A 198,339-nucleotide genomic window follows, 5' to 3' on the forward strand; every position below is an offset into this window, starting at 1 on the left:
CATGATCGCGATGGCCTGGGTCTCCCTGGTCGCCGCCCGCTTCCGCACGTCCGCCTGAATCACGCACCACTTCATCCCTGAGGAGAACATCATGAGGAAGATCGTCGCCGGGCTGTTCGTCTCGCTGGACGGCGTCGTGGAGTCGCCAGAGACCTGGCACTTCCCCTACATGAACGAGGAGATGGGCGCAGCGGTCATGGCGATCCAGGCCGAGGCGGACACGCTCCTGCTGGGCCGGGCCACCTACGAGTCCTTCGCCGCGGTCTGGCCCCACCAGACCGGGGAGATGGCCGACCAGCTGAACGGCATCCCCAAGCTGGTCGCCTCCACCACCCTGCAGAAGGCGGAGTGGAACAACTCCACCCTGATCAGCGGAGACGCGATCGACGAGCTGAAGAGGATCAAGCAGCTGCCCGGCAGGAACATCAGCATCACCGGCAGTATCACGCTGACCAGGGCGCTGCTGCGGGCGAGCCTCGTCGACGAGCTCCACCTGATGGTCCACCCGATCGTGCTCGGTACCGGTACCCGGCTGTTCGACGAGAGCACCGGTCGCCTGCCGTTCAAGCTGGTCGATTCGACCACCTTCAAGTCCGGTGTTCTGAACCTCCACTACCGGCCCGCCTGAGAAGGGCGTGGAAAGCCGACGGACACCCCCGAGCCTTGCCGGTTCTCCCGTGCCAGGCGGATGACCGAGACACGCGTCTCCCGCAGCAGACTCCGGTCGGCGTCGCTCGCTGAGGACCATGCGGTGTCGTGTCAGCAGCCGCGTCAGGACGGCGACGGCCCGGTATCAGAGCGGTCGGCGATGGTGGAGACCATCCAGACACCGCGGACAGCAGCAGGACCGCCGTCCACCAGCCGTCCGTTGGCTTGAATGTCAGATTCGAAGGAGCGCACCACCATGTCCGTCACCCTCACCGACCAGGACAAGCTCACCCTGCGGACCGCCGCGTGGGGCGCCGTCTCGCTGATGTCAGCCGCCGGCGCCGCCGGCTCTGCCCACAAGGTCGCCACCCACGGCTCCATCGCCCTGACCTCCGCGACCGGCCTGGTCGGGCACGTGATCACCAAGGCGCCCAAGGGCGTCAAGTACGGCAAGACCGTGGCCGAACTCGCCGACCAGGTGCTGCCGGCCCTGACGGCGGCCATGAGCCTGCTGAAGAAGCAGGATCCGGCAGAGGCCGACAACTTCCGCAGCACCCTCATCGTCGCCATCGAAGCAGGCGCCCAGACCCACCAGGGCGTGCCCAGCCCCACCATGGCCGAGATGGCCCGCAAGATCACCGCAGCCCTCGACGCCGCTTGACGGCATGTCCCGGGGTCCTCTCCGGACCCCGGGACGCGGCGGCCCGCCGGGCCAGGAGGGGCCGAGCCCCGCCCAAGCGGCCACGCCGGCTCGCTCACCGTCCGTGACCCGACCACCGCCCTCGCCCGCGGCGGCGATCTGGTCTCAGGTCAGCGGACGGAGTGCTCGTAGCACAGGCAGCCGACGCCCTTCTCGATCCACTCCCTGCCCTCCCATTCCGGATGCCGTGCGACCATCACGGCCGCGACCTCCTCGACGATCGTCTCCTCGCTCATGGCCGAGCCGCGGCGCAGCCAGGTTTCCTCCCGCAGGACGTGCAGGTAGTCGCGCACATCCTCCAGCAGCCGCGCATCGCCCACATCTCCATGGCCGGGGACCACCACGCGCGGGCGCTCGGCGACCAGCCGCTCCATCACCGCCAGCCAGCGCGTGCCGGAGACATCGATGTCGTGTGGCGGGAACCACGGGAAGATGGCGAACTGCCCCGACTCCACCAGGTCGCCGGTGAACATCACCCCCGCGTCGGGGACCGTGACGATCTGGTCGCCCTTGCTGTGCGCCCGGCCGGTGGCGCGCAACTGGACCGTCCGGCCGCCCAGATCCAGGTCGTAGTCGGTGTCATAGACCAGATCGGGCCGCGCGAGCCGGACACCGTCGAGCCGGCGCGCGACCGCCTCGCCCAGACCCTTGAACATCTCGAGGTAGCCCGGGCCCTTCACCGCAAGGTCCTCGGCCTGCGCCTTGTTGATCAGGAACGTCGCCTCCCCGGCGAACACCTGGGCGCCGAAGGCGTGCTCGGGGTGGAAGTGGGTCGTGGTCAGGTACAGCCTTCGCCCTCTGGCGACCTCGGTGGCGAACTTCAGCACCGCCTCGGCGTTCTCCGGTCCCATCCCGGTCTCCACCACCAGCACGGAGTGGCTGCCGCCGACGATGCCGATGTTGGGCACCAGCTGGACCCCGCGGTTCGGGATCACCACCAGGTCGCGGGCCGCCTCTCGGGCGTCCTCGATCCGGACGACAGGGTCGGGCATCTCATACTCGGTCATCTCCCCAGTGCACCGGTCGTCTGCCCCGGGCGTCCAAGTCCGATCTCGCAACCCCGATACCGGGCAGGTATCGTCCCTGCAAATGGATCTGCGCCTGCTGCGTTACTTTGTGGCGGTTGCCGAGGAGCTGCATTTCGGCCGGGCCGCCCAGCGGTTGCACATGACACAGCCGCCCCTCAGCCGCGCCGTCAGACAGCTGGAGGGAGACCTCGGCGCCGTGCTGCTGGAGAGATCAGCCACAGGTGTCGCGCTCACCCCTGTGGGAGCCGTGCTCCTCAGCGAAGCCCGCGCCTTGCTCGGTCAGGCCGACCAGACCCGCCTCCGAGTCGCCGCCGCGGCCGGCAGCACCGTCCTCACCATCGGCACCCTGGCTGACAGCGCAGAGCAGACCGGGACACAACTGGCCGCCGCCTACCGCGAACGCCATCCCGGCATCCTCATCCAGGTCCGCGAAGCGGACTTCACCGATCCGACCTGCGGGCTGCGCGCCGGGCTCGTCGACGTCGCCCTCACCCGCGAACCGTTCGACGCCGCCGACATCACCACGCACCTCCTGCGCGAGGACCCCGTCGGCGCCGTCCTGCGCACCGACGACCCGCTCGCCCGGCATGGTCACCTGCACCTGCGCGACCTCGAGGACCGTCCCTGGTTCCGCTTCCCGGAAGAGACCGATCCCATCTGGAGCGCCTACTGGCAGGCCACGGACTCCGGGCGCGAGGGTCCCGTGGTGCGGACCGCGCAAGAATGCCTCCAGGCCGTCTTGTGGAACGGCACCGTGGGCCTTACGCCTTTGACCCACACCCTTCCGCAGGACCTCATCGCGGTTCCCGTTCTCGACATGCCGGCCAGCCGCCTCATTCTCGCCTGGAAGAGCACCGACCCGAGCCCACTCGTTCGCTCCTTCGTCCAGATCGCCCGCGCCCAGAGATAAGGGCTGGTACCAACCACGCAGGTCAAAGTCCTGACAGGCGATCCCGGTCTCGCCGGGTCTCCTGAGCGCCGCGCCCATGAACGCCACGCTGGTCATCACGGTGAGGAAGTCGGCCTCCTCCCTGTCCCCCAGCTCGATCACCGGGTTCCCGGCCCGCCGCGCAACCCCCGGCCCGTTTCGGCGAACTGACGTTTCCGGGCGCCGGCACGCGCAATCCATGGAGTGACTCCTGTGGGATGTGGTGTTGGCCAGGACGCTACACCCGCGCTTGCAAGAGTTCAATGAAAGTTTTCGCTCAATCGAGCCCTTCCGTGCCGAAGAGCACGCCGCCTCGCCCGCGTACGCGCATGGGCGCGCGAGGGTAGCCACCCTCGCCCAACTAAACAACTGTTGACATTGATCTTCGCGAAGCACTCAATAGGCCACACAGTTCAACATCTTCCAACGCAGCGCTTCGGCTTCCTCGTCGAAAGGAATCGATTTCAGATGCGCCGTCTCACCCATGCGCTCCTGGCCTTATTGGCTTCGACGCTTGCCGTATCGGCCCTCCCCGGATTACCCGCCGAAGCGGCGGAGCCGTACGTTGTCGAGGCCGAGAGCATGGCGCTGTCCAACTTCACCACGGCCAGCGTGGAGCACACCTTCAACGGCGCGCCGGTCGAGACCGTGAATTACGTCCAGGGCGTTTCCGGCCAGTCGAGCACCGCCACCAAGACATTCAGCGGCGCCACCGGCACCTACGATCTCATCACGCGCTACAACGGCAAAACAGCGGGCGGAGTCACCTACACGCTCGCGGTCAATTCCACCACCGTTGATTCGTGGGCCACGTCACAGCGAAATGGTCGCGACTACACCGATCCCGCGAACATCGACACCCATACCTCGAGCAAAGTCACGCTCAGCAACGGCGACACCGTCAAACTGACGGCCGCGTCCGCCAACGAGACACCGCGCGTCGACAGGATCACGATCCAGGAGTACGTGGGTCCGCCGACCAGCACGCTGAGCATCGATTCGCCGAACGCGGCACTGAACGAGGGCTTCACCTGGGGCAAGAACCGGGCTCTCGGTATGACGTTCTACCCCGGCAACCCGATCATGGGGCACGAACCGGAGTGGTGGCGGCTGAAGGATTCCACGCACACCACGGTGATGCCCGGCTACTGGGGCGCCTATCTGAACCGGGAGTCCTTCTACAACAGGGACATCGCCCATCAGTCGGATGGCGCGCACGCGCTTGGCCTGGACAATGAGACCTACGCCATGCTGAAGACGTTCGCCGGCGACGCCGACGATCCGGGTCAGAACGGCTGGCCGCTATGGGCGCACAGCTCCTACGGCAGGATGTATTACATCGACGGCACGGGATTTCGGGAACTGCCGTCACCGTTCAACGTGATGGTTAAGGCCTACAAGCAGTACCAGTGGACGGGAAACCAGAACTGGATCAACGATCCGACCCTCTCGGCGTACTACGACTCGACCATGGGTTCGTTTCTGACCGACCACAAGGTGACGTGGAACGACGCCAACCCCTCCAGCGAGCAGCCCGTCGCGAAGATGCAGCCTGGCGAATACTCGGCGACATTCTTCGAGTTCCCGAGCGAACATCTCGTCTCCGCCGCCGATGCGCTGGGCTACCAGTACCAGTCGATGCTCGCGTATTCGGCGATCCTGAAGGAAAAGGGCGACAACGCCAACAGCACGAAGTGGGCCGACCGCGCCCAGCGGGTACGCGACCACTTCGAGACGAACTGGTGGGACTCGGCGACCAACCGCTACATCCGCGGCAAGGACGCCGATGGCAAGGGTTACAGCAGTTGGGGGCATGAGGCCAGCTTCCTGATGATGTTGACCGGGCTGGGCGACCACGGCGCCAGGACCAGCGACTACCTGGACTTCATCGCCGCCAACGACGACGACCTGAATGTCGAGGCGACCTCCTATCTGCCGGAGATGTACTACCAGTACAACCGGCCTTCACAGGGTTGGGCGTGGCTCAAGAAGCTCATGGCCGACAAGAACGGATATCCGGAAATCTCGTTCGTGGTGGTCAGCAGCACCATCGACGGCATGATGGGCGTGCAGCCGGACGCCCCGCACAACAAGGTGGCCACCGTCCCACGGTTGACCCCTGAGGTGCCGTGGGTGGAAATCAACCACCTCAAGGTCGGCGGCAACGACCTCAAGCTCAAGCACACCGGCACGACGGCCTCCACGCTGACCAACAACTCCGGCTCCACCATCACCTGGGAGGCCCAGTTCTACGGGACCCTCTCCACGATCAGCGTGAACGGCACACCGCGAACGCCGCAGACCAAGTCGCTGTACGGCCGGACGGTTTCGTACGTGACGGTGCCCGTGACCGCCGGCGCGTCGGTGACCGCGACCGCCGGAAGCACAGGGGGTGACACCACGGCCCCCACCGCGCCGACCCACCTCGCGGCGAGCAAGGTGACCTCGAACAGCGTGGATCTGAACTGGACGGCGTCGACTGACGACGTCGGCGTGACCGGCTACAGCATCTACCGCGGCACCACGCTGATCGGTTCGTCGACGGGCACGAGCTTCACGGCGACCGGGCTTTCCGCCTCGACGCCGTACACGTTCACGGTGAAGGCGAAGGACGCGGCCGACAACGACTCCGCGGCCGGCGACGCGGTCAACGTCACCACCGCCGTCAGCGGAAACGGGCAGACAGCCGATCTGAGCGATCTCACCTGGGTCAATGCCGTGAGCGACTTCGGCACCGTTCAGAAGAACAGAAGCGTCGGATCCAACCCCATCAAACTGGCCGGGACCGCCTACGCCAAGGGCATCGGCACGCACGCCAACAGCGCCATCACCTACACCTTGAACGGAGGGTACGCGAGGTTCCAGGCGGAGGTCGGCGTGGACGACGAGATCTCCGCAAACGCGACGGTCAGGTTCCAGGTCTGGGGCGACGGCGCCAAGCTGTACGAGAGCCCGTCGGTCCTGACGGCGTCGAGCCCGTCCCAGTCCATCGACGTGAGTATCGCCGGGGTGACCTCGCTGGTGCTGAAGGTGACGGATGCGGGAGACGGGATCAACAGCGACCACGCCGACTGGGCGAACGCTCGACTCGTCGCTGCGGACACCCAGGCGCCGACGGCGCCGACCAACCTGGCGTCGAGCAACGTCACGTCGAGCAGTGCCCAGCTGAGCTGGACGGCGCCGACCGACAACGTCGGGGTGACGGGCTACGACATCTACCGCGGGACGGCGCTGGCCGGCTCGTCCACGAGCACGAGCTTCACAGCGACCGGGCTGTCGGCTGCGACGTCGTACACCTTCACGGTGAAGGCGAAGGACGCCGCCGGGAACGTGTCGGGTGCCAGCAACGCGGTCACGGTCACCACCTCCGGCGGCGCTGCGGTGTTCCTCAGCGATCTGAACTGGACCGGTGCTCCCACCATCGGGTGGGGCACCCTGCACAAGGACCGGAGCGTCGACGGGCGCACCATCACCCTGAACGGGACCACGTACGCCAAGGGGATAGGTACGCATGCCACGAGCAGCATCACCTACTCCCTGAACGGTGCCTATTCCCGGTTCCGATCAGATGTCGGGGTCGATGACGAGGTCGGCGCGAATGCGACGGTCACGTTCGAGGTCTGGGGCGACGGCGTCAAGCTGTACGAGAGTCCGTCGGCTATGACTCCGTCCAGCGCGGCAGCCTCCATCGACGTCAGCGTGGCCGGGGTGTCCTCGCTGGTGCTGAAGGTGACGGATGCGGGAGACGGGATCAACAGCGACCACGCCGACTGGGCGGGAGCGAAGCTGATGTCGTAGTGCGCCAGACCAGCAGGGAACTGGGGCTGCGGGAACGACGAAGGGTGTCGATGATCCGTTGGTGAAGACAGACATCAACACCCTTCTCGCCGCACTGCCCGTGAAGATCGACGACTGGCTCGGCGAAGAGCCCCGCACCGGCCGGCCACCGACGAAACGGTCCGGTTGCGGGTCCGACCCCGCCTCAGGAAGCCGCTACCCGGACGCCACGACCTGGCCGGCCGTGACCTGAGGAGGGTTCGGAAGCAGGGAGGCGAGATGCTCCCGCACGAAGTCCCCAGCCCTTCTGGTGGATTCCTCGGCTCCGGCTTGATCGTCAAAGACGCTGGTGGAAAGCATCACCCCATCCCCAGCGTCGACCCAGTAGTAAGCCACGAACCCGGGGACCTGGCTGATGAGCGGCACGAACCCCTCGCTCACCCGGCGTCCCGCCTCGGCGGGATCGGTTACCCCCTCGTAGCGCCGAACCGTTGCGTACATAGCTGACCTCCTCCCTGGGCCCAAGATCGCCCATGCGGGAGGACATACCCTCACCGTGCGTCCTTCGAGGCCAAGGGTCTGTAAATTGAACAACCCGGCGGGGCCGCGCGGGGCGGCCGCGACCGCGGCCGGAACTCATCTATCGCACGACACATGCCTTGTGGATGTCGGCGGGGAGCACCGGCTTGCCGTCCACCGGCGGTGTCGGGCCGTCGGGCTCGGGCTGGATCCCGCCGGCGGCGATCTCGTCCAGCGCGGCCAGGCCGGGGCCGTCCACCGTACCGAAGATCGTGTAGTTGGGGCGCAGGCCTGAATCCCCGTAGACCAGGAAGAACTGGCTGCCGTTGGTGTCCGGCCCGGCGTTGGCCATGGCCAGCACCCCGCGCGCGTAGGTCTTGCGCTCGCCCGTCGGGTCGCCCGGCCACGGCGGCAGGTCGGTGGGTAGCTCGTCCTTGTAGCGGTACCCCGGCCCGCCCTCGCCGGTGAAGCTCGGGTCACCGCACTGGAGCACCTTGAGCCGATCGTAGGCGGTCAGCCGGTGGCAGGACGTCTGGTCGTAGAACCCGTGCCGGATGAGGTGCACGAAGCTCTGTACGGTGCACGGCGCCTTCCCCGGATCCAGCGTGAGCCCGATGTCGCCGTGGTTGGTCTTGAGCACCGCCGACACCGGGCGAGTCGGCGTCCTCCGGGGATCGGGCGGCAGCGGCACCTTCCGGACAGCCGGGTCGTCGGGCGTCTCGGTGTACCCGCACGGGCCGTGCGTCGTCCTGGGCGGCCGGCGGCTGCCGTCCGCGTACGCCGGCATCGTGGCGAACGCGACGAGCGAACCGGCCGTGACCACGGACGCGGTGAGTCGTAAGAGGCTGCTGCTGGACATGACGCCCTCCGGGGGTGATCGACAGGCTTCCTGACATCTAGTCGATCAATCGGATACCGTCAAGAGTCAACCAACCTCCGCGAAGCGAACGCTTCATGAGGGGCGGCGCCGTGCTGACCGCGTTGGCCCTGCTCAGCGACGGCGGGGGCGCCGAGGGCACGAAGACGCCGGCGAGCACCTCGCCGTGAACGCCGAGCCCGCTGTCCTTCGTACCGAGCGGGTCGAGCAGGCGCTCGCGGACGTGCTCGCCGGCCTGATCCTCAGTACACCTCGATCCTGTTGGCGTTGATGTCGTCCAGCAGGCGGATGCTCCTGCTGTACCGCTCGGCGGTGCCGGAGTCGACCGGCAGCTCGGCCGTGCCCTGGGCGTAGAGCACCGCGGCGCGCACGGTGCCGGGGCTGGAGCTGATCGCGGTGTCGGCGTTGACGCGCCTGGTGGCCAGGTTGAAGTACGTGCCCAGGAGGTGCTCGGTGAGCACGCTCTTCGGCGCGTTGTCGCCCTTGAACGCCATCGTGATCTCGGCGGCGTTCAGCGCCCCGCTCCGGTCGGTGTCGTAGCGCTGGTCGGTGGCCTGGATACGGGCCAGGAACTCGGCCGTCCACTGGTTGGCGTGGTTCTTCCAGAAGCCCTTGGAGCGCGGGTCGCGGGTGGGCGCCACGACCGTGACCGTGGTGGTCGCCGAGGCGGTGACCGGGGTGAAGGTGCACCCGCCGCCGGCGTTCTTGTAGCTGACGGACACGTCGCTGGTGTAGGTCGTGCCCGCCGGGGCCAGCAGCGTCGGCCGCGCGGTGAAGACGATCGCGCGGTCGCCGGACCTGGCAGGGACGGCGCCCACGTTCCAGACCAGGGTCCTGGTGCCGTCGTCGTCGAGCGTCACCGAGTCGGGTCGGGGGCCCGTGCCCAGGTCGAGCGCCTGGCTGTAGTAGACACCGGCGGGGAGCGTGGCGGTGACGACGGTGCCGGACGCGGCGCCGCCGCCCGTGTTCGCGTAGGTGACGGTGTAGGTGACGGCCTCGCCGGCGTTGACCGTAGGGGTCGCGGTCTGGTTCACGGTCAGGACCGGGGCGCGGACCGTGGTGGTGGCGCGGTCGGTGTTGTCGTCGGTGTGCGGGTCGGGGATGCCGTCGGTGTCCTTGCCGGTGACCGTGGCGGTGTTGGTGAGCACGGTGCCATCGGTCGTGGCACAGGGGATGCGGTAGGTGAACGCGGGTGTGACGGTGTGGACGCCGCCGTCGGCCAGGTCGGGGAGCGAGCGGTGGTGCACGGTGCCGTCGGGCAGGGTGTCGGTCACCGAGACGGCGGTGGCGGGGCCGGGGCCGAGGTCGGTGACGGACACCGTGTAGGTCAGGGTGTCGCCGCCGGCGGCCTCGGTCTGGTCGGCGGTCTTGGTGAGCTTGAGGTCGGCCTTCTGGAACCTGGCGCGGAGCGTCTCCGCGGTCAGTTCCTGCGGCAGGTCGCGACGCGCGCCGTCGGCGAAGTACTTGGCGTTGAGGCGGGGGTTGTACTGGATGTTGGCCCAGTCGTCGAAGCCGTGCAGGTCCTCCAGGGCTTCATCGGGGCACTCGGGCAGGATGCGGGTGATGTTGGCGGGGGTGTCGCCCTGTCTTGTGCCGTTTCCGTTCCAGTCGATGAATCCGTTGGTGGCGGTCACTGTTCCGGGCTTGCCGCCGACGCCGTACACGATCTGGCGATCGGGGCTCGCGTACACCCCGAAGTTCTCGTTGAGATGGTCCTCCTGCAGGGGTACGCCGAGGGCCGTGCCCCTGGCGGCGCTGCTGTAGTCCAGCGGCCGGATGAGGTCGTAGTCCTGGAACTGGTAGGAGTAGTTCATCACGCTGAGGTAGTTGGGTTTGCAGTTGACCTTTTCGTCGCCGCCATGGCCCAGGCCCAGCGTGTGTCCCAGCTCGTGCATGAAGGTGGACTTCTCGGCGTTCGCCCGCCCGCCCAGTCGCCCGAAGTCCTCGGAGGTGAACACGCCCATCGTGACGACGAAGTCGTTGCCGCCCCTGGGGCTGGTGGATTCCCACTCGGCTATGCCCGACCCGCCGGTCTTCCCCTCCTCGTCCTCGACGAGGTCACCGAAGATCATGTAGCGGTACACCATGCTCTTGGCCTTCAGGATGTTCGCGCAGTTAGGGCTGGAGCGGTCGGCGGCGGTGCCGAAGGCGCCCGCACAGGTGCTGTTCCGCGTGCCGTTCTTGATGAAGCTGAAGTTGTCCGGATTCCCGTCGTTGTCCGGGATGAACTTGAGCACGGGCACATGCGGCAGTTCCTCGTCGATGTCCAGCACGTGGAGCCCGACGCCCAGGTACTTGCCGCCCTGGTACCGATCGACCGGTGCACGGTCGAACGCCTCGACGACGTCCAGGAGGCCCAGGTAGTCGGGCCGGAACCCCCTCATGTAGTCGACCTCGACGAACAGGTCCTTCCGGTACGGCAGGGCGTTGTACGGCGGGTCCCCCAGCGGCAGGTCCACCGTGCCGTCGTTGTCGACGTCGTACCCCAGGCCGGGTGTCTCCCAGGCGTTCTGGATGCCGTCGCCGTCGCTGTCGCCGCCCGCGTTCCTGGCCAGGTCGAGGCAGTGCGGGGTGGTGATGGTGAAGTAGCCGCGGGCCGAGTCGACGCCGACGGCCTCGCTCTGCCCCGTCAGGGACAGGATGCCCGCCCCCTGCTGGGCGGTCAGGCCGCCGCCGGTGAATACGCACGTGTTCAGGTCGAACGTGATGTCCAGGTCGTCCCCGGGCGCGCCCCAGTCGATGGGGTCGTCAGGGGTCGCGTCGTCCTGGTCCCACAGTTCCAGGTGGATGTCGATGGGGTTGTGGGTGCTGTCGACCTTCTCGCTGTGGATCCAGTTGGTCCTGAAGTCGGATCCGTGGGCGCAGCAGAAGTCGTCCTTGCCGTCGAAGTTCTTGCCGTCGATCCGGAACTTCGGGTAGTAATCGTTCGGGCACGACTCGCCTGCCCCCTCGCCGCACTCCACCTCGACCACCCGGTACAGGTGAACGGTGACCGTCACATCCTCGGCCTGGGCCGCAGTGGGCGCGAGATACGCCAGCACCACGACCAACGCGACCAGCGATCGAGCCAACCATCTCATTTCGCGGTCCCCTCCGAACGATCCGGATCCCGATGATCGCCCGAACGGATCCATGTGGCATGAGTAGCCCCATACTCAATCGCCGAAGCCTCAGAATCGGGTGTGTGGACCTCCTCGGCAAGCGCGAGAAACCATCTCCGGGTCACTACGACGGGTTCATCTCCTACAGCCGAGCCGCCGACGGCCGCCTCGGCCCCGCCCTGCGCGACGCCCTCCATCAGTTCGCCCGCCCCTGGTACCGGCTGCGCGCCCTGCGCGTCTTCTGCGACGCCCGCAGTCTGTCCGCCTCGCCGGGCCTGTGGACGACGATCGAGGCCGCGCTGGACGCGTCACGCTGCTTCATCCTGCTGGCCTCGCCCGACTCGGCGCGCTCCGTCTGGGTCCGGCGGGAGGTCGAGCTCTGGCGGTCGCGCGCGGCGGAACGGCCCATGCTCATCGTGCTCACCGACGGCGAGATCGTCTGGGACCACAAGGCGGGGCGATTCGACGAGACCCTGACCACGGCCCTGCCCGAGCCGCTGCTCGGGGGCTTCACCGAGGTCCCGCTCTGGGTGGACCTGCGTTCGATCCGCACCCAGACCGACCTGTCCCTCGGCAACCCCGCCTTCCTCGACACCGTCGCGACGCTCGCCTCCGCCCTGCACCATCGCCCCAAGGACGAACTCGTCGGCGAGGACGTCCGCCAGCACCGGCGGGCCCGGCGGTTCCGGCGGTTCTCCTGGACGGGACTGTCCCTCCTCACCGCGGCGGCGGTCGTCAGCGCGGTGGTCGCGGTCGACTCGGCCAACCTCGCGCGGGCGCAGCGGGACAGGGCGGAGACGCAACACAGGAAGGCCGTGTCCAGCCTGCTGGTCACGCGGCGGGACCAGGTCGGTGACGACGATCCGGTGGTGGCCGGGCTCCTGGCCGCCGCGGCCTGGCGTTTCGAGCCGACCTACGAGGCCCGCCACGGCATGCTCGCCTCCCTGGCGACGCCCTCCCTGGGTGTCCTGGACGGCCTCGGCGACACCAGGGCGCTCGGCCCGGACGGCAGGCTCCTGGCCGGCGACGACCGGACCATGCGCCTGTGGGACCCGGTGACCCGCGGGTGGATCGGAAGCCCGTTCACCGCGGATTTCAGGTTGGCGAAGTTCAGCCAGGACGGCCGGACCCTGGTCACCCTCGGGGACGACGGAATCGTCCGGCTACGGGACACGGCGACCTGGCGGCCGATCGGGACCCCTTTCACCGGCCTGCGCGACGTCGTGGCCTTGGAGCTGAGCCCGGATGGCGAGACCCTGGTCACCGTCGCGTTCGACGAGAAGATCCGGCGGTGGGACACGGCGACCCGTCGGCAGATCGGAGCGCCGCTCACCGGCCACACCGATGACGTCGAGTCCCTGCGGATCAGCCCGGACGGTACGACCCTCGCCAGCGCGGGTCGCGACGGGGCCCGGCTGTGGAACCTCGCCACCGGGAAGGGGAAGCCGCTCAGCGGCCTCACCGGCACGATCCGGTCGGTCGCGTTCAACCCGGATGGCAAGACTCTCGCCACGGGAGGCGATGACGGGGACGTCCGGCTGTGGGACTCCACCACGGGAAACCCGGTCAAAGGCCCGCTGAGCGGTCATGACGGCCCCGTCAGCGCCATCGCGTTCAGCCCGGACGGCGAGACCCTGGCCACTGGGGGCTGGGACCAGACCGTCCGGCTGTGGGACCCGGCGACCGGTCGGCCCGTCGGGGACACGCTCACCGGCCACACCTCCATCGTCTCGGCGGTGGCCTTCAGCCCGGACGGCAGGACCCTGGTCACCACCAGCAGGGACAGAACGGTCAGACTGTGGGATCCGGCGGCGCGGCGGCCGGTAGGAGACCCGCTCAAGGGCCACACCAAGGAGGTCACGCCGCTGCTGTTCAGCCCGGACGGCAAGACGCTGATCAGCAGCGGTCAGGAGGAGACCGTCCGGCTGTGGGATCCCGGGACCGGCCGGCACCTCGGCAAGCCGATCGGGACCCCCAACGTCCACGGCAACTCCGCCTGGCCCATGGCGCTCAGCGCGGACGGCGAGACCTTGGTCATCGCCGATCCCGACGGCGAGGTCCAGCCGTGGAGCGTGGCGGACAGGCAGCCGATGGGAGATCCGATCAAGGTCGAGCACAGGGTCTATTCGGTGGCGTTCAGCCCGGATGACGAGACCCTGGCCGTCGGCGGCGGCAAGGGGATCGTCTCGCTGTGGAATCCGGCCACCCGGCGACCGATCGGGGAGCCGCTCCGGGCCGGGACCGGCCCCGTAGGGGCGGTCGTCTACAGCCGGGACGGCAGGACCCTGGCCACCATCAGCGACGGAACCATCCGGCTGTGGGACACGGCGACCCGGCGGCAGATCGGGAACCCCATGGAGGGCATCACCTCGATGGTGTTCAGCCCGGACGGAAAGCTCCTGGCCGCCCTCGGTGAGGACGAGACCACCCGCCTGTGGGACACCCAGACCCAGCAGCCGTCGGGAGATCCGATCAAGGGCCATGGCGCGGTGGCGTTCAGCCCCGACGGCCGGACCCTGGCCACCGACGGCGAGGACTGGGGCGTCCAACTGTGGGACGTGCGGACCAGGAGGCCGATCGGCGGCCCGCTCAAGGGCCACACCGACGACGTCGTGGCGCTGGCGTTCAGCCCCGACGGCCAGACCCTGGCCAGCTCCGACGGCGCCGGAACCATCCTGCTGTGGAAGCCGGGCATCCCATCGGACCCGCGCACAGCGGTCTGCGCGATGGCGGGCCGTTCTCTCTCCCAGGAGGAGTGGACCCGCTACCTCCCATCCGGAGAGCCCTTCCAGAAGATCTGCTGAAGCCCTCCAGGCCGAACCGTCGCGGCCGCACACCAGGAGAGGCCTGCAAGTCGGACGACCTGGGTGGATGGGATCGTCGGCAGGCGCGGTCCCCCCCGCGAGGCGAGGGGAGACCCCGGGCAACTCCTAGGCTGTCTTGTGCGCCGGCTCCAGGCCTGCGAGGAGGTTGAAGGCGCCGGTCAGCAGGTTGAGGGTGACGAGGCCGACGATCTCCGCGATGACGCGGTCGCTCCAGCCATGCGCCCGCAACTCCGCGACATCCTCGTCCGCCAGGGTGGACGGCTCCGCCAGCACCCGTACCGCCACCGCGATGAGAGCCGCCTCACGGGCGTCGGCGGAGGTCCCCTGGCGGGCGAGAACGATGTCGGTCTCGCTCAGGCCCGCCGCGCGCCCGGCCTCGGTGTGCGCGTCGAGGCAGTACGCGCAACCGATCCATTCCTGTACGGCGAGCGAGATCTTCTCGCTGAGAGCCTGCGGCAGCTTCGTCCGCCTCATGGCCCGGGAGAACTCCAGGTATCCCTGCAGCAGCGCCGGCGAGTGCGCCATGGTGGACACCATCTCGCCCACGCTGCCTCTCCTGCCGATGATGTCGTTCAGCAGTTCGCCGGACTTCTGTGGTGCCTTCTCCGGGTCCAGTGCCGCCAGACGTCGCATATGCCCTCCTTGGCGTACATGCCGCGCTTTACTATACCCCCGTACCGTATATGATGCCGGAGTGACTTCACCAGATCGACGGCTCACCGAGCACCTCTCCCGCTGGCTGGGAGGCTGGCCGGCCACGACCGAACTCGACATCGTCCCCGAGCCTGGGCGGGCACGCCCCGGCTGGGACGGCGAGATCCATCCCGTCCTGGGCGTGACCGGCCCGCGGAGCGGCGTCCTCTCGGTGCCGCCGGAGCACGCCGAGTCGATCGCGGAGCAGTACGCCAAGAACCGGGACATGGCGCGCTTCGGTCCCCTGGTCCCTGCGCTGGCCGGCTTTCCCGAGCGTGGGTGGTTCACCGCCGTCTACCGCTGGACCACGCGGCCCGCCCCTCTGGCCGACGCCGGTGTGTGGATTTCCGCGCAGCACCCCGATGTCCCTGCCTGGCTGCGACCTTTCAACGGAGAGGTCCTGGTCGCCCACGACCCGGAGAACGGCGATCACCTGGCCGGCGTGGGGATCAAACGGCACGACGACTACGGGCACGAACTCGCCGTCGTGACCGCGCCCCGCGCTCGCGGCCGCGGCCTGGCCCGCAGGCTCGTCGCACAGGCGGCCCGACGCGTTCTGGACGAGGGCGGCATCCCCACCTATATGCACACCCCGGACAACCTCGCCTCCGCCGCCGTGGCCGACGCGACCGGTTTCCGTGATTTCGGCTGGACCGCCTTCGGCGTCACCGAGAAGGCGGCGGCGCGGAAAGGCGTGGACCCGGCACAGTGACCTGGCGCGGCCTGCCAATGGTTCTTCGCGTCCCTCAATCCTTGGTTCCGAAAAGGGTGGAGCCGGAGATCTCAGGAGGTTGAGGAATTCCTGGCCGCGCTGGACAGGCATGATGGCGAGGGTGACCAGCGCGGGAAGGTACCAATCGGGGAGCATGCTTTCGAGAGCGCCATCGTCGTTGAGCGATCGGGAAGGAGCTACTCGCGCGAGGGTTCGAGGAGCTCGACCTCCACCGGATCTATGCCACCTGTGACCCGCGCAACGTCGGATCGGCTCGGGTGCTCGGTAAGCTCGGCATGACGTGGGAGGGACGGCATCGTCACACCACGTTGATCCGGGATGGCTGGCGAGACTCCGAGCTGTTCAGCATCCTCGAAGACGAGTGGCGCGCGATCCAGAGGGTCACGTGAAGGTCCCGCGACGCCGCACAGGGGGTCGACCGGCCACATGCGCCACCGAGCGGCGCGAACCGTCACGGCGCTGTGCGGGCGGAAGCGTCGAACGACGTCACGGCAGCGGCGGTCCGGCCGACGGCAGGCACTCGCGCAGGCCCGCGATCAGCTCGCGCAACGCGTGGTCGAAGGCGTGCTCCGGCGGTGTCGCGTAGCCGATGAGCACGCCGAGCGGCGCTTCCTCCGGCCGGCCGTAGAACATGGACAGCGCGTCGACGGCGACGCCCCGGCCGGCCAGGTGGGCCAGCAGCTCCGCCTCCGCCATACCGGTGCCCGGCAGGTGAAGGACGGCGTGCAGACCTGCGGCGATCCCTGACAGTCGCGCGTGCGGCAGCCGCCGTTCGACGGCCGTGCCGAGCCGGTCCCTACGCCGCCGGTACCGGACGCGGCAGCGGCGCAGATGCCGGTCGAGCTCGCCGGTCCTGATGAGGTGCGCCAGCGCGAGCTGGTCGATGACGCCGACGTAGCCCTCGTCCCAGTGCATCGAGCGCCGCACCAGAGGAAGCAGGTCGTCCGGCACGGCGATCCAGGCGATGCGCAGGCCGGGGGCGACCATCTTGCTGGCCGTACCCGCGTACACGACCCGATCGGGAGCGAGCCCTTGCAGGGCGCCGACCGGCTGCCGGTCGTAGCGGAACTCCCCGTCGTAGTCGTCCTCGATCACGAAGCCGCCGGTGCGCCTGGCCCAGGCCAGCAGCCGCGCGCGCCGGGAGGGGCTGAGCGTGACGCCGAGGGGGTACTGGTGCGCGGGCGTGACGGCGACGGCCGCCTCCCCGCCCAGCCCGGCCACCGCCAGGCCCTCCCCGTCGACAGGGATGCGACGGACCTCCAGCCCGTGCTGGGCGGCGAGGCGGGGGTAGTCGGGCTCGGAGGGGTTCTCGACGGCGATCGATGTCGCGCCGCTGTCGGCGAGCGTCCGGAAGACGAGCCGCAGCGCGTGTGCGTACCCCGCACACACGATGATGTGGTCGGGTGTGGTCAGCACGCCTCTGGCCCGGCCGAGATACTCCGCGAGCACGCGTCGGAGCTCGGCGCTGCCGGTCGGGTCACCGTAGCCGAAGGCGGTGTTGGGTGCGCCCCGCAGGACGTGGCGGGTCGCGGCCAGCCACTCACGCCTGGGGAAGGTCGACAGGTCCGGCAGGCCCGAGCGCAGGTCGACCCCGGGTACCGGCGGCAGGGTGGTGCGCGGGGGCGGCATGCTCGTACGGCGCGGCGCGGCGGGGTGGTCGGCCACCCACACCCCCGATCGGGGACGCGCGAGGTCAGGTAACCCTCGGCGACCAGCTGGTCGTAGGCCTGGGTGACGGTGCCGCGGGCCACGTTCAGGTCTCTGGCCAGGGCGCGCGAGGACGGCAGCGGCGTGCCGGGCGCGAGCCGGCCCTCGCGTACCGCGTCGCGCAGCGCGTGCTCGAGGCCCGCCCGCAGGCCGTGCGAGGGAGCGAGCCGCAGATGGAGGTCCAGCCCCAATCTGGACCACTGACTCTCCATGGAACTGGACTATATCTCTGGGCCAGGCTCTTCCTAGGTTGGTGGTCATGAGACACATCGCCCTGGCCATCGGCCTCACGATCGGTACCCTCGGCCCCGCTCCGGTCGAACCCGAGCGGCCTGCGCGGACGAGCCCACGGTGGCGGCGGTCGCGCGGTCCCGTCACCGACCCGCGGTCGGGAGTCGAGCCCGCCCAGCCCGCCGGCGGGCCGTGAGCGCGCCGGTGGACTGATGCGCGCCGAGCGGCCGGAGACCGCGCCTTCAGCGACGAAGCCGGGGCATGAGGTGACAGCCCTCTCCGGACGCCGGTTACTCCGTTTTAACACCTGATCCAGCAGCCTCTCTTCGCGGATGGCCGGGGCGCGCCCGGCCCCGACCACGAAGGAGAACATCCGGATGAACGGGTTCCAACCGTCCCGCCGTTCCGCGCTCGGGCTGCTGGGCGTCGCCCCTCTTGCCACCAGTGGCGTGCTGATGACATCCGGTACGGCTCACGCCGACCGCATACCGAAGGACGCTCGTCCCGGTGGGGCCTACGATCGGTTCCTCGCGAAGCTGGCCGACGACGACGAGTTCTCCGGCACCGTCCTGCTGGCCCACCGCGGCCGTACCGTCCTGGCCCGGGCCTACGGGATGGCCGACAAGGAGAAGAAGATCCCCAACAGGATCGACACCGTCTACAACCTCGCCTCCGCCTCCAAGCCGTTCACCGCGCTGGCGGTCGTCCAGCTCGCCCAAGAACGCAAGATCAGATTCCATGAGAAGCTGGGCACCTACCTGGACGGGCTCCCCGACGAGATCGCCGGCACCGTCACCGTGCACCATCTGCTCACCCACACCGGGGGCATGGGCGATCCCACCCGGCCAGGGGACACCCCGCCACCGCAGAAGGTCGTCAAGAGCATCGAGGAGCAGCAGGCCGACCTCAGGAAGCGGATGCGCGAGCAGCGGCTCGAGTTCACCCCCGGCTCCAGGCACGCCTACAGCAGCATGGGCATGGAGGTTCTCGGCGAGATCGTGGCCAAGGTGTCAGGCAAGACCTTCTGGGACTACGTCCACGACCACATCCTCGTCCCGGCAGGGATGACCCGCTCCGGCTACTTCACCAGGCCGCAGTGGCTGAGCGACGAGCGCATCGCCCACCCGTACATGTACCAGTCGGACGGCAGCCGGGTCGACGCCGTGCGCAACCTGGACAAGGGCGCCGTGCTGGGCGGCGCGCCAGGATCCAACGCGGCGCGCGCGTTCATCGGGAACGGAGGCGGCGGCGGGTTCGCCACGGCGCCTGACCTGGTCCGCTTCGCGCTGGCTCTGCAGGGCGGCAAGCTGCTCAGCCGCCCCTACACCGAGCTGTTCCAGAGCGGAAAGGTTCCCATGACCCCGCGGCCGCAGGCCGGCGACCCCCAGCCCGCGCTGCAGGAGGCGTTCCAGGGGTACGGCGTGACCGCGCCCATCTTCAACGGCCAGCGGATGATCGGGCACGGCGGCGGCATCGGGGGCGGCAACACCAACTGGTCGGTCTACCTCGACAGCGACTGGATCGGGATCATCCTGTGCAACTACGACCTGGACATCCAGCCGATCATCACGAGAGAACGGCACGCCGTCACCGGACTCTGAGTGCCCGTGCCCCGTTCGCGCTCGTGAACCCCACCCTGGCGGCCACCGCGCTGACCCCACGATCCAGCGGCTCCAGGGACTGGTTGAGGCGCCGCGTCCACTGGTAAGGCTGCGGGTCCGCGGTGCCGCTGCCCCGACGGCGCCATCGGGGCAGCGGCCCTGCCTGGACGGCTCAGCCGTCGGGTCAGGCGCCGTCGATCAGGCGGATGGCGATGGCGGGGCTGAACTGGCCGGCGGGCGTGTTGGGGGCGATGCCGCAGTTGCCGTCGGAGTCGCCGGGGATCTTCACCCACAGCAGCATCTCGGTGCCACCGCCACCACCGAGCTGGGTGAGGGCGCCGAGCTTGCGGCCGGCCGGGTTGCACCACTGGCCGTTGGAGCCGTTGCCGTTGCGGCTGGTGTCGATCACCCACGTGGCGCCGCCGCCCAGAGACGAACTGACAGAGGAGGCGTAGGTGGCCGACTGGGCGGTCGGGTAGTAGTTGGAGACGTTCACCGCGAAGCCGCGAACGTCTCCCACGCCCGCGTTCTTGAGCCGCGTCGCCATCGTCCCTGCCGCTACCCAGCCGGCGTTGCCGGCATCGAGGTAAGCCCAGGAGTTGGGGGCCTTGTCGCGGAACTGCTGGGTGGCGTACGTCAGCATGCGGTTGCGCGCCTGGATGGCCGCGTCGTTCATGCAGCCGAAGTCGCCGAGAGAATCGGGCTCGATGATGACGACCGCGGGGCGGTCGCCGATGCCGGAGGCGAACGCGGTGATCCACGTCTTGTACGCCGACTCGCTGCCTGCCCCGCCACCGGAGTGCCCGCCACAGGCGTCGCGGCCGGGGATGTTGTACGCCACCAGGACGGGGAGCTTGTCGGCGGAGTCCGCGGCGCTGACATACGTGGAGACGGCGGCGCGGACGTCGCCGCTCCAGCCTCCGAACCAGCGGGCCATCGGCTTGGACGAGATGGATGACCTGATGCGCGCCGCCCGGGGGTCACCGGGGTTGTCCCGCACCCAGGTCGCCGGGTTGGAGTTCGGGTCGACGTAGAAGCCGTTGGTCATGCCGACCGGCCCGGACCCCGGCTGCTCGGGCTTCGGCGAGGTGGTGGGCGTGGGCGAAGGCTTCGGTGACGTGGTGGCCGTCGGCGAAGGCTTCGGCGAGGTGGTAACCGTCGGCGAAGGCTTCGGCGACGTGGGAGCCGTCGGTGACGGGGACGGCGATGACGTCCTCTCGGTCAGCGAGACGTCGTCCAGGGAGAAGCGGAAGCCGGCGTTCTTGCCGAGCTGGAATGACACCTGCCCGGCCGACGTGCTGAGGCTGGAGGTGAACGGGAAGCTGAAGCGCTTCCTCGTCGTGGTGAGAGAGATCGTCCTGGTCAGGGTGTTGGTGTACGGGGAATCCGCGAGCTGGACGGTGGTGACCGCGGTGACCGGGGCGGATGCCGAGGCGTCGAACGACAGCGTGTACGAGGTGCCCTTGATCAGGGGGATGTCGTTCTGGGCCACCATGGCGTCCCACGGGTTGGCGGTGCCGCCCTTCACGGTCACCCACAGCCGCTCCGCGTCCACGGCCATCGAGGTGTTCGCCGACTTCCACCAGGGCGCGGTGCCGCTGGTGAACGTGCCGTTGACCACCAGTTGGGGCGCTGCTGCGGCGGAGGGTGCGGCGACCATCGACAACGCTGTCACCACCGAGGCCGTGACTGCCATCACGCGGGATAACGATCGCACGTCATGCGTCCCTTCTAGGCATCCGAAACCATGGGGTGATCCAATCTCACAGAGATTCGCCACTTTCGTGACCATTTGCGGAAAACCGGAGCGCCGGATGAAGGAGGCGTGCCGGGCCCCGTCGCCGTCGCCGGCCAGCCCCGTGACCACCTGAACAAGGAGGTCGTGCGATCGCCTACTCGAAGAGGGACGTGTCCCCGGTTCCCCGGCGAAGGATCTCAGGCTCGCCCTGCGAGAAGTCGACGACCGTCGTCGGGGTGGCGCCGCACTCACCGGAGTCGATGACGGCGTCCACCGCGTGGTCGAGCCTCTCCTTGATCTCCCAGCCCTGCGTCAATGGCTCGGTCTCATCGGGCAGCAGCAGGGTGCTCGACACCAGCGGTTCGCCGAACTCGGCCAACAGTGCCTGCGTGACGACGTGATCGGGGATGCGGACGCCGACCGTCTTCTTCCGGGGATGCAGCAACCGCCGCGGCACCTCCTTGGTCGCGGGCAGGATGAACGTGTAACCGCCGGGGGTCGCCGCCTTGACCGAGCGGAACTGCGCATTGCTGACATGCACGAACTGGCCGAACTGGGCGAAGTCCCTGCATACCAGGGTGAAGTGATGGTCACTGCCGAGGCTGCGGATCTCCCTGATCCGGTCGATGCCCTCCTTGTTGCCCAGCCGGCATCCCAGCGCGTAGCACGAGTCCGTCGGGTACGCGATCAGCCCGTCCGCATGCAGAAGCTCGACCACCTGGCTGATCAGCCGAGGCTGAGGACTGTCCGGATGCACATCGAAGTACTTCGCCACACCCAGAGCTTAGAAGCGAACACTCCACCGCATGACACACGACCTCGCGACGGCGGCCCGGAGGTACCGGACGCGGTGAAGCCTTCGTCGAGGCGGCGGGAACCCGGCGGCAACGGCCCCTGAGGAGCTCAAGGCGAGTCGAGGATCTTTGGTAGGGTCCGAGTCATGCCCGGATGGAGGATGCTCGGCACCTTTGCCGTGAGTCTCCTCCTCTTCTCCGCGAACACGCGACTCGACGCCGCGCTGCCGGATTTCCCGCTCGACGCCCCGGTGGATTCCGCCCTGACCAACTGGCCGATCTACGCCTATGTGCTGGCCTTCGCGGGTGTGCTGATCCCCCTGAAAGCTCGCGTGAAGGTCCTGCTGTCCGGGCTGGCCGGTTTCGGCCTCGCCTCTCTGCTGTGCGCCTTCGCCTCCGACATGCTGACCGGTGACCTGGACGTTCCCGGCGGCGTGCTGATCGGCGGCCGGGCCGTGCAGGGACTGTCGGCCGCGATCGCGGTCCGGGCGGGCTACGGGCTCGTCCTCGCCGCCTTCCCCGCGCAGGCGTGGAAGGCGGTCGTGATGCCGACAGCGGCGATCCTCGTGGGCGTGGGTCTGGGTCCGGTGCCGGTGGCCGCCGTCGACGACCACCTCTCCTATGGCTGGATCTTCCTGATCGACGCACTGCTGTCCGTCATGCTCGTGGCGGCGGTCATGGTCTTCACGCCCCGCTCCGAGCGAGGACCCGCCCTCCGGGAACCCGATCGGCTGGATCCGGCCTAGCCGGTACGGCCGCCGCCGAGCCGACCGGTTGCCCCAGCGGGAGCATCCTCGTGTCGGGGAGTGGAGCGAGCATCGGGCCAGGTCCAGACTGTCCGCCTGAGACCGGGTACCGCGTGCAGGCGGCCGATGGCTGTACGAGATGCCGTCCCCGCTGGCCGATCTTGGGAGGCGGACGTTCATGGGTGAGCGTGGTCACCTGGCTCTTCGAGTGCTGCGCGGCGTGGCACTGACCGTCGCGGGTTTCGCGCTCCCCACGGCAGGGGTGTGGCTCGGCCATCACACCGGCATGTGGGGGCTCGGGGTGAGCATGTGCACGCTGGGCGGCGGTCCGTTACGACCCGGAGGGGCGCACTTCCGCGGTGATGACCGACTGGGAGTACTACCACCGCACCCAGAGGCTGCCGGTGCTGCCGTGGTTCCTCGCGGGGCTGGTGGCGGTGACGGTGCTCTCGTGGGCGCTGGCCGTCGCGTCCTCGCGCTCGGCAGGGAAAGGCGGCCCTGGCCGGAGCGCTCGACCAGGACCGCCCCAGAGCACGACCTAAGTCGTTCGGGGCGATGTGACCTGCGAGCCGGGCTCTCGAAGCTCCCCTTCACGCCACGTGCTGTATGCGGTGCTGAAGCTGGCGGTCAGCTGGGTCACCTCGTCGAGCTTGAAGTGCCAGGCGAGCTCGAATCTCGCCGGTCTGTTCTGCCCGTCCAGCGTCAGCTGCCAGGACAGGCTGGTCCTGTCGAGCTCCTGTTCGGTCCGCTCGGGGCCGCCCAGCGCGCTGATCTGCCGCCGGAGCGACGCCGGCGCCTTCGAGGTGACCAGCGCGCCCGAATAGCGTCGGCCCGCCGCCTTCACGTTCTCGGTCAGCCTGGCCAGATCGATGATGACGCCCACCGCGCCCATGGCACGCGGGCACCGGGCCTCCGGCATGATCGGCTCTTTCGACGGGTCGGTCACCTCCTTGCCGTCGACGTACTCGGCGTCCGCGAGGACCACGCGCCTGGTCAGCTCGATGTGCTCGGCGGTGACGGTCATGTCCATGCGGGTGTCCAGCGATGACACCGCGTCGTGATCGTAGGACAGCTGTCCTTTCGCCTTCGTGGCCCAGGTGCCCTGGGGCATGAAGGCCTCGAAGGAGAAGTCGGCCATGGGCGTCGCACCGACGGCGCTCGCCAGCGCGATAGGGAGGTCGTCGGGCGTCGGTGGTGCCGCCGGCCCTGTCGTGGTGGGTGTCGGCGAACCGGTGAATCCTCCCACCGGCACGTTCGAGCGGCCGGTCGCGCCTCGCCACAACACCACGCCCGTGGCGGCCGCCGCCGCCGCGACCGCTCCCCCTGCCGCCAGCAGCGCCCGCCGCGAGATCCCGCCGGACCCGCGCTCCGCCGTCGGGCGTTCGCGCACAGAACCACCGGCCTGTACGGCACCGCCGTGGGCCGCCTCGGCCCCCTGACGCAGGGCGGCGTCCTCCTGATCGGGCGCCCGCTCGCCGAGCAGCACCAGCAGCAGGTCACGGGCCGACGGCCGGTGCGCGGGATCCTTGGCGAGGCAGCGGGCGACGATCCCGCGCAGTGGTTCCGTCAGCACGCCCAGGTCCGGCTCGCTGTGCAGGATGCGGTAGGCGGTCGCGGCGAAGGTGTCGCTGCCGAACGGTGGCCGCCCATTGGCGGCGTAGACCATGGTCGAACCCCACGCGAACACATCGGACGCCGGGCCCACCGGCCGGCCGCTGAACTGCTCGGGCGCCATGTACGGCGGCGTGCCCGACGTACTGTCCTTGGTGGCGGTGAGGTCGACCAGCCGGGCGATGCCGAAGTCGATCACGCGTGGCCCGTCGGGGCCGATGAGCACGTTGGCCGGTTTGAAGTCGCGGTGGACGACGCCCGCCCGGTGGATGGCGGCCAGCGCGGTGGCGGTGCCGATGGCCAGCCGGGTCAGCGCCGCCCCGCGCATCGGGGCGATCGCCGCCAGCGCAGGGCCGTCGATGTACTCGCTGGCCACGTAGGGCGGCCGGTGGTCGAGGTCGGCTCGCAGGACGCGGGCCGTGCAGAACTCGTCCACCTGACGGGCGGCGGCGATCTCGCGGGCGAAGGCGCGGTCGATCCCGTCGTTCATGACCTTGACGGCGGCGAGCCCACCATGCTCGTCCTGCCCCAGGTAGACCGTGCCCTGCCCACCCTGCCCTAGCTGGCGGATGATGCGGTAGGGGCCGATGTCCACGCACGCCTCACATGATCGAAATACCGTCGAATCACCCACCGGGCGCCCTCGCGCGGCGGTACCGCTCCCCCCTGGGCGATCATCGGCTCGCCGGGATCCTCAGCAAGGGCCCACCCACCACCAGCCACCTCCCAGGCGAGTGGAGGGGCAGACGCGCATGCCGTAGGCGGTCAGGTTCCCGGTGGCCTCGCCCGTGAAATGCGCATAGCCGACGGCGTCGTCGGGGATGCCGAGCCAATCGGGCAGGAACAGGATCGGTTGGCCGCCGCTGGCGCCGAGGGCGGAGACACGGCAGTTGGCCGAGACGAAGCACAGGTGCGCCGGCAGTTCGGCGCCGAGGTAGCTGTGGATCTGCCCGGCGGGGAGCTTACCTTCGTGGGCCAGGTCCGCTACCTGGGTGAAGGCGAAGCGTTCCAGGTGAAAGCGGAGGGGGACGCGCAGGTCGGGGGTGAACTGCAGAGTGACAGGCGCGGTGAGGCCGATGATCGTGAGTACGAGGCCGGCAGCGCCTGCGGCGATCCGGCGCCGCCGCAACAGGACCGTCGTCATGGGCAGGTAGACGGCGAACGCGACGAGGTAGGCGAGTGCCTCGGCCAGCGGGGCCAGCAGCCAGAGCGAGGTCACCAAGTGGCCGATGTGCAGCCCCATGGCCACCATCGCGAACGTCACCACGCCCATGGCGGTCAGGAGAATCGGCGTGGTGAACCGCTGCAGGGAGGCCGTCACGGGCACATCGTAGGAGCGCGACGTGCAGACCCTGCCCGCCTTGTGTGGAGATCCCGTGAAGATCGGCTCGGCGGCGGCACAGACGGCGTTCCTCTCTGGGAGATGGCCTCTGGTCATCGTGCGGGGGGTGCACCACCTCGGCTCGGACAGGACAACCGACCCGTGGTCATGTGAAGCCCGATTCCGAAGAGGGGGTGGATCTGGATTTCCAGTCAGCTTTCGCCGTGCGTTCTTGGCCGCATTTCGTCAGAGCAGCGGAATTGGGGCGAGGCGAACCGCGCCCACACCCCATCCGATGAACCGAGCCTGAACCTCAGCCGCGGCAGGAGAGTACCGAACCGTCCGTGAACTCCGCCGTCGACGTCACGCACACGATGACATCGGAGAAGTCCGCGCCTCCGCCGCAGGCATATGCACTGCCCGCACCCATGAACGTCGCGCCACACAGCGCGACTACCGCCAAAGCCCGGCTGATCATCTTCTTCATTTCCGCTTCCCCCTTAGAAGGATTTATTCGTGCCGAATGTTTCGTTCAAGGATGGCGTGGGCGATGGGCAATTTGAAGATCGACGGGTGGCAAGATACTGCGGAATCGAAGGCAGCATCATGCAAGCCGAACCGGACTTGTCGCAGGGGGCGATGCGGCCGTCCCTGTCATCGGCGACGTCTCGTGAGTCACGAATCCTCGGTGGACAGCAGACGGCCCAGCGTGTCCAGACCGTGGTGGAGCCGCCGGAAATAGGTGGCCCGGCTGATGTGGAGTTGCAGGGCGAGTTGCTGGTGCGTCCGCGGTCGCCCCAGGTAGTAGTGCCGCAGGATCCATCCCGCCTCGGCGTCCTCCGGCGAGTCGCCGTCCTCCAGGGCGCGCACGGCATCCCGCAGCCATTCCTGGAGGTCCATCACCGTCGCCGTACGTGCGCAAGCCAGGAGCGGACTGTCGGCGAGTCCGGCCTCGTCACGGATGCGCGCCAGGGCCCAGCCCACATCCCGGCCCGTCGGGCCCTGGGGGGCGGCGACCCCGTCCGAGACCGGGACGAGCCGCTCCACCCAGTCGGGCAGCGCGTCCCGGCCGAAATCCTGGCTGTAGATCTCGGGCCTGCGTCCGCACCGGTAGATGTCATCGGTGGTCGTACCGTGCCGCCGGAACCGCAGACCACGCAGCAGCCGCTGGTAGTCGGGGTTCGGAGTGGACACCGTCAGCAGCAGGCCGCGCGAGCGGACCTGGTGAAGTAGGTGCCGCAGGAGGAACGCGTGCAGGCCCCGGTCGGGGCAGTAGGCGGCGCCAAGGACCAGGCTGCCTGCGCCCCGAGGCCGGCCGAACAGCCCGTCGGCATGCTCTTGGAGCAGCGACTCCACGCTGGGCACGGTGCGCTCGGCGACGTGGAGCAGGCCGATGAGGCCGGCGGCTCGGCCATCGCCGTCCCTGAGCAGTTGGAAGCCCGACGGATCGTCGCGCAGCCATTGCTCCACCATGCGGTCCGTCCGCCGGGTGTCCAGCCCTCCGCTCCGGGCCCACCAGTGCATCAGCTCGCCTATGTCGTCCGCGTCTCCCGGGTCGGCGGTGTGAACCAGGCCCGTGGAGGAACTCGCGGGGAACAGCGTCTCGCGCACGGCGTCGTCATCGGACAGGGCCATGACGCTCTCGGCGAGTCGACTGCGGTGCTCAGCGCTGGGCTCTGTGGCCAGCAGGCGCTTGCGGTAGGCCAGCGCCCGGGTCCGCGTGCCGCGGTGAGCGGTGGGCTGCCGCCACCGGTGAGCCAGCTCGATCACGCTGCGGAACGGCTCGACCACGGCGAGCCCGAGTTCCGAGCGGGCTACGACGCTGAGCCCGCGCAGGGCGTCGAAGACTTCCGGGTCGGCCTGCAGCAGCGCCTCGTCGCCCGACCACATGGTGGCCAGCCGGTCGAGTGTGCCTCGCCATCGCTGTGCGGGCAGTTCACGGGAGAGCCGCTCGATGATCTCCTGAGTGATCTGGTCGGCCACCGTCCCCGGAACGTGCGGCGACGCACCCGCGTGCAGCGCCCTGCACGCCGCGCCGGCGATCAGTGGATTGCCTGCGGCGAGGCGGACGACCAGGTCCTGGCTCTGCGGGGCGTGCAGCTGCGCGTCCGCTGCCAGCTTCCTGATCCGCTCGTCCTCCCATGCGGAAACCCTGAGCACCGTGGCCCCCGACAGGGTCCACTTCGGGTGGGCCAGCAGCGAGCGTCTGCTCACGACCAGCACCGGCCTGCCGTCCTGCTGTCGCCGCGCCCGCACGGCTTCCAGCGCGGACAGCGCGTCCGGGCTGTCCGCGCTGTCGAGGGCCAGCGGTGCCCTGGTGTCCTCGGCGAGCGCGGCCGGTACGGCCTCCAGTGCGTCCGGCTGCGACAGATCCAGAACCGACACCGAGGCCAGGCTCGACACGAGTCGGGACTTGCCGATGCCGAGGGGGCCGGTGAGGTTGACGAGCGGATGCCGGTCCAGTGCCTCCCGCAGAACGTCGGGACTCACCCGCGGCGCCGGCCCGGCGGCTCGTGTTTCTCCCATCAGATCTCCTTGCATTCTCCGGCGAACGGCCATCGCTGCACACGGCGAACACGTCCTCGTCTGTGTGACGCGGCGGGGAAGCGGTCTGCCGCCCTCCGCTGAGACTGTGAGACTCCCGTGAGACTTGGTTTGTTTGCTTCCCGGCTAGTTTGTGCTCCGTGGTCACCAGGCACCGGGACCGAACTCGCGGGGGGAGACATGCAGGGCCGCACCATGTCCGTACTCGGTCTGAGCGGCGCCGAGGAGGATGTCTACCGCTACTTCCTGCGCAATCCACGCACACCCGCGCACGATATCCACGGGATGTTCCCCTTCGGCGAGGGGGGAGCGACGCAGGCGATCTCGCGTCTGCGTGACCTGCGGCTCCTGCACGGGGACGACGAGAGCACGTGGGCGACAGAGCCCGGTGTGGCCGTGCCCCGTCTGATGGAGAAGCAGTTGGCGGCGATGCACCGGACGATACGCCAGCTCACCAACCCTTGGCCCATACTGCGCTCGCTGCAGCGCGACCGGCAGGACCCGCTGCCGGAGCTCTCCGAGACGGCCGACGGCGCGGGCGTGACGTTCCGCCGGCTGGAAGACCCGCGGGAGGTACGCGCCCACATCGACGAACTCGCCTTCAGCGCCCAGGAAGAGGTACTGGCGGCCGAGCCCTACGACACGCTGCCGCAGGAGAACATCACCCACAGGCGGCCCGTCGACGTCCGCTGTCTGCGGCGCGGCGTACGCATCAGGAATCTCGTGCGCACGACCGCCCTTGAGGACGCGGCCACTCTGGCCCATCTGCGGGAACTGCACGCCAACGGTGCGCAGATCAGAGTCGCGAACGAACTGTCGCACCAGATGCTGGTCTACGACAGCCACACGGCGCTGCTCCCGATCGACGTCCACGACACCGCCAGGGGTGCCCTTCTCATCGAGGAGAGCACCCTGGTGGGCGGCGTCGTCAGCCTCTTCGAGAGGCTGTGGGCGGCGGCGACGGACTTCGCCACGCTGACGGCCCCCGGTGCCGGGCGGATCACCCGGCTCTCCGAGACGCAGCAGCGTGTGCTGACCTGCATGTGCACCGTGAGCAAGGACGAGGTGGGCGCCCAGCGGGCCGGCATGTCGCTGCGCACCTACCGCCGGCACATAGCGGACCTGCTGTGTGCGCTCGATGCCGGCAACCGCGCACAAGCAGCGTTGACGGCGCGCGAGCGGGGCTGGGTGTGACCGCATGCGGGGCCTCGCCCATCGTACGTGGTGATCTTGTGCTCGACCGCCATGAGGGAGAGGGTCAGCTCACGGATCCGACGGCGGATGGTGTCGCGATGTTCGAGCAGCACGTCGAGCCGCCATGGCAGCCGGCCTAGATCGGCCGGACCGACGCAGGGACGCCCTCGAAGTCGGCGCTGCGGGCGGTCTCGGCCCACTGCTCGACCTGCTCCAGGCCACGCCGGTAGACACCCGAGATACGCTCGACCGCCTCGCGCCCGAGCGGCAGCCGCAGCGGCACCTCGTCACTGTGCGCGAGGGACACGATGATCTCGGCCGCCCGCGCCGGGTCGCCTTCCTGCAGGCCGTCGGTCCCCGCCATGTCCGCGCGGACGGCGGCGAGCAGGTCGCGGTAGGTCTCGGACGCCTCGGCGAACTCGAGCACGTCGGCCGCGTTGAAGTCGGTCCTGAACCGGCTGGGCTCGACGATCATCACGCGGATCCCGAACGGCGCCACCTCCCCTGCCAGGGCCTCGGACCAGCCTTCGAGGGCGAACTTCGACGCGGAGTACGCCGACACGCCGGGGAACGACATGCGCCCGCCCTGGCTGCTCATCTGCACGATCGTCCCCGTGCCCCTGCCCCGCATCGCCGGCAGCGCCGCTCGGACGAGGGCTGCGGGGCCGAACAGGTGCAGCTCCATCAGCTCGCGCAACCGCGAGTCACTGACCTCCTCAACCGCTCCCACCACGGCCCGGCCCGCGTTGTTGACCAGCACGTCCACCTGCCCGAAGCGGTCGAGCGTGCCCTGCACGAGGTCCGCGGCCGCGGCGACGTCGCGGGCGTCGAACTTCGCGATCAGGAAGGTGTCCGGGTACGCGGCCTCCAGGTCGGCCACGCTCTCGGGCCGGCGCACCGCCGCCACCACGTTGTCGCCCGCCGCGAGCGCCGACTCCGCCAGTGCGCGCCCGAAACCGCGGGACGCGCCGGTGATGATCCAGGTCTGTGTCGTCATGGCGAGAACGCTATGGTTTCGAGCGCGCTCGAACGCAAACCCGCGCGACCACGAACACTGAGACGTCGTCGTGGTGAGCGGGTGGCGAGACGCCGGAAATGATGTCGCCGGGCATTCGGCTGACGCGTAAGGTGCGGGCGTGCATCCTGCTGATTTCTATACAGGCATCGTCGCCGAGTTATACGGGCCGCTGAAGTCCGTGGCCCAAGATCCAGAGCCCTACGCGGCGTTCGTCCAAGAGGCTGGTTCCCCGGCTCTGGAGCTGGGGTGCGGGGACGGCGATCCATTGCTCGACCTGCGTCGGCGCGGCCTCGACGTCGAGGGTGTCGACTCCTCGGCGGACATGCTGCAGCGGTGCCGTCACCGGGCGCGGAAGCAAGGCGTCGATGTCGTCGTCTACCACCAGCGCATGGAGGCGCTCGATCTGCCACGCCGCTACCGTGCGATCTTTCTTGCCGGGCCGACTTTCAACCTGCTCCCCGACGACTCCATCGCTCTGGCCGCCCTTCACCGCATCCGCGACCATCTCGCCGTGGGCGGCACCGCCCTGGTGCCGCTGTTCGTCCCATCGCCCACACCTGCCGAACGGATCGGCCGGGTGCGCACCGCTACAGCGGACGACGGTGCAGAGTTGCGGGTCTCGGTGGTGTCCGAGGAGCGTAGCGATTCCGCGCGGACGCAGACGACGGTGTTGCGCTACGAGCGGTGCCGCGACGGCGAGAGCACCGTCGTGGACCGCCCCTGGGTACTGCACTGGTACACCCGCTCAGGATTCGAGAGCCTTGCCGCAGCCGCCGGCCTGATCGCGGTCTCGGTCCTGGAGTCGCCAGGCGCCTCCGACCTGCAATTCCAGCTGCAGGCCGCCGGTTAAGCTGCTGTCGAGTTGTCAGGGTTGCCTGCTGGTCGCCGCCCAGTCGAGGAGCGCCTGAGCGGTCTCGAAGCGGCGGCTGGAGCTGCTCTCTCCCAGAAGCACGCCGACCAGCTGACGGCCGTCCCGGTCGGCGGCGAAGGCGAGGGTGTAGCCCGCGGCGCGCGTGAATCCGGTCTTCAGGCCGATGGTGCCCGGCGTGCGGAGGAGGCGATTCGTGTTCCGCCAGGAGTAGGCGCGGTGCTCCGCCGTCTCAGGGATCGAGCGGTGCCGGGTGGAGCCGACCTTCTTGATCAACTGGTTGTTCAGCGCCGCCTGGGCGAGCCGCACCTGGTCGCGTGCGGTGGAGTAGCCGCCGCCCTTGGCGGGCATCCCGTCGACGTTGACGTACAGTGTGTCCTTCATGGCGAGCTCGCGGGCGTTGGCGTTCATCTTCGCCGTGAACGCGTCGACACCAGGCCCGTACGTGCGGGCGAGCGCGTGGGCGGCGTCCGCGCCGGAGGGCAGCATCAGGGCGTACAGCAGGTCCTCCACGGTGAGCCGGTCACCGGCGCGCAGGTACGCCACCGAGGCGCCGCCCCTCGACGCGTAACGCACGTCCTTGGCGGTGACCTCGACCACGTCGGTCGGCTTGGCCTGCTTCAACACGGTGTAGGCGGTCATCACCTTGGTAATGCTGGCCACCGGGACCCGAAGATCGGCCTTCTTGCTGAAGTAGACCTTGCCGGTCTTGGCGTCGATCACATGGGCGGCACGGCCGAGCACCGCGGGGGCGTCAGCGGAGGGGGCGGGAACGTGGGCACGGGGAGCCGGTGAAACGACCGAACCGGCCGGTGGGGCGGCCTGTGCGACAGGGGCGACGGCGGTCACGGCGCCTGCGGTGATGGCGACGCCGAGCAGCGCGCGGCCCAGCCGGTTCTTGAGGTACGTGGGCATGAAGGGGTTGTGCTCCTAGCTTCCATGCCGCCTACCGGGTTAGCTGACGGGTTCGGGCTGGGAAGTGCCCTACGGACGCGGCTGAGCCGGCGTTCGATTCACCCCAAGGGAAGTGGGTCCCCGGTTCCGTGGATACGGATTCGGCGGCCGAGTGTCGTCCTGCGGATGAGCCTCAGGAGACGCGCGGTCCGGGCAATGCAATGGCAACGGACGAGTCGACGGCTCGCTGCACAATGCACTAAAAATAGCCAAACTGCACAAAAGGGGCAAATACTCCACACTCGCTCCCGCCCGATCCGCTACGCGTCGGCGATCGACCCCCAGCCGTCGTTCCAGATGTTGTCCCAGTCGGCCTTCACGATGAGCTTGTACGCGCGGTGATCGCAGCACCGAGCCGGCAAGGTGCGACACCGACCGCCAGCAGGCGGAACCGGCTCGATCCGCGCCCCAGCCGCGTCCGTTGACTCAGCGTCCCCGGTCATGTCGGAGCGGGGACGGTTCGAGGTCGAGCGCGAGGTGGAGTTGGCGCGTCCACCAGCGCAGCTGCGCGGTCGGGTCGCTCGCCGCGACGCCGGTGAGGCCGGCGCTGCGGCGGAAGGCACTCCCGTAGAGAGGCTCCATCGCCATCGCTTGGTGGAGGGCCGCGACCGCGAGCCGCGTGTCCTCGGTCGAAGCCGCGGACGGCCGAAGCCTGTGGAGTGCGTCGACAACCGGGTTCAGCATCCCGTCGCCATGCTCTCGCCAGCCCGCAGCATGCAGCGCGACCGCCAGCTCGCCGTAGCCCTGCCGGTACAGACCTGCGAGTGACTCGACGAGCTCCAGGAGGTCGGCGCCCTGCTCCAGCCACGACGAGAGAACGTCCTGCACAGCGGCTCTCAGTTGGCGTCCACCGTGTCGAAGCAGTTCGCGCAGCAGGTTGTCGCGGCTCTGGAAGTGGTGTGTCACGCCGGCGTCGGTCATGCCGACCCGGGCGGCGACGGCACGCACCTGGACCGCCGCGACGCCTCCGTCGGCGAGCAGCGCTGCCGCGGCGTCGAGGATCAGCCGGCGAGCCTCTTCAGGCGGTCTTCGTGTACGGCGTGTCCCCACGACTCCAACCTTACCTTGACCGGCCAAGGCAGCGGGTCGTATCGTACCTTGACAGCTCAAGGTAAGGGGTGCGGACATGCCTGTGGTCGACCTCACGACGTCGCGAGGGAACGAGGTTCCGGCCTCCCGTGAGGGCCTCGCTCGACGATTCGGTGCCGTCCCTGGCGGCAGGCGCCGGGACGAGCCGGGCTCCGACCAGCGATGACCGAAGTCACCCTCGCCCGAGGAGACGTGACGCTGCGAGGCACGGCCACCGGCATCGGTCCGACCGTCATCCTGCTCCACGCCGGAGCCGAACGTCGCGGTGTGTGGACGCCGGTCGCGGCGGCGCTCGCCCTGTCCGGGCTCCGGACCGTGGCCTTCGACCTGCGCGGTCACGGCGACAGCTCGGGACGGGCAACGACGCTGCGGGCCATCGAGCAGGACGTGACCGCGATGATCTGCCGAGAGCCGGCACCGGTCGTCGTGGTCGGCGCCTCCCTCGGCGGGCTGGCCGCCATCGCGGCCCTCGCCGACCCACGCGCGGCACGACATGTCGCCGGGTTGGTGCTCGTCGACGTCGTACCCGATCCCGATCCCGATCGGGTTCGCGCCTGGCTCGATGCCCGTGGCCTCCGCCACATCCACGCCGAGCTCGTCGAGGACATCCTCGAACGCGGTCCCGAGCTTCTGGCGACAGCCGCGAAGATCGAGCTGCCGATCCTGCTCGTTCGTGGCGGGCCGCGCTCACCGCTCATCGACGCTGAGGTGGAGCGCTTCCGCGCCGCCAACCCTGCGGTCACGGTCTCTCAGGTGCCTGCCGCAGGTCACCTGGTAGCTCGTGATGCTCCCGATGAGCTCGCCCGCATCGTCGCGGACCGCGCGTCGACGTGGCTCGCCACCGGGACGACCGCCCGTCGTGCCTTCGCGCTGCAACGCTCGCTGGGCGCCGACCGGCTCGACCACCCAGGTGGAACGCTGCTCGCCCACCTGCACAGGGTGCACGCCCTCACCGTGGCGTGGTCCGCCGCGCCACGTACCCAGCTGGCCGCCATCTGCCACGCGACCTACGGCACCGACGGGTTCCCGCACGCGCTCATGGCGACGACGGAGCGGCGACGGCTCGAACGCGTCATCGGGTCCGATGCCGAGTCGCTCGTCTATCTCTATGGCGCCTGTAACCGATCCCACACCTACCGCGACCTCGGGCGCCAACCGCTTCCCGTCCGTGATCGCTTCACCGGCGACATCACGCCGATCCATGAGGCCGACCTCGTCGACTTCGCCGTGCTCACCATCGCCAACGAGCTCGACGTCGCCCGCTTCGCTCGTCTTCCACGCACGGCCCTGAACGAGATCCGCCGCCTCGTGGCCGCGCTCGCCGCCTACGCGCCCGTCGAAGCCGCGCGGGCGCTCGACGACGGCGCCCTCGCATGACCATCGAACAGCCATGGACGCTCGCCGACCCGCCGGGGCTGTCCGGCGTTCGTGCCGGCGACGACCTTGTGGCTCCTCGGCGGCGGCGATCCCCTGCCTAGCCCGTGGTGAGATCGCGGCGGCGCATGCCGTACAGACCGAGGGCCGTCAGCGCCGCGGCGAGTGCGACCAGGACCACCGTGGCCACCGGGGCGAACGCCCCCAACGGGTGCCAGGGAAGGTGGGACAGCACCGACGTGTTCACCAGCCATCCCTGCACCCCCCAGTAGGGCCCCAGGATCTGGACGAACGCGCTGTACACGAGCACGACCCAGGCCGCGCTGATGGCCCGCGGGGCGAGCCCGAGCAGCGCGGCGGGTACGGCGAGCAGCACCAGCACCTCCGGGATGCGGAGCAGGCATGCCCGGACGACCTCGCCCGCGAGGGCGGGGTCGCCGCTCGACGCGGCGGCGCCGGCGCCGAGCGCGAGACCGTACACCGCCAGCAGGACGACCAGGGCGAGCGCGGAGACCAGCAGGGACGACCCGAGCCACGTCGATCTGCCGGTCGGCCCGGCCAGCACTGGACCGAGACGGCCGCGCACCTCCTCCGCCCGGAGCCGGAGAACCGACAGGACCGCGAAGACGCCGGTGTAGAGGGACCCGGTGAACACCATGAGGCTGAGCCAGGCCCGCCCGAAGTCCGCCCCGGCGAAGATGGGGAGAGCGGTGGTCGACATTCCACCGGTCATGCCGCCCAGGACGAGTCCCACGGTGACGAACGCGGCTCCCCACCAGCCGATGGCCCCCTGCTGGAGCCTCAGCGCGAGCGTGAACGGCGAGCGCAGCCACGAAGGCGCCGTGGCCCGGCCGGGACGTGGGGCCACGAAGGCGGCAGCGAGATCTCTGCGGCTCGCCAGGGCGTAGGCGCCCGCGACCAGGAGCCCGGCGAGAAGAGCGGAAAGACCGAGCGGCCACCAACGATCGCCGGCCAGCACCCGGGCCTGCTGTGACCAGCCGATCGGCGACAGCCAGAACAGCGGACCGCCCTCCTGGCTCTGCATCGCTCCCGCACCGCGGAGAATCCACGCTCCGAAGAGCACCGCGCCCGCGAGCCCGCCGGCGCCCCTGGCGTACTCGGTGAGCTGGGCGGTGACCGCGGCGACCGCGGCGAACACCAGCCCGGCCGCGGCGAGGGAAGCGCCGAACAGCAGCGCGCCGCCGGTGGGAAACCCGATGCTGATCGCCGCGACGGCGGTGAAGACCGCGAGCGCGGCATCGCCCAGCAAGGCGACGATCAGCGCCGCGGTGAGCTGGGCGTGCCGGCCGACGACGGCCGCGCGGATGAGTTCGGCCCGGCCCGTCTGCTCTTCTGCCCGGGTGTGCCGGGTGACGAGCAGGATGTTCATCAGCGCGGCGGCCAGCAGGAACTCGACCCAGTAGGCGGCGAGGAAGTACTTCTGCGTGGTGACGGCCTCGGCGTCGAAGAAGGGCCCCGCGAGCACCCTCATGAAGGAAACCTGGATCAGCTCCGTGGCTTCGGCCAGGGCCTCCGGCGTCGGGACGACCGCGGTGGTGGCCGCGTAGTAGAAGCGCGGGACCAGGACCGTGATGGCGAGCACCCAGATCGGCAGCTTGATCCGGTCGCGGCGCAGCGCCAGCCGTACCATGGCGCCGGTGCCGGTCAGGTGGCCGCTCGCCGCTCTCGATCCGGTACGGCTGTGCGCAGGGGAGACCGTGGCGGTCATGCCGCCTCCTTGATCCCGTAGTGCCGGAGCATGAGCTCCTCCAGCGTCGGCGGGTGGCTGACCAGCGAGTGGATGCCGAACCTCGTGAGGTGCAGGACAGCCGCGTCGAGGTGTTCGGTGTCCACGCTGAACCGCACGCCGCCGCCCTCGATCTTCGCGTTGTGGATGCCGGGCAGCCGGTCGAGGCCGCTGACCGGTGCGGCGGTCTCGGCCACGATCGTCGTCCTGGTCAGGTGCCGCATCTGCGCCAGCGTCCCCGACTCCACGACCTTCCCCTCCCTGATGATGGTGACCCGGTCGGCGAGGGTTTCGACCTGGGCGAGGATGTGACTGGACAGCAGGATGGTGTGCCCGGCGGCCTTCGCCTCGGCGACGACCTGCTGGAACACCGCCTCCATCAGCGGGTCGAGCCCGCTCGTGGGCTCGTCGAGGATCAGCAGCTCCACGTCGGCGGCGAGGGCGGCGACGAGGGCGACCTTCTGGCGGTTGCCCTTGGAATAGGTTCGCGCCTTCTTCTTCGGGTCGAGCTCGAACCGCTCGATCAGCTCGTCCCTGCGCCTGTTGTCGAGCCCGCCGCGCAAGCGGCCGAGCACGTCGATGGCCTCGCCTCCGGTGAGGTTGGGCCACAGCTCCACATCGCCCGGCACATACGCCAGCCGCCGGTGCAACGCGACGGCGTCCGCCCAGGGGTCGCCGCCCAGCACCCTGGCGCTGCCGGAGGTGGCTCGCATCAGGCCCAGCAGGATGCGGATGGTGGTCGACTTTCCCGCCCCGTTCGGGCCGAGGAAGCCGTGCACCTCGCCGGTGCGTACGGTGAGGTCGAGCCCGTCGAGGGCGCGTGCCGGTCCGAAAACTTTGACGAGTCCGGCAGTGGCGATGGCAGAGGTCATGGGTTCTCTCCGATGGCGGGTCTTTTGCGCATGGCGAGGAGGCGACGGTTCGCTCAGGAAGCGGGGAGGGTCACCCGTGCGTCGAATTCGCGGTCCGGGAGGGACTTCTTGAGGCTGAGGAGATTGTCGGCCTGCCAGCCCACGACGTAGCGGGTGTCAGGCCGGGGCGACTCGACGGCCTCCCTGATCGCCGTCGCGACGACGCCGGGGTCCGATGCCTGGTCGCTCGCGCTCACCGACACCTCGGCGGCGCGTGCCATGGCCTCGGCCATCTGCCGGTAGGCCCCGTTTCCGGAGATCTCCCGCAGTTGCCGGGCGGTCGCGGCCTCGAAATCGGTCCTGATGATGCCGGGCTGAATGACGACGACGTCGATGCCGAACTGTCCGGTCTCCATGCGGAGCGTGTCGGAAAAGGCTTCCAGGGCGTGCTTGGAGGCGTAGTACCAGGCGCCGAGCGGGAGCGCGAGCTCGCCGCCGATCGAGGACACATTGACGATCGTGCCCGATCGTCGTCGCCGCATCTGCGGCAGGACGAGCTGGATCAGCCGGGCCGGTGCGTACACGTTGACCTCGAACAGGTCTCGTGCCATCGCCAGGGGCGTGTCCTCGACGGCGCCGTGGACGACGCCTCCCGCGTTGTTCACCAGGACGTCGATCCGCTGGTGTTCGTCCAGGATGGTACGGACCACCCGCTGGAGGTCTTCTTCCTTGGTCACGTCCATCGGCAGGGGGTGACCTCCCGCTTCGCTGATCGCCGCCATCTTGTGCACCCGCCGCGCCGCGCCGTACACGATGTGGCCGGCGCGCAGGAGTTCGAGTGCGGTGGCCTGGCCGATGCCGGACGAGGCGCCGGTGACGAGGCAGATCTTGGCAGCCATGCCAGGGTCTCCTGAGATTCGATGGAAGGTGTACGGCCGCCGCGATCGCCACGGCCATCGTTCACGCATCGGGAAAGCTACGATCGCGTTCGAGGATTCAGCAAGGGGCGGACGGTGTCACCGCAGTTCAGGCCGCCTCGATTGGCGCAACGACCTTGCAGGCAAATGCAACAGCCGCCTGCCGTGTCGCAATCAGCCGCGCCCGGCGACATACTTGTGCATCCGCGACGACCGGGAGGAGTCCATGCCGGGAGGCCACCTGACGTACGAGGATCGCCGCAAGATCGCCGAAGGGCTGGCGGAAGGGCTCGCCTATGCGGAGATCGCCCGTCGCCTGGGGCGGCCGAGGTCGACCATCGGCCGCGAGATCGCCCGCAACGGCGGCCCGCACGGCTACCACGCCGCCCGGGCGCAGCAGGCGACCGAGTGGCGGGCCCGCCGCCGGCCGAACCCGCCACTGAGCACGCCCGCCCTCGTGGACGCCGGCGGGCGTGACCCCCAGGCGGTGCGGGAGTACGAGCAGAAGCTCACCGGCCTGATGTCAGGAGGGTGGCCGCCGATGGCGGCCAAGGTGCTTGTCTGCCTGCTCACCAGCGACAGCGGCAACATGACCGTCGCCGAGCTGATCGAACGGCTGCGGGTCAGCCCGGCGTCCATCTCCAAGGCCGTCGGCTCGCTCGAGCAACTGGGGCTCGTCAAACGCGAACGTGACAACCGGCGTGAGCGGTACTTCATCGACGATGAGGTCTGGTACAGGGCGTGGTTGGTCGGCACCCGGTCGATGGCGATGTGGGCCGACACCATCAGGGAAGGCGTCGAGGTCCTCGGCGCCCGGACCCCGGCAAGCACCCGGCTTCACACCGCAAGCCGGTTCTTCCAGCTCCTCAGCTCCGACATGGCGCGGGCGGCCGAACACTACCGGCAAACCTTTTCCGGCACCGGTGACGACACGCACTGACCACACCTCGCGTGGCCTGGCGGCTAGGAGTCGTCGAGGTTCCGCCTGTCGCCGGCGAGCGAGCCACGCCGGCCCAGCCGCCATCCGGCCGCTGTCCAGCACGTTCCCCAGAGCAGGAAGAACGGCGACCACAGCAGCAGGTCCCAGCGCGCCAAGGTGCGGGCCAGCGCGGCGTGCTCGACCGGCGCAGGGCGAACCCCGGTCAGCAGCAGCGCGTCGCCGACGAATCCGAACCCCAGCGCCCCGATCGAGCGTGCGATCATGAAAATGCCCAGGATCCAGGTGATCGCGAGCAGCAGCCGGCGTGGGACGGCCGCACCCCAGGGCCGCACGGTGGCCAGCGCGACGATGACACCGACCACCGCGGCACCGGCCAGCAACCAGTGGCTGGCCACGAACAAGGGATCACGGGCGAGAAGCTGTTCGCGCAGCTGCGGAGGCAGCGGGTCCTTGTCAGCCAGCGCATTGGCCCCCAGCGCCTGGGCGAGCTTCATCGACCCGTAGGCCGCGGCGCACGCCGCCGCCCCGTACGCGCCCACCCGCGCCCGATCAGCCCGCGACATGTCTCGTCGCCGCGGCGTAGGACCGGATCATCTCCAGGAGCAGCCCGATCACCAGGATGCCAAGGACTCCGTGGTACCACTGCCAGCCCACGCCCATGCCGACGAACGCGTCCACGATCATGATCCCCGCGCCGCCGCCGACCGCCAGCGACATCCCGACGAGCACGAGCAGCATCAACGTTCTCGGCACCCTCCGCCCCAGCGCCGTGACCGTGGCGACGGCGACGCAGGCGCCCAACACGCCGGACGCGGTCGCGAGCCACTGTGCGGCGGCCGCGTCCATGAAGTAGCTTCGGGTCTCGGCGGCCGACACGGGTGGGCCGCCGGGGAACCCGAGCCGGTCCTGTAGCGCGAAGGCGGCCTTCCCCGCGGCGTAGCCGAGGAACAGCACCGCCACCGCGTAAGCCGGCCAGCTTCGTGGGCGATCAGCAGCAGTCATGACTGCGACGGTAGAGGCCGCGCACCGGGCATCACTCCCCCCGGGAGGGGAGGCGCCTCCCCTCCCGGGGGGAGTTCCAGAACCTCCCCCTGGATCGAGTCGGCGCTCGCCACGGCCCGCGGGCTCAGGCCGATCCGGCGCAAAGCGGCCGGGTGAGCCGCGCGGCGCGCTCCAAGTCGGGGAAGCCGATCCCGACTCCGCCGGCAGCGGATCCAGATGACCATCCACCGCGCGCCGGCGTCGGGTTCACCGAGCCTTGATCAAGGCTCTCAGGTCTCCTGCGGGATCTCGACACGGACCGGATCGGTGATGGCGGGAGGCGTTCCTGGGAAGGCGCCGGTGAGCAGGGCGGCGACCGTGTAAAGGTTCCAGGCCAGTGCAGGCTGCTTCACGACAGGTTCGGAGAAGAAGGCCTTCAACGCGTCGCCGCGTACGAGGGCGGTCAGGGCGTCGGCTCGCTCGAGCACGAACTCTCCGAGAAGAGCCGACAGACGGGGCCCCGGGCTGGTACGCCAGTTCCAGGGGTTGCCACGCTTCGGAGCAGGTGGCGCGGAAGTCCTCACGGGCGGTTTGCGCTGCCACCATCGGCGCTGTGCTTTCGCCTGCCCGGTTCGGAAGCGCCATGGCTTGCCCTCGAGTTCGACCTCCTGCAGGCCGGGAGCCAGTCGGCTGGTCAACTCGTGGACGACCTCTTCCGAATGCCGCCATCGCTGATCGAGCGACAGCGCCTCGATCACCACGCGATTGTCGAGGAACGGCTGAACCGGATCCCCGCGCCGCAGGGATCCCACTCTCGCCGCGGCATGCCAGCGTCCCACGCGGTACGTGACATACAGGTGGTCGAGCACTTCCCACGGGTTCTCGCCGACTCGCCGCAGCCATGGCTCCGCGAGCATGCGGGCATGCTCGTTCGCCTCGTCGGTGAACAGCGGTTCGTTCTTGAGGAAGAAGTCACCGACCCTGCGACGCATCGCCCTGTCGGTGGTCTGCCCCTGACCGTAGAGGAAGCCACCCCTGAGGATCTCACCGCTCTGCCCGGACATGGTCGGCATGGTGGAGTATGGCCGGTAGTCGACGATGCTCTCGTACGCCGAGGTCATGCCTTCGCAGGCCCGGATCACCTCATAGGTGCGCACGCTCGGGTGCGGGACGAGCACGGCGTCCTTCGCCTCGGTCCGCACGGGTGGGATGACCGCGTGGTGGATACGCAACCGAGCGGCGAGCTCCCTGGCGATGATCACGTCGGGGTGGGTGTCGAGACCGTTGGTCGTCGCGCGGAAGGGGACATGGCCCGCGTGCAGAAGCGCCGCCATCAACCGGCTGTCGCGCCCGCCCGTCAGCGCCAGGTTCACCGGCTCGGGGACGGCCTGCAACGGCTCGACGGCGGCGACGAGGGCGTCACCCAACCGCCTGATCGACTGGCGTTTGGCTCTCGCCGACGTGGGCGCCGGTAGCGCCGGCGGCAGGGGACGCGTGGCGATCCTCCTGCGACCGTCCTTGATCGTGATCACGGAGGAGGGTCCAAGCGCCGTCACGCCTCGGTATGGGGTCTCGTCGGAGAGGAAGTACCCCTGACGGATCATGGTTTGCAGGGCGACCTCGTTCCAGGCGACCTGTCCTGCGTTCGCCACGAGGTGCACGTGCAGAGCGCGGGTTCCCACCAGGTGGAGGTCGTCGTTCTCGGCGTGGAAGACGGACAGAGCCCTGGTGCTCGCGGTGGCGGCCTGGAGCTCGCCCTCCGTCACGCGGACGACCGAAAGGCAACCGGAAAGATCCGCCATCATCGCGCCCAGATCGGAAGCTTGGATGAGACGCCGTACGTCCCGCTGGGAGGCGAGCGTGCCGCTGATGCCCAAGCCGCGGTGCGACCCCCGCGCGATCAGTGGCGGGCGTCCCTCGGCCCCTTCCTCGTTGGACCAGGCGAGCAACGCGGCGCCCCCGCCGACCCACTCGGCGGCGTCGACGGTTTCCTGCGGCACAGGAAAGACGTCACCGAGAAGCGAACGGGCCAAGGAGAGAGACCGCCTGACATCCACCCCCGGACGCTTCGCGGCCATCCCGAGGAATACGCGCATGGAGACTCCATCTCTACGGGACGAAGGACGTCGGCGCGGACCGTCCCCGCCCGGACGGGTGCCGGACAGGACACCATGGGCGGCGCTCCTGCCGTCCGGGCGGACGAGCGCACGCGCGGCCGTGAAGCCGACCGGCCGGGACCGCGGCCACCAGGCCACCGCCTGAGGTCATGCGCGCCTCTCCATCGTCTGGATCTTCATGACTGATTGCCGCGAAGCGGCGTTCGAGTTCGCGCGGTGGCGGCGAACCGGGGCGCGGCGGGACGAGACCGCCGACGAGAGTGGCGTCACTGACAAACAATCTTGTATATCTGGGACCATGGTTGCGCCACTCCTGCCCGGAGACCCTCGTCAACTCGGCTCCTACTGGCCGGCCAGACGGCTCGGCGCGGGCGGCCAGGGCGTGGTCTACGAGGCCTACGACAGCTTGGGCGAGCGGGTGGCGGTCAAGGCGCTGCGCGAGGACTTCATCACCGACGCCTACCGTGACCAGCTGCGCAAGGAGGTGGCGGCGCTCAACCGGGTGGCCCCCTTCTGCACCGCGCGATTGATCGAGGCCGACCTCGACCACGTCCCGCCGTACCTGGTCAGCGAGTACGTCCCCGGGCCCGATCTGCAGAACCGCGTGGACGAGGAGGGGCCGTACCGCCAGGACGACCTGCATCGCCTCGCGGTAGGGATCGCCACCGCGCTGTCGAGCATCCACCAGGCCGGCGTGACGCACCGGGATCTGAAGCCGGCCAACGTCCTGCTCGGCCCGGACGGTCCCCGGGTCATCGACTTCGGCATCGCGCGCACCGAGGAGATGTCGCGGAGCGCGACCGGGCAGCTGAAGGGCACGCCGCGATGGATGGCCCCCGAGCTGTTCCGCGGCCTTCCCGCCTCCCCCGCCGTCGACATCTGGGCGTGGGGCGCCGTCGTCCTGTTCGCGGCCACGGGCAAGCCTCCCTTCGACGGCGACAGCATGCCCGGGCTGATCAACCAGATCCTCCGTCACCGGCCCGGCTTCGACGTGCTGCAGGAGCCGCTGCGGTCCCTGGTGGCACGGGCGCTGTCTCACGACCCTGCCGGGCGCCCCACGCCGGGGCAGCTGCTGGAAGGCCTGATCGGCGGCCGGGGCACGCTCGAGGAGGCCACCGCAGTCGCTGGGACCCTGTCCAGGGCGACGGCACCTCCGTCGCTGGCGCAGCTGGCCGAGCAGGTCTATGCCGGGCTCGCACCCGCCGAGCAGGCGTTCATGCCGCGCGTCCTACTCCGGATGATCTCGGCCGCCCCGGATGCCAGGCACACGCTGCGCAAGGTCGCCGCCGTCGAGTTCCTGGACATGGAGACGAGCGAGCAGAGCGTCTGGCGCACCCTCGACAGGCTGGCCCAGGCGGGACTGATGGTCCGCGACGGCGACTTCTTCACCCTCGCCACCCCCGCTCTGGTACGGGCCTGGCCTCGGCTGCGCGATTGGGTCGCCGACGAACGAGAGATCCTCGACGCCCACCACGGGATCGCCGACGCGGCGCGGCGCTGGCAGAGCCGCGGGCACAAGAGCGGCGACCTGCTGCAGGGCAGCTCCCTCGACGAGGCGCTCACCCGTGTCGCGACCGGCCGCCGGCACCTCACCCTCAACCTGGTCGAACGCTCGTTCCTCGACCAGTCCGTGCGCGCCGCGCAGCGCAGGCGGCGCTACCGTACGCTGCTGAGCGCGGTTCTGGCGGTCCTTCTCGTCGCGACCACCGCGACGGCGGCCATCGCGATCGCCCAGGGCATCGAGCTGGCGGCCACGAACCAGGCCGTCTCCCGGCAGCGGGACATCGCCATCGGCGACCGGGTCGCCAACCTCGCCCTCACGATGCGGCGCGTCGATCCCGCCACCGCCAAGCAACTGGCCGTCGCCGCCGCGACTCTGGCGCCCGACGGTCACGCGGCCAGGAACGCGCTGGCCACCCTCTACAACCAGTCGGAGCAGTACACCTACCGGCCACCCGGCGTCGACGGCCGCTGGCGGATGAGCGCGGACGGCACCCGCAGGCTGACGGCCTACGCGCGCGGCCACGAGGTGAAGCTCGCCGACATCGACTCGCGCCGGGTGATACGGACGATCACGTTGACCGGAGAGCCGATCGACGACGGCGCGCTCGGTCACGTCCTGTCCCTCACGGCGGACGGCACGGCCATGTCGCTGGTCAGGAAGGACGGCAGCGTCGGCGTCTGGGACACGGCGACCGGACGGCCACGGCCGGTGACGATCCGCGTCCCCGAACCGTACGCCATGCTCGATCCCATGGGCACCCGCCTGCTGAGCTTCTCGGCGACGCAGGCGATCGTGTGGGACGTGGCGTCGGGCCGGCCCGTGCTCACCATCCCGCACCAGCTCCTGGCCGCGACCTTCACGCCGGACGGACGATCGCTGGTCACCCTCCGCGGCGGCGAACTCGAGCACTGGGACATCGTCAAGGGCACGAAGCGGTCCCTGCCCAGGCTCGGCGAGGACGCCGAGCGGATCAGCGGTATGGAGGTCAGCCCGGACGGCCGCCGCCTCGGTGTGATCAAGGGCGATCGGGTGTGGATCGTCCGCCTGGACAAGGAGGACATCAGCCGGCGGCAGCTGCAGAAGAACGACGGCCGCATCGGGATCGCCTTCAGTCACGACGGCAGGTTCGTCGCCGTCGGCGGCACCGTGTGGGGCACCGAGGGCGTCCACGACCAGTCCTCCGACCTCGTGGGCGAACGCAACGAGCCCGTCTTCAGGTACACCGGCGGCTGCGCCAACCCGGTCTTCGGCCCGGCAGACCGCACTCTGCGCTGCGCCGACCACTCCACCGACACCGTCTCCGTCCTCTCCCTCAGCCCCGTCACGGACTCCGTCAAACTCACCGACGCCCTCGTCCTTCCTGCGGCCGTTCTCAGCGAGGACGGCTCGACTCTCGCCATCGAGTCCGGCCATGACCTGGAGATCTGGGATCCGGTACGGCGCGTCAAGCGGGGAGCGCTGCCGCTCAACGGCGTCGAGGGCACCAGCGAATCGCTGTTCACGCTGTCAAGAGACGGAAGACTCCTGGCGAGCAGCTTCCGCAGAAGCGGGAAGGTCGAGATCTGGGAGATCGCCTCGGCGACCAAGAAGGTCACCTTGCAGACCGGTCACGCGATCAGCGACCGGCTGCCTCTCAGGTTCTCGCCCGACGGCCGGACGCTCGCGGTGCTCACCAGCCCCACCCTCGGCTCGACCTCCCTCGAACTGTGGGACGTGGGCTCGGGAACGCTGCGGGTGAAGTCCGCCGGAGCCCAGGTGGATCCCGATCAGGTCATCGTGGGCGAACCGCGTGTCCTGTTCAGCCCCGACGGGCGCACCGTTCTGTCCGGCCCGGACCAGGGCATCGTCGATGTCGCGACCGGCGCGAGAGTCCTGGCGCCCAACCTGGACCTGAGCCCGGCCAAAGCCCGCAGCCGCGACGGGCTCGTCGCCGTGGTCGACAAGGACAAGGTCGGGTTCTGGGACGCGCGGACGCTCCGGCACAGGTACGACGTGCTTCCCGGTGCGGACCTGGGCAACGCCGCCGTCTTCTCCCCCGACGGGAAACTGCTCGCGCTGGCCGACAGGACCGGCCGGATACGGCTGTGGGACGTCGCGAACAGGCGTGCTCTGGGCCTGCCGCTCGCCGGTTTCCTGACGCCCAAGACCAGGACCGGCCCGGACACGGTCACGGCCATGGCGTTCTCCGCCGACGGCGCGGTGCTGGCCGCTGTCGACGACGCCGGCCGCCACCGCACCCACCTCGTCGCCCCCGGCAAGGTCAAGAGCGCCCTCTGCGGCCTGTTCGGTCCGCTGTCCGAGGCTGACTGGAAGACCTACATCGCGGAGATCCCCTACCGGCGTACCTGCTGACCACCATGGCAACCGTCAAGGACCCAGAGGGGTGCAGTCGAGGATGACGTGTCCGAGCGCGGTCCTGTGAACGCCGGCAAGGTCGAGCCCGGCTCCGGCGGTGAGGGCGATGTAGTCCTCGACGGTGCGCTCGCGACCGCCGCTGAGCACGAGCATGCGCAGGTCCATCTCGGCGAACATGGCCGGGTCGTCGCCGGAACCGCCGTGTGACTCGATCACGACGACCCGTCCGTGCTGCCCGGCCGCGTCGGCGCACCGACGCAGGATCAGCAGGGCGTCGTCGTCGCCCCAGTCGTGCACCACCCGCCTGAGCACGTACACGTCACCCCCGGCGGGCAGCGGATCGAAGAAGCTCTGGCCGACGAACTCGCACCGCGAATCCACCCCGTGCGAGGCCAGGTACCGCCGGCCTCGATCCACGGTGTCCGGCAGATCCACCAGCGTGGCCCGGACATCCGGGTTGTCGCGCAGCACTTCGGCGAGCAGGGCGCCGGTGCCGCCGCCGACGTCGACCACGTGCCGCGCACCGGACCAGTCGTACCCCTTGGCCGCATCGGCGAGGTAGTCCGCTCCTGAGGCCATCATCGCGTCGAACGAGGCGCTCATCTGCGGGTTCGCGGCGAGGTAGCGCCAGAACGGGGCGCCGAAGACCGCCTCCCACGCCGGTCGCCCTGTGTGGACCGTGTGCAGCAGACCGGTGAACGCCAGGTCCATCTGCCCGCCGAAGCCACCCAGGTCGAGCCGCGCCCGCATCCCGGAAGGATGGTCGGACGCCAGCAGCGCGGCGGGCTCGTTGACGGCGAACCTGCCCGGCTCCCGTTCGATGAAGACGCCCCGGCAGGCCAAGTGGCGTAGCAACCGGCCCAGCGCGTCCGCGTCGGTGTCGGACCTGCGTGCCAGTTCCTCGACGGGCACCGCGTCGTCGGCCATCAGATCGGTGAGCCCCAGCGAGGCCGCGACCCGCACCGCCATCGGCGTGACCAGGTCCGTGACGGGTGCCAGTACTTCCCATGCCGCTTCCCACGCCGACGTCCGGCCCCGCTCGTCGTGATCGTCTTCGGTCACGACCCCTCCTCTCGCGGGATCAAGGCTGGCCTGCCCGCCCCGACCGAACACTGCCGATCTTGACCGCTGGTGATTCGTCGGGCGGTCGAGCTGTTCACGCTCTCCCGGCCGACGGTATACCGCGCCCCCTGCGCGGTCTCCCCCCGTCCGGGCGATCGTCACAGCAGTCCGGCGGCCTTGAGATCCCGGACATGGGCGGTCAGGCGCGATCCGAGGGAGCGCAAGGCTTCGTGATCGCCGTCGATCAGCGGGCCGCTGACCATGGTGGCGGTCGCCGCCACGATCATCTGGCTGGTGAACCGGCCACCCTCGGTCGTGGCCCCGAGGATGTCGGCGACGTGATCCCCCAGACGCCGCTGGAACCTCGCGCGGTGCTCCATCGCCTCCGGGCCGGCGGCGTAGACCTCGGTCACGCACAGGCGAGCGTTGGCGGGGTCATCGGTGAGCGTCTCCAGAAAGGCCGTCATGGCCCGGTCGAAGCGCTCGAGCGGGCCTCCGTCTCCTGCCGCGGCCATGAGGATCCGCTGTTCCAGCAGCGCCGTAGAGCGCTCGAACGCCGCCATGAAACAGTCAAGCTTGGAGGTGAAGTGCTGGTAGAAGCTCTGCCGGGAGATGACGGCGCGCTTGATCACGTCCTCGACGGAGGTCTTCACGAACCCCTTCTCGCTCGTCACCTCGGCCATGGCCGTCATCAGCCGGTCGCGTTGCGCTCTGGCCACCTCGTCGGGAGGTAGTGCGTACCTGCCGCGAGGAAGACGACGGATGGAGGAGCTGTCCATACAGGTCACCCTAACGATCGACAAGCCGGCGCGATCGCCGCGGGCGCCCCTTCGACGGCGCGTGCCGCCTCGCGTCAGCGATGACCGAGCTCGACGCGCGTACCCGAGTGGGGGCCGTCCGCCGCATCGCCGCCGAGGCCGGCCGGCTCCGGGCACGGGACCTCGGCGGTCAGTGTGAACCGGCCTTCGTCCCGTTCCACGGCGAGGCGCCCGCCCGCCTCCTCCAGGCGGCGGGAGAGGTTGGTCAGGCCGGTGCCCTCCCGCAGGGGAGAAGCGGTCGCGCCGTCGTTGGAGACCGTCAGGCGTACGGCGTCGCATACGGTGATCGCGCACCGGGTGGCCCGCGCATGCCGTACCACGTTGGTCACCGCCTCGCGGAGGACGACGGCCATGAGGGAGTCGACCTCGGGCAGCAGCCGTACCGGTGGAAGGTCGACCGTGACCTCGACGCCCGCGGCCGCGAGCATCGAGCGGGCCGTGGCCGCCTCCTCCCGCAGGGAGAGGAGCGCCGGGTGGCCGGTGATGGAGCGAACGTCGACCAGCGCCTGCTCGGCGAGTAGAGGCCTCACCGTCCACGACCACCGATCGGCGGTGGCGCCGCCTGGGAGGGTCCCGCGCCGGCCCCGGGAAGCGCCGGCTCTCCGTCACGCGCTAGGGTTTGCTCATGCAAGCAAAATCTGGCTCGCCCGAGCAGATGACGTTCACCGAGCAGGCTCGACGCGCCCAGATCATCGAGGCGGCCGTCGAGGTGATCGCCGAGGTCGGCTCCGCCGGAGCCTCGTTCGCGAGGATCGCCGAGCGGGCCGGGCTGAGCAGCACAGGGCTGATCACCTACCACTTCGCCAACCGGCAGGATCTGATCGACTCCATCGTCCGGGAGGTCATGACCGCGTTCGCCGGCCACGTCGGCCCGCTCGTCGCCGCCGCACCGACCCCCGCCGCCGCGCTGGACGCCTTCATCGGCGCGAACGTGGATTTCATCCGGTCGCACCGCCGGCATCTGCTGGCCGTACTGGACATCGCCGCCGGTTCCCGCGACACCGGGGACGGGGCCTCCGCCTCCGCGGCGGTCGCGCGCGCGGATCTCGACGCGCTCCAGGAGCTCCTGGAGAGGGGGCAGGCGCAGGGAGAGTTCCGCGCGTTCGACCCCCGGTCCGTCGCGATCGCGATCCGCTCCCTTCGCGACGGGATCCTCGGTGCGCTCACCGTGGATCCCGATCTCGACCTGGACGCCTACGGAAGCGAGCTGCGCACCGTGGTCCGTCTCATGACCGCCGTCCCACCGTACGCACAGGGAGAGACGTCATGACCCGTTCGCCGGACAAGGCCGCACTGGACGCACGCCCGATCCCCGGCTGGTACCAGGACGCGAAGCTGGGCGTCTTCATCCACTGGGGCCTCTACTCGGTCCCCGCCTTCGCCGATCCAGCGGCCGGCGACTTCAACGACTTCATGCGCGACCTGACCGCCATGAAGGACACCGGGGGCGACATGCCCTACGCCGAGTGGTATCTCAACGCGCTGCGCGTGCCCGGCTCACCGACCGCCCGGCACCACCAGGCGACGTACGGCGACGACTTCCCCTACACCCGCTTCCGCGACCAGTTCGACGCCGCCGCCGCAGAGGTCGACTTCGGCGACTGGGCCCGGTTCTTCGCCGGCGCGGGCGCGCAGTACGTGGTCATGGTCACCAGGCACCTGGACGGATACCCCCTGTGGCCCACCAAGGTGGCCAACCCCCACGCGCCCACCGGATACCGGGCGCGGCGGGACCTCGTCGGCGACCTCACCGCGGCCGTCAGAGCGGAGGGGCTCAGGATGGGCCTCTACTATGCGGGCGGCATCGACTGGACGTTCACCGACAGGCCGATCCGGACCATGACCGACCTCATGGAGCAGCAGGCGCTCGGCGAGGAGTACGCGCGGTACGCCACGGCGCAGTGGCGGGAGCTGATCGACTCCTACCGGCCGTCCATCCTGTGGAACGACATGGGCTGGCCGGCGGAGCAGGACCCGCACGAGCTCTTCGCGCACTACTACGACTCCGTGCCTGAAGGGGTGGTCAACGACCGCTGGATCCAGTCGAAGATGCCCCGCAACCGCCTCGCTCGCGGCCTCTACCTGCGTTTCATGGGGACGATGCTGAAGCTCATGACCCGTGGCGGCAAGGAGCTGCCGACCCCGGTCCCGACGTTCCACTATGACGTCCAGACCCACGAGTACCGCTCGCCCGAGACCATGCTCCCCCATGCCTGGGAGCTGACCCGGGGCCTGGGCACCTCCTTCGGCCACAACGCGCAGGAGAGCGCCGCCGACCTGCTCACCGGCACCGAACTCGTCCACCTGCTCGTCGACGTGGTCAGCAAGGGCGGCAACCTGCTCATCAACGTCGGCCCTGACGGACACGGCGGCATCCCCGAGATGCAGCGGCGGCCGCTCCGCGAGCTCGGCGCGTGGCTGGAGACCAACGGCCGGGCGATCTTCGCGACGCGCCCGTGGACCCGGACGCGGACGACCACCTCGGAGGGCCATCCCATCCACTTCACCAGCAAGGACACCACCGTCTACGCCACCGTCCTCGCCGACCGCCTCCCCGGGCCCCTCGTCATCCGTGACCTGACGCTCTCTCCTGGCACGCATGTCCAGCTCCTCGGCGCGGACGGCGATGTGGACGTGGCATGGACGCGGCGCGGAGCCGACGTGGAGATCGCGACGCCGCAGCGGCGATCTCCCGCTCACGTGCTGGCGATGACCACGGCAGGCTGAGAGAGCGAGGACGTCACCGCGCCGTGCCGTAGCGGCTGAGCAACGGCTTGCTCCTGTCCCAGGGCTCCAGTCGCCCACGTTGCTCGGCCTGCCTCCGCGCGATACCGGACAGGGCCTCCAGAACCACCCTGCTCCCGAGCATCGCCGTCACATCGGCGTGATCGTGACTCGGGGCGACCTCGACCACCTCCACGCCGACGATCGGCAGCTCGTAGGACAGCCTCCGCACCGCGTCCAGCAGCTCGCGCGAGGTGAGCCCGCCGGGTTCGGGTGTCCCCGTGCCCGGAGCCATCCCGGGGTCGACGACGTCGATGTCCACCGACAGGTAGACGCCCGCGCACTCGTCGAGGGCGATCCGCGACGCCTCGGTCAGGCAGACGTCCAGGCCGCGTTCCACGATCTCGGTCATCTCGTACGAGCGCATCCCCTGGTCGGCCATCCACTGGAGGGTCTCGGGGCCGGGCCAGTAGCCACGCAGGCCGATCTGCAGGAACCGGTCACCGCGGACCGCGCCCGACTCGATGAGGCGCCGCATGGGCTGGCCGTGCCCGATGAGCGAGCCGTACGAGCTGTCGCCGGTGTCGGCGTGGGCGTCGAAGTGCAGGACGGAGGCCTGACCCCAGCCGACGCCCCGGGCGACGCCGGTGATGTCGGGCAGCGCGACGGAGTGGTCCCCACCCAGGACGAGCGGGATCTTGCCGGCCGCTGAGACCGTGTGTACCGCCTGCTCCAGCGCCGCGAGGGACCTCTCCGCGTCACCGCTGAACATCATGACATCGCCGGCGTCCATGACCCGCAGGTCGAGCAGGCCGTCGACGCCCAGGGCCAGGGACGGGCGGGTGCCGTCGTGCCCGAGGTAGCAGGCCTGCCGGATCGCCCCGGGCCCGAAGCGGGCGCCGGACCGGTAGGAGGTGCCCCCGTCGTACGGGGCGCCCAGGATGACGACCTGGGCGTCGCTCCAGGAAGAGGGCTGCTCGAGGTCGCAGGAGGGCACACCGAGGAAGGTGATGTCCGGACCGTACATCGCACCGTAACGGGTCATGGCGGATCCTTCATGTTGAGTCGGCGGTGGCATCCTCACAGCCATCGGCGCCGCCCGGAATCCCTCGGCTTTCGACATCGCCTCCATACTGTCTATGGAGCTCTGCGGACAGCCGCTCGACAGCGGGAGGACGGCGGCCGGCGAGAGTGACGAACTGGATGCGGCGCGCCCCGATGCCCTGGACCGTGGCTCGGGCCACGACCTCGTGGCCCTTCTCCAGGGCGAGTTCGGGCACGAGCGCGACGGCGCCGCCGGCGCCCACGAAGCCGTGGATCACGCTGTAGTTGTCGGCTCTGAGCACGATGCGGGGGCGGAAGCCCAGGGAGTGGCAGGTGGCGAAGAGGGTGTGGTCGCTGGGGTCGTAGGAACCGCTCGAGATGATCCAGCCCTCGTCCGCCAGCAGCGCGAGGTCGACGGGCTCCGCTCCCTCCGCATGGCTGTGGCCCGCGGGCAGGAGCAGCCGGTAAGGATCGTCGAAGAGGGTCTCCACGTGCAGGTCGGCACCGTACTGACTCTTCCCTTCGCCGATGCCGTAGGTCAACGCGCAGTGCAGGGATCTGGCGCGCACCTGCGTGAGCAGTTCCAGCGGTTCGGCCTCGGTCAGCTCGATCCGCACGTCCGTGCCTTCGGTGGAGCGCCGCAGGGCGCCGGGCAGCAACCGTGACGCCGCGGTGGTGAACGCGCCGATCCTGAGGGTGGACACCCCGTGCTCGCGCCGGGCCTCGACGTCCGACTCCACGGCCTCGATGCGGTCGAGCACGACGCTCGCGTGCTCCAGTACCAGCGCTCCGATGGGCGTCAGGACGGCGCCGGTCGGGCTGCGCTCCACTAGCGAGGCTCCCAGATGGGCTTCCAGCGCGCCCAGGTGGTAACTGATCGTCGGCTGCCCGTAGTGAAGCTGGCGGGCGGCCCCCGCCAGCGACCCGTTGACGGCGATGGCGCGCAGGACCTGGAACTGACGGAGGTCGATCATCCATACATGCTATGGAGTCTTCGTGAGGAGGGTCTGCGACGCCCCGCGCGTGCCGGAACCCGCGCCGCGGCACCGGAGTCAGGAAGCGGACGACGACCGCGGCTCGCCGATCCCGGCGAGAGCGGCCGCGAAGCGGGAGCGCGGCGCCTCGGCCGCGACGCGGACCGCGTCCTGGAGACGATCCACGTCCGTCAACTCCGGCATGATGGCCACGCTCAGCCCTGAGCGCCGCAGGCGCCGTAGCTGGGCGCTGCCCGTCGTGGGCAGGGACATCGGCACGCCCAGCAACAGTTCCGGGTCGGGACGGCACAGCCCGAGCAGCCAGAAGCCACCGTCCGAGGCTGGGCCGTACACCGCGTCCCTGGTCCTGAGCGCGGCGACCGCGTCGGCCAGCAGATCCCCGGTCACCTGGGGCGTGTCACCACCGATCAGCACGATGGGCAGCGGGCATCGCCGGTGGGCGTCCTCGAAGGCGGCCGAGAGCCGTTCGTCCAGCCCTCCACCGCGCTGAGGGATGACGGTGAAGCCGTCGCGGAGCCACGAGCCGGGCGGGCCGTCGAAGGCCAGGACCCGTCGGCGCACCCGGACCGCGGCCACGGCGGCCAGCGTGTCCTCCAGCGCCGCCGCCGCCAGGAGGGCGGCCTCCCCTGAGGTGAACGGAGGGGTGAGCCGGGTCTTGACCTTGCCCGGCACCGGCTCCTTCGCGAGGACGACGATCTGCGCGGCGGCCGGCAGGGGCGCGATCACGCTCGGCCCGTCCCGCCCTGCTCGGCCAGAACCCGCCGCATGTCGGCGAGCGCCCGCAGCGTCCCGCGTACGGTGCCGGTGACCTTGGACCGGCCGGCACGGGGAAGGTAGTCCACCTCGGTCTCGGCGATGCGCCAGCCGGCCCCCGCCGCGCGCAGCACCATCTCCAGGGGATAGCCGAACCGCCGGTCGGTCAGCCCCAGTGCCAGCAGGCCTGCCCGCCCGCAGGCCCGCATCGGACCGAGATCGTGCAGCGGGACCCCGGTACGGCGCCGCACCCTCGCGGCCAGCACGACGTTTCCGAGGCGGGCGTGCAGCGGCCAGCGGGCGCCTGCGCGGGCCATCCGGCGGCCGAGCACGAGATCGCACCGGCCCGCCAGAACGGGGCCGGCCGTCCTGGGCAGCTGACGCGGGTCGATGGAGGCGTCGGCGTCCATGAAGCACACCACGTCAGCGGTCGCGGCCAGCAGCCCTGCGTGGCAGGCCGCGCCGAACCCGCGCCGCGGCTCGCTCACCACCAGCGCGCCGAACGCGGCCGCGACGCGCGCCGAGCCGTCGGTCGAGCCGTTGTCGACCACGATCGGGCGGTAGCCGTCCGGCATCCGCCCGAGCACCCACGGCAGGGCCGCCTCCTCGTCCAGGCACGGCAGCACCACGTCGACGCTCACACCCTTCACGGTAGGACAGGACCGGGCGGTGAACCGTTATGCGGTGGTGACGCGTGTTCAAAGAGTTCCCAGCTCAGAGCAGCCGTGGGCCTACCGTGGGAAGGTGGTCGGGCGTTCCGGGGACCGGCAGGGCACGGCGGGCGAGGCACCTGCCGGGCGGCACGCGGCCGTCCACAGCAGGCGGGTGCGGGTCGCCCTCGCCGTCTGGGCGGCTCTGATCGCGTCGTCCTTCGCCGGGGGTGCGATCCTGCGCGCACGAGGTGCGCTCCCCATCGACCGCCTGGCGCCGCTGCACGCCGACCTCCGTCTCCTGACGGTCACGCTGCTGCCCGCCGCCGCCTTCGGGGCCGTCGCCGTTCTCGCGCTGCCGCCCCTCGTGGCGCGGACGCGCTTCGGCTGGGCCCTGCTCGTGTCGTACGGTTTCGCGCTGGCATGGGCGGTGCTGCTGGCGGTCTCGGCCGACGGCCTGGCGGCCCCGCTCACGCATCCGGCCGACTATCTCGCCGTGCTGCCCTCCGTGGGCGACGACCCGCTGGGCTGGCTGGCGAGCTTCACCGAACGCCTGCCCGGCTACCCGACCCACGTGCGCGGGCACCCGCCGCTGGCCGTGCTCCTGTTGTGGGCCCTGGCGGCCGCCGGGCTGCGCGGGCCGACATGGGCGGCGCTGCTGGTCGTCACGGCCGGCTGCTCGGCCACCGTGGCGATCGCCGTGACGGTGCGGCGGCTGGCAGGGGAGACGGTCGCCCGCCGGAGCCTTCCCTACCTGGCGTTGACCCCTGCCGCGGTCTGGATCGCCACCAGCATGGACGCCCTCTTCGCCGGCGTCGGCGCGTGGGGCGTCGCCCTGCTGGTGCTGGGCCGGGCCTGGATCGGCTTCGGGGCGGGGGTGCTGCTCGGCGCGCTGCCGTACCTCAGCTACGGGCTGATGCCCTATCTGCTGATCCCCGTGGTGGCCGGCGTGGTCGTCAGGGTGCCGCGCGCGACCGTGCTCGCAGCCCTGGCCGGGGCGGCGTCGGTGACGGCGGCCTTCGCCGCGGGGGGCTTCCTCTGGCCCGCAGGGGCGCTCGCGACGTACGCCGAGTGGGCGCCCGATCCTGGCGCCGCCCGGCCGTACCTGTACTTCCTGGTGGCCGACCTGGGCGTGCTGGCCATGGTCACCGGTCCTGCGACGGCGGCCGGCCTGGTACGGCTCGCGCCAGACGGCGTGCGCGCCGTCGTGGCGGCGGCAGGGGTGGCGGTGCTCGCGCTGGACGTCAGCGGAGTGACGCGTGGCGAGGTCGAGCGCATCTGGCTCCCCTACACGGTGTGGATCGGCCTGGCGGCCGGCATGTCGTCAGGCCGCCGGTGGCTCGCGGCCCAGGTGGTCACCGGGCTGCTGCTGCAGGCCCTGGTCTTGTCGCCCTGGTGAGCCTGGCACCGGGGGGTGTGACGACGCTCCGATCATGGCCGGGGGCGTTGAGCTACAGTTTTTCGAAGGAGGCGACGGTGACCTGCAGACTCTTCGCCGTGTCGGCGCCCGTCGACGCCGTCGGACCGCAGGGCGGCACGCACGACGGGGTGTCCCGTTGAGCACGCGGCCGATCAGCGACTACGCCCTGCTGTCCGACTGCCGGTCGGCGGCGCTGGTCACCTCCGACGGCTCGGTGGACTGGCTGTGCTTCCCCCGCTTCGACAGCCCGGCGATCTTCGCCCGCCTGCTCGACGAGAACGCCGGCCATTGGTCCGTCCGCCCCATCTGCCCCGCCGAGGTCACCCGCAGGTATCTGGAGAACACCCTCGTTCTCGAGACGACCTTCCGCACCCGGGACGGAACCGCGGTGCTCGTCGACACCCTCGCCCTCGGCAGGCGGGAACGCGGGCACGCGCTGGGCGCCTCCTCGCCCGGCGTTCTCCTGCGCGAGGTGACCTGCGTCGAAGGACGGGTGTCACTGGAGGTGACGTACGCGCCACGCCCCGAGTTCGGGCTCATCCACCCGCTGATGGAAGCGGTCCGCGGCGGCCTGATCGCGCGCGGCGGCGCCAACGTGCTCGTCCTGTCGACCCCAGTGGAGCTGCGGGTGAGCGGCTCCACCGCGCACGCCACCGTCACGCTGCGGGCGGGGGAACGTCTCCCCCTGGCCCTGCAGGCCAGTTGGGGCTGGGCGCCTGAACCGGCCCGCTGTCACCCGAATCGCGTCCACCGCCGTGTCAAGGACACCATCGCGGGCTGGCGGTCGTGGTCCGAGCTCCACGCGGGCTATCGGGGATCCTGGCACGAGCAGGTCAGCCACAGCGGGCGGGTGCTGCGAGCGCTGACGTTCGCCCCCACCGGGGCGATCGTCGCCGCGGCCACCACCTCTCTGCCGGAGAGCGTCGGCGGAGAGCGGAACTGGGACTACCGCTACACCTGGATCCGTGACGCCAGCTTCACGCTGCAGGCACTCACCACCGCCGCGTGCGTGAAGGAGGAGACCGCGTTCTTCGACTTTCTCGCCCGTGCCTCGGCCACCCAGCTCGACCGGGGCGTTGATTTGCAGATCATGTACGGCGTGGGCGGCGAGCGCGACCTGAGCGAACGGCTGCTGCCGCACCTGACCGGCTGGCGGGGCAGCTCCCCCGTGCGCGTCGGCAACGAGGCGTGGCGTCAACGCCAGCTCGACGTCTACGGGGAGTTGCTCGACGCGGCCCATGAGCTCCATCACGACACCGGCCGACTCGACCCCCTCACCCGCTCCTTCCTGGTCGGCGTGGCCGAGACGGCCGCCCGCCGCTGGCACGAGCCCGACCAGAGCCTGTGGGAGATCCGCGGGCCGAGCCGGCACTTCCTGCACTCCAAGTTGATGTGCTGGGTGGCGCTGGATCGCGCCATCTCGCTGGCCTCCGTCCTTGGGGCCGCCGACCGCGTCGCCGGGTGGGAGCGCACCCGGGCGCAGATCCGCGCCGCGATCCTGACGCAGGGCTGGAACGAGCGGGCGGGCGCCTTCACCCAGACGTTCGACACCGAGGATCTGGACGCGTCCGTGTTGATGCTGCCCCTGGTCGGGTTCCTGCCCGGTGACGACCCCCGCGTGCAGGCCACCGTGGACGCCGTGGCCGCGCGCCTGACCGACGCGCGCGGCCTGGTGCACCGCTACCACGCCGCGGACGGCCTGCCTGGCGGGGAAGGCACGTTCCTGCTCTGCACCTTCTGGCTGGCGCAGGCCCTGGCCATGGCGGGCCGCTCCGCCCGTGCCAGGAGCGCCTTCGAGACCGCCGCGTCATACGCCAACGACGTCGGCCTCCTGGCCGAAGAGGTCGACACCGTCAGCGGGGAACCCATCGGCAACTTCCCTCAGGCGTTCAGCCACATCGGACTGATCAACGCCGCCAGGACCATCCACGACACGACATCGGCCGACGTCGCCGCCTCATAGGACAGCGCGGCCCGGCCTGCCGGGCGCCCGGGCCGACGTTCGTGTTTCGTCAAGCCCGAGGTCGTTGGCCACGGATATGCCTGGGTATCGGATAGGTGACATTCCGTTATCGAGGAGGTGCTGATGGCCGACGCTTCGGTCGACGCCGTGACGCTGCCACGGGGCGGTCGCGGCATGCTGGCCTTCATCCGCGTGGCGGTCGCCCTCCTGTGGATCCAGAACGCGGGGTGGAAGACGCCCGGTGACGACTTCGGGAGGATGGCGCGGCGGGGCCTGTATCTGTTCACCGGCTATGCTGTGGAGCATCCCGTCTTCCCGCCGTTCACGTGGCTCGTCGAGCATGTCGTGCTGCCGAACTTCGTCGTCTTCGGCTGGCTGACGCTGCTGGTCGAGACCTCACTTGGAGCGTTCCTGCTCGCGGGGCTGGCGACCCGGTTGTGGGCCCTGGTCGGGATCGCGCAGACGCTCGCGATCACGTTCTCCGTGCTCTACGCCCCGCACGAGTGGCACTGGTCCTACTTCCTGATGCTGCTCGCCCACCTGGCCCTGTTCGCCACCGCCGCGGGCCGGTTCCATGGTGCCGACGGGTTGCTGCGTCCCTCCTGGAAGAGATCGGCGAACCCCATCGCCCGGTGGTTGGTGAGGTTCTCATGAGGGCCGCGGACAGATTCGCGCTCGCCCTGGGCATCGCGTCGGTGCTGAGCGCCGTCTTCGTCTTCGTCCACGGCGACCCGTGGCAGCTGGTCAAGATGACCGCCCAGGCGGTCCCTGTGGCGATCGTGCTCGGCATCCTGGCCTGCTTGGCCGGGATCCTGCGGCGCCCGCCGATGCAGACGGCCGTGGGCGCTCTGTTCGTGCTCGCCGCCCTGGTGGTTCTCGCGGAGCTCGCCTTCGGATGGTCGCTGACCGGGGGCAGCGCGTCCACGTCGAGCCTGTGGCTGGGATTCGGCATCGGGCTGTTGTCCGCCGGCCGTACGCCACGGGAGCGGTGAGAGGGCGCCACCTGCTCCGCCGTACCATGAAAAGGAGTGACATGGATCTCTCTGACCGTCTCGAACCCGTCCTGGACAGCGCGCGACAATCCGCCAGGGAGGTGGACGCCGACGGCAGCTTCCCGGTCCAGGCGCTTGACGCCTTGCGCCGTTCCGGCCTGCTGGGGCTGACCCTCCCGCCCAGGGAAGGCGGTCTCGGCGGTGGTCCCGAGGACCTTGTGGAAGTGCTGAGCGCCCTCGCGGCCGTCTGCGGCTCCACCGCGATGGTCTATCTGATGCACGTGAGCGCGGCGATGGCGGTCGCCGCGGCGCCGCCGGCCGGCCACCCATCGCTGCTCCCGCGACTCGCCTCGGACTCGCTGGCGACGCTGGCCTTCAGCGAGGTCGGCTCGCGCTCGCACTTCTGGGCTCCGGTCTCGCGGGCCGGCCGAGAGGGAGACAAGATCGCCCTGCGTGCCGCCAAGAGCTGGGTCACCTCGGCGGGCCATGCGGAGGTGTACGTGATGTCCACCCTCGCCCCGCAAGCCGACGAGGGGGCCGTCGATCTCTACGTCGTCCTCGCGGACAGCCCCGGGGTCGAAGTCGCGGGATCGTGGCGGGGGCTCGGCCTGCGCGGCAACGCCTCCTCCCCCATGCGCTTCGAGCTGCTCGCCCACGACGGCGACCGGATCGGCGAGCCGGGCGGCGGCTTCGATCTGATGCTCCAGTCGGTGATGCCGTGGTTCAACGTGGGCAACGCCGCCGTCTCGCTCGGCCTGGCGCAGGCCGCTCTGGACGCGACCGTCGCGCACGCGAGCGGCGCCAGGTTCCAGCACACCGGCGAGGGCCTGGCCGACCTGCCGACCATCCGCGCGCAGCTGTCGCGCATCGCCTTGGACCTCGCGATGGCCCGCGCCTATGTGGAGAAGGCGGCCCGCAGCCTCGCCGCACCCGATGACTCGACCATGCTGCACGTTCTCGGCGTCAAGGCGGCCGCCAACGACATGGCCCTGCGCGTCACCGACACGGCGATGCGGGTCTGCGGTGGCGCCGCCTTCTCCGAACACCTGCAGCTCGAACGGTTCTTCCGCGACGCCAGAGCCGGTCACGTCATGGCCCCGACCGCGGACGTCCTCTACGACTTCTACGGCAAAGCGATCACCGGACGGGAGCTGTTCTGATGCTGACGATCGGAGCGGTGGCCTACACGCCCAATGTCGTCCCCATCTGGGAGGGCATCCGCGACTACTTCGAGGGCAGCGGCGCCGAGATGGACTTCGTGCTGTTCTCCAACTACGGCAGACAGGTCGACGCCCTCCTCGCCGGCACCGTCGACATCGCCTGGAACACCAACATGGCCTGGGTCCGGACCGTCCTCCAGACCGACGGCGGCTGCCGCGCACTGGCCATGCGCGACACCGACCTGACCTTCGCCAGTGTCCTGGTGGCCCGTGCGGGCAGCGGCCTCGACGGGCTCGACGACCTGCACCATCGCCGCATCGCGCTCGGATCCCGTGATTCGGCCCAGGCGTCGGTCCTGCCTGTGCACTTCCTCACCCGGGCCGGTGTCGCCGATGTCGAGTTCCTCCGCATCGACAGTGACCTGGGCAAGCACGGCGACACCGGCCGCAGCGAGCTGGACGCCATCCGCGCCGTGCTCGACGACCAGGCCGACGTCGCCGCGATCGGCATCACCACATGGGAGGCCATCGGCAAGGACGAGCTCATGCCGGGCGCGCTCGAGGAGGTGTGGCGGTCCGAGCCGTACTGCCACTGCAACTTCACCACCCTCCTGCCTTCCGCGCGCACGGAGCCATGGGTGGAGCACCTTCTCAAGATGGACTGGCACGATCCCGCCCACCGGCGCATCCTCGAGCTTGAGGGGCTGCGCCGCTGGGTCCGGCCCGAGCTGGACGGCTACGCCTCGCTGTTCGAGGCGGTGGAGCGGCAGGGACTCGCGCCGACATGGTGATCCTCGACCTGGTCGAGCGGATGGGCGCGCTCCCCGTCGGGGCGACGGCCGAGGTCCCTCTCGCGGCCGGCGAGGCCGAGCTCGTCGAACGCTGGTGCGCGCGGACAGGGAACGAGCTCGTCGAGATCGGACACGGCGTGGCCGTGGTCAGGCGGGGCCGTCCACCCGACCCCGTGGAGGATCTCCCTGCCGACCGGCGGCCGGGCGCCCGGCTCTGGCTGTACACGAACTTCGACTGCAACCTCGCCTGCGACTACTGCTGCTCGCGTTCCTCGCCGCAGACCGCGCGCCGCGCGCTCGGGCTGGATCGGGTGCACCGGATCATGGCGGAAGCCGAAGGGGTCACCGAGGTCTTCCTCACCGGCGGAGAGCCGTTCCTCCTGCCGGACCTGGACGAGATCGTGCGGGCCTGTACCGACCGCTTCCACACCACCCTGCTGACCAACGGCATGCTCTTCCGCGGCCACCGGCTCGACGTGCTGCGTGCCATGCCGCGCGACCGGCTGGCGCTGCAGATCAGCCTCGACTCGCCTACCCCCGACCGGCACGACAGGCACCGCGGGCGAGGGAGCTGGAACCGCGCGGTGCTGGGCATCAGGACCGCGCTCGACGAGGGGTTCCGCGTCCGCGTGGCGGCCACCATCGCGCCAGGGGAGGACACGGACGCGGACGCGTTCCACGCCTATCTCGACGGGCTCGGCATTCCCGTCCAGGATCGGGTCATCCGCCCGGTGGCCAGGCGGGGATCCGCCGGTGAGGGAGTCACCCTCACCGTGGACACCCTCGTCCCCGAGGTGACGGTGACGGCCGAAGGCGTCTACTGGCATCCTGTGGGCGCCGATCACCTCGACCAGCTGGTCACTCGCGAGATCTTCCCCCTCTCCGCCGCGATCGAGGAGGTACGGCGCCGCTTCGCCGAGTACCGGCGCGGCTCCATGGAAGCGGCCGCGAGCTTCCCCTGCGCGTGAAGCGACGCCCTCGTCTTCACCGATCGGCCTCGCGGCACGGGACGCGGCACGACCGGCCGGAGCCGGTCACATCAGATAGCGGAGCCACAGGTAGGGCGCGACCAGCGCCACCGTCACAAGGGTGACCACCAGTCCGTAGCGGGTGAACTGCCAGAAGCTGATCGGAGTGCCGTTGCGGGCGGCGATTCCCACCACCACGACGTTGGCGGCGGCTCCCACCGCGGTGGCGTTACCGCCCAGGTCTGCGCCGAAGGCGAGCGACCACCACAGCACCTGCGCGGTCTGGTTGCCGCCGCCGGCCTGGACGAGTTCGGACACGATCGGGCTCATCGTGGCGACGTACGGGATGTTGTCGACGATCGCCGACAAGCCGGTCGACACCCACAGCAGCCCCATCGTGGCCAGACCCAGGCGGCCTTCGGTCGCGCCGACGGCCGCCTCGGCGATCTGTCCGATGACGCCGGTGTTGACCAGCGCCCCGACCATGACGAACAGACCGGCGAAGAACACCAGGGTGGGCCACTCGACCTCCTCGATGGCCTCGCCCGTGGTGACCTTCGTGGCCGCCACCAGCACGCCCGCGCCCAGGATCGCCACCACGGACGGCTCGTAGTGCAGCACGGGATGGAGCACGAACGCCACCATCACCAGGGTGAGCACGGCGAGCGACTGCCACAGCAGGCGGCGGTCGCGGATCGCCTCCCGCTCGTTCAGCGACATGATCTCCGCGGCGCGCTCGGGGTCGTAGACGAAGTACCTGCGGAACAGGAACCTGCACAGCCCGACGAACACCCCCATCAGCACGATGATCATCGGTGCCAGGTGGATGAGGAAGTCGTTGAAGGTCAAGCCTCCCCTGCTGGCGATGATGATGTTGGGCGGGTCGCCGATCAGCGTCGCCGTACCTCCGATGTTGGAGGCCATCGCCTCGGCGATCAGATAGGGCGCGGCGGACAACGCCAACCGTTCACATACCAGGAACGTCACCGGCGCGATGAGCAGCACGGTGGTGACGTTGTCGAGCACGGCCGACGCCGACGCGGTGATGAGCACGAGCAGGACCATCAGCCTGAACGGCTCGCCCCTGGCGCGCTTGGCCGCCCAGATCGCCAGATACTCGAACACACCTGTCTGCTTGAGCACACCGACGATCACCATCATGCCGAGCAGCAGGAAGATGACGTTCCAGTCGATCCCGGTGTCCTTGGAGAAGAACGCGGCACCGGCGTCGGTGGCATGGACGACCAGCATCAGACCGGCGCCGCCGAGTGCCGCGGCCACCCGGTGGATCTTCTCCGTGGCGATGAGCGCGTAGGAACACAGGAAGATCGCCACCGCCAGCCATGCGGTGACGGTCACGTGGAGACCAGCCTGTCCATCAAGGCCTGTAGGGTGACCGCTCCCAGCAGCCTGCCCTCGGCCACGACCGCCACGACCGGGCTGTGGGTGCGCGCCATCAGCGCCGCCAGCTCCAGTACGGTCGCGTCGGGGTCGGCGACCGGCAGCTCCCGCCGCTCCCTGGGCAGAGCCTCGCGCACGGTCCGGTCGTCGAGCACGCGCATGAACCGGTCGGCGTGCGCCTCGTCGACGACCCGGGCGAGCGCGGGGTCGTCCTGGCAGTATCGCGGAACGGCCAGGCGGAGCACCTGCGTGCCGGGCAGGATCGTGTACGGCGCGCCGTCGGCGTCGACGACGATCAGGCCGGGCAGGTCCTGTTCGGCCAGCAGCCCGGCCGCTTCGAGCACCGGCGTGTCGAGTCCCACTGTGGGGAAGTCCTCAAGGAGATCACGCGCACGCATGGGTCCGGCCTCTCTGTCGGAGATGGACACGACATTGCCGACCAGACTTCCCGGCGCACCTGAGAAGAACCTATCAACAGACGCTGAGCATCCGTCCAGGAGGAGACGAGCTTCCCTGAACCGATCCCCGTTTGAGCAGGTGGATCCCATGGCATTACCGAGACTGAAGACCCGGCACGCACTCGCACCAGTGCCCACGACGAGGTAAGGGACCGGCAGCATGGCCTACGACGATCTCAGAGCGCTGTACGTCAACTGCACGCTCAAGAAGAGCCCGGAGCGCAGCCATACCCAGGGACTGATCGACCTCAGCGCGCGCATCATGGAGCGGCAGGGCGTCCAGGTCGACCACCTGCGGGCCATCGACCACGACATCGCCACCGGCGTGTGGCCGGACATGACCGACCACGGGTGGGACAGCGATGAATGGCCCTCCATCTACCGGAGAGTGCTGGCCGCGGACATCCTCGTCCTCGCCGGGCCCATCTGGCTCGGGGACAACAGCTCGGTCACCAAAAGAGTCGTCGAGCGGCTGTACGCCTGCTCCAGCCTGCTCAACGACGCCGGGCAGTACGCCTACTACGGACGCGTCGCGGGCTGCCTGATCACCGGCAACGAGGACGGCGTCAAGCACTGCGCGATGAACCTGCTCTACAGCCTTCAGCACCTGGGCTACGTGATCCCGCCCCAGGCCGACGCCGGGTGGATCGGCGCGGTGGGCCCCGGCCCCTCCTATCTGGACCCGGGCTCGGGCGGACCGGAGAACGACTTCACCAACCGCAACACCACGTTCATGACCTGGAACCTGCTCCACCTGGCCCGGATGCTGAAGGACGCGGGCGGCATCCCCGCGCACGGCAACCAGCGTTCGGAATGGGACGCCGGATGCCGCTTCGACTTCGACAACCCCGAACACCGTTGACTTGTCGATCGCGGCGTTCACGTCCCGATCATGGATGGCGCCCCACGGGCAGGACCATTCCCGCACCTTCAGCGGCATCGTCTCGGCCAGCGTCCCGCAGGCCGAACACAGCCTCGACGACGGGAAGAACCGGCCGACCTTTTGCGAACCCCCTGCCATACAGCTTCGCCTTGTACTCCCTTGGGGCGTGGGCGAGGTCAGCGGCGGGCTCGCCGGCTGGGGGCAGGCCCGGCCTGCGGTGCCGGTGGTGCGGGCTCCGGTACGGCCGCGGCCGGTTCGGGCAGCGTCCGGAACAGCAGCCAGCTCAGGGCGGGCATCACGATCAGCGGCGCGAGGGCCGCCTGCAGGGAGGCGGCGTCGGCGATGCCGCCGAGGAGGGGACCGGCCAGGCCGCCGACGCTGACGGTCAGGCCGAGGGTGATGCCGCTGGCGGTGCCGACCCGCGTGGGGAGGTAGTCCTGGCCGAGCGTGACCTGGAGCGAGAACGGGATGTAGAGGCCGACGGAGGTCAGGGCCACGAACAGGTAGAACGCCGGGCCGGGGACGAACACGACGCCCGCCACCGCGAGGACGGTGATCAGGTACGCCCTGCGCACGGCGGTGACCCGGCCCCAGCGGTTGGCCAGGCCGCCGCCCAGCACCGTGCCCACCGCCCCGCCGAGGTAGAGCACGAACAGCGCGGCGGTGCCCGCCGAGGTGCCGCCCCCGGTGCGCTGCTGGGCGTAGAGCGAGACGAACGTGCTCAGGCCGACGAAGACGATGGACCGGCAGACCACGGCCAGTGACAGCTTGACGAACGAGATCGTGTCGTCGGCCTCCGCCGCGGCCTCGGTGCCGGAGCCGGTGCGTGGTGTCTTGTCCAGCGTGCGCAGGACGGGCAGGCACAGCACGCTGCCGGCGAGGGCCGGCACCATGAGCAGCGGCGAGAGCCGCAGGCCTCCGGTGGCGACAACGGCGGCGACCATGAGGGGCGCGACCGCGAAGCCGAGGTTTCCGCCGAGGGAGAACCAGCCCATCGCGCTGTGGCTTCCCCTGCTGGCGATCCGGGCGACACGGGCCGATTCGGGATGGTAGGCGGCGACCCCGATCCCGGACACCGCCACGAACGCCAACGTCAGGGGGTAGGAGCCGGCGAGGCCGCTCAGTGCGATCCCCAGCCCGCCGAGGAGCGTGCTCACCGGTAGCAGCCAGGGCAGCGCCCTGCGGTCGGTCAGCGCGCCGAACAGCGGCTGCGCGACCGAGGACAGCAGTGACGCGGCGAGCACGACGCCCGAGGCTGCGGCGTAGCCGTAGGCGCGCTCGGCGATGAAGAACGGGACGAGCGAAGCCACGGCGCCCTGGTAGACGTCCACGCACGCGTGCCCGGCCGACAGCAGGATGATCGAGGTGTTCCTTGGCACCTCACCATGCTCACCGCCCGGCGGCCTGTCGCGCTTTCGATAATCTGCCAATCGGTAACGGAAATCCGCCACGCGCCGCGCCGGCCGGACGGCGGCTCGTTTGACACCCGGGCCCGTGCCACCGCCCCGGCCGGCTGATCCGGGCGGTGACGGCATCACCTCCCCATCGACGTTCGGATCGCCGACCCACGCTGCGCTACGGCAGCCGCCTGCCGGAGACGGGGAGCGGCGTGAACGTCAGGAGGCCGCGCACAGCGTGTCGCCCAGCTGGGAGCGTTCGTAGAACACCTCGCGTCCGCTGCGCCGCTTGGTGATCAGGCCGCTTTCCCGCAGTACCTTCAGGTGCTGGCTGACCGCGCCCGGCGCCATCGACAGCCGCCGCGCCAGGATGCTGGTCGTGGCCGCGTCGCTGAGAGTGACGAGGATCCGCGCCCTGGTCCGTCCGATGAGCGCGTCGAGCGCGCCGGTGGTCGGGACCGCCCCGTGCGACCAGACCGTGCCGACGCCGGGCACGGGGTAGACGAGATTCGGCTGGTACGGCTCGGCCATGACGATCGTGTCAGGCCAGTGGAACACGCTCGGGATGAGGATCATGCCGTCGCCGCCGAGCGGTCCGCTACGTCGCCAGGCCCGGGTCCGCACACGCAGCCGGCCGTCGTCCCAGGTGATGTTCGGGTGCAGGTCGTTGAACATCGCCCCGGCGCCGTCGCGGGCCAACTGGCGTGAACGGCGCAGCACCTCGGCCTCGAACAGCCCCCTGATCTGCGGCCAGTACCGGTCCATGGCCACGTCCCAGTACAGGCGGAGCTCGGCGGCCGCCCGGGCGAGACCGGCGGCGGGGTCGGCCAGGAACTCCCGCACGATCGGGGTGCCGGCGGCGGGCACCCTGGCCGCCTCGGCGACCGCCTTGTCCCGGTCGGCGGCCGCGATGAGGCCGAGTTCGGCGGCGATGTCGGGCAGCGGCCGGGTCGGCGGCGGCGTCAGGAAGTCGACGAAGTAGGGGCCCAGGGGCGCCAGCGCGAACAGCAGCCCCAGGTCCAGCCCGGCGAGGAGGGGTCGCACGGCGCGGATCCACGGCCAGTGCAGCGTGTGCCGTCCCGGATCCTGCAGCAGGCGCAGGCTCGCGACCGCCTCGGACGCCGGGGAGAAGGCGAACCTCAGCCGGGCGAGATCAGCCGAGGTGAAGTCGAACTCGGCGTATGAGGATTCAGGCACGGATTAAACATTCCAGAGACCGACGACCCGTGGCCAACCATGAACGCCATGGCAGTCACGACCGCAGGTCCCCCGTCCTTGCCGCGCCCGTTCTGGATGCTCTGGCTCGGCACCGTCGTCAACCGCACCGGCGCGATCGTGCAGCCGTTCCTGTCGGTGTACCTGGTCCAGGTCAGGGGTTTCACCCTGGCGCAGGCTGGCGCCGTCATGACGGCCTTCGGCATCGGGTCGCTGCTGTCGCACCTGGTCTCCGGATGGCTGGCCGACCGGTTCGGCCGCCGCCTGACACTGACCGGCGGCATGCTGGCCACCTCCGCGACGATGGTGATCCTCGGCGCCTCCAGCGGGTTCCCCGCCGTGACGGCGACCGCGTTCCTGCTGGGGCTGACGATCGAGTCCTACCGCCCTGCCTCGCAGGCCATGGTCGCCGACCTCGTCCCGCCGGCGCTGCGCGCGAGGGCCTTCGGGTCGCTCTTCTGGGGTGTGAACCTCGGCTATTCGGTGGCGATGGTCGCCGGCGGCTGGTTCGCCGATCACGGCCCGCGGGCGATGTTCGCGGTGAACGCCGCCGTCGCGCTGGTCTTCGCCGCCGTCGTGTGGCGGGCGGTGCCCGAGTCGCGCCCGGCCGAAGGGCCGCCCGCCGGGCGGCGGCTGCGCGTGGTGCTGCGCGACCGGCTGATGCTCGCGGTCAGCGCGGTCACGGCAGGCTACGGCCTCGTGTACGGCCAGGCGTACACCACCCTTCCGCTGGCCATGGCCGAGCAGGGCGTCGACCGTACGGACTTCGGCCTGGCCATGGCGCTGAACGGTGTCCTGATCATCGTCGTCCAGCCGCTGACCGGAAGGTGGGTGGCGCGGTGGGATCCGAGCCGTGTCCTCGCGGCCGGAACCGCCGTCGTCGCCATGGGTTTCGCGCTCACCGCGTTCGTGCACGACGCGGGCGGGCTCGCGCTGACGGTCGCCGTCTGGACCGCCGGGGAGATCGTCGTCGCGGGCGCCGTCCCCACGATCGTGGCGGCGCTGGCGCCCCGGGAACTGCAGGGCACCTACGCCGGTGTCTCCGGGATGAGCTGGGCGGCAGGCGCGGTCCTGTCGCCGCTGATCGGCACGGCGCTGCTGCCGCTGGGACCGGGCGCGCTGTGGGCCGGTGTCGGCGTCGCCGGCGCCGTCTCGGCCGCCGGCGCGCTTCTCCTCGCCGGCCCCGTCGGCCGGCGCCGCCAGCGCTTCCGGCGGATTCGCCAGAGGTGACACGCAGGAGACGGTCACGTTCCCCGGAGGGGTTCACCTCCGCTTCGTTCGTGGCGCGTACGACCACAGGACGGCCGGGCATGAGCGCCGTCCCGCCTGACCGGGGCTCACGAGTACGGTTCGCACACCGTGAACGAGACTCTCCTGGTGGCCTTCGCCGGGGTCAGGAGGTGGAAGACGACCGTGTGCCTGCCCGGCGAGAACGCGCCCATCGGGTTGCGCTGGTTCTTGTCCGTGCCGTTGGTCACCCAGCTCGTCTTCCACCCTTCGTCCTCGCCGTCCACGACCCACCGGTAGCCGTATTCGGTCTGCTTCCCCGCCGGGCCCTTGAGCAGGGCGACGGGGAAGAGGCTGGGCGACCAGCAGCCCTTTTCGGTCTCCAGCCCGTCGAGCGTCAACGACACCAGCCGGATGCTCGCGGTCGAGGTCGTGGGCTTGACCGGGGAGGTCGTGGGCCTCGCGGTCGAGGGCGTGGGCCTCGCAGGGGAGGTCGTGGGCTTCTTCGGGGAGGTCGTGGGTCTGGACGTCGGCCGCCGCCCCGAGGGCGTGGACGTGGGACGGGCGGTCGCGGGCGGCTTCTCGGAAGCCGGATCGGATGTCCCTGCCGCGACGCCGGAAGAGGCGGTCGCGCCGCCGGACGAGGCCGTCGCGGGGGTGGCGGTCGTCTCCCGAGCGGGCATCCACGCGATCGCCCCGGCCACCAGCGCGGCCGACACCCCCAAGGCTCCGACGCCCGCCAGCACCGCCCTCCCACGCCGCCGGCCCGCCATGCCGCCCGCGGGTCCGGCCGGACGGCCTGCGCGGCCGCCTGCCGTACCTCCTCGGGGGAGCGTGGCTCCCGTCGCGACGCTGGGCTGGGCGCCGAGGAGCCGGAGCAGGACATCCTGCATGGTGGGCCGCGCCGCGGGGTCCTTGGCCAGGCAGGCCAGCACGACCGGACGCAGCGGCCCCGGCAGGTCGCCCAGATTCGGCTCGTCGTGAAGGATGCGGCGGATCACCGCGGGCAGCGAGTCGTTGCCGAAGGGCGGCGTCCCTGTCGCGGCGAACACGATCACCGACGCCCAGGCGAAGACGTCCACCGCCGGACCGATCGGCTCGCCCGCGAGCTGTTCGGGCGCCATGTAGGAGGGCGTGCCGACGATGCTGCTCGTCACGGTCAGCGATTGGCCGGCGGCGCGGGCGATGCCGAAGTCGATGACGCGTGGCCCGTCGCGGCCGAGCAGCACGTTGGCGGGCTTGAAGTCGCGGTGCACCACCCCTGCGCGGTGGATCGCGGCCAGCGCGGTCGCCGTCGCGACCGCCAGCCGCTGCAGGTCGGCGCCACCGTGCCGGCCCGCCTGGTGAAGCGAGGGTCCTTCGACGTACTCGGTCACGATGTACGGCCGGCCGCCCAGCGAAGCGTCGAGCACCTGGGCGATGCAGAACGGCTCGACCCGGCGCGCCGCGTCGATCTCCTTGGCGAAGCGGTGGTCACCCGCCAGCCCGTCCTGCAGGACCTTGACGGCGACCGGCCGCCCGTCGGGCGCCTGTCCCAGGTAGACCACGCCCTGGCCGCCCTCGCCCAGCCTGCGGTGCAGCCGGTAGGGGCCGACGGCCGGGGGATCCTCGGGCAGGAGCGGGGCCGTCACTCGGTGCCGACCGGGCAGATGGTGAACGAGAGCGTCTTCGACGCCGTCGAGGGCGAGGTGAGGCGGAGCGTGACGCGGTGCGGGCCGTTCGGTTCGACGAGCGGGCCGACGAGCTGCTGGGTGTGGGAGTCGGCGATGTAGGCCTCCGAACGCTCCACCACCCGGCCGTCCAGTATCCATTGGTAGCTGAATCTGGTGTGCAGCTTGGTCCCCTCGACCAGGCCGAAGGTGTTGGACTGGCCGATCTGGCAGTCCTGGGTGTTGGCCGTCCTGGCGCCCTGGGCGCGGATCGACACGATGCGGAGCGAACCGCTGCCGGAGGAGGCGGACCTGGTCGGTGCCGCCGATCGGGTCGTCGGGTCGGTGGCGGGTTCCCTCGTCTGGCCGGTGGTCGGCTTCTCGCTCGGCTCGGGTGTGGACGGCGTCCTGGTCCGCCTGGAGCGCTGGCGCGTCGGCGTCGGGCTTGGCTCGCCGGTGGTGGTGATCGCCAGCGGCTCCATGGTCGGGCGCGGCGTCTCGGTGCCGGTGCCGCTCGTGACGCCCCAGATGACGGCCCCCGCGGCGGTCAGCGCCGCCAGGCCGGAGGCTCCCGCGACGACCCGGCCGAGTACCCCGTGACGCGGCCTCGCGGTCCCGTTCCCGCCCCGCGGCCTTCCTGGGACCGTGTCGGGGCCGGTGCGTCCCACGTCGCCCGGACGGCCGGCGCCCTGGCCGCCCAGCAGTCGCAGCAGCACGTCCTGCATCGACGGCCGGTGCGCCGGGTCCTTGGCCAGGCACTCGAGCACGATCGTGCGCAACGGTTGCGGGAGGTCGCCGAGCTGCGGCTCGTTGTGCAGGATCCGGTTGATCACGGCGGGGAGGGAGTCCTCGCCGAACGGGGGGCTTCCCGTCGCGGCGAACACGATCACCGAGGCCCATGCGAACACGTCGGTGGCGGGCCCGGCCGCCGCCCCCGCGAGCTGCTCGGGCGACATGTACGCGGGCGTCCCCATGATGCCGCTGGTCGCCGTCAGCCCCGATTCGACGGATCTGGCGATCCCGAAGTCGATCACCCGGGGCCCGCCGTGCCCGAGCAGCACGTTGGCGGGCTTGAAGTCGCGGTGCACGACACCCGCCTGGTGGATGGCCGCCAGCGCGGTCGCGGTCGCGACCGCGAGCCGCTGCAGGTCGGCGCCGCCGTGGCGGCCCGCCTGCTGGAGTGAGGGTCCTTCGACGTACTCGGTCACGATGTACGGCCTGCCGCTCCGCGAGGCGTCGAGCACCTGCGCGATGCAGAACGGCTCCACCCGGCGCGCCGCGTCGATCTCCTTGGCGAAGCGCTCGTCGGCCAACCCGTCCCGCAGCACTTTGACGGCGACCGGCCGGCCGTCGCGCCCTTGGGCCAGGTAGACGACGCCCTGCCCGCCCGCGCCCAGTCGTCCGAGGAGCCGGTAGGGCCCCACGGCCGCGGGGTCGCCCTCCCGGAGTGGTTCGGCGTGGGGCATGGGACTCCTGTGACGGCTGCTAGGTGATCTTCAGCACGATAGCGGGAAATGTCAGGATTGGTGGGCAAGTCGTGTCAACCAGGTCCGTCTCCCTCTCCTGGCCACGACGTTCGTGCTCCAGGACGTTCCCTGGAGCCTGCCGTTCGTGTCTTGCCGGACCCCGACCCTGATGCCCGGAGGCGGCCGTCGACGCGGCGACCCGCATGGCCATGACGTGCCCCTCGTCGCCGGTGAGAGTGGCGGCGACCGCCGGTCGCCGCGAGTAATGACTTCTTTTCTTTTTACGAGTTTCACCGGGAAACTTCCCGGAGCTTTGCTGGAAGCGTCCGAATCTTGTGAGTCCTTCTTGACTGAAAAGTTCTCCAAGGACGCACCTCACCGCTGCCGGCGCTTGTCCGTCATCACGTGCTCACGACCGAGCGCGAAAACCGCCTGAGGCGATTGTCGGCATGTCGTGAAGGCATGTGCAGGAGGTCGTCATGGCTCGCTCGCGTATCGTTTTCTCGCTGTCGCTCGTCGCGGCCATCGCGCTGGTGGCGCTCGTCATCGGAGTGGTGGGCGGCCGGGCGACGAGTTCGGCAGGCCAGGCGACCGGAGGAGGCGCCGGCGGCGCGGCGAGCGGCAAGAAGATCGACGTGGTCATCAAGGCGAGCGACTCCTCGTTCTGGCAGACCATGATCGCCGGAGCGAAACAGGCGGGCGGCGACTTCGGCATCAAGGTGAGCACCTTCGGCCCGACGTCCGAGACGAACATCGACCAGCAGGTGCAACTGGTGGAGAACTCCATCTCCCGAGGCGCTGACGGGCTGGTCATCGCGCCGAACTCCTCCAGCGCCCTGAACTCGGCGATCGACCGGGCGCGCAAGGCGGGGCTCAAGGTCATCACCGTGGACAGCCGCGTGACCACCGCCTCGGAGGGGTTCATCGGCACCGACAACCTCAAGGCCGGCATGCAGGCGGGCAAGCGCATGTGCGAGCTGCTCAAGGCACAGGACAAGACGAGCGGCAGCGTCATGATCGAGTCGTCGGTGGCCGGCATCCAGTCGCTGCTCGACCGGGACGCCGGCTTCAAGCAGGGCCTCGCGACCACCTGCCCGCAGGTCAAGGTGGCGCTGCAACGCTTCAACAACAACGACATCAACACCGCGGCGTCGCAGGTCAACGACGCGCTGACCGCCAACCCCGACCTGGCGGGTGTCTTCGCCGACAACAACACCTCAGGGGTCGGCGCGGCCCGGGCGATCCAGGACAACAACGCCACCGACACCATCCCTGTCGTGGCGTTCGACTCCGACCCGCAGGAGAACGCCGCGCTGGCCGCGGGCACGATCGACGCGCTGGTCGTGCAGAACCCCTACTTCTTCGGCTATCAGGGCGTCCTGGCCGCCGGGATGGCCACGGTCGGCCGCATCCCGCCGCGTGACATCGATCCGGGGGCGGTCGTGGCCGACAAGAAGAACATGAACGAGCCCGACGTGAAGCAGCTGCTCCACCCGCCGACGATGAAGGCGGAATGATGGTCCAGCCTGTCGTCGAGCTGCAGGGCGTCTCCAAGGCCTTCGGTCCCGTCCAGGCGCTGACGGACGTCTCGCTCCGCCTGGTCCCCGGCCAGGTGAACTGCCTCGCGGGGGAGAACGGCGCGGGGAAGTCGACCCTGATCAGGGTGCTGACGGGCGCGCTGCGCCGCGACAGCGGCGGCTACGAGATCGAGGGCCGGCCGGTCACCGCGCCGACTCCCGCATCGGTGCGCGCGGCCGGCGTCCAGGCCGTCTACCAGGAACTCAGCCTGCTCCCGCACCTGTCGGTCGCGGAGAACCTGTTCATGGGCCGCCTTCCCGCGCGTACGGGGATCATCGTCAGAGGCCGGCTGCACGCCCGGGCCAGGGAGGCCCTCGACGAGGTCGGCCTGACGGACCTCAGCCCCGACGCGATCGTGGAACGGCTCCCGGCGGCCACGCGCCAGCTCGTGGAGATCGCCAAGGTGCTGACCGCGGACTCCGTCAAGGTGATCGTGTTCGATGAGCCGACCACGGCGCTCACCGAGGCCGAGTCGGAGCGGCTCCTCCAGCACATCCTGCGGCTTCGTGAGCGCGGGATAGCGATGCTCTACGTGACCCACCGGCTGGAGGAGATGTTCGAGATCGGCGACTGGGTGACCGTCCTGCGGGACGGGAGCCTGTCCGAGCAGGGGCCGATCGGTGACTACGACGAGGACCGGCTGATCACCGCGATGGTGGGCCGGGAGATCAGCTCGCTCTACCCGGAGACCCACCGGCACGCGGGGACGCCCGCGCTGCGTGTCAGGGGACTGCGCAGGTTCGAGCGCTCGCCGAGCATCGACCTCCACGTCGGAGCCGGAGAGATCCTCGGTATCGGCGGGCTCCTGGGGTCGGGCCGGAGCGGGCTGTTGCTGTCCATCTTCGGCGCCACGCCCGTCGTGGCGGGTGAGCTGGAGGTGGAGGGCAGGCCGGTGAAACCGTCCGGCCCGCGCACCATGATGAACGCCGGGGTGGGACTGCTCACCGAGGATCGCAAGGTGCTGGGGCTGCTGCCGGAGCTTTCGATCAGGGAGAACGTCACCATCGCCAGCCTGCGCAGCGGCTCCCGCCGTGGTCTCCTGCCCGGCCGCGAGCAGGCCGAAGCCGCGGACCGGCTGCTCGACAGCCTGAGGTTGCGGGCCGGCTCCTACGACCAGCCGGTGTCGACGCTGTCCGGCGGCAATCAGCAGAAGGTCCTGCTCGCCCGATGGCTGCTCACCAAGCCGAAGATCCTGATGTTCGACGAGCCCACGAAGGGCATCGACGTCGGGGCCAAGGGCGAGCTGTACACGGTCATCGGAGACCTGGCCGCGAAAGGGCTGGGAATCATCGTGGTCTCGTCGTACCTCCCGGAGCTGCTGGGGCTCGCCGACCGCATCCTCGTGCTGCGCGACGGGGCGGTGGCGGGCGAGCTTCCCGGATCCGCCACCGAGGAGGACGTGCTCCGCCTGGCCAGCGGCAGCGGAGGCGGCGAGATCCCTGCCGCCGAGAGCGGGGCCCCTGCGACCCAGGACAGGGCTCCATCGGTCGTGGACGAGGTCAGCGCGCCTCGGAGCACGACCCCACCGGCGCCGGACGACCCAGGAGGGGTGAGCCGAGATGCCTAAGCTGGTCTGGCGTGAGCCGATCGAGACCACCACGATCACCAACAGACCGCCGGGCGGTGAGGGACCAGGGCCGGAGGCGGGGCTGGAGACGGTGCCCAGGGCCAGGTTGTCGCCCGAGGCGGAGCCCGGGCCCCGCCGGCGGGTCATCACGCTGGGCGACATCGCCGGACGGGAGAGCGGCGGGCTCGTCGTCCTGCTCGTGGCGATCGGCGCTCTCACGCTCGCGAGCGACGAGTTCCTCACCGGCAACAACCTGTCCAACCTCGCCCGTCAGGTCGCGATCTTCGGGATCATCGCGGTCGGCCAGCTCTTGGTCATCCTGACCGCGGGCATCGACCTGTCGGTCGGGTCGATCCTCGGCCTGTCAGGCGCCTCCACCGCGCAGCTCCTGGTCGCCGGGATGCCGATCCTGCCGTCGATCCTGCTCGGGGTGGGAATCGGCACCGGGCTCGGCATCGTCAACGGCCTGCTGGTGACCAAGGCCCTGCTTCCGCCGTTCATCGCGACCCTGGGAATGCTCGGCATCGCCCGCGGCATGGTCCTGCTCAGCACCGACGCCCAGACCATCCAGGGCGTGCCGGAGGCGTTCCAGACCATCGCCAACGGCACGATCCTCGGCATCCCCAACCTTCTCATCATCGCCGCGGCGGTCACCGCCGTGATGTGGTTCGTGCTCACCAGGACGGTCTTCGGCCGCTACATCTACGCCGTCGGCTCGAATCCCGAGTCGGCCCGCCTCGCCGGCGTGCCCGTCCGCATGGTGACGATCTCGGTCTACATGATCTCGGGCCTGCTCGCCGGTCTCGGCGGGGTGCTGCTCGCCTCCCGGCTGGGTGCCGGTATCCCCACCGCGGGCACGGGCTTCGAGCTCAGCGCGATCGCCGCCTGCGTCATCGGTGGCGCGAGCCTGTTCGGCGCGAAGGGCAGCGCGATCGGGGCCGCCACCGGAGCGCTGATCATGGGTGTCCTCAACAACGGCGGCAACCTCCTGGCGATCAACGCCTTCTACCTCCAGATCGCCATCGGCGTGCTGATCCTGGTCGCGGTCGGGTTCGACCAGCTGAACAGCAGGCGGTCGGCCACCGGCGGTTGATCGACGATCCCGCGATCCGGTTCGACGCCGCGGCCCGTGAGGCGGAGACCGCCTCCGGTCGGATCCTGCGCGCGGAGACCGCGGTCCGCTCGTGGTGGGCGAGGGTGTGCTGGGGGCGGCGGTCGCCGTGGGCGACGTGGGCGACGTGGCCATCGGCCCGGCCCCCGCGCCCCAGGCAGGCGAGCCTCCGGGGGCGCGTGGGCGCGGGCGGTGTCACGACGTCAGGCGCGCGGAGCGATGCCTTCGATCTCCACCAGCAGGTCCGACCGGCAGATGTCGACGGTGAAGTAGGCGATCTCCGCCGTGTCGGAGAAGGCCTCCTCGCACTTGGCCGCGACGACGGGCACGTCCTCCTCGTGACGGACGTAGACCTTGACGAAGCGGAGGTCCTTCAGGGTCCGGCTGTCATCGATCCCGTTGGCCAGCAGGTTCTCCCTGCCGATGACCGTCGCCATGTTGCCGAAGGTCACGTCGCACTGCTTCTCGACGTCGCCCGCGTGGACCGTCCTGTGGCCGAGGATGCTGGCCGTACCGGCGACGAAGAGGTCTCCGGCGCCGTCGAGGCCGTCCGGAGTGAAGGAGGTGGCGCGGGCGAACTTCGGCGGACGAGGACCGTACCGGTGGGGATAGGAGGGGGCGGGAACCTGCCGAGGGTTCTCGAGGTTGCGCACCCGCCCGGTCCGCGACGCCAGCAGGTACCAGCTGATGCCGCCGCCCAGCGAGCCGATCCCTGTCGCGGCCGGCATGTCCCCGGCTCGCCCAGGAAGGCCGTCCACCGCCTCCGCCCGGCCGAGGCAGAAGTCCCGGTAGATCTCCAGGCCGTCCGCGTTGGCGCGATTGATGTCGTTGATGAAATGCCAGATCCGCAGGACGTTGGGATAGTCGAGTTTGGCGATCAGATCGAAGGCCGCCCGATAGGCGTGACGGACCGGCTCCCTGTACGACCCGGTCCCGGCAACCTGGCCGGCGCAGAAGAGATAGTCGCCGTCGTGGGCGTAGGCCAGGTCCTGGTACATGCCCGACGTGACGGGAGAGTCCGTCTCCCACACTTCGGTGACGAGATCGTTCTCGTCCTTGGCCAGGTGAACTCCTACGCCGGCCACGCCTGCGTGGATCGCGGGAGCGCTGTGGTGGTCGAGGAAGGCGACCCGGCCGAGAACGTGACGTCCGGACGGCGCGGGTACGCCGGAACGGAGTAATCGGCAGCCGAGTCCATGCGTGTGCGTCGCCATGTGCGCTCTCCCCCGCCTGTCAGCCCGCCGCCTGCGTCCGCAGTTGTCGCCGGCTGAGTTTTCCCGTCGAGGTTCGCGGGAGCTCCGCCACGAAGATGATCTCTGATGGCACCTTGTACCAGGTCAGCCGCTCCTTGGCCGAGTCGGCCAGCTCGCCGCGGATCGTGGCGTGACCGCTCTCGTCACCCTTGGCGATGACGTAGGCCAGCAGCCTCGACGTGCCGTCCCCCGCCCGGGTCGAGCAGACCGCCGCCTCGATCACGAGCGGATGCTGCGCGAGCACGTCCTCGATCTCCGCGGGGTGCACGTTCTGCCCGCCGACGATCTCGATGTCGTCCGCCCTGCCGTGGATCCGGATGTAGCCGTCGTCGTCCACGGTGGCCGTGTCACCCGTGGGCCACCACGTGCTCTCGCCGTGCCGCGGGACCTCCGACGGGGAGCCGATGCCGGGAGCGATGGTGGGCCCGGCGACCTGGAGGTTGCCCTCGCCGCCCGCGGGCAGGGGCTCGCCCTCGTCGTCGACCAGCCGCACCCGGAAAGGGGACAGGCAGCGGCCCACCGTGCCCTCCCTCGCGTCCGCCGGGCTGTTGGCGGCGAAGACCTGCCCCACCTCCGTGGTGCCGAGGACGTTGAGCAGCCTCCCGCCCAGCACCTCCCGCAGGTCGGCCTCCAGGGCGGGGGCGAGCACCTCGCCGGCGGTGACGGCCAGCCGCAGGCCGTCGAGCGGCGAGGGGTCGGGCTCGGCGAGGAGCCTGGCGTAGAAGCTGGGCTGGGCGTAGAACACGGTGACGCCGAGGTCGCGGATCGCGGCGAGCGCGGCCGCGGGCGCGGGCCGCTCCGGCGCGAGTACGGCTGCGCTCCCGCTGAGCAGCGGATACAGGAGCGTGTTTCCGAGCCCGTAGGAGAAGTACATGCGGGACACGGAGAGACTCACGTCGTCGGGCTTCAGGTCGAGGACCCGGCCGAACGCGGAGTCGAAGACGTAGGGGTCGCCGTGCGTGTGGAAGCACAGACGGGGACGGCCCGTGGTCGTTCCCGAGGTGAGGAGGGCGATGCCGGGGGTGTCCATGTCGCATTCGGCCGCCGCGGGAACCGGAAACCGTCCGGGCTCCGACGGGATCAGAGCCGGGGTGACCGTGGCACCGTCGAAGACGCCGGCGATCCGCGGGTCGGCGACGGTGAGCTTCGGCCGCGCGAGCTCGGCCGTCTGCCGCAGCTCATCGGGGTGGAGGTCGGCGTTGACCAGAGCGACGATCGCCCCGAGACGGAGCGTGCCGAGGACGGTCCAGACCAGGTCGATGCCGTCCGGCAGCGACGCCAGCACCCGGTCTCCCCTGCCGACGCCTGAGGCGGACAGGAACCCGGCCACCCGCTCGGCCCCGGCGAAGACGTCGGCGTACCGGTGGACGGTGCTTTCCGTGAGATAGGCCGGGCGGTCGAGCCACCCCTGATCACGAGCGGTTCGAGCAAGGCATTCGGCGAGATTGCGGTCGCCCGTCATCGGACATCTCCTCTGAATCGTCAGAACCTGTTCGCTGTCCCACCCCTTTTGTGATCTTCGTGAGCTTTCTACATTGCCTGACTCGGGAGCGTCAATAGTGTTGATGGGGCAGTAACGAGGCGGCGACCGCGCGTGCCCGCTCATGGTCACCCAGGCGAGGCCGCCCGCCGGAATCGCGTTACCGTTGCGCTGTGATCCGCGCCGTGGTGGTCGACATGGACGACACTCTCTGCCTCACCGAGGCGGTGTGTTTCGAGCTGGAGAACGAGGTGCTGACGCGCATCGGCCGCGAGCCGATGTCACGCGGCGTGCACATGTCGACGTGGGGACAGCCCCTGCTCGACGCGATGACACGGCGCTCGCCGGGCGTGGACCTCACGGCCTTCGCCGCCGCCTATCAGGTCGTGCTGCGCGAGTACGTGGGGGACGGCCGGCTGGACGTCGTCGCGCCCGAGAACCTCCGGGCGCTCGACGAGCTCGCCGCCGAGGGCCGCAGCGTCATGCTCCTGACCTCGCGCACCGAAGGGGAGGTGGAGCACCTGCTCGCTCCCGACCACGTGCTCGCGGGACGGCTCAGCGCGGTCTACCACGCGGGCAACACGCGCTTCGGCAAGCCCGATGCCCGTGCCTTCGACGAACTCCTCGCGGCCACGGGACTGCGCCCCCGCCAATGCCTGTACGTCGGCGACTCCCCCGGCGACGCGCAGGCCGCCAACGGCGCGGGCCTGCGCTTCATCGCCTCCCTGCAGAGCGGGGTCAGGCGGCGGGCCGACTTCGACGCCCACCACGTCGACGCCTTCATCGACGCGTTCCCCGACCTGGTCGGGGCGGTGGCGCGTCTCGACGGTCAGAGCCCTTGAGGCGCGCTCCCTCATATCGAGGGCGGGCCGGACGCCTCCCCCACGGTGGGCGGACCGACGGCGGCGCGCAGCCGGGCCACCGCCTCGTGAAGTCGCTCCGGGCTGAGCCTGGCGTAGCCGACCACGATCGCGGGGAACGCGGCCCTGCCGTACGCCGACAACGGGGTGGTGGCGATGCCGTGGTCGCTCAGGTGGGCGGCGAGCGCGGCGTCGTCGGTCCCCTCGGGCAGCCGGAGCACCACGTGCAGCCCGGCGGCGATGCCGTACGGACGCCATGAGGGCAACTGCTCGGCCAGCGCGGCCAGCAGCGCGTCGCGCCGCCGCCGATAGGTCGACGTGGTCCTGCGCAGATGCCGGTCGTAGCCGCCTTCGCGGAGAAAGTGGGCGAAGGCCGCCTGCTGCAGGGTGCTGACGCCACGGTCGTGCAGCTCCTTGCGCCTGACGACCTCGTGCCTGAGAGCCGCGGGCACGACCATCCAGCCCAGCCGTACGGCGGGCGCGAGCGTCTTGCTGAGCGTGCCGAGGTAGGCGACATGGGAGGGGGCGAGCCCCTGGACGGCCGACAGGGGCGCGCGGTCGTAGCGGTACTCGGCGTCGTAGTCGTCCTCGATCACCAGCCCTCCGGCGCGCCTGGCCCAGTCGGCCAGCGCCCGGCGGCGGGCCGGATGCAGGGCGACGCCCAGCGGGTACTGGTGGGCGGCGGTCACCACGACCGCGCGGCTGCCGGTGCGTTCCAGCGCCTCCACGTCGAGACCGTGCTCGTCGAGCGTGACCGGCTCGACGCCGAATCCGTGCAGTTCCAGGAGGTCGTGCAGGTCCCTGTTGCACAGTTCCTCGACCGCGACCGTGGTGTGACCCCGGTCCCTGAGGACGGCGGCCAGCAGGCCGATCGACTCGAAGGTGCCGTGGGTCACCACCACCTCTTCCGGCCCCGCGCTGACCCCGCGCACCCGACCCAGGTAGGCGGCGAGCTCCGCGCGCAGTCCGGCCAGGCCGGCCGGATCGGGATAGCTCAGCTCGGCGTCGGCCAGCCCCGCGAGCCCCGCGCGGGTGGCGGCCAGCCACGCGGTGCGGGGAAAGGCGGCCATGGAGGGCAGGCCCGGTCTCAGCGGGATGAGCTCGCGGCGGGGCCGCGTAGGCGGCCCCTCGCCCTGCTCGGCCATCGCGACCCCCTCGGCGACCCTGGTCCCTGAGCCGCGCCTGGCCACCAGGTAGCCCTCGGCGGTGAGCTGGTCGTAGGCGGCGGTCACGGTGCCTCTCGCCACTCCGAGCTGGGCGGCCAGGTCGCGGGTCGAAGGCAGGCGGACGCCGCCGGCCAGGCGGCCGGTCCTGACCGCCTCCTTCAGTGCCTGTTCCAGGGCGCGACCGCGGGCCCCGTGGGGCGCGGAGGAGATCGCGGGCAGCAGCAGCTCTCGCGAAGTGGACCAGTCACTCGACACAGGTGTGGACCTTATATATGGGCCACCCTGGGCTCAAGGTGCTGCCATGAGACAAGCATGGATCTCCTTGGCGGTCCTGTGCTCGGGCAGCGCGCTCGGGCTGCTGGATTCCACGATGATGAACGTCGCACTGCCCGCGGTCAGCGCGGACCTGGGAGCCGGGATCGACGAGCTGTTCTGGGCGCTCAACTCCTACCTGTTGACGGCCACCGTGCCGCTGGTCACCTCCGGACGGCTCGGCGACCTCTTCGGCCCCAAACCGCTGTTCCTGGCCGGAATCGTCACCTTCACCCTCGCCTCGCTGGCCTGCGGGCTGGCCACCACCCCCGGGTGGCTCATCGCGGCGCGGGCCGTACAGGGGCTGGGATGCGCGCTGTTCCTGCCGCAGGGCACAACGTTGGTCACCCAGCTCTTCCCCCCGGCCAGGCGTGGCGCCGCCTGGGGAGTGTGGGGTGCGGTCTCCGGCGCCGCGGTCGCCGCGGGACCGGCGATCGGCGGTTTCCTGGTCGAGCCGATGGGCTGGCGCGGCATCTTCCTCGTCAACGTCCCCGCCGGTCTGCTGCTGACCGTCCTGGCGGTCAGGCTGTTGCCGCGCAGGCCCGTCGACCGGCTGCGCAGGTTCGACCTGCTCGGCACGGTGTTACTGGGGCTGGCGCTGTTCCAGATCGTCTTCGCGCTCATCGAGGCCGCGCCGTGGTGGCTGGCCGGCGGCGCGCTCACCCTCGGCGCGTTCCTCCTGGTACAGCGCGCACGTCAGCACACCGACCCGCTGGTGCCGTTCGCCGTCTTCTCCTCACGCACGTTCCGGCTGATCACCCTGGGCCAGACGGCGTTGCCGTTCGGCGTCTCCTCGACGGTCCTGCTGACCCTGCTGCACCTGCAGGCGGGCGCAGGGCTGTCACCCCTGCGGGCCGGTCTGCTGTCCGGGGTCGCCCCCACGGTGTCGATCCTGTTCGCGCCGCTGTCGGGCAGGCTCACCGACCGCTTCGGCGGCGGGTACGTGCTCCTGTCGGGGCTGGCCCTCATGACCGTGGGCTGCGCCGTCCTCGGCCACGCCGTGTGGAGCGGGAACGGCCTGCTGTCCGGGCTGGTCGTCTTCGGGATCGGCATGGGGGTGGTGTTCGCGCCTCCGGGGGTGCTGGCCATGCGTGACATCGAGCCAGGGATGGCCGGTGCCGCCTCCGGCGTCTTCACCCTCAGCGGCAGGATCGGCGGGGTCGTCGGCACCGCGGTCGTGGGAGCCGTGCTCAAGCATCTGCTCCCTGCGGACGCCCTGGCAGGACGGTCGATCAGCGCCGAGGTCAGCCACGCGGTGGCCCTCGCCTACACGCTCCCCGCCGTCGCCCTGGCGGTGGCGGCCGTCCTGGCCCTCGCCGCGGAGAGCCCTTCGCGGCGGCCCGCACGTATGCCGGCCTGACCAGCAGTGTGCCCGCGCTGCGCCGGCGATCTTGACCTTCTGATGTACTTCATACTATATATTGTGTATGGATTCGGAGCGCTCGGTCACGTCAGCGCGCGATGTGGCATACGCGTACCTGCGCAACGGCCTGATGGAGGGGTACCGCCGGCCCGGGGAGATCCTCGACGACGCCACGATCGCCCAGGAGATCTCCGTCAGCCGGACGCCGGTCCGTGAGGCGCTCATCCAGCTGGAGCGCGAGGGCATGGTGACCACCCCGCCCCGCCGCAGGCCCAAGGTGGCCGAGGCGCAGCCCGACGACCTGGCGCTGATCATCGCGCCGCTGGGGACGCTCCACGCCCTGGCCGCCCAGCTCGCCGCGCCGTCCGCGACCAGCGACGACGTGGCCGCCATGCGCGCCCACAACGCCGAACTTCTCCAGGCGGTGCGGGACGACGACTTCGGCAGGGCCCGCCTGGCCGACATGGCCTTCCACCGCGTGCTGGTGCGGAGGGCGGGCAACAGGTTCCTCACCTCCTCCATCGAGTCGCTGGAGATGCACACCAGTCGCGTCGTCTCCCTGTACTTCCACAACCGGGGGCCCGACGGGCAGTCCGCCCGCGAACACGACGAGATCATCCAAGCCGTCGTCGACCACGACGGCGCCGGGGCGGCAAGGGCCACGCGCGACAACTACCTGCGAGGGCTCAGCCTGGCCGGGGAGGACACATGACGGTCCGGTCGGCTGCCCAGGTCGTCGAGTCCATGCGGGGAGACCCGCGCACCGACCCCGACGCTGTCAACCTGTCCCCCGACACCCAGGCCAGACCGACAAACACGATGCGCGAGACCGTCGCACGACCCACCGCCGGAGACGCGCAGACCCGCGCAGATCCGACCATCCTGGCGCTCGAGGAGCGGATCGCAGACCTACGCGAACATCAGACGGCACCCCTCCCACCCGACGCGCGAACCCACACCGAACCGACCACCCAGGCGCTCGAGGAGCGGGACGCGGACCTGCACGAACATCAGGCGGCACCCCTCCCACCCGACGCGCGAACCCACACCGAACCGACCACGCAGGCGCTCGAGGAGCGGGACGCGGACCTGCACGAACATCAGGCAGCACCCCTCCCGCCAGCGGGCATCATGCGCGATGAAGTCGCGGTGCGGTCGCACGTGGGCTACAGACACGACGAGATCCTCGCGGAGGCGTCCACGCACCTGATCAACGCTGAAGCCACTGTCGTCGTCCCCGGCGGCGCCCCGCTCCTCACCTCCGGCCCACGGGCGTGGTCGCCGTGAACGAGCTGCCTGGCCGCGTTCTCGTCACCGGAGCCGCGGGCGCCATCGGCCGATCCCTGCGAGGCACCCTCCTGCGGAAGGTCGCGCACGTCCGCCTCTCCGACATCCGCGCCGTCGGCGAGACCGCCGGCCACGAGGAGTACGTCCCGGCCGAGCTCACCGACCTCGACCAGGTCAGAGCCGCCGTGCACGGCATGGACGCGGTGATCCACCTCGGCGGCGTCGCCGACGAGGCTGACTTCGCCTCGATCAAGGGCCCCAACCTCGAGGGCGTCTACAACGTGTTCGAGGCCTGCCGACTCGAAGGAGTATCGCGAGTCGTCAACACCAGCTCCAACCGCATCACCGGCTTCTATCCCGCGGGCCGGACGCTCGACGGGCAGGAAGCCGTCCGGCCCGACGGCCTGTACGGCGCCGCCAAGGCCTTCGGCGAAGCGCTCGCCAGCCTGTACGCGGACCGCTTCGGTCTCGACGTCGTCTCGGTGCGCGTCGGGTCCTTCGAGGAACGCCCGTCCGAGTCGCGTCACCTGCACACGTGGCTGAGCCCGTCCGACGCGGCACGGCTGTACGAGGCCTGCCTGAAGGCTCCGGCAGGGCTGGGCCACGTCACGATCTACGGCGTCTCGCGCAACACGCGCTCGTGGTGGTCACAAAACGCGGCGGCGAGTGCGCTCGGATACGCGCCGAGGGACGACGCCGAGAAGTTCGCCGACCGGCTCCCGCCGTACACCGAAGTTCACCAGGGGGGTCAGTACACGCACTACGAGTACGGAGGATGGGCCGCCAGACCCGACACCGGCCGTACTCCTTGACCCAAGGGGAGCACCTGCTCACGAAACGCCCGGCACCCCAGCACCCCAGCACCCCAGCACCCCAGCACACCAGCACACCAGCACACCAGCACACCAGCACACCAGCACACCAGCACACCAGCTCCCGAGCACACCAGCACACCAGCATCCCAGCATCCCAGCTCCCGAGCACCCCAGCACACCGGCACCCCAGCTCCCCAGCACACCGGCACCCACAGAGCCCGCCCGATCGCCGCGATGACGGTCGGCACGACGCTCGCGTGGTACGACTTCTCCGGTCACGCGGCGCCGGTCTCACCACAACGCCCACGGACGCGGCCCACGCTCCACTGCTCTGGAGTGCTTCCGCCGCGTGCTCCTCGAAGCCGCTGTCGCAGGCGGCGTCACTGAGACGGTTGAGATTGTTGCGCTTTGACGGACACCGTTGGTGTGGCCAAGCTGCCAGGGCAACCGGGGTCGCGAGCCGGGAGACTGTCATCGCGCTGGAGCCTCTGCGCCACCGCATGGGTGACCCAGGACCCCTCACCCCACCCCCCTGCGCGCCGCATAGCCAGCCCGGGCCCCACACCACCCCTGCGCGCCGCAGCATGGTCGCTCGGGGAGCCTTCGCCGAGCACCTTCACCAACCACAGGGCGGCACGACCACGGCAACCGCAGACACGGCCCACGCACGCTGGCCTCATGCGGGCTCGGGCGGCACGCGTCAGCCCGGCTCGGCTTCCAGGTAGGCCAGCACCGCCATCACCCGCCGGTTGTGGTCGTCGGAGGGTGGCAAGCCCAGCTTGGTGAAGATGTTGTTGGTGTGCTTGCCGATCGCCTTGTCGGTGACGAACAGCCGGGTGGCGATCGCGGCGTTGGACATGCCCTCCGCCATCATCGCGAGCACCTCTCGCTCCTTCGGGGTCAGCTCGCCCAGCGGCTCGTCGCGCTCGCGCCGGATGAGGAGCTGGGAGATCACCTCGGAGTCCATCGCGGTGCCGCCCGCCGCGACCCTGCGTACCGAGTCGACGAACTGCTCGACGTCGCCGATCCGATCCTTCAGCAGGTAGCCCACTCCGCCGGAACGGTCGGACAGCAGCTCACGGGCATACAGCTGCTCGACGTACTGCGAGAGGATCAGCACGGGCAGCTCCGGATGCCGCTTGCGTGCCTCGAGCGCGACTCGCAAACCCTCGTCCGTCAGGGTCGGCGGAAGCCGCACGTCGATCACGGCCACGTCGGGACGGTGCCGGATCAGCGCGTCGAGCAGCATAGGCGCGTTGTCGACGGCCTCGACCACCTCGAAGCCGTGCGCCGACAGGAGGCGGACCAGGCCGTCTCTCAGAAGTGCGAGATCTTCGGCGATGACAACGCGCACGGTAGCTCCATCGTGAGTTCACTTGGTCCGCCGACAGGACTGTGGACGGCGAGCGTGCCGTCGAAGGCTGAGAGGCGACGGCGGATCCCGGCCAGACCGGTGCCCGCCACGAGGTCGGCGCCGCCCCGGCCGTCATCGCCCACGGTCAGGCGCAGAACGCCGCCCGAGTGGCTCAGCCGTACCCACGCTCTGGTGGCCAAGCTGTGCTTGGCCACGTTGGTCAGGGCCTCGGCGGCCGCGAAGTAGAGCGCGGACTCGACGGGCGCATCGGGGCGGGCGGGCAGGTCGATGTCGACCTCCACCGGGATGGGGCACAGCAGCGAAGCGGCCTGGATCGCCCCTGCGAGCCCCCTGTCGGCGAGCACGGGCGGGTGGATGCCGCGCACCAGGTCGCGCAGGTCGACCAGGGCCTGACCTGCGGACTCCCACGCCTCCTGCACCAGGTCTCTGATCTGGTCGGGGTCGCTCGCGCCCCTGACCAGCCCGAGGTTCATCCGGACCGAGATCAGTCTGGCCTGCGCGCCGTCGTGCAGATCCCTCTCGATCCTGCGCAGCTCGGCCGCCTGCGCGTCGACGGCCGCCGCCCTCGACTCGGTCAGTTGCCTGACCCGCGAGGCGAGGGAGGGCTCGGGCCTCAGCATCCGCTCCGCGAGGCGTGCCTGCAGCGTGTGCAAAAGCGGAATCGCCGCCAGTGCGATCACCACGAAGGTCACGATCGCCAGTGACAGAGTGAGCGTCGCCGACATGCCGGCCTCCGCCGTACGCAGGCGCACGATCTTCCAGGCGGAGGCCAGCAGTGCCCCGACGGACATGAGGCAGGCGGGCCCGACGACGGCGTGGACGGCCAGCCAGGCCAGGTCGCGGACAGTGCGGCCTCGCGGCGACGGCTCGGTGATCCGATGACCGAGGACACCGGCCGCCCGCGCGCGCTGGAGGCGGGTCAACGCGCGGACCACGACGAGCAGACGTGCCAGCAACGGTCTGCCGAGACCGCCGAAGGGGACCAACGCCGCGCACATCCCTACCAGGACGAGCAGCGGCCAGGCCGCCGCCCCGGTGACGGCGTTCAGCAGCAGACCCGCAGGGGGCTGGAGGAGGTGGCGGATCGTGCGCACATGAAGAGTCTGCCGGATCGGCGGTGCGATGACGGTAGGCCCAGGCCTACCCCGGCGGGGGTGAAATCCCACCCGGAAGGTGGGTGGAGGCCGATGGATGATTCGGCGCCGCACATCAAAGCTGGAGGCCGCAACCAGCGCAACGATGGGGATCACATGATCGAAGTAACTGGCCTGACGATGCGGTACGGCGACGCGCTGGCGGTCGACGACCTGACCTTCGTGGTGAAACCCGGCCTGGTGACCGGCTTCCTCGGTCCCAACGGCGCGGGCAAGTCCACCACCATGCGCGTCATCCTCGGCCTGCAGGCGGCTGACGCCGGGACGGCGCTGGTGGGTGGCAGGCCGTACGGCTCGATGCGAGAGCCCATGCGGGAGGTGGGCGCGCTACTCGACGCGGGGGCGGTGCACGGCGGGCGCAGCGCCGCCGCGCACCTGTGGTGCCTGGCCCGCAGCAACGGCATCGGCCGGGCACGGGTGGGCCATGTGCTGGATCAGGTAGGGCTGGCCGAGGTGGCGAGCCGGCGGATCGCCGGCTTCTCGCTCGGCATGCGCCAAAGGCTCGGCATCGCGGCCGCGCTGCTCGGCGACCCCGGCGTGTTGATGTTCGACGAGCCGGTCAACGGGCTGGACCCCGAGGGCATCCGCTGGATCAGGGAGCTGATGCGGCTGCTGGCCGACGAGGGTCGCACCGTCCTGGTGTCGAGTCACCTGATGGGAGAGATGGCGCTCACCGCCGACCATGTGGTGGTCATCGGGCGGGGCAGGTTGATCGCCGACACCACCATGTCGGAGCTGGTCGCGCGGTTCCAGCGAGGGGTGCTGGTCCGGGCAGCCGATCAGCCCGCGCTGGCCGGGCTGCTGGTGTCCGTCGGCGCGAATGTGCGGGAAGAGGACGGCGGGCTTTCGGTGAGCGGCCTCGACGCGACGCGGATCGGCGAGCTGGCTCTTGCGCGCGGGATCGCACTGCGGGAGCTGACGCCGCGCAACGCCTCGCTGGAGGAGGCCTTCATGGAACTGACCGAGGAGAGCGTCGAGTTCGGCGCGGGGAGAGCAGCCGGATGATCGACGCCATCGCCTCCGAGTGGCTCAAGTTGTACTCGCTGAGGTCCAATCTCTACCTTCTGGCTTTCTCCGCGCTTTCGGTGCTGCTCTGCGCCGGCGTGACCTTCATGGTCATCCGAGGCTTCGACAACCAGACGGGAGACGAACGGCTGGCCTTCGACAGTCTCGGCGCGGGGCTGGGTACCGGGCTGCCCGTCGCCTTCTTCGTCATGGCCGCACTCGGCGCGCTGTCGATCACCTCCGAGCATGCCACCGGCCTGATCAGCACGAGCCTGGTGGCCGTGCCCAGACGGCAGCTCTTCCTGTTCGCCAAGATCCCGGCGCTGGCGGCCGTCACCCTGGTCGCGGGACAGGCGCTGGTGTTCGGCATGCACGCCGTCACGCAGGCCGTCCTCGCGGAGCGCGCCGGGCAGGTCCTGATCGACGGCCGGACTCTCGGCGCATCCCTGGCCGACCAGGGCGTGATGGCGGAGCTGCTGGTGACCGGAGCGGCCATGCCGCTGGTCGCCATGATGGGACTCGGCCTTGGCGCCGTCATCCGCTCGACCGCGGGCACGCTGGTCGCCCTGATCGTGATCCTCTTCGTCCTGCCGGTGGTCGCGCAGACGCTGCCCCGACCGTTGAGCGCCCAGGCCGGCTCCTTCATGCTCGGAAGCTTGCCCGACCAGATCGTCGCCGGAGAAGGCCCCGGCATCCTGCCTCCGCTCGCGGCCCTCGCTCTGCTGATCGCGTATCCCGTGCTGGCGCTCACCGCGGGGGCGGTCGCGATCGCCGTCCGCGGCCGCGGAAGCAGGCCCCTGGTCGTGGGAGGGCTGCTCACCACTCTGCTCGCCGCGACGATGACGATCCCCTCCAGCGCCTCGGCTTCGGCATCGACGCTGTCGTGGAAGCCGTGTGGCGGCGACCTCGAGTGCGCCTCCGTCCAGGTGCCCGTGAACTGGTCGAAACCGTCGGGCCGGAAGGTCTCCATCCAGATCGCCAAGCTGCCGGCCACGGGCACTCACCGCCGGATCGGCACGGTCTTCGCCATTCCCGGCGGGCCGGGCGGCTCGGGTATCGAAGACCTGAAGACGAAGGGCGGCAGCTTCACCGACCTGCGCCAGCGGTTCGACGTGGTCAGCCACGCCCCGCGCAACACCACCGACCTGGGCGTCATCCCCTACGACTGCCTCGCCACCGGCCCCTGGATCACCGTGCCGCGTGATCGCGCCGAATACGACAGGCTGGCCGAGCGCAACAGGGAGTCAGCCGAACGCTGCCGCAGCTCCGATCCCGAATACTTCGACAACCTCGACTCCGGATCCGTCGCCAGGGACATCGAGGCGATCCGCGTCGCCCTGGGTGAGCAGCGGCTGAGCTTCATCGCCACCTCCTACGGCGGAGTGGTCGCCACCACCTACGCCCGCCTGTTCCCCGGTTCCATCCGCGCCATGTACATCGACGGCAGCGTCAACCACCTCGCCGACCAGGCCGCCCACGCGAAGGAGAGATACAAGAGCATTGAAGGTCAGTTCACCCGGTTCAGCGCCTGGTGCGAATCCGCGCCCACCTGCGCCCTGCACGGACGAGACGCGGCCACCGTCTGGCGTGGCCTCCTCTCGAGGGCCGACCGCTCCCCTGTTCCCATGAAGGGAGGACGGGCCGCCTACAGCGGCTTCGACTTCATCGTGGCCGCCGCGCCCGATCTGATCAGCCCAGGTCCCGCACCCGACTTCCCCAACTGGCAACGATTCGCCAGGGTCGTCGACAAGGCCCTGACCGGGGATGCCTCCGGCTTCTCCGACTATGTCGCGCAGGCCACGAACAGCTTGAAGGTTCCAAGCTTCGCCGGGATGAACGTGACCCACTGCCCGGATGGGCTGGGCTTCAGGAGCTACGAAGAGTTCCAGCGTATGAAGGCACTCGGCGAACGGATCTCCCCGAACTTCGCGGGAAACGCGCTGTGGCATCCACTCGCCTGCGTCGGCTGGCCGACCCCTGTCACCAACCCCGCCGGCCCGCTTCCCGCCGACAGGCTCCCGCCCTTCCTCGGCGCCGGCTCGTGGACCGACCATGACGATACCGCCGACATCGTGACGCGTGTGCCCGGCTCGTCCACGGTCCGCTACAACGGCTCCGGGCACGGGCTCTACCTATCCGGCAACAAGTGCACGATCTCGCGCGCCAACCGCTACCTCACGTTCCTCCGCCTTCCTCCGCGCGGGACCACGTGCGAACCGCCGGCCGCCGCGTGACCGTCACAAGTGATCCCTGCCGCGCACCAGCGGGGCCGGGATCCCGCCCCATGCACCCCCGCCACACCCACCGCCCAGCCCACAAGCAGCCCACCCCTCCACCCCACCGTCCAACCCGGCCCGAGAACGAATCCCGCCCACGCACCCCCGCCACACCCACCGCCCAGCCCACAAGCAGCCCACCCCTCCACCCCACCGTCCAACCCGGCCCGAGAACGAATCCCGCCCACGCACCCCCGCCACACCTGCCGCCCAGCCTGCCCAGACAAGCGGCTCAACCCTCCGCCGATCGCGACCGTCCGCCCTGCCTGGCGTAGGTGACCGGGAGGGAGGCGACAGGTGTGGAGCGGGGGCGTTCGGTTCACGGGGTGAGGGCGGCCTCGGCGTGCCAGCAGTGCGTCCACCGGTCGTTGCCGAAGTCGGTACGGCCCGGCACCTCGGAGGAGCAGATCGGCAGCGCGACGGGGCAGCGCGGATGGAAGCGGCATCCGCTCGGCGGCGCGATCAGGCTGGGCGGCTCGCCGTGCCTGGTGCCCTCGGGCGGCGTCACGCGGTCGGGGTCGGGGGCCGAGTCCAGCAGCAACTGGGTGTAGGGGTGGCGAGCGGCCTGGGTGAGCGCCTCGCTGGGGCCGCTCTCGATGAGCCGTCCCGCGTACATGACCGTGATGTCCTCGGCGAAGTAGCGGGCGCTGGCGATGTCGTGCGTGATGTACAGCAGCGCCAGCCCGTTGTCGGCGGCCAGCTTCTCCAGCAGCCGCAGCACCCCGAGCCTGATCGACACGTCGAGCATGGAGACGGGCTCGTCGGCGATCAGCGCGATCGGTTGGACGGCGAGCGCCCTGGCGATCGCCACGCGCTGCCGCTGCCCGCCGGACAGTTCGTGCGGGAGTTTGTCCATGAACTGTTCGACTGGTGTGAGGCTGACCCGTTCCAACAGGTCGGCCACCCGTTCACGTTCGTGCGCGGCGGAGCGCACGTGGCCGTGGACGCGCATCGGCCTGGCCAGGTGGTAGCGGACGCGGTGGAAGGGGTTCAGGGAGGCGAACGGGTCCTGGAAGATCAGCTGCACCTGCCGCCGGTACTCGCGGAAGCCTTTCACTTTCTCTCCGCGCAGGAGCACCTCGCCCGACGTCGGCGGGTACACCTGGGCGAGCAGCCTGGCCACGGTGCTCTTGCCGCAGCCGCTCTCCCCCACCAGCGCCGTCACGGTCCCGGACCGGAGGGCCAGGGACACGTCTTCGACGGCGCGCACGGTGCCACGGCCGCGGGCGGCCTTGAAGTGCTTGGTGAGGTTCCTTCCTTCGAGCACGATCTCACTCATTCGACCCCCCTCCCGTCATTGAGCAGGCAGGCCACCTCGGGATCGAGCCGTGGCAGGGTCGAGCCGCAGTCGTCGAAGGCGAAGCGGCAGCGCGGGTGGAAGGCGCAGCCGGGTGGCAGGGAGCGCAGGTCGGGCGGGGTGCCGGGGATGCCGAGCAGCTCCTCGCGGGGCCCGTGCAGGCGGGGGAACGAGCGGAGCAGGCCGAGCGTGTACGGGTGGCGCGGTGCCTTGTGCAGGACTCTGGCGGTGCCGGTTTCGACGACCCGTCCGGCGTACATGATGGCGATGCGGTCGGAGATCTCCATCAGGAGTGACAGGTCGTGGGTGATGAACAGGACCGCGAAGCCGTACTCCTCGCGCAGGGCCCTGATCTCGTGGAGGATGTCGCGCTGGACGACCACGTCGAGCGCCGTGGTGGGCTCGTCCATGATGATGATCTCGGGGTTGAGCGCCAGCGCGATGGCGATGGCCGCGCGTTGCCGCATGCCGCCGGACAGCTCGTGCGGGTAGCTGCGCCGGCGGTCGGCGCTGATGCCGACCCGCTGCAGCAGATCCACCGAGCGTTCGATGCGCGCTTTGCGCGGCATGTCGGGGACGTGGATGCGGAGCACGTCGTCGATCTGCGCGCCGACGGTGCTGACCGGGTTGAGGGAGTTCATGGCGCTCTGGAAGACGACCGCCAGTTCCTTCCATCGGAAGGCGCGCAGTTCCTCGCGTTTCAGCTCGAGCACGTCCACGGCTGAACCGTCGGGCCGGCGGTAGGTCACCGACCCGCCGGTGATCGTGGCCGGCGGCCGCAGCAGCCGTCCGATCGCGTGCGCGAGGGTCGACTTGCCGCTGCCGCTCTCCCCTGCCAGCCCGAGGATCTCGCCCTGTCGCAGGTCGAGTGAGACGTCGGCGACCGCGTGGACGGCGCCGCTCGAGGAGAGGTAGTCGACGCCGAGCCCGCGGACTTCCAGGACGTTCATGCGCGAGCCTTTCGAACCTTGATCGTGCGCAGCCGGGGGTTGGCGATCTCGTCCAGGCCGAAGTTGACCAGTGCCAGGCCGGTGCCGATGAGCGCGATGCAGAGCCCTGGCGGCACGAACCACCACCAGGCGCCGATCAGCAGCGCCTGGCCGTTCTGCGCGAAGTAGAGCATGCTGCCCCAGCTCACCGTGGACAGGTCGGCCAGGCCGAGGAAGGAGAGTCCTGCCTCGGCCAGGATGGCGCCGACCACGGTGGCCAGGAAGCTGGTGGCGATCACGGGCAGCAGCACGGGCATGATCTCGAAGAAGACGATGCGGAACGGGCCCTCGCCGCCGGCTCTGGCCGCCTCAACGAAGTCGCGCCGCCGTACGGACAGGGTCTGGGCGCGCAGCACGCGGGCGCCCCATGCCCAGCCGGTCACGGCGATCACCACCGCGACGGAGGCGACGCCGCGCTGGGGCAGGTAGCCGGCCAGCACGATGATCAGCGGCAGCGCGGGCAGCACCAGGAAGATGTTGGTGAGCACCGAGAGGACCTCGTCGACCGCGCCGCCGAAGTACCCGCCGACCAGGCCCACGGCGATGGCGACGATGGTGGCGATGACGGCCGAGAGCAGGCCGACGCCCATCGAGACCCGCGAGCCGTACACGATCTGGGTGAGCACGTCCTGGCCGGTCTGCGTGGTGCCGAGCCAGTGCTCCGCGGAGGGGCCCTGGAGTCCCGCGTCGCTGGTCGCGGACGGGTCGGCGGACAGCAGCAGCGGCCCGACGAGCGCCATCAGCGTGAAGAACGCCAGGATGCCGATGCCTATGCGGATCTTCATTGGCGCGTCCTTGGGTCGAGGATCACGTAGGCGAGGTCGGCCAGCAGGTTCGCGACGAGAACGGCGAGGGAGATCACCAGGAAGATGCCCTGCATGAGCGGGAAGTCCTCGTTCTCGACTCCCTTGAGCAGCATCGAGCCGATGCCCGGATAGGAGAAGACGATCTCGGTGAGGACCGAGCCGCCGACCACGAAGCCGAGGCTGAGCGCGAAGCTCGTGATGTTGGGCAGGATCGCGTTCCTGGCGGCGTAGGCCCACATGACGCGGCGGCTGGTCAGCCCCTTGGCCTCGGCCATGACCACGTAGTCCTCGCCGAGCGTGGTGACCATGACGTTGCGCATGCCGAGGATCCGGTCGGCCATCGAGGCCAGCACGATCGTGATCGCGGGCAGCGTCGCGTGGTAGGCCATGCTGGCCAGGAACTCGCCGTCGAGGCCGGGCGTCACCTCCAGCCCGTACGCTCGCGAGCCGGGGAACCACTGCAGCGTCGAGCCGAAGACGAAGACCAGCACGAGCGCCACCCAGAAGTACGGCACCGCGTGCAGGAAGGTCGCGGCGGGCAGCACCCCGTCGAGCCAGGTGCCGCGTTTCCAGGCCATCACGACCCCGAGCGAGGTGCCGACCAGGTAGCTGATCAGCGTGGCGACACCGACCAGGCCGATCGTCCACGGCAGGCTGTCGGCGATGACCGTGGACACCTCCGTCGGGAAGAAGGTGATCGAGCGGCCCAGCTCGCCGTGGAACAGGTTGCCCAGGTAGTCGAGGTACTGCGTCCACAGGTCGGCGTCGCTGATCCCGAACGCCTTCTTCATCGCGTCGATGGCGGCCGGGTCCACGTTGCCCTTGAGCCTGGCCACCAGCAGGTCCACCGGATCCCCCGGCATCATCCGGGGGATCAGGAAGTTGAGGGTGACGGCGGCCCAGGCCGTGAGGAGGTAGAACCCGAGCCGCCTGGTCAGGAACCTCACGTGCCCGCGGGCCTCAGGTTGAGCAGCACCACGGCGGCGTCGGGCGAGGTGTACGGCGAGGGCATCGCGTACGGGTCCTGCTCGGACGGCCAGCCCACGTACTTGTTCGTCCTGAACTGCGCCCACGAAGGGCTGTAGAACAGCGGCAGCACCGGCAGCTTCTCCACCATGATCTTGCCGAGCCCCTGGGTGGCCCGCTGCTGCTCGGCCAGATCCTCGGTGGCGGCGTAGGCGTTGATCAGCTTGTCCGTCTCCGGGTCCTTCCACCGCTGGTAGTTGCCGGTGGCGGAGGTGCCGACGGGCTTGGCCAGCTCGCTGAAGAGCAACGCCCTCATCTGGAAGTACGGCGAGGCGCCGGTGGGCGTGGCCCTGATCGACAGGTCGTAGTCGCCCTTGCCGACCTTGGAGACCCAGTCCTGGAACGCCACGCCCCTGGTCTCGAGCGTGATGCCGATCTTGGCCAGGTCCTCTCTGATGAGCTGGGCGGCGTTCACCCAGTCGGTGAAGGGCGAGGGCACCAGCAGGGTGAACGTGAGGAGGCCGGGGTCGACGCCCTTCAACAGTTCCTTGGCCTTCTCCACGTCGACCTTGTAGGCGGCGTCCTTGTACTCCGGCGGCAGGAAGGCCTCGCCGCCCGGCATCGGGATGCTGGTCGGGTGCGCGACCTTGGTGTAGCCGCGCTCGGCCACCTTGACGATCTTGTCGCGGTCGATGGCCAGGCTGATGGCCTGCCGTACCTCCGGCTTGGACAGGACGGGGTGGGTCAGGTTGGGCAGGAGCGAGACGACGCCCTCGGGCGGGAAGTAGTACTTGTTGGTCTCTGGCTTGCCCTGGACGTAGATCTTGTCGATGTCAGGAACGAACGCGCCCGCCCAGTCGATCTCGCCCTGCTGGAGTCCTGTCTGCACGGCGTTGGCGGTGTAGGCGGGGAACCTGATCGTGGGGACGACGGGCTTGCCCGACTGCCAGTACGCCGGGTTCTTCGTCATCTCGTAGAGCTGGGCGGAGAACGTGGAGAGCTTGTAGGGCCCGGTGCCGACCGGCTTGGGGTTGGTGAAGGTGACCGGGTTCTCCTTCTCGAACAGGTGCTTCGGCACGATGCCCGTGCTTCCGGAGATGTTGAAGAGCTTGGCGTACGACGTGCCCTTGAAGTCGATCCGCACCTTGTCCGGCGCGAGGACCTTGGTTCCGGAGATCTCCAGCGCCCCCTTGTTGAGCTCGGGGTGCTTGATCATCATGTCGAAGGTGAAGGCGACGTCGTCGGCGGTGAACGGTTTGCCGTCGGTCCACTTCACGTCCTTGCGCAGGGTGAAGGTGAGCGTCTTGCCGTCGTTGCCCCACTCGTGGCTCAGCGCCAGCCATGGCTTGATCTCGCCTGGTTTGAGTTTGTTGAAGTACTCGAGCGTCTCGTAGATCATCCCGGTCGTGCCGAAGTTCACGCCTTCGAGGTGGAACGGATTGAAGTTCTCCTGGAAGGTGCCGGAGTCGATGGCATGGATCACCAGGGGCGGCGCCTCGCTCTTGGAGGTGGATCCGGGTCCCCCGCCGCTCGAGCAGCCGGCGGCCAGGGCGAGTGCTAAGACGACTGCCGTCAAACGTCTCATCAGAAGGTTCCTCTCACGCGGAGGTCACGGGAGCCGACCGGCGCCGCGAAGGCCTGGGCCCGGCGGAATCCGGCGGGAGCGCCGCGCACGGTGGTGAGGGCGCGGTAGTAGTCGACGTACGGGAAGCCGTAGGTCTCCCCGCGGGCGAACGCGTAGCCCGTGATCGCCTCCGACCAGACCTGGTAGGCCTCGTCGGTCAACTCGAAGAAGACGTCGGGCCGGTAGCCTTCGGCGTCCTCCCAGTTGTCCGCATAGAACAGCTGTCCCGCCCAGTGCGCGGGGCGCTCTCGCTCCAGCGTCTTCAGCCCGCCGTAGAAGCGGGCGTCCTCGACGATGCGGTGCGTGCGGGCGTGATCCTTGTGGATCGACCGGCTCCAGTGGGTCAGGACGACGTCGGGGCGCAGTTCCCTGATCAGGTCGCCGACGCGCATCTTGACGTCCTCGTCGTCGGGCAGCAGGCCGTCCTCGTAGTCGAGGAACCTGGCCTCGGCGCCGATCGCCCGCGCGAACGCCTCGGCCTCGTCGTGCTTCTGCTTGGCGTATTCGGGGACGGGCAGCCGCGGGTGGCCGCGCTCGCCGAGCGTGAGGTGCAGGAGCGTGGCGCGGTGTCCTTCGAGGACGTGCTGCGCGAGTACGGCTCCCGCTGTCAGGTCCATGTCCCCGGCGTGGGCCCCGATGGCCAGGACGTGGATGGCACGGCTCGCTTCGGCGGTCACGGTGTCCGGCCCTGACACCTCGCCAGGCTCACTCACTGGCCCACCTCATGACGCGGAAGCGGCGGGTGACCTGGTATCCCGCCTTGGTGTACAGGTGTCCTGCCGGGCTGGCCTCTCCGGTCCAGAGGAACCACGAGGAGTGCAGGCCCTCGGCTCGCATCCTGGTCATCGTGAGGTGGAGAAGGATCTTGCCGAGCCCGGTGCCCCGCTCGTGGGCGTCCACGCCGAAGGGCCCGAACCGCTCGGGGATGCCGCGGTATGCGGCGTAGAGCGCGAACCCGGCGATGCGGTCCCGCTTCCTGGCGACGACCATGCGCGTGGTGTCCTTGTGGTGGCGGATCGCCTCCCCCCAGTCGGGGTTGAACTCGTCGGCAGCGAACCTGATCAGCTCGGGCAGTTCTCCGTCGGTCGGACCGCGGAAGGCGTACCCCTCGCGCTCGCGTTCGGCCCGCAGCTCGTGCACGTCCTCCGGCGTCTGATAGCCGACCAGCGTCCGGTCCATCGCGACCGGCGAGTAGAGCGTGCCGAATCCCAGGCTGGTCAGCAGGGCGAGCCCCTCGGGGTAGAGCTCGGGGTCGGCGCCGGGCAGCACGTAGTTGGGCGTGTAGGAGGCGAAGTCCACCCGCGTCCTTCCTCTGGCTCGCAGGAAGTCGAGCGCCTCGGTGAGCAGGCGCCGCCCGAGCCCGGCGCCCCGGTGTCCGGGCGCGACGAAGAAGAACGGGATCCAGCCTGTCTCAGGCTCGAGGTCCGTGCCCGGCGCGAGGGGTGTCAACCGGCGGACGCCGTAGGCGCTGCCCACGACGCGGCCGTCGCTCACGGCCACCCGCAGGCCTTCAGGGTCGAAGTTCGGGTCGAGAAGGACGCAGTCGCGAAACCATGTCGCGGTCGTCGGGTCTCCCGGCAGGCTCCGGTTCCAGGATTCGATCAGCGAGTGCTCGTCCCCAGGGGCGAAGGCACGGACCATGACCGTCATACCCAAGAGCTTTCCGACTGGTAAGGCTCCGGGTCAAGAAGATCGGGGAAGAAAATTTCCCTTCCCGCTACCCTCTTGAAACTTTCCTTCGCCTTCGGTCACTATGGAACGTTGGCTTACCAGATATTTCCGGCCCTAGCCGAAACCAGCGGCCGCCGCGTGCCACCCGGGCTGCCAGGCGGTTACCAGCCGGCTGCCGGCCGCTGGACCAGGCCGCCACGTGTGTCCAGCGGCCGTCAGACCGCGGCCTGGGCGAGCGTGATGATCCCCGCCGCCATGAGGGCCGCGGCCCACATCCGGTCCACGTTGAACCAGGCCCTGCGCAGGAAGGTGAGTCCGGCCACCTCGTAGGCGAACACCGCGACGGTGCCCGCGACCGTGAACATGGCCAGCGTGTGAAGGGCGGCCACGCCCAAACCGCCCGTGATCGCGTGGCCCCTGTGCAGGCTCGTGAAGACCGGCATCAGCATCAGCCCGGCGCCGTGGGCGGACGACATCAGGAACGACCAGGCGGCGAGCTGCGGCAGCGACAGGCGCATGCCCACCCAGCGGAAGTGCCTCTTGGACAGCAGCCGCCACAGCCCGAAGCCGACCAGCAGCACTCCCCCCGCGACCGACAGCACAGTGCCGGTGACCAGCGAGCCGGTGGCGCCGACGACGAGCGCGACCAGCGCCACCGACGCGAGGTGTCCTGCGGCGATCACCGGAAGCGACTGGAGCAGTTTGTCCCTGCTGTGCTCCTGAAGCCCGCGCGCCACGGCGAAGAGCCAGCCCATGGCCGGGTTGAGGCCGTGAAAGGCGCCCAGCAGGATCACCGCCGCGATCGTCATGGATAGCAGTAGGAGTCGGAGGAGGCGTCGCCGCCCTGCAGCCGTACCTGGTGGGGTCGCAGGCCGCGGAAGTCGTCGCCGTGCGGGAAGAAGCGCTCGTCGAAGGTGAACGAGCCGGTGTCGATCTTGGCCAGCCAGGCCCCCACCCCCTCGGGGTAGAACTGGTCGTCCCACGCGCCGTAAAGGGAGTTGCTGACGTAGAGGCGCTGCCCGTCGCGGCTGATCTCGACCATCTGCGGGCCGCCGCGCAGGGGCAGCCCCGGCTCGGCCGGATGGGCCGCCTGCCGGACGATCCCGCCGATCGTGAGCGAGCCGGTCTCGACGGGCTTGAAGGGGTCGGAGACGTCGAACTGCTTGAGCTCGCCCGTGCCCCAGCAGGAGACGTAGAGCCGCTGGTCGTCGACCGACAGGTCGATGTCGGTGACCAGCGGAGGCACCGCGCCGAACGGCTTCAGCAGCGGCGGCAGGTCCTCCGGCGAGGCGGGCTGGGCGGGGATGTCGATCACCTTGCGCACCTGCCGGCGGCCGCCCTCGTCGAACCAGAGCCAGACGGAGGCCGACAGGTCCTCGACGCTGATGACGACGCCGGCGAAGCCGTACGTCCTGGTCGGATCGTGGGCGGGGCGCAGTTCCAGCACCATCTGGTACTGGTCGCCGAGATCGATCTCCTGCACGTGGCGGCGCTTGCGGAGGTCCCAGAAGTGCAGCTTGTGACCGTATTTCCGGCCGAGCAGCAGCTCCCCCACCAGCCCGTCCTCGATCATCGAGGGTGTCCCCCACTCCGAGGTCACCACCACGTCGTGGGTGATGTGCCACCAGAAGTCGTAGGCGAGGTACTGCGGCCCGCGATCGACCTCCCATCGGCCGAGCACCTCGAAGGAGTTGTGGTCGAGGATGGCGATGCCGCCCGGGCCGTCTTCCCCGTTGGCCCCGCCCAGCGCGGAGACGTAGATTCCTTCGGGGCCGCAGTGCACGGTGTGCGGGCGCGAGTAGCCGGCGCGCCTGGCCAGCTCGGCCGGTTCGATCACCTTCACGATCTCCGGGCTCACCCGGTCCTTGGTGTCGAGGATGTAGATCCGCGACGAGCGCAGCCCGGGGACGACCAGGAAGCGGCGTTCGATGTGCGGGTGCGGCGCGTAGGGGCACAGCGCGCTGCTGCACGCGTTCCACCCGAAGTGGTGCAGTTCGTCACCGGTGTAGGCCATGTCCGTCCAGCCGGCGACCGTGCCGTAGTCGGCGGAGCCCGGATCGGTGTCCAGGACGGCCATCGCGTCCGGCCTGGCGGCCGAGCGGTCCAAGGTCGCGACGTAGGCGAACCGCTCGGGCGGGGCGTCCGCCGCGTCGCGAGGCGACGGATAGAAGGTCGGGTCAGGTGTCCAGAGAGCCATGCATCCAGCGTCTCTCCGTTCCCGGGCCGACCAGGTAAATTTCTCGTCTGGACGACCTGATGCCGGGCTGCGGCCATCAGGCTGCGCGCCCGCCCCGGTCCGGGGCCGCCTGGCCCGGATTCAGCCGGTCAGCCTGGCCGACCGGGCGGCGGGGCCGAGCGGCCGGCCCACCCTGGCCACGTGCAGGAGGGTCATCGGGTCCTCGACGCCCAGCTTCGCGGCCAGGTGTTCGCGGGTGGCGGCGCAGTCGACGATCTGGCTGAGCGGGTGGGTGGCGTAGCCGAGCGCGGACAGCTCCAGCCACAGCCGCATCAGGACTCGCCCCTGCTCGACCTGGTCCGCCACGGGCCCGACCAGGACGAGCACGTCGCCGTCGTAGTCGAGCAGGCCGCGCGCGGCGCCCGCGAGCAGTCTGGGCAGGCCGAGGCGGCGCAGCGCCGGGTAGCCGGCCAGCGCGGCGCGCAGGGCGAGCGTCTCGGCCCCGCTCAGCGCCAGCGCCTGGTCGGTGAGGCCGTCGAGCCGGTACAGGGGATGGCGCGGGGTCAGCCGGAGCCATTCGCGCAGCTCTGCCGTGACGTCGGCGTCGGCCCACTGGCGCAGGTCCGCCGCGTGCAGCAGGCCGGCCAGGTCGCGGCAGGCGAGGCGGCGCACGTCGGCGCCACTGTGAGCACCGCTGTGAGCACCGCTGTGAGCACCGCTGTGGGCGCCACTGTGAGCGCCACTGTGGGCGCCACTGTGGGCGCGCAGCCGCTCCACGACGTCGTCCGGCAGGCGGCCCTGGTGGTACCGGCCCCGGTTCGTGCCGCGCCGCCGTACGTCCTTGGTGGTGAAGGGGGTCCTGTACGGCTGCTCGGAGCCGTACAGGTAGCCGACCCTGCCGGGTCCCGGGTCGGGTCTGAAGCCGACGCGTAGGCCCGCGGAGGCGCAGACGATCAGGCAGCACTCGACGAAGGCGCCGAGGCTGAGGCGCAGATCACGGCCGGTGGGGTCGCCGACGGGCAGGCAGCGCTCCGGATCCCAGCCGACCATGGCCTCCGTGCCGAGGTAGGTGAGAGTCCACGGCTGGGTGTTGTGCGCGCTGGGCGCGCGCCAGAAGTCCTGTTCGAGGGCCCGTAGCTCGTTCACGTGAGGGTCTTCTCATAGAAGGTGTAACCGTGCAGGGGGCGGCCGCCCATGGCGACGTACTGCGCGGCGGAGCCGGGGTTGGTGCGTTCGACGTAGGTGCTGCGCAGCGCCTGGTAGCCGCCGCGGCGCAGTCCTGCGTGGAGTTCGCGGGACAGCAGGCGCATGTACCCGTGGCCCTGCTCGCCGGGGACGGTGCCCTTGATGATCAGGACGGCCTCGCTCCGATGGCTCGAACGGGTGGCCAGCAGCCTGAGCTGGTTGACGAGATGCAGGTCGCCGCGAACCTTCGCGACGAATCGCGAGATGTCCGGTAGGCAGAGCACGAAGGCCACCGGACGGCCCGCCTTCGTCAGGTACAGCAGGAGCGACTCGTCCAGCAGGAACGCCAGGCCGTCCGTCTGTTCGGCCAGTTGCTCGGCGGAGATCTCGGTGTAGTAGCCGAGCTGGGCGAAGCTGGCGTTGAGCATCTCGCGCAGGATCGGCAACTGCTCCCCGACGCGCTTCCTGTCACCGCGATGGATCCGCAGCCGCTCGGTGGCGAGGCGGGAGTCGTCGAAGGCGAAGACCGGGTGCTCGGGCACCGGGCAGATCCAGGTGTCGGCCTCGAACCTGCGCACGAAGCCATACGTGTCGTAGGTTTCGGGATAATAGGGGTGGTTCCAGGCGCTGTCGATGAAACCGCGCTCGTCGAAGCCCGACGTGATGACGCCGCCCGACTGGTTGGGCAGCAGCGACACCGGGCCGAAGACGGCCTGCCTGCCCGCCGCCCGCCCCGCCGCGCAGATGCCGTCGAGCAGTTCCTCCCCCGCGTCGCGCGTGAACTCGGTCAACCCGAACAGCTGCGCGGCCGTGCCCAGCTTGGCGTCCAGAGCCGCGTCGGTGTGCAAAGTGGTCCGCCCGACCACCTCTCCCCCTCGTTCGAGCAGGCACAGCCGTACCCCTCGGCGATGCCACGCGCGGACCCTCGCGCGCAGCGGCGGGACGAAGCGCAGGTCTGCGCCGTAGATCCGGTCGGTGAGCGCGAGGAACGCGCGCAGGTCGCGCCTGGACTCGACGGGCCGCAGGCTCACGTGCGGCTCACCGTCGGCCCCTCGCCCTCCTCGGTGGACAGCGGCGTGAACGTCTCGATGTGCGCCATCGGCCCGCCCTCCGAGCGCCAGACGCCGTTGGAGTAGCCCTGTGGCTCGGCGTTGTAGAGGCGGATGTATCCGCCTGTGGCGTTCTTCGTGCCGTCGGTCACCCACCGCATGAGCCTGCGGTGGTGGCGGCTGCGGGCGAAGCGCAGCAGCGCGTCGCGGTCCTCGAAGAAGGCCAGCGTGCCGAGCGTGAAGGGGAACTCCCAGTAGACCTTGTGCCAGCGGTAGCCGCGCATCCGCTTCATGTCACGGACCATGCGGAACCAGGTGAAGGTGAGCGTGATGATCGACAGCGGTCCCCGGTAGCGGGTGGCGCCGACGAACATGGCGTTCGCCTGCCCCAGGGGCGGCGCCTTGCTGAAGTCCTTGGTCCTCACGCGTGCTCCACCAGGTAGACGTTCTTCATCTTGGTCAGCGCCGCGAAGGGACCCTCGCCGGTGTCGAAGATCCTGACACGCAGATCGGCGCTGGTCGGGTCCTCCTTCAGCGACTCGGCGAAGTCGCGCGAGACCCGGCCCAGGTGGGCGACGACGCCCTCGCGGCAGATGCCCGCGAGCTCGTCGCGGTCGTTGTCCGCGAGGCCGGAGCCTTCACGCAGCTCGACGTTGATCACCGGGCGGTACTCCAGTCCCGGCAGTTCCTCCAGCGACAGGCAGAACCTGGCGATGCGGGCGGCGTACGGGTTGCCCTGGTAGAGGCCGTACTCGATGTCCTGCGGGTAGAGGTTGGCGCCCATGTAGGAGATCGTCGAGTCCTTGCGGCCGAACAGGAACAGCAGCGGCAGGTTCATCCGCTCGTCCGTCCAGGTGGCGGCGTAGTCGGTGCCCAGCGCGCGCCTGACCTCGGCCAGCGTGTGCAGCCTGGCCTCGTCGCCGACGTTGTAGCGCAGCTTCGGCTGCAGGCAGCTCTTGGTGTTGATCGTGCACAGCAGTTCGCCGGAGGCGTTGACCTCCAGGAACGTCTCCAGCGGGTTGTAGTGGAAGATCATCGGCAGGCGCTGCTCGTCCGGGCCGAGCAGGGCGTCGCGCAGCCGCTGGTCGGTGGCCAGCCGCTTGCGCAGCCGTACGGTGAACCCGCTCTCCGCGCCCATGCCGATGGTCAGGTCGCTGGCGCCGTATCCCGAGCGGACCTCCTCGAAGCGCTCCTCCAGGTAGTCGCGGAGCGCCTCGGTCATGCCCTCGCCGCCGACCATGCCGCGGATGCGGTAGTCCTGCCAGGGGAAGCCTGCCGCGTCGAGGCGGTCGCGCAGGTGCTTGAGGAACGGCGGGTAGGCGGCCACCACGTAGTCGTAGCCGGGGCCGAAGTGCTCCAGCGTGTCGGCGATCTTCTCGAGGTCGGGGCCGGTGTTCTTGACCATCGCGATGCGGGCCATGGCGGCGCCGGTGGTGGTGCCGGTCGCCCAGGCGCCCATCGAGTACGCGTTGATCACGAACAGCCTCTCGCCGGGGAAGACCAGCTCGATGTATCCGGCGGCGTTACGGTAGATGCCCTGCAGCTCCCGGGGCCCACGCACCCAGTTGTACGGCTTGCCGCTCGAACCCGACGACTCGTCCACGATCACGCCCGGCCGGTGCAGCCTGCCTTCCTGGCAGCGGCTCTGCTCGTCGTAGACGGAGGCGTAGTTCTGCTTGGTCGTCTCGGGGAAGTCCGCCAGCCGCTTCGCGTGCTCGGCGCCGTGGTCGCGCAGGAAGTCCCGGTAGGCGGGCACGTCCACGGCGGCGAACTGGCAGGCCACGCGGGCATGTGTGCGGGCGAGCCGGTCGAGGACGGGGTGATAGGTGCGGGCCACGAACCGCCACAGGGCGGGATGCATGGTGCCCAGGTGGTAGACGCCGGTGAGCAGCCATGAGAAGGACTGCAGCCTGGCCCTGCGCCATCGCTGGCGCGGGGTGAGCCGCCCCAGGCTCGGACTCTTGCGGGTCATACCGGCGTAACCTAGCGAACACCAATCAACATTCGCTTAACGCCCCACCTGTCCCGTGCCCATTGAAATTAGAGCAATTTTCCAGAAAAATGCTCTGGTATGGGGTCCACAGTGGTGGTGACCGGCGGCAACCGCGGCATCGGATACGCGGTGTGCGAGCAGCTGGCCGGCGAAGGTTTCAGGGTGCTTCTCGTCGCGAGGGATCAGGAGCGCGGCGCCAGGGCCGCGGCGAGCATCAGCGGCGACGTCGGGTTCGTGGCGGGCGACCTCACGACGATCGCGTCGGTCCGGCGGCTGGCCGACGAGCTCCGCGGCGGATGCCCGCGCATCGACGTGCTCGTCCACAACGCCGGGGTCTGGCCCAGCCGCCGCACGCTGACCGAGGACGGCCTCGAGGAGTCCTTCGCGGTCAACCACCTGGCGCCGTTCCTGCTCAACCACCTGCTGGAGGACAGGCTCGGCCGGGTGGTGCAGGTCAGCGCCGGCCTCTACGTCAAGGGCAGGGCCGAGGTGGGCAGGACCTCCGTGGGCGCGGACTTCCACCAGATGCGGACGTATGCCGACACCAAACTGTGCAACCTGCTGACCGTGCCGCTGTTCGCCGAGCGCTGGCGGGCGTCCGGCATCACGATCGACGCCGTGCACCCTGGAGTGATCCGCACGGGGCTGGGTGATCGTCGCGGGCCCGTCGGATGGCTGCTCACGATGGTCAAACGCAAGTGGGCCACGCCCGAGGAGGGCGCCGGTCCAGTCGTGGGACTGGCGCACGGCACCGGCACGGGCCGCTACTTCCACCTGACCGAGGAGGTCCCCCTTGAGGGACCGGCGCTGGACGGCGAGCTGGCCGGGCGCATCTGGAAGGAGGCCGAGACGCTAACGTCGGCGGGGTGACCAGGCACAAGCGCAGCGAGGAGACGACCAGGCGGCTGCTCGACACCGCGCTGGACGTCCATCCCGGCGATTTCACCCTGCGAGCCGTGACCACGCGCAGCGGCGTCAGCATGGGCAGCCTGTACCACCACTTCGGCAGCCTGGAAGGGCTGGCCGCGGCACTCTACAGCCGGTGCATGGGCGACCTGCTCGACACGCTGGTCGCCGCCGTCGAGGACTCCGCGAGCGCTCGCGACGGCGTACGGCGGGCCGTGGTGGCCTATCTCGGCTTCACCGCCGACCACCCGGACAAGGCGCGCTTCATCCACGCCGCGCCGTACGCGATCGACCTCGGCCCGCACGCCGAACGGATCGCGGCCGACAAGGCGCCCCGCCTGAACAGGCTCATCGCCTGGATCCGCCCGCACATGGACGCGGGCACGGTCGCCCGCCTGCCAATGGCACAGGTGGAGATGCTCCTGATCGGGCCGGTCGCCGAGGTGACCAGGCGCTGGCTGGCCGGCGCTCCGGAGATCGACCTGGACGAGTCCGCGAGGGTGCTGCCCGAGCGGATCTGGCAGGCCCTGCGGAAGTGACGCGCCGCGCACCGCCGTGCCGTCCGGGTCACAGGCGGCGGATCCGGCCCCTCATCGCCGGCCGGTGACCCATGTCGCGATCTGCACCCTGGAGGAGAGCCCGAGCTTGGCCAGGATGTGTTCGACGTGCCCTTCAGCGGTGCGTTGCGCGATGACCAGCTTGGCGGCGATCTCCTTGTTGCTCATGCCCTGGGCGACGAGTTCGGCGACCTCCAGCTCCCTGGGAGTGAGCGCGGAGACCCGCCCGGACCGCTCGCCGGGTGTGCCGTCACGCCTGTCGACGTCCAGCGCGTAGTCGACGGCCTGCTCGAGAGACAGGCCCGCGCCTTGCTGGAAGGCGGTCGTGTAGGCGCGATCTCCCAGGGCCCTGCGCACGCGTGCCTCGCAGATGTTGTGGAAGTCGGCGAAAGGCAGCAGGCCGGGCAGGGCCGTACCGATCGACTGCCAGACCGTGCCGGCGGCGCCGAACAGCCGGGCGGCGCGCTCCCCCTTGCCTCCCGCCGCCGCCACCCAGGCCAGCACCTCCAGACACTCGGCGACGCCCCACCGGTCGTCGTGGGACCGCATGACGCCCAGCCCCTTCTCCACCAGCTCTGCCGCCTGCGCCTGCTCGCCCTGGAACCAGCGCGCCAGACCCACCACCCACAACGCGTTGGACCTCGACAGGTACGCGCTGCGGTCCTCGCACATCGCCAGGCACTGGGCGGCGAGCGATTCGGCGAGAACGTCGTCGCCCAGTGTCGAGTGGACGATGACCAGATGGAACAGGGCCATCCACACCCCGGCCTCGTCACCGTTGGCGTGGTAGCGCTCGCGCGCCTCCTCCAGGAGGGTGAGCGCGCTCTGGAAGTCGCTCCGGAAGTAGGCGGTCAGCCCTGAGAAGTGCGCGGCGGCCGCCATGGCGGTCGGATACCCCAGCCGCTGGGCCAGGTCACGGCACTCGCGCAGGAGGGGCGGGGCCGCGTCCACGTCGCCCTGCCGCAGCGCGAACCAGGCGGCCACCCACAGGGCGTCGGCCCTGGCCGGGGTGGCCTCGGGAGCCAGCTCCAACGCCCGTTCGAGCCAGTGGCGGCCCTCGTTGAAGGAGCCGGCGAGGGAGATCCAGTAATGCCACAGCGAAGCCACGATCTCGAGCGCCGCGCCCGCCTCGCCAGGCTCGCCGAGGCTGAACTCCAGCGCGGCCCTGAGGTTGGCCCTGTCGTGCCGCAGCCGGTGCACCCACTCCAGCTGGTGGGGGCCGAACCACTCCTGCAGAGCCCGACCGGCCAGGCGCCGGTAGTGGTCGCGGTGGCGGCGCCGCAGGGCCGGCTCCTCACCGGAGCTCGCGAGGATGGACTGGGCGTACTCCCTGATGGTCTCGAGAAAGCGGTATCGCGCGGTGCCGGTGGTCTCCGTGCGCACCAGAATCGACTTGTCCAGCAGCGCGACGATGAGGTCGAACACGTCCTGCGCCGGGATGCCGTCGCCGGAGCACACCTGCTCGGCGGCCTCGAGGTCGAAGTCGCCCGAGAACACCGACAGCCGTGCCGCCAGTGTCCGCTCGTCGGCGGAGCACAGCTCGAAGCTCCAGTCGATCGCCGCGCGCAACGTCTGGTGGCGGGGGACGAGGGTCCGCCTCTGGGAGGTCAGGAGCTCGAAGCGGTCGTCCAGCCGGTCCAGGATCTGCGTCACCGAGAGCGCTCTCAGCCGCGCCACGGCCAGCTCGATGGCCAGCGGAATGCCGTCCAGCCGCGCACACAGCGCGGACACCGCCTCGATGTTGCCGGCCACGGAGAAGGCCGGCTGGACGGCCGCGGCCCGTTCCGCGAACAGGTCCACCGCGTCGTACTGGGCCGGAGCCGTCGCCGGCCGGCCAGGCTCGGGGAACGACAGCGGCGGCACCGTGAGAACGTATTCGCCCTCCGCGCCGAGGATCTCCCGGCTCGTCGCCAGGATCCGCACCTCGGGAGCCGCGCCCAGCAGCTTGCCGGCCAGCATCGCCACCGCTTGGGGCAGGTGCTCGCATCCGTCCAGCACCAGGAGCAGCTGCCTGCCCTCCAGGAGCTCCATCAGGCTGGACATCGGCCGCTGGGGTGACTCGTCACGCAGCCCCAGCGCCTCCGACACGGCATGCGGGAGCGCCTCCCCGTTCCGCAGCGTCGTCAGGTCGACCAGCCGCACACCGTCGCGGAAGGCCCGCCCGGCCTCGGCCGCCAGCCGCAATGCGAGCCGGGTCTTGCCCACTCCTCCGACACCGGTCAGCGTCAGCATGCGGGTCTCCGCCAGAAACCGCCGGGCTTGCGCGAGCTCCCGGCGGCGACCGACGAAACTCGTCAACTCGAGCGGAAGGTTGCCGTCCACCTGCTTCCGCCGCTCCACGACCATGTTTCACTATAGGCGCCCTCGGGGCAGCGCCCCCATTGACGTACCAGGTCAAGCCGGGTACGCCCCGCCCCGGACGCCGTGGCCTTCCGGGTCCCGCCCTGTCGCTCGTGGCGAGACGGCCGGGCCGCCGAGCTCACGCGGCGGCGCGCCGACCGGCCGCGGCCGTCTGGGCCAGCACGGTCCTCGCCAGCATGTCGGCGTGCCGGAGCAGCGGCGCGTCGGCGTGAGGACGGGCGAAGCCGGACACCGCCCACCTGCCCATGGCGAAGCGCCGGGGATGGGGGACACCGTCCTGCCCGAGCAGGCGCCCATCGGCCGGCCACACGTCCGGCAGGCCCGACGCGTCGCGGATCTCGCCCCTGGCGTAGAGCCCTGCGATGAGCGGATCGGTGCTGCGGTCGACGCTCGGCGCGGGCAGTCGCGCCTCGACCAGCGCCCGAGCCTCCACCGAGCCGGGGACGGTCGGGCTCGTGGCCCGCCAGGCCCCCGCCCGCTCCTCCTGCTCGATCCGCAGATCGGCTCCCAGGAAGGTGACCACACCCGCCCTGGCCAGCGCCCGCAGCTCGGCCAGCCGCGGCCCGGGCGGGCCACCGGCCAGGAAACCGGACAGCCTCTGGAACCAGGGATCCCGCGCCGCCTCCGGCAGGGCGTCGTGCACGGCGAACAGCCCGTGGATCATCGCCAGGTCGGCGCTGTACGCGGCGTCGGCGCGCCGCTCCAGGTCGGCCGCCAGGTAGCCGTGCATCCACCGCTGCAACCCCGCCGAGTCGCCGAAGCGCATGCCGCGCAGCGGCCGCTCCAGCCTGTCCAGGTGTAACCGGTCGGCGAAGCGGGGCACGGCCTTGGTGACCAGCGCGCGCATCTGTCTGCCGTCCCACGCGGCCGCCGCGAAGGCGTCCAGGAACGCGGCAGGCTCCAGCCTGGTCCTCGACGGGTGGGCGGTGAACAGCTCGCGGTAGTACGCGTAGGCGAGCTCCTTGGCGATCAGCTCTCTGAGCTCGGCCGTCTCCGCCGGCAGCGCGCCGGGAGTGAGGAACCGCGGGGGGCCGGGCGTGGGGCCCGCCAGGCGGTAGCCGGTCCTGGCGTGGAACGGCACCCCTCGGCGCGATCCCACGTGCAGCAAGGGCTCGGCACCGCTGGGCCGGTAGACGGGTTCTCCGTCCTGCGACCGGGTGAAGCGGCCACCGCGGCCGGTGGTGAGCAGGACCATCAGGTCGAAGAACGCCAGGCCCGCGCCGCGCACGAGCACCGGCCGGCCCGCCGGGAGCTCATCCAGCGAGAGGTCGGCGGGGTGTCCTGTGGGCAGGTAGAGCAGGTTGTGGCGGGCGGCGAACGCGAGCTGGGCGTCCTCCTCAGGAGTGGGCAGCACGCCCTGCCGCCCCTGAACCAGGATCACCGCGTCCGCTTCGAGCCACCTCCCGCCCGCCAGCTCCACCCGCTGGCGACCGGGGAGTTCGGCCAACCCTGTCGCCTCCTCCCTGTGCACGTGCACCCGCACGTTGCCGGGAGCCGCGCGTACGGCACGCTCGAACACGTCGGACAGGTACCGGCTCAGCGCGGGGCGCGGAGCGAAGTGGCCGGGATCGCAGCCCAGCCATTCCGCGAGCGAGGGGCCGGACCGGATCGGTCCCTCGCAGCGAACCGACCCGTCGGTGTAGAGGGTGATGTCGGCGGCCGCCGATTCGGCCCACAGGAGGTCGAGCCGTTCCGCCTGCCGGACGGCACAGGGGCCGTGGGGATGCGGATCCACCACGTGGAGATCGAGCACGGTGTGCCCCAGGAATTCGGGGGCGTTGGCCAGGATGCGCTCGACCAGGCACGTCCCGGTCGGTCCCGCCCCGATCACGGCGATCGCGCCCATCGGCCCCCTCCCGGCGAGCAAAACCCATTTACAAGGTAGGTAATAGCGGGTTAGCTGTCAACGTGGATGGCACGATCTGACCGTGGCCGCCGCCCTGTGCCAGGAGACCGCCGTGATCGAGCGCGGCCGGATCGTGGAGCAGGGGGCCAGGAGCGCTCGGCGGAGACGGCGGAGAGCCGGGCGTGAGGGGAGAGGGTGGCGTACCGTCACGGTTGTGACGCCCCCGCTTGATCCACCACCGCCGGCTCCCCGCACGCCCGTCGTCACCGGCCACGACCGCGCGTGGCCGGTCCCGCTCGCCGGGGGCGGCGTATGACCGGCTTCGGCCCCCGCGTGGTCCTGGTGCCCGATCTGGGCGAGGACCTGGCACGCGCGATGGAGGAGCTGGAGGGCTTACTGCTGATCCTGCAGGGCGCCGAGGACGAGGGGGCGGCGCTGCCGAGCCCGCTGGCGGGCGGGGCCGCGCTGGCCGCGCTGCGGCGGCTGTGGCGGGCGGTCGCGCCCACCCAGGGGCGGCGCGCCGCCGAGTCCTGGCTCGCGGGGCGGCTGTACGGCCCTGGTCTGGTCGAGCACGTCCCCTTGCGCCTGGTCGACGTCGACCCGATCGACGTGGCGACCCTGTCGGCGACCGCCCGGGTGCTCGGCATCGGCGCGGGCGGCGTCGGCGCGGTGCGCGAGGCCCTGGAGTCCGACCGCGGGTACCTGTCCGGGGCCGAGCTCGTCGTCGCCGCCGCCCGCATCAGCGGTCTGCTGGACCTGGCCGACACGGCCGAGTCCATCCTGCTGCGCGAGCGCCTCGCCGCCGCGGGACCCGGCGCCGACGTCGTCCTCACGCCGGCCCAGGAGGCGGCCTACCAGGCCACAGCCATGCGGCTCGACGCGATGTGGCCTCGCCGCTGATCCGAGGCCGGCCGCCAGGCCGCCGATCCGTCAGGAAGATCCTGGTCGCGAATGACCTGCGGCGATTAGAGCGGTAGGCGGGCAGATGGCAAGCTTGGGCCGTGCGTGTGATGTTGCTTGGCCCGTTCGAGGTACGCGACGACGACGGCCGCCCGGTCGAGATCCCCGGCATCAGGGTGCGGACGCTGCTGGCCAGGCTCGCGCTCGAGCCGGGACGCGTCGTGCCGGTCGAGGTGCTGACGACGGCCATCTGGGGCGACGAGCCCCCGGCGGGCAGCGCCAACGCCCTGGGCCGCGCTGTGCGGGATGCCGGATCTGAGCGGGTTCGACAACCTGGTGCGGCCGACGGAGCGGGCCCGTGCCCTGCTCGGAGACGAGCCGTACACGGCGGCCTACGACAGCGGTGCCGCGCTCACGCGCGACGCCGCGATCCAGGCCGTCCGTCCGGGCTGAACGACGCGGGGCCGTTCGGCCGTCCCGACCTGCCTCGGCTGCCCGCTAGCGGTACTCCTTCAGGGTGATGGCCTCGGCCGTACGGCGGGCGGAGTCGGCGATCATCTGCTTGCCCGGCAGGTACGGCATGAGCCGCATGTACTGGTTCAGGAAGGCGGTCATCAGGCGACCCTGCGGGACCACCATCCTGCTCACTCCCTCACCGGACTTCTGGGCGCCCCCGGCGTACTCGCGCATCGCCTCCTCGTAGCGGGGGAACGCCACACGATGGTCGCCTCCGGCCGCCGCCAGCTCGCCCGCCAGCACGTACGCGCCGACCACGGCCAGGCCTGATCCCATGCCCGACAGCAGGCAGGGCGAGTACGCGGCGTCGCCGAGCAGGGCGACCCTGCCCCTGGACCAGCGATCCATGCGAACCTGCGCGACCGAGTCGAAGTAGAAATCGGGCGCGTCCCACATGGCCGCGAGCGCGCGCGAGGTCTCCCAGCCGACGCCTTCGAACGCTTCGGCGAGGATCTTCTTCTGCTGCATGACGTCGCGCCTGTCGTAGGCCAGCGGGGGTGACCCGAACAGGAACATGGCCCTGGCCTCGGTGTTGTGCCGCGCGCTGTAGATGGCGACCAGCTTGCCCGGCGGGCGGTACGCCAGGCCGGTGTGGTCGAGGCCGAGGTAGTTGTCGAGAGGGAAGGCGGCGCAGTGCACGCCGAGATGGCGCACGTAGTCGGTTTCCGGGCCGAAGGCCAGCGCCCTGACGGTGGAGTGCAGCCCGTCGGCCCCGATCACCAGGTCGAACCGCCGGACCGGGGCGCGCTCGAAGGTGACCGTGACACCGTGGGCGTCCTCGGCCAGGCCGGTGATGGTGTCGCCGAACAGGTACTCGGCGTCGGTGGCGTCGAACAGCACGCGTGACAGGTCGCCTCGCAGGATCTCCACGTCACCGGCGAACAGGTCGGCGGGCATGCTGCTGATCTTCTTGCCGGTGGCGCTGACGTACGACATGGCGCCCATGCCCGTCTGGTTGCGCCGGATCTCGTCGAGCACTCCCATCTGGCGCAGGACGGACAGGTGGGCCTTGCCGCGAAAGTCCACGGCGTGGCCGCCGTCACGCAGCGCGGGGGCTGTTTCGACGATCGTCGGGTTGAAGCCGTGGCGACGCAGCCAGTGGGCCAGGGCGGGGCCTGCGACACCGGCGCCGGAGATGAGGATGTTCACGGGGAGCTCCTTCGGGGGTTGTGAGCGCGTCACTCGAGGTTGCGCGGCACGGCTCACCACCCGCTCACCGTCCGCTCACCGGGCGGAAGGCGCGTGTCCTGCCCGTCGCTGCGGGCTACGTCATGGCCTCGACCTGGGCGCGCACCTTCGCGATCACTTCCGGCGGCAGCGGGGCGTAGCCGAACAGAGACAGGTACGACTGGCCCGCGTTGCCGGCGGTGTAGCGGAGGAAGCTGCGCACCAGCGGGTCGGAGCCCTTGCGGCAGGCGACCTCGTAGGTCACCAGGACGATCGGATAGGCGCCCTTCTCCTTGGTCGTGTAGTCCAGCTTGATGGTCAGATCGCCGTTCTTGTCGACCATCTCCGCACCGGTGAGGCTCCTGGTCGCGCTCTCCGGCGACAGCGCGACGAACTCGCCCGCGGCGTTCTTCACCTTCGCGATCTGCAGCTCGGCGCTGCTGGCGAAGCCGTACTCCATGTAGCCGATCGAGCCTGGGGTGTCCTGGACGGCGTCGGTGATGCCTCGGGAGCCTGCCACACCGCGGCCTCGCGCGGGCCACGCCCTGGACGGCTGGTACGGCCAGCCGCCCGCCGCCTTCAGGTAGGTGGTGAAGTTGTGGCTGGTGCCCGAGTCGTCGGAGCGGTGCAGGGCCTGGATACGGGCGTGAGGCAGGCGGGCTCCGCGGTTGTCGGCGGCGATCTCGGGGGCGTCCCACTGGGTGATCCTCCCGCTGAAGATGCCGGACATGGTGGTCGGCGAGAGCTTGAGGCCGCGCACCGACGGCAGGTTGTAGGCCACGGCGACGGGGCCCACCACCATCGGCAGGTGAAGCGCGCGGCCGCGGCAGCGTTTGTCCGCCAGCGCCTGCTCGTTCGGCTTCAGCGGGACGTCGGTGCCGGCGAAGGAGGTCACCCCCGCGATGAAGTCCCGCACCCCGGCTCCCGAGCCGTTGGCCCGGTAGTCGATCCGCAGACCGGGATAGATCTTGTGGAAGTCCGCGCGCCATGCGTCCATCGCGCCGAGCTGCGCCGACGAGCCGGAGCCTTGGATCGTGGCGGTCTCACCGGCCACGACGACGGTGTCGGGCGAGTCGTTGACGCACGAGGTCAACACGAGGGACGCCAGCGCGAGGGGCACGGCGATTGCTGTCATCTTCGGCACACACTCGACGCTATGAAGGACATTCCCCGATTTGGTGAATCAGCTCGCAAACCGGTCGCAACGCACAGTCATCGACTGGTCAAGCCGGTTCGGGCTCACGGCGGGTCAATTCCACCCAAAGTCGCAGGTAGCCTTGCATGCCGAGCCGGTGGGCGTCCGCCGGACGTTAGCGGTGCAAACCGGTGGGTAGCGGACAAGTGTGCGGCCGCCATCAGTTGAGCAGTCGAGCCTGCCGCCGGAGAACCGTAAGTGAATCGCGGAACGTTCCAGGTGTCTCCCCCGCCACGCCACTCAAATGATGGAGATGTGTGTGTTCAAGGCAACCCGCAGACGAGCGGCGGTGCTCGCCGCCCTCATGGCCGCCGGGCTGGCGCTGATCCCCGCCGCCGCGGCCGTCGCGTCCGCCGGCTCCGGCCGTCCCGCCATCATCGGCGGGCAGGCGTCGGCGCAGCCGTACTCGTTCATGGTCTCCTTCCAACTGCGTGACCTGCCCGAGCACCACTGCGGCGGCGCCCTGGTCGCCGCGGACTGGGTCGTCACCGCCGCGCACTGCAAGGGCCTCATCAAGCCCGGCAAGACGCAGGTACGGGTCGGCTCCCTCGACCGCGACAAGGGCGGAGTGGTAGCAGGCGTCAAGCGCTTCGTCACCTATCCCGGACAGGGTCACAGCGGCAGGAGAGGGCCGAAGGCCGACATCCTGCTGGTCCAACTCGACCGGAAGGTACCCCTCGAGCCCATCCGCGTCGCCGACGAGCCCGGCGCGGTGGGCGAGCCGACCCGCGTCATCGGCTGGGGCCTGGTGTGCGAGGACAAGAACGATCCCGCCTGCAAGACGCAGCGGCTCCACGAGCTCGACACCGTGCGCGTGCCCGACGACAGGTGCGTCTTCCTCCACCGCGGCGCCGAGCTGTGCACCGGCGAGCGCCAAGGCCGTGCGGCCAGCGCCTGCAACGGCGATTCCGGCGGCCCGCAGATCCGGCAGGTGGCCGGCAGGTGGGAGCTCATCGGAGCCACCTCGCGTGACGGCGACGACGTCGAAGACCCCATGGACGGCGGCGCCGGCTGCTCCACCAACCCCGACGGCGGTCCCGGGGTCGGGATCTGGACCGACGTGACCCACTACCGCGCCTGGATCACCGAGACCATCGGCGCGGGGCTGCACAGCGCCTCCTGATCACAGGCCGGCGTCGGCCCCCTCACGGTAGAGCTCGGTGAGCAGTTCGACGGCCGCCGGCGTGGCCGGGTGCGGGTCGTCGCGCCACCAGGCCAGCCGTACGGGGATGGGCGCGGCATCGCGCAGCGGCCGGTAGACGATGCCCGGCCTGGGGTACTGGGCGACGGACCCCTCGGCGGTGACCCCGACGCAGCGTCCCGTCGCGATGACGGCGAGCCAGTCGTCGATGTCGTTGGTGTACTCGACCTGCGGGCGAGCCTGCGCGGGCCACAGGTCGAGCGTGGTCGTCCCTGTGCGCCGGTCGATGAGGAGCGTGCGATCGCTGATCTCGGCCAGGTGGATGGAACGGCGCCTGGACCAGGGATCGTCGGCCGCCACGGCGCAGAAGCGCCGCTCGAGCCCGACGATCACGTCGTCGAAGCGCCGCGGGTCGGGCGGGATGCGGACGACGGCGAGGTCGCACGCGCCTTCGGCCAGCCCCGCGGTGGCGGAGTTGGTGCGGACGAGCCTCAGCTCGGTGTCCGGGCGCAGGGCGGCCCATCGGCGTTGAAAGGCCAGCGTGTGGCGGCCCATGGCCGACCACGCGTAGCCGATGCGCAGGCGGGTGTGACCGGTGGCGGATGGGACGAACTGCCGCAGGCTGGGCGCATGCAGACGACGGAACACGCGTCCCCAGCCGTCGGCGCCTACCCTGAGCAGGCGCGCTGGGCGGGCGCCGCGATGCTGTTCGGCAGCGGCCTGTCCAACCAGGTCGGCGCGGCGATCGGGGCGCTGGCCTTTCCCGTCATCGGGCCCGCCGGTGTCGTGGCCATGCGGCAGTGGGTCGCCGGGATCGTCCTGCTGGCCGTCGGCAGGCCGAGAATCTGGACGTTCACCTGGCGGCAGTGGTGGCCCGTCCTGCTGCTGGCGCTCGTCTTCGGGACCATGAACCTGTCGTTGTACAGCGCGATCAACCGGGTCGGCCTCGGCCTGGCGGTGACGCTGGAGTTCCTCGGGCCGCTGGCCGTGGCCCTGTCCACCTCGCGGCGCCGGGTGGACGTCGCCTGCGCGGTGGTCGCGGGTCTCGGCGTGGTCGCGCTGACCCGCCCGCAGCCGACGACGGACTATCTCGGCATCGGGCTCAGCCTGCTGGCGGCGGTGTGCTGGGCCTCCTACATCCTGCTCAACCGCACCATCGGCCGGCGGCTGCCCGGCGCCGAAGGATCGGCAGCGGCCGCCGGCCTGTCCGCGCTGATGTTCGTGCCCGTCGGCGTCGTCGTCCTCGTCCAGCACCCGCCGACCTTCGAAGCCCTGGCCCGCGCGGGCGCGGCCGGGGTGCTGTGCTCGGCTTCGCCCTTCCTCGTCGACCTGTTCGCGCTGCGCCGGTTCCCCGCCCACTTCTTCGGGGTCTTCATGAGCGTCAATCCCGTCCTGGCCGCGCTCGTGGGCCTGGTGATCCTGGGCCAGTCGCTGGAATGGAGCGCGTGGCTCAGCATCGGCGCGATCGTCGCGGCCAACGCCGTCAGCGTCCTGGCGCCCGGCCGGCGGGACGCCACCGGTTGATCGAGCATTGACAGCGGTCCCGCCTCCGCGAAAGATACGGTCATCCGTACAACATGTGGAGGCTGTATGAGGCTTCTGGCCGCCGTGGTGCTGTTACTGGGCATCATGGTCTCCCCCGCGCACGCCACCGCCACGATCGAGTCCCTCTACAAGGTCGCGGGACCGTGGACGGTCGCCACCGCCGACGTCGGCACCGCGTACAAGCTCTACTACCCCGCCGACCTCGGCGCCGGAGGCTTCAAACACCCGATCGTCACCTGGGGCAACGGCACGAACGCGGTGCCTTCGCAGTACGCGGGCGTGCTCGGCCGGCTCGCCTCCTGGGGTTTCGCGGTGGTCGCCTCGACGGACAAGACGACCGGCACCGGTGCGGAGATGATCGACGCCGCGCGGTACCTGGTCGACAGGAACGCCGATCCGGCCAGCGTCTTCCACGGAAAGCTCGATGTGACCAGGGTCGGCGCCGTCGGCCACTCGCAGGGCGCGGGCGGCTCGGTCAACACCGCCACCAAGTCAGGCGGCCTGATCACGTCAGTGGTGCCGATCGCGCTGCCCGCCCCCGGACTGGTGAGCGCCGGCGACAGGTTCTCCGTGGACCTGCTGACCTGTCCCGTGCTGTTCCTCAGCGGCTCGAACGACTGGCTGATCTCCCCGCACTCCGCCGTCCAGGGCTACTACAACGCCGTCCCCGGCGCCGCCGCCAAGGCCATGCTCAAGGGGGCGGGCCACAACACGATCCAGGGCACGGGCGGCGGTTTCCTCGGATACCTGACCGCGTGGCTGATGTACACCCTGCAGGGCGACCCCACCGCGCGCGGCGCCTTCGCCGGCCCCGCTCCCGAGATCGGCGCCAACCCGTCGTGGGAGAACGCCGCCCAGAAGAATCTGCCCTGACCGCGCCGTCCACAGTCACCGCAGGTGCCAGCCGCCGTCGACGGGGATGACGGCGCCCGTGGTGCGGTGCGCGGCAGAGGAGAGCAGCCACAGGACGGCGGCGGCGATGTCGGCGGGGTCGCACAGCGCGGCCCCCAGGGGCATGAGCCTGGGAAGCCTGGCCTGGATGGCGCGATCCGCCTGGGCGCGACGGCTCATCGGGGTGGCGACGAGACCGGCGGAGATCAGGTTGATCCGCACGCCGCGCGGGGCCGCCTCCCTGGCCGCCGATCTGATCAGCGGGATGAGCGCGCCCTTCGCCGAGGCGTACGCCACCGTGCGGAAGTCGTCGTCGATCGAGGTGCCCAGCGCCGAGCCGATCACCACGATCGAGCCGCCCTGCTCCATGACCGGGACGGTGGCGCGCAGCAGCCGGAACACCGACTCGTGGTTGACCCTGTGCACCTCGCTCCAGGCCGCGTCGCCGCACTCGGTGATGCCGCCGTCACCGAGCGACCTGCCGGACATGCCGACCGCGTGCACGACTCCGGTGATCTTCCCATGGGCGGACACCGCCCTGGCGACGGCCTGCTCGGCGCCGCCGGGCCTGGTGATGTCGATACCGTCGGCCAGGTCGACGCCGAAGGCCGTGCCGCCGGCGGCCCGCACGACCTCGACGCAGGCCCTGCCGATGCCGCCATGAGATCCGGCCACCAGGACGGTCATGGCTTCCTCAGCACCTCGGCCGCCCTGCGGGCGTGCTCCAGGTAGGCGGCCTCGAACAGCTCCTCGGCTCGCCGCGGCCCGACGAGCTTGGCGCTGGAGATGACCGGCGGCAGCAGGCCGTCCCCTGCCAGCCGCTCGGCCGTACGGACCTTGATCTCGTTGACCACCGCGACGGCGGCCAGGGTGCTGCCGGGGCCGACCGGCTCGGCCACCCCGTCGATCCCGCACAGCGCGTCGCCGACGGGCGTGCAGAGGTCGACCACCACGTCGGCGTGGTCGGCCAGCCGGGTCCCGCTCGGGTGGGCAGGCTCGGCCGCGGTCGTCTCGCGCATCGACGTCACCGCGATCACGGGCACACCGGCCTTGCGCAGCCCCATGGCCAGCTCGATCGGGACCGCGTTCAGCCCGCTGACGCTGAAGACGATCGCGGCGTCGGTCGGCCGCAGCTCGTAGTTGGCCAGGATCTGTCCTGCCAGCCCCTCGACCCGCTCGATGAACATCGCCTGCCGCATCCCGTTCGGCCCGCCGACCTGCGTGTAGAACGTCATCGACAGCTCCACGATGGGATGGAAGCCCGGGTACGAGCCGTAGCGGGGGAACATCTCCTCCACGCCCATCCGGGAGTGCCCGGTGCCGAACGTGTGCACCACGCCCCCGCCGCCGATCACCCGCGCGGCGATCGAGGCCGCGGCCTCGATCGCCTCCTCCTGGCTGCGTTCGATCTCGCCGAGCAGCTCGACCGCACGCCTGATCCACTTCATGCCGACGTCCCTCCTCGAAGCGCCGACGCTTCTCCCTGGTGTGGCGACGGTCCTCCCCGGGGTGGCGACGTCTCTCCCGGCAGTGGCGACGGTTCTCCGCGGAGCGGGGCGCCGACGGTCAGCACCGCGCTCTGGAACCGGGCCCCGCCGCCGACGCGGAGCTCGCCTGACGGGCCGGGTTCGACGCCGAGCAGGCGCAGGTAGGCCAGCAGGGGCTGGGCATGCGCGTGCAGGTTGGCCACCGGGTAGGCCTGCATGGCGACGCCGACGTCGGCCAGGTCCCACGTACGCCCCGGGCGCGCCGATTCGGGCGGCAGGTAGGCGTCCGGCCCCGACAGGGTGCCCTCCCAGACGTCCGGGTAGGCCGCGGCGTGCGCGGCCAGCGACATCCGCCGCCACCATGCCCACCCGAGTTCGGGGGCGTGTGCGGCCGCGGCCCAGACGAGCGTCATGTTGATCGCGTACCAGATCGCGCCGTCGGCTCCCGGCGCGGCGGGCCACCTGACCCTGGCGCCCAGCGGGGACCCGGCGGCGGCCGTGTCCTCGATCCGCTCCAGCAGCGCGCGCGCCTGCTCGGGCGGCGCGGCGCCGCAGAGGATCGCCCACGGCTGGACCTCCAGCCACAGGTCGTCCTCGCCGACCACGGCTCCCGGACCGTAGGCGCGGCGGAACCAGCGCCCGTTCCACTCGCCGGCCACCAGGGCGCGCAGTTCCTCGCCGAGCTCGCGCGCCTCGGCCCCCGTGGCGTGGTCGCCGAGCCGCTCGGCCAGCGCCGCGTAGCGGGGCAGCACCCATGCGGCCATCGCCGAGTTCAGCACGGACTCGCCGTGCTCGATCATCTCCTGCCTCGGCACGCCGCTCATGGAGATCGCCAGGTCGTTCCAGTCGGCGTTGAGGATGCGCACGTGCCCGTGCCCGCCCCTGCCGACGACGTCGGCGAAGAACCGGAACTGCCGCCGCAGGTTCTCCCCGAGCGGCACCGCCTGCGCGGCGTGCGCGGGGTGGTACGGCACGGCCTCGCCGAAGGCCCGCGCGTCCCCTGTCGCGGCCAGGTACTCCGCTCCGAGCCACAGCGCCCACAGGTTCTGGTCGGAGGGCCGGAACAGCTCGGTCCACGGCGACTTGTCCGGCCGCAGCGCGTACGGCAGGTCCCCGTCGGGACTCCCCCACGCGCACGTGTTGCGCAGCACGGACAGGGCCAGGTCGGGCTCGGTGTACACGAGCGGCAGCGCGTGCTGCAGCGGGTCGCGCGCGGCCCCGTTGAAGCCGTGCCTGAACGAGTAGCACGATCCCTGGTCCAGGGTGTGCCCGCCGAGCACGCCGTCGGCGCACGCGCCGCCCGTCAGCAGCGCCGCGTGCCACGGGATCTCCCGCTCGGCCTCGGGGGCCTGCGCGGCACGCGCCCGCGGCAGCCGCGCGGCCAGCTTCGCCAGGCTGTCCTCGAAGCCGGCACCCCCGAAGCCGGCGCCTCCGAAACCGGCGCCTCCGAAACCGGTGCCTCCGAAACCGGTGCCCGCGCCGGCGGCGGCTCCGGAGGCGGCGTCCCCGGAAGCCGTGCCCGCGGCGTTCCCAGAGGTGTCCTCGGCGAGGAGGCCGTAGCGGAACTCCAGGACCGTCTCGTTTTCCAGGTCGAGCGCGACGGTGAGCCGTCCCGACCCGCTCCGCTCCCCGCCCGGTGACTCCAGTTCGAGCCCGGGATCAGCAGCGGGGGCGGAGCCGCTGATCAGCCTGATGTCGGCGGGGCGGCTGTCCCACTCCTCGGTCAGCGCCAGCCGTAAGGGCTCGCCGGTCAGGTTGCGCACCCGCAGCCTGATGAGGACCCACGGCTGCTCCCCCTCGGGGCAGAGCACCGTGCGCTCGATCGACACGCGCTCGTCGGCCGCCCGCACCACCACGAACGTCGGCCCGAACAGGCGCTCGGCCGTGGATCCCTCGGTCGAAAGGTCACCGATCCTGCTCACGCCGGTGCCGCGGGTCAGCCAGCGCAGCCCGGTGTGCTCGTCGAACAGGTCGCAGCGGCCGAAGTTGTCGGCGACCAGCGTGATCCGCCGGTTGCCGAGATGGACGACGTGCCTGCGCGTCGGCGGGTCGAGGATCGGGTCCCACAGCGCGCGCGGGTCGCGCTCCTGGTCCATGGTGTAGGAGAAGGCGGGCAGGCCGTGGAGGGTCGTCCACTCGCCGAAGGCGCTCACGGCCCGGCCTGGCCGAGCAGGACGTTCTTCGCGTCGTTGAGCTCGACGGAGAAGACGGCCAGGTCACCCCTGGCGTGCCGGATCGTGTACTCCAGGGGCAGGCCGGCCTCGGTGGCCGTCGTCCTGCTGGTCGCCAGGAGGGCCGCGGCCATGGGGACGTGCAGCAGCCCGGCCAGCCGGTAGTCGGCGTTGACCGCGCCGATCGTCTCCCTGCCCGAGGCGGGGCTCAGCCCGTACTTGAGCCGCAGCAGGCCGTACAGGGAGCCGGTCAGGTCCTCTTCGAGGATGCCGGGCACCAGCTCCGAGGGGAGATGGGCGCTCTCGATCATGCAGGGCTCGCCGTCGAGGAGCCTGAGCCGCTCCAGGAAGACGATCTCCGCCCCCGCCTCGAGCCCGAGCGCTGGTGCCACGGCGGCGGGGCACGGCCGCGGTTTCGCCTCCAGCACCCGCGTGGTGGGCCTGCGCCCCAGCCTGGCCATCGCCTCGGTGAAGCCGGCGGGCCTGGCCCCCAGCTCGGAGGCGACCCCGAGCGGCGCCGTGTAGGTGCCGCTGCCCTGCCTGGCCACCAGCAGCCCCTCCTGGACGAGGTCGCCGATCGCCCGCCGCGCGGTCGCCCTGCTCACCCCGGCGAAGGTCATCAGGTCCTTCTCGGCGGGGATGGGGGTGTCGGGCGCGTAGTCGGCGATCACCGCGCGCAGGCGCTCGCGCAGCTGGTAGTAGAGAGGGACGGCTGCGCCGGGCTCGAGTGCCAGCCGCCGCGCCCAGTCGATGTCGGTCATCCGCCCTCTTCCCAATTTGTACGGACGACCGTATCTTTTCCGCCAACAGGGTCCCTGTCAACGGAGGTGCTCCGTCATGGCGGTCTTAACTGGGCAGACGATGAGAGGCGAACGGCTCGCCTATTTCGGCGGCGGTTTCGGGATCAACCTCCTGAGCGGGACCATCGGCTCCTACATCCTCATCTACCTCACCGACGTGGTCGGGCTGGGCGCGGCGGCCGTCGGCACGCTGCTTCTGGTGGCCAGGCTCCTCGACGCGGTCGGCGACCCGTTCATGGGATACGTGATCGACCATCTCCCCGAAAGGCGCGGCGGCCGCTACCGCCCGTACCTCTTCGCCGGCGCCCTGCTGGCGTCGGCCGGCTTCCTCGCGGTGTTCCTCGCGCCCCTCTGGACACCGTGGCCGCTCCTGGCCGCCTGGGTCACCTACCTGCTGTGGGGCTTCGTCGCGGACCTGGTCGACCTGCCGTTCATCTCCCTGCTGCCCACCATGGCCGCCGACACGGCCGAGCGATCGCGCCTGGCGGGGCTGTCGACGTTCGGCCGGATCCTCGGCGTGCTGGTGATCAACGTGGCGACCATCCCGGTGGTCTCCTCCTTCGCCGACGAGCGGACCGGCTGGCAGGTCTGGGCCCTCTGCCTGGTCGTCGCGTCGCTGACCGTCATGGCGATCGTGCCGGGAAGGGTGCGCGAGCGCGTCCGCCCGGTGGACCCGCGACGGTACGGCCTGCGCCGGCTAGTCACGCTGATCCTGACGAACCGCGCGGCGATGGTCCTGGTCACCGCCAAGCTCAGCACGTCGACGGCCATCGCGGCCGGTGGGGCCAGCGTCTACTACTTCACCTACAACGTGGGCGACAGGTCGCTGATCAGCGTCGCGGCGCTGGCCATGGTCCCGCCGACGATGCTGGGCGCGCTCCTGGTGCCCGCGCTGATCCGGCGCGTCGGGCTCAAGGCCGCCCTGCTGGGCGCGCTGGCGCTGTCCGCCGCGCCGTCCGTGGCGATCTGGGCGGCGCACTCGAACGTCACGCTGGTCCTGGTTCTGATGGGAGTGACGGCAGTGGGCGGCGGGGCGACGCTCACCGCGGCCAACGCCACCATCGCCGAACTCGTGGACTACGCCGAGTGGCGCTTCGGCCAGCGCGCGGAGGGCGCGTTCACCTCCTTGGCCGCCTTCGCCGCCAAGGCGGGTGCGGGGTTGGGCGGCGCGATGGTGGCCTACACGCTCGCGCTCACCGGCTACGTGGGCGGCGCGCGGCAGAGCGAGCAGGCGCTGGACGGGATCGTCTTCGCGATGACCCTGCTGCCCGCCGCCGTGCTGGTGGCCGGCGCCATCGTCTTCCTCGCCTACCCCGTGACCAAGGAACTGTCCGCCCAGGTCGCGGCCGAGCTCGCCGAACGACGTCAGGAGGCGATCGCGTGATCGTGCCCAGCGCCGCCCAGATGATGGAGTGGATCGAGACGGTGGTCGCGGAAGGCGTCCGGCGCCCCGGCTACCGGGCGGACGACCGGGTGGCGGAGTGGGCCGCGGGGCTGTTCACGGACTTCGGCCTGGAAGACGTACGGCTGCCGCCGGTCGAGCTGGAAGCCTGGCACCCGGTCGGCGCCACCCTGCGGGCCCACCTCGACGCCGACCCCGCCATGGTCGTCGAGGTGGCGGCGTTCGCGCTGCCGTACACGATGGAGAAGGCGAGGGTGACGGCGCCGCTGGCGCGCACGCCCGAGCCGGGGGCCATCGTGGTGCGGGAGTGCGCGCTCGGGCGGCTCCCCCAGTCCTTGCTGCGGGAGGCCGCGACGTCGTTCTACGACCCCGAGGGCGTCTTCGACGAACTCGAACAGATCCTGCCCATGGACCTGGACGCGATGGCCGGCCTGCGGGCGACGATCGAGGCCGGCGCGGCCGGATTCGTCGGCGCCTTCTCCGGCATGCCGTGGGAGAGCCGCGACCACTACGTGCCCTACGACGCGGTCCGCCGGCCCATCCCCGCGGTCTGGCTGTCGCGCGACGACTCCCGCGCGCTGCTCGCCCTCATGTCCCGCGGGCCGTGCACGGCGACACTCGGCGTCGAGGCGGAGGTACGGCCCGCCGTGTCGCGCAACGTAACCGGCGTGCTGCCTGGCCGCTCCGACCAGTGGGTGATCATCGGGTCGCACCACGACGCGCCATGGGCCTCGGCCGTGGAGGACGCCTCGGGCGTGGCGCTGGTGCTGGCCGCGGCCCGGTACTGGTCGCAGGTGCCGAGCGAGCAGCGGCCGCACAACCTGTTGTTCCTGCTCACCGCTGGACACATGGCCCACGCGGCCGGCACCAGGGCCTTCATCGCCGCCAACAGGGACCTGCTCGGCAAGGTCGTGCTCCAGTTGCACCTGGAGCACGCGGCCCTGCGCTGCGAGGTCGTCGACGGCGCCCTGGTGCCGACCGCCGACCCCGAGCCCCGTTGGTGGTTCACCACCCAGGATCCGCCGCTGGAGAAGCTGGTCCACGACACGCTCGTCGCCGAGGACCTGCGCCGCTCGTTCGTCGTGCGGCCCGACCTGTTCGACCCGATGCCGCTGACGGACGGCGCGTTCTTCTTCCCCGAGAAGGTGCCGCTGGTGCACTTCCTCGCGGCGCCCATGTACCTGTTCGACTCCGCCGACACCGTCGACAAGGTCGACCAGGCCGCCCTGGAGCCGCTCACCAGGGCGGCCGTCCGCATCGTGCTCGGCACCGACGGGTGGACCCGGTCCCCGGCAGCCCGATGACCGGTGCGCGCATCGCCCTTGTGGTGGAGGATCCTCCATCCCATGCCTTGAACACTGGAGCGACGTCCATGTCCTGACATGTCCGGCCCGTGTTTCGCTGTGCGTATGCACTCGCGATTCATCGTGCCCGCCAGCGAAGGCCGGGCCGTCAAGGTCGGAGCCGGGCAGCGGGTACGGATCGTCGATCTCGAGGGCGGCCAGGTCGGCGACGTCTTCGCCTTCGCCGCCGACGACGTGACCGAGCATCTCAGCGCGTCCCACACCCGCGCCTCCACCAGCCGCCTGTTCCCCGCTCGGGGGGAGCACTTCGTCACCGACCGCCGCAGGCCCATCCTCACCCTGGCGGACGACACCTCCCCGGGCTGGCATGACATGCTCATCGCCGCCTGCGACGCCAACCGGTACGCCGCGCTCGGCGTGCGGGGCTACCACGCCTCGTGCGCCGACAACCTGCGCCGGAGCCTGGACCACCTGGGCCTGACCTTTCCCGGCACGCCGCAGCCCGTCAACGTGTTCATGCGGATCCCCGTGGCGGACGGCGGCCGGCTGAGCTGGCTGAGCGCGATCAGCCGCGCGGGCGACGCGATCACGTTCGAGGCCGTCATGGACTGCGTGGTCGCGGTGTCGGCCTGCCCGCAGGACCTCGTGGAGATCAACGGGCACAAGCCGACCCCGCTGGCGATCGAGCTGCTGGACGGCCACGACGACCCCAACGACACCAAGGAGTGAACGAGCGATGACGCATCCCGCGCTGCGACCGGACCGGATCGGCGGACTCGAGCTGGCCAACCGGCTCGCGGTCTCGCCCATGACCAGGGTGTCGGCCACCGCCGACGGCACGCCGACGGCCGAGATGGCCGACTACTACCGCGCGTACGCGGAGGGCGGGTTCTCCCTCGTCATCACCGAGGGGACCTACACCGACACGCTCTTTAGCCAGGGGTACGCCAACCAGCCGGGAATCGTCACGGACGGGCACGTGGCGGCGTGGCGGGAGATCACCGGCCAGGTGCGCGCCGCGGGAGCGCCCATGGTGCTCCAGCTCATGCACGCGGGCGCCCTGTCGCAGGGCAACCGCTACCGGGAGGACACGGCGGGGCCCTCGGCCGTCACGCCCCGCGGGCTGAAGATGCCCGAGTACGGCGGGTACGGCCCGTGGCCGACGCCGAGGGAGATGAACCAGGACGACATCGACGCGGCGGTGCGCGGGTTCGCGCTCTCGGCGGCGCGGGCCAGGCAGGCCGGCTTCGACGGCATCGAGCTGCACGCCGCCAACGGCTACCTGCTCGACCAGTTCCTGACCGACTACACCAACCTGCGCGACGACCGCTACGGAGGCTCCGTCGCCGCCCGGGCGCGGCTGACGGCCGAGGTGGTCTCCGCCGTCCGCGAGGAGGTCGGCCCCGACTTCTGCGTCGGCGTACGGCTGTCGCAGACCAAGGTCAACGACTTCACGCACCGGTGGGCGGGCGGCGCCCGCGACGCGGAGATCATCTTCGCCACCCTGGCCGAGGCGGGCCCGACCTACCTGCACATCGCCAGCGAAGGCCGGGACTGGATCGAGACCGCCACCCTGGACGGGGGCATCACGATCACCGGTCTGGCCCGCAAGGTGACCGGCCTGCCCGTCGTGGCCAACGGCGGCATGCACGACCCCGGCCAGGCGGCGACCGTCCTGGAGGACGGCCACGCCGACGTGCTGGCCATCGGGAGGGGAGCGCTCGCCAACCCCGACTTCCCCCGGCGCCTGGCCGAGGGGACGCCCCTCGCGGCGTTCGACCACGAGATGCTGCAGCCGATGGCGACACTCAGCCACGCCCGGCTGTGGCGGCAGGCCGTCGAAGCGCGGTAAGGAAGAACATGAGCAAGACGCACAACACCTGGCAGGGCGAGGCCGCCGCGGTCGTGACGCTGACCTTCGACGTTGACGCGGAGACGCCGATCCTCGCCCAGGGACGCGAGTACGCCGACCACGCCATGACGATGTCCCACCAGGCCTATGGTCCCGAAGTGGGCCTGCCCCGCATCCTCGACCTGCTCGACGAGCTGGTCGTGCCCGCGACGTTCTTCGTGCCGGGCTGGGTGGCCGAGCATCGGCCCGGGCTGGCCGCCTCGATCGCCGAGCGGGGGCACGAGGTCGCGCACCACTCCTACAGCCACCGGCCGCCCACGTCGATGACCCCGCAGGAGGAACGGGCCGACTTCGAGCGCGCTCTGGCGGTCTTCGACAAGCAGGGCATCGAGATCCTGGGGCATCGGGCGGCGCTGTGGGAGGCGACCTGGCAGACGGGCGAGCTGGTCGCCGAGTACGGCCTGCGCTACGACTCCTCCCTGATGGGCGACGACCGGCCGTACAAGGTGGCCACGGCGGCGGGGGAGATCGTCGAGCTGCCCGTGCACTGGTCGCTCGACGACTGGGAGCAGTACGCCTTCCTGCCCGCCCCGCACATCGGATCGGTCATCGAGTCCCCGGTGAAGGTCCTCGAACTCTGGCGGGCCGAACTCGACGGCATGCGCCACTACGGGGGCCTGTTCAACCTGTGCGTGCACCCGTTCCTGTCGGGCCGTCCCGGCCGGGCGATGGCGTTGCGCCAGTTCATCGAGTACGCGCAGGGCTGCTCCGACGTCTCCTTCGCCCGCTGCGGTGACCTGGCCGCCGTCGCCGCCGCGGACGCCGGCCTGACGGTGCGCAGGCCACGGCCCCCGGAGGTGGACCCGGAGGTCTATCCCGGCTGAGGTCAGTCCATGGCGTCGATGGTCAGCGCCAGGAACAGGTCCACCCTGTCCTCTGTACGGCCCACGTCCCTGCCGGTCAGCTCGGTGATCTTGGTCAGGCGGTTGCGCAGGGTGTTGACGTGGACGTGCAACACCCCTGCCGTCGCCGCCCACTGCCCGTCGTGGTCGAGGAAGGCGCGCAGCGTCAGCTCCAGCTCCCCGCCTCGCCGTGCGTCGTGCTCCCGCAGGGGGCCGAGCAGCTCGTGGGAGAACTGGTGCAGCGTCTCCTCGTCGAGCAGCCCCAGCAGCAGCCGGTGCGTGCCCAGCTCGGCGAAGCCGCGCACGGCGGGCCCCGAGCGGGTACGGCGGAGCACCCGGCAGGCCTCGCGCGACTGCAGCAGGCGGGGCCGCAGCTCCGCCGCGTGCGGGGCGAGCCCGCTCAGCCCCGCGACGGGGCGCAGGCCGGGGAAGCGCCGCTCGATGCCGCTCACCAGACGCCGGGCCAGGAGCGGCAGCTCGCTCTCGGGGTTGCGCCATGGCAGCACCGCGACCACGTCCTGGGTGCCGCTTGCCACGACAGCCGGCACTCCTTCCCGCGCGAAGAACTCGCCGATCACCTCGGCCAGGCCGTGGATGGTCGCGGCCTCTCCGTCGGCGAAGGCCACCGCGCACACGGCCAGCGGCCCTCCGGGATCCACGCCGAAGGCCCGCAACCGGCCGGGTACCTCGGCCGCGCGCCGGCCTCCCGACAGGACCATCTCCAGCAGCTCGCTGGCGAAGCGCATCTCGATCGCCTGGACGGCCTGCTGCTTCGCGACCTCGAGGCTGAGGAACCGCGCCGTCTGCTCCAGCGCCTCCCGCTCGACCGCCGCGAGCTCGCGCAACGGCTGGAGGCAGATGAGGGCGGCGTCGATGTCGCCGACGGCCCCGACGGGGAACAAGGCCGCGCGACCCGCGGCTCCGAGGTCGACCTCCAGCGCGGGCGGGCGCCTCGCCAGCCCCTCGGCAACGGCGTGCAGCTGGTCCCCGTCGAGTTCGGCGCCTGCGACCGCGAGCGACCGCCCCATCCTGTCGACCACCGCGAGGGGCAGATCGTGATCGCCTCTGAGCACGTCGAGCACGCCCGAGGCGCCCGCTCCGCGGGAGATCGCGGTGGCCAGGGCGTCTCCCCTGCGGACCATGCTGACCAGCGCCTGCTTGCGTTCGTCGGTCGACATGCCGGCGACGACCTGCGAGACCTCGGTGAACGGCACGGCCACGGAGATCTCCAGCAGCGGCAGCCCCGCCTCACGGCAGGCGTCGACGAGCGCCTGGGGAGTGCGCGGCGTCTCCGCCCGCAGGCCGAACATGATCCCTGCTGCCCTGGCCGTCCTGACGTTGGCGACGAACCGCGCGGCCGTCACCTGATCGGCCCACAGGCCGTTCGTCATCACGAGCTCGCCCTCGCGCACGTAACGCGACGGGTCGGGCAGCTCGGTGTTGTGCACCCAGGCGACGGGCGCGTCGAGCGCGCCCGGCGGGCCGGGCACCAGCACGCGCAGTTCGAGTGAGGCGTGACGCAGCAGGGCCGCGAGCGTGAACACACTAGAACTCTATACAGCCGATGCTTCGTTCTCTAGAGCTTCCTCCACTCCCCGCTCGCAGGTTCGCGTGCTTGTGTGGGGAATGTCACCAAGGAGGACATCATGCGATCGAGTACAGCCGTCCCAGCCGCCGAGAGCGAGGGAGTGCGCTTCGACGCCCACGGCGTCGAGCCCATTCCCGCCCCCGCGCGCGACTCCACCCCCTGGCAGCAGTTCTGGATCTGGACCGGCGCGAACATCGCCCCGATCAACTGGGTCCTCGGCTCCCTGGGCGTGACACTGGGCCTCAGCCTCATCGAGACCATCGCCGTCATCGCGATCGGCAACCTGGTCGGCTGCGCGGTGTTCGGGCTGTTCAACCTGATGGGGCACCGCACGGCCGTCAACCAGATGGTGATCGGCCGCGCCGCCTTCGGCCGCAGGGGCGCGATCGTGCCCGGCCTCGTCCAGGGACTGCTGACCATGGGCTGGGTCGGGGTCAACACGTGGGTCGTCCTCGATCTGGTGCTGGCGATCCTCGCCCGCATGGGCGTGGAAGGAGGGCTGGGCCTGAAGTACCTGGTCGCCGCCGTCATCATGGTCGTGCAGCTCGGCCTGGCGCTCTACGGCTTCTACGCGATCCGCACCTTCGAGAAGTACACCGTGCCGATCACCGTGCTGATCATGGGCGTCATGACGGTCCTGGCCGCGGTTCAGGTCGACCCGCAGTGGACGGCCTCCACCGCCACCGCGCCGGGCTCCAAGCTCACCGCGGTCACCCAGCTGCTGACGGCGATCGGCATCGGCTGGGGCATCAGCTGGCTGCCGTACTCCGCGGACTACAGCCGCTTCATCCGTCCCAGCGCGTCGGGCGCGTCGGTGTTCTGGTCGACGGCGCTCGGCATGTACCTGCCCACCGTGTGGCTCGCCGCCCTCGGCGCGTACCTGAGCAGCGGAAGCGGCGGCAGCGACCCGTCGAGCCTGGTGACGAACACCTTCGGCGCGCTGGCCGTGCCGGTGCTCCTGCTGGTCATGCACGGCCCCGTGGCCACCAACATCCTGAACCTGTACTCCTGCTCCCTCGCCGCGCTGTCGGTCGGGATCAGGATCGCCCGCTGGAAGCTGACCCTGATCGCCGGAGCCGTGGCCTCGGTCGTGCTGGTGGTCTTCGTGCAGGCCGACGACTTCGCCAGGGCCTTCGATCACTGGATGGTCTCCATCCTGGTGTGGATCAGCCCGTGGGCGAGCATCGTCCTGGTCGACTACTTCGTCCTGCGGCGAGGCCGCGTCGACGTGGGCTCGCTGTACACCGATGACGCCTCGCCGTACGGGCCGGTCAACTGGAGGGCGCTGGCGAGCCTGGCCGCGGGGCTCGTGGCCGCGTGGAGCTGGCAGTTCGGCATGGTGCCTCTCACGCAGGGGCCCATCGCGCGGGCACTGAACGACACCGACTTCTCGTGGCTGTCGGGCAGCCTGGTGGCGGGCGGGCTCTACTACCTGCTCGTCCGGAGCCGGGTCGCCGTCCCGCGGGAGGCGGCACGCTCGGCGAACGTCTGAGTGCTCGGCCTCGCGCGACCGTTCGCGGGGCCGAGCGCAGGTGGAGCGTCGGCTCGCAGAGCGCGGGCGCGCCCGCGACCATACGGGATCTCCGGCCCCGCCGGCGTGGCGGGGATCAGGCCGGGCGGAAGGCGGCGCGGCCGACGAGGGACGTGACGAGGGCCTGGACGATGCGCATGATCAGCGCTTCCAGGAGCATCATGGCCGCCTTCGCGAGCACAGAGGCCAGAAATTCAGACACCGACTACCTCACATGATGAAATCTAGTGTTAGCAAGATAATTCACCACAAATGTTGCTGTAAGGCCACAATTGGGGTGGCCGTATGGTGAACCGTCGATGTCTACTCGGCGCTCGTCCGCTCCATCAGCGCCGCCGCCAGCGCGGCCGCGACGGCGCAGCCGAGCCCGATGGTCCAGCCGAACGGGCCGATCGGGCGGCAGCCGAACACCTGGCTGAGACCAGGAACGGAGACGATCACGATGAGGGCCGCCAGCGACGACAGCGACGCGAGGAACACCGCCCGATCCCGGCCCCCCACCGCCAGCGTCTGCAGCAGCTGAGCCGCCACCAGCCCGACGAGCCCGACGGTGGACGCCCGGCCCCGCGTGCCGGTCATCCTGCCGACCAGCCACGCCGCGGTCGCCGCCGCGGCGGTGGTGACCGCCCGCACGTAGATGTCCCGTGTCAGAGCGGTGCCGAGCGAGGCCTCAGGCCCCTCGGCGAGCAGCTTCTCCGGGCTCGCGGCGCCCGGCGGGCGAACGGCCACCGCCATGGCGGGCAGCATGTCGGTGAGCAGGTTGACCAGGAGCAGCTGGCGGGCGTTCAGCGCGCTTCGCCTGGACAGCAGGCTCGAGCCCAGCGTGAAGGCGATCTCCCCGACGTTCCCGCCGAGCAGGATGCCGAGCGCGTCGCGGACCGAGCCCCACATCGCCCTGCCCTCGGAGATCGCGTCGATGATCGTCTCGATACGGTCGTCGATCACGACGATGTCGGCGGCCGCCCTCGCGGCGGGCGCGGCACGCGGCCCCAGCGCGACACCGACGTCCGCGAGCCTGATCGCGGGGACGTCGTTGGCGCCGTCTCCTGTCACGGCCACCACCTTGCCCGCGCGCCGCAGGCTGGAGATGATGCGGGCCTTGTGCTCCGGCGTGGTCCGCGCGAACACGGCCACCTCGGGCAGCACCGAGGTCAGGGCGTCGTCGTCCAGCCGGTCGAGCTCGGGTCCCGTCATCACCCGCTGACCGTTCAGGACGTGGATCTCGGCGGCGATGGCCTCGGCCGTGCTCGGATGGTCACCCGTGATCATGATGACCTGCACGCCGGCTCGCATGAGCCCGTCCACACTCCGCTTCGCCGTCGGCCGTACGGGATCGGCCAGGCAGAGGAACCCCAGGAAGCACAGGCGCTCGATACGGGACTCGTCGAGATCGGCGCGGCTGGACGCCCCGCGCTCGGCGACGGCGAGCACGCGGAACCCCTGCAACGCGAGCCTGTCCACCTTCTTCTCCAGCTCGCGCCTGGCCTTGGCGCCCATCGGAACCTGCCTGCCACCGCGCATCAGCTGCGCGCATCGGTCGAGCACGACCTCGGGGGCCCCCTTGACGCTCAGCAGATGGCCCGACTCGGACAGACCGAGCACCGCGTGATAGCCGCGCGCGGGTTCGAACGGCAACTCGTCCACCCGGTGCCACTCCCGCAGCCCGTCCTTCGGCGCGACGTGCAGCCTGGCCGCACCCTCGACGACGGCGCGGTCCGTGGGATGCGGGATGGCGCGCCCGCCCTCGAAGCGGGGCCCCGCCCTGAGCGCGGCGCCGACGATCCCCTTCAGCTCCGGCGTCAACGTCTCGAGCGGCCGGGTGCTGCTTCCGTCCGAGACCTGGCGCAGGCTGATACGGCCCTCGGTCAGGGTCCCCGTCTTGTCGAAGCAGAGCACGTCGACCCGGCCCAGCGCCTCGATCGTCGACGGGTTGCGGACCAGCGTGTTGCGCTTGGACAGCCGCTTGCTCGAGGCGAGTTCGGCCACGGTGGCGATGAAGGGGAGCCCCTCGGGAACGGCGGCGACGGCCAGGCTCACCGCAGGGGCGAGAGCCTCGGACAATGGCGAGCCGCGCAGCAGGCCGGCCGCCATCAGGACGATGCCCGACCCGACCGCGGCGGGCAGGATCCTGCGGCTCAGCCTGCGCAGCCGTAGCTCCACGCCGCTCACCAGCGGCCCGTCGGTGGCGAGCCTTGCGGTCCTGCCCGCCTCGGTCTCCTCCCCCGTCGCCACGACCACGGCGAGGCCGTGGCCGGCCGCGACGGTGGTGCCCTCGTACACCATCGACCGGCGATCGGCGATGGCGGCCGCCGCGGTGGGAGTCGCGGTCTTGGCCACCAGCTGCGACTCGCCGGTCAGGGTGGACTCGTCGATCTCGAGCCCGGCCGCCTGGATGAGCCGGCCGTCCGCAGGAACGGCGTCGCCCGCGCGCAGCTCGATCACGTCCCCCTTCACCAGGTCCTCGGCCACGCCTGAGACGCCGCCGCCGGGCCTGCACAGCCGTACGCTCACGGCGGTGATCTCGGTGAGGCGGCGCAGCTCCCTGTCGGCACCGCGCCGCTGCGCCCCGCCGATGACCGCGTCGACCACCATCACGCCGCTGATCAGCACGGCGTCCAGGACCGAGCCCACCGCGGCCGACATTCCCGCGCCCGCGGCCAGAACCGGCGTCAGCGGGTTGGCGAGCTCCTCGACGGACGCCATGACCAGGGACGTGGGCCCGGCGGACTCAGTCCGCGACCTCTTCGTCCTGCGGCGCGCGCTCTCCTTCTCGCTCAGCCCGCGCGGCGACGTGCGCAGCAGGGTGAGGACGTCGGGGACCGCCATCGCGTGCCACGGCGTACGGTCGGCGTGCACCGGCGCCGCCGTCCGCCTGACGTCGCGCCCGACCCACTCGCCCGCGACCAGGGCCGCCACCAGGGCGCAGTCGCGAAGCAGGTGCGCCCGGGCGACCGCCGTCCGGGCCGGAGCGAGCACGGCCAGACCCGCGCCGATGACGCCTGCCGCGGTGGCCACCCGGATGCCGCGCCTGCTCGCGCTCTTCGCGTACGGCACGGAGCGCAGCAACAGGTGGACCCCGTCGAGATCGCTGATCGCGTCGGCGTCCCACGGCACGCGCCGCGCCTCCCTGAGCACGCCGATGCCCAGGTCGGCCTGGCGCAGGCCCCGCCTCGACGTACGGGACACCACGGCCACCACATGGCCTTCGACCTGCAGCGCCCGTACCGAGGCGACCAGCCTGGAGCCGCCGTCGACGAGCTGGTCCACGCCGAGCCGCCGCCCGAGGCCCGGCTCCCCGCCGGCCAGGGACACGCTGCCCGCGCCCTTCGCGGCGGCGACCACGGCCTCGGCCAGCGGGTGGAGCTCGGGCGCCAGCCCGACCAGAGCGATCGGGGTCCCCTGCCGTGAGACGCTGACCGGCCGTATCCCCTGCCTGCGCCACGCGCGCACGTGCGAGGGTTCGCGCGCCGCCGAGTACGGCCCTGCCGCCCACCCGCCCCGCTCGCGCACGGCCGCGGGATCGGTGAGGTCGAGCAGCGTGTAGAGCCGCGTGTGCAGCTCGTCCAGGTCCTCGTCCGCGTCGATCGGGACCACGTCGTCGATCGTCCACGCGCCTGTGGTGAGCGCGGCGGCGTCGAGGAGGACCGTGTCGACGCGGTCCAGGCACCGCAGCGCGTCGCGGCGGAGCACCATCCCGCCGCGATCGGCGAGGGCGCGCACGAGGGCGCTGCTGAAGGCGTCCCTGCCGACGTGCGCGGCCTTCGGGATCCCCGTGATGAGCACGGAGAGCCCGCGCTCGTGATCGCGGCTCACCAGGGTCGTGACGCCCTGCGCGGTCAACGCGGCGGCGCTCGCGGCGTTGGCGTACCGCTCGACAGGTCCGTGCGGCAGCGGAACAGGGCGGGGCCGCTCCGCCACGCCGGTGTGGCGGTAGGCCCCGTCGGCCTCGGCGAACTCCTCCTCGCGCAGCTCCCACGCTCGGCGCCCCGCGCACGAGTCGATGTAGCGGCCTGCGGCTGCGACGGAGTCGATGAGCATCGACAGGGGCCGCATCGACAGCGTCTGGGACACGATGCGCGTCGACGCCACCAGCGCCTCGGCGGCGGGCCTGCCCATGTACCGCTCCAGCTCCCGCCGGACCCGCGGCGCGTGCTCGCCGAGCGCCAGGACGGCGGGCACGGCCGGCGGCAGCTTCGGCAGGCGGGCGACCTGCCCGGCCAGGGCGAGCCCGGTGCCGACGAGGTGCAGGCCGAGGCTCACCGCGGCGCGGGCCTGCTGCTCGACGCCGTCGAGCGCCGGCGTTTCCCCCCTGCGACCGTCGCCGACGTCGAGCTCGTCGACGATGGCCACGAGCTTGTCCAGGTCGGCCGTGGACGGGTCGCAGCCCACGAACACGCAGCCGAGCGCGCCGTTCACCTCGGCGCGGTCGACACCGGCCGAGCGCAACCGGTCCTCGAGGGCGCGCGCCGCCGCCTCCGTGCCAGGGCCGCCGACACGCCTTAATTCGATGCGGACTCCACCGGCGCATCTCTGTATCCGGCGCGGGCGGGGGAGCATGCTCCGCACGGGTTCGGGGAGCATGGCCAGGATCGTGTCAGCGGGGAACGACCACATGTCGCCCCCTCGGCGGAACCGCGCAGGCACGCGGGCTGCTCAGCGCACGTGGCAAACCGGATCTCACCCGCCCGACCGCGCGCGCCCCGAGGTCCCCGTCCGGGATGCTCGTGACGTGGTGGAGGAGGCGGGCTTGCGCTGGGAGGTGGTTCGCTTCGAGGTGGCGGTGGCCGAGGTGGCTCTCTTCGACGCGGCGGCCGAGGTGGTGGCGCGCTTCGGCCCGGCGGTGCTCCCCGAGGTGGTGGTCTTGGTCCCGGCGTCGCTCTCCGAGGCGCCGGCGCCTCTCCTGCTCCTCGACGCCGTGCTTCGTGAGGCGGTGCTCCTCGAAGCCGTGCTCCCGGACGCGGTGCTGTCTGACGTGGCGCTCCTCGAAGCCGTGCTCCTCGAAGCCGTGCTTCTCGACCCCGTACTCCGGGACGCCGTGCTTCTCGACCCGGTGCCGCGCGACGCGGCGCTTCTCGACGTGGTGGTCCTCGACGCGGTGGCCCTCCGCGGCGCCGCGGTGGAGGCGGTCGCGGTACGGTTTCCGTCGCCGGCGGCCGTCGACCCCCGCGCCCTGCGGGCCGACGCCCCGCCCTCCTCCTCCCGCCCGCGCTGCGCGATCATCGACCCGACGCCGATGGCGGCGGCCACCGGCCATTCGAGCACGCCCACCGCCGCGAGCACACCGAGCGCGCCGTAGTAGGCGATGCGCTCAGGTGGCGGGAGGAACGTCCGCGCGACGTCCACGGCATGACCGATCTCCTGCCGGGACATGCGCGGCAGCTCCACATGCGGCAACTGCACGTGCGGCATCTCGACGTGCGGCATCGACAATCGCGGCATCCGCAGCTCGGGAGGACGGACCTGGATGCTGAGCAGCGGCAGATCGAGCGTCAGCTCCTTGGACGAGCGCGCCCGAGACTGGGCAACGGCCATGGTTCCTCCCCCACTGGAGGACGCCGGACGCCCCTGGCGCGCTCCGGCGCGACCAGCGCACCGCGAGCACCGGGGCGGCCCTCGTCTCCCCATCCTTCGCGAGGCCGCGTGTTGCGAACAAGGATTCCGTGCCCAGTTTTATGATCAGATATCCGGTTTGTAGTACCTCTTCCGAATTTGTCAGCCCGGTTGTGGCGAGCCCGAGCGTCCATGTACGCCGACGGCCATCGCCGCGCCCGGAGGAGCGCGGGATGGCCGTCACGCCGTCATGCCCGACAGGGTCGTATCCGGCAGGTCACGCCCGGCGGGGCACGTCGAGCGGGTACACGTCCGAGCGGGCCCCGCCCGAGCAGGGGCAGGCCCGAGTGGGGACACGCCCGAGCGGGTGCCGCCCGGGTGGGTGCCGCCCGGGTGGGTGCCGCCCGGGTGGGGGCAGGACCGGCGGGTCGCGTCTAGCGGGCGACGTACTCCGCCAGCACGGCGGCCGCTCCCCGTGGATCGTCCACAGAATGCCGCTTGTTGGCGTTCTGCCAGGAGAAGCTGGTCCCGCCGTACCCGACGAAGACCCACACGGGCAGGCCGGGGGCGGGCCGGTGCACCATGAGGGCGGTGTTGTTGTCCCGCAGCTCGGCGTTGACGCCGAGCAGGACGAGCTGGTCGCGCAGCCGGACGAGCTGGTGCTCCTGGCCGAGCCGCACCAGGTCGACGGCGCCTGCGGGCGCTATCCGGGTCACCGGCCACTCCTTCGCCCTCGCCACCCGCGAGTCAGTCGAGACACGTCCACTCCCCCTGTGAGTCCGATCCATGGCCATGCGTCAGGAGCGCAGGAATGCGCCCAGGGTGTCGTTGAACGCTTTGGGCTCCTCGCTGAACGGGGCGTGGCCGCTGTTGTCGAACCTGGCTACCTGGGCGTTCGGAAGCTGGGCGGCCAGCCACTCGTCGAGGTCGCCAGGGAAGATCCGGCTGCGCGCGCCGTACATCAGGAGGGTCGGCACCGTGACGGCCGGCAGGACGGGGCGCAGGTCGGCGTAGGCCATGTCGTACCAGATCGACAGAGCCGCCGACGTGGCCGTCTGGGTGGTCTCGGCGTAGACCGCGTCGATCACCTCGTCCGGCGGCGTCTCCGCGAAGCACGCGGCGATGAACGGCTTGATCACACTCGGCCTGGCATGGCGGACGCCCTGGGCGAAGACCGCGAGGTCCGTCGTGGAGTAGCCGCCGAGCAGCGGGAAGTCCCAGCCCTCGCCGTCGAGGAACCTCGGCGACTGGTCGACGAAGGCCGCCGACCGCAGCAGGTCGCAGCCGAACTGCTGGACGTAGGACAAGATGACGGCGGTGCCCATCGACCAACCCACCAGGCACACGTCGTTCAGCCGCAGATGCTGCAGCAGGCTGCGAACGTCGCGAGCATATTGCGACAAAGTGTGACCATCATCCGTTTTCCCGGACAAACCATGCCCGCGCAGGTCTACAGTGATGACCCGATTGGACTCGCTGAGCGCGTCCACGTTCTGCGCCCAGAACGTGCTGTTCATCGTCCACCCATGGATGAGCAGCACCGCAGGCCCGGAACCGTGGTCTTCGTAGTAAAGCGGCACACCATCTGGCAACTCCAGGTATGACATCTTGCCTCTCCCTAAAGTGGAAATGTCCGGGCCGTAACGACTATCCGCTATGCGCCATGGCCGCCCAAGAGCTGCGGCCGCGTTGCATAGGGGTTGCATGCGGTACTAGCTTTCTCGGCAGGAGATCATGGACGACTCGACGCGGCGCCTGGCCCGTGCTCGCGAGAGCGCGCTGAGCGGGCAACGACCTGCGCAGGTACGCCCCGAGGTACGTGCGTCGTGGGACCGTGCCCGCCTCCAGGGAGTCCATCCCGACCGGTCGCTTCCGCCCATCGAGCTGGCGGCGGACAGGGTGCGCGGGTTGCAACGCGAGCACCCGATGGCCTCCGTCTGGCCCACGCTGCTCGGCACGCTGCGCGACGCCGCGACGCAGCCCGGTCATCTGATCTTCGCCAGCGACTCGGCGGGGCACCTGCTCTGGGTGATGGGCGACCGGTCCGCGCGCAGCGTGGCCGAGGGCGTGCACCTGGTGCCGGGCGCGCTGTGGAGCGAGGGCAAGGCGGGTACCAGCGGGGTGGGGACGGCGCTCGCGCTCGGCCGGCCGTTCCGCGTGCGCGGACCCGAGCACTTCCTGTCGGTCGCCGTGGACTTCACCTGTTCGGCCGCGCCCATCAGGAACCCCGTCACCGGCGAGCTGCTCGGCGCGATCGACGTGACCTGCCCGACGCGTGCCGCGAACTCCCTGTCGCTGTCCCTGGTCGCCGCGGCCGCGCGGCTGGCCGAGGCGCACCTGGGCGAGCAGACCAGGCAGCAGGACGAGCGGCTGCGCATGCGCTATCTCGAACACGTGATGCGCCACAAGGGGATTCACAGCGCTCTCGTGGGAGCCGACGGCCGCGTGCTGCACTCCTCACCGGGCGGCTGGCTCCCGCAGCGCTGGCCGTGGCCGCCACGCGAGGGTCCCGCGACGCTTCCCGACGGCCGGCGCGTGGTGTTCGAACGGCTGTCGGCCTCCGGCCCCTTCGCGGTGCACTGCACCGACGGCGTCGACAGCACCGGCGAGGCCCTGCTGCTGCACGCCCTCGGCCGTGACCGGGCCTGGATCCGCCTGGACGGCGCGGCCCACGAGCTCAGCGCCCGGCACAGCGAGATCGTCGTCCTGCTGGCGGCCCATCCGGCGGGACTGACCGCCGACGCACTCGCCCGCCAGACATACGGGCAGGGCGGCAAGACGGTCACCGTTCGCGCGGAGATGACCCGGCTGCGCCGCGTCCTCGGCTACCGCCTGGGCTCGGATCCGTACCGGCTGCTCGGCCAGACGGTGGCCGACTTCCTCTCTCTGGACGACGCCCTGGCCACCGAGGGAGTCGGCGAGCTGCTCGACCGCTACCGGGGCCCGCTGCTGCCGTCCTCACGCGCGGAGGGTGTGGAGGCACTGCGCGACAGGCTGCATCAGCGGTTGCGCGGCAAGGTGCTGTCCCACGGCGACGCCGACGCCATGACGCGATGGATCACCACCGCGCACGGGCGTGACGACCTGCCGGTACGGCAGGCACTGGAACGAACGGCCATATCTCCCATGTAGTGGCCTTTGTTCCGGTACCGTCCGCAGCCCGCGATTCCGGTTTCAGAAGGGCAGGTCGAAGGTGTAGTGGTCCGCGGCCCCCATGATGGCGGCGGCGTCGTCGACGGGCGGGTGGATGAGCCGCATGATCCACTGCTTGATCTCCTTGCCCTTGGCGCCGGAGGCCACGACCGCGCGGTCCCAGCCCCTGGCGAAGAGCGCACCGGCCGCGCCGAGGTCGAGGCAGGTGACGTACGGCCCCGCGACGAACTCTCTCATCGGCAGGCCCAGCAGTTCGGCGGAGGCGTTGTAACCGGCGACCATCCCGAGCGGCACGGCGTGCTGGCAGCTCTGCATCACGTAGTGGTCGGCGTCGTAGCGGGCGGCCGCGGTGTCGCCCGCGGCGAACACCGCGCCGTCGACCCGCAGGAACCTGTCGACCTCGAGCCTGCCGAGCTCGTCGCGGGCGGCGGGCACCTGGGTGGTCAGCTCGCTGGCCCTGATGCCCGCCGTCCAGATGACGGTGTCGGTCTCGATCAGCTCTCCGGTGGAGAGCCGCGCGTGCTTCTGTCCCACCTCGGTGACCGTGGCGCCGAGCCGCCGTTCGACGCCGAGCTCGTCCAGCGCGGCCTCGATGTCGGGACGGGGGCCGGGTCCGAGGTCGGGTCCCACCACCTCGGCCCGCTCCACCAGCACGACCCTGCCCCTGCTCGCCAGCTCCGTGGCCACCTCGAGCCCCGCGAACCCCGCGCCGACCACGACGGCGGTGAAGCCCTCCCTGCCGCGCAGGTGCGCGGCGAGCCTGCGTGCCCCTTCGAGGGTGTCCACGTCGAAGAGGTGCTCGGCGCCCGGCAGGTCGGGCCTGACGAGCCGGCTGCCCGTGGCCAGCACGAGCCGGTCGTAGCCGATCACCTCGCCGCCGGCGGTCACCGTGCGGGCGGCGGTGTCGACGGCCGTCACCGTGGCCCGCAGGTGGGTCACGCCGATGGGACCGAGGATCCGGCCGAGCTCCACCTTGGCCTGTTCGGGGTCGGCTTCGTACAGGCGCGGCCTCAGCACCAGGTGCTCGTTGGGTGCGACGAGCGTGATGCGCGTCGCCTCCTCGCCGCGCGCCCGTGCGGCACCGGCCGCGCTCCACACGCCGGCGAACCCGCCACCCACGATCACGATGTGGCTCATCTCGTTCTTCCTCTCTGGTGTGCATCCACCAGGGAGTCAAGACAGCCCTCTCAGATGTGACCGAGCTTCTCGGGATTCGCGACGCGTCGGAGTGCGGTGACGCGGCCCCCCGCGAGTTCGACCGTGTCCACCCACAGCAGCGTGCCTTCCCTGTAGGTGGCCAGCGCGGGCTCGCCGTTCACCTCGATGACCCGCATGACGTCGGGCCCGGCCCTGCGGGTGACGGCGAGCGTCAGCAGCGCGACGCGCTCGGCCCCGCGCACGAGCACGCGCGCCGCCGAGACCCTGCCGCCACCGTCGGCCACGTAGACGGCGTCGGGATGCAGCAGCGCGATCAGCGCGCCCATGTCACCGGCCTGGGCGGCGGCCTTGAAGGCGTCGAGCACCCGCCCGACCTCCGAACGGGAGGCTTTCGGCAGCTCCTTCACCTTGGCGATCCGCGCCCTGGCTCGGGAGGCCAGCTTGCGGCTGGCGACAGGCGTGTTGCCCAGGACCTCGGCGATCCCGTCGAAGGGGAAGGAGAACACGTCGTGCAGGACGAACGCGACCCGTTCCGGCGGGGTCAGCTCCTCCATGACGAGCAGCATCGCCACGCTGATCGACTCGTCCACCAGCACCGGTTGCGCCGCGTCGGGGCCGGTGAGCAGCGGCTCGGGCAACCACGGCCCGACGTAGTCCTCCCGCCGCACCCGCGCCGAGTTGAGCACGTTGTAGCTCGTGCGGGCGGCCACCGTCACCAGCCAGGCCCGCAGGTCGGCCACGTCCGACAGGTCGGCGGCCGAGGCCTTCAGCCACACGTCCTGTGCCACGTCCTCGGCGTCGGCGACGCTGCCCAGCAGGCGGTAGGCCACGCCGAACACCGCGGGCCGCAGCCTCTCCCACTCGGACTGGAGGACGTGACTGGTCACGGGCCAGATCCTAACGAGGCGGCCGTCGGCGGCAGGATGTCGCCCGCCGTTCGGAACCTGGTCATGTGACATCCCTAAGGTGCCCGCCATGAGACGTATCGCGATGATGATGTGCGCCGGCGCGCTTGCCCTCGGGGCCGCCGCGCCCGCGACCGCCGGCGCCGAGCCCAGGCGTCCGGAGTACGGCAGGGCGACACTGACCGCGTTCGCGTCGCTGCCCGCGCGGACCTTCGTCCCCGGCAGCGAGGTGTCGGGCGCGCAGCTGGGCACGGCCCCGATCAACGGCTTGACTCCGCCCTTCCCCGGGCAGCCCGTGCAGGGTTTCAGCGGCATCGCCCGCCACGGTGACGGCAGCTACGACGTGCTGTCGGACAACGGTTTCGGCGCCAAGGCCAACAGCGCCGACTTCCTGCTGCGTGTGCACAGGATCAGGCCGGACTTCCGGTCCAGGACCGTGAGCGTGCTCGGCGGCTTCAACCTGTCCGACCCGCGTGGCCTCGTGCCGTTCCCGCTCACCAGGCCTGACCGCACGCTCACCGGCGCCGACTTCGACGTCGAGTCGATCGTGCGCTCCCTGGACGGCACCTACTGGATCGGCGACGAGTTCGGCCCGTTCCTGCTGCACGTCGACAGGCGGGGCGAGCTCATCGACGCCCCGATCCAGTTGCCGGGCGTGAAGGCGCCCGAGAACCCGGACCTCGGCGGCGCCCAGCCCAACCTGCGCAGCAGCAAGGGCTTCGAGGGTATGGCCAGGTCCGTGGACGGCCGCCGCGTCTACCCCCTCCTGGAGGGCACCGTCACCGGCGATCCGGACGGCACGCTGCGCATGTACGAGTTCGACCTGCGCAGGCGTACCTACACCGACCGCCGGTGGACCTACCGCCTCGACGACCCCTCCCACGCCATCGGCGACGCGATCGCGGTCGACGCGCACCGGTTCCTGATCATCGAGCGGGACAACCTGCAGGGCGACGCCGCCAAGGTCAAGCGCGTCTACCTGGCCGACACGCGGGACAGGGACCGCGACGGCGCGCTCGACAAGACGCTGGTCGCCGACCTGCTCGACCTGGCGTCCCCCGAGGGGACGTTCAGGTTCCCGTTCCAGACGATCGAGGACGTGATCATCCTCGACGACCGGACGCTCGGCGTCCTCAACGACAACAACTTCCCCTTCTCCTCCGGCCGCACGGCGGGCAGCCCGGACGACAACGAGTTCATCACCATCCGCCTGACGCGCCCCCTGCACGCCGACCCGAGGGTCTACCGCTAGCGACCCGCGCACCCGCCTCGTGACCCGGAATGTCGACGCGCCCGCCCGCGCGTCGACATTTCGGTTTCCGCCCCAAACAGTGCGATAAATAACCCCTTCACCCCATTCGGAATAGCCACTCGGGGGACTATTACTAAAATGAGTAATTGTCCCTTTTGTGTGATGCCCCCCTCTCTCCCCATGCAGTCCCGTCCTTCAAGTCCGCGAGGAGGAACCGGAAAAGAGCTGGCTAAGCACTTCTCATGGGCCTCCCGCGCCCGAGAGCGGGCGCTTGAAGTCCCGGCACGCCCGAAGGGGCCTGCGGTGAGCGCCGCAGCGTCCCGCCTCGGGGGAAGGCGCCGGAAATCCGGCTTAGTCAAGCGAGAAGCTGGTTGCACAAAGAAGCGGGTAATGTCCGTTTACCTGCTGATCGGCGGGATATCTACGTTGCGCGCAAGATAATCCTTCAGGGTTACATGGGGCATTTTCCAGCGATTTGGCATATTGCCAGGCTGGTGCACACAAGTCTTTTCAGGGGGAATCACGCAATGAACAAGCTCAAGGGTGCCGTCACCGCGGCCGCTGTCTGCTGCGTTCTCAGCGCAGGCGCTGTTGGCCTTGAGGCCGCGACGGTCGCCACCGCAGCCAGCGCCAGCACCGCCGACACCGCCATGGTCAGTTGGGGCGGATGCGGGCACGGCGGATGCGGCGGTGGCAGGTGGGGCAGGCGCCTGATCGCCCAGTTCCACAAGCAGTTCCAGAGGCAGCGTCAGTTCCAGAAGCAGTTGCAGCGGCAGATGCAGAGCCAGTCGCAGAACCTGCACCAGAACGTCAACTTCCACCTGAACAGCTCGTCCGACGCCGACAGCCTCGCGGACGCCGTCGCCAAGCAGCGCGCCGAGGCCGAGGCCAAGCAGCGCGCCGACGCCGACGCCCGCAACAGGGCCGACGCCGACGCCGACGCCCGCCAGCGCGCCGACGCCGACGCCAGGAACAGGGCGGAGGCCGACGCCGACGCCGACGCCGAGGCCCGTCAGCGTGCCGAGGCCGAGGCCAGGCAGCGTGCCGACGCCGACGCCCGCAACAGGGCGGAGGCCGAGGCCGAGGCCGAGGCCCGCCAGCGTGCCGAGGCCGAGGCCAAGCAGCGCGCCGACGCCGACGCCCGCAACAGGGCCGACGCCGACGCCGACGCCCGCCAGCGTGCCGAGGCCGAGGCCCGTAACAAGGCGGAGGCCGACGCCGACGCCCGCCAGCGTGCCGAGGCCGAGGCCAAGCAGCGCGCCGACGCTGACGCCGCCGCGCTGAACAGGGCGGACGCCGACGCCGACGCCCGCCAGCGTGCCGAGGCCGAGGCCAAGCAGCGCGCCGACGCCGACGCCGCCGCACTGAACAGGGCGGACGCCGACGCCGACGCGGACGCGCGCAACAAGGCGGAGGCCGACGCCGACGCCGACGCCAGGCAGCGGTTCGAGGCCGAGATCAAGAACAGGCTGGAGCAGGAGCTGCGCAACCAGCTCGAGATCGAGCTCAAGCGGAAGATCGAGCTGGCGCTCGGCAGCGACGCGGCCAGGGTCTGATTCGAAGCGCACAGGACTTCGAAGCGCAAAGGACTTCGAAGCGAAGGACTTCGAAGCAGAGGACAAGGTAGCCGCCCGCTGTGCGGCTGTGGGAGCTGATGCTTCGGGTCGGCGCCCACCTTGCCCTTGATGTTCAATCCCGCAGCCGAGGCTCTCAGAGCACCGGCAGGGCGGCGGCCGTCGCGTGAACCGGCCGCCGCCCAGCGGGACGTCGCGATGAACCCCTGGGGGCTGAGCGGACACCCGTGTCCGCCCGGCCCCTTCGGCCGTGCCGGAGCCGCCCACGCGGCCCCGCGTCAGAGCAGGTCCTCGATCGTGATCGGGATCTTGTGCAGGCGGCGACCGGTGGCGTGGAAGATCGCGTTCGCGACGGCGGCGCCCGACCCCACCATGCCGATCTCTCCCACACCCTTGACGCCCATCGGGTTGACCACGCTGTCCCGCACCTCGATCGTCTCGACCTGCACGTCGGGCGCGTCGGCGTTCACCGGCACCAGGTAGTCGCCGAGGCTGGCGTTGGCCCAGCGCCCCTGGACGGGGTCCATGTGCGTGGCCTCCAGCAGGGCGTGGCTCAGGCCCCAGAGCATGCCGCCCATGAGCTGGCTGTGCGCGGCCCGCCGGTTGAGCACCCGCCCGGGAGCGAAGACGCCGGTCATCCTGCGCACCCGCACGAGGCCGAGGTCGGCGTCCACCGCCACCTCGGCGAACTGGGCGCCGAAGGTCATGCTGGCGTACTGGTCGCTCGGCGGCGGCGGGTCATAGGAGCCGACGACCTCGACGTCGCTCAGGTGGTTGCGCCGCATGAGGTCGGTGTAGGTCTCGCCGCGGTCGGCATGGTTGCGCACCATCATGCAGCCGTCCTTGACGACCACGTCGTCGGGGGCGGCGCCGTACAGCGGTGACTTGACGTCGGCGATCGCCGTCCGGACGAGCTCACCGCGAAGGGCGACGGCGGCCGCGTGGACGCCCGAGCTGATCACGCCGGTGCCGGCCGAGCCGACCGCAGCGACGGTGTTGGGCAGGGCAGTATCGCCGTGCTCCATGCGTACCGCGTCGATCCCGATGCCCAGCCCGTCGGCCGCCACCTGGGCCACCGCCGTCGTCACCCCCGTGCCGAACTCGGCGAAGGAGGCCTGGATGACCGCACGGCCGTCGGCGTAGAGCCGGGCGCGGGCCCGCTGCGGGGTGAACACGGGAGCGACCGGGTAGCACGCGGTGGCCATGCCCATGCCGATGAGCAGGTCGCCCTCCCTGTGCGAGCGCGGACGCGGATCTCGCCGCTCCCAGCCGAACAACTCGGCGCCGCGCGCGTAGCACTCCTTCAGCCCCTTGCTGGACCACGGCCTGCCGCTTTCCGGATCGACGTCGGCGTGGTTGACCAGCCGCAGCTCGAGCGGGTCCATGCCCAGCTCGTAGGCCAGCTCGTCCATCGTGGTCTCGAGCACGACCATCCCCTCGGACTCGCCGGGACCGCGGATGAACGACGGCGTGATGGTGTTGGCCTTGATCAGGCGGTAGACGCTCTCGTAGTTCGGGCACGCGTAGAGCGAGGCCGAACAACCGAGCGCGGTGCCGGCCCAGTCGTCGAACACCGAGGTCGGCGAGAGCTTGTGGTGGCGGATGGCGGTCAGGCGCCCGTCGGCGCGCGCGCCGAGGACCAGGTACTGCTCCTGCTCCTCTCGATGGCCCACCGAGTCGAACATCTGCTCGCGGGTGAGCGCGAGCCGTACCGGCCGGCCGACGTGCCTGGCCGCCAGCGCGGCCAGCGCCGGATGGTCCCAGATCATGGCCTTGGCGCCGAAGCTGCCGCCCACGAAGGTGGAGATGACCCTGACCTGCGACACCGGCACGCCGAGCTGGGCGGCGACCGTGAGCTGCGTGGCGTTCGGGCCCTGGGTGGCGTCCCAGAGGGTGAGCAGGTCGCCGTCCCACATCGCGGTCGTCGCCGAGGTCTCGATCGGGTTGTGATGGTTGGCGGCGCAGTGGAAGGTCACCGTCACGCGGACGTCCGCACCGCTCAGCCCCGCGTCGACGTCCCCCCTGGTGACCCGTCCCGGGACCATGCCGGCGAAGATCCGGTCCGCCTCGTACATCCAGCCTCGGCCCTGCTCGACCGTCGTGATCGCCGGTGTCTCCTCGTAGGTGACGCGCACGAGACGGGCCGCCTGCTCGGCGCGTTCGAGCGTGTCGGCGATCACGATGGCGATGTGCTGGCCCGCGTAGTGGACGACGTCGTCGCGCATCGGGAAGAAGCTCTGCCCCGGGGCCGCCGTACCCGCCAGAGAGGGCATCAGCGGAGGCTGCCGGTCGGCGATCGGGCCGAGGTTGTGATGGGTCACGATCGCCAGGACTCCGTCGGCCCGCTCGGCCTCGCCGGTGTCGATGGCCGTGATCCGGCCGCTCGGCACCCGCGCGCCGATCAGCACCGCGTGGACGAGCCCGGGCAGCGCGATCTCCGCCGAGTAGCGCGCGGCGCCCGTGACCTTCTGGCGCCCGTCGATCCGCTCGACCGGCTCTCCGATGGCGGTCATCGTTCCTCTCCCAGTGTCATCGCCGTCTCCAGCGCCCTGACCATGGTCCGCTGGGCCAGCTCGATCTTGAAGGCGTTCATCGAACGGGGAACCGCCGCCGACATCTCCGCGCGGGCGGCCCGTACGAAGGCGTCGCCGTCCGCACGCGCGCCGGTCAGCAGCCGCTCCGCCTCCCTGGCCCGCCATGGCTTGGTCGCCACGCCGCCCAGCGCCAGCCGTACCTCCGCCACGGTGCCGTCCTCGACTCGCATCGCCGCGGCCGCCGACGTCAGCGCGAACTCGTACGACTCCCTGTCACGGACCTTGAGGTAGGTCGAGCGCCGTGCGATGGGTACGGCGGGCACGTCGATCGCGGTGATCAGCTCACCGTGCTCCAGCGGGTGTTCCAGGTGCGGCGTCTCGCCGGGAAGGAGGAAGAAGTCGTCGATCGGGATCTCCCGCGTACCGCCCGGCCCCTCCACGCGCACGACCGCGTCGAGCGCGACCAGCGCCACGGCGACATCGGAGGGATGGGTGGCGATGCAGTGCTCGCTGGTGCCGAGGACGGCGTGGCCCCTGTTGACGCCGGGGATCGCGGCGCAGCCGCTGCCGGGCTCGCGCTTGTCGCAGGGCGAGTGCGCGTCGCGGAAGTAGCCGCAGCGCACCCGCTGCATGAGGTTGCCGCCCATGGTCGCCATGTTGCGGAGCTGGGCCGAGGCGCCGAGCAGCAGCGCCCTGGAGATCATCGCGTACCGGCCGATGACCGCCGGAGCCATGGCCACGTCGCTCATCCTGGCCAGCGCGCCGATGCGCAGCCCGCCGTCCGGGAGGTCCTCGATCAGGGTGAGCGGCAGATCGTTGATGTCCACCAGCCGCTGCGACCATTCGGTGCCGATGCGCAGCATGTCGATCTTGGTCGTGCCGCCGGCCAGGAAGGCGCTGGTCTGATCCCCGGCGACGGCGGTGATCGCGTCGGCCACGTCGGCGACCCGCGCGTAGCTAAACGGTCGCATCCCGCACCTCCCTGATCGCCTGCCGGATGTTGGGATAGGCGGCGCACCGGCACAGGTTGCCGCTCATCCACTCGCCGATCTCGGCGTCGTCACCCGCGTGCCCTTCCTCGAGGAGCGCGACGGCCGACATGATCTGACCCGGCGTGCAGTAGCCGCACTGGAACGCGTCGTTCTTCACGAACGCGGCCTGGACGGGGTGCAGCCGGCCGTTCGCGAGCCCTTCGATCGTCGTCACCTCGCGGCCCTCACAGGCGATGGCGAGGGTCAGGCACGACACCACCCGCCGCCCGTCCACGTGTACGGTGCACGCTCCGCAGGCGCCCTGGTTGCAGCCCTTCTTGGTGCCCGTCATGTCCAGGCGTTCGCGCAGGGCGTCGAGCAGGCTCACCCTGGGCTCGATCTCCAGCGAACGGGTCACACCGTTGATCGACAGCTTCACGTGGACGGCGTTCGGACCTCGGTCGGCGCTGGGCATGATGGGACTCCCTCCTCGCGGTACACCACAGGGGAGGTTCCCAACCGTCGGTAGACTCAAGGACAGAAGTCCCAAAAGCACCCATTACCGGATATGTCGCCCGCCCCGTGCGGCCGAATCCGGGGGCCGTGACCCCGGGTTCGGGCCCGGCTGAAGGCGTCCTCGAACGCGCCCGCAGGACCGCGCGTCGCGCGGCACGGCCCACCGGCACGTCACTTCACGGCTAGATGATCTACGCCTTGTTCCCGGCTATAGGTGAAAGGGTGCGTGCGCTTTTCACGGAGACATGGGGAGCCACAGTGGGCGTGCAGCAATCGCTCTTCGGTCCGGAGCCGAGCGCCGCCGTCACTAAGCCCATGGGGGATCATCTCCACCGGCTCAAGGCGTTGATCCTGGTCAAAGCGGCGCCGAATCCCTCCCACACCCACGGCGAGACGGTATGCGTGGCCGGGATCCGTACCGACTTACAAGCCGCCGGATGGCTCCGCCTGTACCCCGTCAACGTCCGGGCGCTCGACGACCCCAACGCGTTCAGGAAGTACGACGTCATCGAATTCGACGCCCGACCGGCGCGCAACGATCCCCGGTGCGAGAGCTGGCGGCCGGTGCTGACGACGATCCGCACCGTGGGCCGCCTCAAGAGCTGGCGGCAACGCGCCGCATGGATCGACGAGCACGTCGGCGATTCGATGTGCGATCTGCTCGACGCGGTCCGCGACCATCCGCCCGCGCGCTCGCTCGCCGCGATACGGCCGCGGGAGATCGACGGCATCACCATCGACGCCCACCCCGGATGGACTCCTGAGGAGCAGGCGAAGATCACGAACTACGTCGCCCAGCTCGGGCTGTTCGGCGACACGTCCAGACGCGCGCTCGAAGCCCCTCGTTTCAAGGCCTGGTACCGCTACCGCTGCGGTTCACGGCGCTGCAGGGGGCACCGCCAGGGGTTGATCGACTGGGAGTTCGTCGCGCATCAGCGCAGGCTCTCCGGCTGGGACGACGCGAGCGCCAAAGCCGAACTCCGCAGCCGCTGGTTGGACGGCATGTGCGGCGACGACAAGGACACCGTCTTCTATGTGGGCAACCAGGCCAAGCGACAGCACGTGTTCAGCGTGCTCGGACTGTTCTACCCCTCGCGTTAGGACAGCCGGCGGGCCAGGTCCAGCACGACGGAGCGATGGCAGCGACGCTCGTCGGCCTCGAAGCACAGCACCGCGACCGGTCCCTTGCGAGCCCACGCCGCGATCTCCTCCACCGCCGCTTCGGCCTCGGGCGTGGCGACGTGAGCCAGGTAGTTGTCCCGCGCCACGGCGAGCTCGTCCGGCGAGCCCGCGAACCCCGCCCGGTTCCACCTGGGGTTGCCGAGCCTCGGCAGGTGGACGTACTCGATACCGCGCTCGGCCACGGCCGCGGCCAGGCGCCGCTTGCTGAGCCCCGGCTTGCGGGAGATCGGGTTGAGGCGAACGTCGACCAGCGCGACCAGGTCGTACGCCAGGGCATCCGCCACGACCTCGTCGAGGGACCTGCCCTCGTAGCCGATCCCCACGATGCGCGAGCTCTGAGCTGCGGTCACGGGGTGACGATACCTGCCGTGCGCGTCGCCGACACGGCCTTGCCCTGTTTCAGGGCGCTCCTGTGGCACGCGCCCCTTCCATGACAGCCTGTCGGCAAACGCGGGATCCCTGATCCTCGCAGTCTCCGGGCGGCGCGATCTCCCGGCAGGCGGTCTCCGGCCTGCGCGGTCTCCGCCCTGCGCGGTCTCCCGGGCGGCGCGGCCTCCCGGCCGGCGTCCCCTTCCGGTCGGTGTGTTCTCCGGGCCCGTGCGGGCTTTCGGCGGGGCGTGCCGTCAGTGGGCGGTCCAGCCGCCGTCGACCGGGAGGATCGCGCCGGTGATGTAGGAGGCGGCGGGGCCGGCCAGCAGGAGCGCGGCCGCGGTCAGCTCGCCCGTCTCCGCCCAGCGGCCGGCCGGGACCTGATGGTCGAGGAAGTTCCGCACCTGCGGGTCGTCGTCGACGTTCTCGTTGAGGGGCGTGCGGAACGGCCCGGGGGCCAGGGCGTTGACGCAGATGCCGGTGCCGGCCAGTTCGACCGCCAGGCTCCTGGTGAGCTGGACCACCGCGCCCTTGCTGGCGGCGTAGCCCGCCCTACCGGCGGCGCCGACCAGGCCGAGGGCGCTGGCCAGTGTGACGATGCGGCCGTATCCCCCGGCCCGCATGTGCGGGACGGCTGCCTGGCAGGCCACGAACGTGCCGACGACGTTGACCTCCAGGCAGCGGCGGAGGGTGGCCGCGTCCAGGTCGCCGAGCTCTCCCCTGGCCTGGACGCCCGCGCTGGTCACCAGGATGTCCAGGCGTCCGAACCGGGTGGCGACCTCGTCCACGACCCGGCGTACGGCGTGCTCGTCGGTGACGTCGCAGGCCAGCCCGAGTGCCGGCCGGCCGGTGTCGGTCGCGATCCGGGCGGCGGCCTCCTCGCTGGTGTCCTTTGAACGGCCGACGACCGTGACGGTCGCGCCGGCCTCGCTGAGGGCCCGCGCGATGGCGTGACCCAGCCCTGAGGTGCCACCGGTGACGACCGCGACCTGCCCGGTCAGATCCTCGCCCACGCCGCCGCCTCGCTCATGTCGTTCCCTCACCGCGCCCCGTTCGGCCGAACGTCGCCCTTCACCTGCCGAATCCTAACGGGACGCGGTCCGGCCGGATCCGCGCGGAAATCTTCTCGGAAATCCAGCCATCCGCCGGCCCCCCGGCCCCGAATCAAGCGTCGAGGACTCCGGCCGGGCCCCTCTCGACCAGTAGGCACACACATCCAAAGGATCACTCGCATGAAGCTCCGGACCAACCGGCGTGCCCTGATCGGGCTGGCCGCCGCGGCGGCGCTGACCGCCTCGTCCCTCGCCCTGCTGCACCCCACGACCAGCACCGCGTCCTCGCACCGCGAGGCTCCGCTGATCGCCGGTGACCCGCGCAACGACAACACCGACGTCTACGCGTTCGTCAGCCCCGACAAGCAGGACACGGTGACCCTGCTCGCGAACTTCCTCCCCTTCGAGGAGCCTAACGGGGGCCCCAACTTCTACACCTTCGACACTCAGTCCCGCTACAACGTCAAGATCGACAGCAACGGTGACGCGCTCCCCGACATCACCTACCAGTGGACGTTCCGCGACGAGGACCGGCGCGGCAACACCACGTTCCTCTACAACAACGGCCCCGTCACCTCCATCGACGACCCGAACCTGCTGTTCAGGCAGCGCTACACGCTCCAGCGGATCACCCCCCACGGGGTCACCACGCTGGTCAGGAACGGCATCGTCGCCCCCAGCAACACCGGGGCCGCGTCCATGCCCTCCTACGCCACGCTGCGCGCCCAGTCGATCACCTCCGTGCGTGGGGGCGGCAGGTCGTTCGCGGGCCAGTCCGACGACTCCTTCTTCCTCGACCTGCGTGTCTTCGACCTGCTGTACGGCGGCAACCTGTCAGAGGTCGGCCAGGACACCCTCAAGGGGTACGGCGTGCAGACGCTGGCCCTGCAGGTGCCGAAGGACGCGGTGGCGCTCAAGGGAGACGCCAAGCGCAATCCCGTCATCGGCGTGTGGTCGACCGTGGACAAGTGGAGCCCGCAGGGCTTCAAGCAGGTCTCCCGCCTGGGACAGCCGCTGGTCAACGAGGTCGTCCTGCCGGCCGGGCTGAAGGACGCCTTCAACTCCGTGAGCCCCGACAAGGACGCGGGCCTGCCGGCCGTCGTCAAGCGGGTCACCAGCCCTGAGGTCCCGCGGCTGCTGGAGAAGATCTACGGCCTGAAGGCTCCCAAGACCCCGCGCAACGACCTGGTCGAGATCTTCCTCACCGGTGTCGCCAAGGACAACGGTCCGATCAAGGCCGACCTCAACTCGCAGATCCTCAACAAGGACGCCGGCAAGCTGCGTCCCTCCGAGATGCTGCGGCTGAACATGTCCGTCCCGCCGACCGCCTCCCCCAACAGGCTCGGTGTGCTGGCGGGTGACCTGCAGGGCTTCCCGAACGGCCGCCGACTCACCGACGACGTCGTGGACATCGCCCTCCAGGCCATGGCCGGCGCCGCCCAGACCGGCAAGCTCGTCGACGCCCTGGCCGCGGGAGACAAGGTGGACGCCAACGACAAGGCGTTCGGCATGTCCTTCCCCTACGTCGCGCTCCCCGGCAACGCCTCGGTCAACACCGGCTCGGCGCGCTGAGCCCGCCGCGGGGCCGGGCACCCCGGCCCCGCGTCTCGTCTGCGACACCCGCACCCCTTCCACCGGAGGTCATCGTGATGCCATCGCGACGCGGGGTGGTGCTCGCCGCAGGCGGCCTGATACTGGCCGTCGCACTGACCATCGCCGCGACCCTGCTCCCCTCGTCCGCTCCGCCGGCCGCCTCGGCGCCCGCCCCCGCCGCGCAGGTCGAGACGGCCCTGTCCGCCACGTCCGCCCGCGCGGCCGTCGACGCGCTGAACGCCAGACTGCGGCGGCTGCCGCTCGATCACCACGCGTGGGCGCAGCTCGGCGCCGCCTACGTCCAGGAGGCCAGGATCACCTCCGACCCGTCCCTTTACGCGCGGGCCCAGCAGGCCCTCGACCGCGCGGGCGCGCTGGCTCCCGGCGATCCGGCCACCCTGACGGGAAGCGCGGCCCTGGCCGCGGGACGGCACGACTTCGCGCGGGCCGTACGGCTGGCCCGCCAGGCGATCGACGCCAACCCGTACGGCGCGACCGCCTACGGGGTGCTCTCCGACGCCTCCACGCAACTCGGCCGCTACGACGACGCCGCGAAGGCCGCCGACCAGATGATGGCGCTGCGCCCTGGGATCTCCTCCTACACGCGCGCCTCCTACGCCGCCGAGCTGCGCGGCGACCTCACCCAGGCCCGCAAGCTCCTGGACTACGCGCTCCTCGACGCCTACGCCCCCGAGGACGTCGCCTACGCACGCTTCTCGCTCGGCGAGCTGTCGTTGCACGCGGGCGATCTGCCCGCCGCCGCCGAGCAGTACCAGCTGGCGCTGGACGTCGCGCCCGCCTTCACCCCCGCGCTCGCCGGGCGGGCCAGAGCGGCCGCGCTGTCGGGGCGGCCCCCGCAGGCGCTGGACGACTACGCGGCGCTGGTCGCCCGCCTGCCGCTGCCGCAGTACATCATCGAGTACGGCGAGGTCCTCGCCGCGGCGGGCCGCGACCCCTCCCCGCAGTGGAGGCTGCTGGAGGCCCAGCGCGCGCTCATGGACGCCGCTGCCGTGAAGGACGACCTGACGTGGGCCGAGTTCGAGGCCGACCACGGCTCACCTGCCAAGGCGGTGGCCTATGCCCGCGCCGAGTACGCCCGTCACCCCAACCTGTCGGCCGCCGACGCCCTGGCGTGGGCGCTCCACCGGGCGGGACGCGACCGCGAGGCCCTGCCGTACGCCGTCAAGGCCACCTCGACCGGCTGGCGTAACGCGCTCGTGCTCCGGCACCGCGCCGCCATCGAGCGCGCGCTCGGCGACACCGCCACGGCCGCCCGCACCACCGCCCGCGCAGAGGCGGCCAACCCCACGTTCGTGCCCGCCCTTCCCGCCCTCGCGAGGTTCTCATGAAACGGTACGGCCGCGCGGCCGGCCTGTGCGCCGCTCTGGCGCTGGCGTCCGCGCTGATGGTGACGACCGCGCAGCCTGTGGCCGCCGAGGGCGGCAGGCTCGCCCACCCGCTCGGCAACTTCACCGTCAACCACTACGACGGCCTGAAGGTGCTGCCCGACCGGATCGAGAACCTCGCGATCGTGGACAGCGCCGAACTGCCGACGCTGCAGGCCAAGCCGTCGGTCGACACCGACGGGAACGGCGCGGTCTCGGACGCGGAGCGCGACACGCACGCCGCGGCGCAGTGCGCCGCACTCGCCTCGGCTCAGCGGCTCACCGTGAACGGCGCGGCCAGGCCGTGGCGGGTCACCGAGGCGGGATTCGGCTACACGCCCGGCCAGGGTGGGCTGTGGACCAGCCGCCTGACCTGCCGGCTGAGAGCGGACGGCGAGCCGGGGACCGTCGGGTTCAGCAACGGCTTCCTCACCGACCGCATCGGCTGGCGGGAGATCACCGCGGTGGCCGAAGGCGTCCGGCTGGCCCGTTCGACGGTGCCCGCCGCCAGCGTCAGCCAGGAGCTGCGCCGCTACCCCGACGACCTGCTGTCCAGCCCGCTCGACCAGCGCACCGCCGACCTGTCCGTCGTCAGGGGCGCGGGAGCGGGCTCGGGTACCGCCACGCCCGTCCTGCCTCTTCCCGCCGGAGGCCCGATCGGCGACGCGCTCGCGACGCTCGACCGCACCTTCACCGGGCTGGTGGGCGCCGAGTCGCTCACACTGCCGCTGGGGGTGCTCGCGGTGCTGCTGGCCGCCGTCCTCGGAGCGGGGCACGCGCTGATCCCCGGGCACGGCAAGACCGTCATGGCCGCCTACCTGGCAGGGCGCAGGGGCCGGCCGAGGGACGCGCTGCTCGTCGGCGCGACGGTGACCGCGACCCACACGGCCGGTGTGCTGGTGGTGGGGCTGCTGCTGACCGTGTTCTCGAGTCTCGCGGGTGAGACGGTGCTGGCCTGGCTGGGTACGGCGGGCGGCCTGCTGATCACCGCCATCGGAGCGGGGCTGGCCCGTTCGGCATGGAGGTCGGCTGCTACGGGCACCGCCGCCACCGCCTTCCACGGGCACGGACACGGACACGGACACGGACACGGACACGGACACGGACATGGGCACGGGCACGGGCCTGGGCACGGGCACGGGCACGGGCCCGAGGATGGGCATGGCCATGGGGACGGCCGCGGGGACGGGCACGAGCAGGGGCACGGGCGCCTGGAGGCGTCCGCGACGGCGACCCTTCTGAAGGAGCGGCCGCAACAGGACTCCGCCTTCACCCCCGGCTCACGGGCCCCCGGCCGTCGCGGCCTCATCGGTCTCGGCGTCGCGGGAGGTCTGGTCCCCAGCCCGTCCGCGCTGGTCGTGCTGCTGGGCGCGATCGCGCTGGGCCGCACGTGGTTCGGCGTCGCCCTCGTCCTCGCCTACGGCCTCGGCATGGCTGCCACGCTGACCGCCACCGGCCTCCTGCTGGTCAAGCTGGCCGCCCGCCTCGACCGGCTCGCGCACGCGGGGCGGGCCCTGCCGGCCCGGCTGTCGGCCCTCGCCCCCGGGGCCACCGCGCTCCTCGTGGTGCTGCTCGGTCTGGGCCTCACCCTGAGAAGTCTCGGCGACCTCCTCTGAACCCACCTTTCGGAGCGGCCCCGAAGCCCGCCGCTCTGAGCCGCCCTGGGCTCACCGTCCAGACCGGCCCCGAAGCCCTCCGTTCGGACCGGCCCCGAAGCCCGCTGTTCGGGCCGCCCCGGAGCCCGCCCTCCCCTTGAGACCGCCCCGGACCACGGCCCCGGTCCGCGGTGAGAGGGCCGGTGGGGTCGTGGGCCCCGGGGTGCAGGGGCCGGAGAGCGCGTGGGTGGGCACGGGGGCATTGACAGCCGGCCCGTGCGCGCTGGAGCGTGATGCACGCGGGCCACGAGTCATCGCATCGCACCCGTCCACGAGCCGAGCGGCTGCGAATGACCAGTATGCGGATGGTGACGGGAGGGCACATGCGGTCGGAGCCGGAGTCGGAACGGGACCGGTCGGGCGACGGCCGAAGTCCCGGGTTGGAGGAACTGCTGGGCCGGGTGGCCCGCGGCGACCGTTCCTCGTTCGAGCAGGTCTACGAGCTGGTGGCGGCACGAGTCTTCGGCATGGTGGTCCGCGTTCTGCGCGATCGGGCGCAGAGCGAGGAGGTCGCGCAGGAGGTCCTCGTGGAGGTGTGGCGCAACGCCGCCCGCTACGAGCCCGGTCGCGGTTCGGCCATGGCCTGGATCATGACGATCGCCCATCGCCGCGCCATCGACAGGGTTCGCTCGGCCAGCGCGGTCACCGAGCGCGAGGACAGGGTCGCGCGCATGGACGTGCGCAGGCCCTTCGACGAGGTCGCCGAGTCGGTGGAGAACAGCCTGGAGCGTGAACGGCTGCGCAGGTGCCTGACGGGATTGACGGAGCTGCAACGGGAGTCGGTGACGTTCGCCTACTTCGGCGGTTACTCCTACCGTGAGGTCGCCGAGCTGCTCAAGGTTCCGCTCGGCACCGTGAAGGCCCGCATGCGCGACGGCCTCATCCGGTTGCGCGATTGCCTGGGAGTGGAGCGATGAACGGCGGGCAGGACGTGCACATGCTGGCGGGCGCCTACGCGCTGGACGCCATCGACGACGAGTTGGAGCGCAGGCGCTTCGAGGCGCACCTCGACGGGTGCGGCGACTGCGCGCAGGAGGTCAGAGGGCTCGCCGAGACGACCGCCCGCCTCGGCCAGGCGATGGCCCAGACGCCACCGCCCGAGCTGAGGAGCCGGGTGATGGCCGAGATCGGCCAGGTGCGGCAGCTTCCTCCGGTCGTGGCGCGGCCGGGATCCCGCCACAGGTTCGCCCGGCGGAGGGTGGACGGACGGGTCGCCAAGGCGGTCGCCGCTGTGGGAGTGGCCGCGGCGGTCGCGCTGGGCGCGCTCGCCTACCAGGCCAGGACCGAGCTGGACGATCTGCGCGCGGCCAACAGGCAGGTGGAGGCGGTTCTGGCCGCGCCCGACGCGCGGCGGGCGAGCGTCAAGGAAGGGCAGGGCGTCGAAGGCACCGTGGTGCTCTCCCGCTCGACGGGGCGGATGGTGTTCATCGCCTCGGGTCTCGAGCCGCTTCCCGGTGACAAGACCTACCAGCTCTGGCAGCTCTCGCCTGGGCAGGCGCATCCGGCCGGGTTGCTGCGACCGGATGACAGCGGCTACACGGCGCCGACGCTGGCCGTACCGGTGTCGGGGGCGACGTCGGTCGGGCTGACCGTCGAGCCGGCGGGCGGCTCGGCCGCCCCGACCACGACTCCGCTGCTGGTGATGGACATCCCGGCCGCCTGACCTGGATGCCTGTCACCGCTCCGCATCGGTGGCAGGCCGATGGGCGAGGTAGGCCGAGGTCAGCGACGTGTGGTCACCGTCGAAGATCGCGATCGTGCCCGCGCGGGGCGCCAGCCCCGTGCCGCACCCGATCTCCAGCACGGTGGCCGTGGGCGCCAGCGCCCTCCAGCGGATGGCGCTGGTACCAGCTCGGACCGAACAGCCGGATCTCGTCGACCCCGCCGATCAGCGCCGTGAAGTGGGGCTGCTCACTGCGCGGACCTACCCGGGGCCCCGCCTGCCTCGCGGGGTCTTCCCGGCCCGCTCAGTCGAGGGCGACCGCGGACACCTTGGTGTGGATCTCGGACACCAGGAACAGCCGCTGCCCGCCGAGCCTGAACAGCGAGGTGTGGGCCAGCCCGATGAGGTCGCGCGAGTAAGCGGGCCCCATGGCGCCACCCGATCCGTCGGAGAGCTTCAGCCGGTACGGCTGGGGCGGCTCCTCGTAGGTTCCGTCCCGCATGACCACGACGGTCTCGCGGTCGATCGCGACGGGGATCGCGGTCGCCTCCTCGCCCAGGCTCCTGCTCCAGAGCAACTCGGCCTTCGGGAGGTCGATCGCCACGACGGCGTTGCTGGAGCGGTAGTCGTTGACCCTGCGCTCCTTCGTGATCGTCACCATGGTGCGGCCGGTGACGAGCGTCCTGAACCGGCCGCGATCGGTGCCGGTGAGACCCACGGCGGACATGTCGAGCGTGCCGTACTCGCCGGTCTGCGGGATCGTCGTGACCCGCTTCCCGTCCTTGCCGAGGACCAGGTAGCGCGGCTCGCCCATGACGGCGGCCAGCACGACGGGTTCGGCCGCGACCAGCCAGGTGGCCACGCCCGAGTCGCGGCCCACCTGCTCGGCGGTCAGGTCGGTCCGCCAGCGCCTGGCGCCGGTCGAGGCGTTCACGCCGAGCACCGCCACGGGGTAGGCCCTGTCACACGAGGCGAGCATGACGGCGCCGTCGGGCGCGGCCAGCACGTCGGTGAAGGCGCAGGAGCCACCGTCGCCCTTGCCGCGCGTGTCCTTGGTCTCCCAGCGTTTGGCGCCGTCCGCCAGGTCGTATCCGACGGCGCTGGAGCCGTATGCGACGACGACGGCCCGTCCCACGATCGCGAGTGAGGTCCGGTCGGGCGGGGACAGGCCGCCTCTGCGCAGTGAGCGGTAGTTGCCGGTGTCCCTGAGGTCGGCGCTCCACAACCGCGTGCCGGTGGCGAGGTCGACGAGCGTGATCGCCGTGCAGTCCACGTGCGTCATGCCCTGAACCACCTCCGATGCCCTAATGGAGCCGTAGGCCAGGACCGCCGTGCCGTTCTGGGACTCCTGGCCGACGCCGCAGAACTTCCCGCCGTCGGGAGGCGGCAGCTTCCAGCGCGGCTTGCCTGTTACGGCGGCGCGGGCGACCACGCCGGCGGCGTCCGCGCGGACGAGGAGTCCGGCGGCGAGCCACGAACCGAACGATCCCGCGTGTCCCCCACGATCCCTGGCGGTGGCGGCCACCGCCCACGCCTGCTTGCCGGTCAGTTCGGCTCGCACGCTCGGGGAGGCCTGCGCCGCCGGCTCGTCGCGGGAGCCGCCGTCGGCCGGGGAGCCGGCGCCGCCGTCCCACGGGCGTGCGAGGACGACGACGGCTCCCGCCACCACGACCGCCAGGAGCACGACGCCGGCCAGGGCGGGAACGAGCCCGCCCCTGCCTCGGCGGGGCCCCTGCGGAGGTCGCGGATACGGAGGTCGCGGGTATGGAGGCTGTCGGTACGGCGGTCGCCGATCCCCCTGATGCACAGCAGTCACCTTAGTAACGGGACCGAGACAATGGGCTCAAGCGGGACCTCTTCCGCGAGCCGACCAGCGGAGGCGCGGCGTCCCGTGCCCACCACCCAATACGGCTCGGCCGGCCGGCTGCCATGTGCGCTCGGCCGCCGCCGCGTCTACGGAGGGCAGGCGGTGGAGGGTGGCCGGCCGTCCTCGACTGTCGCGATGGGGTCGCCGGCGAGATGGCGCAGCGCGTCCCTCAGCACGGTGCGCGCGGTGTCGTCGAGCCCGGCCAGCAGCCGGTCCTCGATCGCCTGGATGGCGGCCCGAGCGGCCTGGAGCGCGTCGTTTCCCGTGGGGGTGACCTCGATGATGCGCGCCCGGCGGTCGGCCGGGTCGGGGCGGCGCTGGACCAGGCCGGCGCCTTCGAGCTCGTCCAGGATGACGACCAGCTTGCTCTTGTCGACCGATATGGCCTGAGCGAGGGCGAGCTGGGTGGGGGCGGGAGCCTCGACGACCGCCATCAGCACCGTGTAGCCCCACAGGCTCATCCCGTGCTCGACCACGGCCGCGGCCTCCGCCGTGGCCAGCCCCTGCTTGAGCCGGGCGAAAAGCCAGTGGAGGTCATCGTGCAACGAGCCGGCGGTCATGGCCCTCATAGTAGCAAGAACAAATCTTCTTGACTTGAAACCATCTTGTTCTATATTGATTTCAATCTCAGATCATCTGAAGCGAGGAGTAATTTTCGATGGACACTGATCTCAACGGCCGCGTGGTCATGGTCACCGGCGCGTCGAGCGGGATCGGCGCCGCCACCGCCCGCGCCTACGGGCGAGAGGGCGCCCGAGTGGCGATCACCTACCGATCCGGGAGGGACAGGGCCGAGAAGGTCGCGGCGGACGTCGAGGCGGCGGGCGGGCAGGCCCACGTCGTCCCCCTCGACCTGGACGATCCCCCGAGCATCGATCGGGCCGTCGCGGACGTCATCGAACACTGGGGCGGCATCGACGTCCTGGTGGCCAATGCCGTCCAATGGGGCGGTGACGGGCCGCCTGACCCGTCCACCAGGTTCGAGGACGTCCCGGTGGCGGCATGGGAGTCGATGACCCGGGCCAACCTGGTCGGGACCGCGGCCTCGGTGCGCGCGGTCCTGCCCGGCATGCGCGCGAAGGAGTGGGGCCGCATCGTGCTGATCTCCTCGGGCGTCGCCGAGGAAGGCCTGCCGGGACCAGGCCCCTACGGCACCGCCAAGGCGGGACTGTACGGGCTCGCCCGCGGCCTCGCGTGGAACGCCGGCAGGGACGGGATCCTGGTCAACGTCGTGGCGCCGGGCCTGACCCTGACCGAGAGCCGCCCCGGCATCCCGCAGGCCGTCCTCGACACGCTCGCCGCCGCCACCCCGAGCCGCAGGCTGTCCGACCCCGACGACGTGGCCAGGCTGATCGTCTTCCTGGGGTCGGGGGCCAACGGCAACCTCACCGGCGAGCTGGTCCGCGAAGGATCCTCAGCGGCCCGCGCGCCCCACATCGGCGGCTGACCCGACGCGCCCACCACCGGCCCGGCGGGCGACGTCCCCCGCCGCGAAGACTCTCGGAGCGGCCGCCGGGCACGGGTCGACGCTCACCCTCATGACGGGCTCCCCCTTCACCAGGCGACCGGCAGCGCGTGCGCGCCGTAGACGGCCATGTCCGTGCGCAGCGGGATCTCCTCGCCGTCCGCCGCGAGACGCAGGCCGGGGAAGCGGCGCAGCAGGGCGGGGTAGGCGAGACGCATCTCGATCCTGGCCAGCTGCCGGCCCAGGCACTGGTGGATGCCGTGGCCGAACGCGAGGTGTCCCGGGCCTGTTCTCCGGGTCGAAGGACTCCGAGCCGGCGATGCGGCTCACCCCCGTCCGCAGCAGGCTGGTCGCGGCGGTCCCCGCCCTGCGGGCGCGGTGAACGGGCTCCAGATGCTCGACACGTCGGCGCCCGCCGGGTCGCGACCTCGGGGACACAATTCCTTACAGCGTAATGTATTCTCTTCCTCGGGAACGGCTTACGCCGTATAGAGATCATGGAGAGGACGAGCACATGCCATCCGCGACCCTTCACGACGGATCCACGATCGAGATGGAGATCCACGGCGCAGGACCGACCCTCCTCCTGCCGGTCAACCCCGCGCCGGCGGAGGAAGGCCCCCAGGCCGAGGAGATGCGCAAGTGGGGCGCCGACCCCTCTCTCGGCCACTCCCTCATCACCGGGCTGAGCGACGCGTTCCGCGTCGTGGCCTTCGACTACGAAGGGCACGTCCTGAGCGTGCCGAAACCCGACACGCTCACCCCCGACAACATCGCGGCGGATGTGCTCGCCATCGCCGACGCGGCGGGCGCCGACCGCTTCGCCTACTACGGGTACTCGTGGCTGGCCGTGCTCGGCATCCAGCTCGCGATCCGCACCGATCGCCTCACGGCGCTCGTCCTCGGCGGCTACCCGCCCGTCGACGGGCCCTACGGCGACATGCTCAAGGTGACCACCGCCGCCCACCGGATGGCCGTCGACAAGCCGGAACCGGCGTCCACCAAGGGGGAGCCGGGCGACTGGTCGAGCGTCACGGTGTCGATGTCGCACGACCAGACCCGCCAGTTCATGACGCTCTACCTGGCGCTGCGGGACTTCGACGACCGGGCCGCCCAGGACCGGATCACCTGCCCCAGGCTGTGCTTCGCCGGGTCGGCCGACACGATCGTGTACGGGCCCGAATGGGGGGACGCGCGCGTGGACATCGCCGGGCCCGTCCTCGCCGGGCGGGCCGAGCTCCAGCGGCTCGGCTGGCAGGTGCGCGTCCTCGACGGGCTCGACCACATGCAGGCCATGCAGGCGGGCCAGGTCCTTCCCGTCATCAGGCCGTGGCTGGCCGCCGAGCTCTCGTCAGTCGCGGGCTGACACCACGCGCCCCTGGCCGGAGGACCCGGGCGCGACCTGGTCGCGCCCGGGTTCGGCGAGGAGGGCCGTCGTCGGGAGGCGGGCCTCCACCAGGGTGCCGCCGCCTCGACGGGAGGTGATGACGCAGGAGCCGCCGAGCTCCGCCGCGCGCTCGCGCATCGACGACGTGCCGACGCCCGCCCTGCCGTCAGGACGCAGGCCCACGCCGTCGTCCTCGACGCCGACCACGAACTGCGCCGCCTCGCGGACCAGGGCGATCCTCACCGTGGAAGCCCCCGCGTGCCGCCGCACGTTCGTGACCGCCTCCTGCGTGATCCGGTACGCGGCCACCTCGACGGCCGCCGGCAGGTCGCCGAGCTCGCCGTCCACCGTCACCTCGACGGCCGTCCCCGCCTCGCCGATCGTGGCCAGCGTCGCCTCCGCGAGCTGCCGCACCGCCTCCGCCAGGCCGAGGTCGTCGAGCGCGGGCGGCCTCAGGCCGTACACCAGCTCGCGGATGTCGCCCGTGACCGCCTCCATCCCGGAATGCAGGTCCTTGAGCAGGTCGTCCGCGGTGCCGGGGGCGCGCTTGATGCTGATGCGGGCGATGTTGATCGTCATGGCCATCGCGCCCAGCGTCTGTCCGAGCCCGTCGTGCAGGTCGCGGCGCAGCCGCCGGCGTTCCTCCTCGCGGGCGGCTAGGATGCGCTCCCTCGAGCGCTGCAGATCGGCGGCCACGCGCGTGGCGTGCGCCACGTCGGCGACGTACGGCAGCAGCGTCGCGATGACCCGCTCGTCGTGCGCGGCGGCGAACCTGCGCGCCCCCGGGCGGCCGATGAGCAGGTGGCCGACCGGCTCGCCGTGCCAGACCAGGGAGATCTCGCGCGGTGCGGGGCCGGTGTCGCCGCTCTGGACGGACAGGCCGCCGGTCACCCGTACGGCCGCGCCGTCCACCGCCAGCCCGTCGCGCACGACCTCGACCACCACGCCCAGCGCCTCGGCAGGATCGGCCCGCCTGACCTCGTGCGTGAGCCGTTCGGCCAGGAGCCGGGGGTCGCCGACGGGACCGTACATCAGCCGGTCCACCGCCCGTTGCAGGGCGCGGCGCATCGGCTGGAAGAACGCTCCTGAGAACAGCGCCGCGGCGAGCCCCGCGACCTGGTGGTACTCGGCGACCAGCAGGCTCGACACGGCGCCCACGCCGAAGTAGACGCCGCTGACCGCCGCGATGAGACCCGCGGCCACGAAGGCGCGGCTGATGACGGTGTCGATGCCGAACAGCCGGTATCGCAGCACCGACGCCATGACGGCGACGGGGATCAGCCCGGTCCAGACGACGGCCGGCGCCCAGTAGTCGTCGCCGAGCAGCAGGAAGACTATGTAGATCGCGAACGCGACGAGCGGCCAGGCGATCTGGCGCCGGGTCGCGGGGTCGCCCCTGCGAAAGCGGGTGACGAGCGCGAGCAGTGCCACGACGACGCACACCTCCATGGCGAGGTAGGCCGCCTCGTAGAGCTGGGCGTGGACCGGCGCGAGCGCCTCGATCTTCAACGGGTTGGGGATGACCGTGGGACGCGGCAGCGCGGCGGGAGGGGGCTTGGGCCGGACGGCGAGGAGGAAGGCGAGCGTGGCGAACACGACCGTGCTCACCACGAGATGCACCCTCCACCGGGGCGAGGGCAGCCTGCCGTCCGGCGAGAGCAGCGGCACCAGCATCGCGAGTGTCCCGCCGCCCAGCGCCCACGCGGTGGTCGAGACGATGCGCAGCACGCCCGCCGCGTCCAGCGATCCCGCGCCCGCCGCGTGGAACATCAGCATCGCGGTGGCGACGCTGATCGCGGCGGCGAAGCCACCTGCGCACATGAGCCAGCCGACGACGAGCCGCGGCCGCCGCGACACCACGAAGGCGCCGACGAGAGGGAACGCGAGCCCGGCCGTGTGGTCGGGCGTGGCGGGGACGTTGGGCCGCCATGCCGCGGGCAGCCGCGCCTGGATCAGGAACGCCGCCACCACGGCGAACAGGGACATGACCGCGACACTCCACGCGACGACGCGCGTCCACGCAGCTCCCCGACCTTCCACCCGGGGATTATGTCCGGAATGAGGCGGCGCCCGCCAGCCAGGGCGCGCCACCGCTTCCGGACGGCGCGAGCGCCCAGGTCAGTCCCTCCCCTGCCAGGTCGTCACGCAGGCCTCGTTGCCCTCAGCGTCGGCCAGGACCCAGAAGGCGGGCGCCGCTGTGTCGGACAGCAGCACGCCGCCGGCCGCCAGCGCGGCCTTGATGCGGAGTGGGGCCTCGTCGTGCGGGACCGAAATGTCGAAGTGGATCCTGTTGCGCTGCGGCCGAGGCGCGTCCATCTGCTGGAACCAGATCGCGGGTCCCTGTCCGACGGGGTCGACGAGGGGATCCTCGGGCCCTGACGCGCCCGCCTCGTCGGTGTAGCCCATCACGGCCTTCCAGAACGGGCGGATCCCGGCGATGTCGAGGGCGTCGATCGCGATCTCGACGATCTGCACCGACCGCGGGCCCTGGTCGCCGATCTCGGCGTCGGCGCGCAGCCCCAGCTCGCTCACGGCCGCGGAGATCCGGCGGGCGAGCTCGACCTCCAGCGGCGTCACCCAGCCCGTGGCGAGGGACTGGAGCGTGAGGACCACCCGATCCGCGCGCACGTCCATCCACAGGCTTCCGTCGCCGTCACCGCCCGCCATGGCCGCAGCGCGGGCCGCGACCTCGGCCGCCTGCGCCAGCGACCTCACGGGCACCGACGTGCGCGCGGCTCCCAGCACGAAGCGCCAGCCCGAGCCGCCGATCGCGTCCGAGATCTCCCGCCTGCTCAGTCTCAGTGTCATGCCGACATGATCCCAGCGGCTCAGGCGCCGGCGACCTCGTCGTAGGTGAGCCGGGACTTCGCCACGTACTCGCGGTGCTCCTCGGCCCACCTGATGAGCGAGCTGACCTCGACCGACAGCGTCGCGCCCGCGGGCGTCAGCTCGTAGTCCACCCTCGGTGGGGACGTCGGCGTCACGGTCCTGGCCACCAGCCCGTCTCGCTCCAGGCTTCTCAGCGTCAGGGTCAGCATCCGCTGGGAGATCCCCTCGACGGCCCGCCGTAGCTCGGAGTAGCGCCGGGGCCCGGTGCCGAGCAGCGCCATGACCAGCACGCTCCACTTGTCGCCGACCCTGTCGAGGACGTCGCGCAGCTCGCAGGTCGCGGGCAGGTCGCGCACATCGATGTGCGTAGGGCTGGGCAATGTGCCGTCTTCCGTCATCCCGGCATTGTGCAACAGACTCAAGGCACGCACAAGAAGTAACCAACGCACAGAAGGTAAGGATGGATCGGATATGAGAGCGGTAGCGTTCCACGACTTCGGCGCCACCCCCACGAGCGTCGAGCTGCCCGTGCCCCAGCCCGCGGCCGGCGAGGTGCTCGTTCAGGTCACGGCCTCCTCCGTCAACGGGTTCGACCTGGCCGCACTGGGCGGCTACCTCAAGGGGGTGTACGAGTACGAGTTCCCCGTGGTGATCGGCAAGGACTTCGCCGGCAGGGTGGCGGCGACGGGCGAAGGAGTGACAGGACTGGCCGTCGGCGACGAGGTGTTCGGCGTCGTCCTGCGACCCACGCTCGGGCAGGGCGGCTTCGCCGAGTACGTGGCGGTGACCGCGGACCACGGCATCGCGCCCATCCCCGACGGGCTCGACCACGCCCGGGCGGGGGCGCTCGGGCTGGCGGGCACCGCGGCGCTCAACGCGGTCGACGCGGTGGCTCCGCTCGCGGGGGAGACGGCGCTCATCTCGGGCGCGACCGGCGGCGTCGGCGCGTTCGCGATCCAGTTGGCCGCCGCCCGCGGCGCCACCGTCATCGCCACCGCCGCCCCCGGCGAGCAGACCGCGTTCGTGACAGCGCTCGGTGCCCGCCACGCCGTCGACCCCGCCGACCTGGCCACGCGGGTGCGCGACCTCGCGCCTGACGGCGTGGCCGCCGCGCTGCATCTCGCAGGGGACGGCGACGCGGTCGCGGGACTGCTCGCCCCAGGTGGCCGGTTCGTCTCCACCATGCACCACGTCCCCGACACGACCGAGCTCGGCATCACGGCGAGCACGGTCATGGCCGCCCCGGACAGGGCGACGCTCGGCAGGCTCGCCGCCGACGTGGTCGCGGGCCGCCTCCGCGTCCCCGTCGCCAGGGTCTACCCCCTGGAGGAGAGCGGGCGCGCCATCGCCGACTTCACCGGCGGGACGCTGGGCAAGCTCGGCATCACCATCTAAATGACCGCATTCGTCCGAGCATGACCAGGTACGGGAGCTATTTGACCGGTATTTATCGATCACGTGATTGGCCGCGCAGATGCCAGATCCTAATGTCACGTGTATGACGTCAGGAAGAGGTGGTGAGCGGGAGCGCATTCTCCAGGCCGCGACCAGGCTCTTCGCCGCGCTCGGCTACGACGCGACCGAGATCGTCCAGATCGCGGAGGCGGCGGGACTGAGCACGAAGGCCGTGAGCTCGCAGTTCGGCGCCAAGCGGGATCTCTACCTCGCGGTCATGGAACGCGCCCACGCCTCACACGCGGCCGTCGTGGAAGAACGGGTCAAGGCCCTGCAGGCCGCCCCGCCCGCGGAGAAGGTGGCCGCGGTGCACCGGTTCATCGACGCCTACATCGACTTCGCCGCCGAGCATCCCGAGGTGCCCGCTCTCTGGATGCACCGGTGGCTGGCCGACGCCAGCGACGCAGGCAACCTCGAGGCGGAGTACGTGCAGCCGCTGGCCGAGTTCGCCATCGAGAACATCATCCCCGCCACGGAGGCGGAGGACGCCGACGTGCACTACACGATCAACACGCTTGTCTGGTGCGTGCACGGATTCGTTCTCAGCGGGGTGTTCGACGCGGCCGGGCGGCGGCGGGGCGCCGACGACCCGCGCGCGATGCGGCGCTTCCGCGCTCACATGCACCAGATGATCCACCGCACTCTCGGCCTGCCGGGGTCCCCTCCCCCGGCCCGCTGAGGATCCCGCCGTCCGTTGAGGATCCCTCTGCCCGTTGAGGATCTCGGCGTCACTTGAGGATCTCGGCGTCACTTGAGGATCTCGGCGTCACTTGAGGATCTCGGCGAAGGCCTCGACGAACGGGCGCTGCTCCTGGCCGACGTGGTGCAGGTAGATCTCGTCGAACCCCTGCTCGCCGTACGAGTGCAGGAGTTCCGCGTGGCGGCCCACGTCGGCAGAGACGTGCACGACCTCGGCCACCTTCTCGGGCGGGACGTCCTCGGAGACGATGTCGAACAGCTCCACGCTGTCCAGGTCCCAGCAGACCGGCGGCGGGAAGACGTTCGAGCGCCACTGGTCGTGGGCCAGCGACAGCGCCTCCTGCTCGGTGGGAGCCCAGCTCAGATGAACCTGTACTCGCAGCGGGCCGCGCCCGCCCGCCTCCCTGTAGGCCCGTGCCACACCCGCCGCCTGGGGCCCGCCCACCGTGATCAGCCCGTCCGCCCATTCGGCGCACCAGCGCGCGGTCGGCTCGCTCACCGCCGCGCCGACGAGTGCGGGCGGGTCGGCGGGCAGCGTCCACAGCCTGGCCCTGTCCACCGTGACGAGCCCGTCATGAGTGACCTCCTCCCCCGCCAGCAGCGCCCTGATCACATCCACGCACTCGCGCAGCCGCGCGTTGCGCACCTGCTTGCGCGGCCACCGCTCACCGGTGATGTGCTCGTTGGACGCCTCGCCGCTCCCGAGCGCCGCCCAGAACCTGCCTGGATACATGGCGGCGAGAGTGGCGACGGCCTGTGCGATGATCGCCGGGTGGTAGCGCTGACCTGGGGCGTTGACCACGCCGAACGGCAACGACGTGCGCTCGAGCGCGGCGCCGAGCCAGGACCAGGCGAACCCCGACTCACCCTGCCGGGCGCTCCACGGCGAGAAGTGGTCCGACGACATTGCCGCACCGAAGCCGGCCTCCTCCGCGGCCGCGACCGCGTCGAGGAGCGCCCTGGGCGAGACCTGCTCGTGCGAGGCGTGGAATCCGTAGGTAGGCATGGAGCCCCTGCTACCCGATCACGTTCGCGGCGAACCTCATGGGCCGTTGGCCTCGCGCTCGTCGCCCTTCAAGGGGGATGCTGGGTAGATGGCCGCATCCTCACGTTCGTGACATGGGAGGCGTCATGAATACCAAGGAGTGGACCGTCAAGATCCTCATCAGCGAGGACGACGAGGACAAGCGCACCTCGGCCACGGCCGTGCTGTACGCGCCCGACAACCGACGGCACGAGAGCGTCGGCTACGCCCGCCGCAACCCCGACGACCGGCCCGTCCCCGAGATCGGCGACGAGCTGGCGGCGGGGCGCGCGCTGATGGACCTGGCCGACAAACTCCTCGGCGACGGCGCCGAGGACATCGCCGAACTCTCGGGCCCTGCCCGAGCCGTCTGACGTTCGCCCGGCGCAGCCTCGAGGCGGGCCCCACCACCTGGCCGCCCGCCTTGTCGGCCTGCCCCGGCGACAGGTCCGGGCGGTGAGGCTCAGGCCCGGATGGGCGCGCCGACCGCGTGCAGGTGCCTGAGCATCTCCCTGTACGACTCGATCAGCCCCGTCTCGTAGTACGGCACGTCGATCTCGGCGCAGTGCCGCCGGACGATCGCCTGGGCCAGGCGCAGGTGCGGCGTCGGCATGTTCGGGAACAGGTGGTGCTCGATCTGGTAGTTCAGGCCGCCCATCGCCACGTCGACGAACCGGCCGCCGCGCACGCCGCGGGTGGTCAGCACCTGCCTGCGCAGGTAGTCCAGCTTCTCCCCCGGCTTCAGCGTGGGCATGCCCTTGTGGCCTGGAGCGAACACCGATCCCATGTAGACGCCCCAGAGCCCCTGGTGCACGGCGAAGAAGAGCAGCGCCTTGAGCGGAGAGAGCACCAGGAACAGCGCGCCGAGGTAGCCGAAGACGTGCAGCATGAGCAGGGCGCCCTCGACGAGCCGGTGCTTCGTGTTCGGCCTGAACAGCGCCCGGAAACCGGAGACGTGCAGGTTCAGGCCTTCGAGCAGCAGCAACGGATAGAACAGGAACGCCTGGCGGCGGCCGACGAACCTGGCGACCCCCCGGCTCACCCTGGCCTGGTCCGTGGACCACACCAGGATGTCGGGAGAGACGTCGGGGTCCAGCTCCTCGTGGTTGGGGTTGGCGTGGTGCCTGGTGTGCTTGTCCATCCACCAGCCGTATCCCATGCCCACGAGGAGGTTGCCGGCGACCCACCCGGCCAACCGGCTCGGGCGTTCGGTGCGGAAGACCTGGCGGTGGGCGATGTCGTGCCCCAGCAGCGCCACCTGGGCGAACACGATCGCGAAGAAGGCGGCCACGAGGATCTGCCACCAGGAGTCTCCGAGCGCGACGAAGGCGGCCAGTCCGCCGGCGTACAGGCCGCTGACCGCGACCATCCTGGCCGCGTAGTAGCCGGGCCGCCGCCGCATCAGCCCCGCCGCCGTCACGCGCTGGAGGAGCCGGGCGTAGTCGCTGCCGGTCGCGGGCCTGGCAGTCTGGTCAATGGTCATAGGGGCGAGTCTGTAGAAGATCCCGCACCCGGAGAATGCCGCTGTCCCCCGCGTGGGCAGGGGGGCCAGCACTACCGGCAGAGGAAGGCGAGGGCGTCGCGGGCGAAGCGCCTGTCGGTGAACGTGGCGTTGTGACCGCGGTTCTCGTACACCACGAGCCGGGCACGGGGAATGCCGTCGACGGTCTCCCTGGCCAGCTCGAGCGGGTAGACCAGGTCCTTCGCCCCCTGGATCAGCAGCGTGGGGGCGCTGATCCCGCCCAGTCCGGCGCCCAGGTCGAACCCGTCTTCGGCGTGCAGGACGGCGACCGCGTCGGTGCGGTCACCACGCGCGCCGTCCGACAGCCACAGCAGGGGCCGCAGCAGGAGCCTGCCCAGCGGCGAGGTGGTGACGATGTCGGCCAGCGCCGGGCTGGGACGCCGTCCGTCCAGGGCACGTGTCATGTAGGCGCGCTGCGCCCGGCGGCCGAGGGGGCCGAGGGTGCGTGCCGTACCGCCGAGGACCAGGCGGTCGACCAGCGCCGGGTGGTCGGCGGCGAGCTGCAGCGCGATGGACCCGCCGGTGGAGATGGCCAGCACGGGCACGGGGCCCTCGAACGCGGCGGCGAACCGCTCGGCGTACACCTGCGCCAGCTCGGGCATCGTGATCGTGGCAGGCAGCCCCACGGGCCGGTTGACCAGGCGCACGTCGAAGCGGGCGGCGAACGGCCGCAGCATCCGCATGGCCGACCAGCGGGCGCTCCCGGTGATCTCACCGCCCCGAGGAGTGAACAACAGGACGGCCAGCGGCGGCGCGCTCATGAGGTCAGCCCTTCGGTCACGGCGTCGATGAGCCGGTCCATCACCGCGGGGTAGAGCTCCTTGTCCAGGTGGTCGGCGTGCAGCGGGGTGAGCAGCACCGCGCGGAGGACGCCCAGCAGCACTTCAGGGTCGCCGTCGAGGTGGTCGCGCAGGAAGTCCAGCAGGCCGCCCATCGGACCGCCGGCCGCCACCGCCATGCGCTCGGGGGTGAGCCTGGCGGCGACGGCGGCCATCTCCTCGGGGTGCGCCATGAGCCTGCGGTAGAGCGGGTTGGCGTCCAGCTCGGCGACGGTGGCCCGCAGGAAGCGGCGCAGCGCGTCGCGCGGGTCACCGCCGCCGAGCAGCGCCTCGTCGATGAGACGCCGTCTGACCTGCTCGTTCTGTCGGAGCGCGGCCTCGAAGTAGAGGTCCTCCTTGGAGGGGAAGAAGGCGTAGAGCGAGGTCTTCGCGATCCCGGCGGGAGCGGTCAGCTCCTCCAGCGAGGTCTTGCGCAGTCCCTGCGTGGCGAACAGACGCGTGGCGGTGTCGAGCAGGCGCTCGGTGATCCGCTCCCGTTCCTCTTCGGTGAAGGCGGCCGGCATGGCTATCTCCATATAAACGAAATGGTTTTTCGTTCATAGTAGTCCTACGCGTCCGGCCGCGGTCAGCCGAGCGGTGCTCGGGCGAACTCCCTCATGCCCTCCCCGAACCCGATGGCGGCGGTGAACCCCAGTTCCTTGCCCGCGAGGGACGGCGAGGCCACGATGTGGCGCACGTCGCCGAGCCGGTACTCCCCCGTCGTGACCGGCTCGGGCCCGCCCCGCTCGGCGGCCAGCGCCGCGGCCATCTCGCCCACGGTGTGCGGCTCGCCGCTGGCGACGTTGTAGGCGGCCAGCGTGCCGGGTCTGCCCGCGTCGAGCGCGGCCACGTTCGCTCTCGCCACGTCGCGTACGTGCACGAAGTCGCGGCGCTGCCCGCCGTCCTCGAAGACCCTCGGCGCCCTGCCCGCCTCCAGGGCGGAACGGAAGATCGCCGCCACTCCCGAGTACGGCGTGTCCCTCGGCATGCGCGGGCCGTACACGTTGTGATAGCGCAGCGCCACCGCCACGCCGCCGGTCTCCCTGGCCCAGTTGGCGGCCAGGTGCTCCTGGGCGAGCTTGGTCGTGGCGTAGGCGTTGCGCGGATCCATCGGCGCGTCCTCCCCGATCGACGCGGATGTGAGCGCCGCTCCGCATCGTGGGCAACGCGGCTCGAAGAAGCCCCGTACCAGGTCGTCCTCCGCGCGGGCGGCCGGACGGACCGCGCCGTGCTCGGCGCAGTCGTAGGCGCCCTCGCCGTACACCACCATCGACGAGGCGAGCACCAGCCTGCCGACACCGTGCCTCGCCATCGCGGCCAGGAGGACGGCGGTTCCGTACACGTTGACGGCGGCGTAGTCGGGCAGGTCGGCCACGTCGACGCCCAGCCCGACCTTGGCCGCCTGATGCACGACGACCTCCGCGCCGGGCATCAGCCTGTCCACGGCCGCACCGTCCCTGACGTCGGCGCCCGCCCGCAGGTCGAGGCCGGCCACCTCATGGCCGGCCTCGGTCAAGGCCTCGGCGACGTGACTTCCGATGAACCCGGCCGAGCCGGTGAGCAGTACCTTCACGCCGCCGAGACTAGGCCGATCCCTCTCTCCGGGGCAGTACCCGGCGAAAGACGTCAGCGGACGGTAAGGACCGGGCGGTACGGCGAGCGCCGAACCGCCCGGGTGGAGCTATCCGCAGTGCTCGAAGGGGCTGTCGTAGACGGACGAGCCCGCCTTGCCGCCCCACTTGACGCACTTGTCGGCCGCGCTGGCGCGCACCGGGCCCGCGTAGTACTCGAAGCTGCCGCTGTCGGTGACGCGTGCCTTGCCCTGCACCTCCAGGTAGGCGGTGGTGGCGGTGGGCGTGCCGAGCGAGGTCTTCTTGATCGTGGCGACGCAGTTGTTGCCGTTGCCCGAGTTGTACAGCAGGTAGACCGTGCCCGCCGTGCCCAGGGCCGCCGAGTCGATCACCTTGTAGCCGCTGCCGCACACCGACTCGGCGGTGTGCGGGTTGCCGCCGCCGCTTCCGCCGGTGACGTACTGCATGTACTTGGTCCAGTCCCAGTTCGGGCCAGGGTCGGTGTGGTCGGACTCGGGGACCTGGTTGTGCCCGACGATGTGGGTGCGGTCCTTGGGGATGCCGTACCGGTCGGCGATGTTGCGGGTCAGCGCCGCCGAGGCCCGGTACATCGAGTCGGTGAACCAGGAGGCGTTGTTGACGTAGCCCTCGTGCTCGATGCCCACCGAGCGCCTGTTGTAGGTGCCCGCGTGGAAGGCCCTGTCCTTCTCCCTGACCATCTGCGTGATGTCGCCGTCGGAGGAGCGGACGACGTAGTGCGCCGACGTGGGATTCGGCCTGGGACCGGTCTGGAACCAGGAGATCGTCCCGGCGTAGGAGCCCTGGGCCACGTGGATGACGATGCGGTCGATCACGTCGCTGGTGGGACGGTTGGAGACCGCGTAGTTGCTGCTGTGGGCGGGCACCCAGTGGGCCGACGGGTAGTCGACGGCCGCGGCGGCCAAGCTGCGGTTCAGGTCCTTGGCCTTGGCGTACGCGCCCCGGTCGGGCTGGACCGAGCGCGGCTGCACGGTGACGGTCTCGCCGTCGGGCGTGTCGGCGTCGACACCCTTGCCCAGCAGGTCGTAGACGGTGTCGGCGTACAGCCTGGCCACGTCGGGCGAGGCGGCGTTGCCGTACTTGGCCACCGCCGGGTACCACTTGGCCGCGTCCTTGCGTGCCGTGGCGTCCAGGCCGAGCTCGTCGGCGTAGGCGCGCAGGACGGCCGCGCCGCCGGCGATGTTGGCCGCGTCGTCGGCTTTCAGCGCGGAGGCGGGCTGGTTCGTCAGCGTGGCCGCCCGCTCCAGCGTGTGGACGGTGGGGTTGCTGACCAGGTGCATCACGCCGTAGCCGCCGCTCGCGCTGGGCTCGCCCTTGTGCCCGTCGAGGTGGGTCTCGGCGTAGGCGAGGGTGACCAGCAGGTCGCGCGGGACCTCGTAGGTCGTGGCCGCGCGGGCGAACGCGTCGGTCATGGGATCGGCGGCGACGGCGTTCGCCGGCTGTCCCATCAGGAGGGAAAGGGGGATGAGCGAGCCGGTCAGCAGGGCAGCCGAACGGCGGAGTCGAGCCTTCACAGGTTCTCCTCGGAGGATGGGGGGTCGATCGACGAAGCCGGCTCCCGCGCGGGGAGCCGGTGCTCGCGCGTCAACTGCCGCAGTGCTCGAAGGGGCTGTCGTAGACGGCCGAGCCGACCTTGCCGCCCCACTTGACGCACTTGCCGGGGGCGCTGCCGCGCACGGGGCCGGCGAAGTAGGCGAAGTTGCCGGTGTCGGCGGCGCGGGCCTTGCCCTGCACTTCGAGGTACGCGCTGACGGCGGTGGCCTGGCCCAGCGAGGTCTTCTTGATCGTGGCGACGCAGTTGCTGCCGTTGCCCGAGTTGTACAGCAGGTAGACGGTGCCGGCGGTGCCCAGGGCGGCCGAGTCGACGACCTTGTAGCCGCTGCCGCAGACGGACTGCGCGGTGTGCGGGTTGGTGCTGCCGCCGCCCCCTCCGCCGCCGCACTTGTTCTTCGACGTGAGGGTCTGCACGCCGGCCTGGTAGTTGAAGGTGGACCCGTTGAAGACGGCCTTGCGGATGTTTCCGGGGTAGCCGGTGCCCTGGCGCACCTCATAGTGCAGGTGCGGCGAGATGTTGTTGCCGGGCCTGCTGGTGTTGCCCACCGTGCCGATCTTCTGGCCCTGGGCGACGTGGGCGCCCGCGCTGACGGAGCGGTTGGTCAGGTGCGCGTAGAAGGTCTGCCAGCCGCCACCGTGGTCGATCTTGACCAGGTTGCCGAAACCGTTGAGGGACCCCTGGTGGGAGGAGATGACGACGGTGCCCGCCGCGGCGGCGACGACGGTGTCACCGCGGTCGGCGTCGGGCGTGCTGCCCCTGTTGAAGTCGATCTCGTAGGCCCTGTGCGCGCTGCTGCCGACGTTCTTGCCGGTCCAGGTCTGGCCGCAGGGGAAGGGGAGCTGGAAGTTGGTCGACGCCATGAGGGTCACCGACCGCTCGGTCACGTTGACCTCGTTCGGCGGGTCGTTGTTCTCGTCGGGCGTGGCGGTCGGGGCGGGCGTGGGGGTCTGCGTGGAGGTGGGGCTCGGCGAGGGGCTGGCCGGTGGGTTCGCGGCGGCCGCGGCCGTCGCGCCGGTGAGCCCGAGGATGCCGGGTAACAGGACACATCCAGCAGTGATCATCAGCTTGAGTCTCACGTTGATCCTTTCTGGATGCCGGTGGGCGTGCGGCCCCGCCGGCATGGAAGAGGTCGGCCGTCGCACCGCGCATGAGGTGCGGATTTCCGGCCATTCACCCGCCGATGCGCGTCGCACATCGTGCGGAGGAGCCCGTCACGGATGTCTCACCGTTCAGGGTGGCGTTGGCTCCTGAGCTGAAGTGGTGATCAGCTTGCCACGCCCTCACCAGAAAAGGGGAGATATCAGGCCAATTTGCTTACCGAAGAGGCGAATACGAGCATTCGGACCCGCTCCTGCCTGCGGAGACGCAAGATTTTTCGTCTGGGCGCCGTGCCCTGGCCTCGGGCATGCCGGAGCGGGCCTCCGCGCCGGTCGTGAGCGCGCGGCGCGAAGGCCCGGATACGGCGGGCGGTCAGCCCGCGAGCAGCTTGTCCGCCGGGATGATCTGGCGCGGAATGCTCGGGCTCGACCAGCGCAGTTCGGCGATGGCGTCGTAGCCCTTGTCGTAGAACTCCATCGTGATGTCGTGCGCACCCGCGCTCAGCGCGATCTGTCCGGTGTCGTCACGCTTGGAGTGGTCGGTCCAGTTGTCGACGAGCAGCGTGCCGTCCACCCACAGCCGCACGCCGTCGTCGCTGGTGGTGATGAAGGTGTAGGTCTCCGCCCTGTCGGCGACGACCCTGCCCGTCCAGCGCGCGCTGAAGGTGTCGGGCGCGATGGCAGGATCAGGGCCGCCCGAGCCCCAGTCGAAGTTCACGGTGGCGTCGATCCTGGTCACCTTGGGTCCGGTGAGGTCGAGGTTGTCGAAGTAGGTCGCCGACAGCCCCTGCTGGTCGATCACCAGGGTGGTCACCGATCCCGGGGGCAGCGTCACGGTGGACTTTCCTGCCGCGATGGCCGCGGTCCCGGCCTTGTGCGGGACCCAGGCGTCCGACGTGCTCCGCCAGATCGCCGCGGTGCCCGCGGTCACCCCGGTGAGCGCGAGGGCCGCCTCGACGGGCTCGGTGCCGACGTTGACCATGACCACGTTCTTGGCGTGGTCGGAGGCGAACACGTGCAGCTTGTCGCTGGTGGCGCCCGCCTGCACGATCGTCGTGCCGAAAGGCCTGAAGAGCCCCTCGCCGGTGTACATCCCGATGCCGTGGTAGATGGGCAGCGGGTCGCTGCGCGGGATGCCGCCCTCGCCCTTCGTGCTGGTCAGGCCGAGCTGGCCGTTCTTGTCGCCGTACTGGAAGGCGCCGGCGCCCGCGTGCAGCATCTGCCCGAGCGCCGCCGCTCCCCACACCGTGTTGAAGTGCGTCAGCGTACGGTGCCCGTCGTCGTCCTTGAAGTCGGAGTTGAACTCGCCGATCTGCAGCGGGATCGGGTGGCCGAGGATCGACTCGGCCAGGGCGCTCACCTGCTTGATGTCGGTCTCGTACGAGCGGATCACCTCACCGAGGAGCTTCTCGTCGGTGATGGGCTCGTCGCCGTTGCCGTAGTCGTGGTAGTCGAGGAAGTCGACCCGGTCGCCGGCACCCTGGAGCAGAGCCCTGATGTGGTCGAGGTCGTTCCACGCCGTGGCGGGGCCGCCCACCTTCACCGCGGGATTCTCGGCGTGCAGGGCATCAGCGATCATGGTGAAGCGCCTGGTGTACTCCGCGGCCGGCATCTCCGGCTTGTCCGGTGTGCAGGCGCAGTTGAGCTCGTTGCCCAGGATGAAGCGCTGGAGCGGCCTGCCCGTGGCGGCGAAGTGCCGGTACAGGGCCACGGCGTCGTCGCGGTTGACCTCCGCGGTCTGCCGCCCGTCCACCTGGAGGATGACGACGGGTTCGGCGCCCAGGTCCCGGATGGCGGCGATCCAGGCGTCGCCGGTCACCTCCGTGGCGCACTTGTAGCCGCCGCAGACGATGGGGCTGGCGTGGTTGCCCGGCTCCTGGTAGTGGAGCTCTATCCGCATCCGGCCGACCCCGAGCTTGCGCAGGTGGTCGCGGTGCTTGCTGTCGTTGGTGATGTACGAGCCCTCGCCGTACCCCGTGATCGAGACACCGAAGTCGGCGGGAGAGATCGTCCTGATCGGCTTGGTGAAGTCCACCGAGACGGTGGCGGCCACGGCCGCCCCCGCCGGTGCGCCCGCCGGCCAGATCACCGCGGCGGCGGCTAAACCGCTCGCGAGAACGGCGCGCAGCGTACGCCGTGCCAGTGCACTCATCCTTCTCCTGTCAGAAAAGTCCACAAGATCCCGTGGATCATGACATAGCCGGATGACCAAGGAGTTACATGTGAAGGATTTCCTGTTCGACTACTCTCCGCGACATTTCCACTACCTCGCCACTCCCGCGAACACACCGTGATCGGCCGCTGACCACGCGTTCGCGCTGCCCGGCAGGGGCGGGCTCAGGCCGGCCTCGCCTCGGGGTAGGCGCGGCGGATGTCACTGAGCGCGATCTCGGCGGCCCTGCGCATGGCGGCGACCACCTGCTCGGGCGGGTCGGCCCGCTGTACCGTGACGATGGCGGCCGCGGTGACGGCGCCCACGACCGCCCCGACCACCGCCGCCGCCGCGACCGGGTCGAGCGTGCCGGGATAGGCCTTGCCCAGCGCGTCGGCGATCGCCGTCTGCGCGTCGGCGAGCCGCTGAAGCATCCGCGCGCGCACCTCGGGAACCGACAGGATGAGCCGCACGCGCGTGTAGGCCAGGCCGCTGGCCAGCCCGGTGTCGCCGACATGGGCGATCATCTCGTCGACCGCTCGCAGGAGGAGGTCCGCGGCGTGCTCGCCGGGCGGGCGGTCCTCGACGATCCGCAGGCCGGCCGCCACCCGCTCCTCCGTGTCGGCCAGGAGCAGGTCCTCCTTGGTGGGGAAGTGAAGGAAGAAGGTCCTGGTGGACACGTCGGCGTCGGCCGCGATCCGCGCGACCGTGGTCCGCTCGTAGCCCTCGCTCTCGAACAGTTCCAGCGCCGCCGCGATCAACGCCTCGCGGGTGCGCTGCTTCTTGCGTTCCCTCAACCCCATGCCGCAACGTTACTACATGAGATGAATCAATGCATTGACTGCACTAATGCAGATGATGTAGCCATAGAGCCATGGACAAGCGCACCTATGTGGTCACCGGAGCCGCCTCGGGGATCGGCGCGGCCACCGCGACCCTCCTGACGAAGACCGGCGCGAGAGTGATCCGATGCGACCTTCGCGACGCGGACGTCGCGGCCGATCTGGCCACGCCCTCAGGACGGGATCGGCTCGTCGCCGAGGTCACCGCGGCCGCCGACGGGGTGATCGACGGACTGGTGGCCGTGGCCGGCATCGGCGCGGCCGATCCCGTCACGGTCCGGCTGAACTACTTCGGCACGATCGCCTGCCTGGAAGGCCTCCGGCCGCTGCTCACCGCCTCCGCGCGCCCGCGGGCCGCCGTCGTCTCCTCGCTGAGCGCGATCGTCGCCGCGGACGAGGCGATCGTGCGGGCCTGCCTCGCCCACGACGAGAGCGCCGCGGCCGCCGCCGCGGAGGCGGCCGTCCTCACAGGCCAGGGACGGATCGTGTACCCCTCCACCAAACGGGCGCTCGACATCTGGCTGCGCCGCACGGCCCCTGGGCCCGGCTGGGCGGGTGCGGGGATCCCGCTCAACGCGGTCGCGCCCGGCGTGGTCGACACCCCCGCCGCCCGGACCATGGTCTTCGAAGACCCCGCGACCGCCGAGGCCGTCCAGGCCATGATGCCGCAACCGCTCGGCTTCCCCGGCCCTGTCGACGCCGTGGCCTCCCTCCTCGCGTGGACCGTGAGCGAGGCCAACTCCTTCATGACCGGCCAGGTGCTGTACATCGACGGCGGCGCGGAGGCCCTCCTGCGCGGGGAGGCGACCGTCGAGGCTGGTTAGGGTGGCCCAGACCGGCCGAATCGGAAGGACCGCCCATGCTGAGCCTGACGCGGACCGACGTCGAGAGCCTGCTCGACGCGACCGACTACATCGATCTCGTCCAGGACGCCTTCGCCGCCCCGCCTGCGTTGCGTGGGACGGGAAAGGGCCGCCTGGACGCCGACGAGATCATCGTGTTCGACTCGACCGGCACCGCCGTTCAGGACGTGGCCGCCGCCCGGGCCCTCTACGCGGCGGCCCTGAGCCGTGGCGCCGGAACCGTGCTGCCCCTCTGGGACTGACCCGGCTCAGGCCGGCGGGCGACAAGCGACGGGCCGCAAGTGACGGGCGGCTCAGCCGCCGCCGTGCAGCCGCCGGCGCAGCGCGAGGTACTCCCTGCCCTCCCCGGTGATCGTCACGTAACGCCTGAGGTCGAACTCCTCGTCGCGGCCGGCGTGGTCCTGCGGGATCGCGTTCAGTCCCCTGAGGTCCGTCGGTTCGATGAACCCCATCGCGTCCAGGCGCTCCAGCTCCAGTTGCAGTTTGCGGTCCTGCCTGAACCTGACCCAGGCGGGCTCCTGCCCCGCCAGCTTGCTCAGGTGGTCCCACTCGTACTTGGTCACCACGCCGGTCAGCGCCACCCGCAGCGCCTCGACCTCGGATTCCAGCGCGCTCTGCCTGGCCTCGGCCCTGGCCAGGCGGGCGCTGACCCCGCCGGACCCGACGGACAGGTCCGTGATCGAGTAGGAGGAGGCCGACAGCCAGACGCCCGCGAGGAGGGCGAGCGCCAGGATGATCTCGGGGACGCCGAGCCTGTCGCCCTCGGGCACCAGTCCCAGCGGGACGGCCAGGACGTAGGCGAGATACGCCGCGGCGATGACCGCCGCGCAGACCATGCCCAGGCGGCGCAGCGCCGTCTCCACCATGGGTCCACCTCCGGCCGAGGAGCGGCGGCCGCCCGGCCGCCCTGCCCACAGGCTCGTCTCGCGGGGCGGCCGCGTCAACGCCTCACCCGAGTGCGGCGGCCGCATCGGGTACGCGGGTCTCGGCCAGGCGCGGCGGGCGACGGTAGCCGGTGGAGGGCGGGCGCTCGGGGATCGTCAGCCTGGCCCGCCGTACCCGCTCGTAGGGGATCGTGGACAGCAGGTGGGAGATCATGTTGATCCTGGCCCGCCGCTTGTCCTCGCTCTCCACGTCGTACCAGGGCGCCTCGGGGATGTTGGTGTGGATGAGCATCTCGTCCTTGGCCCTGGAGTACTCCTCCCATCTGGTGATCGACTCCAGGTCCATCTCCGACAGCTTCCACTGCCGCATCGGGTCGTCGAGCCGGTCGTGGAATCGCCGCTCCTGCTCCTCGTCGCTCACCGAGAACCAGTACTTGCGCAGCAGGATGCCCTCCTCAACCAGCAACCGCTCGAAGATCGGACACTGATGGAGAAACCTCGCGTACTCCTCCTGCGTGCAGAAGCCCATCACGCGCTCGACGCCGGCCCTGTTGTACCAGCTGCGATCGAACAGCACGATCTCCCCCGCGGCGGGCAGGTGCTGCACGTACCGCTGGAAGTACCACTGCGACTGCTCCCGCCCGGTGGGCGCGGGCAGCGCGACGATCCTGGCGACCCGCGGGTTGAGGTACTCGGCCACCCGCTTGATCGTGCCGCCCTTGCCCGCCGCGTCGCGTCCCTCGAAGATGACCACGACCCGCTGCCCCTCGGCGCGCACCCACTCCTGGAGTTTCACCAGCTCGCCCTGCAGGCGGAGGAGCTCTTTCCTGTACAGCTTGCCCGGCAGCCTGTCCCGTCCCATGCCTTCGGATGGTAGACGGAGCGACCTCAGCGGGCGCTGAGCGTCATGGCCGCCACGGCGAGCAGCATCACTTACTGCTGCGCGTGGCGGTGGCCGATCTGGCCGCATACGAGCGCTTCTACTCCGACCGGCTCTCCTGACTGCCGGGAGTGGCCCAGCTCACCTCCCACCTGAGGATGAAGGCGATCAAACAGGACACGGGCCTGCCCGTCGACGGCAGGTGACCGCGGGAGAAGAAGCGGCGGGCCGATCCTGCCGCCGGCCGTGTGTGACGCGGTCAGGCGCCGCGCAGGTCAGCAGCCGTCGGTCCCGCATGCCGCGCCCGTGAGTGGCCATGGCAGCGCGTCCTCGATCGCCCTGCGCAGCGCCGCGGTGTCGGGGACGCCCTCGACGCGGTGGCGCCCGTTGATGAGAATGGTCGGGACGACGGTGATCTCGTGGGCTCCGGCCTCGGCGAGCGCGGCCCTGTGCGCCTCGCCGTACGCGCCGGTGGTGAGGGCGCCGCGGTAGTCGGCCGCGGGCAGGCCGAGCTCCGCGGCCAGCCCGGTCAGGACCTCCACGTCCCCGATGTCCAGCCCTTCCTGGAAGAACGCGCGCAGCAGCCGGTCGTTGTAGGCGCCGCCGAGCCCGTGCTCCCTGGCGTACTGGTAGCCCTCGAAGGCGAGCCTGGTGTACGGCTGGGGCGACACGTCGGGTAGATGGATGGCGACGCCCATCCGGCGCGCCATCGGGTAGACCGCCCTGCGCCACACGCTCTGCAGGTAGTCGCCCTCGGGTCGCAGCGTCGGGCTCGGCTCGGCGCGCAGCTCGAACGGCATCCATTCCACCTCGACGTCCAGCCCCGCGACGGCCTCGCCGATGGGCTTCTTCGCCAGCAGACAGAACGGGCACACATAGTCGGACCAGACTCGCAGGTGGACGCTCATCGGGGGTTTCTCCAGATCGTGAAGGGGGTGTCGGCGCCGGGGATCGGCATGTGCTCGGCGGGCATGTCCCACTGCTCGGTCGGGACGGCGAACAGGCTGTAGGACGAGACGTAGTCGAAGCCCGCCTCCGCTGCGGCGTGCCGGTCGGCGGCGAAGACGACCCTGCCGATGCCCGACCACAGTGCGGCGGTGTAGCAGAGCGGGCACGGCTCACCCGAGGCCAGCAGCGTGGCGCCGGCGACGGCGCGCAGCCCGTGGCGGCCGGCGGCGTCGCGGATGGCGACGATCTCGGCGTGAGCGGTGGGGTCGCGATGGGCGCGCACCCGGTTGACGCCGGTGCCGAGGACGGTGCCGTCGGCCGCGACGACGAGGCCTGCGAACGGAATCCCGCCCGCCTCCACCTCGACGGTGGCCAGGTCGACGGTTTCGGCGAGCCGCGCCGGCAGCCAGGAGGGGTTCGTGGCATTCATTGCTTGTACATGCATATTGCTATCGTAAACCAAGGGTGCCGCGGTCGCACGCCTACCTCCGGGGTAATCGCGGTGCCGCGCCTGGCATGGCGAGAATGGGCGTCCCGATAGAGCAGACCGGAGGGGGCCAGTCATGACCGCATCCACGCGCGCCGTGGTGGAGGAGCTTCTGCGCAGGATCGGCGCGGGCGACCCCGAGCGCGTCGCCGAGCTGTACGCCGACGGCTGCGACTGGAAACTGGACTGGCCGGAGGCCGAGCACGGCAGGGCCGAGACCCCGTGGATCCGCCACCGGTCCTCGCGCGCCGACGCCGCGGAGCACTATCGGCAGCTCGGTGAGCACCACCTGCCCGAGCAGGTCGCCACCGAGATCGAGTGGATCCTGGTGGACGGCGACGACGCGGTCGTGCTCGGCGAGATCCGCCAGGCCGCACGGTCGACGGGGCGGGCCTACCGTTCGCGGTTCGCCCTGCACCTCACGATCGAGGACGGCCTGGTGACCCGGCATCACGTCTACGAGGACAGCCTGGCCGTCGCGCAGGCGTTCGCCGTGAACGACCGCTGAGCCCCACCATCCCGGCGTCCGCGCCCAGGAAGCGGTGCCGCGACGCGGGCGCGGGATGGTGGACCCGTCAGGCGGTGGTGCGGTCCATGCGCTCCAGGCGGTTCCGGACCCCGTCGAAGTGAGCGTGGACCGCCGCGTCCGCGGCCGTCCTGTCGGCGGCCAGCACGGCCGCGTAGATGTCGCGGTGCCTCCTGGCCACGTCGTCCGAGGGCTCGTCCGGCGCACCGAGGCGGTCGCGGAGCTGGTGGTAGACGTCCCAGAACGCGCCGAGCAACTGACTGACCAGCGGGTTCCCGAGCGGCCGGTAGAGCAGGTCGTGGAAGAGCCTGTCGGTCTCCGGAGAGACGACGCCCACCGCGGCCTCGGCCTCCATGCGGGCGATGACGTCGGCGACCGAGGTCAGGTCCGCCTCGGGGCCGAGGTCGATGAGCCGCTGGACCAGGCCCGCCTCGAGGATCTCGCGGATCTCCACCAGGTGGGCCAGGTGGTTCCTGCCGTCCTGCAGGGTGATGCGGCTGTGGAAGGCCAGTTCGTCGACCAGGCCCGACAGCGACATCCGGCCCACGAACATCCCGAACCCGTGGCGGATCTCGACGATCCCGACGGCCTGCAGCGCCTTGAGCGCCTCCCTGACCGAGTTACGGCTGACGCTCAGCTCTTCCATGAGCTCCGACTCGGTGGGCAGCGGGTCCCCCGCCACCAGCCCGCGCTTGAGGATGAGGTCCTTGACGCCCTCCTGGGCCTCGACCGCACGGCTCAGCCGCGCGCGCGGGACAGCGGTCATGAAGAATTCCTCTCTCATAGGCCCTTGCGTAACATTCCGGAAATCGAGTGTTGACCACAAGCAGGGTTGCCATCTAGCGTCCACTTACCGCAAACATAGGACATGGGATGTCCCACGTTCTACCCCCCAGGAGGAATCCGTGAGCTCTGATTTCAGCCGCCGCGACTTCCTGCGTTACAGCGGAGCTACGGGTGCGGCGGCGTTCATCGCGGCCACCCTCTCCGCCTGCAGCGGAGGCCCCGCCTCGACCGGCTCGGTCGGCTCGGGAACGAACAAGGACCTGATCACCGCTGTCATCGGGTACGGCAACGACCAGAGCTGGGACCCGACGCAGACCGCCTCCGCCTTCGCGATGGCCGGCATCAGCCACATCTACGAAGGCCTGCTCGACACCGACCCGATCACCCGGGAGCCGTACCCCGCGCTGGCGACCGCGCTGCCCGCCGACGTGAACGCCACCTCGTGGAAGTTCACCCTGCGCGAGGGCGCGAAGTGGCACGACGGCCGGCCGGTCACCGCCGACGACGTGATCTTCACCTTCGAGAGGGTCCTCGACCCCGAGGCCAACGTGCTGGTCGGCAACTTCTTCAAGTCCTGGCTGCAGGAGGTCAAGAAGATCGACGACCGCAACGTGGAGCTGGTCTTCAAGTTCCCGTTCCCCGACGCCGCGCCCAGGCTGACCATCGCCAAGATCATGCCCAAGCACGTCTTCAGCCAGCCCGGCGCCTGGGACGCGGCCAAGAGCGGCAAGGCCGTCGGCTCGGGGCCATACCGGCAGACCGCGCACAACCCCAAGTCGAACACCTCCTTCGAGGCGTTCGCCGACTACAACGGGCCGCGTCCCGCCACCGCCAAGAAGATGAACTGGCTGACGATCGTGGACGCCGCCGCCAGGGTGGCCAAGATCTCCGGCGGCTCGGCGGAGGCGCAGATCGCCGACAACATCCCGTACGCCAACGTCGAGCAGCTCAAGCAGCAGGGGCTGACGGTCGAGGGCGGCGCCGGCATGAACCACATGTTCCTGATGTTCAACACCGGCACCAAGCCGTTCGACGACGTCCGCGTCCGGCAGGCGCTGCACTACGCGATCGACAAGAAGAAGATGATCGACGTGGCGCTGAAGGGCCACGGCACCGCCTCCAGCTCCTTCCTCAACGAGGGCCACCCCGACCACAAGCGCGCCTCGGTCGTCTACGACTACGACCCCGACAAGGCCAAGGCGCTGCTCAAGGAGGCGGGCGTCACCAACCTGACGATCAACCTCATGTCCGTCAACGTGAGCTGGATCGTCGACTGCCTGCCCACCATCGCCTCGTCGTGGGAGGCCATCGGCGTCAAGACCACGCTGGAGCCGCAGGACACCGCGGCGCTGTTCACCAAGATGGACCAGTTCCAGGACTACCAGGTGGTCGCGGCGGCCTCGAACCCGAACCAGTTCGGCATGGACCCCGACCTGATCATGCGCTACAACTACGTGGCCGGCGGGCTCTGGATGAAGTACGCCCACTACGACGGCGGCAAGGACGCCAAGGCGCTGTTCGCGATGATGGACAAGGCGACCGAGGAGCCCGACAAGGCCAAGAAGACCGAGGCGGTCCACGCCTACCTGGACGTCATCGCCGAGCAGGCCGTGCTCTACCCCGTCGTCCACACCGAGCTGATGACCGCCTGGGATCCGAAGAAGCTGTCGGGCGTCCGCGCGCAGCCGTACCCGGGCATCAACATGCTCCAGGCCAAGCGCGTCTGAGCCGCCATGGTCCTCATCGCCAGAATGCTCGTCAGGCGGGTCCTCATCCTGGTCCCGTTGCTGCTCGGCGTCGTCGCGTTCGTGTTCGTCGTGATGCGCTTCTCCAACAGCAAGCCGGAGTACGCCTACTTCCAGGGCGCGAACCCGACCGCCGAGCAGATCCGCCAGTTCCAGCTGGAGAACGGCCTGCTCGACCCGCTGCCCGTGCGCTACCTCCGCTTCGTCGCCGACCTGCTCCAGGGCGACATGGGCACCAGCGTCCTGACCAAGAAGCCGGTGATCGAGTCGGTCACGACGGCGCTGCCGCTGACCCTCCAGCTCACCTTCCTCGGCCTGACCGTGGCGGTCGTGCTCGCGCTGGTGTTCGGCGTCACGGGCGCGCTGTTCAGGGACCGCTGGCCCGACCAGCTGATCCGCATGGTGTCGCTGGTCGGGGTGGCGGCCCCGGCGTTCTGGCTGGCGCTGCTGATGATCCAGTGGCTGGCCGTGGGCGAGGGGTTGTTCCCGACCGGCGGCTACATCAATCCCGCCGACTCCGTGAGCGGCTGGCTGCGGTCGATGACGCTGCCCGCCCTGTCGCTGTCTCTGCCGGTGGCCGCCCAGCTCACCCGCATCATCCGGACCTCGATGGTGGAGGAGCTGGACAGGGACTACGTGCGCACCGCGATCGGCAGCGGGCTCCCGCCGATCGTGGTGGTCGGCAGGAACGTGCTGCGTAACGCCCTGATCAACCCGCTGACCGTGCTCGGCCTGCGCATCGGCTACCTCATCGGCGGCACGGTCGTCATCGAGCAGATCTACGGCCTGCCCGGCATGGGCCAGCTCATGATCAACGCGGTGCGCGACGGCGACCCCGCGGTCGTCCAGGGCGTGGTGCTGACCATCGCCGTCGGCTTCATGGTCGTCAACCTCGTGGTCGACGTCCTCTACCTGCTGGTCAACCCCCGGCTCAGGAGCACCTCATGAGACGAGGACTGGCGGACCGCCTGTCCGGACGCGACGTGGGTTTCAGGCGGCTGCGGCCGCTCTCGTGGGCGGCGGTCGCGATCATCGCGCTGGTGGTACTGGCGGCCGTACTCGCGCCGCTGATCGCGCCGCACTCGCCGTACTTCCAGGAGACCGCCGGCGGCGGCCCCTCCGCCGAGCACTGGATGGGACTCGACAGCGCCAACCGCGACATCCTGTCCAGGCTCCTGTACGGCGCGCGGTGGTCGCTGATCATCGGCCTCGGCGCCACGGCGCTGGCCCTGGTGGCCGGCGCCGTCATCGGCGCCGTCGCCGCCACCTCCCGGAAGGCGGCCGACGAGACGATCATGCGGGTGCTCGACGTGATCATGGCCTTTCCAGGAATCGCGCTGGCCGCGGTGCTGGTGGCCGTGTTCGGCGGCAGCATCCCCGTGCTGGTCATGGCGATGGCCTTCCTCTACATGCCGTCGGTGGCCAGGGTCGTGCGGGCCAACGTGCTGGCGCAGTACGGCGAGGACTACGTGGCCGCCGAACGGATCATCGGCGCCCGCACCCCGCACATCCTCATCAGGCACGTCGCCGTCAACTGCGCGGCGCCCGTACTGGTGTTCTGCACGGTGATGGTGGCCGACGCGATCGTGTTCGAGGCGTCGCTGTCGTTCATCGGCGCGGGCGTGCGCCCGCCGAACCCCTCGTGGGGAAGCGTCATCGCCGACGGCAAGAACCTGGTGCTGCTCGGCGGCTGGTGGGCCACGGTCTTTCCCGGCCTGCTGATCCTCGTCACCGTGCTGGCGCTGAACATCCTGTCCGAGGGCATCTCCGACGCGTGGGCCGCCCCCGCCACCCGCAAGGCGTCCACCAGGAAGGACGACGCCTTCGAGCAGGCCGAGCCCGGCACGGGCCAGATCACCGAGCTGCCGGGGCTGGCCGAGGCCGCGCTCAGGCTGGCCGAGCGCGCCCGCCCGCTGCCGCAGGGGCCGCCGATCCTGACCGTGCGCGACCTGCGGATCGCGTTCGACGCGAGCGTGGACATCGTCGACGGCATCTCCTTCGACGTCCGGCGTGGCGAGGTGCTGGGCCTGGTCGGCGAGTCGGGCTGCGGCAAGTCGCTCACGGCGCTGACCGTCATGGGCCTGCAACCGCGCAACGCACGCGTCAACGGCGAGATCGTCTTCGACGGCAGGCCGCTCCTGACGATGTCACGAACCTCGCGCAGGCGGCTGCTCGGCCACGACATGGCGATGATCTACCAGGACGCGCTGTCGTCGCTGAACCCGGCCATGACCATCAAGGCCCAGCTCAAGCAGGTCACCCGCCGTGGCGGCCGCCGCTCGCCCGCCGCATTGCTGGAGCTGGTCGGCCTGGACGCGCGCAGGACCCTCTCCTCCTACCCACACGAGCTGTCCGGCGGCCAGCGGCAGCGGGTGCTCATCGCGATGGCGCTGTCACGCGACCCCAAGCTGATCGTCGCCGACGAGCCCACCACCGCGCTCGATGTGACCGTCCAGGCGCAGGTCATCGAGCTGCTGTTGAAGCTGAGGGAGGAGCTGGGCTTCGCGCTCATCCTCGTCTCGCACGACCTCGCGCTGGTCGCCGACGTCACCGACCGGGTGGTCGTCATGTACGGCGGGCAGATCGTCGAGGCGGGGGCGACCGCGACCCTGGTGGCCGCGCCCGCCCACCACTACGCGCGCGGCCTGCTCGGCTCGGTGCTGTCGCTGGAGTCGGGGGCCGAGCGGCTCACGCAGATCCGCGGCGTGGTCCCCTCGCCCGCCGACTTCCCCGCAGGATGCCGGTTCGCCGATCGCTGCCCGATGGCCACGCAGGTGTGCAGGACCGAAGCCCCGGCGCTGGAGGGCGACGCCGGCCTGCACACCGTGGCCTGCCACCATCCGGCGGTCGTCCTCGTGGGAAGTGAGCGACATGCTTGAGCTGAAGGACGTGCACGTCGTGCACAAGGCGCGCTCGGGCGGAGTGTTCTCCCGCGATCGCGTCCACGCGCTGACCGCCGCCGACCTGACCATCGGCCGCGGCGAGACCGTGGGCGTCGTGGGCGAGTCGGGCTGCGGCAAGTCGACGCTGGCCAAGGTGCTGGTCGGGCTGCAGCGGCCCACGTCGGGGACGGCCTCCTTCCTCGGCAGGGATCTGTGGTCGCTGAAGGAGTCGGAGCGGCGGGCACTGGTCGGCTCCAGCATCGGGATGATCTTCCAGGACCCTTCCACGGCGCTGAACCGGCGGCTGCCGATCAGGCAGGTGCTGCGCGACCCGCTCGACGTGCACAGGCGCGGCACCCCTGCCGAGCGCGACGCCCGCGTGCGGGAGCTGCTCGACCTGGTCGGCCTGCCCGCGAGCGTCGCCGACGTGCTGCCCAGCCAGCTGTCCGGCGGGCAGCGCCAGCGTGTGGCCGTGGCCAGGGCGCTCGCCCTCGAGCCCACGCTGCTCATCGCCGACGAGCCCACCAGCGCGCTCGACGTGTCGGTGCGGGCGCAGATACTCAACCTGCTGCTCGACCTGAAGGAACGCCTCGGGCTGGCGCTGGTGTTCGTCTCGCACGACATCCAGACGGTGCGCAGGATGAGCGACCGCGTGGTCACCATGTACCTCGGCAGGATCGTCGAGCAGACGCCCGCCCATGCCGTACCCCTGCGGGCGCGGCATCCGTACACCAGGGCGTTGTTCTCGGCCACGCCGGGACTGATCTCGCCGATCAACCCGATTCCGCTGGTCGGCTCGGTGCCGTCGGCGACCAGGCCGCCGAGCGGCTGCCCCTTCCGCACCCGCTGCTGGCGGGCGGACGAGGTGTGCGGGGCCGCGTGGCCCGCCGCTCGAAGCGATGACGACCACCTGTTCCACTGCCACCACCCGGTGGCGGCGGGAGCGACCGACCTCGAACTGATCCAGGAGCGCGCATGACGACATCCGATATCGCCGGGTCCGCGACATTGACCGGGGTGATCCCCCCGGTGTGCACCCCCTTGACCCCCGATCATCAGGTGGACACCGCCTCGCTCACCCGGCTGGTCGACCATCTCCTCGCGGGCGGGGTGGACGCCCTGTTCGTGCTCGGCTCCTCGTCGGAGGTCGCCTACCTGCCGGACGCGCAGCGCAAGGTCGTGCTCGACACGGTGACGGGGCACGTGGGCGGGCAGGTGCCCGTGCTGGCCGGAGTGATCGACATGACCACACCACGGGTGCTCGAACACGTCCGTGTGGCCGTCGAGGCGGGCGCGGCAGGGGTGGTGGCCACGGCGCCGTTCTACACGCGCACCCATCCCACCGAGATCCGCACCCATTTCCGGATGATCGCGGACGCGGCGGAGGTACCGGTCTATGCCTATGACCTGCCGGTCTCCGTGCACACCAAGCTGAGCGCGTCGTTGTTGCTGGAGTTGGCGGACGAGGGCGCGCTGGCGGGAGTGAAGGACTCCAGCGGTGACGACGGCGGCCTGCGCCAGGTCATCATGGGCAGGAAGGCGCCGTTCAGCGTGCTGACCGGCTCCGAGGTGACCGTCGACTCGGCGCTGTGGATGGGCGCCGACGGCGTGGTGCCGGGGCTGGGCAACGTGGACCCGCACGGCTACGTCCGGTTGTTCGGGTCGGCGGCGCGAGGAGACTGGGAGGCGGCCAGGAAGGAGCAGGAGCGGCTGGTCCGCCTCTTCGAGATCATCCAGGTGGGCGGCGCGCGCATGGGCGGCAGCTCCTCCGGCCTGGGCGCCTTCAAGGCGGCGCTGCATCTGCGGGGGGTCATCGACTGCCCGGCCACCGCCCTGCCGCAGGTCCCCCTGAACGACGACGAGGTCGCCCAGATCGGCATGCTCCTGGCCGCGGCCGGCCTGCTGTAGGCCGCCGGCGGCGGATCTCGGCCGCCACGGCGTCGGCGAGGGCCCCGTTCAGGGCATGAGGACCTCGGCACCTCGATCGAGTGGTACGACCGTCGCGGGCCTGCTCATCACGATCTCGCTGGTCGGCGTGTACTGCACGGCCCGCCTCAGGCGGCAGGAGAGTCCGGTCATCACCCCCGCCTGACACACAATGTTCTGCTGTGAGAACCCGATCGCTTCCATCGGGAGACAGCAGGCATGACACGAACACCACCGGCGGAGACGGTCGAGGCGGACGACGCCGAGCTGATCCGCCGGTCCCATGACGACCCCGAACAGTTCGCGACGCTGTTCGACCGCTATGTCCGGCAGATCCACCGCTACGTCGCCAGGCGACTCGGCACCCAGGTGGCCGACGACATCGCGGCCGAGACCTTCCTGATCGCCTTCCGCCGCCGCGCGGCCTACGACGTCACGCAGCCGCTGGCCAGGCCGTGGCTGTACGGCATCGCGACCACCCTCATGGCCAGGCATCGGCGCGACGAGGAGCGCTTCCTTCGCGCGCTGAGCCGTACAGGAATGGACCCGCTACCCGAGCCGATGGCCGACACGGTCATCGGCCGCGTCGCCGCGCAGGAGGAGGACCGCCGCATCGCGGGGGCGCTGGCGGGCCTGTCCCAGGGCGATCGTGACGTGCTGTTGCTCGTGGCCTGGGAGGACCTGGCCTACGAGGAGGTGGCTCAGGCGCTCGGCGTGCCGATCGGCACGGTCCGCTCGCGTCTGCACAGGGCGCGCAGGAAGACCAGGGCCGCCCTCGGGGGCGCCGATCCGACGAGAGAGGTCGCGTGATGGACGAGATCAGACAGTTCCGCGGATCCACGCCGGTGATGACGCGTGAGGCGGAGGACGCGGCCCGCAGCCGGCTGCTGAGGGAGATGCGCGATCCGGCCCTGGCACTGGCACCTGCGCCGGCCTCGGTGAAGCGGCGCAGACGGCCGCGCCTGGCGTGGCGGCTCGGCCTCGCCGCCGCGGCGGCGGTGGCGATCGCCGGGGGCATGACCGTCGTGCGCGGCGCCGACCATCCCGCCACCGTCACCGTCGCCAGCGTCCAGGAACTCGGCGAGCGGGCAGCCGAGGCCTCCGAGGCCGACCCCGACGGTGTCGTTCCCTCGCCGGGCCAGTGGCGCTACTGGAAGATCACGCGCGCCACACAGATCTCCGAGCCGCGGCCCGAGATGGATCCGATCAAGCGCGAGACCGTGGAAGGCTGGGACAGCCTGGACGGCAGGCAGACGGCGTACATCGACGAGACGGGCAAGATCGCCATCGAGCAGATCGTCCAGGACTTCGAAGACGTCGTGGAGGACGTCCCCCGCGTCTCGGGCGCCGACCTCGCCCAGGAGCCCGTCACTCCCGAGGGGGTGCTCGCGAAGGTGACGGAGATCGTCGAGAAGGCCCCTGCGTCCCCGTTCGGGGGCGACGCCTCCAAGCAGCAGCTGGTGTTCCAGGCGATCCTCAACCTCATGAGCCAGGAGCCGCTCACGCCCGAGGCGCGTGCCGCGCTGTTCCGCGCGTTGCCGATGATCGAGGGGGTGACGCTCAAGCAGGACGCCGTCGACGCGGCGGGCCGCGGCGGGGTCGCCTTCGCCTTCGCGGGGGAGACGGAGCGCCTCGAGATCATTCTGAGCTCGGAGGATTTCAGGTTCCTCGGAACCTACAGCGAGACGCTCACGGAGCAGTACCACAACCAGGGGATCGGCCTGGTGAAGCCGGGCTCCATCATGGGATGGACCGCGCAGCTCGGGGTCGGGGTCGTCGACAAGCCGGGCGACCGCCCCTAGCGAAGCCTCAGGGGCCTTCGGGAGCGGGATCGGCCATGCGATGCTCCGGGAGGCCCCTGATGATCATCTCGATGGCGGTCTCGTAGGTCTCGTCCGCCTGGTCGGCGGAGATGTGCCCGAGCGTCTCGGCCAGCAGGAGTCCGGAGACGAACCCGTGCAGCACGTCCGCGGTCCGCCACCGCTTGTCCTCCGGCACGCCCGCCGCGGGCATGATCCTGAACAGCACGTCCCACAGTCCGCCCTCCTTCGGCTCGATGACCTCAGGATGGTTGTGCACGTACGTCCACAGGGCGGGCTGGGTGCGGGCCAGCCTGCGATAGGCGTGGGCGAGCGCGCGGAGCTGGTCCTGCCACGGCCTGCCGTCATCGGGCGGCAGGCCGAGGAACGGGGCGACGTTGCCGAGGCAGACCTCCCTGATGAGCTCCGTCTTGTTCGCCACGTGGTGATAGAGCGACATCGGGTTGACGTCGAGCTCGGCGGCGAGCTTGCGCATCGACAGGGACTCCACGCCGCCCGCCTCGATCAGCCGGAGTGCGGTGGACCTGATCTCCTCGACCGTCAGGGGCGTGCCCCTCCGTGCGCTCACTGCCATACAGCGTATGGTAGCGTCAGCCATACGGTGTATGGCTACGCATGGAGCACTCATGAAGGCGATTCCCGCCCCGCAAGGACTGCCGCTGCTCGGCAACACGCTGCAGATGCCGAGCCGAGCCCCCATCCTGTTCCTGGAAGAGATGGCAGGCAGGTACGACGAGGGCATCTTCCAGCTCGACCTCGTCGGCCGCAGGGTCGTGTTCGTCCACGACCCCGATCTGGTGGCGGAGGTGTGCGACGAGACCCGCTTCTACAAGGGCATCAACCCTCCGCTGTCGATCGTGCGCGACTTCGCCGGCGACGGACTGTTCACCGCCAGGCACGACGAGCCGGTCTGGGGCCACGCGCACCGCATCCTGATGCCCGCGTTCAGCCAGCGCTCGATGAAGGCCTACTACCCGCAGATGCTCGAGGTGGCCGAGCAGCTCATCGCCTCATGGAGCCGGCGCCAGGGCGAGGACCTGCACGTGCCGGACGACATGACCAGGCTCACGCTGGACGTCATCTCGCTGACCGGGTTCGGCTACCGGTTCAACTCCTTCGACTCCCCCGAGCTGCACCCGTTCCTGCGGGCGATGGGCGGCGCGCTGACCGAGGCCATGCACCGCAACCGGCAGCTTCCCTTCGTCACCAAGCTCAAGCGCAAGAACGAGGAGGCCTACCAGCACGACATCAAGGTCATGCGCGACCTCGTCGACGACGTGATCAGGCAGCGCCGGTCCACGGGAGCGGGCGGCGCCAAGGACCTGCTCGGCCTCATGCTGGAGGCCTCCGACCCGAAGAGCGGCGAGCGGCTGTCGGACGAGAACATCCGGAACCAGGTGCTCACCTTCCTCATCGCGGGACACGAGACGACCAGCGGCCTGCTGTCGTTCGCCCTGTACAACCTGCTGCGCGACCCGCACGCGCTGGCCCTGGCGTACGACGAGGTGGACAGGCTGCTGCCCGGCGACGAGCCGCCCTCCTACGAGACCGTCATGAAGCTGGACGTGATCCCGCGGATCCTGGAGGAGACGCTGAGGATCTGGTCCCCCATCCCCGCGTTCGCCGTGAACGCCTTCGCCGACGACAGCATCGGCGGCTACCCCGTGGCCAAGGACCAGCCGGTCGTCGTGCTCCTGCCGCCGCTGCACAGGAACCCGAAGGCGTGGGAGCGGCCGGACGAGTTCGACATCGACCGCTGGCTGCCCGAGCAGAAGGCACAGCACCACCCGGGCGGCTACAAGCCGTTCGGCAACGGCGAGCGGGCCTGCATCGGGCGCCAGTTCGCGCTGACCGAGGCACGGCTCGCGCTGGCGATGATCCTGCGCCGCTTCGCGATCTCCGACCCCTCCGTCTACCGGATGAAGATCAAGCAGACGCTCACTCTCAAGCCTGACGAGTTCACGATCAGGGTCCGTGAGCGCAGGGCACACGAGCGCGCCGCGGCCGTCGCGCAACCCGTCGAGCAGGCCGAGCAGCAGGACGTCGCGGTCACCGGCGTGCCGCTCACCGTCGCCTACGGTTCGAACCTCGGCACCTGCCAGGACCTCGCCGAACGATTCGCCGAGCGGGCGGGCCGGTCGGGCTTCAGCGTCACGCTGACGACGCTGGACGAGCTCCAGCCGCCCGCCGAGGGCCTGCTGCTGGTGATCGCCTCGTCCTACAACGGCAAGGCGCCCGACAACGCCCAGCGCTTCGACGCGCTGGAGGAGCTGCCCGACCTGTCCGGGGTACGGCTGGCGCTGCTCGGCTGCGGCAACACCCAGTGGCCCACCTATCAGGACTTCCCGCGCCGCGCCTTCGGCAAGCTCACCGCGGCCGGCGCCGTTCCGCTCGTCGAGCGGGGCGAGGCGGACGCGGACGGCGACTTCGACGGCGACGTGTCGACCTGGACGGCGAAGCTGTGGGCGGCGATGGCCGAGGAGTACAGCGCGTCGGCCGCCGACGCGGGACAGCGCTACGAGATGGACGTGCTCACCGAGGCGGAGGTCAGGCCCGCCGTCGTGTCGGCCAGGGCGGTGCCGCTGAAGGTCGTCGTCAACAAGGAGCTGACCGGCGACCCCGAGGGGCTGTGGGACTTCTCCGTCGAGCAGCCGCGGCCCGGCGTGCGCTCGATCGTCGCCGAACTGCCCGAGGGCGTCGCCTACGAGCCGGGCGACCACCTGGCGGTGTTCGCCAAGAACGACCCCGAGCTCGTCGAGTGGGCGCTGCGCACCCTGCGGGTGCCGAGGGACCAGGTCGTCAGGCTGCGCGCGCACGGCCCCACCCACCTGCCCGTGGACACGCCGGTGACGGCCGGCCTGCTGCTCACCGAGTTCGCCGAACTGCAGGAGGTGGCCACGCGCGCCGACCTGGACGCGCTGGCCGCCCACACCGCCTGCCCATGGACCACGGGACAGCTGGCCGAGCTGTCGGCCACCTACGCCGACGAGGTGCTCGCCAAGCGGCTGTCGGTGCTCACGCTGCTGGAGCGCTTCCCCGCGGTGGAGCTGCCGCTGGCGGTGTTCCTGGAACTCGCGGGGCCGATCAGGCCGCGCTACTACTCGATCTCCTCCTCGCCGCTGGCCGAGCCGGGCCGGGTGCGGATCACCGTCGGCCTGGTGGAGGGACCCGCGTGGTCCGGCAGCGGCGCCTACCGCGGCATGTGCTCGGCCTACCTGGCGGGGCTGGCCGAGGGCGAGGTCTTCTACGGCTACATCAGGGTGCCCGCGCCGCCGTTCAGGCTGCCGGAGGACCCGAGCACGCCGGTCATCCTGGTCGGTCCAGGGACGGGGTTCGCGCCGCTGCGCGGGTTCCTGGAGCAGCGGGCCCTGACCGGGGCCGCCGGCAGGGCCGAGGTGTTCACCGGCTGCCGCCACCCCGACCATGACCTGCTGTACCGGCAGGAGGTGGAGGCGTGGGCGGCGGCCGAGGGGGTGCGCCTGCACACCGCGTTCTCGGCCGTACCCGGCCACCCCTACCGCTTCGTCCAGGACGCCGTCGCGGCGCAGGCCGACGCGGTGTGGGAACTGCTCCAGCGGGGCGCGCACGTCTACGTCTGCGGTGACGGGCTGCGCATGGCGCCTGCCGTACGGCGGGCGCTGCTGGAGATCCACCGCGAGAAGACGGGCGCGGACGGCGAGGCCTGGCTGGCCGGACTCGAGCGGCAGGGCCGCTACCAGCAGGACGTGTTCGCCTGATCCGGGACAGGCGGCCCGCACGTGGTGGCCGGTCGTCCCGCGGCCGGCCTCGCACGACCACAGGCCGACCGCCACGGGGCCGGCTTCCTCTCGCGGATCACTCCTCCGTCGCGGACGGCAGCGCGCGCAGCCTGGTGACGGGGGAGGCGACGAGCCCGACGACGACGAGGGCCGAGCCGGCCGCGGCCATGGTCAGCGCGGCCCTGGCTCCGACGTGCCCGGCCAGCAGTCCCGCCGACAGCCCGCCGAGCGCCCCGCCGCCGAACAGCAGCGTTCTGAACACCGCCGTCATCCGCCCCATCATCGACTGAGGGGTGAGGGCCTGGCGCAGGCTGACGATGATGACGCCCGCGACGCCGAGCCCGAGGTAGGTGGTGAAGAAGGACAGCACGAACATCCCGATCATCACCGGCTCCGGTCCGGCGGCCGGCACGATCAGCGCAGGACCGAGAAGCAGGGCCGACTGGGCGACCAGGTAGACGCGGCCGATCGGGAACCGGCCGATGACCCTGCCCGAGATCGCCGCGCCGACGAGGCCGCCGACCGAGGCCATGGCGAAGACGCCGCCGAGGGTCGTGGAGGACAGGTGCAGGTCGCGCGTGCCGTACAGGAGGAACATCGTCCACACGGTGACCATGGAGAAGTTGCAGCAGAAGCCGATGAGCGCCAGCGCGCGCAGCACCCGGTCGCCGAACACCCAGCGCAGGCCGTCGCGCAACTCGGTCAGCGCGTGCCGCCTGGCGGCGGGGCGCGGCCGGGGCTCGGGCGTGCGGATCAGCAGCAGCGAGACCACCGAGAGGGCGTAGGAGAAGGCGTCCACGACCAGCGCCACCGGCGCGGTCAGGGCGGAGACCAGCATGCCCGCGACGCCGGGACCCGCCACGTCGGCGGCGGAGGAGCTGATGCTCATCTTCGCGCCTGCCTCCACGTAGCGTTTCGGGCTCCTGACCAGGACCGGCACGTAGGACATCCAGCTCACGTCGAACACGACCGACGCGACGCCGATGGCGCACGCGATGACCATCAGCGTGACCAGGTTCAGCGCCTGCCACCAGTACAGAAGCACCACGAGGGCGAGCAGGGTCATCCTGGCGAGGTTGGCGGCGAGCATGAGCGGCTTGCGCCTGGCCCTGTCGCTCCACACTCCGATCAGCAGGGCGAGCCCGAGGTAAGGGGCCAGCTGGAGGAAACGCAGGATCCCCACCTGCTCGTCGGTGGCGTCGAAGGCGAGGATGGCGGCGAGCGGTAACGCCAGGTTCGTCACCTGGGCGCCGAGCAGCGACACGGTCTCGCCGATCCAGAAGGTGAGGAAGTCGCGGTCCCGCCAGAGGCTGCGCTCCAGCAGCGGTTCTGGTCTACCTGTAGAAGCGCTACCATGTGGTTCCATGTCAGACAGTAGCACTTCCGCCGATCTGGTCACCAGCCTGCGCGGGCTGCTGGCCGGGCTGTCGCCGGGCGACCGCCTGCCGACCAGCAGGGAGCTGACCCAGCGCTTCAAGGTCGGCCCCGGCACCGTCGCCAGGGCGATCGCCGCGCTGGCCGCCGAGGGCGCCGTGGTCACCCGCCCGGGCAGCGGCACCTACGTGGCCCACCGCTCCGGCAGGGGAACAGGCGAGCTGCCCGACATGTCCTGGCAGGCGGTGGCGCTGGCCGGACGCGACTTCGACACGGCCAACGCCGCCGAGGCCGTCCAGCCCCTTCCCGAGGGTGGGATCGCGATGGCGGGCGGCTACCTGCACGAGTCGCTCCAGCCGACCAGGGCGCTGGGCGCCGCGCTGGCGCGGGCCGCGCGCCGCCCCGACGCGTGGCACCGCGCGCCGACGGCAGGGCTCGCCCCGCTTCGCGCGATCTTCGCCAGGCCGGCGGGCGGCGGGGTGAACCCCGACGACGTCCTCATCACCGGAGGCGGGCAGGGCGCCCTGTCGATGCTGTTCAGGGCGATCGCCGCACCCGGCAGCCCTGTCCTGATGGAGTCGCCCACCTACCCCGGCGCGCTGGCCGCGGCGAGAGCGGCTGGGCTGCGTCCCGTGCCCGTCCCCATGGACGACGAGGGCATCCGGCCCGACCTGCTGGCCGACGCGTTCGCCATGACGGGCGCCCGCCTGCTGTACTGCCAGCCGACGTTCCACAATCCGACCGGCACCGTGCTCGCGCCCGCCAGGCGCGGCCAGGTCGTCGACGTGGCCCGCGCCGCCGGCGCCTTCCTCATCGAGGACGACTTCGCCAGGCACCTCGGCCACAGCAGGCAGGTGCCGCGCCCGCTGGTGGCCGACGATCGCGACGGCACGGTGGTGCACGTCACGTCGCTGACCAAGCCCGCGTCGCCGAGCCTGCGCATCGGCGCGGTGATCGCCAGGGGCCCTGTCATGCGGCGGCTGCAGGGCATGCGGTTCGTCGACGACTTCTTCGTCACCCGGCCCCTGCAGGAGGCGGCCGTCGAGCTGGTGAGCACCCCTGCGTGGGACCGGCACCTGCGGGAGCTGTCGGCGGCGCTGCGGGAGCGCTGCGCGGTGCTCGCCGACGCACTCGCCCGCGAGGTCCCCGAATGGACGCTGACCGGGTTCCCCTCGGGCGGGCTCCACCTGTGGGTCGAGCTCCCGCAGGGAAGCCAGGACGCCGTGATGGCCGACGCCGCCCGCGCCTACGGCGTGGCCGTCAACGCCGGCGGCCGCTACTTCCCCGCCGAACCGCCTGGCGCCTACCTGCGGCTCGGCTTCGCGGCCGCCGCCGACACCGCCGAACTGGTCGAGGGCGCCCGCCGCCTCGGCGCCGCGGTCCGCGACGGGTCGTGAAGGACGGGTCCTGCGACGCGATGGTCCGGGCGGCGTGATCACGTCGCCCGGACGCCGAGCAGGTCAGGCCCAGCCCACAGGGAAGGCGCCCCCGCCCTTCGGGCAGGGGCGCCGGCAGGTCCCGGCTACTTCGGCGGGCACTTCACGGTGTAGGAGATCTCCTTCACCGGCTTGTTGTGGTTGAGCACCTCGAAGCGGGCGGTGCCGCTGACGGCCACCTGATGCGTCCCGCCGACGATCCTGGTCGTCCCCTTGCCGAGGGCCTTCTTGAGCTCGAAGGAGCGCCCGCCGACAGTCCAGCGGTACTCCACCTCACCGGCGCGGTCCAGGGTCAGCGTCACGTCCACCGCGACCCGCGGCGACTCGGCGCAGCCGGGGTCGGGGTAGCTGACGTAGTGGTCGATCTTGTCGATGCGCACGGCGACGGCCGGGGACTCGGCCAGGCACTTGAGGACGAACGTCCGCTCGGCGGGCTCGGATGGCCCGCCTTCGACCATGAGCCCGAGGGTGTGGGTCCCGGACTGCTGGTCGCCCAGCGAGAACGTGCCGAGTACGTACTGGACGCGCGTGCCGTTGTCGGCCGGGATGTCGACCTGCTGCTTCTTCCAGGGCGTGCCGTCCAGGATCCACCAGTAGGTGATCGTGACCGCGGGTCCGCCAGGCAGTTGGAGGTGGCCCCAGGCGTTGTACTGGACGGGCGCCGTGCAGGTGCCCTCGTAGTCGCCGGGAGACATCTCCGGGATGGTGACCACGGGCTTCGGCTTCGGCGGCTCCGTCGGCTTCGGGCCTGGGGTGGACTGCGTGGGACGGGGGGTGGAGCCTGGCCCGGGCTCCGGCGAGACGCCCGTGCAGGTCACCTGGTAGGCGGCGCGGCCCGAGTCGTGCCCTGCCGTCACCTGGATGGCCTTCCATCCGCTGGTGGAGCTGCCCACGGTGAGCGGCAGCGTGACCTGCCTGAGGCGAGGGCCGCCCGCGGGGAAATCGAGGTACTCCACGGGCCCCTCCCCCTGAGCGCTGTCGACCCACCGGTACGCCACGCGGGCCGGAGTCCTGGACACCTGGACGGTGCCGGTGAAGCGCACGATCGCCGGGCAGACGCCGTTGTAGGCCGGCGGCGTGACGTCCACGTCCGCGGCGGCGACGAGCGGCCCGCTCGCGCGAGCGGGAAGCAGGTGGGTCGCGTCGTACAGTTGGGCCGGGCCGTCGCAGCGGACGCTGAAGTGGGCCTTGCGCGACAGGCCTGCGCGGCCGAGGACCTCGACGGCCTGCCAGCCCGTCACGGACTCCTCGAACGTCAGCCGGTCCCTGACCACGACCTTCCGGCCACCGCTGACCGTGAAGCTCCTGATCGCTCCCTTGGACCCGTCGCCACGCACCCAGCGATAGCGAACGGTTCCGCGGCCCTTGGCGGCCAAGGTCGCCGAGAAGCCGAGCGTGGTGGGGCAGGCGCCGGAGCGCTTCGAGGGGGTGGCGTTGACCTTGGTGACCGTCACGTCGACGGCCGGCGCGGCCACGGCAGGGGGAGCCAGCAGCCCGCCGAGCAAGAGTACGCCCAGCAGCAACGCTGTCCTCTTCATGGGGTTGTGCCTTTCTAGCGAGAAGGGCACAACGTACGCGGCGTCACTGGAGTCCCACTGGTATCTGACTTGTGGCCGTCTCAGGACCGCCGGATCATCCGACGGTCAGCATTCGATGACGTTGACCGCCAGACCACCCCGCGACGTCTCCTTGTACTTGTCCAA

The 198,339-nt window shown here is 70.8% G+C and carries 176 protein-coding genes, 3 pseudogenes and 1 riboswitch; of the genes and pseudogenes, 80 read left to right on the forward strand and 99 right to left on the reverse strand.

The features are described 5' to 3' along the window. Positions 1–91 precede the first annotated feature (91 nt). A complete protein-coding gene (locus ACFSKW_RS05485) occupies positions 92–628 on the forward strand; it encodes a dihydrofolate reductase family protein (RefSeq protein WP_379569799.1) in 537 nt (178 codons plus the stop codon). Between the two features lie 143 nt (positions 629–771). Here ACFSKW_RS05485 and ACFSKW_RS05490 read toward each other — a convergent pair whose 3' ends face one another. Next, positions 772–906 (reverse strand): hypothetical protein, encoded by a 135-nt coding sequence (locus tag ACFSKW_RS05490; protein ID WP_379569801.1) that lies wholly within the window; start codon positions 904–906, stop codon positions 772–774. Between ACFSKW_RS05490 and ACFSKW_RS05495 the strand changes: the two genes are divergently transcribed. Continuing rightward, positions 905–1,309, forward strand: coding sequence for a hypothetical protein (locus tag ACFSKW_RS05495; RefSeq protein WP_379569803.1), 405 nt, complete (start codon positions 905–907; stop codon positions 1,307–1,309). The two genes, ACFSKW_RS05490 and ACFSKW_RS05495, sit on opposite strands and share 2 nt — an antisense overlap. 149 nt (positions 1,310–1,458) lie before the next feature. Here ACFSKW_RS05495 and ACFSKW_RS05500 read toward each other — a convergent pair whose 3' ends face one another. After that, entirely contained in the window at positions 1,459–2,355 is an 897-nt protein-coding gene (locus ACFSKW_RS05500) for an MBL fold metallo-hydrolase (protein WP_379569805.1), read from the reverse strand. Between the two features lie 82 nt (positions 2,356–2,437). On the opposite strand from ACFSKW_RS05500, the gene ACFSKW_RS05505 reads away from it, so the two are divergent. The 3 genes from ACFSKW_RS05505 to ACFSKW_RS05515 all read left to right on the forward strand — a co-directional run bounded on the left by ACFSKW_RS05505 (position 2,438) and on the right by ACFSKW_RS05515 (position 7,334). Beyond that, on the forward strand, positions 2,438–3,286 hold the full coding sequence (locus tag ACFSKW_RS05505) for a LysR family transcriptional regulator (protein WP_379569807.1): 849 nt from the start codon (positions 2,438–2,440) through the stop codon (positions 3,284–3,286). Between the two features lie 486 nt (positions 3,287–3,772). Then, complete coding sequence (locus ACFSKW_RS05510) at positions 3,773–7,102, forward strand: NPCBM/NEW2 domain-containing protein (protein ID WP_379569809.1); 3,330 nt, start codon at positions 3,773–3,775, stop codon at positions 7,100–7,102. A gap of 61 nt (positions 7,103–7,163) precedes the next feature. After that, positions 7,164–7,334 carry a hypothetical protein gene (locus tag ACFSKW_RS05515; protein WP_379569811.1) on the forward strand — a complete coding sequence of 57 codons (171 nt, stop codon included), beginning with the start codon at positions 7,164–7,166 and terminating at the stop codon, positions 7,332–7,334. A 387-nt stretch (positions 7,335–7,721) separates the two neighbouring features. On the opposite strand, the gene ACFSKW_RS05520 is transcribed toward ACFSKW_RS05515, so the two are convergent. Further along, the gene (locus tag ACFSKW_RS05520) at positions 7,722–8,459 is read right to left on the reverse strand and encodes a peptidylprolyl isomerase (RefSeq protein ID WP_379569813.1); all 738 of its coding nucleotides are present in this window, start codon (positions 8,457–8,459) and stop codon (positions 7,722–7,724) included. 260 nt (positions 8,460–8,719) lie between these two features. Further along, positions 8,720–11,557: a DUF7507 domain-containing protein gene (locus ACFSKW_RS05525; protein WP_379569815.1), complete on the reverse strand. Its 2,838-nt coding sequence runs from the start codon at positions 11,555–11,557 to the stop codon at positions 8,720–8,722. 104 nt (positions 11,558–11,661) lie between these two features. On the opposite strand from ACFSKW_RS05525, the gene ACFSKW_RS05530 reads away from it, so the two are divergent. Then, the gene (locus tag ACFSKW_RS05530; protein ID WP_379569817.1) at positions 11,662–14,382 is read left to right on the forward strand and encodes a WD40 domain-containing protein; all 2,721 of its coding nucleotides are present in this window, start codon (positions 11,662–11,664) and stop codon (positions 14,380–14,382) included. Between the two features lie 126 nt (positions 14,383–14,508). On the opposite strand, the gene ACFSKW_RS05535 is transcribed toward ACFSKW_RS05530, so the two are convergent. Next, a complete protein-coding gene (locus tag ACFSKW_RS05535; RefSeq protein WP_379569819.1) occupies positions 14,509–15,036 on the reverse strand; it encodes a carboxymuconolactone decarboxylase family protein in 528 nt (175 codons plus the stop codon). Between the two features lie 61 nt (positions 15,037–15,097). Here ACFSKW_RS05535 and ACFSKW_RS05540 point away from each other — a divergent pair, with 61 nt between their 5' ends. Together ACFSKW_RS05540 and ACFSKW_RS05545 are read left to right on the forward strand one after the other, a co-directional pair. After that, positions 15,098–15,808: a GNAT family N-acetyltransferase gene (locus ACFSKW_RS05540; protein WP_379569821.1), complete on the forward strand. Its 711-nt coding sequence runs from the start codon at positions 15,098–15,100 to the stop codon at positions 15,806–15,808. Positions 15,809–15,993: 185 nt separating this feature from the next. Next, positions 15,994–16,218, forward strand: a complete 225-nt coding sequence (locus tag ACFSKW_RS05545; protein WP_379570141.1) for a GNAT family N-acetyltransferase — start codon at positions 15,994–15,996, stop codon at positions 16,216–16,218. Positions 16,219–16,315: 97 nt separating this feature from the next. Here ACFSKW_RS05545 and ACFSKW_RS05550 read toward each other — a convergent pair whose 3' ends face one another. Together ACFSKW_RS05550 and ACFSKW_RS05555 are read right to left on the reverse strand one after the other, a co-directional pair. Next, positions 16,316–17,494, reverse strand: a complete 1,179-nt coding sequence (locus ACFSKW_RS05550; protein ID WP_379569823.1) for an aminotransferase-like domain-containing protein — start codon at positions 17,492–17,494, stop codon at positions 16,316–16,318. An 80-nt stretch (positions 17,495–17,574) separates the two neighbouring features. Next, a pseudogene (locus ACFSKW_RS05555) lies at positions 17,575–17,748 on the reverse strand (GntR family transcriptional regulator); the annotation flags it as partial. Between the two features lie 47 nt (positions 17,749–17,795). On the opposite strand from ACFSKW_RS05555, the gene ACFSKW_RS05560 reads away from it, so the two are divergent. Beyond that, positions 17,796–17,963 (forward strand): hypothetical protein, encoded by a 168-nt coding sequence (locus tag ACFSKW_RS05560; protein WP_379569825.1) that lies wholly within the window; start codon positions 17,796–17,798, stop codon positions 17,961–17,963. Between the two features lie 181 nt (positions 17,964–18,144). After that, positions 18,145–19,368, forward strand: a complete 1,224-nt coding sequence (locus ACFSKW_RS05565) for a serine hydrolase domain-containing protein (RefSeq protein WP_379569827.1) — start codon at positions 18,145–18,147, stop codon at positions 19,366–19,368. 184 nt (positions 19,369–19,552) lie between these two features. On the opposite strand, the gene ACFSKW_RS05570 is transcribed toward ACFSKW_RS05565, so the two are convergent. Both ACFSKW_RS05570 and ACFSKW_RS05575 read right to left on the reverse strand, forming a co-directional pair. Continuing rightward, positions 19,553–21,064, reverse strand: a complete 1,512-nt coding sequence (locus ACFSKW_RS05570; protein WP_379570143.1) for a glycoside hydrolase family 6 protein — start codon at positions 21,062–21,064, stop codon at positions 19,553–19,555. Positions 21,065–21,260: 196 nt separating this feature from the next. Further along, complete coding sequence (locus tag ACFSKW_RS05575) at positions 21,261–21,881, reverse strand: L-threonylcarbamoyladenylate synthase (RefSeq protein ID WP_379569829.1); 621 nt, start codon at positions 21,879–21,881, stop codon at positions 21,261–21,263. A gap of 165 nt (positions 21,882–22,046) precedes the next feature. On the opposite strand from ACFSKW_RS05575, the gene ACFSKW_RS05580 reads away from it, so the two are divergent. Then, positions 22,047–22,646, forward strand: a complete 600-nt coding sequence (locus ACFSKW_RS05580; protein ID WP_379569831.1) for an MFS transporter — start codon at positions 22,047–22,049, stop codon at positions 22,644–22,646. 362 nt (positions 22,647–23,008) lie between these two features. Beyond that, complete coding sequence (locus ACFSKW_RS05585) at positions 23,009–23,188, forward strand: hypothetical protein (protein WP_379569833.1); 180 nt, start codon at positions 23,009–23,011, stop codon at positions 23,186–23,188. Here the strand turns inward: ACFSKW_RS05585 and ACFSKW_RS05590 are convergent. The 4 genes from ACFSKW_RS05590 to ACFSKW_RS05605 form a co-directional block, all read right to left on the reverse strand. Then, positions 23,185–24,852, reverse strand: a complete 1,668-nt coding sequence (locus tag ACFSKW_RS05590; RefSeq protein WP_379569835.1) for a serine/threonine-protein kinase — start codon at positions 24,850–24,852, stop codon at positions 23,185–23,187. The two genes, ACFSKW_RS05585 and ACFSKW_RS05590, sit on opposite strands and share 4 nt — an antisense overlap. Positions 24,853–24,951: 99 nt before the next feature. Continuing rightward, positions 24,952–25,578: a hypothetical protein gene (locus ACFSKW_RS05595; RefSeq protein WP_379569837.1), complete on the reverse strand. Its 627-nt coding sequence runs from the start codon at positions 25,576–25,578 to the stop codon at positions 24,952–24,954. Between the two features lie 313 nt (positions 25,579–25,891). Continuing rightward, complete coding sequence (locus ACFSKW_RS05600; protein WP_379569839.1) at positions 25,892–26,065, reverse strand: hypothetical protein; 174 nt, start codon at positions 26,063–26,065, stop codon at positions 25,892–25,894. Positions 26,066–26,253: 188 nt separating this feature from the next. Beyond that, positions 26,254–28,104: a hypothetical protein gene (locus tag ACFSKW_RS05605; RefSeq protein ID WP_379569841.1), complete on the reverse strand. Its 1,851-nt coding sequence runs from the start codon at positions 28,102–28,104 to the stop codon at positions 26,254–26,256. Positions 28,105–28,317: 213 nt separating this feature from the next. On the opposite strand from ACFSKW_RS05605, the gene ACFSKW_RS05610 reads away from it, so the two are divergent. After that, positions 28,318–29,316: a hypothetical protein gene (locus ACFSKW_RS05610; RefSeq protein WP_379569843.1), complete on the forward strand. Its 999-nt coding sequence runs from the start codon at positions 28,318–28,320 to the stop codon at positions 29,314–29,316. Positions 29,317–29,452: 136 nt separating this feature from the next. Here ACFSKW_RS05610 and ACFSKW_RS05615 read toward each other — a convergent pair whose 3' ends face one another. After that, the gene (locus ACFSKW_RS05615) at positions 29,453–30,313 is read right to left on the reverse strand and encodes an SDR family NAD(P)-dependent oxidoreductase (protein ID WP_379569845.1); all 861 of its coding nucleotides are present in this window, start codon (positions 30,311–30,313) and stop codon (positions 29,453–29,455) included. Positions 30,314–30,452: 139 nt separating this feature from the next. On the opposite strand from ACFSKW_RS05615, the gene ACFSKW_RS05620 reads away from it, so the two are divergent. Further along, positions 30,453–31,184 (forward strand): class I SAM-dependent methyltransferase, encoded by a 732-nt coding sequence (locus ACFSKW_RS05620; protein ID WP_379569847.1) that lies wholly within the window; start codon positions 30,453–30,455, stop codon positions 31,182–31,184. Between the two features lie 15 nt (positions 31,185–31,199). Here ACFSKW_RS05620 and ACFSKW_RS05625 read toward each other — a convergent pair whose 3' ends face one another. Then, on the reverse strand, positions 31,200–32,117 hold the full coding sequence (locus ACFSKW_RS05625) for a D-alanyl-D-alanine carboxypeptidase family protein (RefSeq protein WP_379569849.1): 918 nt from the start codon (positions 32,115–32,117) through the stop codon (positions 31,200–31,202). A 13-nt stretch (positions 32,118–32,130) separates the two neighbouring features. Continuing rightward, positions 32,131–32,273: riboswitch (cyclic di-AMP (ydaO/yuaA leader) on the reverse strand. A gap of 309 nt (positions 32,274–32,582) precedes the next feature. Further along, positions 32,583–33,206 carry a TetR family transcriptional regulator gene (locus ACFSKW_RS05630; protein ID WP_379569851.1) on the reverse strand — a complete coding sequence of 208 codons (624 nt, stop codon included), beginning with the start codon at positions 33,204–33,206 and terminating at the stop codon, positions 32,583–32,585. A 201-nt stretch (positions 33,207–33,407) separates the two neighbouring features. Here ACFSKW_RS05630 and ACFSKW_RS05635 point away from each other — a divergent pair, with 201 nt between their 5' ends. Next, positions 33,408–34,622 (forward strand): alpha/beta fold hydrolase, encoded by a 1,215-nt coding sequence (locus ACFSKW_RS05635; protein WP_379569853.1) that lies wholly within the window; start codon positions 33,408–33,410, stop codon positions 34,620–34,622. A gap of 97 nt (positions 34,623–34,719) precedes the next feature. On the opposite strand, the gene ACFSKW_RS05640 is transcribed toward ACFSKW_RS05635, so the two are convergent. From ACFSKW_RS05640 to ACFSKW_RS05650, 3 genes are read right to left on the reverse strand one after another with little or no spacing between them, the layout of a single operon-like run. Beyond that, on the reverse strand, positions 34,720–36,348 hold the full coding sequence (locus ACFSKW_RS05640) for an ABC transporter permease (RefSeq protein ID WP_379569855.1): 1,629 nt from the start codon (positions 36,346–36,348) through the stop codon (positions 34,720–34,722). Then, a complete protein-coding gene (locus tag ACFSKW_RS05645) occupies positions 36,345–37,238 on the reverse strand; it encodes an ABC transporter ATP-binding protein (protein ID WP_379569857.1) in 894 nt (297 codons plus the stop codon). The genes ACFSKW_RS05640 and ACFSKW_RS05645 overlap by 4 nt, the downstream gene beginning before the upstream one ends. 53 nt (positions 37,239–37,291) lie before the next feature. Then, positions 37,292–38,116: an oxidoreductase gene (locus ACFSKW_RS05650; RefSeq protein ID WP_379569859.1), complete on the reverse strand. Its 825-nt coding sequence runs from the start codon at positions 38,114–38,116 to the stop codon at positions 37,292–37,294. A 244-nt stretch (positions 38,117–38,360) separates the two neighbouring features. Here ACFSKW_RS05650 and ACFSKW_RS05655 point away from each other — a divergent pair, with 244 nt between their 5' ends. Next, positions 38,361–39,074: a helix-turn-helix domain-containing protein gene (locus tag ACFSKW_RS05655; protein ID WP_379569861.1), complete on the forward strand. Its 714-nt coding sequence runs from the start codon at positions 38,361–38,363 to the stop codon at positions 39,072–39,074. Between the two features lie 23 nt (positions 39,075–39,097). Here the strand turns inward: ACFSKW_RS05655 and ACFSKW_RS05660 are convergent, their stop codons facing one another. The 3 genes from ACFSKW_RS05660 to ACFSKW_RS05670 all read right to left on the reverse strand — a co-directional run bounded on the left by ACFSKW_RS05660 (position 39,098) and on the right by ACFSKW_RS05670 (position 42,055). Further along, complete coding sequence (locus ACFSKW_RS05660) at positions 39,098–39,637, reverse strand: DUF3995 domain-containing protein (RefSeq protein WP_379569863.1); 540 nt, start codon at positions 39,635–39,637, stop codon at positions 39,098–39,100. Beyond that, entirely contained in the window at positions 39,624–40,076 is a 453-nt protein-coding gene (locus ACFSKW_RS05665) for a hypothetical protein (protein WP_379569865.1), read from the reverse strand. The genes ACFSKW_RS05660 and ACFSKW_RS05665 overlap by 14 nt, the downstream gene beginning before the upstream one ends. A gap of 269 nt (positions 40,077–40,345) precedes the next feature. Then, the gene (locus ACFSKW_RS05670; RefSeq protein WP_379569867.1) at positions 40,346–42,055 is read right to left on the reverse strand and encodes an asparagine synthase-related protein; all 1,710 of its coding nucleotides are present in this window, start codon (positions 42,053–42,055) and stop codon (positions 40,346–40,348) included. Positions 42,056–42,470: 415 nt separating this feature from the next. On the opposite strand from ACFSKW_RS05670, the gene ACFSKW_RS05675 reads away from it, so the two are divergent. Further along, on the forward strand, positions 42,471–46,028 hold the full coding sequence (locus tag ACFSKW_RS05675) for a WD40 repeat domain-containing serine/threonine protein kinase (protein WP_379569869.1): 3,558 nt from the start codon (positions 42,471–42,473) through the stop codon (positions 46,026–46,028). 15 nt (positions 46,029–46,043) lie between these two features. On the opposite strand, the gene ACFSKW_RS05680 is transcribed toward ACFSKW_RS05675, so the two are convergent. The 3 genes from ACFSKW_RS05680 to ACFSKW_RS05690 all read right to left on the reverse strand — a co-directional run bounded on the left by ACFSKW_RS05680 (position 46,044) and on the right by ACFSKW_RS05690 (position 48,441). Next, positions 46,044–47,093, reverse strand: a complete 1,050-nt coding sequence (locus tag ACFSKW_RS05680) for a methyltransferase (RefSeq protein WP_379569871.1) — start codon at positions 47,091–47,093, stop codon at positions 46,044–46,046. Between the two features lie 158 nt (positions 47,094–47,251). Continuing rightward, complete coding sequence (locus ACFSKW_RS05685) at positions 47,252–47,872, reverse strand: TetR/AcrR family transcriptional regulator (RefSeq protein WP_379569873.1); 621 nt, start codon at positions 47,870–47,872, stop codon at positions 47,252–47,254. A gap of 74 nt (positions 47,873–47,946) precedes the next feature. After that, positions 47,947–48,441 (reverse strand): sensor histidine kinase, encoded by a 495-nt coding sequence (locus ACFSKW_RS05690; protein ID WP_379569875.1) that lies wholly within the window; start codon positions 48,439–48,441, stop codon positions 47,947–47,949. A 95-nt stretch (positions 48,442–48,536) separates the two neighbouring features. Here ACFSKW_RS05690 and ACFSKW_RS05695 point away from each other — a divergent pair, with 95 nt between their 5' ends. Further along, on the forward strand, positions 48,537–49,181 hold the full coding sequence (locus ACFSKW_RS05695) for a TetR/AcrR family transcriptional regulator (RefSeq protein ID WP_379569877.1): 645 nt from the start codon (positions 48,537–48,539) through the stop codon (positions 49,179–49,181). After that, positions 49,178–50,638: an alpha-L-fucosidase gene (locus ACFSKW_RS05700; RefSeq protein ID WP_379569879.1), complete on the forward strand. Its 1,461-nt coding sequence runs from the start codon at positions 49,178–49,180 to the stop codon at positions 50,636–50,638. The genes ACFSKW_RS05695 and ACFSKW_RS05700 overlap by 4 nt, the downstream gene beginning before the upstream one ends. 13 nt (positions 50,639–50,651) lie before the next feature. On the opposite strand, the gene speB is transcribed toward ACFSKW_RS05700, so the two are convergent. From speB to ACFSKW_RS05720, 4 genes are all read right to left on the reverse strand, one after another. Continuing rightward, complete coding sequence (gene speB / locus ACFSKW_RS05705) at positions 50,652–51,680, reverse strand: agmatinase (protein WP_379569881.1); 1,029 nt, start codon at positions 51,678–51,680, stop codon at positions 50,652–50,654. 10 nt (positions 51,681–51,690) lie between these two features. Then, positions 51,691–52,653 carry a LysR family transcriptional regulator gene (locus tag ACFSKW_RS05710; protein ID WP_379569883.1) on the reverse strand — a complete coding sequence of 321 codons (963 nt, stop codon included), beginning with the start codon at positions 52,651–52,653 and terminating at the stop codon, positions 51,691–51,693. Positions 52,654–52,731: 78 nt separating this feature from the next. Further along, the gene (locus tag ACFSKW_RS05715) at positions 52,732–53,400 is read right to left on the reverse strand and encodes a TIGR04282 family arsenosugar biosynthesis glycosyltransferase (protein WP_379569885.1); all 669 of its coding nucleotides are present in this window, start codon (positions 53,398–53,400) and stop codon (positions 52,732–52,734) included. Further along, positions 53,397–54,068: a glycosyltransferase family 2 protein gene (locus ACFSKW_RS05720; RefSeq protein ID WP_379569887.1), complete on the reverse strand. Its 672-nt coding sequence runs from the start codon at positions 54,066–54,068 to the stop codon at positions 53,397–53,399. The genes ACFSKW_RS05715 and ACFSKW_RS05720 overlap by 4 nt, the downstream gene beginning before the upstream one ends. Positions 54,069–54,171: 103 nt before the next feature. Between ACFSKW_RS05720 and ACFSKW_RS05725 the strand changes: the two genes are divergently transcribed. The 7 genes from ACFSKW_RS05725 to ACFSKW_RS05755 all read left to right on the forward strand — a co-directional run bounded on the left by ACFSKW_RS05725 (position 54,172) and on the right by ACFSKW_RS05755 (position 61,371). Continuing rightward, positions 54,172–55,476 (forward strand): hypothetical protein, encoded by a 1,305-nt coding sequence (locus ACFSKW_RS05725; protein ID WP_379569889.1) that lies wholly within the window; start codon positions 54,172–54,174, stop codon positions 55,474–55,476. A 157-nt stretch (positions 55,477–55,633) separates the two neighbouring features. After that, complete coding sequence (locus ACFSKW_RS05730) at positions 55,634–57,460, forward strand: glycoside hydrolase family 15 protein (RefSeq protein ID WP_379569891.1); 1,827 nt, start codon at positions 55,634–55,636, stop codon at positions 57,458–57,460. Between the two features lie 123 nt (positions 57,461–57,583). Then, the gene (locus ACFSKW_RS05735; RefSeq protein WP_379569893.1) at positions 57,584–58,114 is read left to right on the forward strand and encodes a DoxX family protein; all 531 of its coding nucleotides are present in this window, start codon (positions 57,584–57,586) and stop codon (positions 58,112–58,114) included. Then, positions 58,111–58,452 (forward strand): Rv1678 family membrane protein, encoded by a 342-nt coding sequence (locus ACFSKW_RS05740; RefSeq protein ID WP_379569895.1) that lies wholly within the window; start codon positions 58,111–58,113, stop codon positions 58,450–58,452. The genes ACFSKW_RS05735 and ACFSKW_RS05740 overlap by 4 nt, the downstream gene beginning before the upstream one ends. Before the next feature lie 41 nt (positions 58,453–58,493). Next, complete coding sequence (gene fadE16 / locus ACFSKW_RS05745; protein ID WP_379569897.1) at positions 58,494–59,612, forward strand: Rv1679 family acyl-CoA dehydrogenase; 1,119 nt, start codon at positions 58,494–58,496, stop codon at positions 59,610–59,612. Then, on the forward strand, positions 59,612–60,403 hold the full coding sequence (locus tag ACFSKW_RS05750) for an Rv1680 family SBP-like protein (RefSeq protein ID WP_379569898.1): 792 nt from the start codon (positions 59,612–59,614) through the stop codon (positions 60,401–60,403). The genes fadE16 and ACFSKW_RS05750 overlap by 1 nt, the downstream gene beginning before the upstream one ends. Then, positions 60,397–61,371, forward strand: coding sequence for an Rv1681 family radical SAM protein (locus ACFSKW_RS05755; RefSeq protein WP_379569900.1), 975 nt, complete (start codon positions 60,397–60,399; stop codon positions 61,369–61,371). Before ACFSKW_RS05750 ends, ACFSKW_RS05755 begins: the two co-directional genes overlap by 7 nt. Positions 61,372–61,437: 66 nt before the next feature. Here the strand turns inward: ACFSKW_RS05755 and ACFSKW_RS05760 are convergent, their stop codons facing one another. Further along, entirely contained in the window at positions 61,438–62,730 is a 1,293-nt protein-coding gene (locus tag ACFSKW_RS05760) for an ArsB/NhaD family transporter (protein ID WP_379569902.1), read from the reverse strand. Next, positions 62,727–63,170: a CBS domain-containing protein gene (locus tag ACFSKW_RS05765; RefSeq protein WP_379569904.1), complete on the reverse strand. Its 444-nt coding sequence runs from the start codon at positions 63,168–63,170 to the stop codon at positions 62,727–62,729. Before ACFSKW_RS05765 ends, ACFSKW_RS05760 begins: the two co-directional genes overlap by 4 nt. A gap of 220 nt (positions 63,171–63,390) precedes the next feature. On the opposite strand from ACFSKW_RS05765, the gene ACFSKW_RS05770 reads away from it, so the two are divergent. Beyond that, positions 63,391–64,092: a flavodoxin family protein gene (locus ACFSKW_RS05770; protein WP_379569906.1), complete on the forward strand. Its 702-nt coding sequence runs from the start codon at positions 63,391–63,393 to the stop codon at positions 64,090–64,092. Positions 64,093–64,101: 9 nt separating this feature from the next. On the opposite strand, the pseudogene ACFSKW_RS05775 reads toward ACFSKW_RS05770, so the two are convergent. From ACFSKW_RS05775 to ACFSKW_RS05785, 3 genes and pseudogenes are all read right to left on the reverse strand, one after another. After that, positions 64,102–64,270, reverse strand: a pseudogene (locus ACFSKW_RS05775) (zinc ribbon domain-containing protein); the annotation flags it as partial. 19 nt (positions 64,271–64,289) lie between these two features. Further along, the gene (locus tag ACFSKW_RS05780) at positions 64,290–65,492 is read right to left on the reverse strand and encodes an MFS transporter (protein ID WP_379569908.1); all 1,203 of its coding nucleotides are present in this window, start codon (positions 65,490–65,492) and stop codon (positions 64,290–64,292) included. Positions 65,493–65,729: 237 nt separating this feature from the next. Beyond that, on the reverse strand, positions 65,730–66,707 hold the full coding sequence (locus ACFSKW_RS05785; RefSeq protein WP_379569910.1) for an ArsR/SmtB family transcription factor: 978 nt from the start codon (positions 66,705–66,707) through the stop codon (positions 65,730–65,732). Between the two features lie 48 nt (positions 66,708–66,755). Here ACFSKW_RS05785 and ACFSKW_RS05790 point away from each other — a divergent pair, with 48 nt between their 5' ends. Then, positions 66,756–67,955 (forward strand): MFS transporter, encoded by a 1,200-nt coding sequence (locus ACFSKW_RS05790; protein ID WP_379569912.1) that lies wholly within the window; start codon positions 66,756–66,758, stop codon positions 67,953–67,955. Positions 67,956–68,062: 107 nt separating this feature from the next. Here ACFSKW_RS05790 and ACFSKW_RS05795 read toward each other — a convergent pair whose 3' ends face one another. Together ACFSKW_RS05795 and ACFSKW_RS05800 are read right to left on the reverse strand one after the other, a co-directional pair. After that, positions 68,063–69,583 (reverse strand): serine/threonine-protein kinase, encoded by a 1,521-nt coding sequence (locus tag ACFSKW_RS05795; protein ID WP_379569914.1) that lies wholly within the window; start codon positions 69,581–69,583, stop codon positions 68,063–68,065. Beyond that, positions 69,580–71,067, reverse strand: a complete 1,488-nt coding sequence (locus ACFSKW_RS05800; RefSeq protein WP_379569916.1) for a serine/threonine-protein kinase — start codon at positions 71,065–71,067, stop codon at positions 69,580–69,582. The genes ACFSKW_RS05795 and ACFSKW_RS05800 overlap by 4 nt, the downstream gene beginning before the upstream one ends. Positions 71,068–71,546: 479 nt before the next feature. Between ACFSKW_RS05800 and ACFSKW_RS05805 the strand changes: the two genes are divergently transcribed. The 3 genes from ACFSKW_RS05805 to ACFSKW_RS05815 are packed head-to-tail and all read left to right on the forward strand — an operon-like array spanning position 71,547 to position 75,305. Further along, a complete protein-coding gene (locus ACFSKW_RS05805) occupies positions 71,547–72,584 on the forward strand; it encodes an ABC transporter substrate-binding protein (protein ID WP_379569918.1) in 1,038 nt (345 codons plus the stop codon). Further along, a complete protein-coding gene (locus ACFSKW_RS05810; protein ID WP_379569920.1) occupies positions 72,581–74,212 on the forward strand; it encodes a sugar ABC transporter ATP-binding protein in 1,632 nt (543 codons plus the stop codon). Before ACFSKW_RS05805 ends, ACFSKW_RS05810 begins: the two co-directional genes overlap by 4 nt. Beyond that, entirely contained in the window at positions 74,205–75,305 is a 1,101-nt protein-coding gene (locus tag ACFSKW_RS05815; RefSeq protein WP_379569922.1) for an ABC transporter permease, read from the forward strand. The genes ACFSKW_RS05810 and ACFSKW_RS05815 overlap by 8 nt, the downstream gene beginning before the upstream one ends. A gap of 221 nt (positions 75,306–75,526) precedes the next feature. Here ACFSKW_RS05815 and ACFSKW_RS05820 read toward each other — a convergent pair whose 3' ends face one another. Beyond that, a complete protein-coding gene (locus tag ACFSKW_RS05820) occupies positions 75,527–76,537 on the reverse strand; it encodes an FkbO/Hyg5 family chorismatase (RefSeq protein ID WP_379569924.1) in 1,011 nt (336 codons plus the stop codon). Between the two features lie 19 nt (positions 76,538–76,556). Continuing rightward, positions 76,557–78,038, reverse strand: coding sequence for a class I adenylate-forming enzyme family protein (locus ACFSKW_RS05825; RefSeq protein ID WP_379569926.1), 1,482 nt, complete (start codon positions 78,036–78,038; stop codon positions 76,557–76,559). A gap of 191 nt (positions 78,039–78,229) precedes the next feature. Between ACFSKW_RS05825 and ACFSKW_RS05830 the strand changes: the two genes are divergently transcribed. After that, the gene (locus tag ACFSKW_RS05830; protein ID WP_379569928.1) at positions 78,230–78,898 is read left to right on the forward strand and encodes an HAD family hydrolase; all 669 of its coding nucleotides are present in this window, start codon (positions 78,230–78,232) and stop codon (positions 78,896–78,898) included. 11 nt (positions 78,899–78,909) lie between these two features. On the opposite strand, the gene pdxR is transcribed toward ACFSKW_RS05830, so the two are convergent. Continuing rightward, positions 78,910–80,337 (reverse strand): MocR-like pyridoxine biosynthesis transcription factor PdxR, encoded by a 1,428-nt coding sequence (pdxR, locus tag ACFSKW_RS05835; RefSeq protein WP_379569930.1) that lies wholly within the window; start codon positions 80,335–80,337, stop codon positions 78,910–78,912. Positions 80,338–80,383: 46 nt separating this feature from the next. On the opposite strand from pdxR, the gene ACFSKW_RS05840 reads away from it, so the two are divergent. The 4 genes from ACFSKW_RS05840 to ACFSKW_RS05855 all read left to right on the forward strand — a co-directional run bounded on the left by ACFSKW_RS05840 (position 80,384) and on the right by ACFSKW_RS05855 (position 83,856). Then, positions 80,384–81,754, forward strand: a complete 1,371-nt coding sequence (locus ACFSKW_RS05840) for an MFS transporter (protein ID WP_379569932.1) — start codon at positions 80,384–80,386, stop codon at positions 81,752–81,754. A 67-nt stretch (positions 81,755–81,821) separates the two neighbouring features. Then, a complete protein-coding gene (locus ACFSKW_RS05845) occupies positions 81,822–82,469 on the forward strand; it encodes a GntR family transcriptional regulator (RefSeq protein ID WP_379569934.1) in 648 nt (215 codons plus the stop codon). After that, the gene (locus tag ACFSKW_RS05850; protein WP_379569936.1) at positions 82,466–83,044 is read left to right on the forward strand and encodes a PLP-dependent aminotransferase family protein; all 579 of its coding nucleotides are present in this window, start codon (positions 82,466–82,468) and stop codon (positions 83,042–83,044) included. The genes ACFSKW_RS05845 and ACFSKW_RS05850 overlap by 4 nt, the downstream gene beginning before the upstream one ends. Further along, the gene (locus ACFSKW_RS05855) at positions 83,041–83,856 is read left to right on the forward strand and encodes an NAD-dependent epimerase/dehydratase family protein (protein WP_379569938.1); all 816 of its coding nucleotides are present in this window, start codon (positions 83,041–83,043) and stop codon (positions 83,854–83,856) included. The genes ACFSKW_RS05850 and ACFSKW_RS05855 overlap by 4 nt, the downstream gene beginning before the upstream one ends. Positions 83,857–84,559: 703 nt before the next feature. Here the strand turns inward: ACFSKW_RS05855 and ACFSKW_RS05860 are convergent. Continuing rightward, entirely contained in the window at positions 84,560–85,213 is a 654-nt protein-coding gene (locus ACFSKW_RS05860) for a response regulator transcription factor (RefSeq protein WP_379569940.1), read from the reverse strand. Then, positions 85,177–86,328, reverse strand: a complete 1,152-nt coding sequence (locus tag ACFSKW_RS05865) for a sensor histidine kinase (RefSeq protein ID WP_379569942.1) — start codon at positions 86,326–86,328, stop codon at positions 85,177–85,179. The genes ACFSKW_RS05860 and ACFSKW_RS05865 overlap by 37 nt, the downstream gene beginning before the upstream one ends. 156 nt (positions 86,329–86,484) lie before the next feature. Between ACFSKW_RS05865 and ACFSKW_RS05870 the strand changes: the two genes are divergently transcribed. Together ACFSKW_RS05870 and ACFSKW_RS05875 are read left to right on the forward strand one after the other, a co-directional pair. Next, positions 86,485–87,393, forward strand: coding sequence for an ABC transporter ATP-binding protein (locus tag ACFSKW_RS05870; protein WP_379569944.1), 909 nt, complete (start codon positions 86,485–86,487; stop codon positions 87,391–87,393). Next, positions 87,390–89,627, forward strand: a complete 2,238-nt coding sequence (locus tag ACFSKW_RS05875) for an alpha/beta fold hydrolase (protein ID WP_379569946.1) — start codon at positions 87,390–87,392, stop codon at positions 89,625–89,627. The genes ACFSKW_RS05870 and ACFSKW_RS05875 overlap by 4 nt, the downstream gene beginning before the upstream one ends. 361 nt (positions 89,628–89,988) lie before the next feature. Here the strand turns inward: ACFSKW_RS05875 and ACFSKW_RS05880 are convergent, their stop codons facing one another. The 13 genes from ACFSKW_RS05880 to ACFSKW_RS05940 all read right to left on the reverse strand — a co-directional run bounded on the left by ACFSKW_RS05880 (position 89,989) and on the right by ACFSKW_RS05940 (position 103,404). Next, positions 89,989–90,948 carry an ABC transporter ATP-binding protein gene (locus tag ACFSKW_RS05880; protein ID WP_379569948.1) on the reverse strand — a complete coding sequence of 320 codons (960 nt, stop codon included), beginning with the start codon at positions 90,946–90,948 and terminating at the stop codon, positions 89,989–89,991. Further along, the gene (locus ACFSKW_RS05885; protein ID WP_379569950.1) at positions 90,945–91,916 is read right to left on the reverse strand and encodes an ABC transporter ATP-binding protein; all 972 of its coding nucleotides are present in this window, start codon (positions 91,914–91,916) and stop codon (positions 90,945–90,947) included. Before ACFSKW_RS05885 ends, ACFSKW_RS05880 begins: the two co-directional genes overlap by 4 nt. Beyond that, positions 91,913–92,740: an ABC transporter permease gene (locus ACFSKW_RS05890; RefSeq protein ID WP_379569952.1), complete on the reverse strand. Its 828-nt coding sequence runs from the start codon at positions 92,738–92,740 to the stop codon at positions 91,913–91,915. Before ACFSKW_RS05890 ends, ACFSKW_RS05885 begins: the two co-directional genes overlap by 4 nt. After that, complete coding sequence (locus ACFSKW_RS05895; protein WP_379569954.1) at positions 92,737–93,708, reverse strand: ABC transporter permease; 972 nt, start codon at positions 93,706–93,708, stop codon at positions 92,737–92,739. The genes ACFSKW_RS05890 and ACFSKW_RS05895 overlap by 4 nt, the downstream gene beginning before the upstream one ends. Then, the gene (locus ACFSKW_RS05900) at positions 93,705–95,312 is read right to left on the reverse strand and encodes an ABC transporter substrate-binding protein (protein WP_379569956.1); all 1,608 of its coding nucleotides are present in this window, start codon (positions 95,310–95,312) and stop codon (positions 93,705–93,707) included. Before ACFSKW_RS05900 ends, ACFSKW_RS05895 begins: the two co-directional genes overlap by 4 nt. Then, a complete protein-coding gene (locus tag ACFSKW_RS05905) occupies positions 95,312–96,064 on the reverse strand; it encodes a PIG-L deacetylase family protein (RefSeq protein ID WP_379569958.1) in 753 nt (250 codons plus the stop codon). Before ACFSKW_RS05905 ends, ACFSKW_RS05900 begins: the two co-directional genes overlap by 1 nt. Beyond that, complete coding sequence (locus tag ACFSKW_RS05910) at positions 96,057–97,001, reverse strand: GNAT family N-acetyltransferase (protein ID WP_379569960.1); 945 nt, start codon at positions 96,999–97,001, stop codon at positions 96,057–96,059. Before ACFSKW_RS05910 ends, ACFSKW_RS05905 begins: the two co-directional genes overlap by 8 nt. A gap of 236 nt (positions 97,002–97,237) precedes the next feature. Continuing rightward, the gene (locus tag ACFSKW_RS05915; protein ID WP_379569962.1) at positions 97,238–97,831 is read right to left on the reverse strand and encodes a hypothetical protein; all 594 of its coding nucleotides are present in this window, start codon (positions 97,829–97,831) and stop codon (positions 97,238–97,240) included. Next, complete coding sequence (locus ACFSKW_RS05920; RefSeq protein ID WP_379569964.1) at positions 97,828–99,219, reverse strand: selenium-binding protein SBP56-related protein; 1,392 nt, start codon at positions 99,217–99,219, stop codon at positions 97,828–97,830. Before ACFSKW_RS05920 ends, ACFSKW_RS05915 begins: the two co-directional genes overlap by 4 nt. Positions 99,220–99,339: 120 nt before the next feature. Next, positions 99,340–100,344, reverse strand: a complete 1,005-nt coding sequence (locus ACFSKW_RS05925; RefSeq protein ID WP_379569966.1) for a hypothetical protein — start codon at positions 100,342–100,344, stop codon at positions 99,340–99,342. Beyond that, complete coding sequence (locus tag ACFSKW_RS05930; RefSeq protein ID WP_379569968.1) at positions 100,341–101,414, reverse strand: hypothetical protein; 1,074 nt, start codon at positions 101,412–101,414, stop codon at positions 100,341–100,343. Before ACFSKW_RS05930 ends, ACFSKW_RS05925 begins: the two co-directional genes overlap by 4 nt. After that, positions 101,411–101,857 carry a DUF4188 domain-containing protein gene (locus ACFSKW_RS05935; protein ID WP_379569970.1) on the reverse strand — a complete coding sequence of 149 codons (447 nt, stop codon included), beginning with the start codon at positions 101,855–101,857 and terminating at the stop codon, positions 101,411–101,413. The genes ACFSKW_RS05930 and ACFSKW_RS05935 overlap by 4 nt, the downstream gene beginning before the upstream one ends. Further along, entirely contained in the window at positions 101,854–103,404 is a 1,551-nt protein-coding gene (locus ACFSKW_RS05940) for a phenylacetate--CoA ligase family protein (protein ID WP_379569972.1), read from the reverse strand. Before ACFSKW_RS05940 ends, ACFSKW_RS05935 begins: the two co-directional genes overlap by 4 nt. 99 nt (positions 103,405–103,503) lie before the next feature. On the opposite strand from ACFSKW_RS05940, the gene ACFSKW_RS05945 reads away from it, so the two are divergent. Together ACFSKW_RS05945 and ACFSKW_RS05950 are read left to right on the forward strand one after the other, a co-directional pair. Continuing rightward, a complete protein-coding gene (locus tag ACFSKW_RS05945; RefSeq protein WP_379569974.1) occupies positions 103,504–104,295 on the forward strand; it encodes an SDR family NAD(P)-dependent oxidoreductase in 792 nt (263 codons plus the stop codon). After that, the gene (locus tag ACFSKW_RS05950; RefSeq protein WP_379569976.1) at positions 104,292–104,870 is read left to right on the forward strand and encodes a TetR/AcrR family transcriptional regulator; all 579 of its coding nucleotides are present in this window, start codon (positions 104,292–104,294) and stop codon (positions 104,868–104,870) included. Before ACFSKW_RS05945 ends, ACFSKW_RS05950 begins: the two co-directional genes overlap by 4 nt. Positions 104,871–104,921: 51 nt before the next feature. Here the strand turns inward: ACFSKW_RS05950 and ACFSKW_RS05955 are convergent, their stop codons facing one another. After that, positions 104,922–107,120 carry an ATP-binding protein gene (locus ACFSKW_RS05955; protein ID WP_379569978.1) on the reverse strand — a complete coding sequence of 733 codons (2,199 nt, stop codon included), beginning with the start codon at positions 107,118–107,120 and terminating at the stop codon, positions 104,922–104,924. Positions 107,121–107,367: 247 nt separating this feature from the next. Beyond that, positions 107,368–109,095, reverse strand: a complete 1,728-nt coding sequence (locus tag ACFSKW_RS05960; protein ID WP_379569979.1) for an FAD/NAD(P)-binding protein — start codon at positions 109,093–109,095, stop codon at positions 107,368–107,370. A 312-nt stretch (positions 109,096–109,407) separates the two neighbouring features. On the opposite strand from ACFSKW_RS05960, the gene ACFSKW_RS05965 reads away from it, so the two are divergent. Together ACFSKW_RS05965 and ACFSKW_RS05970 are read left to right on the forward strand one after the other, a co-directional pair. Beyond that, positions 109,408–109,995 (forward strand): hypothetical protein, encoded by a 588-nt coding sequence (locus ACFSKW_RS05965; protein WP_379569981.1) that lies wholly within the window; start codon positions 109,408–109,410, stop codon positions 109,993–109,995. A 306-nt stretch (positions 109,996–110,301) separates the two neighbouring features. Next, positions 110,302–110,448: a hypothetical protein gene (locus ACFSKW_RS05970; RefSeq protein ID WP_379569983.1), complete on the forward strand. Its 147-nt coding sequence runs from the start codon at positions 110,302–110,304 to the stop codon at positions 110,446–110,448. Positions 110,449–110,493: 45 nt separating this feature from the next. Here the strand turns inward: ACFSKW_RS05970 and ACFSKW_RS05975 are convergent, their stop codons facing one another. Then, positions 110,494–111,660 carry an FAD-dependent monooxygenase gene (locus ACFSKW_RS05975; RefSeq protein WP_379569985.1) on the reverse strand — a complete coding sequence of 389 codons (1,167 nt, stop codon included), beginning with the start codon at positions 111,658–111,660 and terminating at the stop codon, positions 110,494–110,496. A gap of 115 nt (positions 111,661–111,775) precedes the next feature. Continuing rightward, complete coding sequence (gene pstS / locus ACFSKW_RS05980; RefSeq protein WP_379569987.1) at positions 111,776–112,813, reverse strand: phosphate ABC transporter substrate-binding protein PstS; 1,038 nt, start codon at positions 112,811–112,813, stop codon at positions 111,776–111,778. 319 nt (positions 112,814–113,132) lie between these two features. Here pstS and ACFSKW_RS05985 point away from each other — a divergent pair, with 319 nt between their 5' ends. Continuing rightward, positions 113,133–113,996 (forward strand): S1 family peptidase, encoded by an 864-nt coding sequence (locus tag ACFSKW_RS05985; RefSeq protein ID WP_379569989.1) that lies wholly within the window; start codon positions 113,133–113,135, stop codon positions 113,994–113,996. Here the strand turns inward: ACFSKW_RS05985 and ACFSKW_RS05990 are convergent, their stop codons facing one another. After that, positions 113,997–114,662, reverse strand: coding sequence for a LysR substrate-binding domain-containing protein (locus ACFSKW_RS05990; RefSeq protein WP_379569991.1), 666 nt, complete (start codon positions 114,660–114,662; stop codon positions 113,997–113,999). On the opposite strand from ACFSKW_RS05990, the gene ACFSKW_RS05995 reads away from it, so the two are divergent. Together ACFSKW_RS05995 and ACFSKW_RS06000 are read left to right on the forward strand one after the other, a co-directional pair. Beyond that, entirely contained in the window at positions 114,645–115,538 is an 894-nt protein-coding gene (locus ACFSKW_RS05995; RefSeq protein ID WP_379569993.1) for an EamA family transporter, read from the forward strand. The genes ACFSKW_RS05990 and ACFSKW_RS05995 overlap by 18 nt on opposite strands. A gap of 66 nt (positions 115,539–115,604) precedes the next feature. Continuing rightward, positions 115,605–116,432, forward strand: coding sequence for a poly(ethylene terephthalate) hydrolase family protein (locus ACFSKW_RS06000; protein ID WP_379569995.1), 828 nt, complete (start codon positions 115,605–115,607; stop codon positions 116,430–116,432). A 15-nt stretch (positions 116,433–116,447) separates the two neighbouring features. On the opposite strand, the gene ACFSKW_RS06005 is transcribed toward ACFSKW_RS06000, so the two are convergent. The 4 genes from ACFSKW_RS06005 to ACFSKW_RS06020 are packed head-to-tail and all read right to left on the reverse strand — an operon-like array spanning position 116,448 to position 120,869. Next, on the reverse strand, positions 116,448–117,137 hold the full coding sequence (locus tag ACFSKW_RS06005) for an SDR family NAD(P)-dependent oxidoreductase (protein WP_379569997.1): 690 nt from the start codon (positions 117,135–117,137) through the stop codon (positions 116,448–116,450). Next, positions 117,134–117,898 carry a sugar isomerase domain-containing protein gene (locus ACFSKW_RS06010; RefSeq protein ID WP_379569999.1) on the reverse strand — a complete coding sequence of 255 codons (765 nt, stop codon included), beginning with the start codon at positions 117,896–117,898 and terminating at the stop codon, positions 117,134–117,136. Before ACFSKW_RS06010 ends, ACFSKW_RS06005 begins: the two co-directional genes overlap by 4 nt. After that, positions 117,895–120,090, reverse strand: coding sequence for a GH36-type glycosyl hydrolase domain-containing protein (locus tag ACFSKW_RS06015; protein WP_379570001.1), 2,196 nt, complete (start codon positions 120,088–120,090; stop codon positions 117,895–117,897). The genes ACFSKW_RS06010 and ACFSKW_RS06015 overlap by 4 nt, the downstream gene beginning before the upstream one ends. Beyond that, complete coding sequence (locus tag ACFSKW_RS06020; RefSeq protein ID WP_379570003.1) at positions 120,087–120,869, reverse strand: GntR family transcriptional regulator; 783 nt, start codon at positions 120,867–120,869, stop codon at positions 120,087–120,089. Before ACFSKW_RS06020 ends, ACFSKW_RS06015 begins: the two co-directional genes overlap by 4 nt. 76 nt (positions 120,870–120,945) lie before the next feature. Between ACFSKW_RS06020 and ACFSKW_RS06025 the strand changes: the two genes are divergently transcribed. From ACFSKW_RS06025 to ACFSKW_RS06045, 5 genes are all read left to right on the forward strand, one after another. After that, on the forward strand, positions 120,946–122,292 hold the full coding sequence (locus ACFSKW_RS06025) for an MFS transporter (protein WP_379570005.1): 1,347 nt from the start codon (positions 120,946–120,948) through the stop codon (positions 122,290–122,292). Then, entirely contained in the window at positions 122,289–123,614 is a 1,326-nt protein-coding gene (locus ACFSKW_RS06030) for a M28 family peptidase (RefSeq protein WP_379570007.1), read from the forward strand. The genes ACFSKW_RS06025 and ACFSKW_RS06030 overlap by 4 nt, the downstream gene beginning before the upstream one ends. A 105-nt stretch (positions 123,615–123,719) precedes the next feature. Next, entirely contained in the window at positions 123,720–124,343 is a 624-nt protein-coding gene (locus tag ACFSKW_RS06035) for a DUF1989 domain-containing protein (protein ID WP_379570009.1), read from the forward strand. Between the two features lie 7 nt (positions 124,344–124,350). Further along, positions 124,351–125,466 carry an oxidoreductase gene (locus ACFSKW_RS06040; RefSeq protein WP_379570011.1) on the forward strand — a complete coding sequence of 372 codons (1,116 nt, stop codon included), beginning with the start codon at positions 124,351–124,353 and terminating at the stop codon, positions 125,464–125,466. A gap of 8 nt (positions 125,467–125,474) precedes the next feature. Further along, complete coding sequence (locus ACFSKW_RS06045) at positions 125,475–126,350, forward strand: polysaccharide deacetylase family protein (protein WP_379570013.1); 876 nt, start codon at positions 125,475–125,477, stop codon at positions 126,348–126,350. Between the two features lie 2 nt (positions 126,351–126,352). Here the strand turns inward: ACFSKW_RS06045 and ACFSKW_RS06050 are convergent, their stop codons facing one another. Next, positions 126,353–127,912 carry a PucR family transcriptional regulator gene (locus ACFSKW_RS06050; protein WP_379570015.1) on the reverse strand — a complete coding sequence of 520 codons (1,560 nt, stop codon included), beginning with the start codon at positions 127,910–127,912 and terminating at the stop codon, positions 126,353–126,355. 102 nt (positions 127,913–128,014) lie between these two features. On the opposite strand from ACFSKW_RS06050, the gene ACFSKW_RS06055 reads away from it, so the two are divergent. Continuing rightward, on the forward strand, positions 128,015–129,448 hold the full coding sequence (locus tag ACFSKW_RS06055) for a purine-cytosine permease family protein (RefSeq protein WP_379570017.1): 1,434 nt from the start codon (positions 128,015–128,017) through the stop codon (positions 129,446–129,448). Positions 129,449–129,563: 115 nt separating this feature from the next. Here ACFSKW_RS06055 and ACFSKW_RS06060 read toward each other — a convergent pair whose 3' ends face one another. Both ACFSKW_RS06060 and ACFSKW_RS06065 read right to left on the reverse strand, forming a co-directional pair. Beyond that, entirely contained in the window at positions 129,564–129,689 is a 126-nt protein-coding gene (locus ACFSKW_RS06060; protein ID WP_379570019.1) for a hypothetical protein, read from the reverse strand. A 101-nt stretch (positions 129,690–129,790) separates the two neighbouring features. Beyond that, positions 129,791–133,933 carry a cation-translocating P-type ATPase gene (locus tag ACFSKW_RS06065; RefSeq protein WP_379570021.1) on the reverse strand — a complete coding sequence of 1,381 codons (4,143 nt, stop codon included), beginning with the start codon at positions 133,931–133,933 and terminating at the stop codon, positions 129,791–129,793. Positions 133,934–134,234: 301 nt separating this feature from the next. Here ACFSKW_RS06065 and ACFSKW_RS06070 point away from each other — a divergent pair, with 301 nt between their 5' ends. Further along, the gene (locus ACFSKW_RS06070; RefSeq protein WP_379570022.1) at positions 134,235–134,783 is read left to right on the forward strand and encodes a hypothetical protein; all 549 of its coding nucleotides are present in this window, start codon (positions 134,235–134,237) and stop codon (positions 134,781–134,783) included. A 688-nt stretch (positions 134,784–135,471) separates the two neighbouring features. On the opposite strand, the gene ACFSKW_RS06075 is transcribed toward ACFSKW_RS06070, so the two are convergent. Together ACFSKW_RS06075 and ACFSKW_RS06080 are read right to left on the reverse strand one after the other, a co-directional pair. Beyond that, complete coding sequence (locus ACFSKW_RS06075; protein ID WP_379570024.1) at positions 135,472–135,753, reverse strand: hypothetical protein; 282 nt, start codon at positions 135,751–135,753, stop codon at positions 135,472–135,474. A gap of 81 nt (positions 135,754–135,834) precedes the next feature. Beyond that, positions 135,835–136,743: an alpha/beta fold hydrolase gene (locus ACFSKW_RS06080; protein WP_379570026.1), complete on the reverse strand. Its 909-nt coding sequence runs from the start codon at positions 136,741–136,743 to the stop codon at positions 135,835–135,837. 28 nt (positions 136,744–136,771) lie between these two features. On the opposite strand from ACFSKW_RS06080, the gene ACFSKW_RS06085 reads away from it, so the two are divergent. After that, positions 136,772–138,169 carry a GAF domain-containing protein gene (locus ACFSKW_RS06085; protein ID WP_379570028.1) on the forward strand — a complete coding sequence of 466 codons (1,398 nt, stop codon included), beginning with the start codon at positions 136,772–136,774 and terminating at the stop codon, positions 138,167–138,169. 42 nt (positions 138,170–138,211) lie between these two features. Here the strand turns inward: ACFSKW_RS06085 and ACFSKW_RS06090 are convergent, their stop codons facing one another. Further along, positions 138,212–139,327, reverse strand: coding sequence for an NAD(P)/FAD-dependent oxidoreductase (locus ACFSKW_RS06090; protein ID WP_379570030.1), 1,116 nt, complete (start codon positions 139,325–139,327; stop codon positions 138,212–138,214). 50 nt (positions 139,328–139,377) lie between these two features. After that, a complete protein-coding gene (gene sigJ, locus ACFSKW_RS06095) occupies positions 139,378–140,235 on the reverse strand; it encodes an RNA polymerase sigma factor SigJ (RefSeq protein ID WP_379570032.1) in 858 nt (285 codons plus the stop codon). An 88-nt stretch (positions 140,236–140,323) separates the two neighbouring features. Here sigJ and ACFSKW_RS06100 point away from each other — a divergent pair, with 88 nt between their 5' ends. Both ACFSKW_RS06100 and ACFSKW_RS06105 read left to right on the forward strand, forming a co-directional pair. Further along, positions 140,324–141,505 (forward strand): esterase-like activity of phytase family protein, encoded by a 1,182-nt coding sequence (locus tag ACFSKW_RS06100; RefSeq protein ID WP_379570034.1) that lies wholly within the window; start codon positions 140,324–140,326, stop codon positions 141,503–141,505. Positions 141,506–142,032: 527 nt separating this feature from the next. Beyond that, entirely contained in the window at positions 142,033–143,061 is a 1,029-nt protein-coding gene (locus ACFSKW_RS06105; protein ID WP_379570036.1) for a hypothetical protein, read from the forward strand. 296 nt (positions 143,062–143,357) lie between these two features. Here the strand turns inward: ACFSKW_RS06105 and ACFSKW_RS06110 are convergent, their stop codons facing one another. From ACFSKW_RS06110 to ACFSKW_RS06120, 3 genes are read right to left on the reverse strand one after another with little or no spacing between them, the layout of a single operon-like run. Next, positions 143,358–145,592: a xanthine dehydrogenase family protein molybdopterin-binding subunit gene (locus ACFSKW_RS06110; protein ID WP_379570038.1), complete on the reverse strand. Its 2,235-nt coding sequence runs from the start codon at positions 145,590–145,592 to the stop codon at positions 143,358–143,360. Next, entirely contained in the window at positions 145,589–146,584 is a 996-nt protein-coding gene (locus ACFSKW_RS06115; RefSeq protein ID WP_379570040.1) for an FAD binding domain-containing protein, read from the reverse strand. The genes ACFSKW_RS06110 and ACFSKW_RS06115 overlap by 4 nt, the downstream gene beginning before the upstream one ends. Next, positions 146,571–147,059, reverse strand: coding sequence for a (2Fe-2S)-binding protein (locus tag ACFSKW_RS06120; RefSeq protein WP_379570042.1), 489 nt, complete (start codon positions 147,057–147,059; stop codon positions 146,571–146,573). Before ACFSKW_RS06120 ends, ACFSKW_RS06115 begins: the two co-directional genes overlap by 14 nt. A gap of 227 nt (positions 147,060–147,286) precedes the next feature. Here ACFSKW_RS06120 and ACFSKW_RS06125 point away from each other — a divergent pair, with 227 nt between their 5' ends. Further along, positions 147,287–148,201 (forward strand): hypothetical protein, encoded by a 915-nt coding sequence (locus tag ACFSKW_RS06125; RefSeq protein WP_379570044.1) that lies wholly within the window; start codon positions 147,287–147,289, stop codon positions 148,199–148,201. Here the strand turns inward: ACFSKW_RS06125 and ACFSKW_RS06130 are convergent. Both ACFSKW_RS06130 and ACFSKW_RS06135 read right to left on the reverse strand, forming a co-directional pair. Then, on the reverse strand, positions 148,198–148,632 hold the full coding sequence (locus ACFSKW_RS06130; protein WP_379570046.1) for a DUF488 domain-containing protein: 435 nt from the start codon (positions 148,630–148,632) through the stop codon (positions 148,198–148,200). The genes ACFSKW_RS06125 and ACFSKW_RS06130 overlap by 4 nt on opposite strands. 273 nt (positions 148,633–148,905) lie before the next feature. Continuing rightward, positions 148,906–149,694, reverse strand: coding sequence for an SDR family NAD(P)-dependent oxidoreductase (locus ACFSKW_RS06135; protein WP_379570048.1), 789 nt, complete (start codon positions 149,692–149,694; stop codon positions 148,906–148,908). Positions 149,695–149,883: 189 nt separating this feature from the next. Between ACFSKW_RS06135 and ACFSKW_RS06140 the strand changes: the two genes are divergently transcribed. The 5 genes from ACFSKW_RS06140 (at position 149,884) to ACFSKW_RS06160 (ending at position 155,999) form a co-directional block, all read left to right on the forward strand. Further along, positions 149,884–151,275, forward strand: a complete 1,392-nt coding sequence (locus ACFSKW_RS06140) for a DUF4331 domain-containing protein (protein ID WP_379570050.1) — start codon at positions 149,884–149,886, stop codon at positions 151,273–151,275. Between the two features lie 77 nt (positions 151,276–151,352). Then, positions 151,353–152,645, forward strand: coding sequence for a tetratricopeptide repeat protein (locus tag ACFSKW_RS06145; protein ID WP_379570052.1), 1,293 nt, complete (start codon positions 151,353–151,355; stop codon positions 152,643–152,645). Continuing rightward, positions 152,642–154,297: a High-affinity nickel-transporter gene (locus ACFSKW_RS06150; RefSeq protein ID WP_379570054.1), complete on the forward strand. Its 1,656-nt coding sequence runs from the start codon at positions 152,642–152,644 to the stop codon at positions 154,295–154,297. The genes ACFSKW_RS06145 and ACFSKW_RS06150 overlap by 4 nt, the downstream gene beginning before the upstream one ends. 362 nt (positions 154,298–154,659) lie before the next feature. Beyond that, a complete protein-coding gene (sigK, locus tag ACFSKW_RS06155) occupies positions 154,660–155,253 on the forward strand; it encodes an ECF RNA polymerase sigma factor SigK (RefSeq protein WP_379570056.1) in 594 nt (197 codons plus the stop codon). Then, the gene (locus ACFSKW_RS06160) at positions 155,250–155,999 is read left to right on the forward strand and encodes an anti-sigma factor (RefSeq protein ID WP_379570058.1); all 750 of its coding nucleotides are present in this window, start codon (positions 155,250–155,252) and stop codon (positions 155,997–155,999) included. Before sigK ends, ACFSKW_RS06160 begins: the two co-directional genes overlap by 4 nt. Before the next feature lie 12 nt (positions 156,000–156,011). On the opposite strand, the gene ACFSKW_RS06165 is transcribed toward ACFSKW_RS06160, so the two are convergent. From ACFSKW_RS06165 to ACFSKW_RS06175, 3 genes are all read right to left on the reverse strand, one after another. Continuing rightward, positions 156,012–156,140 carry a hypothetical protein gene (locus ACFSKW_RS06165; RefSeq protein WP_379570060.1) on the reverse strand — a complete coding sequence of 43 codons (129 nt, stop codon included), beginning with the start codon at positions 156,138–156,140 and terminating at the stop codon, positions 156,012–156,014. Between the two features lie 163 nt (positions 156,141–156,303). After that, a complete protein-coding gene (locus ACFSKW_RS06170; protein ID WP_379570062.1) occupies positions 156,304–157,683 on the reverse strand; it encodes an outer membrane protein assembly factor BamB family protein in 1,380 nt (459 codons plus the stop codon). Positions 157,684–157,952: 269 nt separating this feature from the next. Further along, the gene (locus ACFSKW_RS06175) at positions 157,953–158,426 is read right to left on the reverse strand and encodes a MarR family winged helix-turn-helix transcriptional regulator (RefSeq protein WP_379570064.1); all 474 of its coding nucleotides are present in this window, start codon (positions 158,424–158,426) and stop codon (positions 157,953–157,955) included. Positions 158,427–158,524: 98 nt separating this feature from the next. Between ACFSKW_RS06175 and ACFSKW_RS06180 the strand changes: the two genes are divergently transcribed. After that, a complete protein-coding gene (locus ACFSKW_RS06180) occupies positions 158,525–159,313 on the forward strand; it encodes an SDR family NAD(P)-dependent oxidoreductase (RefSeq protein ID WP_379570065.1) in 789 nt (262 codons plus the stop codon). A gap of 107 nt (positions 159,314–159,420) precedes the next feature. Here the strand turns inward: ACFSKW_RS06180 and ACFSKW_RS06185 are convergent. Continuing rightward, positions 159,421–159,627 (reverse strand): annotated as a pseudogene (locus tag ACFSKW_RS06185) (cytochrome P450); the annotation flags it as partial. A gap of 218 nt (positions 159,628–159,845) precedes the next feature. Here ACFSKW_RS06185 and ACFSKW_RS06190 point away from each other — a divergent pair. Beyond that, positions 159,846–160,697 carry an alpha/beta fold hydrolase gene (locus tag ACFSKW_RS06190; RefSeq protein ID WP_379570066.1) on the forward strand — a complete coding sequence of 284 codons (852 nt, stop codon included), beginning with the start codon at positions 159,846–159,848 and terminating at the stop codon, positions 160,695–160,697. On the opposite strand, the gene ACFSKW_RS06195 is transcribed toward ACFSKW_RS06190, so the two are convergent. The 3 genes from ACFSKW_RS06195 to ACFSKW_RS06205 all read right to left on the reverse strand — a co-directional run bounded on the left by ACFSKW_RS06195 (position 160,683) and on the right by ACFSKW_RS06205 (position 163,945). After that, positions 160,683–162,704 (reverse strand): sensor histidine kinase, encoded by a 2,022-nt coding sequence (locus tag ACFSKW_RS06195; RefSeq protein ID WP_379570068.1) that lies wholly within the window; start codon positions 162,702–162,704, stop codon positions 160,683–160,685. The genes ACFSKW_RS06190 and ACFSKW_RS06195 overlap by 15 nt on opposite strands. A 132-nt stretch (positions 162,705–162,836) precedes the next feature. Then, positions 162,837–163,526, reverse strand: coding sequence for a VOC family protein (locus ACFSKW_RS06200; protein WP_379570070.1), 690 nt, complete (start codon positions 163,524–163,526; stop codon positions 162,837–162,839). A 20-nt stretch (positions 163,527–163,546) separates the two neighbouring features. Next, positions 163,547–163,945 carry a winged helix-turn-helix transcriptional regulator gene (locus ACFSKW_RS06205; protein WP_379570072.1) on the reverse strand — a complete coding sequence of 133 codons (399 nt, stop codon included), beginning with the start codon at positions 163,943–163,945 and terminating at the stop codon, positions 163,547–163,549. A gap of 73 nt (positions 163,946–164,018) precedes the next feature. On the opposite strand from ACFSKW_RS06205, the gene ACFSKW_RS06210 reads away from it, so the two are divergent. Together ACFSKW_RS06210 and ACFSKW_RS06215 are read left to right on the forward strand one after the other, a co-directional pair. Next, complete coding sequence (locus ACFSKW_RS06210; protein ID WP_379570074.1) at positions 164,019–164,942, forward strand: NADP-dependent oxidoreductase; 924 nt, start codon at positions 164,019–164,021, stop codon at positions 164,940–164,942. A gap of 103 nt (positions 164,943–165,045) precedes the next feature. After that, entirely contained in the window at positions 165,046–165,681 is a 636-nt protein-coding gene (locus ACFSKW_RS06215) for a TetR/AcrR family transcriptional regulator (RefSeq protein WP_379570076.1), read from the forward strand. A gap of 87 nt (positions 165,682–165,768) precedes the next feature. Here the strand turns inward: ACFSKW_RS06215 and ACFSKW_RS06220 are convergent, their stop codons facing one another. Next, a complete protein-coding gene (locus tag ACFSKW_RS06220) occupies positions 165,769–166,707 on the reverse strand; it encodes a TIGR03885 family FMN-dependent LLM class oxidoreductase (protein ID WP_379570078.1) in 939 nt (312 codons plus the stop codon). A 125-nt stretch (positions 166,708–166,832) separates the two neighbouring features. Between ACFSKW_RS06220 and ACFSKW_RS06225 the strand changes: the two genes are divergently transcribed. Beyond that, the gene (locus tag ACFSKW_RS06225; protein WP_379570080.1) at positions 166,833–167,099 is read left to right on the forward strand and encodes a DUF1876 domain-containing protein; all 267 of its coding nucleotides are present in this window, start codon (positions 166,833–166,835) and stop codon (positions 167,097–167,099) included. A gap of 89 nt (positions 167,100–167,188) precedes the next feature. On the opposite strand, the gene ACFSKW_RS06230 is transcribed toward ACFSKW_RS06225, so the two are convergent. From ACFSKW_RS06230 to ACFSKW_RS06265, 8 genes are all read right to left on the reverse strand, one after another. Then, complete coding sequence (locus ACFSKW_RS06230) at positions 167,189–168,208, reverse strand: fatty acid desaturase family protein (RefSeq protein WP_379570082.1); 1,020 nt, start codon at positions 168,206–168,208, stop codon at positions 167,189–167,191. A gap of 71 nt (positions 168,209–168,279) precedes the next feature. Next, positions 168,280–169,008, reverse strand: coding sequence for an alpha/beta fold hydrolase (locus ACFSKW_RS06235; protein WP_379570084.1), 729 nt, complete (start codon positions 169,006–169,008; stop codon positions 168,280–168,282). Beyond that, complete coding sequence (locus tag ACFSKW_RS06240) at positions 169,005–169,589, reverse strand: TetR/AcrR family transcriptional regulator (protein ID WP_379570086.1); 585 nt, start codon at positions 169,587–169,589, stop codon at positions 169,005–169,007. The genes ACFSKW_RS06235 and ACFSKW_RS06240 overlap by 4 nt, the downstream gene beginning before the upstream one ends. Before the next feature lie 62 nt (positions 169,590–169,651). Next, entirely contained in the window at positions 169,652–170,629 is a 978-nt protein-coding gene (locus tag ACFSKW_RS06245; protein WP_431899624.1) for an NAD-dependent epimerase/dehydratase family protein, read from the reverse strand. Positions 170,630–170,746: 117 nt separating this feature from the next. Further along, entirely contained in the window at positions 170,747–172,189 is a 1,443-nt protein-coding gene (locus ACFSKW_RS06250; RefSeq protein ID WP_379570090.1) for an N-acetylmuramoyl-L-alanine amidase, read from the reverse strand. Between the two features lie 70 nt (positions 172,190–172,259). Further along, positions 172,260–173,306 carry a M23 family metallopeptidase gene (locus ACFSKW_RS06255; RefSeq protein WP_379570092.1) on the reverse strand — a complete coding sequence of 349 codons (1,047 nt, stop codon included), beginning with the start codon at positions 173,304–173,306 and terminating at the stop codon, positions 172,260–172,262. A 394-nt stretch (positions 173,307–173,700) separates the two neighbouring features. Beyond that, positions 173,701–175,479: a PA14 domain-containing protein gene (locus ACFSKW_RS06260; protein ID WP_379570094.1), complete on the reverse strand. Its 1,779-nt coding sequence runs from the start codon at positions 175,477–175,479 to the stop codon at positions 173,701–173,703. Positions 175,480–175,664: 185 nt separating this feature from the next. Next, positions 175,665–176,282, reverse strand: a complete 618-nt coding sequence (locus tag ACFSKW_RS06265; protein ID WP_379570096.1) for a TetR/AcrR family transcriptional regulator — start codon at positions 176,280–176,282, stop codon at positions 175,665–175,667. A gap of 71 nt (positions 176,283–176,353) precedes the next feature. Here ACFSKW_RS06265 and ACFSKW_RS06270 point away from each other — a divergent pair, with 71 nt between their 5' ends. Beyond that, on the forward strand, positions 176,354–177,145 hold the full coding sequence (locus ACFSKW_RS06270) for an SDR family oxidoreductase (RefSeq protein WP_379570098.1): 792 nt from the start codon (positions 176,354–176,356) through the stop codon (positions 177,143–177,145). Between the two features lie 35 nt (positions 177,146–177,180). Then, positions 177,181–177,426, forward strand: a complete 246-nt coding sequence (locus tag ACFSKW_RS06275) for a hypothetical protein (protein WP_379570100.1) — start codon at positions 177,181–177,183, stop codon at positions 177,424–177,426. Positions 177,427–177,477: 51 nt separating this feature from the next. Here ACFSKW_RS06275 and ACFSKW_RS06280 read toward each other — a convergent pair whose 3' ends face one another. Continuing rightward, a complete protein-coding gene (locus ACFSKW_RS06280; RefSeq protein ID WP_379570102.1) occupies positions 177,478–178,050 on the reverse strand; it encodes a hypothetical protein in 573 nt (190 codons plus the stop codon). An 82-nt stretch (positions 178,051–178,132) separates the two neighbouring features. Continuing rightward, the gene (ppk2, locus tag ACFSKW_RS06285; protein ID WP_379570104.1) at positions 178,133–178,930 is read right to left on the reverse strand and encodes a polyphosphate kinase 2; all 798 of its coding nucleotides are present in this window, start codon (positions 178,928–178,930) and stop codon (positions 178,133–178,135) included. An 8-nt stretch (positions 178,931–178,938) separates the two neighbouring features. Here ppk2 and ACFSKW_RS06290 point away from each other — a divergent pair, with 8 nt between their 5' ends. Then, a complete protein-coding gene (locus ACFSKW_RS06290; protein ID WP_379570106.1) occupies positions 178,939–179,070 on the forward strand; it encodes a hypothetical protein in 132 nt (43 codons plus the stop codon). A 153-nt stretch (positions 179,071–179,223) separates the two neighbouring features. Here ACFSKW_RS06290 and ACFSKW_RS06295 read toward each other — a convergent pair whose 3' ends face one another. Both ACFSKW_RS06295 and ACFSKW_RS06300 read right to left on the reverse strand, forming a co-directional pair. Further along, positions 179,224–179,856 (reverse strand): DsbA family oxidoreductase, encoded by a 633-nt coding sequence (locus tag ACFSKW_RS06295; protein WP_379570108.1) that lies wholly within the window; start codon positions 179,854–179,856, stop codon positions 179,224–179,226. After that, positions 179,853–180,341, reverse strand: a complete 489-nt coding sequence (locus ACFSKW_RS06300; RefSeq protein ID WP_379570110.1) for a nucleoside deaminase — start codon at positions 180,339–180,341, stop codon at positions 179,853–179,855. The genes ACFSKW_RS06295 and ACFSKW_RS06300 overlap by 4 nt, the downstream gene beginning before the upstream one ends. Before the next feature lie 118 nt (positions 180,342–180,459). Between ACFSKW_RS06300 and ACFSKW_RS06305 the strand changes: the two genes are divergently transcribed. Beyond that, complete coding sequence (locus tag ACFSKW_RS06305) at positions 180,460–180,891, forward strand: nuclear transport factor 2 family protein (protein ID WP_379570111.1); 432 nt, start codon at positions 180,460–180,462, stop codon at positions 180,889–180,891. A gap of 67 nt (positions 180,892–180,958) precedes the next feature. Here ACFSKW_RS06305 and ACFSKW_RS06310 read toward each other — a convergent pair whose 3' ends face one another. Continuing rightward, complete coding sequence (locus tag ACFSKW_RS06310) at positions 180,959–181,675, reverse strand: FadR/GntR family transcriptional regulator (protein ID WP_379570113.1); 717 nt, start codon at positions 181,673–181,675, stop codon at positions 180,959–180,961. Between the two features lie 139 nt (positions 181,676–181,814). Between ACFSKW_RS06310 and ACFSKW_RS06315 the strand changes: the two genes are divergently transcribed. Genes ACFSKW_RS06315 through ACFSKW_RS06350 form a run of 8 tightly spaced genes read left to right on the forward strand, consistent with a single transcriptional unit; the run spans position 181,815 to position 190,050 of the window. After that, positions 181,815–183,422 carry an ABC transporter substrate-binding protein gene (locus ACFSKW_RS06315; RefSeq protein WP_379570115.1) on the forward strand — a complete coding sequence of 536 codons (1,608 nt, stop codon included), beginning with the start codon at positions 181,815–181,817 and terminating at the stop codon, positions 183,420–183,422. A gap of 6 nt (positions 183,423–183,428) precedes the next feature. After that, positions 183,429–184,388, forward strand: a complete 960-nt coding sequence (locus ACFSKW_RS06320; RefSeq protein ID WP_379570117.1) for an ABC transporter permease — start codon at positions 183,429–183,431, stop codon at positions 184,386–184,388. After that, on the forward strand, positions 184,385–186,319 hold the full coding sequence (locus ACFSKW_RS06325; RefSeq protein WP_379570119.1) for a dipeptide/oligopeptide/nickel ABC transporter permease/ATP-binding protein: 1,935 nt from the start codon (positions 184,385–184,387) through the stop codon (positions 186,317–186,319). The genes ACFSKW_RS06320 and ACFSKW_RS06325 overlap by 4 nt, the downstream gene beginning before the upstream one ends. Further along, a complete protein-coding gene (locus ACFSKW_RS06330; RefSeq protein WP_379570121.1) occupies positions 186,312–187,301 on the forward strand; it encodes an ABC transporter ATP-binding protein in 990 nt (329 codons plus the stop codon). Before ACFSKW_RS06325 ends, ACFSKW_RS06330 begins: the two co-directional genes overlap by 8 nt. Then, positions 187,298–188,230, forward strand: a complete 933-nt coding sequence (locus ACFSKW_RS06335) for a dihydrodipicolinate synthase family protein (protein WP_379570123.1) — start codon at positions 187,298–187,300, stop codon at positions 188,228–188,230. The genes ACFSKW_RS06330 and ACFSKW_RS06335 overlap by 4 nt, the downstream gene beginning before the upstream one ends. Before the next feature lie 55 nt (positions 188,231–188,285). Beyond that, positions 188,286–188,414, forward strand: coding sequence for a hypothetical protein (locus ACFSKW_RS06340; protein ID WP_379570125.1), 129 nt, complete (start codon positions 188,286–188,288; stop codon positions 188,412–188,414). Positions 188,415–188,467: 53 nt separating this feature from the next. Next, positions 188,468–189,058: an RNA polymerase sigma factor gene (locus ACFSKW_RS06345; RefSeq protein WP_379570127.1), complete on the forward strand. Its 591-nt coding sequence runs from the start codon at positions 188,468–188,470 to the stop codon at positions 189,056–189,058. Continuing rightward, on the forward strand, positions 189,058–190,050 hold the full coding sequence (locus tag ACFSKW_RS06350; protein WP_379570129.1) for a CU044_5270 family protein: 993 nt from the start codon (positions 189,058–189,060) through the stop codon (positions 190,048–190,050). The genes ACFSKW_RS06345 and ACFSKW_RS06350 overlap by 1 nt, the downstream gene beginning before the upstream one ends. Before the next feature lie 7 nt (positions 190,051–190,057). On the opposite strand, the gene ACFSKW_RS06355 is transcribed toward ACFSKW_RS06350, so the two are convergent. Continuing rightward, positions 190,058–190,642, reverse strand: a complete 585-nt coding sequence (locus tag ACFSKW_RS06355) for a TetR/AcrR family transcriptional regulator (protein ID WP_379570131.1) — start codon at positions 190,640–190,642, stop codon at positions 190,058–190,060. A gap of 52 nt (positions 190,643–190,694) precedes the next feature. On the opposite strand from ACFSKW_RS06355, the gene ACFSKW_RS06360 reads away from it, so the two are divergent. Next, entirely contained in the window at positions 190,695–193,805 is a 3,111-nt protein-coding gene (locus ACFSKW_RS06360) for a bifunctional cytochrome P450/NADPH--P450 reductase (protein ID WP_379570133.1), read from the forward strand. Positions 193,806–193,902: 97 nt separating this feature from the next. Here ACFSKW_RS06360 and ACFSKW_RS06365 read toward each other — a convergent pair whose 3' ends face one another. After that, entirely contained in the window at positions 193,903–195,192 is a 1,290-nt protein-coding gene (locus ACFSKW_RS06365; protein ID WP_379570135.1) for an MFS transporter, read from the reverse strand. Here ACFSKW_RS06365 and ACFSKW_RS06370 point away from each other — a divergent pair. Continuing rightward, a complete protein-coding gene (locus ACFSKW_RS06370) occupies positions 195,191–196,597 on the forward strand; it encodes an aminotransferase-like domain-containing protein (protein ID WP_379570137.1) in 1,407 nt (468 codons plus the stop codon). The genes ACFSKW_RS06365 and ACFSKW_RS06370 overlap by 2 nt on opposite strands. Before the next feature lie 125 nt (positions 196,598–196,722). Here ACFSKW_RS06370 and ACFSKW_RS06375 read toward each other — a convergent pair whose 3' ends face one another. After that, entirely contained in the window at positions 196,723–198,174 is a 1,452-nt protein-coding gene (locus tag ACFSKW_RS06375; protein WP_379570139.1) for a hypothetical protein, read from the reverse strand. Between the last annotated feature and the right edge of the window lie 165 nt (positions 198,175–198,339).

The organism is Nonomuraea mangrovi, from assembly GCF_042681425.1.
In the GTDB taxonomy this organism is placed as follows: Bacteria; Actinomycetota; Actinomycetes; order Streptosporangiales; family Streptosporangiaceae; genus Nonomuraea; species Nonomuraea mangrovi.

Excerpts from the sequence above, each read along its gene's own strand:
- ACFSKW_RS05485 (WP_379569799.1), top strand. The coding sequence starts at position 92 with ATGAGGAAGATCGTCGCCGGGCTGTTCGTCTCGCTGGACGGCGTCGTG.
- ACFSKW_RS05495 (WP_379569803.1), top strand. The coding sequence starts at position 905 with ATGTCCGTCACCCTCACCGACCAGGACAAGCTCACCCTGCGGACCGCC.
- ACFSKW_RS05490 (WP_379569801.1), bottom strand. The coding sequence starts at position 906 with ATGGTGGTGCGCTCCTTCGAATCTGACATTCAAGCCAACGGACGGCTG.
- ACFSKW_RS05500 (WP_379569805.1), bottom strand. The coding sequence starts at position 2,355 with ATGACCGAGTATGAGATGCCCGACCCTGTCGTCCGGATCGAGGACGCC.
- ACFSKW_RS05505 (WP_379569807.1), top strand. The coding sequence starts at position 2,438 with ATGGATCTGCGCCTGCTGCGTTACTTTGTGGCGGTTGCCGAGGAGCTG.
- ACFSKW_RS05510 (WP_379569809.1), top strand. The coding sequence starts at position 3,773 with ATGCGCCGTCTCACCCATGCGCTCCTGGCCTTATTGGCTTCGACGCTT.
- ACFSKW_RS05520 (WP_379569813.1), bottom strand. The coding sequence starts at position 8,459 with ATGTCCAGCAGCAGCCTCTTACGACTCACCGCGTCCGTGGTCACGGCC.
- ACFSKW_RS05525 (WP_379569815.1), bottom strand. The coding sequence starts at position 11,557 with ATGAGATGGTTGGCTCGATCGCTGGTCGCGTTGGTCGTGGTGCTGGCG.
- ACFSKW_RS05535 (WP_379569819.1), bottom strand. The coding sequence starts at position 15,036 with ATGCGACGTCTGGCGGCACTGGACCCGGAGAAGGCACCACAGAAGTCC.
- ACFSKW_RS05560 (WP_379569825.1), top strand. The coding sequence starts at position 17,796 with ATGAGACACATCGCCCTGGCCATCGGCCTCACGATCGGTACCCTCGGC.
- ACFSKW_RS05565 (WP_379569827.1), top strand. The coding sequence starts at position 18,145 with ATGAACGGGTTCCAACCGTCCCGCCGTTCCGCGCTCGGGCTGCTGGGC.
- ACFSKW_RS05570 (WP_379570143.1), bottom strand. The coding sequence starts at position 21,064 with ATGGCAGTCACGGCCTCGGTGGTGACAGCGTTGTCGATGGTCGCCGCA.
- ACFSKW_RS05580 (WP_379569831.1), top strand. The coding sequence starts at position 22,047 with ATGCCCGGATGGAGGATGCTCGGCACCTTTGCCGTGAGTCTCCTCCTC.
- ACFSKW_RS05585 (WP_379569833.1), top strand. The coding sequence starts at position 23,009 with ATGACCGACTGGGAGTACTACCACCGCACCCAGAGGCTGCCGGTGCTG.
- ACFSKW_RS05600 (WP_379569839.1), bottom strand. The coding sequence starts at position 26,065 with ATGAAGAAGATGATCAGCCGGGCTTTGGCGGTAGTCGCGCTGTGTGGC.
- ACFSKW_RS05605 (WP_379569841.1), bottom strand. The coding sequence starts at position 28,104 with ATGGGAGAAACACGAGCCGCCGGGCCGGCGCCGCGGGTGAGTCCCGAC.
- ACFSKW_RS05610 (WP_379569843.1), top strand. The coding sequence starts at position 28,318 with ATGTCCGTACTCGGTCTGAGCGGCGCCGAGGAGGATGTCTACCGCTAC.
- ACFSKW_RS05615 (WP_379569845.1), bottom strand. The coding sequence starts at position 30,313 with ATGACGACACAGACCTGGATCATCACCGGCGCGTCCCGCGGTTTCGGG.
- ACFSKW_RS05625 (WP_379569849.1), bottom strand. The coding sequence starts at position 32,117 with ATGCCCACGTACCTCAAGAACCGGCTGGGCCGCGCGCTGCTCGGCGTC.
- ACFSKW_RS05635 (WP_379569853.1), top strand. The coding sequence starts at position 33,408 with ATGACCGAAGTCACCCTCGCCCGAGGAGACGTGACGCTGCGAGGCACG.
- ACFSKW_RS05640 (WP_379569855.1), bottom strand. The coding sequence starts at position 36,348 with ATGACCGCCACGGTCTCCCCTGCGCACAGCCGTACCGGATCGAGAGCG.
- ACFSKW_RS05645 (WP_379569857.1), bottom strand. The coding sequence starts at position 37,238 with ATGACCTCTGCCATCGCCACTGCCGGACTCGTCAAAGTTTTCGGACCG.
- ACFSKW_RS05650 (WP_379569859.1), bottom strand. The coding sequence starts at position 38,116 with ATGGCTGCCAAGATCTGCCTCGTCACCGGCGCCTCGTCCGGCATCGGC.
- ACFSKW_RS05655 (WP_379569861.1), top strand. The coding sequence starts at position 38,361 with ATGCCGGGAGGCCACCTGACGTACGAGGATCGCCGCAAGATCGCCGAA.
- ACFSKW_RS05660 (WP_379569863.1), bottom strand. The coding sequence starts at position 39,637 with ATGTCGCGGGCTGATCGGGCGCGGGTGGGCGCGTACGGGGCGGCGGCG.
- ACFSKW_RS05665 (WP_379569865.1), bottom strand. The coding sequence starts at position 40,076 with ATGACTGCTGCTGATCGCCCACGAAGCTGGCCGGCTTACGCGGTGGCG.
- ACFSKW_RS05675 (WP_379569869.1), top strand. The coding sequence starts at position 42,471 with ATGGTTGCGCCACTCCTGCCCGGAGACCCTCGTCAACTCGGCTCCTAC.
- ACFSKW_RS05685 (WP_379569873.1), bottom strand. The coding sequence starts at position 47,872 with ATGGACAGCTCCTCCATCCGTCGTCTTCCTCGCGGCAGGTACGCACTA.
- ACFSKW_RS05695 (WP_379569877.1), top strand. The coding sequence starts at position 48,537 with ATGCAAGCAAAATCTGGCTCGCCCGAGCAGATGACGTTCACCGAGCAG.
- ACFSKW_RS05700 (WP_379569879.1), top strand. The coding sequence starts at position 49,178 with ATGACCCGTTCGCCGGACAAGGCCGCACTGGACGCACGCCCGATCCCC.
- speB (WP_379569881.1), bottom strand. The coding sequence starts at position 51,680 with ATGACCCGTTACGGTGCGATGTACGGTCCGGACATCACCTTCCTCGGT.
- ACFSKW_RS05710 (WP_379569883.1), bottom strand. The coding sequence starts at position 52,653 with ATGATCGACCTCCGTCAGTTCCAGGTCCTGCGCGCCATCGCCGTCAAC.
- ACFSKW_RS05735 (WP_379569893.1), top strand. The coding sequence starts at position 57,584 with ATGGCCGACGCTTCGGTCGACGCCGTGACGCTGCCACGGGGCGGTCGC.
- ACFSKW_RS05740 (WP_379569895.1), top strand. The coding sequence starts at position 58,111 with ATGAGGGCCGCGGACAGATTCGCGCTCGCCCTGGGCATCGCGTCGGTG.
- fadE16 (WP_379569897.1), top strand. The coding sequence starts at position 58,494 with ATGGATCTCTCTGACCGTCTCGAACCCGTCCTGGACAGCGCGCGACAA.
- ACFSKW_RS05750 (WP_379569898.1), top strand. The coding sequence starts at position 59,612 with ATGCTGACGATCGGAGCGGTGGCCTACACGCCCAATGTCGTCCCCATC.
- ACFSKW_RS05755 (WP_379569900.1), top strand. The coding sequence starts at position 60,397 with ATGGTGATCCTCGACCTGGTCGAGCGGATGGGCGCGCTCCCCGTCGGG.
- ACFSKW_RS05765 (WP_379569904.1), bottom strand. The coding sequence starts at position 63,170 with ATGCGTGCGCGTGATCTCCTTGAGGACTTCCCCACAGTGGGACTCGAC.
- ACFSKW_RS05770 (WP_379569906.1), top strand. The coding sequence starts at position 63,391 with ATGGCCTACGACGATCTCAGAGCGCTGTACGTCAACTGCACGCTCAAG.
- ACFSKW_RS05790 (WP_379569912.1), top strand. The coding sequence starts at position 66,756 with ATGGCAGTCACGACCGCAGGTCCCCCGTCCTTGCCGCGCCCGTTCTGG.
- ACFSKW_RS05800 (WP_379569916.1), bottom strand. The coding sequence starts at position 71,067 with ATGCCCCACGCCGAACCACTCCGGGAGGGCGACCCCGCGGCCGTGGGG.
- ACFSKW_RS05805 (WP_379569918.1), top strand. The coding sequence starts at position 71,547 with ATGGCTCGCTCGCGTATCGTTTTCTCGCTGTCGCTCGTCGCGGCCATC.
- ACFSKW_RS05810 (WP_379569920.1), top strand. The coding sequence starts at position 72,581 with ATGATGGTCCAGCCTGTCGTCGAGCTGCAGGGCGTCTCCAAGGCCTTC.
- ACFSKW_RS05815 (WP_379569922.1), top strand. The coding sequence starts at position 74,205 with ATGCCTAAGCTGGTCTGGCGTGAGCCGATCGAGACCACCACGATCACC.
- ACFSKW_RS05820 (WP_379569924.1), bottom strand. The coding sequence starts at position 76,537 with ATGGCGACGCACACGCATGGACTCGGCTGCCGATTACTCCGTTCCGGC.
- ACFSKW_RS05825 (WP_379569926.1), bottom strand. The coding sequence starts at position 78,038 with ATGACGGGCGACCGCAATCTCGCCGAATGCCTTGCTCGAACCGCTCGT.
- ACFSKW_RS05840 (WP_379569932.1), top strand. The coding sequence starts at position 80,384 with ATGAGACAAGCATGGATCTCCTTGGCGGTCCTGTGCTCGGGCAGCGCG.
- ACFSKW_RS05845 (WP_379569934.1), top strand. The coding sequence starts at position 81,822 with ATGGATTCGGAGCGCTCGGTCACGTCAGCGCGCGATGTGGCATACGCG.
- ACFSKW_RS05850 (WP_379569936.1), top strand. The coding sequence starts at position 82,466 with ATGACGGTCCGGTCGGCTGCCCAGGTCGTCGAGTCCATGCGGGGAGAC.
- ACFSKW_RS05870 (WP_379569944.1), top strand. The coding sequence starts at position 86,485 with ATGATCGAAGTAACTGGCCTGACGATGCGGTACGGCGACGCGCTGGCG.
- ACFSKW_RS05875 (WP_379569946.1), top strand. The coding sequence starts at position 87,390 with ATGATCGACGCCATCGCCTCCGAGTGGCTCAAGTTGTACTCGCTGAGG.
- ACFSKW_RS05880 (WP_379569948.1), bottom strand. The coding sequence starts at position 90,948 with ATGAGTGAGATCGTGCTCGAAGGAAGGAACCTCACCAAGCACTTCAAG.
- ACFSKW_RS05885 (WP_379569950.1), bottom strand. The coding sequence starts at position 91,916 with ATGAACGTCCTGGAAGTCCGCGGGCTCGGCGTCGACTACCTCTCCTCG.
- ACFSKW_RS05890 (WP_379569952.1), bottom strand. The coding sequence starts at position 92,740 with ATGAAGATCCGCATAGGCATCGGCATCCTGGCGTTCTTCACGCTGATG.
- ACFSKW_RS05900 (WP_379569956.1), bottom strand. The coding sequence starts at position 95,312 with ATGAGACGTTTGACGGCAGTCGTCTTAGCACTCGCCCTGGCCGCCGGC.
- ACFSKW_RS05910 (WP_379569960.1), bottom strand. The coding sequence starts at position 97,001 with ATGACGGTCATGGTCCGTGCCTTCGCCCCTGGGGACGAGCACTCGCTG.
- ACFSKW_RS05915 (WP_379569962.1), bottom strand. The coding sequence starts at position 97,831 with ATGACGATCGCGGCGGTGATCCTGCTGGGCGCCTTTCACGGCCTCAAC.
- ACFSKW_RS05920 (WP_379569964.1), bottom strand. The coding sequence starts at position 99,219 with ATGGCTCTCTGGACACCTGACCCGACCTTCTATCCGTCGCCTCGCGAC.
- ACFSKW_RS05940 (WP_379569972.1), bottom strand. The coding sequence starts at position 103,404 with ATGACCCGCAAGAGTCCGAGCCTGGGGCGGCTCACCCCGCGCCAGCGA.
- ACFSKW_RS05945 (WP_379569974.1), top strand. The coding sequence starts at position 103,504 with ATGGGGTCCACAGTGGTGGTGACCGGCGGCAACCGCGGCATCGGATAC.
- ACFSKW_RS05955 (WP_379569978.1), bottom strand. The coding sequence starts at position 107,120 with ATGCTGACGCTGACCGGTGTCGGAGGAGTGGGCAAGACCCGGCTCGCA.
- ACFSKW_RS05960 (WP_379569979.1), bottom strand. The coding sequence starts at position 109,095 with ATGGGCGCGATCGCCGTGATCGGGGCGGGACCGACCGGGACGTGCCTG.
- ACFSKW_RS05965 (WP_379569981.1), top strand. The coding sequence starts at position 109,408 with ATGACCGGCTTCGGCCCCCGCGTGGTCCTGGTGCCCGATCTGGGCGAG.
- ACFSKW_RS05970 (WP_379569983.1), top strand. The coding sequence starts at position 110,302 with ATGCCGGATCTGAGCGGGTTCGACAACCTGGTGCGGCCGACGGAGCGG.
- pstS (WP_379569987.1), bottom strand. The coding sequence starts at position 112,813 with ATGACAGCAATCGCCGTGCCCCTCGCGCTGGCGTCCCTCGTGTTGACC.
- ACFSKW_RS05995 (WP_379569993.1), top strand. The coding sequence starts at position 114,645 with ATGCAGACGACGGAACACGCGTCCCCAGCCGTCGGCGCCTACCCTGAG.
- ACFSKW_RS06000 (WP_379569995.1), top strand. The coding sequence starts at position 115,605 with ATGAGGCTTCTGGCCGCCGTGGTGCTGTTACTGGGCATCATGGTCTCC.
- ACFSKW_RS06005 (WP_379569997.1), bottom strand. The coding sequence starts at position 117,137 with ATGACCGTCCTGGTGGCCGGATCTCATGGCGGCATCGGCAGGGCCTGC.
- ACFSKW_RS06010 (WP_379569999.1), bottom strand. The coding sequence starts at position 117,898 with ATGAAGTGGATCAGGCGTGCGGTCGAGCTGCTCGGCGAGATCGAACGC.
- ACFSKW_RS06020 (WP_379570003.1), bottom strand. The coding sequence starts at position 120,869 with ATGACCGACATCGACTGGGCGCGGCGGCTGGCACTCGAGCCCGGCGCA.
- ACFSKW_RS06025 (WP_379570005.1), top strand. The coding sequence starts at position 120,946 with ATGGCGGTCTTAACTGGGCAGACGATGAGAGGCGAACGGCTCGCCTAT.
- ACFSKW_RS06035 (WP_379570009.1), top strand. The coding sequence starts at position 123,720 with ATGCACTCGCGATTCATCGTGCCCGCCAGCGAAGGCCGGGCCGTCAAG.
- ACFSKW_RS06040 (WP_379570011.1), top strand. The coding sequence starts at position 124,351 with ATGACGCATCCCGCGCTGCGACCGGACCGGATCGGCGGACTCGAGCTG.
- ACFSKW_RS06045 (WP_379570013.1), top strand. The coding sequence starts at position 125,475 with ATGAGCAAGACGCACAACACCTGGCAGGGCGAGGCCGCCGCGGTCGTG.
- ACFSKW_RS06055 (WP_379570017.1), top strand. The coding sequence starts at position 128,015 with ATGCGATCGAGTACAGCCGTCCCAGCCGCCGAGAGCGAGGGAGTGCGC.
- ACFSKW_RS06080 (WP_379570026.1), bottom strand. The coding sequence starts at position 136,743 with ATGCAACCCCTATGCAACGCGGCCGCAGCTCTTGGGCGGCCATGGCGC.
- ACFSKW_RS06085 (WP_379570028.1), top strand. The coding sequence starts at position 136,772 with ATGGACGACTCGACGCGGCGCCTGGCCCGTGCTCGCGAGAGCGCGCTG.
- ACFSKW_RS06090 (WP_379570030.1), bottom strand. The coding sequence starts at position 139,327 with ATGAGCCACATCGTGATCGTGGGTGGCGGGTTCGCCGGCGTGTGGAGC.
- ACFSKW_RS06100 (WP_379570034.1), top strand. The coding sequence starts at position 140,324 with ATGAGACGTATCGCGATGATGATGTGCGCCGGCGCGCTTGCCCTCGGG.
- ACFSKW_RS06105 (WP_379570036.1), top strand. The coding sequence starts at position 142,033 with ATGAACAAGCTCAAGGGTGCCGTCACCGCGGCCGCTGTCTGCTGCGTT.
- ACFSKW_RS06110 (WP_379570038.1), bottom strand. The coding sequence starts at position 145,592 with ATGACCGCCATCGGAGAGCCGGTCGAGCGGATCGACGGGCGCCAGAAG.
- ACFSKW_RS06115 (WP_379570040.1), bottom strand. The coding sequence starts at position 146,584 with ATGCGACCGTTTAGCTACGCGCGGGTCGCCGACGTGGCCGACGCGATC.
- ACFSKW_RS06120 (WP_379570042.1), bottom strand. The coding sequence starts at position 147,059 with ATGCCCAGCGCCGACCGAGGTCCGAACGCCGTCCACGTGAAGCTGTCG.
- ACFSKW_RS06125 (WP_379570044.1), top strand. The coding sequence starts at position 147,287 with ATGATCTACGCCTTGTTCCCGGCTATAGGTGAAAGGGTGCGTGCGCTT.
- ACFSKW_RS06140 (WP_379570050.1), top strand. The coding sequence starts at position 149,884 with ATGAAGCTCCGGACCAACCGGCGTGCCCTGATCGGGCTGGCCGCCGCG.
- ACFSKW_RS06145 (WP_379570052.1), top strand. The coding sequence starts at position 151,353 with ATGCCATCGCGACGCGGGGTGGTGCTCGCCGCAGGCGGCCTGATACTG.
- ACFSKW_RS06150 (WP_379570054.1), top strand. The coding sequence starts at position 152,642 with ATGAAACGGTACGGCCGCGCGGCCGGCCTGTGCGCCGCTCTGGCGCTG.
- sigK (WP_379570056.1), top strand. The coding sequence starts at position 154,660 with ATGCGGTCGGAGCCGGAGTCGGAACGGGACCGGTCGGGCGACGGCCGA.
- ACFSKW_RS06160 (WP_379570058.1), top strand. The coding sequence starts at position 155,250 with ATGAACGGCGGGCAGGACGTGCACATGCTGGCGGGCGCCTACGCGCTG.
- ACFSKW_RS06175 (WP_379570064.1), bottom strand. The coding sequence starts at position 158,426 with ATGACCGCCGGCTCGTTGCACGATGACCTCCACTGGCTTTTCGCCCGG.
- ACFSKW_RS06180 (WP_379570065.1), top strand. The coding sequence starts at position 158,525 with ATGGACACTGATCTCAACGGCCGCGTGGTCATGGTCACCGGCGCGTCG.
- ACFSKW_RS06190 (WP_379570066.1), top strand. The coding sequence starts at position 159,846 with ATGCCATCCGCGACCCTTCACGACGGATCCACGATCGAGATGGAGATC.
- ACFSKW_RS06195 (WP_379570068.1), bottom strand. The coding sequence starts at position 162,704 with ATGTCCCTGTTCGCCGTGGTGGCGGCGTTCCTGATCCAGGCGCGGCTG.
- ACFSKW_RS06200 (WP_379570070.1), bottom strand. The coding sequence starts at position 163,526 with ATGACACTGAGACTGAGCAGGCGGGAGATCTCGGACGCGATCGGCGGC.
- ACFSKW_RS06205 (WP_379570072.1), bottom strand. The coding sequence starts at position 163,945 with ATGACGGAAGACGGCACATTGCCCAGCCCTACGCACATCGATGTGCGC.
- ACFSKW_RS06210 (WP_379570074.1), top strand. The coding sequence starts at position 164,019 with ATGAGAGCGGTAGCGTTCCACGACTTCGGCGCCACCCCCACGAGCGTC.
- ACFSKW_RS06215 (WP_379570076.1), top strand. The coding sequence starts at position 165,046 with ATGACGTCAGGAAGAGGTGGTGAGCGGGAGCGCATTCTCCAGGCCGCG.
- ACFSKW_RS06220 (WP_379570078.1), bottom strand. The coding sequence starts at position 166,707 with ATGCCTACCTACGGATTCCACGCCTCGCACGAGCAGGTCTCGCCCAGG.
- ACFSKW_RS06225 (WP_379570080.1), top strand. The coding sequence starts at position 166,833 with ATGAATACCAAGGAGTGGACCGTCAAGATCCTCATCAGCGAGGACGAC.
- ACFSKW_RS06230 (WP_379570082.1), bottom strand. The coding sequence starts at position 168,208 with ATGACCATTGACCAGACTGCCAGGCCCGCGACCGGCAGCGACTACGCC.
- ACFSKW_RS06235 (WP_379570084.1), bottom strand. The coding sequence starts at position 169,008 with ATGAGCGCGCCGCCGCTGGCCGTCCTGTTGTTCACTCCTCGGGGCGGT.
- ACFSKW_RS06240 (WP_379570086.1), bottom strand. The coding sequence starts at position 169,589 with ATGCCGGCCGCCTTCACCGAAGAGGAACGGGAGCGGATCACCGAGCGC.
- ACFSKW_RS06260 (WP_379570094.1), bottom strand. The coding sequence starts at position 175,479 with ATGAGTGCACTGGCACGGCGTACGCTGCGCGCCGTTCTCGCGAGCGGT.
- ACFSKW_RS06265 (WP_379570096.1), bottom strand. The coding sequence starts at position 176,282 with ATGGGGTTGAGGGAACGCAAGAAGCAGCGCACCCGCGAGGCGTTGATC.
- ACFSKW_RS06270 (WP_379570098.1), top strand. The coding sequence starts at position 176,354 with ATGGACAAGCGCACCTATGTGGTCACCGGAGCCGCCTCGGGGATCGGC.
- ACFSKW_RS06275 (WP_379570100.1), top strand. The coding sequence starts at position 177,181 with ATGCTGAGCCTGACGCGGACCGACGTCGAGAGCCTGCTCGACGCGACC.
- ACFSKW_RS06280 (WP_379570102.1), bottom strand. The coding sequence starts at position 178,050 with ATGGTGGAGACGGCGCTGCGCCGCCTGGGCATGGTCTGCGCGGCGGTC.
- ppk2 (WP_379570104.1), bottom strand. The coding sequence starts at position 178,930 with ATGGGACGGGACAGGCTGCCGGGCAAGCTGTACAGGAAAGAGCTCCTC.
- ACFSKW_RS06290 (WP_379570106.1), top strand. The coding sequence starts at position 178,939 with ATGGTAGACGGAGCGACCTCAGCGGGCGCTGAGCGTCATGGCCGCCAC.
- ACFSKW_RS06295 (WP_379570108.1), bottom strand. The coding sequence starts at position 179,856 with ATGAGCGTCCACCTGCGAGTCTGGTCCGACTATGTGTGCCCGTTCTGT.
- ACFSKW_RS06300 (WP_379570110.1), bottom strand. The coding sequence starts at position 180,341 with ATGCATGTACAAGCAATGAATGCCACGAACCCCTCCTGGCTGCCGGCG.
- ACFSKW_RS06305 (WP_379570111.1), top strand. The coding sequence starts at position 180,460 with ATGACCGCATCCACGCGCGCCGTGGTGGAGGAGCTTCTGCGCAGGATC.
- ACFSKW_RS06310 (WP_379570113.1), bottom strand. The coding sequence starts at position 181,675 with ATGACCGCTGTCCCGCGCGCGCGGCTGAGCCGTGCGGTCGAGGCCCAG.
- ACFSKW_RS06320 (WP_379570117.1), top strand. The coding sequence starts at position 183,429 with ATGGTCCTCATCGCCAGAATGCTCGTCAGGCGGGTCCTCATCCTGGTC.
- ACFSKW_RS06325 (WP_379570119.1), top strand. The coding sequence starts at position 184,385 with ATGAGACGAGGACTGGCGGACCGCCTGTCCGGACGCGACGTGGGTTTC.
- ACFSKW_RS06330 (WP_379570121.1), top strand. The coding sequence starts at position 186,312 with ATGCTTGAGCTGAAGGACGTGCACGTCGTGCACAAGGCGCGCTCGGGC.
- ACFSKW_RS06335 (WP_379570123.1), top strand. The coding sequence starts at position 187,298 with ATGACGACATCCGATATCGCCGGGTCCGCGACATTGACCGGGGTGATC.
- ACFSKW_RS06340 (WP_379570125.1), top strand. The coding sequence starts at position 188,286 with ATGAGGACCTCGGCACCTCGATCGAGTGGTACGACCGTCGCGGGCCTG.
- ACFSKW_RS06345 (WP_379570127.1), top strand. The coding sequence starts at position 188,468 with ATGACACGAACACCACCGGCGGAGACGGTCGAGGCGGACGACGCCGAG.
- ACFSKW_RS06350 (WP_379570129.1), top strand. The coding sequence starts at position 189,058 with ATGGACGAGATCAGACAGTTCCGCGGATCCACGCCGGTGATGACGCGT.
- ACFSKW_RS06355 (WP_379570131.1), bottom strand. The coding sequence starts at position 190,642 with ATGGCAGTGAGCGCACGGAGGGGCACGCCCCTGACGGTCGAGGAGATC.
- ACFSKW_RS06360 (WP_379570133.1), top strand. The coding sequence starts at position 190,695 with ATGAAGGCGATTCCCGCCCCGCAAGGACTGCCGCTGCTCGGCAACACG.
- ACFSKW_RS06370 (WP_379570137.1), top strand. The coding sequence starts at position 195,191 with ATGTCAGACAGTAGCACTTCCGCCGATCTGGTCACCAGCCTGCGCGGG.
- ACFSKW_RS06365 (WP_379570135.1), bottom strand. The coding sequence starts at position 195,192 with ATGGAACCACATGGTAGCGCTTCTACAGGTAGACCAGAACCGCTGCTG.
- ACFSKW_RS06375 (WP_379570139.1), bottom strand. The coding sequence starts at position 198,174 with ATGAAGAGGACAGCGTTGCTGCTGGGCGTACTCTTGCTCGGCGGGCTG.